246 protein-coding genes, 13 tRNA genes, 3 pseudogenes and 1 CRISPR repeat array (2 of these 263 cut by a window edge) are annotated in these 225432 nt (G+C 46.4%); of the genes and pseudogenes, 146 read left to right on the plus strand and 116 right to left on the minus strand.

The genetic code is table 11. The features are described 5' to 3' along the window. The 19 genes in view from rpsH to TRQ7_RS06470 are tightly spaced (at most 59 nt apart) and all read left to right on the plus strand, a layout consistent with a single transcriptional unit that may run on beyond the window. Positions 1-244, plus strand: the 3' portion of a protein-coding gene (gene rpsH / locus TRQ7_RS06380) for a 30S ribosomal protein S8 (protein WP_015919499.1). The gene continues 161 nt to the left of window position 1, outside the view; only the last 244 of its 405 coding nucleotides appear in the window; its start codon lies beyond the left edge, outside the window; it ends in the stop codon at positions 242-244. A 13-nt stretch (positions 245-257) separates the two neighbouring features. Next, positions 258-812, plus strand: a complete 555-nt coding sequence (rplF, locus tag TRQ7_RS06385; RefSeq protein ID WP_015919500.1) for a 50S ribosomal protein L6 — start codon at positions 258-260, stop codon at positions 810-812. 14 nt (positions 813-826) lie between these two features. Continuing rightward, complete coding sequence (gene rplR, locus TRQ7_RS06390) at positions 827-1195, plus strand: 50S ribosomal protein L18 (protein WP_015919501.1); 369 nt, start codon at positions 827-829, stop codon at positions 1193-1195. A gap of 32 nt (positions 1196-1227) precedes the next feature. Continuing rightward, the gene (gene rpsE / locus TRQ7_RS06395) at positions 1228-1746 is read left to right on the plus strand and encodes a 30S ribosomal protein S5 (RefSeq protein ID WP_038067547.1); all 519 of its coding nucleotides are present in this window, start codon (positions 1228-1230) and stop codon (positions 1744-1746) included. Beyond that, positions 1739-1942 (plus strand): 50S ribosomal protein L30, encoded by a 204-nt coding sequence (gene rpmD / locus TRQ7_RS06400; RefSeq protein WP_015919503.1) that lies wholly within the window; start codon positions 1739-1741, stop codon positions 1940-1942. Before rpsE ends, rpmD begins: the two co-directional genes overlap by 8 nt. Then, positions 1939-2382: a 50S ribosomal protein L15 gene (gene rplO / locus TRQ7_RS06405; protein ID WP_015919504.1), complete on the plus strand. Its 444-nt coding sequence runs from the start codon at positions 1939-1941 to the stop codon at positions 2380-2382. Before rpmD ends, rplO begins: the two co-directional genes overlap by 4 nt. After that, positions 2383-3678, plus strand: a complete 1296-nt coding sequence (gene secY, locus TRQ7_RS06410) for a preprotein translocase subunit SecY (RefSeq protein ID WP_041844251.1) — start codon at positions 2383-2385, stop codon at positions 3676-3678. Further along, entirely contained in the window at positions 3675-4337 is a 663-nt protein-coding gene (locus TRQ7_RS06415) for an adenylate kinase (RefSeq protein ID WP_041844252.1), read from the plus strand. Before secY ends, TRQ7_RS06415 begins: the two co-directional genes overlap by 4 nt. Continuing rightward, complete coding sequence (map, locus tag TRQ7_RS06420) at positions 4334-5086, plus strand: type I methionyl aminopeptidase (RefSeq protein ID WP_015919507.1); 753 nt, start codon at positions 4334-4336, stop codon at positions 5084-5086. Before TRQ7_RS06415 ends, map begins: the two co-directional genes overlap by 4 nt. A 1-nt stretch (position 5087) precedes the next feature. After that, positions 5088-5312 (plus strand): translation initiation factor IF-1, encoded by a 225-nt coding sequence (gene infA, locus TRQ7_RS06425; protein WP_015919508.1) that lies wholly within the window; start codon positions 5088-5090, stop codon positions 5310-5312. Between the two features lie 18 nt (positions 5313-5330). Then, on the plus strand, positions 5331-5447 hold the full coding sequence (gene rpmJ / locus TRQ7_RS06430; RefSeq protein WP_038067439.1) for a 50S ribosomal protein L36: 117 nt from the start codon (positions 5331-5333) through the stop codon (positions 5445-5447). A 15-nt stretch (positions 5448-5462) separates the two neighbouring features. Further along, complete coding sequence (rpsM, locus tag TRQ7_RS06435; RefSeq protein ID WP_015919510.1) at positions 5463-5840, plus strand: 30S ribosomal protein S13; 378 nt, start codon at positions 5463-5465, stop codon at positions 5838-5840. 13 nt (positions 5841-5853) lie between these two features. Next, positions 5854-6249 (plus strand): 30S ribosomal protein S11, encoded by a 396-nt coding sequence (gene rpsK / locus TRQ7_RS06440; protein WP_015919511.1) that lies wholly within the window; start codon positions 5854-5856, stop codon positions 6247-6249. Between the two features lie 12 nt (positions 6250-6261). Then, positions 6262-6891, plus strand: coding sequence for a 30S ribosomal protein S4 (gene rpsD / locus TRQ7_RS06445; protein WP_015919512.1), 630 nt, complete (start codon positions 6262-6264; stop codon positions 6889-6891). Positions 6892-6896: 5 nt separating this feature from the next. Then, positions 6897-7910: a DNA-directed RNA polymerase subunit alpha gene (locus TRQ7_RS06450; protein ID WP_038067442.1), complete on the plus strand. Its 1014-nt coding sequence runs from the start codon at positions 6897-6899 to the stop codon at positions 7908-7910. Between the two features lie 3 nt (positions 7911-7913). Beyond that, positions 7914-8309 carry a 50S ribosomal protein L17 gene (rplQ, locus tag TRQ7_RS06455; protein WP_041844253.1) on the plus strand — a complete coding sequence of 132 codons (396 nt, stop codon included), beginning with the start codon at positions 7914-7916 and terminating at the stop codon, positions 8307-8309. A gap of 59 nt (positions 8310-8368) precedes the next feature. Continuing rightward, complete coding sequence (rho, locus tag TRQ7_RS06460) at positions 8369-9652, plus strand: transcription termination factor Rho (protein WP_041844560.1); 1284 nt, start codon at positions 8369-8371, stop codon at positions 9650-9652. Positions 9653-9673: 21 nt separating this feature from the next. Continuing rightward, positions 9674-10618: an ROK family protein gene (locus TRQ7_RS06465; RefSeq protein WP_041437631.1), complete on the plus strand. Its 945-nt coding sequence runs from the start codon at positions 9674-9676 to the stop codon at positions 10616-10618. A 3-nt stretch (positions 10619-10621) separates the two neighbouring features. Beyond that, the gene (locus TRQ7_RS06470; protein ID WP_015919517.1) at positions 10622-11488 is read left to right on the plus strand and encodes a DegV family protein; all 867 of its coding nucleotides are present in this window, start codon (positions 10622-10624) and stop codon (positions 11486-11488) included. On the opposite strand, the gene TRQ7_RS06475 is transcribed toward TRQ7_RS06470, so the two are convergent. The 3 genes from TRQ7_RS06475 to yihA all read right to left on the minus strand — a co-directional run bounded on the left by TRQ7_RS06475 (position 11424) and on the right by yihA (position 14068). Beyond that, the gene (locus tag TRQ7_RS06475; RefSeq protein WP_038067446.1) at positions 11424-11930 is read right to left on the minus strand and encodes a DUF5317 domain-containing protein; all 507 of its coding nucleotides are present in this window, start codon (positions 11928-11930) and stop codon (positions 11424-11426) included. The genes TRQ7_RS06470 and TRQ7_RS06475 overlap by 65 nt on opposite strands. Then, a complete protein-coding gene (locus tag TRQ7_RS09910) occupies positions 11927-13102 on the minus strand; it encodes an HD-GYP domain-containing protein (protein WP_343327292.1) in 1176 nt (391 codons plus the stop codon). Before TRQ7_RS09910 ends, TRQ7_RS06475 begins: the two co-directional genes overlap by 4 nt. Positions 13103-13480: 378 nt before the next feature. Next, positions 13481-14068, minus strand: a complete 588-nt coding sequence (gene yihA / locus TRQ7_RS06485) for a ribosome biogenesis GTP-binding protein YihA/YsxC (RefSeq protein WP_041844255.1) — start codon at positions 14066-14068, stop codon at positions 13481-13483. Positions 14069-14117: 49 nt separating this feature from the next. Here yihA and cobO point away from each other — a divergent pair, with 49 nt between their 5' ends. The 16 genes from cobO (at position 14118) to rpoD (ending at position 23959) form a co-directional block, all read left to right on the plus strand. Continuing rightward, a complete protein-coding gene (gene cobO / locus TRQ7_RS06490) occupies positions 14118-14630 on the plus strand; it encodes a cob(I)yrinic acid a,c-diamide adenosyltransferase (protein WP_041844256.1) in 513 nt (170 codons plus the stop codon). Between the two features lie 11 nt (positions 14631-14641). After that, the gene (gene psuG, locus TRQ7_RS06495) at positions 14642-15496 is read left to right on the plus strand and encodes a pseudouridine-5'-phosphate glycosidase (RefSeq protein ID WP_041844257.1); all 855 of its coding nucleotides are present in this window, start codon (positions 14642-14644) and stop codon (positions 15494-15496) included. A 62-nt stretch (positions 15497-15558) separates the two neighbouring features. Then, the gene (gene rpmH, locus TRQ7_RS06500) at positions 15559-15693 is read left to right on the plus strand and encodes a 50S ribosomal protein L34 (protein WP_038067454.1); all 135 of its coding nucleotides are present in this window, start codon (positions 15559-15561) and stop codon (positions 15691-15693) included. Continuing rightward, a complete protein-coding gene (gene rnpA / locus TRQ7_RS06505) occupies positions 15690-16043 on the plus strand; it encodes a ribonuclease P protein component (protein ID WP_041844258.1) in 354 nt (117 codons plus the stop codon). Before rpmH ends, rnpA begins: the two co-directional genes overlap by 4 nt. Then, positions 16040-16279, plus strand: a complete 240-nt coding sequence (yidD, locus tag TRQ7_RS06510; protein ID WP_041844259.1) for a membrane protein insertion efficiency factor YidD — start codon at positions 16040-16042, stop codon at positions 16277-16279. Before rnpA ends, yidD begins: the two co-directional genes overlap by 4 nt. After that, positions 16276-17613, plus strand: a complete 1338-nt coding sequence (gene yidC, locus TRQ7_RS06515; RefSeq protein WP_083941432.1) for a membrane protein insertase YidC — start codon at positions 16276-16278, stop codon at positions 17611-17613. The genes yidD and yidC overlap by 4 nt, the downstream gene beginning before the upstream one ends. A 17-nt stretch (positions 17614-17630) precedes the next feature. After that, a complete protein-coding gene (gene jag / locus TRQ7_RS06520) occupies positions 17631-18296 on the plus strand; it encodes an RNA-binding cell elongation regulator Jag/EloR (RefSeq protein ID WP_015919525.1) in 666 nt (221 codons plus the stop codon). Beyond that, the gene (locus TRQ7_RS06525) at positions 18274-18618 is read left to right on the plus strand and encodes a cupin domain-containing protein (protein WP_041844261.1); all 345 of its coding nucleotides are present in this window, start codon (positions 18274-18276) and stop codon (positions 18616-18618) included. Before jag ends, TRQ7_RS06525 begins: the two co-directional genes overlap by 23 nt. 126 nt (positions 18619-18744) lie before the next feature. Further along, positions 18745-19059: a 50S ribosomal protein L21 gene (gene rplU / locus TRQ7_RS06530; RefSeq protein WP_038067462.1), complete on the plus strand. Its 315-nt coding sequence runs from the start codon at positions 18745-18747 to the stop codon at positions 19057-19059. Beyond that, complete coding sequence (locus TRQ7_RS06535; RefSeq protein WP_015919528.1) at positions 19056-19340, plus strand: ribosomal-processing cysteine protease Prp; 285 nt, start codon at positions 19056-19058, stop codon at positions 19338-19340. The genes rplU and TRQ7_RS06535 overlap by 4 nt, the downstream gene beginning before the upstream one ends. Continuing rightward, complete coding sequence (rpmA, locus tag TRQ7_RS06540) at positions 19330-19581, plus strand: 50S ribosomal protein L27 (RefSeq protein WP_015919529.1); 252 nt, start codon at positions 19330-19332, stop codon at positions 19579-19581. The genes TRQ7_RS06535 and rpmA overlap by 11 nt, the downstream gene beginning before the upstream one ends. Then, on the plus strand, positions 19571-20137 hold the full coding sequence (locus TRQ7_RS06545; protein ID WP_015919530.1) for an ECF transporter S component: 567 nt from the start codon (positions 19571-19573) through the stop codon (positions 20135-20137). Before rpmA ends, TRQ7_RS06545 begins: the two co-directional genes overlap by 11 nt. Next, on the plus strand, positions 20130-20579 hold the full coding sequence (gene rplM, locus TRQ7_RS06550) for a 50S ribosomal protein L13 (RefSeq protein WP_038067470.1): 450 nt from the start codon (positions 20130-20132) through the stop codon (positions 20577-20579). Before TRQ7_RS06545 ends, rplM begins: the two co-directional genes overlap by 8 nt. Before the next feature lie 15 nt (positions 20580-20594). Continuing rightward, positions 20595-20999, plus strand: coding sequence for a 30S ribosomal protein S9 (gene rpsI, locus TRQ7_RS06555; protein WP_041844262.1), 405 nt, complete (start codon positions 20595-20597; stop codon positions 20997-20999). A gap of 79 nt (positions 21000-21078) precedes the next feature. Next, the gene (dnaG, locus tag TRQ7_RS06560; RefSeq protein WP_041844561.1) at positions 21079-22776 is read left to right on the plus strand and encodes a DNA primase; all 1698 of its coding nucleotides are present in this window, start codon (positions 21079-21081) and stop codon (positions 22774-22776) included. 4 nt (positions 22777-22780) lie between these two features. Continuing rightward, positions 22781-23959 (plus strand): RNA polymerase sigma factor RpoD, encoded by a 1179-nt coding sequence (gene rpoD, locus TRQ7_RS06565; RefSeq protein ID WP_015919534.1) that lies wholly within the window; start codon positions 22781-22783, stop codon positions 23957-23959. Between the two features lie 8 nt (positions 23960-23967). Here rpoD and mfd read toward each other — a convergent pair whose 3' ends face one another. The 11 genes from mfd to TRQ7_RS06620 are packed head-to-tail and all read right to left on the minus strand — an operon-like array spanning position 23968 to position 36446. Beyond that, positions 23968-26655 carry a transcription-repair coupling factor gene (gene mfd, locus TRQ7_RS06570; RefSeq protein ID WP_041844263.1) on the minus strand — a complete coding sequence of 896 codons (2688 nt, stop codon included), beginning with the start codon at positions 26653-26655 and terminating at the stop codon, positions 23968-23970. Then, entirely contained in the window at positions 26648-27070 is a 423-nt protein-coding gene (locus TRQ7_RS06575; protein WP_041844264.1) for a tetratricopeptide repeat protein, read from the minus strand. Before TRQ7_RS06575 ends, mfd begins: the two co-directional genes overlap by 8 nt. After that, positions 27057-28643: a hypothetical protein gene (locus TRQ7_RS06580; protein ID WP_041844265.1), complete on the minus strand. Its 1587-nt coding sequence runs from the start codon at positions 28641-28643 to the stop codon at positions 27057-27059. The genes TRQ7_RS06575 and TRQ7_RS06580 overlap by 14 nt, the downstream gene beginning before the upstream one ends. A gap of 4 nt (positions 28644-28647) precedes the next feature. After that, on the minus strand, positions 28648-29238 hold the full coding sequence (gene plsY / locus TRQ7_RS06585; protein WP_015919538.1) for a glycerol-3-phosphate 1-O-acyltransferase PlsY: 591 nt from the start codon (positions 29236-29238) through the stop codon (positions 28648-28650). A 4-nt stretch (positions 29239-29242) separates the two neighbouring features. Next, positions 29243-30562, minus strand: a complete 1320-nt coding sequence (der, locus tag TRQ7_RS06590; RefSeq protein ID WP_041844266.1) for a ribosome biogenesis GTPase Der — start codon at positions 30560-30562, stop codon at positions 29243-29245. Positions 30563-30565: 3 nt separating this feature from the next. After that, the gene (locus tag TRQ7_RS06595) at positions 30566-32194 is read right to left on the minus strand and encodes a 30S ribosomal protein S1 (RefSeq protein WP_038067475.1); all 1629 of its coding nucleotides are present in this window, start codon (positions 32192-32194) and stop codon (positions 30566-30568) included. Further along, positions 32169-33008, minus strand: coding sequence for a 4-hydroxy-3-methylbut-2-enyl diphosphate reductase (gene ispH / locus TRQ7_RS06600; protein ID WP_041844267.1), 840 nt, complete (start codon positions 33006-33008; stop codon positions 32169-32171). Before ispH ends, TRQ7_RS06595 begins: the two co-directional genes overlap by 26 nt. Next, on the minus strand, positions 33005-33667 hold the full coding sequence (cmk, locus tag TRQ7_RS06605; protein WP_041844268.1) for a (d)CMP kinase: 663 nt from the start codon (positions 33665-33667) through the stop codon (positions 33005-33007). The genes ispH and cmk overlap by 4 nt, the downstream gene beginning before the upstream one ends. A 1-nt stretch (position 33668) precedes the next feature. Next, the gene (locus TRQ7_RS06610; protein WP_041844269.1) at positions 33669-34001 is read right to left on the minus strand and encodes an STAS domain-containing protein; all 333 of its coding nucleotides are present in this window, start codon (positions 33999-34001) and stop codon (positions 33669-33671) included. 1 nt (position 34002) lies between these two features. Then, the gene (aspS, locus tag TRQ7_RS06615; RefSeq protein WP_041844270.1) at positions 34003-35742 is read right to left on the minus strand and encodes an aspartate--tRNA ligase; all 1740 of its coding nucleotides are present in this window, start codon (positions 35740-35742) and stop codon (positions 34003-34005) included. Beyond that, the gene (locus TRQ7_RS06620) at positions 35736-36446 is read right to left on the minus strand and encodes an initiation factor 2B (protein ID WP_015919545.1); all 711 of its coding nucleotides are present in this window, start codon (positions 36444-36446) and stop codon (positions 35736-35738) included. Before TRQ7_RS06620 ends, aspS begins: the two co-directional genes overlap by 7 nt. Positions 36447-36651: 205 nt before the next feature. Between TRQ7_RS06620 and TRQ7_RS06625 the strand changes: the two genes are divergently transcribed. Genes TRQ7_RS06625 through TRQ7_RS06640 form a run of 4 tightly spaced genes read left to right on the plus strand, consistent with a single transcriptional unit; the run spans position 36652 to position 40277 of the window. Next, positions 36652-37392 carry a DUF4912 domain-containing protein gene (locus TRQ7_RS06625; protein WP_015919546.1) on the plus strand — a complete coding sequence of 247 codons (741 nt, stop codon included), beginning with the start codon at positions 36652-36654 and terminating at the stop codon, positions 37390-37392. Between the two features lie 4 nt (positions 37393-37396). Next, positions 37397-38983, plus strand: coding sequence for a 1,4-alpha-glucan branching protein domain-containing protein (locus TRQ7_RS06630; protein WP_041844271.1), 1587 nt, complete (start codon positions 37397-37399; stop codon positions 38981-38983). Then, complete coding sequence (gene rsmA, locus TRQ7_RS06635) at positions 38980-39762, plus strand: 16S rRNA (adenine(1518)-N(6)/adenine(1519)-N(6))-dimethyltransferase RsmA (RefSeq protein WP_041844272.1); 783 nt, start codon at positions 38980-38982, stop codon at positions 39760-39762. The genes TRQ7_RS06630 and rsmA overlap by 4 nt, the downstream gene beginning before the upstream one ends. Further along, a complete protein-coding gene (locus TRQ7_RS06640) occupies positions 39747-40277 on the plus strand; it encodes a glycerol-3-phosphate responsive antiterminator (protein ID WP_041844273.1) in 531 nt (176 codons plus the stop codon). The genes rsmA and TRQ7_RS06640 overlap by 16 nt, the downstream gene beginning before the upstream one ends. Here TRQ7_RS06640 and TRQ7_RS06645 read toward each other — a convergent pair. The 15 genes from TRQ7_RS06645 to TRQ7_RS06715 all read right to left on the minus strand — a co-directional run bounded on the left by TRQ7_RS06645 (position 40234) and on the right by TRQ7_RS06715 (position 56350). Next, complete coding sequence (locus TRQ7_RS06645; RefSeq protein ID WP_041844274.1) at positions 40234-40629, minus strand: CoA-binding protein; 396 nt, start codon at positions 40627-40629, stop codon at positions 40234-40236. The two genes, TRQ7_RS06640 and TRQ7_RS06645, sit on opposite strands and share 44 nt — an antisense overlap. Continuing rightward, positions 40580-40996, minus strand: coding sequence for a DUF1667 domain-containing protein (locus tag TRQ7_RS06650; RefSeq protein WP_041844275.1), 417 nt, complete (start codon positions 40994-40996; stop codon positions 40580-40582). Before TRQ7_RS06650 ends, TRQ7_RS06645 begins: the two co-directional genes overlap by 50 nt. Before the next feature lies 1 nt (position 40997). Next, positions 40998-42209 carry an FAD-dependent oxidoreductase gene (locus TRQ7_RS06655; RefSeq protein WP_041844276.1) on the minus strand — a complete coding sequence of 404 codons (1212 nt, stop codon included), beginning with the start codon at positions 42207-42209 and terminating at the stop codon, positions 40998-41000. Then, a complete protein-coding gene (locus TRQ7_RS06660) occupies positions 42206-43645 on the minus strand; it encodes an NAD(P)/FAD-dependent oxidoreductase (protein WP_041844277.1) in 1440 nt (479 codons plus the stop codon). The genes TRQ7_RS06655 and TRQ7_RS06660 overlap by 4 nt, the downstream gene beginning before the upstream one ends. Positions 43646-43727: 82 nt before the next feature. Then, the gene (locus TRQ7_RS06665) at positions 43728-44285 is read right to left on the minus strand and encodes a glycerol-3-phosphate responsive antiterminator (RefSeq protein ID WP_041844278.1); all 558 of its coding nucleotides are present in this window, start codon (positions 44283-44285) and stop codon (positions 43728-43730) included. Further along, positions 44270-45760, minus strand: a complete 1491-nt coding sequence (glpK, locus tag TRQ7_RS06670) for a glycerol kinase GlpK (RefSeq protein ID WP_041844279.1) — start codon at positions 45758-45760, stop codon at positions 44270-44272. Before glpK ends, TRQ7_RS06665 begins: the two co-directional genes overlap by 16 nt. A gap of 25 nt (positions 45761-45785) precedes the next feature. Further along, complete coding sequence (locus TRQ7_RS06675) at positions 45786-46490, minus strand: MIP/aquaporin family protein (RefSeq protein ID WP_041844280.1); 705 nt, start codon at positions 46488-46490, stop codon at positions 45786-45788. A gap of 211 nt (positions 46491-46701) precedes the next feature. Next, the gene (locus tag TRQ7_RS06680; RefSeq protein ID WP_041844281.1) at positions 46702-48402 is read right to left on the minus strand and encodes a methyl-accepting chemotaxis protein; all 1701 of its coding nucleotides are present in this window, start codon (positions 48400-48402) and stop codon (positions 46702-46704) included. A gap of 110 nt (positions 48403-48512) precedes the next feature. Next, positions 48513-49124 (minus strand): redox-sensing transcriptional repressor Rex, encoded by a 612-nt coding sequence (locus TRQ7_RS06685; RefSeq protein ID WP_012311064.1) that lies wholly within the window; start codon positions 49122-49124, stop codon positions 48513-48515. Continuing rightward, the gene (locus TRQ7_RS06690; RefSeq protein ID WP_041844282.1) at positions 49117-51054 is read right to left on the minus strand and encodes a [Fe-Fe] hydrogenase large subunit C-terminal domain-containing protein; all 1938 of its coding nucleotides are present in this window, start codon (positions 51052-51054) and stop codon (positions 49117-49119) included. The genes TRQ7_RS06685 and TRQ7_RS06690 overlap by 8 nt, the downstream gene beginning before the upstream one ends. A 13-nt stretch (positions 51055-51067) precedes the next feature. Beyond that, the gene (locus TRQ7_RS06695) at positions 51068-52948 is read right to left on the minus strand and encodes an NADH-ubiquinone oxidoreductase-F iron-sulfur binding region domain-containing protein (protein WP_041844283.1); all 1881 of its coding nucleotides are present in this window, start codon (positions 52946-52948) and stop codon (positions 51068-51070) included. Then, on the minus strand, positions 52941-53426 hold the full coding sequence (nuoE, locus tag TRQ7_RS06700) for an NADH-quinone oxidoreductase subunit NuoE (RefSeq protein ID WP_041844284.1): 486 nt from the start codon (positions 53424-53426) through the stop codon (positions 52941-52943). Before nuoE ends, TRQ7_RS06695 begins: the two co-directional genes overlap by 8 nt. A gap of 12 nt (positions 53427-53438) precedes the next feature. Then, the gene (locus TRQ7_RS06705) at positions 53439-54578 is read right to left on the minus strand and encodes a SpoIIE family protein phosphatase (RefSeq protein WP_041844285.1); all 1140 of its coding nucleotides are present in this window, start codon (positions 54576-54578) and stop codon (positions 53439-53441) included. Next, on the minus strand, positions 54565-56130 hold the full coding sequence (locus TRQ7_RS06710) for a [Fe-Fe] hydrogenase large subunit C-terminal domain-containing protein (protein WP_041844286.1): 1566 nt from the start codon (positions 56128-56130) through the stop codon (positions 54565-54567). Before TRQ7_RS06710 ends, TRQ7_RS06705 begins: the two co-directional genes overlap by 14 nt. Further along, on the minus strand, positions 56123-56350 hold the full coding sequence (locus TRQ7_RS06715) for an NAD(P)H-dependent oxidoreductase subunit E (protein ID WP_015919564.1): 228 nt from the start codon (positions 56348-56350) through the stop codon (positions 56123-56125). The genes TRQ7_RS06710 and TRQ7_RS06715 overlap by 8 nt, the downstream gene beginning before the upstream one ends. Before the next feature lie 272 nt (positions 56351-56622). Here TRQ7_RS06715 and TRQ7_RS06720 point away from each other — a divergent pair, with 272 nt between their 5' ends. From TRQ7_RS06720 to TRQ7_RS06770, 11 genes are all read left to right on the plus strand, one after another. After that, positions 56623-57771 carry an inositol-3-phosphate synthase gene (locus TRQ7_RS06720; RefSeq protein ID WP_041844287.1) on the plus strand — a complete coding sequence of 383 codons (1149 nt, stop codon included), beginning with the start codon at positions 56623-56625 and terminating at the stop codon, positions 57769-57771. A 40-nt stretch (positions 57772-57811) separates the two neighbouring features. Then, positions 57812-58540: a sugar phosphate nucleotidyltransferase gene (locus TRQ7_RS06725; protein WP_015919566.1), complete on the plus strand. Its 729-nt coding sequence runs from the start codon at positions 57812-57814 to the stop codon at positions 58538-58540. Further along, a complete protein-coding gene (locus TRQ7_RS06730; protein WP_041844288.1) occupies positions 58534-59151 on the plus strand; it encodes a CDP-alcohol phosphatidyltransferase family protein in 618 nt (205 codons plus the stop codon). The genes TRQ7_RS06725 and TRQ7_RS06730 overlap by 7 nt, the downstream gene beginning before the upstream one ends. 32 nt (positions 59152-59183) lie before the next feature. Beyond that, positions 59184-59915: an ABC transporter ATP-binding protein gene (locus tag TRQ7_RS06735; RefSeq protein ID WP_041844289.1), complete on the plus strand. Its 732-nt coding sequence runs from the start codon at positions 59184-59186 to the stop codon at positions 59913-59915. Next, positions 59912-60868 (plus strand): SufD family Fe-S cluster assembly protein, encoded by a 957-nt coding sequence (locus tag TRQ7_RS06740; RefSeq protein WP_041844290.1) that lies wholly within the window; start codon positions 59912-59914, stop codon positions 60866-60868. The genes TRQ7_RS06735 and TRQ7_RS06740 overlap by 4 nt, the downstream gene beginning before the upstream one ends. Positions 60869-60900: 32 nt before the next feature. Next, a tRNA-Val gene (locus tag TRQ7_RS06745) sits at positions 60901-60975 on the plus strand. 50 nt (positions 60976-61025) lie between these two features. Beyond that, the gene (suhB, locus tag TRQ7_RS06750) at positions 61026-61799 is read left to right on the plus strand and encodes a bifunctional fructose-1,6-bisphosphatase/inositol-1-monophosphatase (protein WP_038067511.1); all 774 of its coding nucleotides are present in this window, start codon (positions 61026-61028) and stop codon (positions 61797-61799) included. 1 nt (position 61800) lies between these two features. Then, on the plus strand, positions 61801-63105 hold the full coding sequence (gene bfrA / locus TRQ7_RS06755; RefSeq protein WP_041844291.1) for a beta-fructosidase: 1305 nt from the start codon (positions 61801-61803) through the stop codon (positions 63103-63105). 76 nt (positions 63106-63181) lie between these two features. After that, the gene (pelG, locus tag TRQ7_RS06760) at positions 63182-64531 is read left to right on the plus strand and encodes an exopolysaccharide Pel transporter PelG (protein ID WP_041844292.1); all 1350 of its coding nucleotides are present in this window, start codon (positions 63182-63184) and stop codon (positions 64529-64531) included. Beyond that, the gene (locus TRQ7_RS06765; protein WP_038067514.1) at positions 64491-65693 is read left to right on the plus strand and encodes a hypothetical protein; all 1203 of its coding nucleotides are present in this window, start codon (positions 64491-64493) and stop codon (positions 65691-65693) included. The genes pelG (TRQ7_RS06760) and TRQ7_RS06765 overlap by 41 nt, the downstream gene beginning before the upstream one ends. 130 nt (positions 65694-65823) lie before the next feature. Further along, a complete protein-coding gene (locus TRQ7_RS06770) occupies positions 65824-66516 on the plus strand; it encodes a hypothetical protein (protein WP_168098979.1) in 693 nt (230 codons plus the stop codon). On the opposite strand, the gene pelF (TRQ7_RS06775) is transcribed toward TRQ7_RS06770, so the two are convergent. Beyond that, on the minus strand, positions 66449-67876 hold the full coding sequence (pelF, locus tag TRQ7_RS06775; RefSeq protein WP_015919574.1) for a GT4 family glycosyltransferase PelF: 1428 nt from the start codon (positions 67874-67876) through the stop codon (positions 66449-66451). The genes TRQ7_RS06770 and pelF (TRQ7_RS06775) overlap by 68 nt on opposite strands. An 11-nt stretch (positions 67877-67887) precedes the next feature. Continuing rightward, positions 67888-68757 (minus strand): MJ1477/TM1410 family putative glycoside hydrolase, encoded by an 870-nt coding sequence (locus TRQ7_RS06780; RefSeq protein WP_049750510.1) that lies wholly within the window; start codon positions 68755-68757, stop codon positions 67888-67890. A gap of 100 nt (positions 68758-68857) precedes the next feature. Between TRQ7_RS06780 and TRQ7_RS06785 the strand changes: the two genes are divergently transcribed. The 4 genes from TRQ7_RS06785 to TRQ7_RS06800 are packed head-to-tail and all read left to right on the plus strand — an operon-like array spanning position 68858 to position 74303. After that, entirely contained in the window at positions 68858-70981 is a 2124-nt protein-coding gene (locus tag TRQ7_RS06785; protein WP_236681689.1) for a DUF2194 domain-containing protein, read from the plus strand. Next, complete coding sequence (pelG, locus tag TRQ7_RS06790) at positions 70971-72347, plus strand: exopolysaccharide Pel transporter PelG (protein ID WP_015919577.1); 1377 nt, start codon at positions 70971-70973, stop codon at positions 72345-72347. The genes TRQ7_RS06785 and pelG (TRQ7_RS06790) overlap by 11 nt, the downstream gene beginning before the upstream one ends. Beyond that, positions 72344-73540, plus strand: a complete 1197-nt coding sequence (locus tag TRQ7_RS06795; RefSeq protein ID WP_015919578.1) for a GAF domain-containing protein — start codon at positions 72344-72346, stop codon at positions 73538-73540. Before pelG (TRQ7_RS06790) ends, TRQ7_RS06795 begins: the two co-directional genes overlap by 4 nt. Next, positions 73506-74303 carry a hypothetical protein gene (locus TRQ7_RS06800; RefSeq protein WP_041844562.1) on the plus strand — a complete coding sequence of 266 codons (798 nt, stop codon included), beginning with the start codon at positions 73506-73508 and terminating at the stop codon, positions 74301-74303. The genes TRQ7_RS06795 and TRQ7_RS06800 overlap by 35 nt, the downstream gene beginning before the upstream one ends. On the opposite strand, the gene pelF (TRQ7_RS06805) is transcribed toward TRQ7_RS06800, so the two are convergent. After that, positions 74272-75684: a GT4 family glycosyltransferase PelF gene (gene pelF, locus TRQ7_RS06805; RefSeq protein ID WP_041844294.1), complete on the minus strand. Its 1413-nt coding sequence runs from the start codon at positions 75682-75684 to the stop codon at positions 74272-74274. The genes TRQ7_RS06800 and pelF (TRQ7_RS06805) overlap by 32 nt on opposite strands. A gap of 63 nt (positions 75685-75747) precedes the next feature. On the opposite strand from pelF (TRQ7_RS06805), the gene TRQ7_RS06810 reads away from it, so the two are divergent. The 4 genes from TRQ7_RS06810 to TRQ7_RS06825 all read left to right on the plus strand — a co-directional run bounded on the left by TRQ7_RS06810 (position 75748) and on the right by TRQ7_RS06825 (position 78755). Beyond that, positions 75748-77445: an HD domain-containing phosphohydrolase gene (locus tag TRQ7_RS06810; protein ID WP_038067525.1), complete on the plus strand. Its 1698-nt coding sequence runs from the start codon at positions 75748-75750 to the stop codon at positions 77443-77445. Between the two features lie 69 nt (positions 77446-77514). Continuing rightward, on the plus strand, positions 77515-77721 hold the full coding sequence (locus TRQ7_RS06815) for a DUF5320 family protein (protein ID WP_038067528.1): 207 nt from the start codon (positions 77515-77517) through the stop codon (positions 77719-77721). Positions 77722-77726: 5 nt separating this feature from the next. After that, positions 77727-77936 (plus strand): DUF5320 domain-containing protein, encoded by a 210-nt coding sequence (locus TRQ7_RS06820; RefSeq protein WP_015919582.1) that lies wholly within the window; start codon positions 77727-77729, stop codon positions 77934-77936. A 51-nt stretch (positions 77937-77987) separates the two neighbouring features. Further along, the gene (locus TRQ7_RS06825) at positions 77988-78755 is read left to right on the plus strand and encodes an MBL fold metallo-hydrolase (protein ID WP_041844295.1); all 768 of its coding nucleotides are present in this window, start codon (positions 77988-77990) and stop codon (positions 78753-78755) included. Here the strand turns inward: TRQ7_RS06825 and TRQ7_RS09750 are convergent. From TRQ7_RS09750 to TRQ7_RS06840, 3 genes are read right to left on the minus strand one after another with little or no spacing between them, the layout of a single operon-like run. Beyond that, positions 78733-79908, minus strand: coding sequence for an HD-GYP domain-containing protein (locus tag TRQ7_RS09750; protein ID WP_041844296.1), 1176 nt, complete (start codon positions 79906-79908; stop codon positions 78733-78735). The genes TRQ7_RS06825 and TRQ7_RS09750 overlap by 23 nt on opposite strands. A 26-nt stretch (positions 79909-79934) precedes the next feature. Then, positions 79935-80441 (minus strand): DUF996 domain-containing protein, encoded by a 507-nt coding sequence (locus tag TRQ7_RS06835; RefSeq protein ID WP_041844297.1) that lies wholly within the window; start codon positions 80439-80441, stop codon positions 79935-79937. 4 nt (positions 80442-80445) lie between these two features. Then, the gene (locus tag TRQ7_RS06840; RefSeq protein ID WP_041844298.1) at positions 80446-81159 is read right to left on the minus strand and encodes a YdcF family protein; all 714 of its coding nucleotides are present in this window, start codon (positions 81157-81159) and stop codon (positions 80446-80448) included. 60 nt (positions 81160-81219) lie between these two features. On the opposite strand from TRQ7_RS06840, the gene TRQ7_RS06845 reads away from it, so the two are divergent. After that, entirely contained in the window at positions 81220-82380 is a 1161-nt protein-coding gene (locus TRQ7_RS06845; protein WP_041844299.1) for a flagellar hook-length control protein FliK, read from the plus strand. Continuing rightward, entirely contained in the window at positions 82367-82627 is a 261-nt protein-coding gene (locus TRQ7_RS06850; protein ID WP_041844300.1) for a FlhB-like flagellar biosynthesis protein, read from the plus strand. Before TRQ7_RS06845 ends, TRQ7_RS06850 begins: the two co-directional genes overlap by 14 nt. Before the next feature lie 25 nt (positions 82628-82652). On the opposite strand, the gene TRQ7_RS06855 is transcribed toward TRQ7_RS06850, so the two are convergent. Then, a tRNA-Pro gene (locus TRQ7_RS06855) sits at positions 82653-82729 on the minus strand. Positions 82730-82852: 123 nt separating this feature from the next. Here TRQ7_RS06855 and TRQ7_RS06860 point away from each other — a divergent pair. After that, a tRNA-Glu gene (locus TRQ7_RS06860) sits at positions 82853-82927 on the plus strand. A 402-nt stretch (positions 82928-83329) separates the two neighbouring features. Beyond that, on the plus strand, positions 83330-83608 hold the full coding sequence (locus TRQ7_RS06865; protein WP_041844563.1) for a hypothetical protein: 279 nt from the start codon (positions 83330-83332) through the stop codon (positions 83606-83608). Between the two features lie 252 nt (positions 83609-83860). Here the strand turns inward: TRQ7_RS06865 and TRQ7_RS06870 are convergent, their stop codons facing one another. Genes TRQ7_RS06870 through TRQ7_RS06880 form a run of 3 tightly spaced genes read right to left on the minus strand, consistent with a single transcriptional unit; the run spans position 83861 to position 88754 of the window. Then, the gene (locus TRQ7_RS06870) at positions 83861-85033 is read right to left on the minus strand and encodes an MFS transporter (protein ID WP_004081535.1); all 1173 of its coding nucleotides are present in this window, start codon (positions 85031-85033) and stop codon (positions 83861-83863) included. 15 nt (positions 85034-85048) lie between these two features. Continuing rightward, entirely contained in the window at positions 85049-86977 is a 1929-nt protein-coding gene (locus tag TRQ7_RS06875; RefSeq protein WP_041844301.1) for a hypothetical protein, read from the minus strand. Next, positions 86970-88754, minus strand: coding sequence for a radical SAM protein (locus tag TRQ7_RS06880; protein WP_004081533.1), 1785 nt, complete (start codon positions 88752-88754; stop codon positions 86970-86972). The genes TRQ7_RS06875 and TRQ7_RS06880 overlap by 8 nt, the downstream gene beginning before the upstream one ends. A 740-nt stretch (positions 88755-89494) precedes the next feature. On the opposite strand from TRQ7_RS06880, the gene TRQ7_RS06890 reads away from it, so the two are divergent. From TRQ7_RS06890 to TRQ7_RS06915, 6 genes and pseudogenes are all read left to right on the plus strand, one after another. Then, positions 89495-91057, plus strand: coding sequence for a hypothetical protein (locus tag TRQ7_RS06890; RefSeq protein WP_041844302.1), 1563 nt, complete (start codon positions 89495-89497; stop codon positions 91055-91057). Between the two features lie 478 nt (positions 91058-91535). Next, positions 91536-91661, plus strand: a pseudogene (locus TRQ7_RS09635) (RNA-guided endonuclease TnpB family protein); the annotation flags it as partial. A 37-nt stretch (positions 91662-91698) separates the two neighbouring features. Further along, positions 91699-91893: a hypothetical protein gene (locus TRQ7_RS06900; protein ID WP_041844304.1), complete on the plus strand. Its 195-nt coding sequence runs from the start codon at positions 91699-91701 to the stop codon at positions 91891-91893. A gap of 203 nt (positions 91894-92096) precedes the next feature. Continuing rightward, on the plus strand, positions 92097-92870 hold the full coding sequence (locus TRQ7_RS06905) for an endoglucanase (RefSeq protein WP_041844305.1): 774 nt from the start codon (positions 92097-92099) through the stop codon (positions 92868-92870). After that, positions 92867-93688, plus strand: a complete 822-nt coding sequence (locus TRQ7_RS06910; protein WP_041844306.1) for an endoglucanase — start codon at positions 92867-92869, stop codon at positions 93686-93688. The genes TRQ7_RS06905 and TRQ7_RS06910 overlap by 4 nt, the downstream gene beginning before the upstream one ends. 120 nt (positions 93689-93808) lie before the next feature. Then, positions 93809-94246: a ferritin family protein gene (locus TRQ7_RS06915; protein WP_041844307.1), complete on the plus strand. Its 438-nt coding sequence runs from the start codon at positions 93809-93811 to the stop codon at positions 94244-94246. Here the strand turns inward: TRQ7_RS06915 and TRQ7_RS06920 are convergent. Beyond that, a complete protein-coding gene (locus TRQ7_RS06920) occupies positions 94208-94630 on the minus strand; it encodes an RrF2 family transcriptional regulator (protein WP_041844308.1) in 423 nt (140 codons plus the stop codon). The two genes, TRQ7_RS06915 and TRQ7_RS06920, sit on opposite strands and share 39 nt — an antisense overlap. Positions 94631-94654: 24 nt before the next feature. On the opposite strand from TRQ7_RS06920, the gene TRQ7_RS06925 reads away from it, so the two are divergent. From TRQ7_RS06925 to TRQ7_RS06970, 10 genes are all read left to right on the plus strand, one after another. Then, complete coding sequence (locus tag TRQ7_RS06925) at positions 94655-95527, plus strand: UbiA family prenyltransferase (protein ID WP_236681690.1); 873 nt, start codon at positions 94655-94657, stop codon at positions 95525-95527. 5 nt (positions 95528-95532) lie between these two features. Further along, positions 95533-96147, plus strand: a complete 615-nt coding sequence (locus TRQ7_RS06930) for a type II CAAX endopeptidase family protein (RefSeq protein WP_041437677.1) — start codon at positions 95533-95535, stop codon at positions 96145-96147. 105 nt (positions 96148-96252) lie between these two features. Then, positions 96253-97110, plus strand: coding sequence for an electron transfer flavoprotein subunit beta/FixA family protein (locus tag TRQ7_RS06935; RefSeq protein ID WP_015919604.1), 858 nt, complete (start codon positions 96253-96255; stop codon positions 97108-97110). Then, positions 97103-98119 carry an electron transfer flavoprotein subunit alpha/FixB family protein gene (locus tag TRQ7_RS06940; protein ID WP_038067573.1) on the plus strand — a complete coding sequence of 339 codons (1017 nt, stop codon included), beginning with the start codon at positions 97103-97105 and terminating at the stop codon, positions 98117-98119. The genes TRQ7_RS06935 and TRQ7_RS06940 overlap by 8 nt, the downstream gene beginning before the upstream one ends. Then, positions 98116-99432, plus strand: a complete 1317-nt coding sequence (locus TRQ7_RS06945; protein ID WP_015919606.1) for an NAD(P)/FAD-dependent oxidoreductase — start codon at positions 98116-98118, stop codon at positions 99430-99432. The genes TRQ7_RS06940 and TRQ7_RS06945 overlap by 4 nt, the downstream gene beginning before the upstream one ends. Positions 99433-99438: 6 nt before the next feature. Further along, positions 99439-99717, plus strand: coding sequence for a ferredoxin family protein (locus TRQ7_RS06950; RefSeq protein ID WP_015919607.1), 279 nt, complete (start codon positions 99439-99441; stop codon positions 99715-99717). Between the two features lie 9 nt (positions 99718-99726). Next, a complete protein-coding gene (locus TRQ7_RS06955) occupies positions 99727-100068 on the plus strand; it encodes a hypothetical protein (RefSeq protein ID WP_015919608.1) in 342 nt (113 codons plus the stop codon). Beyond that, positions 100034-100933 carry a polyprenyl synthetase family protein gene (locus tag TRQ7_RS06960; protein WP_038067575.1) on the plus strand — a complete coding sequence of 300 codons (900 nt, stop codon included), beginning with the start codon at positions 100034-100036 and terminating at the stop codon, positions 100931-100933. The genes TRQ7_RS06955 and TRQ7_RS06960 overlap by 35 nt, the downstream gene beginning before the upstream one ends. Before the next feature lie 12 nt (positions 100934-100945). Then, a complete protein-coding gene (locus TRQ7_RS06965) occupies positions 100946-101530 on the plus strand; it encodes a DUF981 family protein (protein ID WP_041844310.1) in 585 nt (194 codons plus the stop codon). A 73-nt stretch (positions 101531-101603) separates the two neighbouring features. Next, the gene (locus tag TRQ7_RS06970) at positions 101604-102929 is read left to right on the plus strand and encodes a radical SAM protein (RefSeq protein ID WP_015919611.1); all 1326 of its coding nucleotides are present in this window, start codon (positions 101604-101606) and stop codon (positions 102927-102929) included. Here the strand turns inward: TRQ7_RS06970 and TRQ7_RS06975 are convergent. From TRQ7_RS06975 to recJ, 10 genes are all read right to left on the minus strand, one after another. Then, entirely contained in the window at positions 102917-103186 is a 270-nt protein-coding gene (locus TRQ7_RS06975) for a rod-binding protein (protein ID WP_041844311.1), read from the minus strand. The genes TRQ7_RS06970 and TRQ7_RS06975 overlap by 13 nt on opposite strands. A gap of 9 nt (positions 103187-103195) precedes the next feature. Beyond that, positions 103196-104188: a flagellar basal body P-ring protein FlgI gene (locus tag TRQ7_RS06980; RefSeq protein WP_041844312.1), complete on the minus strand. Its 993-nt coding sequence runs from the start codon at positions 104186-104188 to the stop codon at positions 103196-103198. 11 nt (positions 104189-104199) lie between these two features. Continuing rightward, on the minus strand, positions 104200-104802 hold the full coding sequence (locus TRQ7_RS06985; RefSeq protein ID WP_015919614.1) for a flagellar basal body L-ring protein FlgH: 603 nt from the start codon (positions 104800-104802) through the stop codon (positions 104200-104202). Next, positions 104799-105662, minus strand: a complete 864-nt coding sequence (gene flgA / locus TRQ7_RS06990) for a flagellar basal body P-ring formation chaperone FlgA (RefSeq protein ID WP_041844313.1) — start codon at positions 105660-105662, stop codon at positions 104799-104801. The genes TRQ7_RS06985 and flgA overlap by 4 nt, the downstream gene beginning before the upstream one ends. Before the next feature lie 6 nt (positions 105663-105668). Then, the gene (gene flgG, locus TRQ7_RS06995) at positions 105669-106454 is read right to left on the minus strand and encodes a flagellar basal-body rod protein FlgG (RefSeq protein ID WP_038067586.1); all 786 of its coding nucleotides are present in this window, start codon (positions 106452-106454) and stop codon (positions 105669-105671) included. 17 nt (positions 106455-106471) lie between these two features. Further along, complete coding sequence (locus tag TRQ7_RS07000; protein ID WP_041844314.1) at positions 106472-107221, minus strand: flagellar hook-basal body protein; 750 nt, start codon at positions 107219-107221, stop codon at positions 106472-106474. Between the two features lie 5 nt (positions 107222-107226). After that, positions 107227-108237 (minus strand): rod shape-determining protein, encoded by a 1011-nt coding sequence (locus TRQ7_RS07005; RefSeq protein WP_041844315.1) that lies wholly within the window; start codon positions 108235-108237, stop codon positions 107227-107229. 59 nt (positions 108238-108296) lie between these two features. After that, positions 108297-108372: transfer RNA gene (locus TRQ7_RS07010), tRNA-Arg, on the minus strand. After that, positions 108363-108986, minus strand: a complete 624-nt coding sequence (locus TRQ7_RS09530) for a RuvX/YqgF family protein (RefSeq protein WP_083941436.1) — start codon at positions 108984-108986, stop codon at positions 108363-108365. The genes TRQ7_RS07010 and TRQ7_RS09530 overlap by 10 nt, the downstream gene beginning before the upstream one ends. Continuing rightward, entirely contained in the window at positions 108983-111820 is a 2838-nt protein-coding gene (gene recJ, locus TRQ7_RS07015; RefSeq protein ID WP_041844316.1) for a single-stranded-DNA-specific exonuclease RecJ, read from the minus strand. The genes TRQ7_RS09530 and recJ overlap by 4 nt, the downstream gene beginning before the upstream one ends. Before the next feature lie 81 nt (positions 111821-111901). Here recJ and TRQ7_RS07020 point away from each other — a divergent pair, with 81 nt between their 5' ends. Genes TRQ7_RS07020 through TRQ7_RS07030 form a run of 3 tightly spaced genes read left to right on the plus strand, consistent with a single transcriptional unit; the run spans position 111902 to position 115984 of the window. Further along, positions 111902-113314, plus strand: coding sequence for an HD domain-containing protein (locus TRQ7_RS07020; RefSeq protein WP_041844317.1), 1413 nt, complete (start codon positions 111902-111904; stop codon positions 113312-113314). Positions 113315-113316: 2 nt separating this feature from the next. Then, on the plus strand, positions 113317-115128 hold the full coding sequence (locus tag TRQ7_RS07025) for a nucleoside-diphosphate sugar epimerase/dehydratase (protein ID WP_041437853.1): 1812 nt from the start codon (positions 113317-113319) through the stop codon (positions 115126-115128). Beyond that, positions 115109-115984, plus strand: coding sequence for an MraY family glycosyltransferase (locus tag TRQ7_RS07030; protein WP_015919623.1), 876 nt, complete (start codon positions 115109-115111; stop codon positions 115982-115984). Before TRQ7_RS07025 ends, TRQ7_RS07030 begins: the two co-directional genes overlap by 20 nt. On the opposite strand, the gene TRQ7_RS07035 is transcribed toward TRQ7_RS07030, so the two are convergent. Further along, the gene (locus TRQ7_RS07035; protein ID WP_038067628.1) at positions 115880-116770 is read right to left on the minus strand and encodes a DUF1385 domain-containing protein; all 891 of its coding nucleotides are present in this window, start codon (positions 116768-116770) and stop codon (positions 115880-115882) included. The genes TRQ7_RS07030 and TRQ7_RS07035 overlap by 105 nt on opposite strands. An 88-nt stretch (positions 116771-116858) precedes the next feature. On the opposite strand from TRQ7_RS07035, the gene amrA reads away from it, so the two are divergent. The 22 genes from amrA to lepB all read left to right on the plus strand — a co-directional run bounded on the left by amrA (position 116859) and on the right by lepB (position 131384). Then, positions 116859-117383, plus strand: a complete 525-nt coding sequence (gene amrA / locus TRQ7_RS07040; RefSeq protein ID WP_038067594.1) for an AmmeMemoRadiSam system protein A — start codon at positions 116859-116861, stop codon at positions 117381-117383. Positions 117384-117395: 12 nt separating this feature from the next. Next, positions 117396-118391, plus strand: a complete 996-nt coding sequence (gene amrS / locus TRQ7_RS07045; protein ID WP_015919626.1) for an AmmeMemoRadiSam system radical SAM enzyme — start codon at positions 117396-117398, stop codon at positions 118389-118391. Further along, positions 118358-119407 carry an FAD:protein FMN transferase gene (locus tag TRQ7_RS07050; RefSeq protein WP_041437689.1) on the plus strand — a complete coding sequence of 350 codons (1050 nt, stop codon included), beginning with the start codon at positions 118358-118360 and terminating at the stop codon, positions 119405-119407. Before amrS ends, TRQ7_RS07050 begins: the two co-directional genes overlap by 34 nt. A 4-nt stretch (positions 119408-119411) precedes the next feature. Beyond that, positions 119412-119762, plus strand: a complete 351-nt coding sequence (locus TRQ7_RS07055) for a NusG domain II-containing protein (protein WP_015919628.1) — start codon at positions 119412-119414, stop codon at positions 119760-119762. Further along, positions 119756-120298 (plus strand): Gx transporter family protein, encoded by a 543-nt coding sequence (locus tag TRQ7_RS07060; RefSeq protein WP_144399115.1) that lies wholly within the window; start codon positions 119756-119758, stop codon positions 120296-120298. Before TRQ7_RS07055 ends, TRQ7_RS07060 begins: the two co-directional genes overlap by 7 nt. Continuing rightward, a complete protein-coding gene (locus TRQ7_RS07065) occupies positions 120228-120827 on the plus strand; it encodes a Maf family nucleotide pyrophosphatase (protein WP_038067600.1) in 600 nt (199 codons plus the stop codon). Before TRQ7_RS07060 ends, TRQ7_RS07065 begins: the two co-directional genes overlap by 71 nt. Further along, positions 120790-121437 (plus strand): DNA repair protein RadC, encoded by a 648-nt coding sequence (gene radC, locus TRQ7_RS07070; protein WP_038067602.1) that lies wholly within the window; start codon positions 120790-120792, stop codon positions 121435-121437. The genes TRQ7_RS07065 and radC overlap by 38 nt, the downstream gene beginning before the upstream one ends. Then, positions 121434-121982, plus strand: a complete 549-nt coding sequence (locus TRQ7_RS07075) for an HD domain-containing protein (protein WP_015919632.1) — start codon at positions 121434-121436, stop codon at positions 121980-121982. The genes radC and TRQ7_RS07075 overlap by 4 nt, the downstream gene beginning before the upstream one ends. Before the next feature lie 10 nt (positions 121983-121992). Further along, on the plus strand, positions 121993-122739 hold the full coding sequence (deoC, locus tag TRQ7_RS07080; RefSeq protein ID WP_041437694.1) for a deoxyribose-phosphate aldolase: 747 nt from the start codon (positions 121993-121995) through the stop codon (positions 122737-122739). Further along, on the plus strand, positions 122729-123337 hold the full coding sequence (locus TRQ7_RS07085; protein WP_041844318.1) for a cyclodeaminase/cyclohydrolase family protein: 609 nt from the start codon (positions 122729-122731) through the stop codon (positions 123335-123337). Before deoC ends, TRQ7_RS07085 begins: the two co-directional genes overlap by 11 nt. Beyond that, positions 123322-124431, plus strand: coding sequence for a tRNA guanosine(34) transglycosylase Tgt (tgt, locus tag TRQ7_RS07090; RefSeq protein ID WP_041844319.1), 1110 nt, complete (start codon positions 123322-123324; stop codon positions 124429-124431). Before TRQ7_RS07085 ends, tgt begins: the two co-directional genes overlap by 16 nt. After that, complete coding sequence (locus tag TRQ7_RS07095) at positions 124428-125225, plus strand: hypothetical protein (RefSeq protein ID WP_015919636.1); 798 nt, start codon at positions 124428-124430, stop codon at positions 125223-125225. The genes tgt and TRQ7_RS07095 overlap by 4 nt, the downstream gene beginning before the upstream one ends. 3 nt (positions 125226-125228) lie before the next feature. Continuing rightward, positions 125229-126038: a mechanosensitive ion channel family protein gene (locus tag TRQ7_RS07100; protein WP_015919637.1), complete on the plus strand. Its 810-nt coding sequence runs from the start codon at positions 125229-125231 to the stop codon at positions 126036-126038. Continuing rightward, on the plus strand, positions 126013-126285 hold the full coding sequence (locus tag TRQ7_RS07105; protein ID WP_015919638.1) for an acylphosphatase: 273 nt from the start codon (positions 126013-126015) through the stop codon (positions 126283-126285). The genes TRQ7_RS07100 and TRQ7_RS07105 overlap by 26 nt, the downstream gene beginning before the upstream one ends. Before the next feature lie 151 nt (positions 126286-126436). Further along, positions 126437-127738, plus strand: a complete 1302-nt coding sequence (gene ffh / locus TRQ7_RS07110) for a signal recognition particle protein (protein ID WP_015919639.1) — start codon at positions 126437-126439, stop codon at positions 127736-127738. Between the two features lie 13 nt (positions 127739-127751). After that, a complete protein-coding gene (rpsP, locus tag TRQ7_RS07115) occupies positions 127752-128039 on the plus strand; it encodes a 30S ribosomal protein S16 (protein ID WP_015919640.1) in 288 nt (95 codons plus the stop codon). Next, complete coding sequence (locus tag TRQ7_RS07120) at positions 128036-128263, plus strand: KH domain-containing protein (RefSeq protein ID WP_041844320.1); 228 nt, start codon at positions 128036-128038, stop codon at positions 128261-128263. The genes rpsP and TRQ7_RS07120 overlap by 4 nt, the downstream gene beginning before the upstream one ends. 4 nt (positions 128264-128267) lie before the next feature. Continuing rightward, positions 128268-128798: a ribosome maturation factor RimM gene (rimM, locus tag TRQ7_RS07125; RefSeq protein ID WP_015919642.1), complete on the plus strand. Its 531-nt coding sequence runs from the start codon at positions 128268-128270 to the stop codon at positions 128796-128798. Beyond that, complete coding sequence (gene trmD / locus TRQ7_RS07130; protein ID WP_038067605.1) at positions 128798-129535, plus strand: tRNA (guanosine(37)-N1)-methyltransferase TrmD; 738 nt, start codon at positions 128798-128800, stop codon at positions 129533-129535. The genes rimM and trmD overlap by 1 nt, the downstream gene beginning before the upstream one ends. Then, a complete protein-coding gene (locus tag TRQ7_RS07135; RefSeq protein ID WP_041844321.1) occupies positions 129529-130107 on the plus strand; it encodes an RNA methyltransferase in 579 nt (192 codons plus the stop codon). The genes trmD and TRQ7_RS07135 overlap by 7 nt, the downstream gene beginning before the upstream one ends. 9 nt (positions 130108-130116) lie before the next feature. Further along, entirely contained in the window at positions 130117-130464 is a 348-nt protein-coding gene (rplS, locus tag TRQ7_RS07140; protein WP_081434654.1) for a 50S ribosomal protein L19, read from the plus strand. Further along, the gene (gene lepB / locus TRQ7_RS07145; protein ID WP_038067608.1) at positions 130464-131384 is read left to right on the plus strand and encodes a signal peptidase I; all 921 of its coding nucleotides are present in this window, start codon (positions 130464-130466) and stop codon (positions 131382-131384) included. Before rplS ends, lepB begins: the two co-directional genes overlap by 1 nt. Here the strand turns inward: lepB and TRQ7_RS07150 are convergent, their stop codons facing one another. Then, on the minus strand, positions 131385-133196 hold the full coding sequence (locus TRQ7_RS07150) for a PQQ-binding-like beta-propeller repeat protein (RefSeq protein WP_038067611.1): 1812 nt from the start codon (positions 133194-133196) through the stop codon (positions 131385-131387). 74 nt (positions 133197-133270) lie between these two features. Here TRQ7_RS07150 and truA point away from each other — a divergent pair, with 74 nt between their 5' ends. Genes truA through prfB form a run of 6 tightly spaced genes read left to right on the plus strand, consistent with a single transcriptional unit; the run spans position 133271 to position 141058 of the window. Further along, the gene (gene truA, locus TRQ7_RS07155; protein WP_041844322.1) at positions 133271-134008 is read left to right on the plus strand and encodes a tRNA pseudouridine(38-40) synthase TruA; all 738 of its coding nucleotides are present in this window, start codon (positions 133271-133273) and stop codon (positions 134006-134008) included. Then, entirely contained in the window at positions 134008-135324 is a 1317-nt protein-coding gene (locus tag TRQ7_RS07160) for a PQQ-like beta-propeller repeat protein (protein ID WP_236681691.1), read from the plus strand. The genes truA and TRQ7_RS07160 overlap by 1 nt, the downstream gene beginning before the upstream one ends. Then, positions 135303-136106, plus strand: a complete 804-nt coding sequence (locus TRQ7_RS07165) for a TlyA family RNA methyltransferase (protein ID WP_015919650.1) — start codon at positions 135303-135305, stop codon at positions 136104-136106. Before TRQ7_RS07160 ends, TRQ7_RS07165 begins: the two co-directional genes overlap by 22 nt. Then, positions 136103-137332 (plus strand): hypothetical protein, encoded by a 1230-nt coding sequence (locus TRQ7_RS07170; protein WP_144399116.1) that lies wholly within the window; start codon positions 136103-136105, stop codon positions 137330-137332. The genes TRQ7_RS07165 and TRQ7_RS07170 overlap by 4 nt, the downstream gene beginning before the upstream one ends. A gap of 1 nt (position 137333) precedes the next feature. Then, positions 137334-139949, plus strand: coding sequence for a preprotein translocase subunit SecA (secA, locus tag TRQ7_RS07175; protein WP_015919652.1), 2616 nt, complete (start codon positions 137334-137336; stop codon positions 139947-139949). Positions 139950-139954: 5 nt separating this feature from the next. Then, complete coding sequence (gene prfB, locus TRQ7_RS07180; RefSeq protein WP_038067617.1) at positions 139955-141058, plus strand: peptide chain release factor 2; 1104 nt, start codon at positions 139955-139957, stop codon at positions 141056-141058. Here the strand turns inward: prfB and TRQ7_RS07185 are convergent. Continuing rightward, positions 141050-142033 (minus strand): helix-turn-helix domain-containing protein, encoded by a 984-nt coding sequence (locus TRQ7_RS07185; protein WP_041844325.1) that lies wholly within the window; start codon positions 142031-142033, stop codon positions 141050-141052. The two genes, prfB and TRQ7_RS07185, sit on opposite strands and share 9 nt — an antisense overlap. A gap of 81 nt (positions 142034-142114) precedes the next feature. Between TRQ7_RS07185 and TRQ7_RS07190 the strand changes: the two genes are divergently transcribed. From TRQ7_RS07190 to TRQ7_RS07205, 4 genes are read left to right on the plus strand one after another with little or no spacing between them, the layout of a single operon-like run. After that, the gene (locus TRQ7_RS07190) at positions 142115-143254 is read left to right on the plus strand and encodes an alkaline phosphatase family protein (protein WP_038067621.1); all 1140 of its coding nucleotides are present in this window, start codon (positions 142115-142117) and stop codon (positions 143252-143254) included. Further along, positions 143199-143711, plus strand: coding sequence for a ribonuclease H-like YkuK family protein (locus tag TRQ7_RS07195; protein ID WP_231556046.1), 513 nt, complete (start codon positions 143199-143201; stop codon positions 143709-143711). Before TRQ7_RS07190 ends, TRQ7_RS07195 begins: the two co-directional genes overlap by 56 nt. A gap of 15 nt (positions 143712-143726) precedes the next feature. After that, on the plus strand, positions 143727-144767 hold the full coding sequence (locus TRQ7_RS07200) for a hypothetical protein (protein ID WP_041844326.1): 1041 nt from the start codon (positions 143727-143729) through the stop codon (positions 144765-144767). Positions 144768-144778: 11 nt separating this feature from the next. Continuing rightward, a complete protein-coding gene (locus TRQ7_RS07205) occupies positions 144779-145366 on the plus strand; it encodes a ComF family protein (protein WP_236681692.1) in 588 nt (195 codons plus the stop codon). On the opposite strand, the gene TRQ7_RS07210 is transcribed toward TRQ7_RS07205, so the two are convergent. Next, the gene (locus tag TRQ7_RS07210) at positions 145359-146591 is read right to left on the minus strand and encodes a glycerate kinase (protein ID WP_041437856.1); all 1233 of its coding nucleotides are present in this window, start codon (positions 146589-146591) and stop codon (positions 145359-145361) included. The two genes, TRQ7_RS07205 and TRQ7_RS07210, sit on opposite strands and share 8 nt — an antisense overlap. Further along, positions 146591-147208 carry a nitroreductase family protein gene (locus TRQ7_RS07215; RefSeq protein ID WP_041844328.1) on the minus strand — a complete coding sequence of 206 codons (618 nt, stop codon included), beginning with the start codon at positions 147206-147208 and terminating at the stop codon, positions 146591-146593. Before TRQ7_RS07215 ends, TRQ7_RS07210 begins: the two co-directional genes overlap by 1 nt. A gap of 27 nt (positions 147209-147235) precedes the next feature. On the opposite strand from TRQ7_RS07215, the gene TRQ7_RS07220 reads away from it, so the two are divergent. From TRQ7_RS07220 to TRQ7_RS07245, 7 genes and pseudogenes are all read left to right on the plus strand, one after another. Next, positions 147236-147610, plus strand: a complete 375-nt coding sequence (locus tag TRQ7_RS07220; RefSeq protein WP_038067625.1) for a hypothetical protein — start codon at positions 147236-147238, stop codon at positions 147608-147610. A gap of 9 nt (positions 147611-147619) precedes the next feature. Further along, positions 147620-148348: a GGDEF domain-containing protein gene (locus TRQ7_RS07225; protein WP_081434656.1), complete on the plus strand. Its 729-nt coding sequence runs from the start codon at positions 147620-147622 to the stop codon at positions 148346-148348. Between the two features lie 33 nt (positions 148349-148381). Next, positions 148382-148456 (plus strand) — tRNA-Val (locus TRQ7_RS07230). Positions 148457-148468: 12 nt separating this feature from the next. Next, a tRNA-Phe gene (locus TRQ7_RS07235) sits at positions 148469-148544 on the plus strand. Between the two features lie 219 nt (positions 148545-148763). Further along, positions 148764-149384, plus strand: a pseudogene (locus tag TRQ7_RS09790) (viroplasmin family protein); the annotation flags it as partial. Between the two features lie 81 nt (positions 149385-149465). Then, a pseudogene (locus tag TRQ7_RS09795) lies at positions 149466-150248 on the plus strand (hypothetical protein); the annotation flags it as partial. 1 nt (position 150249) lies between these two features. After that, positions 150250-150615, plus strand: a complete 366-nt coding sequence (locus TRQ7_RS07245) for a type II toxin-antitoxin system RnlB family antitoxin (protein WP_015919664.1) — start codon at positions 150250-150252, stop codon at positions 150613-150615. Positions 150616-150831: 216 nt separating this feature from the next. On the opposite strand, the gene TRQ7_RS07250 is transcribed toward TRQ7_RS07245, so the two are convergent. Beyond that, positions 150832-151269, minus strand: coding sequence for a hypothetical protein (locus TRQ7_RS07250; protein ID WP_041844329.1), 438 nt, complete (start codon positions 151267-151269; stop codon positions 150832-150834). A gap of 374 nt (positions 151270-151643) precedes the next feature. Here TRQ7_RS07250 and TRQ7_RS07255 point away from each other — a divergent pair, with 374 nt between their 5' ends. Next, positions 151644-152189 (plus strand): YkgJ family cysteine cluster protein, encoded by a 546-nt coding sequence (locus TRQ7_RS07255; RefSeq protein ID WP_041844330.1) that lies wholly within the window; start codon positions 151644-151646, stop codon positions 152187-152189. A gap of 83 nt (positions 152190-152272) precedes the next feature. Here TRQ7_RS07255 and TRQ7_RS07260 read toward each other — a convergent pair. Further along, positions 152273-152348 (minus strand) — tRNA-Glu (locus tag TRQ7_RS07260). Positions 152349-152441: 93 nt separating this feature from the next. Between TRQ7_RS07260 and TRQ7_RS07265 the strand changes: the two genes are divergently transcribed. After that, positions 152442-153266, plus strand: a complete 825-nt coding sequence (locus TRQ7_RS07265) for a DMT family transporter (RefSeq protein WP_041844331.1) — start codon at positions 152442-152444, stop codon at positions 153264-153266. Positions 153267-153349: 83 nt separating this feature from the next. Continuing rightward, a complete protein-coding gene (locus tag TRQ7_RS09640) occupies positions 153350-153529 on the plus strand; it encodes a hypothetical protein (RefSeq protein ID WP_168098964.1) in 180 nt (59 codons plus the stop codon). 19 nt (positions 153530-153548) lie between these two features. On the opposite strand, the gene TRQ7_RS07270 is transcribed toward TRQ7_RS09640, so the two are convergent. The 8 genes from TRQ7_RS07270 to TRQ7_RS07310 form a co-directional block, all read right to left on the minus strand. Next, the gene (locus TRQ7_RS07270) at positions 153549-154703 is read right to left on the minus strand and encodes an acetylornithine transaminase (protein WP_038067649.1); all 1155 of its coding nucleotides are present in this window, start codon (positions 154701-154703) and stop codon (positions 153549-153551) included. A 2-nt stretch (positions 154704-154705) separates the two neighbouring features. Continuing rightward, complete coding sequence (gene argB, locus TRQ7_RS07275) at positions 154706-155554, minus strand: acetylglutamate kinase (RefSeq protein ID WP_015919671.1); 849 nt, start codon at positions 155552-155554, stop codon at positions 154706-154708. Beyond that, the gene (gene argJ / locus TRQ7_RS07280) at positions 155551-156744 is read right to left on the minus strand and encodes a bifunctional glutamate N-acetyltransferase/amino-acid acetyltransferase ArgJ (RefSeq protein WP_015919672.1); all 1194 of its coding nucleotides are present in this window, start codon (positions 156742-156744) and stop codon (positions 155551-155553) included. Before argJ ends, argB begins: the two co-directional genes overlap by 4 nt. Before the next feature lie 16 nt (positions 156745-156760). Then, positions 156761-157780, minus strand: a complete 1020-nt coding sequence (gene argC, locus TRQ7_RS07285; protein ID WP_015919673.1) for an N-acetyl-gamma-glutamyl-phosphate reductase — start codon at positions 157778-157780, stop codon at positions 156761-156763. Beyond that, on the minus strand, positions 157777-158973 hold the full coding sequence (gene argH, locus TRQ7_RS07290) for an argininosuccinate lyase (protein WP_041844332.1): 1197 nt from the start codon (positions 158971-158973) through the stop codon (positions 157777-157779). Before argH ends, argC begins: the two co-directional genes overlap by 4 nt. Next, complete coding sequence (locus tag TRQ7_RS07295) at positions 158970-160199, minus strand: argininosuccinate synthase (protein ID WP_041844333.1); 1230 nt, start codon at positions 160197-160199, stop codon at positions 158970-158972. Before TRQ7_RS07295 ends, argH begins: the two co-directional genes overlap by 4 nt. A gap of 734 nt (positions 160200-160933) precedes the next feature. Further along, a CRISPR array of direct repeats spans positions 160934-161631; the repeat unit is 30 nt; unit sequence GTTTCAATACTTCCTTTGAGGTATGGAAAC. Between the two features lie 72 nt (positions 161632-161703). After that, the gene (locus tag TRQ7_RS07305) at positions 161704-162474 is read right to left on the minus strand and encodes an ABC transporter permease (RefSeq protein WP_015919678.1); all 771 of its coding nucleotides are present in this window, start codon (positions 162472-162474) and stop codon (positions 161704-161706) included. A gap of 4 nt (positions 162475-162478) precedes the next feature. Next, positions 162479-163456, minus strand: a complete 978-nt coding sequence (locus TRQ7_RS07310) for an ATP-binding cassette domain-containing protein (RefSeq protein WP_041844334.1) — start codon at positions 163454-163456, stop codon at positions 162479-162481. Positions 163457-163606: 150 nt separating this feature from the next. On the opposite strand from TRQ7_RS07310, the gene TRQ7_RS09725 reads away from it, so the two are divergent. Then, complete coding sequence (locus TRQ7_RS09725) at positions 163607-163750, plus strand: hypothetical protein (RefSeq protein WP_162828739.1); 144 nt, start codon at positions 163607-163609, stop codon at positions 163748-163750. Here TRQ7_RS09725 and TRQ7_RS07315 read toward each other — a convergent pair. Together TRQ7_RS07315 and TRQ7_RS07320 are read right to left on the minus strand one after the other, a co-directional pair. Then, entirely contained in the window at positions 163731-164651 is a 921-nt protein-coding gene (locus TRQ7_RS07315) for a hydroxypyruvate reductase (protein ID WP_015919681.1), read from the minus strand. The genes TRQ7_RS09725 and TRQ7_RS07315 overlap by 20 nt on opposite strands. Before the next feature lie 5 nt (positions 164652-164656). Continuing rightward, a complete protein-coding gene (locus TRQ7_RS07320; RefSeq protein WP_041844335.1) occupies positions 164657-165811 on the minus strand; it encodes a serine-pyruvate aminotransferase in 1155 nt (384 codons plus the stop codon). A gap of 208 nt (positions 165812-166019) precedes the next feature. Between TRQ7_RS07320 and frr the strand changes: the two genes are divergently transcribed. The 5 genes from frr to TRQ7_RS07345 are packed head-to-tail and all read left to right on the plus strand — an operon-like array spanning position 166020 to position 171730. Further along, entirely contained in the window at positions 166020-166577 is a 558-nt protein-coding gene (gene frr / locus TRQ7_RS07325) for a ribosome recycling factor (RefSeq protein WP_015919683.1), read from the plus strand. Further along, positions 166574-167275, plus strand: coding sequence for an isoprenyl transferase (locus TRQ7_RS07330; protein ID WP_041844336.1), 702 nt, complete (start codon positions 166574-166576; stop codon positions 167273-167275). Before frr ends, TRQ7_RS07330 begins: the two co-directional genes overlap by 4 nt. Then, positions 167268-168080: a phosphatidate cytidylyltransferase gene (cdsA, locus tag TRQ7_RS07335; RefSeq protein ID WP_038067659.1), complete on the plus strand. Its 813-nt coding sequence runs from the start codon at positions 167268-167270 to the stop codon at positions 168078-168080. The genes TRQ7_RS07330 and cdsA overlap by 8 nt, the downstream gene beginning before the upstream one ends. Further along, positions 168077-170671: an alanine--tRNA ligase gene (gene alaS / locus TRQ7_RS07340; protein WP_041844337.1), complete on the plus strand. Its 2595-nt coding sequence runs from the start codon at positions 168077-168079 to the stop codon at positions 170669-170671. Before cdsA ends, alaS begins: the two co-directional genes overlap by 4 nt. A 6-nt stretch (positions 170672-170677) precedes the next feature. Next, on the plus strand, positions 170678-171730 hold the full coding sequence (locus tag TRQ7_RS07345; protein WP_041844338.1) for a hypothetical protein: 1053 nt from the start codon (positions 170678-170680) through the stop codon (positions 171728-171730). Here TRQ7_RS07345 and hslO read toward each other — a convergent pair. The 4 genes from hslO to TRQ7_RS07365 are packed head-to-tail and all read right to left on the minus strand — an operon-like array spanning position 171686 to position 175895. Beyond that, positions 171686-172558, minus strand: coding sequence for an Hsp33 family molecular chaperone HslO (hslO, locus tag TRQ7_RS07350; protein WP_041844339.1), 873 nt, complete (start codon positions 172556-172558; stop codon positions 171686-171688). The two genes, TRQ7_RS07345 and hslO, sit on opposite strands and share 45 nt — an antisense overlap. Continuing rightward, complete coding sequence (gene ispD, locus TRQ7_RS07355; RefSeq protein ID WP_041844340.1) at positions 172555-173223, minus strand: 2-C-methyl-D-erythritol 4-phosphate cytidylyltransferase; 669 nt, start codon at positions 173221-173223, stop codon at positions 172555-172557. Before ispD ends, hslO begins: the two co-directional genes overlap by 4 nt. Continuing rightward, a complete protein-coding gene (locus TRQ7_RS07360; RefSeq protein ID WP_015919690.1) occupies positions 173220-173516 on the minus strand; it encodes a DUF1844 domain-containing protein in 297 nt (98 codons plus the stop codon). The genes ispD and TRQ7_RS07360 overlap by 4 nt, the downstream gene beginning before the upstream one ends. Before the next feature lie 6 nt (positions 173517-173522). Next, positions 173523-175895: an ATP-dependent Clp protease ATP-binding subunit gene (locus TRQ7_RS07365; protein WP_041844341.1), complete on the minus strand. Its 2373-nt coding sequence runs from the start codon at positions 175893-175895 to the stop codon at positions 173523-173525. Between the two features lie 77 nt (positions 175896-175972). On the opposite strand from TRQ7_RS07365, the gene TRQ7_RS07370 reads away from it, so the two are divergent. Beyond that, positions 175973-176980, plus strand: coding sequence for a lysylphosphatidylglycerol synthase transmembrane domain-containing protein (locus TRQ7_RS07370; protein ID WP_041844342.1), 1008 nt, complete (start codon positions 175973-175975; stop codon positions 176978-176980). 6 nt (positions 176981-176986) lie between these two features. Here the strand turns inward: TRQ7_RS07370 and TRQ7_RS07375 are convergent. Continuing rightward, positions 176987-177073: transfer RNA gene (locus TRQ7_RS07375), tRNA-Leu, on the minus strand. 109 nt (positions 177074-177182) lie between these two features. Here TRQ7_RS07375 and TRQ7_RS07380 point away from each other — a divergent pair. Then, a tRNA-Val gene (locus TRQ7_RS07380) sits at positions 177183-177257 on the plus strand. Here the strand turns inward: TRQ7_RS07380 and TRQ7_RS09540 are convergent. From TRQ7_RS09540 to TRQ7_RS07465, 17 genes are all read right to left on the minus strand, one after another. After that, entirely contained in the window at positions 177236-178012 is a 777-nt protein-coding gene (locus tag TRQ7_RS09540) for a class I SAM-dependent methyltransferase (protein WP_015919693.1), read from the minus strand. The genes TRQ7_RS07380 and TRQ7_RS09540 overlap by 22 nt on opposite strands. After that, complete coding sequence (locus TRQ7_RS07390) at positions 178009-178491, minus strand: RsmD family RNA methyltransferase (protein WP_236681693.1); 483 nt, start codon at positions 178489-178491, stop codon at positions 178009-178011. Before TRQ7_RS07390 ends, TRQ7_RS09540 begins: the two co-directional genes overlap by 4 nt. Beyond that, positions 178488-179060 (minus strand): dephospho-CoA kinase, encoded by a 573-nt coding sequence (gene coaE / locus TRQ7_RS07395; RefSeq protein WP_041844343.1) that lies wholly within the window; start codon positions 179058-179060, stop codon positions 178488-178490. The genes TRQ7_RS07390 and coaE overlap by 4 nt, the downstream gene beginning before the upstream one ends. Continuing rightward, positions 179054-179284, minus strand: a complete 231-nt coding sequence (locus TRQ7_RS07400; protein WP_041844344.1) for a hypothetical protein — start codon at positions 179282-179284, stop codon at positions 179054-179056. The genes coaE and TRQ7_RS07400 overlap by 7 nt, the downstream gene beginning before the upstream one ends. Then, positions 179281-180627, minus strand: a complete 1347-nt coding sequence (locus tag TRQ7_RS07405) for a glucose-6-phosphate isomerase (RefSeq protein WP_041844345.1) — start codon at positions 180625-180627, stop codon at positions 179281-179283. The genes TRQ7_RS07400 and TRQ7_RS07405 overlap by 4 nt, the downstream gene beginning before the upstream one ends. 12 nt (positions 180628-180639) lie before the next feature. After that, on the minus strand, positions 180640-181152 hold the full coding sequence (locus TRQ7_RS07410) for an adenine phosphoribosyltransferase (RefSeq protein WP_015919698.1): 513 nt from the start codon (positions 181150-181152) through the stop codon (positions 180640-180642). Position 181153: 1 nt separating this feature from the next. Then, the gene (ispE, locus tag TRQ7_RS07415; RefSeq protein ID WP_041844346.1) at positions 181154-181969 is read right to left on the minus strand and encodes a 4-(cytidine 5'-diphospho)-2-C-methyl-D-erythritol kinase; all 816 of its coding nucleotides are present in this window, start codon (positions 181967-181969) and stop codon (positions 181154-181156) included. Next, complete coding sequence (locus tag TRQ7_RS07420) at positions 181915-182514, minus strand: NUDIX domain-containing protein (protein ID WP_015919700.1); 600 nt, start codon at positions 182512-182514, stop codon at positions 181915-181917. Before TRQ7_RS07420 ends, ispE begins: the two co-directional genes overlap by 55 nt. A gap of 1 nt (position 182515) precedes the next feature. Continuing rightward, the gene (locus TRQ7_RS07425; protein ID WP_041844347.1) at positions 182516-182905 is read right to left on the minus strand and encodes a hypothetical protein; all 390 of its coding nucleotides are present in this window, start codon (positions 182903-182905) and stop codon (positions 182516-182518) included. A gap of 15 nt (positions 182906-182920) precedes the next feature. Beyond that, on the minus strand, positions 182921-183589 hold the full coding sequence (locus TRQ7_RS07430; RefSeq protein ID WP_041844348.1) for a 16S rRNA (uracil(1498)-N(3))-methyltransferase: 669 nt from the start codon (positions 183587-183589) through the stop codon (positions 182921-182923). A gap of 1 nt (position 183590) precedes the next feature. Then, positions 183591-184868, minus strand: a complete 1278-nt coding sequence (gene serS / locus TRQ7_RS07435) for a serine--tRNA ligase (RefSeq protein ID WP_041844349.1) — start codon at positions 184866-184868, stop codon at positions 183591-183593. Positions 184869-184894: 26 nt separating this feature from the next. Beyond that, complete coding sequence (locus TRQ7_RS07440) at positions 184895-185665, minus strand: ABC transporter permease (RefSeq protein WP_041844350.1); 771 nt, start codon at positions 185663-185665, stop codon at positions 184895-184897. Then, positions 185662-186450 (minus strand): ABC transporter permease, encoded by a 789-nt coding sequence (locus TRQ7_RS07445; RefSeq protein ID WP_041844351.1) that lies wholly within the window; start codon positions 186448-186450, stop codon positions 185662-185664. The genes TRQ7_RS07440 and TRQ7_RS07445 overlap by 4 nt, the downstream gene beginning before the upstream one ends. Further along, positions 186447-187550 carry an ABC transporter ATP-binding protein gene (locus TRQ7_RS07450; protein ID WP_015919706.1) on the minus strand — a complete coding sequence of 368 codons (1104 nt, stop codon included), beginning with the start codon at positions 187548-187550 and terminating at the stop codon, positions 186447-186449. The genes TRQ7_RS07445 and TRQ7_RS07450 overlap by 4 nt, the downstream gene beginning before the upstream one ends. A gap of 14 nt (positions 187551-187564) precedes the next feature. After that, positions 187565-188572 (minus strand): extracellular solute-binding protein, encoded by a 1008-nt coding sequence (locus TRQ7_RS07455; RefSeq protein WP_015919707.1) that lies wholly within the window; start codon positions 188570-188572, stop codon positions 187565-187567. 54 nt (positions 188573-188626) lie between these two features. Continuing rightward, positions 188627-188703 (minus strand) — tRNA-Cys (locus TRQ7_RS07460). 37 nt (positions 188704-188740) lie between these two features. Continuing rightward, positions 188741-189346: a histidine phosphatase family protein gene (locus TRQ7_RS07465; RefSeq protein ID WP_041844352.1), complete on the minus strand. Its 606-nt coding sequence runs from the start codon at positions 189344-189346 to the stop codon at positions 188741-188743. Between the two features lie 47 nt (positions 189347-189393). Here TRQ7_RS07465 and TRQ7_RS07470 point away from each other — a divergent pair, with 47 nt between their 5' ends. Then, positions 189394-190380 (plus strand): hypothetical protein, encoded by a 987-nt coding sequence (locus TRQ7_RS07470; RefSeq protein ID WP_041844353.1) that lies wholly within the window; start codon positions 189394-189396, stop codon positions 190378-190380. Here the strand turns inward: TRQ7_RS07470 and sufU are convergent. The 5 genes from sufU to sufC are packed head-to-tail and all read right to left on the minus strand — an operon-like array spanning position 190358 to position 195235. Further along, entirely contained in the window at positions 190358-190774 is a 417-nt protein-coding gene (gene sufU / locus TRQ7_RS07475; RefSeq protein WP_038067694.1) for a Fe-S cluster assembly sulfur transfer protein SufU, read from the minus strand. The two genes, TRQ7_RS07470 and sufU, sit on opposite strands and share 23 nt — an antisense overlap. Continuing rightward, positions 190771-192012, minus strand: a complete 1242-nt coding sequence (locus TRQ7_RS07480; protein ID WP_041844354.1) for a SufS family cysteine desulfurase — start codon at positions 192010-192012, stop codon at positions 190771-190773. The genes sufU and TRQ7_RS07480 overlap by 4 nt, the downstream gene beginning before the upstream one ends. Beyond that, entirely contained in the window at positions 191990-193093 is a 1104-nt protein-coding gene (locus TRQ7_RS07485) for a SufD family Fe-S cluster assembly protein (RefSeq protein WP_038067677.1), read from the minus strand. Before TRQ7_RS07485 ends, TRQ7_RS07480 begins: the two co-directional genes overlap by 23 nt. 10 nt (positions 193094-193103) lie before the next feature. Beyond that, entirely contained in the window at positions 193104-194498 is a 1395-nt protein-coding gene (gene sufB, locus TRQ7_RS07490) for a Fe-S cluster assembly protein SufB (RefSeq protein WP_015919713.1), read from the minus strand. After that, positions 194495-195235: a Fe-S cluster assembly ATPase SufC gene (sufC, locus tag TRQ7_RS07495; RefSeq protein WP_041844355.1), complete on the minus strand. Its 741-nt coding sequence runs from the start codon at positions 195233-195235 to the stop codon at positions 194495-194497. Before sufC ends, sufB begins: the two co-directional genes overlap by 4 nt. Positions 195236-195356: 121 nt before the next feature. Here sufC and TRQ7_RS07500 point away from each other — a divergent pair. Together TRQ7_RS07500 and TRQ7_RS07505 are read left to right on the plus strand one after the other, a co-directional pair. Next, positions 195357-195446: transfer RNA gene (locus TRQ7_RS07500), tRNA-Leu, on the plus strand. Between the two features lie 46 nt (positions 195447-195492). Further along, the gene (locus tag TRQ7_RS07505; protein ID WP_015919715.1) at positions 195493-195867 is read left to right on the plus strand and encodes a cyclophilin-like fold protein; all 375 of its coding nucleotides are present in this window, start codon (positions 195493-195495) and stop codon (positions 195865-195867) included. Here the strand turns inward: TRQ7_RS07505 and fliE are convergent. The 9 genes from fliE to TRQ7_RS07550 are packed head-to-tail and all read right to left on the minus strand — an operon-like array spanning position 195848 to position 204916. After that, positions 195848-196132, minus strand: a complete 285-nt coding sequence (gene fliE, locus TRQ7_RS07510) for a flagellar hook-basal body complex protein FliE (RefSeq protein ID WP_015919716.1) — start codon at positions 196130-196132, stop codon at positions 195848-195850. The two genes, TRQ7_RS07505 and fliE, sit on opposite strands and share 20 nt — an antisense overlap. A gap of 6 nt (positions 196133-196138) precedes the next feature. Beyond that, positions 196139-196558 carry a flagellar basal body rod protein FlgC gene (gene flgC, locus TRQ7_RS07515; RefSeq protein ID WP_015919717.1) on the minus strand — a complete coding sequence of 140 codons (420 nt, stop codon included), beginning with the start codon at positions 196556-196558 and terminating at the stop codon, positions 196139-196141. Next, on the minus strand, positions 196558-196941 hold the full coding sequence (flgB, locus tag TRQ7_RS07520; protein WP_038067680.1) for a flagellar basal body rod protein FlgB: 384 nt from the start codon (positions 196939-196941) through the stop codon (positions 196558-196560). The genes flgC and flgB overlap by 1 nt, the downstream gene beginning before the upstream one ends. 16 nt (positions 196942-196957) lie before the next feature. Further along, on the minus strand, positions 196958-198007 hold the full coding sequence (gene prfA / locus TRQ7_RS07525; protein WP_015919719.1) for a peptide chain release factor 1: 1050 nt from the start codon (positions 198005-198007) through the stop codon (positions 196958-196960). Further along, a complete protein-coding gene (locus TRQ7_RS07530; protein ID WP_041844356.1) occupies positions 198007-199080 on the minus strand; it encodes a type IV pilus twitching motility protein PilT in 1074 nt (357 codons plus the stop codon). Before TRQ7_RS07530 ends, prfA begins: the two co-directional genes overlap by 1 nt. A 4-nt stretch (positions 199081-199084) precedes the next feature. Then, positions 199085-201841: an isoleucine--tRNA ligase gene (ileS, locus tag TRQ7_RS07535; protein ID WP_041844357.1), complete on the minus strand. Its 2757-nt coding sequence runs from the start codon at positions 201839-201841 to the stop codon at positions 199085-199087. A gap of 18 nt (positions 201842-201859) precedes the next feature. Next, entirely contained in the window at positions 201860-202213 is a 354-nt protein-coding gene (locus TRQ7_RS07540; protein WP_015919722.1) for a response regulator, read from the minus strand. After that, positions 202210-204483, minus strand: a complete 2274-nt coding sequence (locus TRQ7_RS07545; protein ID WP_041844358.1) for a sensor histidine kinase — start codon at positions 204481-204483, stop codon at positions 202210-202212. Before TRQ7_RS07545 ends, TRQ7_RS07540 begins: the two co-directional genes overlap by 4 nt. Beyond that, positions 204416-204916, minus strand: a complete 501-nt coding sequence (locus TRQ7_RS07550; RefSeq protein ID WP_041844359.1) for a Mut7-C RNAse domain-containing protein — start codon at positions 204914-204916, stop codon at positions 204416-204418. Before TRQ7_RS07550 ends, TRQ7_RS07545 begins: the two co-directional genes overlap by 68 nt. 62 nt (positions 204917-204978) lie before the next feature. On the opposite strand from TRQ7_RS07550, the gene TRQ7_RS07555 reads away from it, so the two are divergent. From TRQ7_RS07555 to TRQ7_RS07600, 10 genes are read left to right on the plus strand one after another with little or no spacing between them, the layout of a single operon-like run. Then, positions 204979-206403: an RtcB family protein gene (locus TRQ7_RS07555; protein ID WP_015919725.1), complete on the plus strand. Its 1425-nt coding sequence runs from the start codon at positions 204979-204981 to the stop codon at positions 206401-206403. A 4-nt stretch (positions 206404-206407) separates the two neighbouring features. Beyond that, complete coding sequence (locus tag TRQ7_RS07560) at positions 206408-206803, plus strand: SoxR reducing system RseC family protein (protein ID WP_015919726.1); 396 nt, start codon at positions 206408-206410, stop codon at positions 206801-206803. An 11-nt stretch (positions 206804-206814) separates the two neighbouring features. Continuing rightward, a complete protein-coding gene (locus tag TRQ7_RS07565) occupies positions 206815-207159 on the plus strand; it encodes a DRTGG domain-containing protein (RefSeq protein ID WP_015919727.1) in 345 nt (114 codons plus the stop codon). A 1-nt stretch (position 207160) separates the two neighbouring features. Beyond that, positions 207161-208111, plus strand: coding sequence for a CBS domain-containing protein (locus TRQ7_RS07570; protein ID WP_015919728.1), 951 nt, complete (start codon positions 207161-207163; stop codon positions 208109-208111). After that, the gene (locus TRQ7_RS07575; RefSeq protein ID WP_041844360.1) at positions 208089-208418 is read left to right on the plus strand and encodes a DRTGG domain-containing protein; all 330 of its coding nucleotides are present in this window, start codon (positions 208089-208091) and stop codon (positions 208416-208418) included. The genes TRQ7_RS07570 and TRQ7_RS07575 overlap by 23 nt, the downstream gene beginning before the upstream one ends. Beyond that, entirely contained in the window at positions 208415-209104 is a 690-nt protein-coding gene (locus tag TRQ7_RS07580) for a PHP-associated domain-containing protein (RefSeq protein ID WP_015919730.1), read from the plus strand. Before TRQ7_RS07575 ends, TRQ7_RS07580 begins: the two co-directional genes overlap by 4 nt. Beyond that, entirely contained in the window at positions 209098-210513 is a 1416-nt protein-coding gene (gene gltX, locus TRQ7_RS07585) for a glutamate--tRNA ligase (RefSeq protein WP_015919731.1), read from the plus strand. The genes TRQ7_RS07580 and gltX overlap by 7 nt, the downstream gene beginning before the upstream one ends. Further along, a complete protein-coding gene (locus TRQ7_RS07590; RefSeq protein WP_015919732.1) occupies positions 210510-211283 on the plus strand; it encodes an alpha/beta hydrolase in 774 nt (257 codons plus the stop codon). Before gltX ends, TRQ7_RS07590 begins: the two co-directional genes overlap by 4 nt. A 1-nt stretch (position 211284) precedes the next feature. Continuing rightward, complete coding sequence (locus tag TRQ7_RS07595; protein WP_015919733.1) at positions 211285-212301, plus strand: AI-2E family transporter; 1017 nt, start codon at positions 211285-211287, stop codon at positions 212299-212301. 13 nt (positions 212302-212314) lie between these two features. Continuing rightward, complete coding sequence (locus TRQ7_RS07600; RefSeq protein ID WP_083941468.1) at positions 212315-213361, plus strand: tetratricopeptide repeat protein; 1047 nt, start codon at positions 212315-212317, stop codon at positions 213359-213361. Here the strand turns inward: TRQ7_RS07600 and guaB are convergent. From guaB to TRQ7_RS07625, 5 genes are all read right to left on the minus strand, one after another. After that, entirely contained in the window at positions 213352-214800 is a 1449-nt protein-coding gene (gene guaB, locus TRQ7_RS07605; protein WP_038067689.1) for an IMP dehydrogenase, read from the minus strand. The genes TRQ7_RS07600 and guaB overlap by 10 nt on opposite strands. Before the next feature lie 11 nt (positions 214801-214811). Then, positions 214812-216050: a pitrilysin family protein gene (locus tag TRQ7_RS07610; RefSeq protein WP_015919736.1), complete on the minus strand. Its 1239-nt coding sequence runs from the start codon at positions 216048-216050 to the stop codon at positions 214812-214814. Further along, positions 216022-218145, minus strand: coding sequence for a polyribonucleotide nucleotidyltransferase (gene pnp / locus TRQ7_RS07615; protein WP_015919737.1), 2124 nt, complete (start codon positions 218143-218145; stop codon positions 216022-216024). The genes TRQ7_RS07610 and pnp overlap by 29 nt, the downstream gene beginning before the upstream one ends. Positions 218146-218218: 73 nt before the next feature. Then, positions 218219-218488: a 30S ribosomal protein S15 gene (gene rpsO, locus TRQ7_RS07620; RefSeq protein WP_015919738.1), complete on the minus strand. Its 270-nt coding sequence runs from the start codon at positions 218486-218488 to the stop codon at positions 218219-218221. A gap of 103 nt (positions 218489-218591) precedes the next feature. Then, positions 218592-218667 (minus strand) — tRNA-Gly (locus tag TRQ7_RS07625). Between the two features lie 104 nt (positions 218668-218771). Between TRQ7_RS07625 and TRQ7_RS07630 the strand changes: the two genes are divergently transcribed. Continuing rightward, positions 218772-218848, plus strand: a tRNA-Met gene (locus tag TRQ7_RS07630). 154 nt (positions 218849-219002) lie between these two features. On the opposite strand, the gene TRQ7_RS07635 is transcribed toward TRQ7_RS07630, so the two are convergent. Genes TRQ7_RS07635 through TRQ7_RS07645 form a run of 3 tightly spaced genes read right to left on the minus strand, consistent with a single transcriptional unit; the run spans position 219003 to position 221104 of the window. Next, the gene (locus TRQ7_RS07635) at positions 219003-219440 is read right to left on the minus strand and encodes a pyrimidine dimer DNA glycosylase/endonuclease V (RefSeq protein WP_012896509.1); all 438 of its coding nucleotides are present in this window, start codon (positions 219438-219440) and stop codon (positions 219003-219005) included. A 4-nt stretch (positions 219441-219444) separates the two neighbouring features. Then, positions 219445-220137: a hypothetical protein gene (locus tag TRQ7_RS07640; RefSeq protein WP_004081539.1), complete on the minus strand. Its 693-nt coding sequence runs from the start codon at positions 220135-220137 to the stop codon at positions 219445-219447. Position 220138: 1 nt separating this feature from the next. Continuing rightward, entirely contained in the window at positions 220139-221104 is a 966-nt protein-coding gene (locus TRQ7_RS07645) for an aromatic ring-hydroxylating dioxygenase subunit alpha (RefSeq protein ID WP_012311161.1), read from the minus strand. Between the two features lie 123 nt (positions 221105-221227). Between TRQ7_RS07645 and TRQ7_RS07650 the strand changes: the two genes are divergently transcribed. Further along, a complete protein-coding gene (locus TRQ7_RS07650; RefSeq protein ID WP_011943902.1) occupies positions 221228-221530 on the plus strand; it encodes a hypothetical protein in 303 nt (100 codons plus the stop codon). A gap of 283 nt (positions 221531-221813) precedes the next feature. Here TRQ7_RS07650 and TRQ7_RS07655 read toward each other — a convergent pair whose 3' ends face one another. From TRQ7_RS07655 to TRQ7_RS07675, 5 genes are all read right to left on the minus strand, one after another. Continuing rightward, positions 221814-222203: a hypothetical protein gene (locus tag TRQ7_RS07655; RefSeq protein ID WP_038051066.1), complete on the minus strand. Its 390-nt coding sequence runs from the start codon at positions 222201-222203 to the stop codon at positions 221814-221816. Between the two features lie 44 nt (positions 222204-222247). Further along, positions 222248-222631 carry a helix-turn-helix transcriptional regulator gene (locus TRQ7_RS07660; RefSeq protein WP_004083341.1) on the minus strand — a complete coding sequence of 128 codons (384 nt, stop codon included), beginning with the start codon at positions 222629-222631 and terminating at the stop codon, positions 222248-222250. A gap of 133 nt (positions 222632-222764) precedes the next feature. Beyond that, positions 222765-223022, minus strand: coding sequence for a hypothetical protein (locus tag TRQ7_RS07665; protein WP_041844565.1), 258 nt, complete (start codon positions 223020-223022; stop codon positions 222765-222767). 110 nt (positions 223023-223132) lie between these two features. Further along, positions 223133-224827 (minus strand): ABC transporter ATP-binding protein, encoded by a 1695-nt coding sequence (locus TRQ7_RS07670; protein ID WP_041844362.1) that lies wholly within the window; start codon positions 224825-224827, stop codon positions 223133-223135. A 19-nt stretch (positions 224828-224846) separates the two neighbouring features. Further along, on the minus strand, positions 224847-225432 hold the 3' end of the coding sequence (locus TRQ7_RS07675; protein ID WP_041844363.1) for an ABC transporter ATP-binding protein. Its footprint extends 1133 nt past the window's final position; 586 of the gene's 1719 nt are visible here — the last part of the coding sequence; its start codon lies off the right edge, out of view; the stop codon is at positions 224847-224849.

Raw genomic sequence — 225432 nt, forward strand, 5'->3', positions numbered from 1 at the left:
CAAACAGGGTATACTGAGAGTTTATCTCAAATACAAAGGCGGCAGGAAAAACAGAGAAAGGGTTATCCATGGGATTGTCAGGGTTTCTCATGCAGGAAGAAGAGTCTACGTTGACAAAGACCATATACCCAAGGTGAAGAACGGTCTTGGAATAGCCATACTCACAACTTCTAAGGGTGTTCTCACGGACAAAGAAGCACGTCAGCTTGGAGTCGGTGGAGAAGTAATCGCTTACGTCTGGTGAGGAGGTGTCTTGAATGTCTCGACTCGCAAAAAAGCCTATAAACATTCCCCAGGGTGTCACTGTGGAAGTAAACGATGGTACCGTTAAAGTGAGAGGCCCCAAGGGGGAACTGACACAAGACTTTCTTCCTTATGTGAAGATAGAAATTGAAGATGGAAAGGTATGGATAAGGCCAAACGAAGCTCAAGTCAGGAGAAAGTCCGACTGGAGAAAAGTGAAGATGTTCCAGGGGACTTACTGGTCTCTCATCAGGAACATGGTGATCGGTGTAACAGAAGGTTACAAAAAAGAGCTCGAAATAGTGGGAATAGGTTACAGGGCCCAACTCCAGGGAAATACCCTTGTAATGAACCTTGGTTATGCACACCCTGTCGTCTACGAGATTCCGAGCGATGTGAAGGTAGAAGTTCCGGCACCGAACAGAATCGTTGTCTCCGGCATAGACAAACAGAGGGTAGGACAGGTGGCGGCCGAGATAAGAGCGTTCAGACCACCGAACGTTTACACCGGCAAGGGTATCAGGTACGTTGGTGAAGTGGTGAGACAGAAGGAAGGTAAGAAAGCATAAAAGGGGGTTGTTGTATGATAAAGAAGGAGTCCAGGAACGAGCGAAGAATCAGAAGACACAGGAGAGTCAGAAAGAAGGTCTTTGGCACTCCCGAAAGACCCAGACTCTGTGTGTTCAGAAGTAACAAGCACATATACGCTCAGATCATAGACGACACGATAGGGCATACCCTTGTTTCCGCCTCAACGCTCGACCCTGAACTCAGGGAAAAACTTCAGAAAACATGGAACATCGAGGCAGCAAAAGAGGTTGGGCTTCTCATAGGAAAAAGAGCCATCGAGAAGGGAATAAAGAAAGTCGTGTTTGATCGGGGAGGATACAAGTATCACGGTAGGGTCAAGGCCCTGGCGGATGGTGCCAGAGAAGCTGGACTCGAATTCTAAAGGAGGGTGATACTGTGGAAACACAGGAAGTCATGAGGGAGATCCAATACGAAGAATTTGAAGAAAAGATAATAGAGATCAGAAGAACTTCCAAGGTTACAAAAGGTGGAAAAAATCTCAGTTTCAGAGTGGTTGCTATTGTTGGAAACAAAAACGGTAAAGTTGGTCTTGGTATAGGCAAGGCCCGAGAGGTTCCAGAAGCCATCAGAAAGGCGATTGCCGATGCAAAAAAGAACGTTATAGAAGTTCCCGTTATCAATGGAACGATTCCCCACGAAGTGATCGGAAGACAGGATGCTTCCAGAGTTCTTCTGAAACCCGCTGCGCCGGGTACGGGTATCATAGCGGGTGGAACAGTTCGAGCGGTCGTTGAACTTGCTGGAATTCAAAACATTCTCACGAAGGCACTCGGTTCTACGAATCCGCTGAACCTGGCGATGGCCACGATAAACGGATTGAAAGAACTTCTCGATCCAAGAAAGGTAGCAAAACTCAGAGACATCACAGTCGAAGAGGTGTACAGAGGTGTAAGGAGGGAGGGCAATGCCTAAGAAGTTGAAAATAAAACTTGTGAAAAGTCCCATTGGCTATCCCTGGGATCAAAAAGACACGGTGAAGAGGCTGGGGCTCAGAAGGATGAATCAGGTGGTTATCAAAGACGATTGCCCGCAGATTAGGGGAATGATAAGAAAAGTAAGGCACCTCGTAGAGGTGGAAGAGGTCGAGGAAGGGGGTAACGAAGCATGAGGCTTGAGGATCTGAGGCCAACTCCTGGTTCGATGAAAAAGAGAAAGAGAGTGGGAAGAGGTCCGGGCTCTGGTCACGGAAAAACCAGTGGAAGAGGACACAAAGGACAGAAAGCAAGGGGAACAGGAAAGGTACATCCCTGGTTTGAAGGAGGGCAGACTCCTCTCCAGAGAAGGCTTCCAAAAAGAGGTTTCAAGAATATAAACAAGAAAGTTTACGCTGTTGTGAACGTCAAAGTGCTCGAGGAAAAGTTTGAGGCAAACGAGGAAGTTACTCCCGCAAAACTCCTTGAAAGGAAAATCGTAAAGGATATGAAGGATGGAATAAAGATACTCGGAGACGGAGAACTCACCAAACCTCTCATAGTCAAGGCACACGCCTTCAGCAAGAGTGCACTGGAGAAGATAGAAAGCGTCGGTGGTAAGGCTGAGGTGATATAAATGTGGCAAGCCCTTAGAAACGCTTTCAAAATACCGGAATTGCGAAGCAGGATAATCTTCACCTTTCTCGCTTTGATCGTCTTCAGGATGGGGATCTATATCCCCGTTCCTGGTTTGAATCTGGAAGCGTGGGGGGAAATCTTCAGGAGGATAGCAGAAACAGCTGGTGTTGCCGGGATTCTCAGTTTCTACGATGTGTTCACCGGAGGTGCTCTCAGTCGGTTTTCTGTTTTCACCATGAGCGTCACACCTTACATCACCGCATCGATCATACTTCAACTCCTTGCATCTGTTATGCCTTCATTGAAAGAAATGCTCAGAGAGGGTGAAGAGGGAAGGAAAAAGTTCGCAGCCTACACAAGGCGCCTCACACTTTTGATAGGAGGTTTCCAGGCGTTCTTCATATCATTTTCCCTTGCCAGATCTAACCCGGATATGGTGGCTCCCGGCGTGAATGCGCTTCAGTTCACCATCCTTTCCACCATGTCCATGCTGGCAGGAACGATGTTTTTGCTCTGGCTCGGTGAGAGGATCACTGAAAGAGGAATAGGTAACGGCATATCCATTCTGATCTTCGCTGGGATAGTAGCAAGGTATCCAAGTTACATCAGAAGGGCATATCTTGGTGGTCTCAACATACTGGAATGGATCTTTCTGATAGCGATTGCTCTCATCACCGTCTTTGGTATCATCCTTGTTCAGCAGGCAGAAAGGCGTATCACCATCCAGTATGCAAGAAGGGTCACTGGAAGAAGGGTTTATGGAGGAGCGAGCACTTATCTTCCCATAAAGGTGAACCAGGGTGGAGTGATACCGATAATCTTTGCCAGTGCCATTGTTTCGATACCATCGGCAATTGCTTCCATAACGAACAGCGAAACCCTTAAGAGTCTTTTTAGAGCAGGAGGATTCCTTTATCTGCTCATCTACGGTCTGCTCGTTTTCTTCTTCACCTACTTCTACAGTGTTGTGATATTCGATCCCAGAGAAATATCCAGCAACATTCAAAAATACGGAGGATACGTTCCTGGTCTGAGACCGGGAAGACCAACCGAGCAGTACCTCCACAGGGTTCTGAACAGAGTAACGTTCATTGGAGCCATCTTTCTTGTCGTTATAGCGCTTCTTCCGTATCTGGTTCAGGGAGCCATAAAAGTGAATGTCTGGATCGGAGGAACGTCTGCTCTGATCGCTGTTGGAGTTGCCCTGGACATAATTCAGCAGATGGAGACACACATGGTGATGAGACACTACGAAGGTTTCCTCAAAAAAGGTAGAATAAGGGGGAGAAGATGATGGCATATCTGGTGTTTCTCGGACCTCCAGGGGCCGGAAAAGGTACGTACGCAAAACGAATCCAGGAAAAGACGGGTATTCCCCATATATCCACCGGTGACATCTTCAGAGATATTGTGAAGAAGGAAAACGATGAACTTGGAAAGAAAATAAAGGAGATAATGGAAAAGGGAGAACTGGTTCCTGATGAACTGGTGAACGAGGTTGTGAAAAGAAGACTTTCAGAGAAAGATTGTGAAAAGGGGTTCATTCTGGATGGGTATCCAAGGACCGTAGCCCAGGCGGAGTTTCTCGACTCTTTCCTGGAATCTCAAAACAAACATCTCACAGCTGCCGTGCTTTTTGATGTTCCAGAGGACGTGGTTGTCCAAAGGCTCACCTCGAGAAGAATCTGCCCAAAGTGCGGTAGAATCTACAACATGATTTCACTTCCACCAAAAGAGGACGAGCTGTGCGATGACTGTAAGGTGAAACTCGTTCAGCGAGACGACGACAAAGAGGAAACGGTTAGACACAGATACAAGGTTTACCTCGAAAAAACACAACCCGTGATAGACTATTACGGGAGAAAGGGTATCCTCAAAAGAGTGGACGGCACGATAGGGATCGACAACGTGGTTGCCGAGGTACTCAAAATAATAGGGTGGAGTGATAAATGATAAGGATAAAGACACCCTCAGAGATCGAGAAAATGAAACGTGCCGGAGAAGCAGTAGCGGTTGCCCTGCGAGAGGCAAAAAGAGTGGTCCTTCCTGGAAAGACAGCGTGGGATGTTGAAAAGGTTGTTCTGGAGGTCTTCAAAAAGTACAGGGTGAAACCGGCTTTCAAAGGATACAACGGATACGAATATGCAACCTGTGTTTCGGTGAACGAAGAGGTCGTCCATGGTTTACCGTTGAAGGAAAAAGTTTTCAAAGAAGGAGACATCGTGTCGATCGATGTAGGAGCAGCGTATCAGGGACTTTACGGAGATGCAGCAATCACCTACATAGTCGGCGAGACTGATGAAAGAGGAAAGGAACTGGTGAGGGTGACAAAAGAAGCCCTCGAAAGAGCCATAAAGATCATAAAACCTGGAATCAGACTGGGAGATGTATCTCACTGTATACAGGAATTCGTCGAATCAGCAGGCTTCAACGTTATAAGGGACTATGTGGGACATGGAATAGGCAGAGAACTCCACGAAGATCCTCAGGTTCCAAATTACGGCACACCGGGAACGGGAATCGCTCTTCGAAAAGGAATGACACTGGCCATAGAACCCATGGTGAGTGAGGGAGACTGGAGGGTTGTAGTGAAAGATGATGGATGGACCGCGGTGACTGTGGATGGTTCAAGATGTGCTCATTTTGAACATACCGTGCTGATCACAGAAGATGGGGCAGAGATATTGACCAGGGAGGGATGAAATGGGAAAAGAAGATGTCATTCGGATGGAAGGTACGATAATAGAGGCTTTACCAAATGCCATGTTTAGAGTAGAATTAGACAATGGTCATAAGGTTTTGGCCCACGTGTCCGGCAGGATGAGAAAGCATTTCATAAGGCTGGTACCGGGTGATCGTGTTGTTGTCGAACTCTCTGTGTACGATCTCACCAGAGGGAGAATCGTTTATAGAAAAAAACCAGAGTAACGAAAGGAGTGGAGTGATATGAAAGTGAGAGCTTCTGTGAAGAAAAGATGTGAGCACTGCAAGATAATCAGAAGGAAAAAGAGAGTTTATGTTGTCTGCAAGGTTAATCCAAAACACAATCAAAAGCAGGGTTGAGAAGGAGGGAAATGAATGGCTCGTATCGTTGGTGTCGAGCTACCCAACAACAAGAAAGTCTGGGTTGCACTGACCTACATTTACGGAATCGGCAGGAGCAGATCCTTTGAGATATTGAAGAATACCGGTGTGGATCCAGACAAAAGAGTTGGTGAACTCACCGATGAAGAAATAAGCAAGATAACCAAGTACATACAGGACCACTTCAAGGTCGAAGGTGAGCTGAGAAGCGAGGTAGAGAGAAACATCAGAAGGCTCATAGAAATAGGATGCTACAGAGGCATAAGACACAAACTCGGTCTTCCGGTTAGAGGTCAAAAGACCCGTTCCAATGCAAGAACCAGAAAGGGCCCAAGGCCCAGCAGGATAAAGACCAAAAAGAAGTCTTCATGAGGGAGGGAAATGAATGGCCAGAAAGAAAGGGACATCGACCAGGAAAAAACAGAAAAAACTCAGTTTCGATTATGGCGTTGTCCACATAAAGTCCACTTTCAACAACACCATCATCACTCTCACAGACAAGGATGGAAACACTCTGACATGGGCCAGTGGAGGCACCGTCGGTTTCGAGGGGACCAGAAAGGGAACACCGTATGCCGCTCAGCTGGCCGCTGATAAGGTGGCAAGAGAAGCCCTCAGAATGGGAATAAAGAGGGTGGATGTTCTGGTCAAGGGACCCGGTCCGGGAAGGGAACCTGCCATCAGAACACTTCAAGGAGCGGGCCTTGAAATCAACCAGATAAAAGACGTTACCCCTATTCCCTTCAACGGTTGCAGACCCAAAAAGAGGAGAAGAGTGTAAGGAGGGAAGAAAATGGCAAGGTACACAGGACCTGTTTGCAGGCTTTGCAGAAGGGAAGGCATGAAACTCTACCTCAAAGGTGAAAGATGCTACACGGACAAGTGTGCTTTCGATAGAAGACCCTACGCTCCTGGACAGCACGGCCAGAGGAGAAGTAAGCTCACTCAGTATGGAATACAGCTCAGAGCCAAGCAAACGGTCAAGAGAATATACGGCATCCTCGAAAGGCAGTTCGAAAGGTACGTTGAAAAAGCTATGAAGAGAGCAGGCGACACGCGAGAAAACCTGATTCAACTTCTCGAGGCAAGGCTCGACAACGTCGTGTACAGGATGGGCTTTGCTATCAACAGAAGACAGGCAAGACAGCTCGTCAACCATGGACACTTCCTCGTAAACGGGAAAAAGGTTGACATTCCAAGCTATCTTCTGAGACCGAACGATGTGGTGGAGGTCAGGGAAAAGAGCAGGGACATAGAAGTGATCAAGAAAGCCATAGAGTTCAACAGGGAAAGAAACACGGTGCCATGGATAGAGGTTGATTTCGACAACTACAAAGGAACCTTCCTGAGGTATCCACGTCTTGAAGAAGTCACAGATCTTCCGGTCGATCTGCAGACTGTTATCGAATTCTACTCGAGGTGATGAAAATGGTAGAGTTTGTAATGCCGAAGAAGTTGAAGGTGGAAGAAGAGCGGGAAGAAAAAGATTATTACTACACCAGGTTCTCGCTTTCTCCACTTGAGAGAGGGTACGCCATTACCATAGGAAACGCATTGAGGAGGGTTCTTCTTTCTTCCATACCCTCCCTTGCAATCGTCGGAGTAAGGTTTATAAAGCCTGAAAAATATCACGAGTACGATTACATCGAAGGAGTAAAGGAGGATATACTCGATATCATATTGAACCTGAAAAAGGTTCAGTTCCGTGTGAACGTGACCGTCAAGGACAGAATCAAAATGGAAGTGGAAAAGAAAGGTCCAGGAGAACTCGTGGCCGGTGACATAAAGACACCCGCCGGTATAGAGGTGGCGAATCCAGACCTCCACATAGCAACTTTGAATTCGAAGGCAGATCTCTTTTTTGAAATCTACGCTGAGGTCGGAAAAGGCTTCGTTCCGGTCTCAGAAAGGGATGAAAGGCCTGAAGTGGGATGGATACCGATCGATGGTGTCTTCAGTCCGGTTATGAAAGTGAATTTCTTAACGGAGAATGTGCGTGTGGGAAAGAGGACGGACTACGACAAACTCATACTCGAAGTGTGGACGAAAAAGTCGATAAGACCCGAAGAAGCGTTACGGAAAGCAGCCGACATTTTGATAAACCACTTCAGGATCGTTATGGAAGGCCTTCCGGAAATGAAGATATCCGAAGAGTACATAATCACGGAAGAGGATGAGGAAGAAGCCTTGACCGCTGTCGAGGGCGAGGATCAGGAAAGCGTCGAAAACCTCGATGTGTACAGCAAGAAAATAGACGAACTTGAGCTGTCTGTCAGATCTCTGAACTGCCTCAAGAGGGCAAAGATAGAAACAATAGGCGATTTGATGAGCAAGACAGAGGATGAACTCTTGAAGATCAAAAACTTCGGTCAGAAGTCTCTTGATGAGGTTAAAAAGAAGTTAAAGGAAAAATTCGGACTCGAGCTCAGGAAGGGGGAATGAAAGATGAGGCACAGAATGAAGAGACACAAACTGGGAAGGTACGGTAGTCACAGAAGAAGTCTTTTGAGGAATCTTTCAAGAGAGATTGTTGAGCACGGGTCCATCGTGACCACCACGGCCAAGGCAAAGGCATTGAAGACGTTCATGGACAAACTTGTCAGCAAAGCCATAGAAGCCGCCACAACTGAAGATAAAGCAAGAAGTGTTCATTTGAGAAGGCAGATCAATGCAGTGCTTGGAGATAGAAGGCTTACGAACAAACTGGTGGATGAGATAGCGAAAAACTACGTTGGAAGGAGAGGCGGCTACGTGAGAGTCATCCGAATAGGTTTCAGAAGGGGAGACGCCGCCGAGATGTCACTCGTTCAGCTGGTGGAGGCATCCAGTCAGGAGGGCTGATGCCTCCTTTTTTCTTTCCCGCCTTTTCCTCCTTCCACCAGTTCCTAGGGGGTGAAAAGTTGCCAGAAGAGCAGAAAACCATCAGTATATCCGAGCTGGAATCGATGAACATAAAGCAGCTTTACGAGATAGCAAAATCACTGGGTATTCCTCGGTACACCTCTCTGAGAAAGAGAGATCTCATATTCGCAATTTTGAAAGCGCAGACTGAATCCTCCGGTTATTTCTTCGGTGAAGGTGTTCTGGAGATACATCCAGAGGGTTTTGGTTTTCTCAGACGCATCGAGGACAACCTGCTTCCAAGCAACGATGATATATACATCTCTCCCTCTCAGATCAGAAAATTCAACCTGAACACGGGCGACATCATATCGGGTGTCATAAGGAAACCAAAAGAGGGAGAAAAGTATTTTGCCATGATAAAAATCGAAGCCATAAACTACCGTCCAGTTGAAGCTGCAAGTGAAAGGGTGAATTTCGACAATCTCACACCAGACTACCCGAGAGAGAGATTCATTCTTGAAACGAATCCGAAGATATTCTCCACAAGACTCATCGATCTTTTCGCACCCATTGGAAAAGGTCAGAGGGGAATGATCGTCGCACCGCCCAAAGCGGGAAAAACCACCATCCTGAAAGAGATAGCAAACGGCATAGCTGAGAACCATCCAGATACCATAAGAATCATACTACTTGTTGATGAAAGGCCTGAGGAAGTGACAGACATAAAGGAATCCACGAATGCCATAGTCATAGCGGCTCCTTTTGATATGCCTCCTGACAAGCAGGTGAAGGTTGCAGAGCTCACTCTCGAGATGGCAAAGCGTCTGGTTGAGTTCAACTACGATGTGGTTATTCTCCTTGACAGTCTGACAAGGCTTGCAAGGGTTTACAACATAGTTGTTCCCCCGAGTGGAAAGCTCCTGACCGGTGGTGTGGATCCCGCAGCTCTTTACAAGCCAAAGAGATTCTTTGGAGCAGCAAGAAACACAAGAGAAGGTGGAAGTCTCACGATAATTGCCACCGCCCTGGTGGAGACCGGATCGAAGATGGACGAGGTTATATTCGAAGAGTTCAAGGGAACAGGTAATATGGAACTCGTTCTTTCCAGGCAGCTGGCGAACAAGAGAATATTCCCTGCCATCAATCTTCTCCTCTCTGGAACCAGGCGAGAAGAACTTCTCCTGGACGAGGAGACATTGAAGAAAGTCTGGCTTCTTCGAAGAATGCTCTCTGCAATGACAGAGGAAGAGGGATTGACATTGATCCTTAACAAACTTGCTGAAACATCCTCAAACGAGGAATTCTTAAAATTGATAGACAAGGAAAAAGCAAGGTATTGATCATGCCAGGAGGTGCTGGAGTTGAAACTGATAGGTGTTGATCTCGGTGGAACAACATTCTCTGTAGGTCTGGTCACCGAAGACGGAAAGATCCTGAAGAAAATCACCCGCGATACGCTTGTTGACAACGGAAAAGACGATGTGATCAGAAGGATTGCAGAGGCAATTCTTGAGGTATCTGACGGTGAGGATGCTCCTTATGTTGGAATAGGTTCTCCCGGATCGATAGACAGAGAAAACGGAGTTGTAAGGTTCTCTCCGAACTTTCCAGACTGGCACAACGTTCCCCTAACCCAGGAGATATCAAAACTCACAAAAAAGAAAGCTTTCCTCGAAAACGACGCAAACGCTTTCGTTCTCGGTGAGAAATGGTTCGGTGCTGGAAAAGGCCATGACCACATAGTTGCCCTGACACTTGGAACGGGAATCGGAGGAGGCGTCATCACTCACGGCCAGCTTCTTACAGGAAAAGACGGAATAGGAGCAGAACTGGGACACGTTGTTGTGGAACCAAACGGTCCCATGTGCAACTGCGGAACACGGGGATGTCTTGAAGCGGTAGCCTCTGCAACGGCGATAAGAAGATTCCTCAGGGAAGGCTACAAGAAGTACCGTGATTCTCTGGTTTACAAACTGGCAGGCTCTCCAGAGAAGGCAGACGCCAAGCATCTTTTCGACGCTGCAAGGCAGGGAGATCGTTTTGCCCTCATGATAAGAGACAGGGTGGTGGACGCACTGGCGCGAGCTGTGGCTGGATACATTCATATATTCAACCCGGAAATAGTGATCATAGGTGGGGGTATTTCCAGGGCAGGAAGCGTTTTGTTCGATCCTTTGAAGGAGAAGGTAATAGATTACATCATGCCCTCTTTCGTGGGAACCTATGAAATAGTGGCAAGTCCTTTGGTGGAGGACGCTGGGATCCTCGGTGCAGCCTCGATAATAAAGGAAAGGACGGGGGGCTAAACCATGAAGGTAAAGATTCTCGTTGACAGCACTGCTGACATTCCCTTTTCCTGGATGGAAAAGTACGACATGGACAGCATACCTCTCTACGTGGTATGGGAGGATGGAACGTCCGAGCCAGACGAAAGAACCCCTGAAGAAATAGAGAACTTCTACAGGAGGATAAAAGAAGCAAGCAGTGTTCCAAAGACCTCTCAGCCGAGCGTGGAGGATTTCAAGAAAAAGTACCTTAAATATCAGGAAGAAGGATACGATACTGTACTGGTTTTCACCATATCCTCTAAACTTTCTGGAACGTATAACTCCGCTGTTCTTGCAGCCAGAGAAGTTGATATACCTGTACACGTCGTTGACACTCGGCTTGCATCCGGTGCCATTCCACTTCCAGCACGGGTGGCAAGGGAAATGCTGGAGAAAGGAGTAACTGTTGAGGAAGTTTTGAAAAGGATCGATGAGAGAATGAAAAGCAGTGATTTCAAAGCGATCTTTTATGTTTCGGATTTCAACTACCTGGTCAAAGGGGGAAGGGTGAGCAAATTCCAGGGATTTGTTGGGAATCTTCTGAAAATAAGAGTGTGTCTTCATATCGAAGACGGAGAACTCATACCTTACAGGAAGGTAAGGGGTGACAGGAAGGCCATTGAGGCTCTCATCGAAAAACTCAGAGAAGATACACCGGAAGGCTCAAAACTTCGGGTGATAGGTGTTCATGCAGACAACGAAGCAGGGGTCATGGAACTTCTGAACACTCTCAGGAAAAAGTATGAGGTTGTGGATGAGATAATCTCACCCATGGGAAAAGTCATCACGACCCATGTGGGACCTGGGACGGTTGGTTTTGGAATCGAGGTTTTAGAACGAAGAAAATGAAAACACCGATGAACACCAGGATGTCTCCCAGACTTATCACAAACCTTCTTCCCCACGGAAGATAAACGGGGATGTAATCTGCCAGTATCGTTTTCCAGGAAAACTCGGTGAACACACTGTGTTTGAAATCCAGGCCGAGATTGAGGAGTCTGAGTGTTGGTTCCCAAACCGGCATCTTTCCACCGTTGACACTCATGGTGAATCCGTTCAAAACAGCACCTGCTGCCATGAGTTTAAAGCCAGGCAGGTTTCTGTTCCATACAAAGAAAAGAAACAGCATGAAAAAGGAAACAGGAACGGTGATCTCTTTCCAGGGGAGAAACTGAAGGAAAAACGGAACGGCAAAAAGATAAAGCCCTCTGTAGTTGTACTTCAGGATGTTTTTGATGTTGCCAGTTATCAGTGAAAGGATCAATGCAATGATGAACACGTCAACCATCATTTTTCTTTTTCCTCCTCTCCTTCCTCGTCGAGTATTTCAAAAAGAAGTTTGACGAGATCTGGGTCGAGTACCGTGCCACTCATCTGTTTCATCATGATCTCTCTTGCCTCTTCTTTCGTGAGCGCTTTTCTGTACGGTCTGTCACTTGTGAGTGCCTCGTACACATCTGCAACTGCTATGATTCTTGAGGGAAGGGGTATCTCTTCTCCTTTCAATCTATCGGGATATCCTGTGCCGTCCCATCTTTCGTGGTGATGCCTCACCCACTTGCTTTCTCTGTTGTTGAATATGTCCACCTCCCTCAGTATGTCTTCACCCATGACCGGATGGTTCTTCACTATGTCCATTTCCTCCTTTGAAAGGATGGTTGGTTTTTTCAGTACGTGATCTGGTATTCCGATCTTTCCTATATCGTGCAGAAATGCTGCGTTGTAGATTCGCTCTACCATTTTGGGAGAAAATCCGAGTTTTCTTGCCATTTTTCTTGCAAGTTCTGCTACCCGTTCGCTGTGTCCACGGGTGTACCTGTCTTTTTCTTCCAGGCTTTTTGCAAGAAGTTTCAGGTGTTCCAGTTTTGCCTCGTAGTATTTGTACCTGTAGTAGTTTCCTATCTGAATGGAAAGAACGGCAGCAAGAGAGACGGGAATGGCGATGAAGCCCATATATTGATAAAGAATGTAAACGATGATGACCACAGGAATAAATAATGCCATGCTTAAAACAGGTCCTGATATTACCTTTGAAAGAACTTCACGGAGATCTTGTTTAGAAAGCGTGTAAACACCAAAAAATATAAACAGGTTATTCAAGATGAAATAGACCATTGTACATATCATTACAGCAAGAATATTCCACACAAAATTTTGACCAACTATGGAGTGAAATACAATACTAGAGACATATGAAGATACGGCAACTTGTGAAAAATTGAATATATACCGACTCACTGGATATCGTTCTTTGGGTATTTTGATCAGCTTGTATAGAATACCCGAAGAAGCGTTGATCAAAGAGGCTTCCAGAGGCATAAGAAGAAACACCACTGTGATGTGGACGACCATGCTGGCAGAAGTTTCTATTTTTCCTCCTGTAAACTCCAAAGTCTTTATACTTGCGATCTCGAAAATAGAACTGATCAGAAAAAGAAAAAGAACAAATTCCGTGTTTTGCATTCTGGAAAAAGTGTTCTTGAAAATGAAAATTAGAGCAACATAGATAACAAGAACAAACAAAGAATAAATCAGAAATGACTTTTCTCTTTGATTTATCACACTCTCACTCCTTAAGGGAAGTATAATGAGTTACACACTGGGGCAGGGGAATGCCAGATAAAAGAATACTACATTACCAGAGCCTGTTGGTCCCAACCACTGCCATCAGAGCTCCAAAGAGGCTTCCAAGAACGAGGATTATTTTCACGAGTTTTCTCATGGCTTCCCCCCCTTTCATTGCCCAGTCTCAGTGCTTCGCTTGTTACCGGATCTTCGCTGACCACATTTCTTTCTGCGAAACTCCGCTTTTGAAAGATCCCCTGCCCCCATACTATTTTATCAATTTTCTTTCAGGAGTGTTGATATCAGATTCAAAAGATCATCTATTCCCTCACCCGTCACAGAAGAAGTTGGTATAATCGTGTACTCCCCATACTTTGAAAATGCCTTTTTGTGTTCGTCCAGTTTTTTCTTTCTTTCAGACATCTTGACCTTGTCCATCTTGGTGAGGACGATGGTGAAGGGAACGTTCAAACTTTTCAACCACTCCACCATCATGAGGTCTGTTTCCTGAGGTGGTATCCTACCATCAACAAGCAAAAACACCATCTGAAGGGACCATCTGTTCGCGAAGTAGTCTTCTACCAGTTTTTTCCATTGCATGCGTTCTTTTTTGGAGACCTTTGCGTATCCGTATCCAGGAAGATCCACAAAATAGTACCTGGAATTCACAAGGTAGAAGTTTATCGATCTTGTTTTCCCTGGTGTTTTACTCACGTAGGCGATCTTTTTGTTGAACAGAGCGTTGAGAAGCGACGATTTTCCCACGTTCGACCTTCCAACAAAGGCGATCTCACCCTTCAAAGGAGGGGGATAATCACCCGGTGTTTTCGCTACCTTGACCAGTTTCACGTCCTTTATGACCATTTTCTCTCACCCTCTTTCTATGCTAGCATACAAAGAAGGAGGGATGAAGTTGAAAGGATACGTGCACGTTTACACAGGAGACGGCAAAGGAAAAACAACCGCTGCCCTTGGACTTTCGGTGAGAGCAGCCTGTGCGGGTTTGAGAGTGTTCATAGGACAGTTCCTGAAGGGAACACCGGTTTCGGAGTTGAAACTGAAGGAGTTCTTCCGTAACATCGAGATCGTCCAATACGGAACTTCCCAATTTGTCGTGGGAAGACCATCTGAAGAACAGATAAAAAAGGCAAAGGAAGGACTTCAAGATGCCAGGGAAAGACTGATTTCTGGAAAATACGACGTTGTCGTACTGGATGAACTCTGTGTGGCGATTTATTTTGGCTTCTTTTCGAGAGAGGAAATAGAAGACCTGCTGAGTGTCAGACCCGAAAGTGTGGAACTCGTAATAACAGGAAGATACGCACCAGAATGGCTGATCGAAAAGGCAGATCTTGTCACGGAGATGAAAGAAGTGAAGCATTACTACAGGAAAGGTGTAAGAGCAAGGAAAGGCATAGAGTACTAGGAGGGATACCCATGGTTGTGGAAAACAGGCTGGAAAAGGAAAAACCCGCAGTGGGAATGGAAACCACCGTGTTCGTTCACGGTCTGCCCAGAAAAGAGGCAATTGAACTTTTCAGAAAGGCAAAGAAGATATCCGAAGAGATGGGATTCCAGCTTGCGGTGGTGGGTGTCTTGAAAGGAAAGATCATCTTGGGAATGAATGAAGATGAACTCACCATCATGATGAACGAAGGTTCAGAAAAAATAGGAACAAGGGAGATTCCGATAGCACTGGCAAAAGGAATGAACGCTGCAACGACTGTGAGTGCCACCATCTTTCTCTGCAAAAGATTTGGGGTAGACATCATTGTGACGGGTGGTACGGGCGGTGTCCATCCCGGTGGAGTGGACGTTTCCCAGGATCTCACGGAGATGGCATCTTCAAGGATCATTCTTGTGTCCAGTGGTATAAAGTCCATCCTCGATGTGGATGCAACGTTCGAGATGCTTGAAACTCTGGAAATACCAGTAGTGGGATTCATGACAGATGAATTTCCCCTCTTTTTCTCAAGAAAAAGTGGGAAAAAGGTGAAGAGAGTAGAGAATGTAGAAGAGATCCTGAGAATCTACAGGACCATGGAGGAACTGAAACTTGAAAAGACTCTCATGGTGCTGAATCCTGTTCCAGAAGAACACGAAGTTCCACGAGAGGAGATCGAACATCTTCTGGAAAACATCGAACTGAAAGTGGAAGGGAAAGACGTAACACCCTACCTTCTCAGAAAGCTTGTTGAGATAACGGGTGGTAGAACTCTGAAGGCAAACCTTTCTCTTCTTGAGGAAAACGTGAAACTTGCCGGAAAGATAGCACTGGCACTTGGAAGGTAACAGATATGGTATACTAAAAATCGATGGTACTCCAGACACCGTGAAGAGGGAGGTCAGGCAAGATGAAGAGAACGTACCAGCCTTCAAGAAGAAAGAGAAAAAGAACACACGGCTTTCTTGCAAGAAAGAGAACCCCAGGAGGAAGAAGAGTTCTCAGGAACAGGAGGAAGAAGGGTCGCTGGAGACTGACTGTATGAACGAGCGTTTCACCAGAAAGGAACGCCTGAGGCTCAGGAAAGATTTTCTTGCAATATTCAAAGAAGGAAAGAGTCTGCAAAACGAGTATTTTGTGGTTCTGTTCTTGAAAAACGGTCTTGATCACTCGAGATTGGGAATAGTGGTGAAGAGAAAGTTCGGAAAAGCGACCAGAAGAAACAAATTGAAAAGATGGGTAAGAGAAACGTTCAGGAAAAACAAGGACAAAATACCGAAAGGTTTCGATATCGTGGTGATCCCCAGGAAGAGATTGTCCGAAGAGTTCGAAAGTATAAACTTCTGGGTTGTTCAGGAAAAGTTGCTCAGTCTCTTAGAGAGGATAGAGGAATGAAAAGATTGCTCATAATGATCGTACGGTTCTATCAGAGATACATCTCTCCTCTGAAACCTCCAACCTGCAGGTTCGAGCCAACCTGTTCGAATTACTTCATACAGGCTCTGGAAAAGCATGGCCTTCTGAAAGGTCTTTTCCTGGGCCTCAGGCGTGTTGTTCGCTGCAATCCCCTTTCAAAAGGTGGATACGACCCGGTTCCCGAAGAATTCTCGTTCAAACTGAGGAGGCGATGATCTTGAAAAAGATCGTGGCAGTGTTACTTGTCATCTTGCCTTTCATTCTGTTCGGGATCGAACCCATCAAGGTCACACGCTCTGACGAAGAAATCGTTGTTCTGACCAAGTTCAGGGAGTATCACTTCGATCTTGAAAGAGGCATACTGAAGGATTACTATACGCTCGTTGAAGGCAGAAAACACGTTTTCACATACGGAAACGATGGGTTCGATGTGCTCGATGAGGGAACACCTCTTACTGTCATCGAAGATCCGATAGTAACCGGAAAAGGAAAGACTTCGGAAGGATTTTCAGAAGAAGTGAGTATCGTGTACAACTACGGATACGTGAAGAAGATTTTCACCATAAAAAATGATGAAAATTATCTCTTTTTTGTGGACATAGAAAGTTCCAGGCCCGTGGAAGTAACGCTTCCCAGAGTTTCATTGGATCCCTCCACAGACAGATACATGGAGAACTACTTTGCCTCTTTCAACTCGAAATCGAGGACACTGGTTCTTGTCAAACATGATGAAGGGCTTCGCTTCGAAGGGACTCTGGAGGTGAACGGTCAAAAAAGGCTCACCGTCTTCATGGGACCGAACAAGAGAACCTTGATCAAGAAGGCATTTCCTGAAGATTATGAATCCCTTATGAAAGCCCTTGGAAACATCCCTGGATTCAACAGATGGTACGATACTGTGTTCTATGGACTTGTCTGGTTTTTCTGGTGGCTCAAAGATCTGACAAAGAGTTTTGGATGGGCGATAGTACTGTTCACACTGATAGTCAGGCTGATACTTTACCCGTTGTACCATGCTCAGACAAAGTCGCTCATAAACATGAGAAAACTCCAGCCGCAGATAGAGGCGATCAAGAAGAAATACAAAGACCCTGCAAAACAGCAGGAAGCTCTCCTGAAACTCTACAAAGAAGCGGGTGTGAACCCTGCCAGCGGATGTTTGATGCTCCTCATACAGCTGCCGATCTTCATTCTTCTGTGGTCTGTTATCAGGTATTACGTGGAGGAGTTTGCCTACAGCGGTGGTTTTCTCATCTGGAAAGATCTTTCAGCTGGTGGTTTTGCCAACAACTGGATTTTCCTTGTGATCACGATAGTGTCAAGTTACTACACCACCCTTCTCACGAGTCAGGATGTGAGAACGGCTTGGCAGGGTCTCATAATGTCCATCATCTTTCCGTTCTTGTTCGTGGGACTTCCAAGCGGTCTGTTCCTTTACTACACAACGAACACGCTGATTCAACTCGCTGTTACCTACTACACTTATAGAAGGTACAAGATCAAGGGAATCACAACCAGGGAACTTCTGGGACTTCCGAAAAAGGCTTGAGGAAGAGGGGGGATTAGATGAAAAAGGTCATCGAAAGAGCTCCTTCTGTAAACGAAGCCATTGAGAAGGTGGTCAAAAGGTACGGACTCGAAGAAAACGAGTACACGGTGAACGTTCTGGAAAAAGGCTTTCAGGGCATATTCGGGCTCTTTTCAAAGGAGGCCGTCGTTGAGGTTTCAATCAAAAAGTCCTATTTTGAAAGGAGATTGAGAGAGTTTTTGGAAGACATACTGAGTGTGGTGGATAATAACGTCAAAGTTTCTGTGAGATCTTCTGGAAGGAGTTTCTTTGTTGACGTGGACAGTGAAAACGTGGGAAGGTTGATAGGAAAACATGGAAAAACACTGGGTGCTCTTCAGCACATCACGATGATTTTTCTGAACAGACTGAGTGATACGAAACTGAACGTGATCCTCGACATGGGAGATTACAGGGAAAAGAGGAGGAAATCGCTTGAAAAGATAGTTGAAGAGGCGGTGAAGAAGGCCCTTTCGGAGAAGACGAAAGTGATGCTCGATCCCATGTTTGCCTTCGAGAGGAGACAGGTTCACAAACTGGTTAAGAAATACAAGGGAGTTACGAGTTACTCGGTGGGAGTGGAGCCTTACAGACGGGTTGTTATAGAGTACGTCGGAACAAAGAGGGAGGGAAGAAGAAGACATGATATTAAAGAGAGCATATGATGTCGCTCCCCAGGAGATCTCCACAGACAGTGTAAAAGGTGTTCAAAAGCGAGTTCTGATAGGTCTTAAGGAAGCGAGAAATTTTGTCATGAGGCTCTTCACAGTGAAGCCATCTGGCGTTATAGAAAGACACACACATCCCTGGGAGCATGAAATATTCGTTCTGAAGGGAAAGTTGACGGTTCTGGATGAGAAAGGTGAAGAAGTGGCGGAAGAAGGACACTGCATCTACGTGGAACCAAATGAGGTTCATGGATTCAGAAACGACACGGACAGCGATGTGGAGTTTCTCTGTTTGATACCCAAAGAAGGCGGAGAGTAATTCTTTTTTAAAGAACACGAAAAAAAAGAGTAGTAAAATACTCCTCTGGCGCTTGAAGTGCGTCGAAAATCCCTTTTTGGGTACGTACTTCAGCGCCTGTATACCAGCGGATGGGAGGTGAAGGTTTTGTACGCCATCGTGGAGACGGCAGGAAGGCAGTACAAAGTGGAGGAAGGAAAGATCCTTTACACCGAAAAGCAGACGGAGTACGCACCTGGAGACGAGATCGTTTTTGACAGAGTGGTACTTCTCAGAAAGGACAACGAAGTGCTCGTGGGAAAACCCTATGTTGAAGGTGCTAGGGTCGTTGGAAAGGTGCTCGAACACGCCAAAGCCAGAAAGGTGAAAACGGTGAAGTACAGACCCAGGAAAAACAGCAAGGTGGAAAAAGGACACAGGCAGTGGTATACTGCCATCAAGATCGAAAAGATTGAGGTATGATAGAAGTAACCATCACCGATACTTTCTTCGAAGTGAAAGGCCATGCATCGAACGAAGTTGCCTGTGCGTCCGTGAGTGTCCTCACTCAGCATGTGGCGAACTTCTTGAAGGAAGAAAAGGTTGCCAGAATAGAGAAAGGATCGGGTTATCTGAAAGTGGAATTTGAAAAACTGGAACCGTGTGAAGTAAAGGTACTCGCAGCGATGGTGAGATCTTTGAGAGAACTGGAGAAGAAGTTTCCTTCCCAGATTAAAGTGGAGGTGATTCTGAATGGCGCATAAAAAGAGTGGCGGTGTTGCAAAGAACGGCAGAGACAGTCTTCCAAAGTATCTTGGGGTTAAAGTGGGAGACGGGCAATTCGTAAAAGCAGGGAACATACTTGTGAGGCAGAGGGGTACAAGGTTTCACCCAGGAAAGAACGTCGGAATGGGAAGAGATTTCACGCTCTTTGCTCTGAAGGATGGTAGGGTGAAGTTCGAACAGAAAAACAACAAAAAGTATGTGAGCGTCTATGAGGAGTGAAAGGGTGAACAGCATAAAGCGTATCTCCTTTGTTGGGGTGTTTTCTGCCCTTGCAACACTCATGATGTTTCTGGAATTTCCCATATTTCCACAGGCAAGTTTTTTGAAATACGATCCCAGTGAGATCCCAGCACTCATTGTGAGTTTTCTGCTGGGACCAAAGGTGGGTATGCTTGTAATCTTGATCAAGGATATTCTGTTCTTTCTGGTGAAATCCGGTGATCCTGTGGGAATAGCGATGAACGCAGTCTTGGGAATGTCCTTTGTTGGACTGGCTGGACTCATTTACCATAGAAACAAAAGCAAGATAACGGCCATAAAGGGAATGACCATAGCCACTCTATTCACAACAGGATTTGCGCTTGGTTTGAACGCGTTGATCGTTCCACTCTACTTCAAGGCTCCTTTCGATCTGTACTTGAAGTTTTTTCCGTTCATTCTGGCTTTCAATCTCGTGAAGTTCGGGGTTGACTCGATGGTTACTTTCTTCGTCTACAAGAAGGTTTCGAGTATTTTCAAGTTAGAAATAGTAGAAGGGAGGAACAGCAATGGCTAGATACTTTCCTGTTCAAAAAACGACGATGGTGAAACCTGAAGAAGTGGAGAGAAAATGGTACGTCGTCGACGCTTCCGGAAAGGTTCTTGGAAGGCTGGCGACACGTATAGCAAAGATTTTGATGGGGAAACACAAACCAACTTACACTCCCCACGTTGACACAGGAGATTATGTGATCGTTGTGAACGCAGACAAAGTGGTGCTCACAGGCAAGAAGTTGGATCAGAAAGTGTACTACTGGCACTCTGGATACCCTGGTGGTCTCAAATCGATGACCGCAAGGCAGATGCTCCAGAAGCATCCAGAAAGACTCATATGGCTTGCGGTCAAGAGGATGCTTCCAAAGAACAAGATGGGTAGAAGGATGCTCAGAAGGCTCAAAGTGTACGCGTCTTCCGAACATCCTCATCAGGCTCAGAAACCAGAACCCATTGAATTGTGATGAGGAGGGAATAGAATGGCCGGTGTTATCGGATATTACGGAACGGGAAGAAGAAAGACTGCGGTTGCAAGAGTTTACCTGAGGCCTGGTGATGGAAAGGTCAAAGTGAACGGAAAAGAGTACGAAAGTCTGAACGATTATTTCAAAAACATCGCCTGGACGAAGCACGCCATAGAACCTCTTGAGGTGACGAACACCATTGGAAAATTCGATCTTGTGATCAGAGTAAACGGTGGAGGTCTTTCTGGACAGGCCGGTGCTGTGAGACTGGGTATAGCCCGCGCTCTGCTTCAGTACGATGAAAACCTGAAACCTGTTCTCAAAAAGTACAAGATGCTCACAAGAGATCCGAGAGAAGTCGAGAGAAAGAAGTACGGTTTGAAGAAAGCAAGAAGGGCACCACAGTTCTCCAAGAGATGATCTCCTGGAAAAGAAAGCAACTCGGGGGGTCCGGTTGCCCCGGACCTCTCTTTTTCTCTGCATTCCAGGGAGTGAGAGTGTGATTCCTCGAGAGGTGATCGAGGAGATAAAGGAAAAGGTCGACATCGTTGAAGTGGTTTCAGAGTACGTGAATCTCACAAGGGTTGGTTCCTCGTATCGGGCACTCTGTCCCTTTCATGCAGAAACGAATCCTTCCTTTTATGTCCACCCGGGTTTGAAGATATACCATTGTTTTGGATGCGGTGCAAGTGGAGACGTCATCAAGTTCATTCAGGAAATGGAGGGAATAACCTTTCAGGAAGCTCTGGAAAGGCTTGCAAGAAGGGCTGGTGTAGATCTTTCCGCGTACAGATCAACTGGAAGTTCTGATTACGCCAAATACGTTCATCTGTACGAGAGGGTCTGGAAGAGATATGTTGACGAACTCAAAAGATCACACCAGGCAAAGGAGTATCTGTTGTCCAGAGGGTTCACCGAGGAAGAAATGGAGAACTACGGATTCGGTTACGTTCCTGAAGGCTCGGAGATAGCCGTTGAAGTCGGAAAAGAGTTGAATCTGAGGGAAGACGAAGTGGTGAAGTACGGGCTGGCCTTGAAGAAAAGAAACAGGCTGGTCGATAGATTCGAAGGGAGGTTGATCGTTCCAATAAAAAACGACAGGGGACAGATCGTTGCCTTCGGAGGTCGTTTGTTGGGAGACGGTGAACCAAAGTACCTGAACTCTCCAGATACCAGATACTTCTCCAAGAAAAAGACACTGTTTCTCTTCGATGAGGCAAAAAAGGTGGCGAAAGATGTTGGTTTTTTCGTTGTAACTGAGGGATATTTCGATGCCCTGGCGTTCAGAAGAGACGGTATACCAACCGCGGTGGCAGTTCTGGGAGCAAGTCTTTCGCGCGAGGCCATACTGAAAATTTCTGCATATTCAAAGAACGTGATCTTGTGTTTCGACAACGACAGGGCAGGTCTCAGAGCCACTTTGAAATCTCTAGAAGATCTTCTGGAATACGAGTTCAACGTTTTGATAGCAACACCTGATCCCTACAAGGATCCGGATGAGCTCTTTCAAAAAGAAGGAAGAGGGTCTCTCAAAGATATGCTCAAAAAATCTGTTTCTTTTGAGTATTTCCTGACAAAGGCGGGAGAAGTTTTTTTCGATAAGGGTAGTCCTGCAGGTATGAGGTCCTATCTTTCCTTCCTGAAAAGATGGGTCCAGAGGATGAGAAGAAAGGGATACCTCAAGAATATAGACAATCTCGTGAAAGAGGTTTCCAGTTCGACTCAAATACCAGAAAACCAGATCTTGAACTTTTTCGAAAGCGATAGGTCTAATAATGTGCCTGTTCAAGAGGCAAAGGTGCAAAAGGTCTACGACGAAGGAAAAGGGCTTGCCTATCTGTTCTTGAACTACGAGAACTTCAGAGAAAGGATACTAGAACTCGACCTGGATGTTCTGGAAGATCACAATGCAAAAGAGTTCTTCAAGAGAGTATCTTCGATTGAGAACATAAACGAAGCAATAGAGACACTTCCGAAAGAGATGAAGGACTGGATCTTCAGAGTCCTGGAAGAAGTTCCCCCTCCAAAGGATCCGGAAAAGTTCTTTTGCGATCTCTCCGAGAGATTGAAAACTCGTCAGTTGAAGAAACGCCTGGAGGAGATAGAAAAGTTGATAAAACAGAGTGTCGATGAGGAGGAAAAGCGCATCCTCTTGAACATGAAGTTGGACCTTTTGAGAAAGATCAAGGGGAGGTGAAAGTATGGCGGAAAAGAAGGAAGCAATCATGAAAGATGAACAGATCACTGAAAATGAACAGGAAAAGAAGTTCCCACCCCAGATAGAAAAGCGGATAAAGAAACTCATAAACCAGGGAAAGAAGAAAGGATACATCACCTATGAAGACATAGACAAGGCGTTTCCTCCAAATTACGAGGAGTTCGATACGAACCTGATAGAAAAGATATACGAAGAACTTGAAAAGCACGGAATAAACATAGTCGAGAGTGATTCAGAAGAGGAAACAGAAACTTCCACAGAAGAACTTGAAGAACTCCTTGAAAAGGAATCACCCGAAATACACGACGCCAGCAACGTGAGGGATTCCATAAAGATGTACCTCAAAGAAATTGGCAAGATACCGCTTCTCACACCGGCTCAGGAAAGAGAACTTGCAAGACGAGCTCAAATGGGTGACAAGAAGGCCAAGGAAAAGCTCATAACGTCGAATTTGAGGCTAGTTGTCAGCATCGCAAAGCGTTACATGGGTCGTGGACTTTCTTTCCAGGATCTGATACAGGAAGGAAACATCGGACTTCTCAAAGCGGTGGAAAAATTCGACTGGAGGAAGGGTTACAAGTTCAGCACGTACGCTACCTGGTGGATCCGACAGGCTATTACAAGGGCAATAGCAGACCAGGCAAGAACTATCAGAATCCCTGTTCACATGGTTGAAACGATAAACAAGTTGAACAGGCTGAGAAGAGAATACTACCAGAAATACGGAGAGGAACCATCTGTGGAGGAACTTGCCAAGATGATGGGGAAACCACCAGAAAAGATAAAGGAGATACTCGAAGCGGCAAAAGAAACCATTTCGCTCGAGTCTCCGATTGGTGAAGATGAAGACTCCTCTATAGAAGATTTCGTGGCGGACGAATCGGTGCCTTCTCCAAAGAAAGAGGCCATGAGGATGCTCATGCGCGAAGAACTGGAAAAAGTTCTGAAAACCCTCAGTCCAAGAGAAGCCATGGTTCTCAGGATGAGGTATGGTCTGCTCGATGGGAAGCCAAAAACACTGGAAGAAGTGGGACAGTATTTCAACGTCACAAGGGAAAGGATCAGACAGATCGAAGTCAAGGCCCTTCGAAAGTTGAGACATCCTTCAAGAAGCAAATACTTGAAATCTCTGCTTTCATTGATGGATGAAAACGAAGGGTGAGCGAAAGCTCACCCTTCATTTTTCAAAATCTTCAGAAGATACTCTATCGGGTCACCCCTTTTGTATAGAACAACAGTACCGGATCTTGGATTGTACCCTGGATGTTTCAAAAGTGGAGAATTTTTACCCGGAAGGAGTTCCACCATGAAGTGGTCGAATCTGATTTTTCTTATACCCAGTTTTGATGCTCTTATTCTTATTCTGAAGTAATCCAGAAGCAGTTTCACCTCTTCTGGCGGCTCTCCGAATCGATCCCTCATTTCTTCCAGTATCTCTTCTATTTCCCCCTCTTCAGAAGCGGACGCAAGTCTTCTGTACATTCTCAGTCTTTCCACGGGGTTTGAAATGTAATCCTCAGGTATGAAGAACCTGCCTGGAGGATTTTCTATCTCAACTTGAACGGTGTGCTTTCTCTCTACCCGTTTTTTCTTCACCTTTGTCACAGTTTCCCTCAGGATTTCGTTGTACAGTTTCAAACCAATGGAGACGATGTTTCCGTGCTGCTCCAGTCCCAGAACATCTCCGATACCCCGCATCTCCATGTCTTTCATGGCAATCTGCAGACCACTGCCTGGACCTGTGTGTGCCTTGAGCACCCTGAGTCTTTCCAGAGCACTTTTTGGAACCCCTTTTGGATACAGAAAGTACGCGAAAGCCCTCCTATCACTCCTTCCCACCCTTCCCCTGAGCTGATAGAGCTGGGCAAGACCGTACCTGTGGGCATCGTCGACGATCAGCGTGTTGGCGTTCGGTATATCAACGCCGTTTTCGATGATCGTTGTACACAAAAGAACGTCGATGTTTCCACTGTAGAACTCATGAACGACCTTTTCCATCACTCTCCTGGACATCTTACCGTGTGCCATTGCTATTCTGAGTTCTGGAAACATCCTCTTCAGGTTTTCGAGCACCTCTGGAAGTTCTTCCACCCTGTTGTGGACGTAGATCACCTGTCCTCCTCTGTTTACCTCTCTCACAACGGCTCCTTTCACCAGCTCTTCGTTGTATTCAGCGATATAGACGTGTACGGGTTTTCTTCCAGGTGGAGGAGCATTTATCACAGAAAGGTCCTTCATCCCGGAGAGTGCCATGTGGAGCGTTCGTGGAATTGGCGTGGCACTCAGGGAGAGAACGTTCACAGAAAGCCTCATTTTTTTGAATTTTTCTTTCTGTTCAACACCGAACTTTTGTTCCTCGTCGATGATGACGAGTCCAAGATCTGAAAATTCCACTCTTTCGTTCAAAAGAGCATGCGTTCCTATTACGACGTCTATTTCACCCTTTTTCAGTCCTTCCAGTATCTCTTTTCTTTCCCGCAGCGTTCTGGAACTGTCGAGAAGTTCAACTCTAACACCGAAAGGCTCGAGTCTTTCTTTGAAGTTCTCATAGTGCTGTCTGGCAAGCACAGTGGTGGGAACAAGTACTGCCACCTGTTTCCCGGATACCACAGCGCGAAAGGCAGCACGAAGTGCCACTTCCGTTTTGCCCACTCCAGCATCACCACATAACAGTCTGTCCATGGGTTTCTCCGATGACAGGTCAATCAGAACTTCTTCTATGCATTTCTGCTGGTCAGGGGTTTCTATGTATGGAAAGGTTTCCGCGAATTTTTCTTCCAGTTCGGGATCACCGGGAAGTAGTGTTCCTCTCACTTCTTCTCTCTTCAGGTAAAGTTCAACGAGTTCTCGTACCCTTTTTTCGATGTCTTCCCGTACTTTTTTCAGCGTTCTCTTCCATCTTCCCCTGTTCAATCTGTCGAGTTTTACCTGAGATGGGTCACCTATGTATCTGTGTACCCTGTCAATTTTTTCAACTGGAACATAAAGAACCGCATCTTCGTACTTCAGTTTTAGATAGTCCCGCTCTCCAAGAACACTCTTCAATCTGATCATGCCTTCGAAGATGGCGATTCCGTGTTCTTTGTGAACGACGAGTTCTCCCTCTTCTATTTCGTCGATGTCCACCAGGGGAAGCGATCTCTCCTCGATACCAGAAGAGACGGTTGCACCGGCGGATGTCTTCTCCACGTTTTTCAGAACTCTTTCCAGGACACCTTCATCGAAGAACAGATCGTATTTTTCCTTTAATAGGTCTTTCAACTCTTTTCTTATCTTTCGGTATTCCGTCAGGGCTTTCTCCAGATTCTCACAGGTGAAACGTACATCCTTTACAAAGTCGAGCAGTGAACTGTCTCCGTATTCATCGAGAAAGGGTAGAATATAAACCTCGTCGACTTTCTGGAAAGATCTCTGAGTGGAAACATCGAAGAATCTGATGTCTTCCACGACTTCTCCAAAGAGTTCTATCCTCACGGGAAAGTCGTATCCTGGAGAGAAGATGTCCAGGATTCCACCTCTGATGGAGAACTCCCCCGGCATTTGAACGGTGAAGGTCCTTTCGTATCCCATTTCCACGAACCTTTCGGGGGAAAGATCGAACGAAGCAGAACGTCTGACTTCGATGGTTCTTTCCTTCAAAGATTCCGGTGAGAAAATCTTTTCGGTAAGGGCTTTCAGGGTGGTGACGATTTTTAGATTTTCACCTTTGAGAAGCCTCCAGAGGATCTTCATCCTCTTCTTTTTCACTTCAGGTGATAGAGGAACATCTTCGAGAGGCAGGTTGTCTCTCGAGGGATAGAAGAGATATCCTTCTAGATGTATCTCTCTTTCATTTGGAACCAGAAGTATTTCAACCATCTTTCAACAGATCTTTCACGAGTTTCCTTTCATCATCACTGAGACCCTCAAAAGGATTGGGAAGGTTGAGTTTCACCCTGCACAGGGCCTTCACGATTTTCAACTTCGGGTCCTTTAAACCGAGATTCTCTGCTTTTTTCAACAGGTTCAGCGCTTCAAAATACTTTCCCATCTGATAATAGGTACACCCCATGTTGAACAGGGCTTCTGCGCTCTCTGGATTTATCTCCATGGCCCTTTTATAGCTTTCCATGGCTTTTGCCAGGAGATTCTTTCTCCTGTATATGTTTCCGATGTTGATCCACACTTCAGCAGATGGTTCTTTCTCAACCAGTTTCAAGAACTTTTCCAGGGCGCTATCCAGTTTTCCGCTCTTCATATCGAGGTACGCTTCTTCGAACTCATTTGAGTTCAAGTTCTATCACCTTCTTTGTGACATAAACGGTGTCCGAATAGTTCATCTCAGGTGTTCTGAAGGCCGCAGAGATGGGGATGATTTCCTCAGTGATGGGTTTGACGTAGGAAAAGCTGAACACCCAGAGGTTGTGATTCAGAAAGTGTGGCGTCCCCACTCCTCCACCCGACCTGTAGCAAAACTCCTTCAGTCCAGGTGGTGCATCGGGCGTGGAGTGGAGTTTGACGTTTTTCAGTTTCAGAACGGCGAGTTGTTCGTTTGAAAAGTTCGTATCGGGTGGCACCAGCACGCAGTAACCCTTCCTGTCGTTCATCTGGTATATCTTTTCTGAAAGAAACTTTTCGTCACTTATGTAGAATGTATACTCCCTCGTTTTGTAGAACACTTCGAAGGGGACACGGCCGCGTGCTTCGAGTAAATCGGAAAAGAGATGAACAAGATCTATATCCCTTCCAAAAGCGTTTTCCACCCTCACGTAAAGAAACATCCTGTCTGTTGTGAACTCGAAGGAATCTATGTGTACGAAGATCGGCTCTGAAGATTTCAGGATGCTGATCTCTACCCTGTGGTTCTGCCAGTCTGTTCCGAAAAGATACGGATAGTCGTATTCTATGTTCACATATTGAGGGACCGATCCAATCTTCAGGAGTTTTCTTCCGTCGAAGTGGTAGAGCGTTCCAAACTGGTCGAGTAAAAGGTACGATCCATCGTAGAACATCTCAAAAGAACGTGTTGGAACGGGAAGGGAGATCCTCTGCTGTTCTCCACTGTCAACGTTTGTCACTATGAGAGAGTTGCTCCAGGTATCAAGAACTATTACCCGATTTCTGTAAACTTCTGCATCCGTGATCAGTGGATTGCCACCGAGTGGTATTTCATCAAAACCGCTGTTTTTCATCAGAACTATCCTGTTTACATCAGCCAGCACGAACTCTCCTGAGTCCAGAATCCCCGCCCCGATAGGATGAAGAAACGATCCTATCTTTTCCTCGTTCCGGTAGACATCCCCATTTTCTGAGATCAGAAAGATGTTTCCTTCTCTGTCCACGAAAGCCTGCTCTGGTCGAAACGAAAGATTCTTCACTCTGTAAGTATATCCATCGGTTTCTATCAAACGGCTGTTCGGTGGATCGACGACGTAGATGGTTTTTCCCAGAACGGCTACATCTGTTGGGGAAAAGAAATATTCAACTCCATTTTTGAATCCATCCAGAGTACGAAGGGTTTTCATATAGAAGGAACCTGTTTTTTTGCCCTGAAGGATGAATTCGAGGTTGTGAACAAGCGAAAGAACTTCCGGCTGATCTGGAACAACAACAAGAAGATTCTTCAGATCTTCATAGGCCTCTCTGACACGCCCGGTTTCTATCATCAACTTCGCCCTCAAATACCAGAACTCCGCCAGATCCTCTGCCGGAACAGGCTTGTAGAAGATCTCCTCCATCTTCTGCAAGGCGGAGTCCACATTTCCCTTTGCCCATTCCACTATCGTCTCTGAGAACATTTCCCTGACACTCTGTGGAAAGACAGCAAGAGTTATGAGTAAGAAAAAAAGAACAATGTGTTTTTTCACGGTTTCACCTCTTGAAGAGGGTCACCTTTCTTTCTGTTCCAGAGAGGAGTCTCTGTATGTTCTCCGAGTGACGAAGGGTTGACAGAACGGCGAGTATCAGGATCAACATACCGGCGTCGTAACCCTTCAAGAGATACCCCAGGAGTGCAGAAGTGTAAAGTCCAATGAGAGATCCAAGGGAAGCGTAACCGGTGATCATCACCACGAAGAACCAAACGAGGGAAAACACAACTCCCGTGGGCCATGACAGATAGAAGATGACACCGAGCGTTGAGGCAACGCCCTTTCCTCCCTTAAACTTCATGAAGACAGGAAAGTCGTGACCAAGGACGGTCAAAATCGCCGTCAGGGAAACAAGTTTTGGATTCCCGGAAATATACCCTGCCAGGAAGGCGGGGAAAAATCCTTTCAAAGCATCAAGCAAAAGGCAGAGTCCACCAACCACAGGTCCTGTTGTTCTGATCGCGTTCGTTGCCCCTACGTTCCCACTTCCGACTTTTCTCACGTCCACACCCTTGAGCCACTTTGGAATCAGGTAACTGAAGGGAATCGATCCTATCAGATATCCAAGCAGGGGAAGAACCCACCATTCCACGCTATCACCTGCTCTTTTTGAATTTCAGGAATATGGGGGATCCCTCAAACGGGAACACGTATTCTCTGATCAACCTTCTCAGAAAGACTTTCTGTGGTTCTTTGATCTTTTCTGTGTTGTTCACGAAGAACAGAAAGGTGGGTGGTTTTATGTCCACCTGGAGCCCGAAGAAGATCTTAAGACCGCGCGGCAGGTTGGTGAACGCCAGTACCTTCTGAAGAGCAGAATTCAGGGCACTGGAAGGTACTTTGGTCGTGTAGGAAGAGTACGCCAGGTTGATGGCATCGATTATCTTTTCCACTCCCCATCCTTTGTCCGCAGAAGTGAATATCAGAGGACTGTAGTCAACAAAGTAAAGTTTTTCCCTGAAGAGTTTTGTGAATTCATCGTATCTCTTCTCACGATGTTCCACCAGGTCCCATTTGTTGAACACAACAACGCTCGCTTTTCCCTTTCTTTCAACCAGACCCGCTATTCTCTGATCCTGTCTTGTGATACCCTGTGTGGCATCGAGAACGATGACGGCGACATCTGCTCTCTCTATACTCTCAACAACTCTGTACGTACTGTACCTTTCCACAGTTTTTGGTTCTATTCTTGACTTCCTTCTGAGCCCTGCCGTGTCCACGAAGATGTATTTTTTTCCATCGATGAACACTTCGTCATCCACGGGATCTCTGGTGGTTCCGGGAATTGGTGAAACCAGTGCCCGTTCTTTGTTCAAAATTGCGTTGAAAAGAGTGGATTTTCCAACGTTCGGACGTCCAACGATGGCGATCTTTATCGCTTCGGTTATCTCTGGTTTCGTTTCTAGATCCAGGCCCTTTTCCTCCAGTTTCTGAATGATCTTTTCCATCAGTGTATCGAGGTTGATACTGTGTTCGGCCGAGACAGGTATGGGATCCCCGAATCCCAGTCTGTAGAGTTCTGGTTTTATCTCCCTTTCAAACCTGCGCTGATTCTCCGTTTTGTTTGCCACCAGAATAACATCCACTCCCGATTTCCTGAGAAAATCGGCAAGGGACTCGTCTTCTTTCGTTATACCGTTTTTTCCATCGACGACGAACAGAACAAGGTCCGCTTCCCTGATCATGTTCAGGGTCACTTCTTTCATCTTCTTCGAGATCACGTCCTGTGGGTTGTCGAACACACCACACGTGTCAACCAGTCTGAAGATTTTTCCGTACCATTCCACAGTATCTTGAACGGGGTCACGAGTGACCCCTTCTTCATCCTCAACGATCGCCTTTCTCTTTCTCACCAGTTTGTTGAAAAGAGTAGACTTTCCAACGTTGGGTTTTCCAACAATCAAAACGGTTGCCATACTTCACTCTCCATTCTTCAACAGGTCACCAAGCGATTTCTGATAACTTTCTTCTTCCACCTTTTTCTTGTACTCCTCTATGTTCATCCTCTCTTCAAATCTTTTTTCGCTCAGGATCATTCTTCCACCGAATATTTCATCTGGATCGATCCTGAGAACAACAAGGTTGAGCAACTTTCCTTCCTCAGGTTCACTGACAAGGTGGTTGTTCGGCACAAAACCTTCCACGTCGTATTCTTCGACCTGAACGATCACACCCGAGTTCACAACCTTTTTCACGGTTCCCCTGACTATCGAATCTTTTTCCAACTCTTCCAGGGCACGTTTCCACGGGTTCTCCTGAGTCCTCTTTATACTCAGAGAAAGCCTTCTGTTTTCTTTGTCCAGGTTCATTATCTTCACTTTCACCTTTTCGCCCACTTTAACGACCTCTTCCGGACTGTCGACCCTCTTCCAGGAAAGTTCAGAGATGGGGACAAAACCTTCAATTCCTTCCTCAAGTTCGACGAACACACCCTGTCTTATGATGGAAATGACCCTTCCTGCCACCGTGTTTCCAACGTGGTATCTGTCTTCGATGTTCTCCCATGGATCTCCCTTTGCCTTTCTGTAGCTGAGGGTGAGCTTTCTGTTTTCTCTGTCCACGTTGATTACTTCAACTTTTACGAGATCACCAACTTTTACAACATCTTCCAGGTTCTTTCGGCTGTTTCCCCAGAAGACTTCCGAACGTGGAACAAGCCCTTCCACCCCAGGCTCGAGCCTCACAAAGAAACCGAACGGATGTATGGACGTGACTTCACCGCTCACAACTTTTCCAACGGGGTATTTTTCCTCCACTTTGTTCCAGGGATCAGGCATGAGTTGTTTCAGGCTGAGAACCACACTTCTTCTGTCTTTGTCCAGTTCGATGATCTTTGCTGTAACTTTCTGACCAACCTGCACCACATCTTCAGGGGTGATTCTTGTGTCATAACTGAGCTCACTTCTTGGAATGAAACCTCTTATTCCGTCTGAAACTTCAACTTCAATCCCCGAAGGATTGATTCTTCTCACCGTGCATTCCACCACGTCTCCTGTTTTCTTTTCGGAGAAGAACTCATCTACTTTTCGCTCCTGTATGGCCTTTCTCGAGACCACGATTCTTGTTCCCCTGCGTGTATGAGCCATGTCCAATATGAGAACCTCTATCTCTTCTCTGGGGAAGGGTTCTTCTCTTTTCAGCAGAGAGTGCGATCCTGGCAAGAAGGCTGGCACCACTCCCTTTAACACCACGTTGTATCCACCTTTTGCCTGCGAAACGATTCGTGCTTTAACCGGTTTTCCTTCTTCGTAGAGTTTTCTCAATTCTTCCATTGTTTTTCTGAAGATGGGTCTTTTCTCTGAGAGTGTGGATCTTTCCTCGTAGTTCAGGTTCAATATTTGAAGGGTGAGTTCCTCCCCTATTTTGTAATCGTCCATCGGTCTTATCAGCTCACCCTCTGGAACGAAGCCTTCACTTTTTCCACCAAAATCCACTACGATACCGTCCTCTTCCTTTCCGATGACCGTTCCTTTCACTATCTGACCCCTTCTGAACTCACCGGGTTCATACTGATTGAGAATTTCATCGTTGAATTCCATTGGTTCCATAGTACTTCCCCTCCATCTCTTCCAGTTTTCTAACAACGTTCTCTATCAAGGAAACAGGTGTGGAAGTTCCACTGAACACACACACCGTACCATATTTTACTACGTCTTCTGGTATTTCGTCGGGGGACTCCACCCAAATGGCTCTGGAATTTCTGGATGCAAGACGGAACAGTTTTCCTGTGTTAGAACTGTGTTTTCCCCCGACCACTACGGAAAGATCGCAGATTTTCGAAAGTTCTTTCACTTCCCTTTCCCGTTCTACAGTCACAGGGCATATTGTGTTCAGATAGATGGCCTTTTCGAAGTTGTTCATTTTGATCATCTCTGAGACGAATTCCCTGTATTCATCCAGAGAGGAGGTGGTTTGGGACAGGAAAACCACGTTCTTTTCTTCTGTTTTGAAGGGCTTCTTAGTTACGATCGCGGGAGCGTATCCCATCAGAGCCACCATCTCGGGATGATCCCTTTTTCCAAACACTATGAGCTTTCCTCTGGAAGAATACTCTCTGGCTGTCCTGAAAAGTTGAAAGACAATAGGACAGGTGAGATCCACAACTTCTGGGTAAATCTTTCTCAATTTTTCAAGCTTTTCTTCCGGGATTCCATGGGCTCTAACAACGAAGACGTCTCCATCGGTGGGATCGGAGGAGATCTTCAGGCCCTTTTTCAACAGATCTTCCATTACCTGCCTGTTGTGAACGATCTCACCGTCTGTTACAACCCTTTTTCCTTCACTCAGAAGGTTTTCAACGGTTCTTATAGCTCTTTCCACTCCAAAGCAAAAACCGACGTTCTTTGCAACGATGATTTTCAAGCCTTCATCCTCTCCTCGACGAGTTTCAGTATTTTCTGAAGAACTTCGTTCACACTCATGCTGGTTGTGTCGATGACCACGGCATCTTCCGCTGGTTTGAGTGGAGCAATTTTCCTGCTGGAATCCTGTGTGTCCCTTGAGATCAATTCCCTTTCGACCTCTTCCCTGCTGACGTTCAAACCTTTTTTCTGATATTCCCTGAGTTTCCTTTCGATGCGAGCCTCCAGGGAGGCTGTGAGAAAAATCTTGAGCTGAGCATCTGGCAAAACGACAGTTCCGATATCCCTTCCTTCAACTACTATGTTTTTGTCATCACAGATCTCTCGCTGTATTCTGACGAGGTGCTCTCTCACAAGATCGAGCTTTGCAAAATCTGAAGCAAGAATACCCGCTTCTGGGCTCTGAATCTTTTCCGTGTAATCTTTTCCGTTGATGAACACCCTTCCATCTCTGTAATCCACTTTCACATCTTTGAGAGCCTTTTCCAGTTCCTCTCTGGGTGAGGTGGGATTCAGTCCTTTTTCTTTCAGGTAGACAGCAACAGCGCGGTAAGTGGCTCCCGTGTTCAGATGTTCAAAGCCCAGCCTCTCTGCCAGGAGTTTTGCGATGGTGGACTTTCCTGAGGCTGCTGGTCCGTCTATTGCTATCTGAAACCCCATCCTACACCTCCTCCGTGGTGTCGACGATCTTGAAAATCTTGTCCAGGTGTGTGAGTTTGAAGATTCTCAGAATGCTCTCCTTCAGAGAACTGAGAGTGAATTCCTTTCCGTTGATCTTGGCATCCTTCAAGATGACGACCAGAGTACCAAGACCTGCACTGTCCATGTAGGAGACGGAAGAAAGGTCCAGAACGATCTTCTTTTTGTCTGTCGATGAGACAAGGTTTCTCAACTGCTCTTTCAACTCTGAGGAATTGTACGCATCGATTTCTCCATGAACCTTCACGATTATCTTGTCTTCCTGCTCTATCTTTTCCAGTTTCAGGCCTTCCACACTATCCCTCCTCAACACGGATTCTGAGTTCTCTAAGTTGTTTTTCATCGACCGATGAAGGTGCCCCTGTCAGAAGACACACACCGTTTCCTGTCTTCGGAAACGGAATGACCTCTCTTATGGAGTTTTCTCCAGCGATGATGGCCACCAGCCTGTCCAGTCCAAATGCGATTCCACCGTGTGGAGGAACACCGTATTTGAACGCTTCGAGGAAAAATCCAAACTTCTCCCGGGCTTCTTCTTCTCTCATTCCAAGTAGTTTGAAGATCTTTTCCTGTATCTCTCTTTTGTGTATCCTTATGCTTCCTCCTCCTACCTCGTATCCGTTTATAACGATGTCGTAGGCTTTTGCCTTTACCTTCGTATGATCATCACCGAGGGTTTCTTCAACCGGCATGGTGAATGGATGATGCCTTGCCACGAACCTTTCTTCTTCTTCGCTCCACTCGAAGTATGGAAAATCGACCACCCAGAGGATGTCGAATCCCTTTGCCAGGTGTGAAAAGTACTCTTTTCCTATTTCCAGTCTGAGTGTTCCAAGGGCTTCATTGAGGAGGTTTCTATCCTTATGGGCAGCTATCAGACAAACGTCCCCTTCCTTCAGATTCTCCTTTTTTACTATCGTTTTGAACTCCCTTTCGAGATGCTTCAGGTGTGGTGAAACGATCTTCTCTTCCACTTTGAACCAGATGAGCCCTCCAAGTCCGAGTTCTTTTGCCCTCTCCATCAGCTCGTCACCTTTTTTTCTTGTCATCTCAGAAGCGAACTCTGGAACGACGAATCCCTTTACACTTCCTCCCTCTTCCAGAACGCTTCTTATCACCCTGAAATCAGTCTCCTCAAAGGCATACCTCAGATCTTTCAGTTCCATGCCGTACCTTCTGTCGGGCTTGTCCGTTCCGTACTTTTCCATCGCCTCGCTGTATGTTATTCTGTCAAACGGTGTTTTCAGATCCATTCCGATGGCTTCTCTGAACACCCGGGCGATCATACCTTCGCTCACTGAAAGAACGTCCTCTACATCAACAAAAGACATCTCCACATCGACCTGGGTGAACTCTGGTTGTCTGTCCGCTCTTAAGTCCTCGTCTCTGAAACACCTGACTATTTGAAAGTACCTGTCGAAACCAGATATCATCAGAAGCTGCTTGAAAAGCTGTGGAGATTGTGGAAGAGCATAGAATTTCCCTGGTCTGAGGCGGGAGGGAACCAGAAAGTCCCGCGCTCCCTCCGGTGTGCTCTTCGTGAGGAAGGGTGTTTCTATCTCCAGGAAACCCAGTTCATCGAAATATCTTCTGATCACCCTTGTGATGTTGTATCTCAGAATTATGTTGTCCCTCATTTGTTTCGACCTCAGATCTATGTACCGGTACCTGAGTCTCATCTCTTCTTTCGGTGTTTCGTTGGGATAGAAGGGAAGAGGTTCCGCTTTGGAGAGGATTTCTATTCTTTCGGCGACAACTTCTATCTCACCGGTTGCTATGTTTGGATTTTCCGTGCCTTCTGGTCTTCTCCGTACGGTTCCTTCGACCAGAACAACGGACTCCCGTGTGAGTTCGTCCACCGTTTCGTAGGCTTTGCTGTTCACATCGCACACGATCTGTGTTTCACCGTATCTATCCCTCAGATCGATGAATCGAACCCCTCCAAGGTCCCTTATTCTGTCCACCCATCCACAGAGTTTCACTTTCTTTCCTTCGTCCTCTACTCTGAGTTCGCCACAGGTATGAGTTCTCAACATGCTGTCCCTCCCTCTGGATCTGTTATTATCGCAGTTATCAACTCAGATGGAATCACCTCGAACAGATCTGTCTCTTTCAGGGATCTTGAACCGAACTTGAAAGGATCTGCCACCACCAGAAAGGGCTTTTTCTGCTCTCTGCACAGAATCGCAAGCGTGGTTGATCCCACTTTGTTCAGAACATTTCCTGCTTCATCGACATAATCGGCTCCGACAAGGCACAGATCCACTTCTTTTAGGGTTCTATACGCCATAAGGTCTTCGATGAGTTCGACCTTCAAGCCTTCCCTTCTCAAAGATTCTACCAGTATCCTTCCTTCGCTTCCAGGCCGCGATTCCAGAACGTGAACACAGACTGGTTTCGCCCTGATGAAGGTTTGTTTTAGAGTCTTGCTGTTGCTCAGTGTTATTATCCTTTTTCCTCTGCAAAAAGAAGACGCGTATTCGACTGTGCGCTCCAGTGCTTTTTTTAAAAGGCGACGAAACTCCGATAGTTCTTTCTTTGGTGGATTTGCTTTCAGAAAACGCGCCAGTTTTTCCAGAACCGCCATGGGTTTTTCATCACAGAAAAGGTCTATATCCCTTATCACCTCATCCATGTTCAGAGATTCGAAATTGTTCTCGATGAAGTTGATCAGACGTTCTGCTACTTCCTGCGATCCTTCTGTTTTCATCTGGCTCAAAAATTCCCGTACCCTGTGCACTCCGGTACCACCTCACATAAGTATTGTATCCCAATTTCCTTCCGTTCCAAATAAGTAGTTGTAATCGGTGTTTTTCTGGTGTTTTCGGAAATTTTCAGAAATTATCTGGAAATAAATTGAGAATTCTCCGAAAATCTCTCGTTTACAACCGAAATCATTGGTGTTATAATTTTCTAAAACGAAGATTAACAAGGGGGCGAAGATCATGAAAAGAGAAGAGATAATCAAGTGGCTCGATACGGATCCCACCATACAGGAACTCAAGAGATTCGCAAAGAGTCTGGGACTCAGAGTGAGAAAGGCTATGAAGAAAAAAGATGTCATAAAACTCATAAGAGAACATGTGGAAAACACCTCAGTGACGAGTGCATCCTCCGGTGCCCCTGCTTTGAAGCAGGAAACACCCGCAGATCTCACGCTTCCCAGAACTTACAACAAGAACAAACTCGTTCTCATGCCCGTCAATCCCTACGTGGTGTTCTCCTACTGGGATTTCGATGATGAAACAAGAAATTTGATGAAACAGAAAGCGAGAGAAGGAAAGGCCGTTATCAGACTTTACGATGTCACCTTCATAATGTTCGATGGAACAAACGCCCACAGGACCTTCGAATACAGACTCGATGAAACCACGCTTGAAGCGGGAAACTTCTACTTCCAGGTTCCCATGCCCAAGGCGGACTATCTCTCGGAGATGGGCTATCTCGATGACGAGGGAAGGTTCTTTCCTGTGATGAGGTCCAATGTGGCAAGGACCCCGGCTGCTTCTCCTTCGACTTCTTCCAGAGAAAGATGGTATGATCTGCGTAGCAAAAAGAGGAGTGTGATCCTCTCCGAAGGAAGTCTGGTGAAACCGATAGAAAAGCTGAGAGGTGTAACCTCTCCTGGTTGGCCTTCTGGACAGGGAATAGGTATAATGTGGGAGATCTTCAGAAGCGGGAGGTAATCACATGCGTGGAAAAATTTTGATATTTCTGCACGCCCATCTTCCATACGTTCATCATCCAGAGTACGATCACTTTCTGGAGGAGAGGTGGTTGTTCGAGGCCATAACGGAGACCTACATACCCCTTTTGATGATGTTCGATGAGATAGATGATTTTCGGCTCACCATGTCCATCACTCCACCGTTGATGGAAATGCTCTCCTCCAGAGACCTTCACGAAAAGTACAAAAAACATATGGAAAAGCTCATCGAACTTGCAGATAAAGAGGTGGAAAGGACAAAATCCGAGCACCCTTTGAAACACAAGATGGCAAAGTTCTATCGGGAACATTTCGAAAAGGTGCTGAACGTCTTCCTGTCTTACGACGGGAACATACTCGATGGTTTCAAAAAACACCAGGAGACGGGCAAGTTGGAGATCGTGACATGCAACGCGACACACGCTTTTCTACCGCTCTATCAGATGTACCCGGAGGTGGTGAACGCTCAGATCTCGGCTGGTGTGAAGAACTACGAAAAACACATGGGAGAACATCCCAGGGGGATCTGGCTTGCCGAGTGCGGTTATTATCAGGGGCTGGACCTGTATCTTGCCCAGAACAACATAGAGTACTTCTTCGTTGATTCACATGCGTTCTGGTTTGCTGACGAGCAGCCAAGATACGGAGTCTATCGTCCTGTCATGACACCGAGTGGTGTGTTCGTCTTCGCCAGAGACCCGGAGTCGAGTGAGCAGGTGTGGAGTGCTATGGTCGGATATCCCGGAGATCCAAGGTACAGAGAGTTCTACAGAGACATCGGATTCGACAGGGAAATGGAGTACATAAAAGATTACATCGATCCTTCCGGTGTGAGGGTGAACACGGGGATAAAATACCACAGGATCACATCAAAGAGTTTGGATGCCTCACAGAAAGACTACTACGACATAGATATGGCCATGGAAGCGGTTGAAGAACACGCAAGGGACTTTCTCCATAAAAAGGAAAAGCAAGTGAAAAGATTGGTAGATGTGATGGGAGTCGAACCTGTGATCGTAGCACCGTTCGATGCGGAACTCTTCGGTCACTGGTGGTTTGAGGGTGTATTCTTCCTGAAGAGGTTCTTTGAACTTGTGAACGAATCGAGGACCTTGAAACTGGTCACCGCTTCGGAAGTCATAGATACTCTTGAAGAGGTCCAGATCGTCGCTCCCGCTGATTCCAGCTGGGGAGCCGGTGGATACTACGAAACGTGGCTCAACGGAACGAACGACTGGATCTACAGGCATCTCCATGAGATGGTGGAAAGGATGGTAGAGCTTGCTAGAAAGTACTACGACAGTTCCGATCCTCTTACAGAGAGAGTGCTCAATCAAATGCTGCGAGAACTCTTCCTTGCACAGTCCAGCGACTGGGCTTTCATCATGACGACAAGAACGAGCGTTGAATACGCAGAAAACAGAACAAAACTCCACATAAAGAGGTTTTTCGATCTATATGACCAACTCACCAGTGGAAATATAAACAAAAAGGTCCTTGAATATTACGAATGGGTGGATGCGATATTTCCAGAGATAAACTTCAGGGTGATGGCGAGGGATGTGGTTTGAAAACGTCTGATTACCTGAAAAAATACGGCATAAGACTCAAAAAACACCTCGGACAGGTGTTTCTCTCAGACGACAGAATAGCAAAACGCATCGTGAAAGAGGCCGATCTGAAACCAGATGATGTTGTCGTTGAGATAGGAGCAGGTGCGGGTACGCTCACAGAAGAGCTCGCAAAGACGGGAGCAAAGGTGATTGCCTACGAAATAGATGAAGACCTTGCACCGATCCTTCAGGAGAGACTTTCAAAGTATCCGAACGTGGAGTTGAGATTTGAAGATTTTCTCAAAGCCAGAGATGTACCGGAAGAGGCCATCTGCGTCTCTAACATACCGTACAGTGTAACAGGGCCCATCATGGAGAAGATCATAGAGTGGCGATTCAAAAAAGCTATCGTGATGGTTCAGAAAGAAGTCGGAGAGAGGATTCTCTCTAAGCCTGGAAGAAAGTCTTATGGATATCTTTCTGTGGTGGTTCAGACGTTCTACGAAGTGAGAAAACTCTTCGACGTTTCAAGGTCCTGCTTTGTCCCAAACCCGGAAGTGGATTCCGTTGTGATTGAAATGAAAAGAAAAGCGGTGGAGATCGACCTTTCACAGTTCAAAAAGTTTGTTTCAATGATATTCTCAAAAAAAAGAAAGACACTCAGAAACAATCTCAGGCCGTTTCTTTCTGTTTTTGAAGGTGTGGACCTTTCAAGAAGGGCAGAACAACTCAGCATCGAAGAGATAATTGAGCTCTACAACATCTGGAGGAGGACTCTTGAATGTTCAGAGGAATAATAGCCGCGATCTGGGATATGGAATCTCTTGGGGAAATAGGCCCGGACGTTGTTTTTCTTTTGAAGAGCGACATTTTGAATCTGAAGTTCCACCTGAAGATTCTCAAAGACAAAGGGAAAACCGTTTTTGTTGACGTGGACTTTGTGAGCGGTCTGGGAGAAGGTGAAGAGGCCGTCCTGTTCGTCAAGAAAGCAGGAGCCGATGGGATCATCACGATAAAGCCAAAAAACTACCTTGCTGCGAAGAAAAACAGCATCCCCGCTGTTCTCAGATTCTTTGCACTCGATTCGAAGGCAGTTGAGAGGGGGATCGAGCAGATCGAGTCCCTTGGAGTGGATGTGGTGGAGATCCTTCCGGGGCTTGTTGCTCCGAAGGTGGCAAAGAAAATACCCGGCAGGACCGTCATCGCCGCCGGGCTTGTTGAAACAGAGGAAGAGGCAAGAGAAATACTCAAGCACGTGAGTGCGATCTCTACAAGTTCAAGAAGCCTCTGGAGGATGAAGTTTCAACCATGATGCATTTCTCGGCCGAATACTCCACATCGTCCAGAGCACTCAAGAACTCTTCGATCTCTCTGGAAAACGCTCCAGGCTGGTACCAGAACTTTCTGAAACCTGCTTTGTAGGCCTTTTTTGTTTCCTCGAGAGCCACCTCTGGTGGTACGACAAAGACTATCACGTCCACATCTTTCGGGAGTTCTTCCACACTCCTGTGAGTTTTGAAACCTTCTATCTCGTCGTATTTGGGATTCACCGGCAGAACTTCGAATCCTTTGGAAACCAGATCTTTGAGAATTATGTTGCCGTACTTTCTGGGGTTAACCGTTGCTCCCACAAGCGCTATCCTTTTGAATTTCTTTGGATCCATTTTCCAACCTCCTCACTGTTCTTGTCACAACCAGATTCGCTCCCGTTCCAAACAGATCTTTCAGAACGATGTCTCCAGACTTCACAGGTGCTTCCACTTTTATCTCTCTGACGATCTTCATCAACTCCGGTATGAACCTTTTTGGAATCGGTCTGTCGGTTTTGACCGACGCAAGAGGCAGCTCCCCGTTGAGCACCCTTATACTGGTTGGAACCACCCTTTTCGGATCTCTGATTTCGTCTTTTGCGTACTCGACCCCTCTGGGACATCTGTTTCCGCTGATCGATTTTATATGACCCTCTTTATTTAGTTCCACCTTAATTTTACACCCGATCGGGCACTGAACGCAAACGACGTTTTTCAGCATCTCATTCCACCTCCTCGACGGACACAACGATCTCATCGAAGCCTTCGAGATCTCTATCTGGGATCTTCACCTTCAACATCTCGCTCGGTACAAGATCTTCAAACTCCTTCTCGAACCTTCCCACGGTGAGTTTTCCCTTTTCCATGGGTTTCTTCACTCTCAGATAGAGTGTGAGAGGTTCGACGGGTGTGTACCAGATGGGATGGACCACCATCACGTTCTTTCCGGGTTTCACGGGTATCTTCTCCTGAGGGACCTCTCCCTTTACGAACTTTGCAGCGTATCGTCCTGCCATTTCTCCTTCGTAACTCACGTAGTCGACAAGATCGAAGATCACGGTGCAGTTTCCCGCCGAGAATATCCATTCCTTTGAACTCTGACCTATGTTCGATACTCCAATTCCCCTCGAAGTGGGGTTTTTGACCACGAGGTTTTCTATCAACTCCACCTGTGGAATGAGTCCAACGGACAGCACCAGGGTGTCAACCTTGAAGACCTTCTCAGTCCCCGGAATCGGTTTGAAGTTCTCGTCCACTTTTGCAACGACAACCTCTTCCAGTCTCTCTCTTCCTCTCACTTCAACCACAGTGCTGGAAAGGAACAGGGGTATGTTGTAGTCTTCAAGACACTGAATCACGTTTCTGAGAAGTCCCCCAGCGTAGGGTAGGCGCTCCACCACCCCCACCACTTCCATTCCCTCCAGGGTGAGTCTTCTTGCCATGATGAGACCGATGTCTCCAGAGCCGAGGATGAGTGCCCTTTTTCCGGGCAGGCGATTTTCGATGTTTATCAGTCTCTGGGCAACTCCCGCTGTGAAGATACCGGACGGTCTGTCTCCCGGAATCATGAGGCTGCCAAATGGTCTTTCTCGTGCCCCTGTTGCGTACACCAGAGCACCGACCTTTACTTTTTCAATTCCCCTTTCTGTGACCAGGATCACCTTTCTGTCATCAACCTGTTTTACGTAGGCATTCACCAGAGTCTTTATTCCCATCTTTTCCATTCTTTCCTGGAACCTTTCGGCGTACTCGGGCCCTGTCAGTTCCTGTCTGAAATAGTGAAGACCGAAACCGTTGTGAATACACTGGTTCAGTATGCCTCCTGTTCTTTCGTCACGCTCGACAAGAAGAACTTCTGCTCCTTCTTCTTTTGCTTTCAGAGCTGCCGCCATTCCGGCTGCACCGGCCCCTATCACCATCACGTCCACTCTCATTCTCTCACCTTCCCGTTCACAACCCAGCTGTTTTTCGATTTCATCCTGATCTCAGACATATCCGTGTTGAGTTCTCGCTCGAGGATCTTTAGAATTCTTGCCATACAGAATCCCCCTTGACATCTTCCAAACATCGCCCTCGTTCTGAATTTGACTCCATCGAGCGTTCTTGCACCCCTTCTGATCGCTTCCACGATCTCTTTCTCGGTTACCTCGTTGCAAAAACAGACCAGTTTCCCCGCACGTGGATCTTTTTCTATTTCCCTTTTCCACTCCTCGATGGGCAAAGACGAGTAGTGTTTTATGCCTTCCCTCAGTGGGTTGAAATTTTTCTTTCTGATGAGCGGAAGCCTCATTCTTTCCTGGATGAGTTCTTCCACCACGTACTCCGCCACGGCGGGTGCTGCCGTGAGTCCTGGGGATCTTGTGGCCATGACGTTCACGAAGTTTTCCACCGTATCACTTTTCTTTATGAAGAAATCCTTCTGGGGGCTTTCAGGTCTGAGACCGGAGAAAGTCTTCACAACAAGTGAGAAATCAAGAGATGGCACGAGCTTCCTTGTGAACTCTCGCACCTTCTCGAGACCTTCCCTGGTGGTAAGAGGTCTGTCTTTCATTTCTTCCGGAAGATCTTCGGCGGTTGGGCCAAGGAGGATTCCTCCATCGACGGTGGGAAGAACGAGAATTCCTTTTGAAATCTTCGTGGGCGTTGGGAATATCACCCTCTTCACGAGCCCCTGAAGTTTCTTGTCAAGAAGGATGTACTCCCCTTTTCTGGGATGTAAAGGAACGTACTCCGCTCCGGCCATTTTCGCTATCTCATCTGCGTGAAGCCCCGCACAATTTATCACGATGTCTACCTCGTACTCGTGTTTATCGGTGATCACTTTCTTTATACGGCCGTTCATCTTCACAAAACCCAGAACCTGTTCACCTAGAACGAGTTTCAAACCATTTTGAAGGGCGTTTTCCACTGCCGCGATGGCGACCATCCAAGGTTCTGTAATGCCCGCCGTTGGGGCGTAGAGAGCGTATTTGATCTCCGGATTCAGATTGGGCTCCATCGAAAAGATTTCGTCTCTTTCCAGTATGGTTAAACCCGGAACGCCGTTTTCCTCACCTTGCTTGAGCAGGCGCTCGAGCTCTTTCAGCTCTTCGTCGTTGAACGCCACCACGAAAGAGCCAGTTCTTTTGAACTCAAAATCCAGTTCTTTCGAAAGTTTCTCGTACATGGCGTTTCCTCTTGCACAGAACTGTGCTCGAACACTTCCAGGAGGATCGTCGTATCCCGCGTGGATAACAGCAGAATTTGCCTTTGTTACACCCCAGCCCACATCAAGGTTTTTCTCTATGAGTGTCACTTCAAGATCGTACTTTGTCAGTTCTCTTGCGATGAGAGAGCCAAACACACCCGCACCGATGACAACTGCCTTCAAGTCGAACACCTCCTTAAATAAAAAAGAGCCATACCCCACTCCTGTGGGATATGGCTCTCTCTTTTTCTCTCTCCACATTATATTATAGAATTTTCCAGAGATCCTTGCAACTCGTTGAAATGGCCTTTGCTCCAGCCTTCAAAGCGGCCAAGATCTGTTCTTTTTTCCTCACCAGACCTCCTGCAATGATATTTCCAGGGTATCGACTGGATATTTCCTCGATGACTTCTGGAATGATACCTGGCAGTATCTCCAGAAAGTCCGGCTCCAGGTCTTTTGCCTGAACTATGCCGCTTTCCATGGCTCCGGAATCCACCAGAAATACTCTCTGAATGATTTTCAATCCGAGTTTCCTGGCTGCTTTTAACAGTGAAATATGCGTGGAAATTATTCCATCAGCACCCACAACATCCTTGAGAAATTCGAGTGAACATTTGTCAAACGACAGTCCCTTCACAAGATCGATATGGACGAAAACTTCCTTGTTTCCTTTTTTGAGTTTATAAACCACCTCTTCGATGTTCACCACGTTTCCTGTTAGTAGAAATACCAAGGTAGAGGGTGAAGCCAGAGCCTCTTCGATGTCTTTTTCTGTCCTGATGGCTGGGATAACGGGGTACAGATTCACTGCTTTTCCCATCCGAGAGACCTCGACACAGCCTCTTTCCATTTTGAATACAACCTCTCTCTCTCTTCAAGATCCATGGATGGTTCAAATCTTCTGTCCAACTGCCACAACTTCGATATCTCTTCCTGATCCTTCCAGTATCCAACGGCGAGTCCTGCAAGATAGGCAGCTCCAAGTGCCGTCGTTTCGTTTACAACGGGACGCTCCACAGGGACCCCGAGTATGTCAGCCTGGAACTGCATCAGGAAATTGTTCACAACAGCGCCCCCGTCCACACGGAGTGTGTCCACTTTCATGTTACTTTCCTTTTCCATGACTTCTACAACATCTCTTGTCTGATAGGCGATCGATTCAAGAACAGCCCTCACTATGTGTTCTCTGGTGGTTCCCCTGGTAAGACCGATGATCAAACCGCGGGCGTACATGTCCCAATACGGTGCACCAAGCCCCACGAACGCCGGAACAAAGTACACACCTCCGTTGTCCGGTACCTTTGTAGCGAGTTCCTCAGTTTCTGCCGCACTGGAGATGATCTTCAATCCATCCCTCAACCACTGAACAGCCGCCCCCGTTATGAAAACACTACCTTCGAGTGCGTAGTAGACTTTACCGTTCAATCCCCAGGCAATCGTTGTAAGAAGACCCGATTTGGACTCATAGGCCTTTTCTCCGGTGTTCATAAGCAGGAAACACCCGGTTCCGTAGGTGTTTTTGAGCATGCCAGGCTGGAAGCAAGCCTGACCGAACAGAGCAGCCTGCTGATCTCCAGCATCCCCGGCAATCGGTATCTCTGCTCCAAGCAGTTCTTTTGTTGTATGACCGTATACGTAACTCGATGGCATCGCCTGTGGAAGCATTGCTCTTGGAATGTTCAAAAGCTCCAGAATTTCATCGTCCCAGTCGAGTTTGTGGATGTTGAAGATCATCGTTCTGGAGGCGTTCGAATAATCGGTGACGTGTACTCTCCCACCTGTGAGGTTCCAGATGAGCCAGGTGTCGACCGTTCCAAAGAGCACCTCTCCCTTTTCTGCTTTTTCCCTCACTCCTTCAACGTTGTCGAGGATCCACTTGATCTTCGTTCCGGAAAAATACGCGTCGATGACGAGCCCCGTTCTTTCGCGGATGAACTCAGCGTAGCCCTTTTCTTTCAACTCATCGCATATGGGAGCCGTTCTTCTGCATTGCCACACGATGGCGTTGTAGACGGGTTTTCCCGTGTTTTTGTCCCAGACGATGGTTGTTTCCCTCTGGTTTGTGATCCCTATGGCGGCTATCTCTTCAGGCTTGATTCCTGCTTCTTCGATCGCCCTTTTTGCAACTTCGATCTGAGACTCCCAGATCTCCATCGGATCGTGTTCCACCCACCCGGGCCTTGGATAGATCTGTTTGAACTCTTTGTTGACCTTGGAGATCACGTTTCCCTTCTCGTCGAAGACGATCGCCCTGGAACTCGTTGTACCCTGATCGAGAGAAAGAACGTACTTCATGAAAACCCCTCCTTTTGTGATAGATTTAGAACAACCAGTTATAAAGGGATGCGCCAAGAATTCCCCCAATGATAGGACCTATTATTGGGATCCATGAATAACCCCAGTCTGAGTCCCTTTTTCCAGGGATAGGGAGAACGGCATGAGCCAGTCGTGGACCGAAATCTCTTGCAGGATTTATGGCGTAGCCTGTTGGTCCTCCCAGGGAAAGTCCAATACTCCAAACGAGAAAGCCCACAAGCAACGGATTCAAGCCATCTGCAAGTTTGTTGGCTCCTATTCCAAGAACCCCCATGAGCAATACCATTGTTCCAACAATTTCTGTCAGAAGATTGGCACCATACTTCCTGACAGCAGGTCCTGTGCAAAAGACAGCCAATTTTGCATCAGGATCGTCTGTTTCTTTCCAGTGAGGAAGGTAAGTGAGGTATACTATAATTGCACCCACAAAAGCTCCAGAGATCTGTGAAAAGACATAGCCAGGTACCTTTGACCAGGGAAATTGACCGATGGAAGCCAATCCAATAGTTACGGCAGGGTTAATATGAGCTCCACTGATCCTTCCAACGAGGTAAACTGCCATAGCAACTGCTAGACCCCAACCCGTTGTGATAACTATCCATCCTGAGTTGTACCCTTTCGACTTTTTCAAAACTACGTTTGCAACCACACCATCTCCTAGGATGATGAGTAACATTGTACCAAGGAATTCAGCCAGGTACACGGACATTTTCTCAATCCTCCCTTATTGTAAATATTTAACCCCCCCAACAGTATCCATAACCGGATACATGCTGGGGGGGTCTCTTTTTCTCTGAACCCCAACTATTTACTTTTTAGTTATGATTCACAATGAATTATAACGAATCTTTTTCCTTGTGTCAATATAGTTACAAAAATCACAATACAGTTTCACCTTATCTAGATATCAGTATCTTATGTTAAATCTTAAACCTCTCTACATCCTCTTTCAACTCATCTGAGAGTTTCTTCAGTTCTGTTCCAACATCTGCTATTCTCTTTGCGGCTTTTTCTTGTTCTGTAATGTTAGTGGAGACCTCCTCTATTTCGTCGGCAACCGTTGTTGTTGTCTTGGCAACCGCATCGAGGGCACTGCTCATCTCTTCGGATGCGGCGCTGAGTTCCTGGGCACTCGCGGCGATTCCCTCGATCCTTGCGGCAAGATCCTCTATTCTGGATACGATCTGGTTGAAGTTTTCGTAGGACTCTTCCACCAGTTTTCTCGCATCTTTTGTGATCTCGACGTTTTCCTTCGACATCTCGTTCGTTCTTTCTACACCTTCTCTGATGTTCTCGAGGATCTGACTGATTTCTTCCGTTGCCCTCTGACTCTCTTCTGCTAGCTTCCTGATCTCATCGGCAACAACGGCAAAACCCCTTCCGGCCTCTCCAGCCCTTGCTGCCTCTATGGCGGCGTTGAGGGCAAGTAGGTTCGTCTGTTCTGCTATGCTCTGAATCGTTCTCACGATTTCTTCTATGTTTCTTGCGCTTTCTGTGACCTTGAGAACAACCTCGGCGGTCGTTCTGGAGTTCTCTGAAACATCTTCCACTTTTCTGACCGCTTCCTCGAGAACCTTCTGGCCATTCTTTGCGAAGTTCGATATGTTCTCTGCGTTCTCTGAGATCTCCTGGATGAGTTTGGAAATGTTCTGAGAGTTAGCAGAAACCTCCTCGGAACCTGATGTGACTTCCTCTATGGACGCGGAAGCGTTCTGAACCTCTTTGCTGATCGTGTCGGAAGCTCTCGCTATCTCTTCAAGGGCACTGCGAAGCTGCTGGGAGAGGGTAAATAGCTCCTCAGAAACTCTTTCCACCTCGTCCTGGGATTTGTCGATTTCCTGAACCATATTTCTGAGTTTTCCAACGGTTTCGTTCAATTTCTGTGCTATGAGACCGAACTCATCCTTCGATTTTATATCAACAGAAATAGACAGATCTCCACTCGATATCTTCTCGAGGGCAACCAAAACGGCTTTTGTCTTTCTCGAAAGCACTCTTCCATAGAAGAAGACCGCTATTATCACTGCGATTCCTATTACTAGAATTACTATCACATCTTCAAATATGAGATTTCCAACTGCTACTTTCACATCATCCACGTATATTCCAGTTCCGACGATCCATCCCCAGGGTTCGAAGAGTTTCACGTAAGAGACCTTGGGTTCTGGTTTGTCGCTTCCTGCTTTGGGCCAAGAATAAGAGACGAACCCTTCTCCTTTTTCTTTCGCTACTTTCACCATTTCGTTGAACAGGTACACACCGTTCGGGTCCTTGTAGTTGCTCAGATCCTGACCGTTCAATTCTGGTTTGATTGGATGAAACACCATCCTGGGGTGGGTGTCGTTGATCCAGAAGTAGTTGTTGTCGTCGTATCTGATCTTTCCTACGAGGGACTTTGCCAGGTTCTGTGCCTGCTCTCTTGTGAGTTCTCCTTTCTGTTCCATCTCGTATGCTCTCTCCAGAATGCCGTAGACCGTCTCAACCAGGTATTTTGCTTCATCCTTTTTCCTCTCCATGATAGTGTTGTAGACGGTTGTATTCATGAGGACGTACTGTGTCACAAAGAAAGCCAGCACAACCACCACGCCGATTACCAGGACTTTGGCAGAAATACTTCTCATGTCTGAAACCTCCTCTTTGAAGTATTTATGAAATTTTGATGAACATCAGCAAAGAAATTATACCACAAAAGAGGGGGCTGTTCCCCCTCTTTGATCGCTCGAAAATGCGGTTACTTCAGAAGGTGTTTTATCGTCAGGAGGGATTTTGTGAGGTCTTCGTCCACGACAATGACGTTTGAAGGAAGTTCAAGATGAACTCCCGTGAAGTTCCATACGGCTTTTATTCCCTTTTCGATGAGAAATCTGGCTGTAGCCTGCGCTCTGTCCTTTGACACGCACAGTGCGGCTATCTCCGCATCGAACCTTCTGATGACTCTTTCCAGAACGTCCAGTTCTCTGACAGCGAATTCTCCTATGAACTTTCCCACGTTTTCCTTCTCTGTATCGAACACGGCTACGACTTTCACACCGGCTTTCGAAAAGTCCAGGCTCAACAAAGCCCTTGCGAGGTCATTTGCTCCAACGATGATCATGTTAGTGGTGTTGTTCACTCCGAAGAGATCGTCGAGTTCTTTTCTGAGTTCTTCCACATCGTAGCCGACCCTGGGCTTTCCCTGACATTTGAGATAGGAAAAGTCTTTCCTCACGAGGTCCGGGTTTATTTCGAGGAATCTTGCGATCTCATCAGAGGAGATGTAAGGTTTTTTTGTCGCTTCCAGAACTTTTCGGTACATCTTCAACCTTTCAAAGGTAGATCTTGGAAGATGTATCATCTCAGCCATTTTTCGAAAGCTCCTCCAGCACCTTCTCAAAAGTGGCACCACCTATGATTTTATCATCCACGATCACGTTCGGAGAAGCCCCGCAGTTTTCCACACAGAACGTTCCCAGCACTTCTATTTTTCCTTCCCTATCGTTCTCTTTGACGTAATCAACGAGCTTTTTCAGTATTTCGTAAGATCCTTTCGTGTAACAGGAGGTTCCAAGACAGACTTTCACCGTTCTCTTTTCACCGTTTGGAACGGGAAGTATTTCCACATCTTTTTCCGGGTATCTTCTCCTCGGTCGGTAGGTGGTGTGGAGAATCTCATGTCTTGTGTGTTCGTCTTTCAGATCTTCTTCGTAGAGTTTCATGAGGAAGAGGTTTTCCACGGGTGTGAGGAGAGATTTTATTCCCATCGTGTCTCTCAGAACCTTTGCCCTGTGCTGTCTGATCCTGGAGTCGTTCGGATAGGGCTGTCCTCCTCCACCCACACATCCGTAGTTACAGGCCATTACTTCGATAATCTCCACGTCTTTTCTTTCTTCGAGGAACTTCTTCACCTTACCAAGACCGTATATGACGGCTCCTTTGAAAGACGTACCATCTTTGAGTGTAACTTCCGCTACCCTGATGCCATCTTCTGGAGATTTCACGTCGACTTTTTCTATGCCGATTTCCTCGTTCAACACAGAAAGAACACAGGAGAAGACCCCACCGGCTTTTCCAAAACCGAGACCCGCCTGCGAAGACACTCCGTAAGGTCTGTCGAACGGCTGGGGTTCTATTCTGTTTATGTCTATTCTGCTCATCTTGATGAGTTGAGCAAGTTCTCTTGTTGTGAGGACAATGTCAACGATTCCTTTGTGTTCTTCTCTTTCTGCTTCGAACTTTTTAGCGGTACACGGCATGAACGAAACGAGGAAGATCTTTTCTTCAGGAACACCGAGTTTTCTTGCGTAGATCTTCTTTATCACCGTGCCAAGTGCCTGTTGAGGTGATTTCACGCTCGAGAGATTCTGAAGGTACTGAGGATAGGTGTGCTCAGCGTGCTTCACCCACGCAGGACAGCATGAGGTGAACTGTGGAAGTCTTTCTCCTTTTTTGAGTCTTTCGTAGAACTCGTGGGCTTCTTCGTAGGCGACAAGATCTGCTCCGAACGACACATCGAAAACTCTATCGAAGCCTATCGTTTTCAGGAAAGAGACGAGTTTTTCCGCCATTGCGACGTCTTCGTCTATTCCAAACTCTTCCTGAATCGCAGCTCTCACCGCGGGTGCGATCATTCCTATCACGATCTTGTCGCTTTCAAGAGCTTCAATCAACTTGTCTATATCGTTTCTGATGCTCAGAGCTCCCGTTGGACAGTAAGCGACACACTGACCACAGAAGACACACTCCGTCTCCGCAAGGGGCGTGTTGAACGCGGTTGTTACAACACTTTCGAAACCTCGTTTTGCAAATTCGATGACTCCCACTCCCTGAACTTCCTCACAGACACGCACACAGTCACCGCAGAGGATACATTTGGAGGTGTCTCTCACGATCGGAGAGGAATCATCCCTGACGTGTTCTTTCTTGAGAGCTTCGAATCTGATCTTTCTTATGCCGAAGTCTTCAGCGTACTTCTGAAGTTTACAGCTTCCGTTTCTATCGCAGGTGGTACAGTCTCTGTTGTGAGTTGCAAGGATGAGTTCGAGGATGTTCCTTCTCATTTCGTATATTTCGGGGGTGTTCGTTTTTACCTTCATACCTTCGTAAGGTTTCAGGGTACAGGAAGTGGTGATCTGACCGTCGATCTCCACAAGGCACATTCTACAGGCTCCATATATAGAAGCCTCCGAAAGATAACACAGATTCGGAATCTCTATCCCCACGTTCTTCAGCGCTTCAAGGAGGTTACGCTCGTTGTCATTTATGATAACTTCTTTTCCATCAACGTAAATTTTCATTTTTCTTCCCTCCTCAGACAAGCTCTATGGCTTTGAACGGACATTTACTCGCACAGAGACCGCACTTGACACACTTCTCCTGATTTATCGTGTACGGTTTTCCTCTTTCTCCGGTTATGGCGTTCTGTGGACAGGATCTGGCACAGAGTCCACAGCCTTTACAGATATCCGGGTTGATGACGTATTTCTTGAACGCCGTACACATTCCGCTTGGACATTCTCCTTCGATGTGTGCAATGTACTCCTCTCTGAAGAGCTTCAGGGTACTGAGAATGGGGTTGGGAGCGGTCTTTCCGAGCCCACAGAGAGAAGCGGTCTTTATTGTTTTTGAGAGGTGTTCGAGAGCTTTGAGATCCTCGTATGTAGCTTTTCCGTGGGTGAACTTTTCCAATATGTTGTACGCCTGCATGGTGCCTTCCCTGCACGGCACGCACTTTCCACAGGATTCCCTCTTGGTGAAATCGAGGAAGAACCTTGCAACCTCTACCATACACGTTTTCTTTGTAATCACGACTATTCCACCGGATCCTACCATCGCATCAGCTTTCTTCAGTGTGTCGTAATCGAGGGGCATGTCGATGAAATCTTCGGAAAGACACGCTCCGGACGGTCCTCCAATCTGAACCGCTTTGAACTCTTCTCCTTCAACGAATCCTCCACATATGTTGTAGATGATATCTCTCAAGGTGGTGCCGAATTCAACTTCGATGATACCAGTGGCTTTCAGGGGGCCTGCAACGGAGAACATCTTGGTTCCCGGTGAGTTTTCCGTTCCGCGTTTTCTGTAGTTTTCCACACCGTCTCTGAGTATTCTTGGTATGTTCGCGTATGTTTCCACGTTGTTTATGAGGGTGGGTTTACCCCAGAGACCGGATTGAGCCGGGAACGGTGGCTTTGGTCTGGGCATACCTCTTTTCCCTTCGATGGAGGCAAGAAGTGCCGTCTCTTCGCCGCACACGAACGCACCGGCTCCCTCTTTCACTTCCACGTCGAAGGAAAAGCCTGTTCCGAGGATGTTTTCACCGAGAAGTCCCATTTTCTTTGCATCTTCTATGGCCTTTTTGAACATCCTGACTGCGAACGGGTATTCGGCTCTGATGTAAGCGTACCCCTTCTGTGCGCCGACCGCATACCCGGCTATGATCATCCCTTCCAGAACAAGGTGTGGATCCCTCTCCAGGAGAGTCCTGTTCATGAACGCTCCCGGATCTCCTTCGTCTCCGTTGCACACGACGAATTTTATATCACCCTGCGCTTTTCTGGTGAATTCCCATTTGAGACCTGTTGGAAATCCTCCTCCACCTCTTCCTCTGAGACCGGATGCCTTCACCGTTTCTATGATTTCTTCCGGTGTCATTGAAGTGAGGGCTTTGACGAGAGACTCGTATCCACCCCGTGCGATGTAGTCTTCTATACTGTCACACTCGGACTCACCTATGGCTTCCATGATGTAGAAATCCTGGTTTTTGAAAAGCGTGGTGTCCTCTATTCTGGGAACCTTTTCTCCCGTGAGGGGATCCGTCAGAAAGAGTCTTTCTATGGGCTCACCCTTGAGGACGGTTCTGTCCACGATCTCCGGGACATCTTCGGGTACAACATTTGAATAGAAGAACCTGTAGGGCATGATCTTCACGAGGGGACCGGAAGAACACCTTCCACAGCACCCTGTTCTGTTCAACGTGACTTTGTCATCATCGATCTTTTCCAGCGTGACCTGTCCGAGGAGGTTTCTCTTTTTGAGCTCTTCTTCGAAAGCGCTGTAAACTTTGAGAGCACCTTTCGCAGTACAACCAGTTCCGACGCAGACGTATATAGAGACACCGTTCAGTTTTTTCTCTCTCAGGGTTTTCAGTTTGTTTGCGTACTGGACGAACTCTTTCGCGTTCTTAAACATTGGCGCTCTCCCTCTCTTTCTCTTTTATTTTTCTCAGGATTTCTTTCACCTTATCGGCCGTGAGGTTTCCATAGACCTCACCGTTTATCACCATGACCGGTGCGAGCGCGCAGGCTCCGAGGCATCCAACCTGATCGAGACTGAACATGAGATCTTCCGTGACGTTTCCAGGAGTGAGACCCGTTTCTTCTTCGATTGCTTTGAGTACTTCTGGAGATCCTGCCATGTGACAGGCAGTCCCATCGCACACCATGATCGCGTACTTTCCCTTCGGTTTGAGGGAGAACTGCGCGTAGAACGTTGCCACCCCATAGATCTTCGCAGGAGGAATTCCCATTGCCGTACTCACGTAGTTGATCACGTCTTCGGGGAGGTATCTGTAGAGTTCCTGGATTTCGAGGAGAATCTTTATCAGGTTTTCTCTTTTGTAACCGTGCTTTCTCAGGATCTCTTCAACCCTTTCAAAGCGCCTCTCCAACTCCAACACCTCCTAACAGTATTGAACGTTCACTATTTTTCCTCTTTCCTGAAGGATGTGAGCGATATCCTTCACCAGTCTGAACTTCAGGGATATGTCGTGACTGAACAGTGGATTTTGATGAGCCGGGTTTATCGCCCTTCCAACGAAGAAATTGATCTCATCGGCCTCCAGAAGGTTTTTCACGATGAATTTCGCTCCGTACCCCATCTCTTCGGATTGTCCCTCAAGGTATCTGAACACCTGAGTCAGCGTGACGATCCCCTCTGTTAGAAGATCGATTCCCTCCATGTATCCAACGGGTGGAGAGTTCTCTGAGAACGTGTAAAGATCTATCTCCACCTTCTTTCCAGTGACTCTTTCGAATATCTGACCCGTGGTACCACCACACACGATCTTTTTCCCGGGAAGACTCAGGAATTTTTTCACGTACTCTTCATCTTTTTCCTTCCTCTCAGGTGGTCCAACAAACAGGTTCAGAATGCGCTTTTCACGAAAGTTCAAACAGGCAACGAGTGTGTCGTCTCCCTTCACATCTCTGTCCAGTTTCTCTGCAAGCCTCACAAAGTGTCTGACGATATCTTCGGGAGGAACATGGTTTCTGAGAAGGTGTCTTATTTCGCCCTCGATGTTTTCAACTCCAAAACCTAAGGGAAAAAGCTCCGTTCCCATTCCCGCCTGTGAGAGTCCATCTGTTGCAAGAAAAAGTATCATTCCTTCCTCAGGATGGAATTCCCAGATGGAAATTTGTCTTCCCTCTATGTTGATGCTCTTCTTTTCTGGATGAATCCGTCTGTTCTTCCTGAAAAGCATCACCACGGGAAACTCGTACTCCACCACGGTACAGATTTCGTTCTTGAAATCACACACCACGGAGCACAGGTTGGAGTAACTGATTCCCCTCACCCTGCAAACAGGAAGCGTGGCGAGAATCGTTCTGAAGACATCTGTCACAGCAAGACCGTTCGCCAGCATGGTTGTTGCAATGGTTGAGGTAAGGGTTGAAAGAATGCTCGCCTTTATACCGCTTCCAAGTCCATCGGAGATGCTGACCACGACTTTTTCACTCTCTTTTTTCACCCTGATCGAGTCTCCACAGACTTCCTCACCCTTTTTGTTCTTCGAGGCGAAGAACACATCACAGGTCAGCATCGTTTCCCCCCATGAACATCTTCAGTTCCAGGAAACTGCTCTTTGTCTCTGCAATCGATTCACCGAGAATACCGGCTATTTCCTGAGCGATTCTCATCTGTTTGTTCAGCATCTCCTCGACCTTTTTGAGCGTCTCCTGTTTCAGTCTGTTGAGTTCTTCGTCTTTTAACTTCTCCTGGGTGACATCCACAAGCATGAGAACCTCTTCTCCTTCCTCGAGTGAAAATCTCTTCACGAAGAAGAATCTTTTATCGTCAAGTGACAGCATGTTCCCCACCATGTTCCTTGCTTTTGTCAGTATTTCTGGATCACTTTCTGACAGATCCCAGGCCAGTTTGTTTCTGTAGATCACCTTTCCCTCTTTCAGAACGAAGACGGCGTTGGGAGACTCTTCGACAACCCTGTAACTGGATGACCTCACCAGGTCCAGAAGGTACACAAAGCACATCTCCTTTTCTGCCTTTCCAAGGACGACCGCTTTCGCTTTCTCACGGCACGAATCGTATCCGCAGGCACCACAGTTCAGTTCCTTTTTTGGGTCGTCTTTTCCGATCGACACGAGAACTTTTTTGATCTCCTCTTCAGGAACGTCTACACTTTTGGATCTGTTCCTGAAGGGCCTGAATGTTTCTATTTCGAAGAAATCTATCTTCGGTTCTTCTGGAAGCTTCTTTTGCCACTCAAGGATCCTGTCTTTTCCTGCACTCTTTTTTCTCATCACAGGACCGTTCAGGCAGCTTCCATAGCAGGCAGATGCCTCGATGAAAACATTTCTGTACTCGTCGATTCGTGAAAAGACCCTCATCAGGTTTTCTATTCCTTCCACCACCATCTTCTTCTCCCAGGGGATGGAGACGGTGTAGTTGATTCCATCCGTTGTCGGGAAAAATCTTGCCCTGCTTGGATACGGAGGATCGGGGAGTGTCTCTTTTGCCTGTGTTTCATCGATGATTTCTTCGAGTTCTTCGAACGTGAGGACGATATCCACGAGGCTGCTCTCTTCTTTCTTTGCTATACAGGGCCCCACGAAGACAACAGGAAAGTCTCCATAGCGCTTTTTCAGAAACTTTGCGTGGGCCATGAGCGGGGAGTCAACCGGTGTCAGATACTTCAGAACATGTGGGAAGTGTTTTTCTGCAAGGTTTACAACCACAGGGCACGCCGTTGTCACAACGGGGCCACCACTTTTTTCAAAGACCTCGGTGTACTTTCTTGAGACGATCTCTGCGCCAACGGCCGTTTCCTGAACGACCATGGCTCCCATCTTTTTGAGAGATCCAATCACCTTCAATGGATTTTCGAAGTAGGCAAAAAACGAAGGTGCGATGGAAACAAGAAACGGTTTTTGAAGATTCAAAAGTTTCTCCGTGTCTTTTCTGTAGATTCTTGCACTCTGGGGACAGACCTCCAGACACGTTCCACAGAATATGCACTCTTCCACCACCACGGTGGATTTACCGGATCTGAAAGAAACCGCCTTGACAGGACAGTTTCTCAGACACTTGTAACAGTACCTGCAATCCGTTTCTTTTGAGAATATAAGTTCAGGCACTCTGAAGCACCTTCTTTACCAGTTCCTCCACGTTTTCAGGGGACACCCCTGTGAACAGACGCCCGTCTATTTCAACACAGATTCCCTGAGAACACCTTCCAAAGCAGAGAGAACCGTAGAGTTTGAAGTTGTAGTCCTTCTGAAGTTCCCTGAGTTTTTCAACTACCCGGTAGGAACCTTTCAGGTAACAGGAACTTCCCATACAAACCCGGATTGTCATCGGTTGTTTTCCTCCAATATCGTGAACCTTTTCACGTTATATTTTTCACTATTTTTCGACAAAAGTCAAGGGAGTACACCATGTTGTTACTGTATTCACAAGAAAAGTAAACACCACGCGCTTCAGATTTTTAATCTTTATGAAAAGCAATAGAAATATATGATTGTCAAAATGTGGTATAATAGAATCGGCTACTGCTACAAACTTCCTCCACCACAATTTCTTTCCTGAAACAACCCCTCGATGAAAAATCTGACAGGAGGTGAAGGTACATGGTCAAAGTCCTGATTCTTGGTCAGGGCTACGTTGCCAGCACCTTCGTTGCAGGTCTTGAAAAACTCAAGAAGGGAGAGATCGAACCTTACGGTGTGCCGCTTGCAGGAGAACTTCCGATCGACTTCAAAGATATCAGGATCGTGGGAAGCTACGACGTGGACAGGGCAAAGATTGGAAAGAAACTGAGTGAAGTGGTCAGTCAGTACTGGTGTGATGTGAACTCTCTGTCCGATGATCCCGTCGTTTCCACGGGAGTACACCTTGGAAGCGTGAAGAACCTTCCCATCGAAGCAGAAGGACTCGAAGACAGCATGACCCTGAAAGAGGCCATTGAAAGGCTCGTCGATGAGTGGTCTAAACTCGACCCTGACGTGATAGTGAACACCTGTACCACCGAAGCGTTCAGGCCTTTCGGAAACAAGGAAGAACTGCTCAAAGCCATAGAAGACAACGATAAAGAAAGGCTCACGGCCACACAGGTGTACGCCTACGCGGCAGCGTTGTATGCGAAAAAGCGCGGTGGAGCAGCCTTTGTGAACGTGATACCGACTTACATAGCGAACGATCCGGCTTTTGTCGAACTCGCAAAAGAGAACAACCTTGTGGTCTTTGGAGACGATGGAGCAACGGGTGCGACCCCATTCACGGCAGACGTGTTGAGCCATCTTGCCCAGAGGAACAGGTATGTCAAAGATGTCGCACAGTTCAACATAGGTGGAAACATGGACTTTCTTGCACTCACCGATGAAGGAAAGAACAAGAGTAAAGAGTTCACAAAGTCCAGTATCGTGAAAGACATCCTCGGTTACGATGCACCGCACTACATAAAACCAACGGGCTATCTTGAACCCCTCGGAGACAAAAAGTTCATAGCGATCCACATTGAGTACACGAGTTTCAACGGTGCAACCGATGAACTCATGATAAGCGGAAGGATCAACGACAGTCCAGCCCTTGGAGGTCTTCTTGTGGATCTTGTAAGACTCGGAAAGATCGCCCTCAACAGGAAAGAGTACGGAACAGTCTATCCTGTGAACGCCTTCTACATGAAGAATCCCGGTCCATTTGAAGGAAAGAACATACCGAGGATCATCGCGTACGAGAAGATGAGGATCTGGGCGGGACTGAAACCAAAATGGCTGTGAGGGGCTTTCGCCCCTCTTTCTCTTTCATGGAGGTGATGCGGTGAAAGAAGCGGTCGTACTGGCATCGGGTGTGGGAAAAAGGCTGAGGACGGTCACTGGAGAAATTCCCAAAGTTTTCTATAGATTCAACGGCTGTGAACTGGTGAAATATCCGATGATCTCTCTGATGAAAAACGGTGTCGAGAGGTTCGTGATGGTTGTATCTGAAGGATACGAAGACTATGGTAGGAAAGTTCTGAAAGATCTCGGTGTGGAAGGTGTTGTGATAGAAAACAGCAGGGTTGAACTTGGGAACGCTTATTCTTTCTTTCTGACCGAGCCCCACGTGAAGAGCGAGAGGTTTTTTCTCTCCTGTGGTGACTCGATTTTTCCACCGGAGGCGCTGAAGAACGCCTTCGATGAGGATGAGTTTCACATAAAACTGGGTGTGAGCAAAAGAAAAGACCTGATAGATCCTCAGGAAGCAAGCAAAGTACTCGTTGATGAAAATGACCGCATCATCAGAATAGGGAAGAAAATCGATGAGTACAACTACTTCGATACAGGTGTTTTCGTTGTGACGAAAAAGGTCTATCAACTCAGGGATGTCTTTTCATGGTCGAAGGAGATTTCCCTGTACCATGTTCTGCAGAAGGCCGTCGATCTTGGAATGATTGTGAAGGTGTTTGATTTTGAGGATGCACCGTGGACGGAGATAGACTCACCGGAGGATCTGAACGAAAAGGTGTACGAACTGATGGAAAGGATAAAGGAGGGGATACCATGCTGAGAAAGACCACAGATGGATGGATTTCCTCCCTCCTGAACAGAAGAATCTCCACAAGGATAACGAATTTCATCCTGAAAAGGAACTGGAACGTAACACCAAACCAAATGTCTTTCGTCAGTTTTCTAATTGGAATGATCGCTTTTCCGTTCTATCTGATCAAAATGCCGTGGCTTGCGGCGATCTTCATTCAGATCTCTTCCATTCTAGACGGGGTCGATGGAGAAATCGCCCGTGCCAGAAACATGAGTTCAAACTGGGGGGCCTTCTTCGATACCATGCTCGACAGGTTCGTCGATATTTTTGCTGTTCTCGGCGTTTCAATTTACGGGTATCTTGAAGGGGGTCTTTCCTTTTCTCTTCTTCTCTGGTCGATTCTTTCCGTCAGTGGATCTTTGATGGTGAGCTATCTTCACAGTGTTGGGAAGGTGTTCGGTACGCACCCTGCGCTGGTGGGGAAACTCTCTGGTTTTGCCTCAAGGGACGTCAGATTGTTTGTGATCTTCGTCTTTTCGCTGTTTGGAATGTATCTTCCTGCCCTTGTCTTTGTCTCTGTGTTGTCTTATGTTTACATTACAGGAAAGTTTGTGGAACTTCTGGTACTGAACAGGTGATCTGGTGCTAAACTCTTCTTGAGGTGATGAAGGTGCTGGAACTCGTCGATATCTGGTATGAAGTGGAAGGAAAGACCATTCTGAGGGAGATAAACGCCCGTTTTGAAGAGAAAAAGGTTTACTCCATTCTTGGAACCAACGGTGCAGGAAAGAGCACCCTCGCTTATCTCATCATGGGACTTGAGGGATACAGACCCACAAGAGGAAAGATCCTTCTCGACGGGGAGGATATAACAAACCTTTCCGTGACGGAAAGAGCCAGAAGGGGCATCACCCTCATGTGGCAGGAACCCGCTCGTTTCACGGGAATAAAAATCAGAGACTATCTGACGCTCGGTGGGAAGAGAAAGGTTTCAGAGGATGAACTCGAAAGAGTGCTTGAAACGGTGGGGTTGAACCCTCTTCTTTATCTGGAAAGAAACGTCGATGAGAAACTGAGCGGTGGCGAAAGAAAGAGAGTGGAACTTGCCAGCATCCTCCTCATGAAACCCAGGTACACCATCCTGGACGAGCCAGATTCAGGAATAGACATCATGAGCCTTGAGATGATAGAAAGGGTCCTTTCCGAACTTGTGAGTGCGGGTGGTTCTGTGATTCTCGTCACCCACAGAGAAGAGATTGCCATGGAAAGTGATTATGCCTTTCTCATCTGCCATGGAACCATTCTGAAAGAAGGAGATCCGTCAACGATCGTTCAGTTCTATAAAAACAGTTGCGACAGATGTGACCACCCAAACGAGCCGCAAGAGGAGATGATCGGATGATAGTCAAAGACTACAGAAAGGAATTCGAAGCGCTGGCAAAAGCCTACGAAAAGGCAGGAGGGGACGTTTCTAAATTTCTCGACAGAAGGATCGCATCGATAATAATAAGCGGTGATAAGGTCATAGGTCTGAACGGTGTCGAGGGAGTGGAACTCACACCACATCGGATAGAAAACGGCGTACAGGTTGACATGAGAATAAAAGAGGGTGTGGTGGTGGAGTATCCCGTTCACGTGTGCACAGGGTACCTCGAGAAAAAGGGCCTTCAGCGGGTGATCTTCAACATAAAACTGGAAAGAGGTGCGAAGGCGATCTTTGTGGCCCACTGCGTCTTTCCCTGGACGGAGGATTTCACTCACGATGCGCTGATGAACGTGGAACTGGAAGAAGGAGCCTGGATGGAGTACCACGACGAGCACATGCACAGCGAAACGGGATCCATAAACCTGATCACAAGATCGATAGCAGAAGTTGGAGAGGGTGCCGTTTACCGGAACACGTTCACTCTGGTGAAAACCAGGATAGGGACTTTGAGGGTGTTCATGGACGCCGAGCTGGAAAGGGATGCAGTAGGAGAGCTCTACACGAAAGTAAAGGCAATCGAAGACGACGATGTAGAGGTGAAGGAGATACTGAGATTGAACGGAAAAGGAGCAAGGGGTCTTGCCAAAACGAACGCAGTTGCGCTCGACAGATCAAAGGTTTCTGTTGTGAACGAAGTCTATGGGAATGCACCTTACACCAGAGGACACGTGGAATGTCTTGAGATCACGAAAGGAGATGCGGTGGATGTGAGAGCCCTTCCGGTCCTTGTGGTGAAAAACGACACCTCTGAACTCACCCATGAAGCCTCGATAGGAAGGGTGAACGCAAAACAGCTCGAGACACTCATGGCGAAGGGCCTCACAGAGGAAGAAGCAACGGAGATGATCATAAAAGGTGTTTTGACATAATGGAGATTTTGTTGTAAAATCCATAGACGGATGGGTGCGTAGCTCAGTGGGAGAGCGCTTCCCTCACGAGGAAGAGGTCGCAGGTTCGAGTCCTGCCGCACCCACCAGAAGGCTCCCTCTAAGGGAGCCGTTAGTTTTTTTGGAGGGAGGGATCGAATTGGACAGACTGGACTTTTCGATAAAACTCCTGAGAAGGGTTGGGCACTTTCTCATGCTTCACTGGGGAAAGGTGGACAGTGTGGAGAAAAAGACCGGTTTCAAAGACATCGTGACGGAAATAGACAAAAAGGCCCAGGAGATGATAGTGGAGGAGATCAGAAAGGTTTTTCCGGATGAGAACATAATAGCGGAGGAGGGAATCTCGGAGAACGGAAAAAAACTCTGGATAATAGATCCCATAGACGGGACGATAAACTTCGTTCATGGACTTCCCAACTTTTCCATCTCCATCGCTTACGTGGAGAATGGAGAGGTGAAGATGGGAGTTGTGCACGCTCCTGCACTCAACGAAACACTCTACGCCGAAGAAAACGGGGGTGCTTTTTTGAACGGTGAAAGGATCAGGGTGTCTGGAAACACAAGTCTTGAAGAGTGCGTGGGATCAACGGGAAGCTATGTGGATTTCACCGGAAAGTTTATCGAGAAGATGGAAAAGAAAACAAGGAGAGTGAGAATTCTGGGGAGTGCGGCGCTGAACGCCTGCTACGTGGGAGCGGGGAGGGTGGATTTCTTCGTCACTTGGAGGATCAATCCGTGGGACATCGCAGCAGGCCTGATAGTTGTGAAAGAGGCGGGAGGAACGGTGACAGATTTTGCCGGAAAAGAGGCAAACGTTTTCTCGAAGAATTTTGTCTTCTCCAACGGACTCGTTCACGAAGAAGTTCTCGAAGTGGTGAACGAGGTTCTGAAAGAGATAGGAGAGGGGAAGTGATATGTTCAAACCCCACTACCACTTCTTCCCTATAACGGGCTGGATGAACGATCCGAATGGACTCATCCACTGGAAGGGAAAATACCATATGTTCTATCAGTACAACCCGAAGAAACCCAGATGGGGGAACATCTGCTGGGGGCATGCTGTGAGCGACGATCTTGTGCACTGGAGGCATCTTCCTGTTGCACTCTATCCGAAGGATGAAACACACGGAGTCTTCTCCGGCAGTGCGGTCGAAAAGGATGGAAAGATGGTACTCGTGTACACCTATTTTCGAGATCCAGAACACAACGAAGGCGAAAAAGAAGTCCAGTGCATAGCAACGAGTGAAGATGGGTGGAATTTTGTAGAGTACGAAAACAACCCTGTGATATCGAAGCCACCAGAAGAAGGTATACACGCCTTCCGGGACCCAAAAGTGAACAGGATTGGAAACAAATGGAGAATGGTTCTTGGATCTGGAAAAGACAAAAGAATCGGAATGGTTCTTCTCTACACATCCGAAGATCTTGTACACTGGGACTACGAGGGTGTGCTCTTTGAAGATGAAAGTACAAAGGAGATAGAGTGTCCCGATCTTGTCAGTATCGGTGGAAAAGACGTGCTCATCTACTCTGTAACGAGTACAAACAGTGTTCTGTTTGCTCTTGGAGAGTTGAAGGAAGGAAAACTAAGCGTTGAAAAGAAAGGCCTTCTGGACTACGGAACGGACTTCTATGCCGCCCAGACGTTCTATGGAACAGATAGGGTGATAGTTATCGGATGGCTTCAAAACTGGCACAGAACAGATCTGTATCCAACGGAGAAAGAAAGATGGAACGGTGTCATGAGCCTTCCCAGAGAACTGTACATGGAAGACGGTGAGTTGAAAGTAAGGCCCATTGAGGAACTGAAGACACTCAGAACGGGAAAGATCCTGGAAAAAGAACATTCTGGAACGTACAGAATAAACACGAACAAAAACTGCTATGAGGTGTGCTGCAGTTTCCAGGGAAACCTTTCTCTGGCCCTTCGAAGTGAACTTGGTGAAGTGATCAAACTGTTCGTAGAGAAAGACACCCTCGTAGTGGACACGACACGTTCTGGCATCTCGAAAGGAGTAACAAAAGAAGTAAAAGTCCAGCGAGGAGAAACCGATAAAGTACGTCTCTTCATCGACGCGTGCTCTGTGGAGATGTTTTTCAACGATTCCGTCGCGCTTTCTTTCAGAGTACATCCTGAAGGGATCTACAACATGCTTGACATCGAATCTCGCCTTCTCAAAGTGGATATTTATGCGTTGAAAAACGTATGGATTTCTTGAGCAGGAGCAATTAAAAATTGTTGAGAACATTCACTCGTTATGCTAAAATATACAAAAACTACAGGGGTAATCGGGAATGGCTGGAATTTATTTCAAGTTTCCGTTCTTCCGAGATACATTTTTAGGTGCTTCACTGGTTTTCCTTGTTTCGTTTTTTGAGAATAATTCCTTGTGGTTTATTCCTTTGGTTCTCATAATTTTAGCATCGAAATTTGGTGTTCCTGTTTCACCTTCTACACTTGGGATTCTATCATATTCATTCATTGTTTCGACCATGCTTCTAGGTGGATTTGTGCTGATTTTGACAAGATTGATATCAGACTTTTTGTATTTAAAAGATTCTCAGAGAATTTATGAAAACTATTCAGGATCAATATTTCTTGTAACCCTACTATCTTTTGTAATTGGTATCACAATTTTCAGGGCGTATCAGTACAAAACACTTGCTATTTGGTTATTTGTTAGTTTCTCGGTTTTGCGACTTGTTTTATTGTTCGTTGGGAGCATTGAAAAAACACACTTGTTCGTTTTGCCTGTATTGTCTGCTTTCTTGTTTTTGATAATGTTCTTTAGAACATTTGGAAAAACTTTTGAAGAGAAATATTTGATTATAATAATTACATCTGTGATGAATTTTCTGACTTTTATAGCAAATGGGATTATCACCAGATATTTAAGAAGTTCTACTCATCCTAGGTTTGATTTTTTTTTTCGTTACGCGCGAAAATATCCTGAATTACCCTTATTGGCATTCTTTTATTACCTTTCCTATTGGATTGATAACATATTCATGTGGTTCAAGAAAGGAGTAGAGGTGGCTCCAAATATCATCGTATCTCCTGACTACGATTTTCCATTTTTTATAGCAGGCATTTCTTTTGTACCGGCTATTATTTTATTCAGTCTGAGCATTGAAACTAGTTTTCTGAAAAAGTATCTATCGTTTTTCTCAGCTATAAAAAACAACAAAACTCTTGAACAAATAGAGACGCATTTGAGGGAGATACAATTATCCATAAAATATATTCTTCTCAAAACAACATCTATGGTTATTATAATAACTATCTTAAATATATCAATAAGCCGATTTTTGAACAAATGGTTTTCTGAATTTTCAATAACAGTTTTTAGAATAGGAACCGTTGGACATGCCTTCAATGTTATCTTTTTGTCTATGCTATCGATTTATTTGTATTTCAGTTACTATAGAGAAGCTCTTATAGGGGTCTCTATTTCCTTCTCTGTAAATTCGATTTCAACGATAATTTGTGGTACGACAGTACCGGGGTTAGGTTTTCTATTAGCGTTTCTTAGTGGGTCTGCATTTCTTTTAAGAAAAATGAACACAAAAGATTTGATATTCAAAATTTACTCCTCTCAACCTCATGGCTTGGAAAAAGCTGAAAGAATATCTTGGAAACCTTGAAAGCAAAAAAACAAACACATATTCTTTGATCGAAGTATTGATCGTTTACTTAGTCGTGTACTCTGTTACTTTGATTGTTGAACATAAATATATTGAACAATTATATATCATACCATTAATAATTTTTTCGATACAACATAATATTGCTGCTCAACTTTTAAATATTTTAATGTATTCTCTCTTTGTGCTTTTCATTTCGAAAAGAGAGTATAATCTTGGAGAAATACTTTTACAATATTGCATAATACTTTCAGCTTTTATTTCCTCTTTATTCCATCAAAATCGCATCATCGAAATAAAGCTTTTAAAAGAGGAATTAAAGAGATCAGAAGAGAAATTGGAGTCATCTAAAAAATATATTAATTATCTAGAAGATGTTATAGATAAGTTAAAAGCAAAATTAATTTATGAAAATGAAGGAATAAGCACTTTGATGCTAGATTTATCGTGGGTTTATGTCGAAGATTTAAGGGAATTTGCATATATTTTTCTGGAAAAAGTAACAACTTTCTTGGAGATTAAAAAAGCAGGCTTTTACTTATATAGAAATGGTTTTTTAAGAGTAATTGCCAGTATAGGTAATCCCTCAATTGGATTTTCTGCTTCGGAGAATCAATCGCTGGTGATAAAAAAAGCTCTGGAAAAAGGAAGTTGTTCAATATTTGAAGTTTTCAATCAGGTTTCTCACCTTGAAAGAGAACCTTTGTTGGCTGTCAGAGTTGGAGAGGAAAAAATCATAGGAGTTATCATCGTAGAAGAACTTGAAGAACCCATTCTTTTGAATAGCATAGAGAAAAACTTGAAGATTCTTTCGGTATGGCTTGCTACGAAACTGGAAGGAATTGAGGAGGAAATGAAAAAATACAAGCTACCAGATGGAACATACACTGTTGACTTTTATAATAAAATTAAGCAACGTTTGGCAGACTTCTTTGAAAAATATGGTCTTCCATTCTCAGAGATCTGTATTTCAATACATAATGATGAATTGAAAAGCGTTCTGAAAGTTATCAGATCTGATGATATCATAGCAAAAATTAAAGATGATGGCAATAGAATTTCTTTGAAAATACTTTTGCCTTTTTGTGATGAAATAGGACAAATATCGATTATGGAGAGATTAAAACATGTTTCAAAAACGATTGAGTTTTCAGGTTGTTAATTTAATCAATTTTTCAATCGCTTTAATCAACTTTTTGATGTGGTTAAATGGAGAAAACAGTATGTTCGATTTAGTCATAGTGATAAACATTGTCGTACATTTTGCTTTAAACAAAGATCTATCACAATCTATGATAGCACTCGTTACATATCCCTTTGGATTAATCATTTTTTCGAAGAAAAAAGAGATCGATTTTCGAATTTATGATCAAGAAATTGAAGAAGACTTTCCAGTTCTAAAGGAAAAAAGGCTGGAAATACTTCCTTTAAGAGGAACTATTTTGTTTGGAACTCCAGATGAAAAAAAGAAACTAATACTTCAAATCGTAGAAGATGTTAAAGATGGAAAAATATCTTCGGATAAGGCTCTTTCTGTTTTCCGTAAAATGGTGCTCGACCCACATCCAGATGTTGGATTGTACGCATCAGAAGCGATTGGAAAAATAGAAGAATACTTTGGGTTGGTTGAAGAATCCTTAGATGAGATTATTAAGAACTTAAATGAAAAGAACATTAAAAATGTTTTAGATTATATAGAATCAGGTTTTTTAGATGGAGAAGTCGGAATTTTTTATAGGAACATGTTGCTTGAGGGATTGAAGAAAATACCACCCTCACAACCAGAATACTTTGCTCTGCTTTATGAGATTAAAGGAGATGTATTCATACTCATAGAGGGATTTTTAAAAACAAAATCCCAGGTGTTGTATAAAAAACTTTTGAAGGAATTATTAAAGAAAAAAGATTATCAAAAACTCAGGTTTTTAATGCTGTTTGGCCCCTTACCAGATGAAGATAAAGATCTCTATACCTCTTTATCATAAGATCAAGCCTGTATTTCTTGCGAACGATTTTTTTCGCATTTTGAGAAAACACTTTTCTCAGCTCTGCGTCTTCGTACAATTTTAAAATAGCTTTTGCCATCATAATGTGATTTTTAGGAGGTACAATAATTCCACATTGTCCTTCCTCATCATAAACCATTTCTTTACATGCACCTACGTCAGTTGCTACAATAGGAACACCTGCTGCCATAGCCTCCAGTATTACGAGAGGTTGTCCTTCTGATACGCTACTTAGGAGAAGAAGGTCCAGTTTAGGATAGTATTCCCTTACATTTTGTCGTCCTAGGAATTCGACCACATCTTCCAAAAAAAGGTTCTTCGATAGTTTTTTGCATTCTTCATAATAATCCTGTTCCTCATCTGTTGGGCCGATTATCAAAAATTTTATCTTTTTATTTCTTAAGACATCTTTCACTACTCTTATGGACCTTATAGCTGTTTTTACGTCTTTTATTCGGGTAACTCTTCCGACAAAACCTATTATAAATCCTTCGTGTTTTTCTTTGGGCATATCAAATTTGTCTACATCAACTCCGTTAGGTATTATCACCATTTTTTTCGGATCAGCACCAAGTTCCAGCTGAAAGAGTTGATTTTTTTTAAAAAGAGTGGTTAATGAGTCACAGGTATTATACGCTATCATACTAATTGCTCTGAACAAATTAATCCACATGGTTTTGTAGTCTTCGGGAAGCCACTTAGAGATGATTATTTCCCTTTCTCTTTCTCTATGATAAATCCCGTGTTCTGTTATTATTAGTGGGACATTGTAAAGAAACTTTCCCACAACCCCCACAAGAGAGGCGTAGCCTGTACTTGGAACGTGAAATATATCACACTTTTCAGGAACAAAATTCAAAGAATTTACGATGGGGAGAATCAAATTTCTGATGACCCAATAGTATTCAGTGAATCCTCTATGACTGAAAAAGTTTCTGTATGTTTTAACTACAAGGTTCCAGAATTCTTTACTAGAGAATATTTTGGAAAAAGACTTTCCGGCATTTTTTTCTATAAAATTCTCTAGTATAGAAACCAGTTCTTCCAAGCTTCGGTTTTTTACAATTACATCTGTTATGGTGTCGAGCATTGAAAGATCGGCCTTTTCAGAGATATCGGGATCGAAATCCCCAAAAATGTTTACCTCGTGTACACGAACCACGTTTTTTGGTATTTTGTACCTGACTTCTCTCTTTTTTGAATCTGGTCGTAAGTGATAGATTTCAAACTCAAATTCTGGAAGATTGGAGATAAGTGTTTGGATCCAACTTGAAACACCTCCTGTAATGTAAGGGTAAGTACCTTCAGCAATAATACCTATCCTCATATTTGTTTTCATCCCTCCGAAAACTATTCCGCAGGTTGTATTCCCTCTATTATATTTACCTCATCGAGTTGCAAATCAGATTTGGCTGCGTAGGGAATGTAAACCTTTTCTTCACATTTTTTGTAATAATCCAGAATGCGCTCCAGATTTTCTAAAGAATCACTACCGTCGTCCACGTAGTCAACAGAGAGAACAAATTTTCCGTGCCACCTCAACATATCCAGGTAATGTATTCTACTCTCAGTTTCTTCATCTGGAAGTGGTGTGGTTTTTAAGTAAAAGAGATTTTCAACACTCCAGCCAGAAACGAACGAGAGTATTCGCCCATCGTCGAACTCAAGGATGTTTTCGCCGTTCTGTGGGATTATCAGGATGTCAGGATTTTCTTTTCTGATGTATTCTGCTATATCTTCAATCAAATCTATCATCCGCCTGGCTGCCTCTTCTTTTGAGATCTGTCCCGTTGACGACCAGTATTCGAAGGAATCGACTCTATCCAGATACACACCTTTGAATCCCTGTGAAAGGATCCTATCGATGTAAGAAAAGATTATATCCTTCCATTCCGGATACCAGTATTTCACGAAGTAATTTCCTGGCCACATTTTATCTTCTTCTCCAAGCCACTCAGGGGGATTTTCATACCAATCATTTTTCCAGTAAAAACGATAATCTTCCGCTTGTCCTATGTTCAGGTACGCAACAGGAACAACTCCTGCGTCCAGCATGATTTTTATTTCCTCCTGGGAGTATTCACCCTTTTCACTTCCGTCTCTGGAATAATCTATGACGGCGAGTTCAAAACCAGAGGAAGCAATTTCAGAGGGATCAGCATTCTGGAGTTGATAGAGCCAGTTTTTGAAAGGTATCTCCCATTCATCTTGAAAGGTCATGCCACACGAAGCTATGATCAATGCTATTATAGAAATGAGCAAATTTCTTTTCGTAGAAACCACCTCCGGGGTGATTCATGTGAAAAAGATGTTCCTAGTGATGTTATTTTTGATCTCCTATCTGACCCTTTCTAGGACTCTCCTTCTTTACAAAGGTTCTGAGAATGGATATGGAACTGATGTGCTTTCATCTTATATTATCCCTGTCCTGAAAAACCTGTACGAAGATTACGATCTGGTTGATGTGGAAAAAGAACTGCCTGATCTTTCAGAGTACGATCTTGTTGTGACCTGTTATTATTCCTCGAAGATGAGAAACGCAAAGATCTATCTGAAAAAACTATCGGAATACGTTCTCAACGGAGGAAAAATATTTGTAATAAACAACCTTGGAGCCTTTGAAGATCCATCGGGAGACAGTCCTGGCCTTTCTGATATAAATGCTTTGTTGAATCTTATCGGTGTTCGCTATGAGTATAACTGGCGTCAGGAGGATGTTCTAGATCTGAAAGTCGATCAGGAATATCTCCTGAAAAGAGTGACACTCCCCGTGAGGAAATCTTTCGATGGATTTTCGATTTTTTCGCCGACTGTAAAAGTTCTGATGTACGCCGTGACGAGCAGAGGTAATTACCCGGTGATTTTTTATGGAGAACGTGGAGGAATGGCAATTTTTGAGCATGCTTTCGACGAAAGAGGCAATGCCGTGATAGATTTGGGAAAGATCGTAAGAGACATTCTTCTTTTCAACAAAACAAACCGGATTCTTCTTTTGAAGGAGAACACTCATGTAAAAAAGACGTTCGAGAATGCTCTTTTCGAAGTGGACACATCGCCCAGGTATCCTCTTTCTTACTATAAGGGCGTGGTGATAACCGAAGATACTCTTCTGGAAAGAGAGGACGTGAAGAATTACATTGAAAACGGAGGAAGTGTTATTTTTCTTGGAAAGGGGACACATTCAATAACTGGAAATCTTGTACTTGAGAAAAAGCATCTTTACATCCCAGAAAACATCAACGTGGGATATCACTATGTTAGTTACAGACCTGCTCCTCAAGATGCAGAGGTTTTCATGACGGTAGACGGAACACCTGTTTCCTGGATGGTGAAAAGAGGTAAGGGAACTCTTGTGTACTTTCCTCCCGATCTTCTCGAAAAGTGGTCCAGAGGAATTCTGTTTAATGAATTTCTTGTCTCATCTGGTTTGATAGTCTCTCCCATTGTAAATGTTTTTTCCATCTTCTTTGATGATTTTCCCCTTCCGTCTTATGGTATCAAGCACGATATAACGGGTACGACGGATGAAATATTCTATTACAAGATCTGGTGGGAAGATATGAAAAAGCTGTGCAAAGAGTATTCTATGAGGCCGTTTACCGCGCTGATAACAAGTTACAACAACAAACCTGAGTACGTTGGTTTTCTTGAGTTTTTGCAGAGCAGGGTCACTCTTGATTTTTTAAAGACGCTTCTGGAAGCAAAGGATGTGAATGTGGGCTTGCATGGATACAACCATCTTCCTCCTCTACAAAAAAACTGGAATCCCGATGAATTGAAGATCTCTTACAAAGCTTTGAAGACTTTCCTGAATGAACTTTCAAAATCGTATGTTCCTTTCTTTTTTGTGGCTCCCAACAACGAAATTGATAAGGCAAGTATAGAGATTTTGAAAGAGATCTTTCCTTCGATAAAGATCGTTGGGACTTCTTATTTGGCAGAAACCGAAACAAGTGAGTACGAAATCTTCGAGGATGTATTGATTTTGCCGAGGACCACAAGTGGGCACTATCCTGTTCAGAGACTTCTTGTTGAAACCATGTCCACTCTCTTGAACATGGGAACTTTCCATTATTTCACCCATCCTGACGATGTGATCAGTTCCAACAGGAATCCGGAGAGCCGAAACTGGGAGTACATGCTTGGACAACTGAGGGAATTTTTCCGTGTAATAAAAAGAAATTACCCATGGTTGAGAAATATGACACCTGAGGAACTGTACGATACCTTCAAAGATTACTTCGAAAATAAACCGACAATCGTTTATCATAAAGATAAAATAAATGTGATATTGAATTCGCGTGCAAAACTCCCGCGCTATTTCTTCCTCAAGAGTGATCAGGATTTTTCCATTCAAGGTGGAGAGTTGATCTATGAAAGAAATGGCTTGTGTGTAATAGAGATGAAAGAAAGGAAAATGGAGGTATTGTTGAATGGCGGGTAAGAGTTTTGATTTGCTCTTTTCAAAGAACACCCTTTTTGCAGACGCTCTAGCGTTCTTTTATTCCACGTTCATATACTTTGCCCCGTGGCTGGTTGTCTTATTTTACATAGTCTGGGTTTCCAGATGGTTTTCTCCCTCCCCATTTTTCCTTGGTGTTTTGACTTACTCTCTCATATTCTCCATGATAATTTCAGGCGGAATGTCTTTTCTGATATCCCGTTTCCTGGCAGACAGCATTTACAGAAAGGACTTCAGAAGAATCTACGAAAGTTACATCGGAGCAGTTCTTCTTGTTTTTGTGGTGTCTTTTGTCGTTGGATGGATGTTCTTCATCTTGAACGATCAATATTCCACCGTTCAGAAAGTGCTTGCCTGTTATGCGTTGATTGGCTTTTCACTTGTGTGGATACAGATGCAGTTTGCATCCGTTACTGAGAGGAGTTCTTTGATCGTGCTTTCTTTCATACTTGGATTTTCAGTTTCGGTGTTTCTTGCCAGATACTGGCAGACGGATTTTTCAGAAAAGCTCCTTCTGGTGCTGGACGTGGGAATTGGTTTGATCATCTTTGCGCTCAACTATCTTGTATTGAGTTACTTAAGAAATTCCACAAGAATGGGATTTGGTTTTCTGACCCTGACAGGAAAATATCCGCAGTTGATCTTTGTTGGCTATTTTTATTACCTGTCGATCTGGATCGACAACTTCATCATCTGGAAAGCAAAAGGCCAGGAGATATCTCCGGGGTTTTTCTTGTTTTCAGAGTACGATATACCGAAGTTTATTGCTGCTCTGTTCTTTATACCGAGTCTTGCTGTGTTCAACGTTGCTATGGAAACAGTGTTCAGAAGAGACTATAAGAATCTCATGTTGTCCATTGTGAACAACTCCCCTCTGAAAACCATAAAAGAGAATATGGCAAAGCTTTCCATCTCTCTGAGACAAGCCTTTTTCAGCATGCTTTCCCTGAATCTTGCAGCGCTTGTTTCGTCTTTCTTTCTGGCACATCCTATCAGAGGGTGGTTCAATTTATCGGAGAATTTCGTTGGTATATTCTTCTGGCTCAGTATGGGTGTGAGTATGAATATATCTTTTCTGTCGCTTCTTGTTCTGGTCCTTCATATGGAGTATTACTGGGTTGCTTTTGAAAGTTCTGCTCTGGTGCTGACGTTAAACACCCTGCTTTCCGTTTTGACGATCGAAAAATTCCCTGGACTCAGTTTTTTCGTTTCCTTTTCATCAGGATTTGTTTATCTTCTTCTGCGGTTCAGGTCGAAAGATTTTCTTCACGAAGAGTATGTGAAACAACCACTGGGTTTGGAGAAGAGCAAAGTGGAGGTTAAAAAACTTGGGGAGTTGAGAAAGTGAGGAAAAGAAGAAAACTCTGGTTCCTGGAGGTTCTTGTCGCGTATTCCGTGGTTTTCTTCTTTGACTACGTATACGAAACGAATGTCTTTGAGAAGAGTTTTCTCAATTTTTACTGGATTCCTCTTCTTTTCTTCAGTGTAAGGTACGATTTGGTTGTACACGTGTTCAATGTGTTGGCCTACGCTTTTTCTGTAATCCTTTCAATTACGTTGAGGGATCAGAGTTTTGCCTTTCCTGAAGATTTTGCACTGGCAAATTCCATAATTGTCGGTGTATCTACCGTTCTTGCATTGATGAACGAGAAAAGGGTGAAAGAAATAGAACGTCTGTCCTTAGATCTCAAAAACAGGGAGAACGATGTGACTGAGTTAAGTAAAACTGTTCAAGATCTACGAAAGAAGTTGAACTCACTGGAACTCAAAATGTTCTATGAAGGGGCAGGGATCAGTTCGCTTCTTGTGAAACTGAGAGAAATTCCAACGGATGATTTTGCGGAGTTTTCCCAGAAATTCGTTGAAACGATTTCGGAGTTCTTTGATTTGAAAAGGATTTTCATCTATGAATACAAGGATGGTTTTTTGAGATTTGTAGCAGGAACGGAAAAGCCAGACCTTGGATTTTCACTCAAGAAAGGAGAGTCCGTTGTTGTAGAAAACGCTTTGAAAGAGGGAGTTTGTAGTATTGTTGATGTTATAGAGAGTGTCTCTTCTCAGAATGAACCGTGGCTGGCTGTGAAGATAGGTACTGATGAAGAGATACTTGGAGTGATAACGGTAGAGGAAGCAGAAACGCTCGAGATTGAAACGGTAGAGGAGTATCTTGTGTCTCTTGCAGATTGGATATACCTGGTGATGAGAAAGCTGGACTTCCACAGATACGATAAGTACAGACTGGATGACGGTACCTTTCCACCGGAGTTCTACGAGAACGAAAAAAGAAAATACAAAACCCTCGAGATACAATACGGTATTCCGTTCACAGAGTCCTGTTTGATACTGAATAAAAGAAGCCTCAGAAAACTCCTGAGTGCTCTCAGAAAGAGCGACCTGGCTGTGAAAATCTTTGAGGATGAAGACAACGTCTCTCTTAAGATACTTCTTCCCCTATGTGATGAAATCGGGTTTGGCATAGTTAAAAAGCGTCTGGAAGGTGAGATAGATGAGATCAAATTTGTCAGTTGTGAATCTCATTAACTTCTCTATAGGACTTCTGAACGTTGGTTTATGGATCAACGGAAAAAACGACTTCCTGCTCGTCATTTTTCTTTTGAATCTGGTTATAAATTTTCTGGTGAACAGAGATCTTTCGCAGGTACTTATAGCTGCTCTGACCTATCCTCTGGGCCTTATAGTATCCCTTAAAAGGAAAAAACCACCGTTTGAAGGTATGGAAAAAACAACTGAAATGGAAGTGCTCAGAAAGATTTCGAGAAAATCTCTGAAAGAAAGTGTATTCTTCGAAAACGCAACCACCAGGCGCGAAACGATTTTGAGAGTTTCAGAAGACGTTGAAAGAGGTGAGGTCTCTCTGGAGACGTTCATGAAAGTTTCCAAGAGGTTGATGAAGGATTCCGATTCGGATGTTGTACTCTACGCAACAGAAAGTACGGGAAAGGTGGAACGCTCTTTTGAAGACGTGGAAAAATTTCTCTCCGGAGTTCCTTTTGAAGAAACCAGAATTTTTTACGGGAGAGTCTGGGATTATCTCGAATCGGATTTTTTGACAGGAGGAGTTGAAAAATACTACAAAAAATCGATCCTGGCTCGAATCGGAAGAATGGAGAAGGATGAGAAGTATTTCGTGATGAAATACAGGGTGGATAAAGATCCGACAGTTTTATGGGAAGGTCTGGAAAAGACGAAGTCTCCTTTGATATATAAAATGCTTATGATCGAACTTTTGAAGCGGAAGGATATTGAGGGAGTCAGGAAATTGAAGGAACTCTTTTCTCAATGAGCGAAAGATAGATTTTTCTGTAACTTTCGATCATGCGGTCGAGCCTGTATTTTTGAACCACTCTACGGGTGTTTTTTGAGAACATCTCTCGCAGTTCATTATCTTCGTAAATCCTCACTATGGCTTTTGCCATGGAGAAATGATCTTTCGGCGGAACGACAATACCACATTGCCCATCCCTGTCGTACAGCATCTCCTTACACGAACCTACGTCTGTGGCAACAATTGGTAGCCCAGACGCCATGGCTTCAAGAATTACAAGAGGCTGACCCTCCGACACACTGCTTAGAAGAAGTAGATCCATTTTTGGATAGTACTCTTTTACATTCTGAGGTCCCAGAAACTCTACGGTGTCTTCCAGTTTCAAAACTTCAACCATTCTTTTGCACTCTGTGAGATAATCTTCTTCGTCTGCAGGTCCTATGACAAGAAACTTCAGTTTTTCTCGCTGGCCGATCATCTCTTTAACAAGGCTGATGGCCCTGATTGCAGTCTTCAGATCCTTTATTCTGGAGACACGCCCCACGAATCCTATTATGAAACCCTCGTGTGGCTCTTTTGGGAGTGAGTAAGCATCAACATCTATAGCATTCGGTATCACGATCATTTTTTCTGGATCTGCTCCGAGTTTTAACTGATAAGCCTGATTCTTTCTAGAAAGTGTGGTCAGAAGATCCGACATTTCATAAGCGATCATGCTCATAATTCTAAAGAGTTGCACCCACATTGGTTTGTAACTGTCGGGAACCCATGAAGAAAGAAGGATTTCCCTTTCTCTCTCCTTGTGGTATATGCCGTGCTCCGTTATCAGAAGTGGAGAACCATGAATCACTTTCCCATTTATTCCAACAAGAGAAGCATAACCTGTGCTTGGCACATGGTAAATATCGCATCTGTCCGGGGTGAATTGGAGGGCATTGATAACAGGGAGAAAAAGGTTCATTATCATCCAGTAGTACTCGGTAAAGCCTCTTTCAGAAAAGAAATTTTCGTATATTTTCACCATGATGCTCCAGAATCTTCTTGTTTTAAGCATCTTTCTGATGCTTTTTCCTGTGTTTTTTTCGATGAATTCAATGGCAAATGGAATTATCGATTCGATCGCCTTTCCTGAAGAAATCTCAGATATTATCCTTTCTAGAGGATCAAAATCAACTTTTCCAGAGATTTTCGGCTGGAAGTCTCCGAATATATTTAACTCGTGAATTGCTATCACGTTAGATGGGACTTCATATTTGACACTCCGAACTTTGTTGTCGGGTTTCAGGTAGTATATTTCAAAATCGAACTCTGGAAGATTGATTATTAGCGTGTGAACCCAACTTGAAACCCCACCAGTTACATAAGGATACGTCCCCTCAAGAACAAGACCTACCTTCATGTTTTTTCCTCCTGATTTGATGAGACACTCGATTTATGAGAAAATAAAAATCGAGGTGATAAGATGTCACAGCGAAGATTGAGTGAGATCGTAAGAGATCTCGTTTACAAAAGGAATCTGCTGCTCGTTTTTATTATATCAATCGCTGTGGCCATTTTTGTGTTCATGATCACGTTCCAGATCGACAAAAGATCCTGGTTTGAGAAGATCGATCTGATATCGGGTGAATGGTACCGGGTGATAGACAACTACCAGAACACTCTCAACTTCTTTGTGGCTCGCCCTGGAGACTTCAAAAATCCTGGAGATATTCTGGAAGTTTTAAAACTGATCCGTGAGCACTTTGGAGATTACATAGCCTACCCGATCTTTGCAACTCCAGATGGAAAGTATTACATCTATCCTCCCTACGACTTTCCTTCCGATTATGATCCAAGGAAAAGACCATGGTATAGATCTGCCGTTGAAAATCCCAATACTTCCGTCATCTCACCTCCCTTCACTCACAGAATACTTGGAGTGGTCACATTCGGCATTTCAAGGGCCATCTTTGACAAAGAAGGGAATTTTCTGGGGGTTCTTGCGATCGATATCGTTCCTGAAAGGGTAATGAAAGATCTTTTGCTTTCTGGCATGTATGTGACCTCAAATGATGGTACGGTACTTCTTCAAAACGGTGATATCTACGTTCGACTCGATCCTGAAGATTTGAGATCTTCAAGTGAAGGATTCAAAATGGAAATCTCCGGTGTTGCTTTTTTCAAAAAGAAGGGTGAGATGTTCTTCGTTGTGCAGGTTCCGCTGCTCACCTTCTTGAGAAACTCTCTGTTTCATCTGGGATACGTGATAGGACTTTCGCTTCTTTTCTCTGTTCCGATCGTCAGAAGAATAACAAGATTGCTCGACAGAGAGTTGGAAAAGCCGCTTGAGAAATTTTCGGGTGCTGCAGAAGAGTACCTGCGTTCCAGAGTTTTCGATATCGCAGGAATATCCTCAAGCATTTTTGAAATCAATCAACTGATAGACAACGTGGCCGACATGATAACGATCATAGAATCCCAGAGAGAAGAACTCGAAGCGTCCTATGAGGAACTGGAAGCGTCTTACTCCGAACTCCAGAAAATGGCACAGAAGATAGAAGAAAAGAGCAAAGCCCTCTCTGAAGCCTATGAATTCTTTGCTTACAAACTTGCAGACATAGTAGAGGGTTTTGACGAGCCAACGGGAAGCCATGTCAAAAGGATTCAGGAAATATCCAGGTTTCTCGCCGAGAAGATGGAATTGCCATCTGAACTTGTGCGTCAGATCTACATCTACGCACCTCTTCACGACATAGGGAAGATAAAAGTTCCTAAGGAGATACTGAACAAGAAGGGAAAACTCACGCCTGAGGAATGGGAGATCATGAAGAAGCACACCATCTGGGGAGGAGAACTGCTCTCCGGTAGCAAAGAACTGGAAGTGGCAAAAAACATCGCACTGTACCATCACGAAAACTACGATGGAACAGGATATCCCTTCGGGTTGAAAGACGATGATATCCCAATAGAGGCCCAGGTTGTCAAACTGGTCGATGTCTACGATGCTCTCCGATCGGAAAGACCCTACAAGAGAGCATTGACACACGAAGAGGCTGTGAAGGTGATACTCGAGGGAGATGAAAAGACCACCCCGTCTCAGTTTCATCCCAGATTGATCGAGATATTCAAAAACTATCACGAGGAGATCAGAAAGATCTGGGAAAAAGTCTCCTCTGAATAATGAATTTCTCTGTGGAAGACTTGACTTCTTATCCTATATATGTAAAATACATATATAGGAGGTGAGAATATGTGGTGGGGCAGAGGATTTGGCTGGAGAAGAGGATGGAGAGGAGGATTCGGTTTTGGAGGGCCGTGGTGGTTTTACTTCGAGTATCCTCCCACACCGCCTACTCCTGAAGAAGAAAAAGAAATGCTCTTGGACTACAAAAGGTTTCTTGAAGAAGAACTCAGATATGTTGAGGAAAGATTGAAAGAACTCGAAAACAGGAGGTGAGTAATATGCCAAGGCTTGATGGAACGGGTCCACTCGGTCTGGGACCGATGACCGGCAGAGGACTTGGATGGTGCAGATACACTGGCCCGTGGGGCTGGGTAAGACCCTGGATGTGGTGGAGAGGCTTTGGATGGGGCTGGAGAAGAGGATGGGGATTTGGAATGGGTCTTGCCTGGAGACACAGAAGAGGCTGGGGCTGGAGAGGCTGGTGGTGAAACGAAGGGGGCAACAGTCCCCCTGAGTATTTTTCAAGTGGAGGGAAAAAAGTGCGCATATATATCCTGTGTGACGACTCGTCCCTGGGGGACTTCGAACACGAACACGGCTTTTCCGCGCTGGTGGATTCCGTTCTTTTCGATACGGGAAAATCCAGTGTGTTTTTAAAGAACGCTGAAAGATTCGGTGTAAATCTCCCAGAGGATGTGGTCATAAGTCACGGTCACTACGACCACGTTGGTGGCCTTTTGCTTTTGACCGGAAAGCGTTTGTGGATCAGGAAAAAAGCCCTGAAACCAAAATATTCCGGTGATAGATACATAGGCGCTCCTTTTGAGTGGGAAGAGGTTCTTTCGAAGAACGAAACTCGATTTGTAAGCGAAAAGGTGGTTGAAATCAAACCAGGAGTATTTCTTATGGGACCTGCAAACCTGAGAAACAGAGTCTTTTCTGGAGAGTTTCTTGTGGGAAAGGAAAGGAAGATAGATCTTTTCGAAGACGAACAAACGCTGGTGGTGGATTCAAAGGGAGGATTGATCATCGTTACAGGGTGCTCTCATCGCGGAATAGACAACATAGTACTGGACGCTGTGGAAACGTTTAAAAAGAAGATTCATCTGGTACTGGGGGGATTTCATCTTTTGAGATCCTCCGAAAGGGAAATAGAAGATATCGTAGAGCTCTTCAACAAGATCGATGTGAAAACTGTAGCACCATGTCACTGTACAGGAAAAAAGGCTGTGGACATTTTCAAAGAAAGATTCAAGGGAAATCTACTGGAATGCCGTGCTGGGGTTACTTTTGAAGTTTCAAATTGATGAATTCTGAAAGGTGTTTTTCAAGTATACTGACCATCTTCTGATCCAGCGGCATTTTCTTCATGAGTGAGAGAGCGTCTTCTGGTTTCATAGCCTTTCTGTACGGTCTATCGCTGGTAAGAGCATCGAACACGTCTGCCACCGCAAGGATCCTTGCAAGAATAGGTATCTCTTTGTCTTTCAACCCGAGGGGATATCCAGAGCCATCCATTCTTTCGTGGTGATAAAGGACAACAGGTACAGTGAAGGACAACTCGGGATACTCCCTCAGTATGTCTGCATCAACCACTGGATGTTTTTTGATTATCTCGAACTCTTCATCGCTGAGTTTTCCAGGTTTGTTCAGAATATGCTCTGGAACAGCGATCTTTCCTATATCGTGCAGATGTCCCGCTATTTCAAGAATTTTCAACTCTTTTCTTTTGAGGTTCATCTTTTCTCCTATGAGACATGCTATTTTTGCCACGTTTCTGGAGTGTTCAGCAGTGTAGCGATCTTTTCTTCCAACGATGGAAACCAGCCTTTCGAGCCCCTCTGTTTCGTAGTGTAGACTCAGTACAAATTTTACAAAAATAGAGTGCAGAACGACGATCAATATCAAACCTCCAAGTGAACTCCAGAAAGAAACAGGAAGCCAGCTACCTCTGACTCTGCTTTTATACTCCAGATTCCAGAAGGTCTTTTTTCCGCCCTTCTGGAACATCACAGAAGCACCAATCGTATCCAGAATACCATTCACATCCCACTCCACGTACGCGGTCTTATTCGGTATCAACTCCTCTCCCATGCTGTCGTATATCTTGAACAGCGCCCAGAGTTTTTCTCCATCGGATTCTATTCTGTAGTACTCTTCTTTGAAGTCCGGTGGAACGTTTAAAATTTTGATCTCCTTTATGTACGGATCGAGACTTCTGATCTCTTCGAACGCTTCTTCCATGAACTCCTCATCGTTTCTTTCTATGGCCTCTTTCAACTCTGTCCACTGAAAGTACCCACTCGATACAAGATCCACAGAGCGCTGAACGATGGTCTGGAAGACTCTGAGTTGATATTTCTCCATTTTCCTCTGATAATGAACCTGAATGAGTGCAACTATCATGAATATGAGCAGTGCAGAGATCACAAATATCCATCTGTAGCGTGCCAGGTACAACTACTATCCCTCCAGCAACTCTGTGTTCAGGATACCTCCTCTGATGGCTTTGAGAAGAAACCCACGATCGCAAGTATATCACCGACGAACATGAGGATGAATCCAATTCCAAAGACAACCAAAAGAATCGCACCCCATTTGTAAAAAGAAGCGGCGGTGTTGAATATGGGCACTTTCAAAGTCTCAGCGAGAATTCTGTAGGCCTTCACTTTATAGACGAGAGCGATGATTCCAAGAACGACAACGGTGACAAAACCTGCAGCAGCAATTCCACTGGCGAATAGTTCCGCTGTGAAGATGGCACTGAAGAGGGCAACAGAAAAGACCACAGAAACGATAAGTAGCAAAACTGCGGGAATCAGAAGGTAATTGAATATCCTCTTCTCTTTTGTAATCTGCGAGATGTTGTAGATACCGATGAGAAACAAAATGAGCCCAACGAGTGAGAAGATCCATCCCACAGCAGGAATAGCACCGAGCAATTCGAGGACCATACCGATTCCTGCCAGCGTTTTCGCCGTTGAAAGATCCATACCGTCACCTCCCTCTCAGATTGTACCAGACAAGACCGATCCACTCGTATATAGCTCGGGAGTTCAGATAAAAAGAGGTCGCACTCGGCAGGAAATCGACAAATTCAGGCTTTCCGAAATAACAACCGGCAGGGTACGGCACAACCTCGCTGAAGAACTTTTTAAAGGTGTAGAGCGCCCTTCTCATATGGATTGAATCGGTCACAAGCACAACCGGGACGTCCCCGATCAGTTTCTCTGTAAAGAGTGCATTTTCATAGGTGTTTCTTGATCTGTTCTCAACGAGAACGTTCTTTTCAGGTACACCAAGAGATAGCAGGTATTCTTTCATGATCATGGCTTCTGGTTTCAGGCTGGACAGGCTCCCACCTGTGACAACGATGGGAAATCTGGTTCTTCTGTACACTTGAAACCCTGTGAGAATTCTCCTCAGGGTAGAGTCGCTCAGGCTGTCGCCGGTTTTTGTGTTCCTCTCCACCCCACCACCGAGGATGACGATGACACCGTTTTGAGGAAAACCTTCTGGCACAGTTAGATCCTCTTCGAGCGGGCGAAGAAAGAGAAACTCTCCTGGATAGCTGCTCAAAACGTAAAGGAAAGCTGCCAGAAGGACAAAAAGCCAGCGACCTTTCCTGAAAAAGACGACCGAAAGAAGAAGTATCAGAATGAAAATCCCGGGAGTGACAAGAAAAGCTCCGATCGTTTTCTGAAGGAACACACTTTCACCTCCATTCACGATTTTAACCGAAATGTCGATAATCATAACGGGGGCGAGCGAATGGACATCTGGAAGGTCGTGGGAAGGTACGGCAACGTGCTTGTTCTGTCGAAAAAGAACAGTGTGCTCGTTCTGGAGATAAACGGCAAGATCCCGAAGGTTGGAGAGAGTGTTCGGGTATGGCGCAACAGGCTACTGACGGGAAAAGAAACCCGTGCAAAGCTTTTAGCACACTTCGATGAGGAACTGGCCCTCAAAATCTTCAAAACGCCAGGTCTTCTAGGTTTTCTTTACGAGATATCCTCGGGCTTTGAGAAAAAGTACGTCCACTTTTTGAAGATGTTCGTGAAACATCTTGTTCCTGGCCGTTTTCTGAGAATAACCGAAGAAAAGAAAAAAATTCTGAAGGAATTTCTCCCAAAAGCACTTGAGGCAAAAGCTGTAGCATTTCCCAGAAAGTTTTCACTTCGAGAGTTCTTCAGGTTCGTCGATGAGAATTTCAGGAAAACAGCCTTCGACGTTGACGAGAAAGTTCTGAAAAGAGCCATTTCCATGCGAAGGGTTGTTTTAAGCAACGAGGATCACGATGTGTATCAGATCGATCTTTCTTTTGAAAAAGGCATCGCGAAAGGGCGTTACATGTTGATCCCTTTCAAAGAAAGAACGCTTTTGATCGTGTTCAAAAAAGAAGTCCTTCCCTCTGTTTCCTTCAGTGTAAAGGAAGATGTGGATCTTTCTTTCCTTGAAGACTTTTTGAAGGGAAACGTCACCGTTGAAAAGAGAGGATCTTCCTGGAGTTTGATCTGGCAAGGAAAGGAGGTTTTGGAGTTCGATCTTCCTGACAGAGAGATCGTTCCAAGACCAGAGAAAATATCGAACCAGGGTGTGATGGACGCTGTCTTTCTGATCAACGACCTTCTGAACGAAGATGTCAGATTTCTTTCTCTGCCATTGTTTGGAATATCTGAGGCATGGTGGGAGAAAAAATCAAACAGGATCATCCTCGTGGTGAACACGCATCGCTTTGGAAAGGTGGCCGCAGACATCTTCCTGGAAGAAAGGAACCTTTCTGTCAGATTCTACGCGGAAAGAAATCTAGAGGAACTTTCTTCTCATGCAGAGGAACTCAGAAAAGATCTTGAGTCGATCGGTCTTTTTGCTCAACTCTTCTTTTCCAAGAAAGATCCCATGCTCTGGGAGGGATTCAATGCGTACGGATGATATAAGGAAGGCCGTTGCGTTGAGGTACGATCCTTCTTCGATGAACGCACCAGAAGTTGTTGCAAAGGGTGTGGGGGAGGTAGCGGAGAAAATCATCGAGATAGCGAAAAGATATGGAATACCTATAGAAGAAAGGCCGGACCTGGTGGATGACCTTCTCAGGCTGGAACTCTTTTCTGAAATCCCGGAGGAGATGTATCTTGTCATCGCTGAGATATACGCCTTTCTGAAAAAGTACGACAAATAAAAAGGTCCCCGCAAATTGGGGACCCTGGTCGGGGCGACTGGACTTGAACCAGCGACCTCTTGCGCCCCATGCAAGCGCGCTAGCCACCTGCGCTACGCCCCGCCGTTTATATATTTTATCACAGACCCGTGGGATTTCAACACCTGGATCTGGAAAGGTCGTCACGAACTTCTCGAAAACCCCTCTTGATTTTTCCCTGAAAATGGTTTAAAATCACTCTGGAGTGGCCCCATAGGATAACGGCCAGTCCGCCGGATTCTCAGTCCGGAGGTCGGGGTTCGATTCCCCGTGGGGCTACCAGGCAATATCCTGAAGTTCGCTGTGAAAGAGAGCTCCAAACAGGACAGCCCGGTCGAAATGGCCGGGCTTTTTGTTTTTTACTCATCAAATTGTTCCAGGGTTGAAACACAGAGAAATATAATTCAGTGAAAGAGGGTGAGGGGATGATAAAGAGGGGATATCAGAAAAGGTTGGAACTCAATCTCTTGATGGAGAGGATTTATTGATTCGTAGAAAGGGCGAAGTTTTTGAAGAAGCACATCTGTACTTTAGGAGTGAGGGGTATTACATACCTATGACAAAGTGATATAATTATGACAAACTTCATCTTGCAGATGTGTGAAAAGGTGTCGATACGGTATGGACTTTTCGAAAGCAGTAGGGGCAGGTTCACATTGCCAATTATCAAGGGGAGGGATTTTTATGGGAAGAGTGTTCATCACTGTGTTGATTGGCATAGTGCTAATTGTGGTTCTTCCAGGTTGCGTAGGGACACAGCCACCTGAACCGGCCCCAGAAACTGAGCCAGAAATCATCTGGCAAAAAGCCCTGGGCGGATTTGATGTGGATGTAGCTTACTCAGTTCAGCAGACAACAGATGGAGGATACATAGTGGCTGGATTTACCAAATCAAACGATGGAGATGTGACTGGAAATCATGGAAGCGCTGATTTTTGGGTTGTGAAGCTTGGTTGGCAGTGAGGTGAGCCTTTGTGGCTTACCTTTGAATCAAAGAAGTTTGGTGGGAGATGATACTGAAAGAGTGACGAGATATTATTCAGTTCCTACACGCATTTACTTTGTCAAACAAGATAAAGCAAAATCACTCACAACCAAAGAAAAGGAGTAGTAATGCTCCTTTTCGTTATTTTATTATTAGGAGTGTTTGGTATCACGGTCCTTTGATTACACTCATTGATGCTGGTAAACAGATCTTCTTGATATTTCAACCGCTCACCCCTCAAACCTCTGAAGAGAAATCAGCACGCCTCCTGCGATGAGCGCCATGGAAGTGGTTATGAAGATGTGCGCCGTTGCAACGTAACTGGAGAGAAATCCAAAGAAACCATAGGAAACGGGCAGTAGCGAGAAAGATACGGCTGAGATCAGGGAAAAGATCTTTCCCCTCATTTCCTCCGGTATTGCCAGTTGAAGCAGTGTGATAACGTTTATGTTGAAAAGGGTTTGAAAGATTCCAATGAGGAAATACATGGCAAACATAAGCCAATGGTTACCCGTCATGGCAAACACGAAAACAGCCAGCCCGTACCCCACCAGATTCAAACCCAGGGTTTTCACGCTGGCTCTTGTTCTTATCGTTGCCATCAGAAATGTGACTATCAGTCCCCCAAACGACAGCATACTCATCAACGTTCCATAGACCCACTCGCTCTTTCCCAGTTTCGAGACGTGTTCAGGTAGCAGAACGTGCATTGAACCTGTGAAGAAGTTCATGATGGCAATGACCAGTATCGTCACCAGGATGAACCTCACCGATCTTATGTACAAAAGAGCAGATTTTATGTCCTGCCACATATTTCTTTCCTTCGACACTTTCTTCAAATGCTTTTCTTCAACCTTTATGAACATCTCAAAGATTCCTGAAATCAAAAAGGACAGAGAATTTATGAGAATCACTCCTGCAAGTCCCACTACCTTCAGAAGGAGGCTTCCAAGGGCAGGTCCAAGTATTTTTGAGAGGTTCTTCAGCAACCTGTAGAGTGAATTCGCCCTGACCAGGTTTTCTTTTCTGACCAGATCGGGAAGCAGGGAATCAACTGCTGGATTGAAGAAAGAATCGAACACGGAGACAAGAACGGTGACGATCAGAAGAAGCGCCATCGTTAACTCTGAGAAATATTCCATGAGAAACAGATACATGAACAGAACTCCCCTGAGAATATCCATCACAACCATCATGTTTCTTCTGCTGTGCCTGTCCACCACCGTTCCAGCGAAGGGACTCACTATTATGGCGGGAAGGAAAGAGGATATCATGAAGAGGCCCACGTATTCGCTTGAACCGGTTTTCGAGTAGAGCCACCACGCCAGCGCAACCTGATAGATCCTGGTGCCGATCAGCGAAACGAACGAACCGGAGGCGAAAAGAAGGAGGTTTCTGTTCAACTCCTTTCACCCCCTCTATACGTTCTTCAATCTGAAGGTGTAGGTGCTGACACTGAGATTGAAGTCTTCAAACCAGTAAACATAAAGGCAATAGGTCTTGTTGAGTCTCTGATCCGTCTCTTTCAGGGCCACCTCGACTTCGAACTTTTCCTCCCCACCAGGCTCAAGCGTGAAGACCTGAAAATCTCTGCTCAGGTAAATGTTCTCCATTTCGCTTCTGTTCTCACACCACAGATTGAAACACACCAGGTTGTTCGTGGTGTGGACATTTTCGTTCCAGACTTTCACAGAGAAGATCTTTCTGTCGGGTTGTTCGTGAACAAGGACTATCTCAGGATACTTCGGGGGATGAACGCTCTCGGTGTCGAAAACGTTGTGACAGTTGCTGCAAAATCCAGAGTATCTTTTCATGGGTACGAGAGTGTTTTCGCTCTCTTTTATTGACAGGTAATTACCACAGTACGGACACCTGATGGTTTTGTGAAGGTCTTCTTCTGCACATCTGACCGTCATGTTTTCGCCGTACACCTCTATGAAAAACTTCGGATTCTGTGAAAGAAGATGATCGGCCAGAAGGTTGTAGATTCTCTCCTCCACTGCTGACAGATTCTTACTCAATCTGTGCAAATCGAAGTTTTTCAGGTTTCTGTTTGCTTCGTCCAGAACCTCCGTTTGCTCGTTTATCTTCGAGAAGTAATCGTGAACCTGATTCTGAATCTTCTTGTGCCTGAATCCCAGAAGTTCCAGTTTTCTCATGTTGAAATATCTTTTTGAATACACATCTTCTCTTAGCCTTTTCCCCACTCCGAAAACAATTCTCAACGGCCCATTCACTTCTTCCCATGAATACAAAAAGAGTTTGATACTGTTTTTGAGCGGATAGGGTATCACCGAGTAGAACACGTCCTTCCTTATCTCGTCGCTGGAAAACACATAGAACTGCCTTTTCAATACTTCATTGAGAATATCCTCTCCTGCATGAATCTCTAAAAGCCTCATCCCAGCAATTCTGTCGATTTCTAAAACGATCTCGCTTTTCCCCATTCTCAGCCTGTCCACTTCCAGTTTTTCTGGAATGGTCACCTTTGCGTTTGGAAAGCCGTAGAGTATGTACGGAAGGTAGTCCGAGCAGTGGTTGTAGGAGTTCGTGTTCAGAATGTAGAGCACTTCTCCTGCCTCGAATCCGTGAGAGATGAGATGATGGAAAAGAAGAGCCTCACTGTTATAGCCTTGTTTTGGCCTGTAAGAGCTGATGAGGACCTTTGCGTTCTTCAAAAAGTTCATTCCAACGTTTATGTACTCTCCCTTCTCTGAGGTGGAAATGAGAGTGCTTGAGCACGAGTCCATGAAGATACACTCAGCCTGAACATCCTGAGCATAAACCCTCTCATATTCGCAGTTCTGACAGTCCGGGAAGTATCTGTAAATCTCTTCCAGAGGGATGTCTCTGTTGATTCCGCAGATCTTTCCGTCACTCAGATGCAGATGCCTTCTGTTTCCATCTATCACCATGCTCAAACAGAGCTTTTTGTGCTTCACTCTGTCGAAGTTGTCCACCGTGCTTTCGTACCGCGTGAAAACTTCCGCGTTGAGTCTGTGTTTTATACTTTTGTTTTCCTTCCTCAAGATTATAAGATACTGCTGGGGATCAAGTGAGATCTGTTCCTGGTAATTTGCGAGTTTTTCTCTCAGCAGATCGATGGAGAGGGCAGATATGACTCCAAAGTAAATGCCCCTGTCTCTGGAGTATTCATACGCCTGCCTCAGGAAATTTTCCGTCAGCAGTTTTGGATTGCACACGATTATGAAGTCATTTTCTATCTCTTCTTTCCCGTTGAAGTTATCGGGGGACATTTCATGGATTCTGAATTCATCGAGAAAATCAGCCAGTATCCTGGCTGAAAGACCATATTCATCCCCTCTGAAGGCCACAATCTCAAGCATTCGACATTCCCCCCTGATAGTTGGTCGTCGATATATCAATACATCGATTAAAGCATTGAGAACAATTTAACTTACATTCCTCATCTGTTGATATAAAGTTCAAAGCCTTAAAATATTCTTTTAATAGATAATCTTCTGATATTAAAGTTTTCTGGATCTTCCAAGGACAGTATTTATCAATATATTCCTCAAAGTACCAAGCTGCATTTATACCAAACTCATTCAGGAGATTCTCAAGATCACTGACAGTATTGAAGCGTTTGCTATGCAAATAGTGTAGCAAGAAAGCTATTTCTAATCCTCCCCTTGAAATCATTGGTTGGAGTAAAGAAATTGGATGAAACACCGTTGTTTCAAATTTTACAAGCGACTCATTTTCATTTTCATCTTTTTGTCTTTTTTCCACTTTTTCGTCAACAACATCATTTGATATAACCACAGGAAATCCTTCTTTTTTAACTTTCTCTACAATGTAAAGAAATCTGTCCTCAATATTCTTAAGCGACGGAAGTTTCACATACTGGAAAGGAGTGAAAGGTTTAGGATATAAAGGATTTATACCTATTTCCAAGCGCCCATCAGTATTCTTTAGTTTGTTCATTTGATGCCGAACCTTCATTATAAGATCTGCTATCTTATCTAAATCCTCAAATGTCTCGCCAGGTATGGCTAAGATAAAGTAAAGACCGAAATCTGGTATGCCATAGAGGGAAGAGATCCTAACCACTTCCAATATTTCCTCATCCTTTATTTCGTGTTTACCTATTACTTTGCGTAATCTTCCGCTCGTTTCTGGTGCTACAGTTATCTTTCTTTGGCCGGAAATTGCAGCAATCTCTATTATCCGCTTCGACAATTTTTCTAATCTCTGAGAACCGATCCTCACTCTCCCTCCTTTTTTAATGATGTATTCAAGATAATGCTCTACAATCCTAGTTTCTAGTCCTTCATAGAAGAGTTTAATTATTTCCACATTGCACTGATCAATTGCTAGATCAACTATTTTCTTGAATGTTTCCCATCTTAAAGTTCTAGGTGGTTTTAACCTATGCCCCATATAACAAAATCTGCATCTTTGGGTACATCCTCGTCTCACTTCTATAGAAAAAACTCTTTCCTCATAAACGGTATTTTTAGTAACGAATATACTATGTGCTGGATGTTCGTTTATATCAACAGGACTGGTTTGTTTCACCATACCCGTTTGGAAAAAACCGTGAATACAAGGCACGTAAATCCCTTCTATTTGAGAGACAGCCTGCAGGAATTTCATACGCTTTCTTTTTACATTTCGATAAACTTTGTATGAATCTATGATTTTATGAATAGCCTCTTCTGCCTCTCCTAAGACTATGACATCACAAACTAGAGATAACGGCAGTGGATTATAATTAGCTACAGGTCCTCCACCTATTATAATGGGATCGTTCTCTTCTCTGAGAAGATTGATCAATGGTATAGAACCTGCTTTCAATATTTTGAAAGCATTTAACACGATTCCTTCGTATTGAAAACTAATACCTATGAAATCACTATCTTTTAGTTTGAAACCGTATTCGAAAGAGAAAGGCTGATCTTCGTCTGTGTAATACCTATCAACAGCAACATCATCTCTAAGATACAGCTCTTTATACAGGGTCTGGATTCCTAGATTCGGCAAACCGTACTTGTATATGTCAGGAAAAGCCAGAATGAAGATGATTTCATTGCCTTTTAAATTTTTGGAAGGAAGTATTCTTTCTTCTTCCTTGATCTTATAAAGAAGAGAAGTTCTCATGTTTCATCCCCCAAAATGAACCATTTCTTGCCCTTTGTACAAATTTTCATCCTTTACCTCTCACTTGAGCCATCGGTCTTTTTCGCTTCTCCTAAAAAGTATATTAAAAGATATTATATACACTCTCTCAAAAAGTTTGCATTTCGTTCCCTGCGTCTGTCTTGCCATCAGAATCAAAATCCTCCTCAACAACTCAGGAACTTTCCCACATCTGCACGGTGCCAATATTTCTCACCCCCCGCACAGATGCTAAAACACCCTATATGGTTTTCAAGTTTTAAAGAAAATTCTTCAATGATTTGAAAAGAACTTACAGGGCTGTTTTTTAGATCGCAAAATTTCTGTGAACTTAAATAAAAATGATTTTTTACGTACAGCAGAACAAGGGTTAAAAACTCTGATTTCCAGCAGTTGAACCTTTGAAAGTAACCTCACAAGTAGCTGCACTTTTGGGTGCAACCTGAACCTGTTCCGTAATCTCACTTTTCCAGGAATGCGTTTCGTTATCTGTCTTCACTTTGTCAGCGAAAATGATTGTAGACAGGAGAACGAGTATCAAAAAGATTATCATCAAAACCCTTCGCATTCTGATCACCTGTCATCACCTTATCAAACCTTATATGGTTTTCAAGTTTTGGCTGTTCCAAAATCCTCTTTAAAAGCACATTTTCAGCACCAGATTTCATGGGCTTTGAAACAATTTGGTTTTTTGAGGTATAACTATAACAGAGGGAGTAAAGATGAAAAGTATAGAAGGCCTGAAAGAGACATTCAAGTACGGTGCTTTTTCTCTTCCAGCAGTGAATTACATGCTACTCGAAGAAAACCTTCCAAAAGAGTGCAGAGAGGTTCTCTGTATACTGAAACTCGCTTGGAAAGGAAACTTCAAAGAAGCGATTCAGAAAACAGATAAAATTTTGAAAAGCTGCAAATCCGAAGCAGCGAAATATTTTCTTTTGGCGAACAAACTGGCATTTTTAAAATATACAGGCAAAGTAGATATGAATCTGTACAGGTACCTGAAAAGAAACCTTCCCAAGATGTCAAAATCAATAAGAGATACTGTGATCGTTACTTTAATAAACTTTGAAGCAAGCGGAATAAAGCCACTACGGAAGGTGAGGGTGTGGAAAAACGATTACAGAAAATCCACACTTTCCTTTTTATATCTTTCCCTGGCAAGAAGGGAAGCAGATTCTGGAAGACTCTCTGAGGCGGTACACGATTACATACAGGCCTACAGACTATCCAGGGAGGTTCCTCACCCAACCTGTATTGTTTCCTCCCTGAACGATCTTGCATGGGATATCAGGGAAAAACATCCAAAACTTGCCCATGCTCTTTCTCAAGGAGCCGTTTTCTGGCTAGGATACTACAGAGAGGAACCAGGAAATCTCTTTGGAGCCCTGGATACTCTGTTTGTTGTGGAAAAAGACATGGATTCACCGTCTATCCACAGCACTGCACATATCATCGTTTCGCTTCCCGTACCAGAAGATTATCTGTCTCTACTCAAAAAAGCGAAGAAATTTGTGTTGGACTACACAGGATCAACTTATCCGAACACAAGTCAGTTGAGAAGATATGTTGAAAAGGTCGCTTGGAAAGGAAAAACTCTCAGCTCCAAAGGTATCTCAGATATATTGAAAGGGAAAACAAAAATGATTCGTGCAGATACGATAAGAAAACTGTTGACATCTGGTGTTGATACAGGGGCACCTTTTCCTGTCTGGAACGAGTGGATAAAGATGGAGATTGAAAGAAAATACAGGGAGTCGTCAGAAAAGCTTAAAGAGCTCCCCTTTCATCAGAGACAAATCCTTTTTCTTACCACCTACATGGCTCTTCTTGATAGAGAGTTCCTTTCAAGGAAAGAAAAGCTCAAAAAGGCATATACACTCCTTGAAGATATTGAGTCGTTCGCTGATTTCATGGCAAAAGATCACCGGACCATGGAATTTGTTGTTTCAATGGTGAAGGCTCATCCTTTCGTTGAAGGAAGAAAAGAAGCAGTGAAGAGAGCCCTTGCAAGGATGAAAAGAAAGAGACTGGAAAGATTTGTTCTGAGATACATCGAGATGAAAGAGTCAGACAGAAAGCTCCTTGATAGATTTCTGAGGAACTACGGAAGGTACGATGGTGTGAGGTTTGGTGTCAGGCTAAAGGGGCCGGATGTGGTGAGGGAGTTTGCAAGGAGGTACTCTCTCAAGGTTCAACCTCTGCTTGTTGCCTTCTGGTGCGAAGAGGACGGCAGGGTGAGAAGAAGACTGGAAAGAATCTTGAGGTACATGGTTCAGGGCTGAACCCAGCGTTCCAGTCTTTTTTGAATCTTTATTTGATTGAAATCGCTGTAGCGTCTGTCACGATGGAAAAAATGAGAGATGAAAAACTTGCGTAAAAGATGTGATCACAGTACAAAACTACCGGGGGATGTTCCGGCAGACTTACAACCCCAAGCATTCAATCCCCCTTTGCATATTCAAAAAAGAAGATTTTTTATTTATTCAATTATAAAGCACGAGAGCGATGATCACGGGAAGGAAAGCGTGTTTTCTGGTCTGTTTGGTTTTCTTAGCAACACTTTTGCTTGTAAGCTGTGCTGGTGGAATCTTTCAGGGAACAACTGATACTCTTTCTTCAGATGAGGCAAACAAACTCATAGAAGAGCTTTTAATGGCCAACGAAAACACATCATCACTTGATATTCTAGACCCTGACAGAAAAAAATCAGTCCCGCAAGCCCTTCTCCGTCCCTGGTCAGGAAGACAAAGCGAAAAAAAGAACTTCTGGCGAAGGTATCCTGTGGCTTCCCAGGTAGTGGCGGTGTTGGCACCCGCCAGAGGTGTGAGGTTCAATCCGCACCTCTGTGGCCATGGAACACCTGCTGCTCCATGGAAGGCAGCCTAGAGCTGCCAGGAATCCCATCTCCTTCAGGGGATTGGAAGTGTCAAAAAACCATTTTTGTTCAGAAAACCTACTTTCTTTCTCTGAGATGCACAACACAGGATGGAACAGAAACATCTGTCCACTGGCCATGATACTGGTTGGGGATGACTATTATTTCTTCTCGATAGACATCGTGGATACAGGATCAGGGACGGAAGTCAGGATATATCCGGAACCCTTTTTATCACTGTAATCGTTCAAAACCCTGCCTTCCGCTTCGAACTTGATCTGTCCACAGGTGATGGCCTCAGAGCGGTGTCGTTAACAACTTGCTGAGAAAAACATGTTTTTTTGCGGTATTTCTGGAATATTCAACGCTCTTTCCGCATAATCTCCGTTTTTTGCCCTTTGAATGTAAACATTTTCATAATAGGCTGTTTCCTGGAGGTGATAAACGTGGTGGAACTGACCGCACCAGGAACGGCAGATTTTCGCTGGAATGACATGCCGCTTTCCATGGAGTTGAATCTGTGGAACGTAGAAAGATACACGGGAACGGTGGTGATGAGATTCGACGGTGAAAGACTCACCTTCAACGGTGATGTTGAAGATCTTTCTGCCAGAGAGCCAGAAAGGTACATCCTTGGCTATCCTGAGTTTTACTACGGATACAAACCCTGGGAAAATCATGCAGCAGAAGGGACAAAACTACCCCTGCCAGTGTCTTCTGTAAAGTTTTTCACAGTCGATCTTTCCTTCGAAATAGACCACATGCCCTCTCTTCCACTGAACTTTGCCATGGAAACCTGGCTCACAAGAAAAAAATACCAGACCGAAGCATCCATCGGAGATGTGGAGATCATGGTGTGGTTCTATTTCAATGAACTCACACCGGGTGGAAAGAAAGTGGGAGAATACACCATTTCGTTCGAACTTAACGGGGAAAAAACAAGGGGCACCTGGGAACTCTGGCACGCCGAATGGGACTGGGATTACCTTGCTTTTCGGCTGAAGGATCCTGTGAGAAAGGGAAGGGTGAGATTCAACGTGAAGGATTTTCTCGATGTTGCAGGGGAGTATCTTTCAGGGTCCACACGCGTGAAGGATTTCGATGACCTTTACTTCACCGTCTGGGAGATCGGAACCGAATTTGGAAGTCCTGAAACAAAGAGTGCCCGTTTTGGATGGACATTCAATGACTTTTCAATCGATATGGAGGTGAAAGGATGAAGTGGGTCGTCTCTTTTCTTCTTGTGGTTTCTGCCTTTCTTTTCTCGGCAGAAGTCGTTCTCACAGACATTGGTGCAACAGACATTACGTTCAAAGGCTTTCCGGTGACCATGGAACTCAACTTCTGGAACGTCAAATCCTACGAAGGAGAAACGTGGCTCAAGTTCGATGGTGAAAAGGTCCAGTTCTACGCGGATATCTACAACATCGTTCTTCAAAACCCGGACAGCTGGGTTCACGGCTATCCAGAGATATACTACGGCTACAAGCCGTGGGCGGCGCACAACAGCGGAACAGAGATTCTTCCGGTGAAGGTGAAAGATCTTCCTGACTTTTACGTAACCCTTGATTATTCAATCTGGTACGAGAACGACCTTCCGATCAACCTTGCAATGGAAACGTGGATCACAAGAAAGCCAGATCAGACATCTGTTTCCTCTGGAGACGTCGAGATCATGGTCTGGTTCTACAACAACATCCTGATGCCAGGTGGGCAGAAGGTGGATGAATTCACAACAACGATCGAGATAAACGGCTCTCCTGTGGAAACAAAATGGGACGTTTACTTTGCACCATGGGGCTGGGATTATCTTGCCTTCAGACTCACAACTCCCATGAAAGATGGCAGGGTGAAGTTCAACGTGAAGGATTTCATGGAAAAAGCGGCGGAAGTTATCAAAAAATACTCAACGAGGGTGGAAAACTTCGAGGAGATGTACTTCTGCGTCTGGGAGATAGGGACAGAGTTCGGTGATCCAGATACCACCGCGGCAAAATTTGGATGGACCTTCAAGGATTTCTCCGTCGAAACGAAATAGCACAAAAAGTTACCATTTAGAGAGGGCGGGGAGTCCCGCCTTTTTCTTTTTTGGAAATTTATACTCAAGTAGTATAATATTCTGTGCGGTGTGTGAAAATCAGAACAATGGGGTGGTTTCATGAAGGTGAAAGACGTTCTCACGTTGGCCATAAGACTGGAAGAAGAGGGAGAAAGGTTTTACAGGGAACTTTCAGAGCATTTCGATGGAAAGATAAAGGAGACATTTCTTGAACTTGCAGATCAGGAAAGGTCCCACGCGGAGATCTTCAGAAAGATGTCCGATCAAGACTTCTGGGACGAGGTGGATTCTTATCTTTCGGGATACGCCTTCTACCAGGTTTTTCCAGACACCGATGAAATCCTGAAAAGAAAAGATCTGACCCTGAGGGAGGTTCTGGAGATCGCCATATCTGTGGAAAAAGACAGCATAATCCTCTACTACGAACTCAAAGACGGCCTTGTGAATTCTGACGAACAGAAGACGGTGAAGAGGATCATCGAGCAAGAAAAGGAACATTTAAGGAAGCTTCTCGCATTGAAACATGAAAGATCCTGAAGCGATGTCTTTCAGGGTGATACTCGAAAACAGCTCTTTCAGGTGATCTGACAGCCAGCTCCAGAAGTACTTTGCCCTGCAGTGTTTGTAATTTTCACAGCGATTGCTGCAGTCCACAATGACAAGGTCTTTTTCAAAAGCCCTGATGATATCTAGAAACGAAATCTCATCCGCAGACCTTGCAAGCACAAAGCCGCCGTTTTTTCCTTTGATGGAAGAGACAAGGCCAGATCTTTTGAGATAGTGAAGGACTTTCAGGGTGAAACTTCTTGTGATGTGCTCTTTTTCTGCGAGTTCTGAAGAAGACATCGGTCTGTTTTCCAGAGACAGTCTCATGAGGAGCCTGAGAGCGTATCTTACATGTTTTTGACACTTTCCAAACATCCAAAGCACCTCCGGGAGGGATCAGTGTTGAAGTACCTCATAGCCTTGAGACCTTTTTCCTTTGTTGCGAGTGCCTTTCCTGTCACCGCCGGAGCCATGCTGGCAGAGGATTTCTCCCTGACCAGATACATTCTATCACTGATCGCCGCCGTTTTGCTTCATGCCGGTGTCAACACCACGAACGACTATTTTGATTACAAAAGTGGTGTGGACACAAAAGAGTCTCTTGGCTCAAGCGGGCTTCTTGTATCGGGAAAGATCACCCTGAAGGAAGAACTCTTCCTGAGTGTACTGTGCTACATTGCGAGTGTGGTTCTGGGAATTTTCCTCATAAAGATGTCTGGACTTGCTCTTTTGTGGATCGGGCTTGTCGGTCTTGTTCTTGGTTATGCGTACACAGGCCATCCCTTCTATCTGAAGTACAGAGCTCTTGGTATGTTCCTCGTGTTCATCCTCATGGGGCCTCTGATGGTTCTGGGGGCATACTATGTTCAGACGGGAAGGTTCTCAGTTGAGGCACTTTTTGTTTCCGTTCCAATTGGGATTGCCACCGATCTGATACTTCTTGCAAACGAGATCAGAGATTCCGAGTACGACAGAAAAAGCGGCATCAAAACCCTTCCCATCCTTATCGGTGATCTTGCCTCCTCCTATCTCTATGCGGTCCTGGTCGGGCTCATCTACGTTTTCGTCTTCTACCTGGTCGTAACAGGCGTTCTAAAATCCATCGCTCTTGTCAGTCTTGTAGCCCTCTTTCTGTACGCTGGTGTGATGAGGCAGCTCTTTCAAAAGTCCACCGGGAAAAAGAGTGCCAGAGAGATCGCTGCCGTTGACAAAATGAGTGCACTGGCTGAGATGATACTCTTTGTTTCCATGATCCTGGGACTCATGGGGTGAGAGCGATGAAAAGAATATCTCCTTCTGGTTTCTTTCTTGTTCTTGCCGGGCTTTTTGCAGGATGGTACGTTGTTTTCCAGACCAGTGTGCTGGACTTCTGGTGGAGGATGTTTCTGACAACGCTGGTTTTCTCCCTTGTTGTGATCCTTCTTGGTGGAAAAAGAAACGTGGTGCCCAACCGGTACGAGTCACCACTGATAATCTACTCTGCCCTGATCGCGTACCTTGTCTTCGTGATAGGGTATCTGATCTCACTTCTGATTCCAGCGTTTCACAGCGATGTTGTGAATGTCTACAAACTCTCAACAGGGCAGAGTGTTGTGAAGGTGACGATTCTTCTTCTGTTCATAGCTTTCTTCGAGGAGATCATATGGCGGGGCTTCATAACGGAGTTTCTTCTTCAGAGGATGGATGTTCTGCCTGCTGTTTTGATTTCTTCAATACTCTACAGCGTGGTTCACGTGTTCACCGGGAACATCGCACTGATAGCGGGGGCTTTTGTTCTTGGATTGATCCTGTCGTTTCTTTACGTGATCACGGGAAAGGTGAGCACAACTGCTTTTTCACATGCACTGTGGAGCCTTCTCATATTCGTTCTTTTTCCTCTGAAAGGAGGATGATACTGTGAAAACCCTGAGACTCATCGTCGAGTTTCCCGTTGCGCTTTTGATCGTTCTTTATGTTGGTTTTGACGTCTGGAAAAGGTACCTGAGGAGGCGAGAGAAATGAACGTGGTCGTCTGTATCAAACAGGTTCCCGATACAACGAACGTCAGGATCGACAGAAAGACGAACAACCTTGTGAGGGAAGGAGTACCATCCATCATAAACCCGGACGATGAAAGGGCCCTTGAACTCGCCGCACAGTTGAAAGAAAGATTCGGTGCAACTGTCTACGTGATAACGATGGGCCCACCTCAAGCAAAAGAGGCGTTGAAGGATGCCATCGCCTTTGGCCTGGACGAAGCGGTACATTTGAGCGACAGGGCGTTCGCAGGTGCAGACACCCTTGCCACAACCTACACACTCTACTGGGGGATAAAGAAGATAGAAGAGAAAGTAGGAAAAATAGATCTTATACTGACGGGAAAACAGGCGGTGGACGGTGATACCGGACAGGTCGGGCCCGGGCTTGCCACAAGGTTTGGATACGCCCTTGGTGCCTACGTTGTCCGAATAGAAGAGATCGATCCAGAAAAAAGAGAGATGGTGATTGTCAGAAGGCTGGACCGCGGGTTTGAAAAGATGCGCTTGAAGATGCCAGCGGTTCTCACGATAACGGATGAGTTGAACAAACCAAGGTACGCAGACCTTCCCAATCTCATCAGGGCGATCAGGTACGAGCCCATCGTCTGGACCCACAAGGATCTGGGGCTCGATCCCAAAAAGTGCGGGTTCTTCGGATCTCCCACAAAGGTTGTGAGTACGAACATTCCTCCTGCAAGAAAGGGTGGGGATATCATATCGAAGAACGAAGACCCTGAGGTGGCTGCGGAAAAACTCATAGAGGCTTTGAAGAGATTCGAGGCTGTTCGTCTGGTGGAGGCTTTGAGACCAATTCTGGAAGGTGATGGAAATGAGTGAGAAGAAGTTAATCTTCGTTCTGATCGAACACCACGACGGTAGGGCTCATCCTGTCTCCTGGGAGCTCATTGGAAAGGCAAGGGAACTTGCCTCAAAACTGGAGAACTCGGAAGTGTGGGGCGTTCTGCTGGGAGAAGGTCTGGAGAATGTAGCAAAAGAGGCGATCCATCGAGGAGCAGACAGGGTTCTTTACGTGAAGAACAGAGAGTTCAACACGTACGTGAACTATCTCTACAAGAAGGCCCTTGTGGACATGGTGAGAAAGTATAAACCGGAGATATTCCTGATTGGTGCGACCCTTGAAGGAAGAGAACTCGCCGGAATGGTAGCGACCGAACTGGAAACGGGTCTGACCGCCGATTGTACTGGACTGGACATAATACCGGACAAAAAACTCCTCGCCATGACGAGACCAACCTTCGGTGGAAACCTCATGGCGACCATCATGTGTCCCGATCACAGACCTCAGATGGCAACGGTGAGGCCCGGTGTGATGAAGGAACTTCCTCCAGATCCCGAAAGAACGGGAGAGATCATCGAGGAAGAGTACGATCTTGGGACCTATGAGAAGTTGATTGAGATCCTGGAGACGATACCGCTTCAAACCCAGGTGAATCTCGAGTACGCTCCCGTCGTGGTTGCCGGAGGAAAGGGAGTGGGAGGACCGGAGGGCTTCAAGAAATTGAAGGAACTTGCAGATCTTCTTGGAGGGGAGATAGGGGCATCCAGGGCTGCCGTGAAGGCTGGATGGATCTCTCCAGAGTACCAGGTCGGTCAGACCGGAAAAACCGTAAGGCCTGTCATTTACTTTGCATGCGGTATCTCCGGTGCGATCCAGCACGTTGTGGGAATAAAGGAATCCGAGATCATAGTTGCCATCAACATCGATGAAAACGCACCGATATTCGACATAGCCGACATAGGTATAGTGGGAGATCTCCACAAGGTGGTCCCTGCGCTCACATCGAAGCTCAGAGACCTTCTGAACAGAAGCGGGGTGAGAGGATGAAGATAGAATTCGACGTGGTCGTGGTCGGGGCAGGACCGTCTGGCCTTTCCTGTGCGTACGTTCTTGCCAGAAACGGGCTCAAGGTTGCCGTGGTGGAAAAGGGAGAGTATCCCGGCTCCAAGAACGTGATGGGAGGAGTCCTTTACGTTCATCCGCTGAAAGAGTTGATGCCCGATTTCCTGGAAAAGGTCTCCGGGTCAAAAGCACTGGAGAGGAACGTCATAGAACAGAATCTATGGGTCCTCGGAAAAGAAGGTGTTGTGAAAATCGGTCACAGAAACGTTGAGTGGAAAGAGAAACCAAACGCCTTCACCGTTTTGAGGGCAAATTTCGATAGATGGTTCGCTCAGGAAGTGGAGAAAGCGGGGGCTCTGATCATACCGAAAACCAAGGTGGAGGATTTCCTCAGGAACGAAAAAGGAGAGATAGCGGGCGTTGTGACCTCCAGACCCAGAGGAGAGATACACAGCAGGGCGGTTGTGATCGCTGAAGGTGTGAATCCCATTCTCACGATGAAGGCAGGGCTTAGAAAGGAAGACCTGAAACCTCACATGGTGGCCGTTGCCGTGAAAGAGGTGATCAGTGTTCCTGAAGACGTTGTGAACAGGATGTTCGGTGTTGAGGGAAACGACGGAGCAACAATAGAACTTCTTGGAAGCTGGTCTGAGGGAATGTTTGGAATGGGATTTCTCTACGCCAACAGGTCCTCGGTATCTCTGGGGTGTGGTGTCCTTCTCGAAGACCTCAGGAAAAAGAAGATAAAGCCGTATCAACTCCTGGAAAACCTGAAGAACCATCCCGTCATCTCCGACATGCTCGGAGAGTACAAAAACAACACCATGGAGTACCTGGCACATCTGATCCCCGAGGGTGGATATTACGCCATGCCGAAGGTGTACGGAAACAGGGTGCTCGTGTGCGGAGACGCGGCAATGCTTGTGAACTCAATACACCGTGAAGGGTCGAACCACGCGATCACATCGGGAAGACTCGCTGCTGAGACACTCCTTGAGGCCTTTGAAAAGGGTGATCTCTCCGAAAAGACCCTGAAGAATTACTACCTCAGGTTGAAGGAATCTTTCATACTGAAGGATCTGGAAAAGTACAAAGACCTCATGCCCACAATGGAGAAGAATCATCAGTTCGTTGAAGTCTACCCCGATCTTGCAAACGATGTTTTGAAGAGGTTTTTGCAGGTCGATGGAACGCCGAAATGGGATGTTCAAAAACAGATCGCAGACATGGTTCTTTCCAGAAGGAGTCTAATCGGAATCTCCCTGGACCTTCTCAGATTCTGGAAGGCTGTGAGGTGATGTGCCGTGAGGATCGAGGATAAACTCTACCTGAACAGATACAGAACGGACGAGGAAAATCCCCATTTGAAGATAAAAGACGAAAGCGTCTGTGCAAAAAAGTGTTCCGACCGGCCGTGTATAAGTTGCTGCCCTGCGGACGTGTACGAATGGACGGAAGAAGGAATGGAAGTGAAGTTCGAAGGATGTCTTGAGTGCGGTACCTGCAGAGTGGTCTGCCCATTTGGGAATATAGAATGGGAGTATCCAAGGGGGAATTACGGGATACTCTACAAATTCGGGTGAGGTGGTCTTATGTATGTGAGGATAGACAGGAGGAAACTACCCTGTGTGGAAACCGAAGGAACGGTTCTCTGCACCACCTGCGGAAACAGTTATCAGATAGAGCCAAGGCAGAAACTGCATTCCATAATCGTCACGACGTGTCCACACTGTGGCCATCAGAACATAAACGTTGTGACCAACAGCATAAGGTTCATAGAAGAGGTCATCTCAAAGATAGAAAGACTCAAGCAGGATCTTCTCGAACTCAAAAGATCTCTCGAGATAGAGATGCAGCAGAACGGCTTTGTGGACAACTACCCGGAGGTGTTCAAAGCGGATGATGGAAAACAGCCTGAACCAAAACTCCTGTGAACTGGAAAGGGTCAGAGAACGCATCGTACAGATTCTTTCGAGGTTTTTCCCGGAACAGATAATGAAAGATCTGCCGCTTTTTGGAAAGATGTTGAGGGTGAGACTTTCGATACTCTCTTTCAGAAACAAAGGAGTGGAGATCGACGAAGATGCGATATCGTCTCTTGCTGCCCTTGAACTCGTTCATCTTGCATCGCTCCTTCACGACGATGTGATCGATGGGGCTCGCTTCAGGAGAGGAAAGGAGACGATAAACTCCCTGTACGGTGACAGGGCGGCGGTGGCGGCGGGAGATCTGGTCCTCGTCAGCGCGTTCCAGACCGTTGAAGAACTGGAAAACGACACTCTGAGAAGAGCGTTTTTGAACGTGATCAGAAAAATGTCGGAAGGAGAGTTGATCGAACAGTTGAAAAGGTACACACCGATCACAAAAGAAGAGTATCTCCGCATAGTCGAAGGAAAGAGTGGTGCACTCTTTGGCCTTGCTCTCCAGCTTCCTGCACTGCTGAAAGGAGAATCAGGAGAAGAACTCTACAAACTTGGTGTTACCATAGGAACCATTTATCAGATGTTAGACGACATCATGGACTTTGCAGAGATGGAAAAGATCGGAAAAGACGGACTCCTTGATCTTAAAAACGGTGTTGCCTCTTTTCCGGTGGTGACGGCACTGGAGAAATTCCCGGAAGCCAGGCAGATGTTTGAAAGCCGTGACTGGAATGGATTGATGTCGTTCATGAGGGAAAAGGAGATTCTGAGAGAGTGCGAAGAGACTTTGAAGACTCTTGTGAAGAGAGTGATGGAGGAAAATCCCTGGTTGAAGGATTTTGTGGAGGGAATCTTCAGGGTCAAAATCTTTTCATGAGGAGGTGTGTGTATGTTCGTTGATTACCTGACTGTGTTCATGGCAGATGTGGTTGCTGGACTTGGTGTTCTCATCGCTTTTGTTCTCAAGGGTTTGAACGATTCTGAGAAGGCAAAACCCTTCGCTCCGGCTTTTGCGGCGGTTGGTCTTCTGGCGATCGCCACAGGACTTCACATGGTTCTGACCTGGCCGCTTCCTGGAAGTCACAACATCGCCTTCGGTGAACCGTTCCTTCTGTACGGCTTTGTCTTTCTGGCCGCAGCCATAGCCGTTGCAAAGGGATGGGACCTCATGCCCACGACGATCTTTGCTCTGTTTGCGGGAATATACGCTATCATAGTCGGTGGTTCCATAATAGGATACGGAATGACAAGACATCCTGCTACCTCTGGACTTGGATTCATAGCAGCGGGTCTTGTTGGTGTTCTGAGTCCTGTGGTCTGGAAACTCAGGGAAAACAAGGTTATAAGATTCCTTGGTGTCGTTCTTCTTGCGCTGACGCTTCTTCTGTGGTTCATCACCATGTACGGCTCTGTCACGGGACACATGAACCCGCAGGGAAGCTTTGGAAAGTGGACTCCAATTCCCATGAGGTGATAGAGAGGAAAAATCAGAAGGAGGGGCTGAAGCCCCTCTTTTTTTGTAATAGAATAGCCCTGGGGGTGGTTGTATGAGAGTTTTGCTCATAAACCCTTACAGTGGAGGGTACTATTACAGACTCGGGGCGGTTTACCCTCCCCTTGGCCTCATGTACATCTGCTCTTCTCTCAGAAAAAAGGGATACAGTGTGAACTTTGTGGACATGAACGTGGAGAGATTCGACTGGAAGAATTTCGATTTTGGTGAGTACGATGTGGTGGGAATATCCGTTGATACGGTGCGATTTCCTGTGGCAGAAAAGATCGCAGAAAGGGCAAAGGCCTGTGGTACTACGGTGGTGATGGGAGGGCCTCATGCAACGGCTTTTTACGAAACGATCCTTCGGCAAGGTCTGTGCGATTATGTTGTACTCGGAGAGGGAGAGAGGGCTTTTTCAGATCTTGTAGAAAGTATCGCAAACAAAGAAAAACACCCTCACATACCCGGTATCGCTTACGTGAGAGATGGAGATATCTTTGTGCTTCCTTCTCGGTTCATAGAGAACCTGGATGACCTACCTTTTCCTGATAGAGAGAAAGTGTATCTTTACAGGACTAAATTCGCAGGTGAGAGGGCAACGAGCCTGATCACCTCAAGAGGTTGTCCCTTCAACTGTGAGTTCTGCAGTGCCTCTCAATTCATGGGTAGAAGAATCAGATGGAGAAGCGTTGAAAACGTGGTCGATGAACTGAAGATCTTGAAGAAGATGGGATACGGTTCTGTGATCTTCTTCGATGACAATTTCACGATAAATCCAAAAAGGGTTGTGAATCTATGCGAAGAGATGCTGAGAAAAGACCTTCGTTTCAAATGGTGGGCGTTTTCGAGGGCAGACGAACTCCTCGGGCATGAAGATATGGTGGAGGCGATGTCGAAAGCAGGCTGCAAAATGCTGTTCATAGGTTTTGAGAGTGCAGACGACGAGGTACTGGAAGAGTATGGGAAAAATCTGAAGTCCGGAATAGCCTTCGATGTGGTGAAATTTTTGAAGAAATACAGGATAGACGTGTTTGCAAGTTTTGTGATCGGAGCGCTGAAAGACACGAAAAAGACCATAGAGAAAACCGTGAAGTTTGCCAGGAAATTGAAAGCGTCCATCGTACAGTTCTCAATTCTCACACCGTATCCTGGAACAGCACTCTTTGAAAAACTGAAACATCTGATCGTGGAAAAAGACTGGAGAAAATTCGATGGGACCCATCTGGTGTTCAAGCACCCAAATTTCTCATCGAAGGAGTTGAAAAGACTTTTTATAAAAGCCTATTATGCTGTGTACACGTCTCCGAGGTTGATATTCAGACGGGGTATACCATTTTTGATTCGACTGCTCACTCGTAGAGAGGCCTACTCTCTTTGAGGAAGACTGGAGAATGTCTTTCCGCCGAGGCTCTTCATCACCATCTCCGTGAGCGGGCTCTGTTTTGCGGCCTGCTCTGCGTATTCGTGAAGGAGCATCTCTTTGAACCACTTCTCTGCGCTTGTTTCAGGGATCAAATCGTACTTTGGAATGGAGTCGTACATCTCTTTGAACAGTTTATAAAACAGCTCACTCACAAACTCCACGCTGGCATCCTTCAGATTTTTTATATTGTGGGAAACTCCGAGAACGTACATTCTTTCACCTCACATGATGATGAGTTCACCGAGTATGTAGCCGGATCTGTGAAGCACCTGAAGAATGGCGATGATGTCCTGGGGAGTGGCACCCGCCGCCTTCAGTGCGTTGACCAGGTTGGCCACGGTTGCTTCTTTGTCTCCAATCTTTCCGGCCGACACGCTCACCGTGAAGTTTCCGTACGTGATCACAAAGTCTGAGAGTTTCACGTCTCCTCCGAAGAGAACGGTACCGGTCCTTTCGTTGACCACTATCTTTGCGGGAAGATCCGGCTGCACCTCTATTTCTTCAACGAGTGAGAGAAAGGTGATGAGATCATCCTGAAAGGCACTCGGAACGGTGACTCTGATCGCCGAAGGATCCACGGCTTTTGCAAGGTCCATCTCGAACTTTTCGTTTATTGCCCTTGCCACCCTCGCCGCGGTGGTGATGTCTGGATTCCTCAGAAGTATCGTCACACTGTCTCCTTCGAGCATCTCAGAAGGGATATCCCTTTCCACTATGGCACCTTCCGGAAGATAGCCGACCACCTTGTATCTCTTTTGAAGGCTGGCTGAAAGCTTCACATCCTCACCGCCAAGGGTCACAGAACCCTGAGCAACAGCGTAGACCTTCCCGTCTGCTCCGTAGAGAGGTGTCTGTATTAGGTATCCCCCGGCGAGAGACTTTGCATCGGCAATGGAGGCTACCACGCAGTCTATCCTCATACCTTCCTTCGCGAAAGGAGGAATGTCCGCAAGAACCATCACAAGGGCGGTGTTTCTCGATCTCAGGTCCTCCTCTGGAACCTGGACACCGAACTTTTTCATCATCTCAAGAAGGAGCGGGGAGTTCACGTTTCCGGAATCTCCCGTTCCGTTGAGTCCAACGACGAGGCCGATTCCGAAGAGCTGGTTGTCACGGGCTCCCCTGAAAAATGCGATGTCCTTTATTCTCGTGGTGATCGAAAAGAGAGAACTGAGAATCGCTAAGAGAAGAACGAGAAAAAGCGTTTTTCTCACTTTTCATCACCTCACGTGAACAATCCTGCAAGGAACGAGAGCACTTTGTCGAAGAAACTTTCCTTTCCTGGTTCCTCGCTGAAAACCAGTTTCCCGTTCACCCATATCTCCGAGTCTGCCAGTTTGGTAGAATCCACCTCGTTTCCTATTTCTATGTCGTCCGGCCTCACCTTTCCCTTTATGATGATCTCCTGGTAGTCCTTGTCCACCTTTATCGTCTTTCTTCCTTCCACCACCAGATTTCCATAGGGATCGACATCGACGACCACAGCCGAAACCTTTGCCACCACCGAAGATTTCATCTCTCCTCCCCGTGTTGTCTGTGGGGAGGGATTGTTGTTTATCGGTATGAAGTTGTTGAGGTTGAAGTTGGCGGCCGCACTCACCACGTTTCCAAGGATGCTCAGGAGGGTCTTCTGAATTTCGAGGCTTTCTCTTTCTGAAGACAGGTTGTTGTTTTCCCGAATCACTATGGTGACTATGTCACCGACTTTCGAGGCCTTTCGGATAGAGAGGAGATTTTTGTACTCCGACTCTCCCGAGGAGTTCCACATGGAGAAGGGAAAGATCGCTGTCGCCAGAAAGAGTATCAGCAGACACCACGCTTTCTTCATTCCGTCACCCCCAGTATTCTCAAAACGGGTCCTTTCTCAACTCTTCCGAAAACGTATTTTCTGCTTTCAACGTTCATGGCTTTCACAGTCTCTCCAAGATGTCCGTTTTCCAGTATCTCCACGAAGGTGGACACCTTTATGCTTCCAAGATCCACGTACGCCGGAACGATCTGCCCTTTCACCACGTCAGGAGGATGCTCTAACATATTCTTTGTGAGAACGGTACCGGATCTCAGGTATCTCTTAGACACCATCCCCACAACTTCTGAAACGTTGTAGAACGGCTCACCGTTGATTTCAAATATATCCCTTTCTTCCACGGTCACAAAGTCTTCCTTTATCACATCTCCCACGTTTATATTTCTCTTCAGGACCACCACATTCCTTTCTTTTTTGAGTACAACGTTCAGGGTCACGTAGGAACCATCGGTGAATTTCAGAAAAACGTTGATCAGGTTCTTCGATATTCTGGTGACTCTAACGGAGGAAAGGCCAAGGTCCTGTGGGAACCTTCCGAAGGTTTTCACGACGAACGCTTCGAAGTCTTTCACTCCCACCTTCTTTTCGATTTCTTCGTACACCACTTTTCTGATCTCGTCGGGACCTTTTACCGTTATCCTTATCTGGTCTGGCCCTGTGAATTCGTGCTCCGGGAACCTGATCTTCAGGAAACTTCGGGAGACAAGATATTCAAAGCCCGGAAGTAGGACCATCAGGTCTTTGTCTGTATCGATCTTTTCGACGGTGAGGTCGTTCAGAGAAAGAACTCCTGGCGTGGCCAGGAGTGTTTCTTTCAGAGTGAAGGTTTCAGAGAAGAGGAAGGAGGAGAGAAGTGTCAACAGTATTAAAAGGAATTTCATGGTTCATCATCTCTTCACGTTGGTGGCTGTTCTCAACATCTCATCGGCTGTCTGTATGACCCTCGAGTTGAACTCGTACGCCCTCTGTGCGGTGATCATGTCCACCATTTCCCTGACGACATCGACGTTGGATTTTTCCAGAAAACCCTGTTTTATGGCTCCAAAGCCGTCCTGGCCCGGGACACCCTCTATCGGATCTCCGGATGCGGGCGTTGCGATGTAGAGGTTGTCTCCTATCGATTTCAGACCGGATGGGTTCACGAACCTCACGAGTGTGATCGTTCCGAGTTGCTGTATGGTACCATCCTGAAGTTCAGCCGAAACGATGCCGTCCGGAGAGACGTTTATCGAAACGGCGTTTTCTGGAATGGTTATCTCGGGTACCAGAAGAAGTCCGTTCGAGGTGACAATTCTTCCCTCGCTGTCCACCTTGAAACTTCCGTCCCTTGTGTAGGCGATTCTGCCATCCTGAAGTTGAATCTGAAAGAAGCCATCTCCGGCTATCGCCAGATCGAGGGCGTTGCCGGTCTGCTCGAAGTTTCCAAGGGTGAATATCCGTGTCGTTGCCGCCGTCCTCACACCGTGTCCGACGTACAGCCCCGTTGGAAGGGTGGAAGTGGCGGCCGTTGGAGTTCCAGCGTTCTTCACGTACTGATAGAGGAGGTCCTGGAATTCTGCCCTCACCTTCTTGTACCCTGTGGTGTCCACGTTGGCGAGGTTGTTCGCTATGGTATCGAGTTTGAACTGTTGTGCAGACATTCCCGTTGCGGCAGAGTAAAGAGATATCATCATACTCAGACACCTCCAGATCACTTCAGAGTAGCCAGGGAGTTGATGAGTTTTCCGTTCAGTTCATCGTTGACAAGGACCGCTCTCTGAGAGAGTTCGTAGTGTCTCATTGCAGAGATCATGTCCACCATCGCCTTCAGGGCGTTCACATTTGATTTTTCTACATAGCCCTGAAGAATCCTAAAATTTTCTGTGGGGGACGGATTTTCTCCGGTGAAGAGGGTGTTTCCAAACTTCTGAGGGTTTTCCACGGTGTACACACCGATTCTTGTTATCACGTTTCCGTTTTCGTCTCTCACATAACCTTCTCCATCCACCGTGAAACCGTCGAAGTACTCTATTCTTTCGCCGTTTTCATCCAGGAGGTATCCTCCGTAGTTTGTAACGATGTATCCACCGCTTCCCACTTCAAACTCTCCGTTTCTGGTGAAGTACTCCTGGCCGTTGAACTCTATCCTGAAAAACCCCTCACCGTCTATGGCGAGATGGTACGGGACCTTTGTTTCCTCGAGGGGGCCCTGGGAAAGATCACTTCTCACCTCGTCCAGCACAACAGAGTACTCGAGGGGACCTATCGGAACCTTTTCTACCCTCTTTTCGATGGGATCCGGCTCCTGTCTGAAGATTTCCCTTCTCAGGTAGGCCCTGAAGGCTTCTCTGTCCTGTTTGTAGCCAGCCGTGTCGACGTTTGCCAGATCGTTGGCTATTCTGTCCAGTTTTGCCATGTCGATCAGCATGCCCATGGAGGCGTTGTAGATGCCCCTCGTCACGAAGATCACCTCGCAAACGTTTCACAGACCGTCTTCAACAACCTTTCATCCTCTAGGAGAATGCCCGTTCCCCTCGCAACACATGTGATCGGATCTTCAGCCACAATCGTCTTGACGTGGATTTCATCGTAGATGGTTCTGTCGAGACCTCTGAGGAGGGCTCCGCCTCCGGTGAGGTGTATGCCGTTGTTTATGATATCGGCAGAAAGTTCTGGTGGTGTTCTTTCGAGGACGTTCTTGATCTTTGTGAGAAGGGCCATGATGATGGGTTCGATGGCTTCTCTCACGTCCTCTGAGTTCACCCGATCTGTTCTTGGAAGACCCGTTACCACGTCACGTCCTTTTATTTCGACTTCGTAGTTCTCAAAGGCAGGGTGTGTCTTTCCGATTCTCTTCTTTATCTCTTCGGCGGTGGACTCTCCTATGACGAGGCCGTACTTTTTTCGAACGAACTTTACTATCGCTTCATCCATTGCGTCCCCCGCCATTCTCACCGACTCTCCAACCACCGTGCCACCAAGGCTGATCACGGCTATGTCCGTGGTACCACCACCTATATCCACCACCATGTTTCCTTCAGACGCCATGACATCTATTCCTGCACCTATTGCGGCCGCTATTGGTTCGGAGACGATGTGCACCCTTCGAGCCCCTGCGTTGAGGCCCGCCTCAAAGACCGCCCTTTTTTCGACTTCGGTGATCTTCGTGGGAACCCCTATGATGAGGGAAGGCTTCATGAAGCTGAACCTTCCCACTATGCGCCTTAGAAAACTTCGAATGATCGCTTCTATGGTTTTGTAGTCCGCTATCACACCGTCTTTCATCGGACGGATAGCTTTCAATCCTTCAGGGGTCTTTCCGAGCATCTTCTTTGCTTCCTCACCGATTGCGACGATCTCTCCCGTCTTCTCCGATATCGCCACAACGGAGGGCTCGTGCAGAACGATTCCTTCACCTCTTTTGTAAACGATGATAGATGCTGTTCCCAGGTCTATGCCGATGTCTCCCTTTGGCATATCGAAAACCTCCTCGTTCTGATTCTTCTTTCTTCAGGTGGGATATTCCTAAAAAAATCTGGTGTGCCTGGCGGGACTCGAACCCGCAACCTCTGGATCCGGAGTCCAGCGCTCTATCCGTTGAGCTACAGGCACACCAGTTCTCCTCTTTCCGATAGATATTTTTTCAGCTGTTCACACTCTTTTCCTGAGATGATAAGATCGTACTTTTTCTCGGGAACGTTTCTTTCAACGAAGAATCCTTTCTTGTAGAAAAAATAAGCAAGAACAGGGTCTTTCGTCACCACATCGATCTCTTTCAAATCCAGTTTCAAAGAAGGATCAGGAAACTCGTACAGAAGAACCTTCCTGTCTGAAACGCTTTCCAGCGAAAGATTTACCTTCTTTCTTCTGTCTTCGATCTTCGTGCATCCCGCTGGATTTTCGACAAAAGACTGAAATATAAGAGCCGCACTCACCGCGTCGTCTCTTTTCGATACCTTACTTGCGATCCTCGTTGTGAGTCTTTCGTCGCACAGATAGGTCTCGTACTTTTTCGAAAAAGACAGGGCAACTTCGACTGTTTTGAACGTTTGCTGTGAGTATCGACCACTCATCGAAAGGGGCATTCCAAAAACTATTTTATCAGGATTCAGTCTCTCCACGAACTTTTTGAGTTCCCTGGTAGGTACGACCACGCTGTCCTGTGGAAGAATCTTTCCAAAGGCCACACCGCATTTTCTCTCACCGTAATCTATCGCAACGATCACCTTATCACCCTGTCCCTGAAGAAGGAGTACAGATCCTTCAGGTCTTCTGTGAGAACAGAAACCGTATCTTCGAAAACCCTCTTTTCAAGATCACCCTCCAGAACTCTCCATGGAGTTTTCCCGGAACGCAACTCCTCTATCAGGTCCATGTACAGATCCTTCAAAACATTTCCTTTTATTCCGTAATCGCTTTCGAGGATCTTCTCCAGTTCTGTCCTGTCTTTCGTTTTTTCAGTTGCACAGGCTATCTCTTCCAGTTTATCCGGACTGGGGAACAGTCTTTCCAGTTCAGCCCTACGTCTTTTCATGTCCTGAGATGAATAGCACAGGTTGATGACAGCTCTTCTTCTTAGAAGGTCCACGATCTCGTAGATGCTGAATGGAAAGTCGTAGAAAATAATATCACCCCTGATATGGGTGGGCAGACCATCGGTGTTACTCGTGAGAATTGCCTTTCGAGCAGATCCGCTTTCTATCAATCCTACCACTTTCAATTTTTTCTCCAGATCCATGCCTGCGTAGTAAACGACCGCTTTCTTACCGAGTTTTTTGTAGATGTTCGGGATCAGTCTTTTTTCGGAAACCACTATCGAAAAACCGCTGGAACCTGCGAGTGTTTCAAGGTCGAATCGACCTCTCTGATCTGAAAACAGAAACTCTTCGAGTTCATTTGTTTTGAGATCCACAACCTCATATTCGCTGTTTCTCAAGAAGTCTTCAAGGGCCGGATTTTTCATCGAGGAGACGAAGAGAAATTTCCCGGGGTATTTTTCCAGAAGGTTCAGAAACTCCTGAACCTGACTGTTGTGGCTGTAGGATACAAAATCCTGGAATTCGTTTACAATGAACATATCAAAGTCGTTCAGTGGAAGATGTTTCAGGAAACCCACCAGAGTGAAAACAACGATGTCGTTTTCCAGACCCCTGGTGAAGACCGAATTCACATATCCTGATGCGTTCGATGAGCTGTATCTTGCCAGACAACCTGAGACGTTCTGTGCTGAAGCGTTCGTCAGAGAAATGATTCCAAGCCTTCCGCCGGTTTCTTCCTTCACCGAAAGGAGAAACTTCGTCCTGGAAGGGTATGGAATTCTGACCAGCAGTTTTTTCTCTTTTGCTTTTTTCAGAAGAGAACTCACTTCTTTGCTCTTCACACGAAAGATCGGTTTCACATCCAGCGAAACAAGGTAGTAAGACAGACCATCCCCCATGGGCCTCAAGTTGACGACAACGCTACCCCTTGTTGGAGCAACGGGAAGGGCAGAAAACGAGTTCGAGAGACTCTTGAAGTTGTACCCGATCACTTCCAGTTTCCTTTCTCCATCTTTCAGGTGGAGAAAGACATTGCTGTTGTCTTCTCCGAAGAAGTGTATCTTCTCAATGAGCAGGTCGCTGAACAGGAGCACAGGCTCGGGATTTCCCTGACCAAACGGCATGAGAAGCTGAATGTCCTCGATGAACCTTTCATCGACGTCGTTGAGGCTCACTTCGGCATCCACCAGCACTTTCTCGTCTTTCATCTCCAGGGCGACATTTTTCATGTACTCTTTGAAAGATTCTAGATGCTCTTTTCGGAGGGAGAATCCTGCAGCAGAAGAATGTCCTCCTATTTCATCGAATATCTCCAGGACGTCACCGGAGAAGGCGTTCATTATGTCGTAGCCGTTGTAACTTCTTATGGAGCCCTTGGCGTACTCATCGCTGAGAGAGACGACCGCCACGGGTTTTTCGTATCTGTTGGCAAGTTTTGCTGCTACGATACCTATAACCCCCACGTGCCAGTTTTCTCCGGCAACCACTATGATGGGATCTTTCCACAGATCGTTCGCCTCGATCTTCTCGACTGCCTCTTTGTATATCTGCCTTTCGATTCTTCGGCGTTCGTTGTTCAGCTCCATCAATCTTTCCACAACGCCTTCGGTTCTGGCAGGATCTTTCATCGTCAGCAGCACAAAGGCATCCGTTGCACTTCCCATACGGCCCGCTGCGTTGAGACGGGGGGCTATCTTGTAACTGATATCGTGTGAAGTGAGCTTCTTCAATCCCAGTTTCTCCAGGAGTTTTTTCAACCCCAGGCGTTCTGTTTTCATGAGGAGTTCTATACCCTTTTTCACGAAATACCTGTTCTCGTCAAGGAGAGACACCATATCGGCGACTGTTCCGAGGGCCACCAGTTCCAGGTACTTTTCGACATCGGGATATTTCAACACCTGGGCGAGGGCCTGTACGAGTTTGTAGGTCACCCCAACACCCGCAAGGTCCCTGAAGGGATAGTCTTCTCCTGGCACTTTCGGGTTCACAACGGCATCAGCGGGTGGAATGTCTCCATTCACCTCATGGTGATCGGTCACGATCACTCTCATGCCGAGTCTTTTTGCCAGGTCTATGGATTCAACGGCCGTGATCCCACAGTCGACCGTCACAAGACAGGAGACTCCCATCTCCTTGAAAGAAAGAACGTTTTCCTTCTGAACGCCGTAGCCTTCTTCGATCCGATGGGGGATGTAGACGTCCACCTTCCAGCCGTTCTCTTCGAGGAACTCTTTCAGCACGACGGCTGACGTTATTCCGTCCACATCGTAATCACCGTGGATCAGAACGAGTTGACCTTCGGAACGAACTTGAAGGAGGGTTTCAACGGCTTTCTCCATGTCTTTGAAGAGGAAAGGGTCATGCTGGCAGGTTTCATCTGTGAACAGAAAAGATCTTGCAGCCTCTTCTGTGTCGATACCACGGTTCACCAGAACCCTTGCGGCTATTTCGCTGAGATCAAAACGCTGTGAAATTCTTTTCACAGCGTGTTCATCAGGGTGTGAAAGTTCCCACTTTTTCATCCTCCGTAGTCTCCTTTTCTTTTTTAATAATTTTACCACATCTTCGAGTGATACAATTTTAGTTGAAAGGTGGTGGTGAAGGTGTTCAAGAAGGTTTCAAGGGATCCTGTACATTCGGAGATATATCTGTATCCTTTGGAAATACTTGTAGCCGATACGAAGGTTGTTCAGAGGTTGAGATTTCTGTCTCAGCTTGCGGGAGCGACGATGGTGTACCCTGGAGCAACGCACACCAGGTTTGCCCATTCCCTTGGAACGATGCACATAGCGGGTATATACGCCAGGAACCTGTTCGACGATCACAGTCGGATCAGGTTGATACGTCTTGCGGCCCTTTTGCACGATGTGGGACACGGTCCTTTCAGCCATCAATTCGACGATGTGGTCTTCAAAAAGTACGGTTACGAAGACGGCCACGATGAGTTCAGGGATAGACTGATCCTTGAGAAACTACCGGAGGAGATGAAGAGGGTCTACAACACTTACAACTCGAGGTTGAAGCGTGCGGTGGAAGAGGATGTGACGAAGACCGTGGGGGACCTTCCCATCGAGGAGGCGTTCCAGGAGATTGCAAAGAGGGTTGTGGAGATTTTCAGGGGGGAAGAGACGGGAAGCGTTGATTTCAACGTGATACAGGGACCACTGGGAGCAGACAGACTAGATTTCCTTCTGAGGGACTCGTACCACAGCGGCGTTGGACACTTTGCGCCGATGAACGTGGACAGGGTTCTCAGAAACTCCCTTGTCAGAGTGAAGGACGGAAAGGAAATCCTGTGCTATCATGTGAAAGTGGTGGACAACATTTACTCCATACTCTTCAGCAGGTTCATGATGTACAAGAACGTCTATTTCCACAAGACATCGCGTGCGGCAGATCTCATGATCCAGGAGATGCTCTCGTACGCCTGTGAAATTCTCAACCTGGAAGAGCGGCTGAAAGACCTGGATGAATTTCTTGAACTCACAGATTACTCCATTCTCAAAGAACTGGAAATGAAGGGTGACGAGAGGGTCAAAAAACTCATAAACAGGTTCAAGAATCGTGACCTGTGGAAGATGGTGGTAGAACGCCCGTTCTCTGCCGAGGGTTTTGATCCATCTGAGCTGAGCCTTTCGGCGGCACAGAATTTGATCGACAGGATAGTTGAGAACATCCGCAGTGTTTTGGAAAGCGGTGATGTAGAGGACGAAGACAAAAAAATCCTTTCCGACATCTGTGAGAGGAAAGACGATTACTTCAGAATCGACACACCCTACAAACTCACAATCTTTCATCCGGACGAATTTCTGCAGAACAACGTGTTCCTTTACGATCCAGGATCTGACGAGGTGCTCACCGTAGACGAATACGTAAAAAAGTACCCTGCCTACAAGTTGATGGTGAGTAACATGATACAGATAGTCAGGATATACGTAACGGAGGATGTGCGAGAGATCCTGTACAGGTACAGAGTCGTGCCGGAGGACGGAAGAAGGGCGGTCACAAGATGGTGAACATGAGGAAACTGTTGCTGTTTCTTCTGGACGCAGGTCTTACCCTCTTTTCCGGTGTGGTGGCACTCTTTGCGAGGTTTGGGTTCAACTTTCAGGAAATGCTGCGATACGATGAATCGATCCTCATATACACGATCGTATCGATGGTTGTTTACGTTCTGAATGGAAACTACTCCGTTGTGTGGGAGTACGCCAACGCAAGAGACTTTCTTCTGCTGATAAGGGGAAGTGTCATATCGTACATCTCTGCTCTCGCTTTTTTCTACTTCTACCGCGATGTCGTTCTTCCTCGCTCCGTTGGTTTTGCCACCTTCCTTGGCTCCATGATTCTCATCGTTCTTAGCAGGATCACCTGGCAGTGGTTGACGTTGAGCCGCAAAGGACGACCCACAGAAAAGAGGATCATGATCATCGGGGCCGGTGACGCGGGTGTTTCCATCCTGGAAGAGTTCGAAAAGCACCCCCACCTTGGAAAAGTGGTTGCCTTCATGGATGACTCACCACGGAAGATAGGAAGAAGGGTCAGGGGAATTCCCGTCTTTGGCCCCATCGACAGAACGATGGAGTACGTTGAAAGGCTGGGTGTGGATGAAGTCATCGTGGCCATCCCGTCTGCCACAAAACAGCAGATGGAACGTATCCTTGGAAGCATTGACCTGAAAAAAGTCAAGGTGAAAACCCTTCCGAGCATCAGAGAGTTGATGGAGGATCGGGTGAGACTCTCTCACCTGAAGGACATATCGATAGAGGATCTTCTTGGAAGAGAAGAGGTAAAGATCGACGTGCGTGGAATAGAGAATCTTTTGAAAGGAAAGAGAATCCTTGTGACGGGAGCTGGGGGGAGTATAGGATCTGAGCTCTGCAAGCAGATAGCGAAGATGAATCCTGAAGAACTCATCCTCCTGGGACACGGTGAGAACAGCATCTACCTGATAGACGAATTCCTCAGTGAGAATTTCCCGAATCTGAAGAAAAAAAGGGTAATAGCGGACGTTGCCTGTGAGAATCTCATGGAGCTTTGGATGTCAAGGCTGAAACCGGATATCGTCTTTCATGTGGCTGCCCACAAGCACGTACCATTGATGGAGGAAAACCCGCTGGAGGCTTTCCGGGTGAACACCCTCGGAACGATCAACCTGGTGGAACTCTCCAGAAAGATGAAGGTGAAACACTTCGTCTTCATCTCCACCGACAAGGCTGTGAATCCCACCTCCGTAATGGGCCTCACAAAAAGGATCTCGGAGCTTTACATTATGACACAGGATACAGACGATACGAAATTTTCGATCGTGAGATTCGGAAACGTCCTGGGAAGCCGAGGGAGTGTAGTGGAGAAGTTCAGGCGGCAGATAGAAAAGGGTGGCCCGGTGACCGTGACAGATCCGAGAATGAAGAGATACTTCATGTCCATACCGGAAGCGGTATCCCTCATCCTCCAATCTCTCCTGTACTCGTCCGGTAACGACCTTTTCATCCTCGATATGGGGGAGCAGATACCCATTGTGAAACTTGCAGAAACGATGATCATGCTCTCAGGATTCGTACCTCACCAGGACATAAAGATCGTCTACACCGGCGTCAGGCCAGGAGAGAAGATGTACGAAGAACTCACCTATCCTTATGAAAGAAAAGAATTCACACCTCACCCGAAGATATTCAGGGTGAAATCTGATTCTCTACCCTCCAGGGAAACGGTCCTTGAAGCGATTCTTTCCATGAAAAGTGCCCTTGAAAGAAAAGACGTGAATGCCCTCCTTTCTGAGATGATGAGACTCGTTCCGGAGGCAAAGTTGAATGACGGAGTTCTTGACTAGTTTTCTTTTGACCTGCGTACTTGCTTATTTTGGAAAAAAGACTGGTTTTCTCGATCGCCCTTCTTCCAGAAAAACCCACAGAAAAGCGGTTCCTCCAGTTGGAGGAATTGCTCTCTTTTTGACGCTTCTGATGTTCGAAAGGGACAATCCGGTCTTTCTCTACTCAACGCCCATGTTCGTCCTTGGGCTTTTTGATGACCTGTTCGATCTGTCGTACAGGCTGAAACTCATAGTCACCGGTCTTGTTTCGCTGTGGTTTGTGGTTTCGGCTTCAACCGGAACTTTCATCTTTGGGCTGGAGGTTCACCCCGTTTTTCTTCTTGTCTGGCTTGTCGGTATGATGAACGCCTTCAACGTGATAGATGGCCTGGACGGATTGCTGGGAGGGATTTCCGTTGTTTCTTCTTTTTTGATAGGTGAGAAAAGCCTGGCCTTTTCTCTTCTTGGTTTTCTTCCCATGAATCTTCCACCGGCGAAGGTCTTTCTTGGAAACAACGGTGCTTTCTTTGTCGGTGCTTTTCTTTCCATGTCGACTGTGAAGTTCTTTCATGGAGACGTGGGATTTGCCACCCTCTTTCTTGGTCTCCCCTTCTACGAGATAGTCTTCAGCTTTTTGAGAAGGGTGATTTCCGGAAGGAACCCCTTTTCCGCCGATGAACTTCACACCCATCACGTGTTCAGCAGAAGGATGGGGAAATGGCATGCACTCATCGTGCTGGTGGCATTTTCTTCTTTTTGCAACCTGCTGGGTTTAGCCGAGAAGTTCCACGTCCTCTTCCTTTTTCTTTTCCTCTGTAGCGTTCTTTTCCTCTCCTACAGCATGTTTCAGAGCAGCGATCGCAACCTCGATCTGTGAGTCGTCCGGTCTTGCCGTGGTCAGGTATTGAAGAAGATACCCTGGAAGATAGAGGACCTTCACCCATCCCCTTCCGTTGAAAAACGCAACGACTTTCAAAAGTTCGTAAGAGATTCCAGCGACAACGGGAAGCAGAATCAACCTCGAAAGTATCCTCGTCCAGGTGGAAAGATTCACCACACTCCCGAAAACGCTGAGAAGAACGATGGCCACGATCAGAAATATCATGAGAAAGTTGGTCCCGCACCTTGGATGTATGGTGGAATACTTCCTCACGTTCTCCACGCGCAGGTCTTCACCACGCTCGAACGCATGGATCGTCATGTGTTCGGCACCGTGGAATTGAAACACCCGTTTCACATCCCGAAACAGGGAGATGATCCACACGTAGAGGAGAAAGAGTCCAAGCCTGATGAAACCCTCAACGATCGAGTAAAGAAATTCTCCCCTTTTCTCCACAAGGAAGTTGGTCAGAAAGATTGGAACGACGATGAAAAGTCCAACAGCAAGTCCAATCGCAAGAAGCAGTGAAAGAATTTTTTCGCTGTTTTTCATCTGTTCACCGGAGGAGATCTCCGAAGAGAGGTTGAGGGCTTTTATTCCGAAGTAAAGAGATACGAACAGCGAATAAAAACCCCTTATGAAGGGAATTTTTGCCCACTTTGGAAAGTTCACCTTTCCCAGATCTCTGACGACGATCTCTCCGTTTGATTTTCTGACGGCCAGAGACACCTTTTTTGCTATCATCAGGACACCCTCGATGACCGCCTGACCTCCAACCTTCACCCTATCCACTCCTTCCGTGGTCTTCATCTTCAATAATACACCAGAATTTTTGTTGCTCCATAGTATAATTGTTCTGGTGGTGAGAATCATGATAGGTGAACATCCCTATGTAAAATGGGCGATAAGAGTGATAGAGAATTATGTGAAGTATGGAAAGATCTTGGAACCAGATGAATCGGTTCCAAGAGAGCTTTTCGAAAGAAGGGCCGGTGCTTTTGTCACCCTTCACAAAGTGGATGGATCTTTGAGGGGTTGCATTGGGACGTACCTTCCCACAAAGCCGAACCTTGCCCTCGAAATAAGGGACAACGCCATCGCAGCGGCCACGCAGGATCCCCGTTTCCCGCCGGTCACACCCGACGAGCTGGACGAGATCGTGGTTCACGTGGACATCCTGAGCCCTCCCGAGCCCGTCAGAGATATCTCCGATCTGGACCCGAAGAAATACGGTGTGATCGTCGTCAAAGGCTGGAGAAGGGGACTGCTTCTTCCCGACATAGAGGGTGTCGACGCCGTCGAGGAGCAACTTCGAATAGCAAAACTGAAGGCCGGTATCCCGGAATGGGACAACGATGTGGAGATATACAGGTTCACCGTTGAGCGCTACAAGTGAGGAGGTTGGGACATGGAGAGGATGGCCATACACTTTGAACCTCTTGAGGGGAAAAAGGTAAAATGCCTTCTGTGCCCACACGAGTGTGTTCTCAGTGAGGGACAGACGGGTCTGTGCGGCGCGAGGAAAAACAAGGATGGTTTCCTTGTGAGTCTGAACTACGGAGAAGTGACCGCCATTGCCATGGATCCAATAGAGAAGAAACCTCTCTTTCATTTCAATCCCGGTGAACAGATCTTCTCTGTCGGGACGTTCGGATGCAATTTCAAGTGTGGTTTCTGTCAGAACTGGGAAATCTCCCAGGCAAGACCTGAGACCAAGAGGGTGACTCCCGAACAGCTTGTGAAGATAGCCCTGATGAATCGAGAGTCAAAAGGTATTGCCTTCACGTACAACGAACCACTAATCTGGTTCGAATTCGTACTGGACACCTCCCGGGTGGCTGTGAAAGAGGGAATGTACTGTGTGCTTGTGACGAACGGCTTTGTGAACGAAGAGCCGCTGGAACTTCTGTTCCAGTCTGTGCACGCTATGAACATAGATCTGAAGGGATTCAACAGAGAGTTTTACAGGGAAATCGGTGGCGATCTTGACGTCGTTCTCAGAAACATCGAGAAGGTGTACAACGCAGGAATCCATGTGGAATTGACGACCCTTATAATTCCAGGGAAGAACGATGACAGAGAAGATCTGAAGAGAGAATTCGAGTGGATCGCCAGTCTGGACAAAGACATTCCCCTTCACATAAGTCGCTACTTTCCAAACTACAAGTACACCATTCCTCCTACACCCCTTGAGGAACTCGTGGAGATATACGAGATGGCGAAGGAATATCTCAACTTCGTTTACCTCGGCAATGTGTGGGACGAAAGGTACGAAAGCACCTTCTGCCCGGACTGCGGCAGTCTTGTGATCAGAAGACAGGGATACGAAGTGGAGAAGGTGGGACTGGACGAGGAAGGGAAGTGCAAAAAATGTGGCCGTCAGATAGCAACGATCATCGGGTAACCAGAAGAAATGTTGTGATCTTTGCCGTTCTTCTTCTTGGAACCCTCGGAACTTTTCTTGCCTTCCTTCTTCTTCGTGGAAACGAGCAATACTATGAACTCAGAGGATTCGCACTCGGAACGAGTGTACGCATCGTGGTCTCTTCCAAAAAGATAAACCCAAAAACCATAGCTGAAGCCATCTTAGAAGACATGAAGAGAATCACCTACAAGTTCTCCACAACCGATGAAAGAAGTGTGGTGAAGAAGATCAACGATCACACTGGAGAGTGGGTGGAAGTTGACGAGGAAACTTACAGTTTGATAAAGGCGGCCTATGCGTTCGCTGAACTCACAGAGGGTGCCTTCGATCCCACGGTGGGAAAACTCCTGGAGGTGTGGGGATTCACTGGAAACTATGAAAACCTCAGGGTCCCTTCAAACGATGAGATAGAGAAGGCTCTGAGTTCTGTCGGATACCGGAATATTCTTCTTGACGACAGGCACTTTCGGGTGATGGTGAAGAACGGTTCAAAGATAGATCTTGGGGGGATAGCGAAGGGTTATGCCCTGGATCGTGCAAGACAGATAGCCCTCTCTTTCGACGAGGATGCAACGGGATTCGTTGAGGCGGGAGGAGACATCAGGATCATTGGGCCAAAGTTTGGAAAGTACCCCTGGGTCATAGGTGTGAAGGATCCAAGGGGTGATGACGTTATAGACTACATATACTTGAAATCGGGTGCGGTGGCGACCTCCGGTGATTACGAAAGATACTTCATAGAGGATGGCATCAGGTACCATCACATCATAGATCCATCTACGGGATACCCGGCGCGGGGTGTCTGGAGTGTAACGATCGTTGCGGAGGATGCCACAACGGCGGATGCCCTTTCCACGGCTGGGTTTGTGATGGCCGGGAGGGACTGGAGAAAGGTGGTCCTGGATTTTCCACGGATGGGAGCGCATCCTCTGATAGTTCTGGAGGGTGGAAAGATCGAAAAATCCGAGACTTTCAAACTGTTCGAGAGAGAGTGAAAGAATGAGGAAGTTCTTTGAAAAAAGAGATCTTCTCATCTTTTTGATCGTACTGTTTTCTATCGGGCTTTCGTTCGTTGTTCCGAGGGGAAATGGAGAAAAAGTCGTTGTCGAGGGAAAAGATTTCAGGAAGGTTCTGGAAAAGCCGGGACTCTACGACATCACAGAAGACGGAAGATTCCTCATGAGGGTGGAGTTCGACGGGAAAAAGGTCAGAGTGGTTGAGTCCACGTGTCCTTTGAAGATCTGTGTGAAAACAGGCTGGGTTGGCCCCGGTGGAACCATAGTGTGTGTGCCGAACGAGGTGATAATATACTTCGAAGGAAAAACGGATTACGATACAGAAACATGGTGAGAAGAACCGCGTTTCTTTCTATTCTTACTGCCCTTTCTTCCGTTATGTACACGGTGGAGAACTTCCTACCGTTTCCAGTACCCTTTGGAAGGTGGGGATTTTCGAACTCCGTGGTTCTTCTGGTGGCATCGGAAGTGGGGCTTCTGGACGCCCTGATCGTCTCTTCGGTCAAGAGTATCATGGGTTCACTCTTCAGTGGACGGTTTCTCTCTCCTTCCTTTTTGACGGGTCTTTCCGGAGCGGTTTCTGCTGCCGTCGTTGAATCGTTGCTTGCAAGGTTTGGGTTTGGCTTTCTTGGTTTGAGTCTTGCTGGATCGTTTGCAAGCAACCTTGCACAGCTGATGGTGATCTCACTCCTGCTGAAGAGTACAAAGACCTTTCTGCTGTTCAACGTCATGGTGGGGCTTGGTATGATCTCTGCCAGCGTCAACGCTTTCATCGCCAGCAGAATGGGAGGGATCGTGTTTGAGAATTATTCTGGCTTCTTCTTCACCAAGGAGAAAGGAGCTGATGAAACTCCTGGGAATAGAGTTTGAGATCAAACCACCTGAGATCGAAGAAAACGTTTCTGGAGAGCCAGCCGAAGTGGTGAAAGAACTTTCCCTGAAAAAGGCAGCACACGTTTTCCAGAGGAAAGGATCTGAGAACGTTCTGGTCATCGGTTCTGACACGGTGGTTGTTCTGGATGGGAAGATCCTGGGAAAACCCAAAACAGAAGAGGAAGCAAAAGATTTCCTCAGGAGATTGTCTGGAAGATGGCACACGGTGTACACCGGGGTTGCCTTCGTGTCCAGTTCTGAAAAAGACGTCTTTGTCTCTTCAACGGAGGTGAAATTCAGAGATATCCCGGATGAAGTGATAGATTACTACGTTGAAAACTACCATCCTTTCGACAAGGCAGGGGGGTACGGCATTCAGGATTTTGCCGCTGTCTTTGTTGAGAAGATGGAGGGAGATTTTTTCACGGTCATGGGCTTTCCAGTGGGACTCGTGTGGCAGTACCTTTACGAGAAAGGTTGGTGGAAGATTGCTCCCAAGAGAGAGGTTGATAAAGGCAGGACCTGAAGCCCTTTCGAACGAAGAACTCCTCGCCGTTCTTTTGAGAACAGGAAAGAAAGGAAAGCACGTTCTTGAGCTTTCAAAGGAGCTCTTCAGAAGGTTCGATAACTCACTGGTGAAGTTGATGAATGCGAGCGTGGAAGAAATTGCGGCCATCGAAGGGGTGGGGATCGTAAAAGCGGTCACGTTGAAAGCCGCTCTTGAACTTGGAAAAAGATTGCACAGAGAGCTGGAACAGGTTCCGGAGAAACTCGACTCTGCGGGCAAGGTTTACAGGTACTGTCAGGACATGGTCTATCTCGAAAAAGAGGTAGTGAAAGTGGTGTGCCTGGACAGAAGATTGAACGTTCTATCCGAATCTGTCATCACGGTGGGAACCTCCGACAGGAGTCTGGTCCATCCAAGGGATGTCTTCAGAGTGGCGATCAGATCGAACGCTTCTGGTGTTATCGTGGTTCACAACCATCCCAGTGGTGATCCCACGCCCAGCAAAGAAGACAGAGCGATCACAAAGAATCTGAAAAGAGTCGGTGAGATCCTCGGGATAGAACTTGTCGATCATGTGATAATCTCAAAGAGGGGATACTACAGCTTCAGGGAGGAGGGAGAGATTTGATAAGCCGGGAAAACGCATTTGCTCTGTTGAAAAAACACGTCAGAACGAAAAATCTGATAAAACACTGTCTGGCAACGGAAGCGGTGATGAGGGCCCTCGCAAGGGAATTCAACGAAGACGAAGAAAAATGGGGAATAGCGGGTCTACTTCACGACCTGGATTACGACTACACCAAAGACAATCCGGACGAACACGGACTGAAAACCCTGGAGATTCTGAAGGAAGAGGACGTTCCTGAAGACGTTCTCAACGCGATCCTCGCACACTGTGGAAAGAAAGAACCCGAAACCCTCATGGAAAAAGCACTCTACGCGGTGGATCCGGTGACGGGGTTCATCGTGGCAGCGGCTCTCATCAGACCGGAGAAAAAACTGGAAGTGCTCGATGTGGACTTTTTGATGAGAAGATTCAAGGAGAAAGCCTTTGCAAGGGGAGCTAGCAGAGAACAGATCAGATCTTGCGAAAAGCTTGGACTGTCGCTGGAGAGGTTTCTGGGGATATCCCTTGAGGCGATGAAGTCCATCGCCTCTGATCTTGGTCTGTGAGGTGGTTTCGATGCTGGAGTACGAAATTGAAAAGGCAATAGTGAGGTACAGAGAGTCTTACGAGTTCAGGCCGTTCAGGGAGGGTGTTTCTCTCGAGGATGTGAGAAGAGCGATAGAGCACACAAACCTGAAGCCTTTTGCCACACCCGATGACATAATAAAACTCTGCCAGGAGGCAAAGGATAACAGGCTCTACGGAGTGTGCGTAAACCCCTGCTATGTTTCGATTGCAAAGAGGGAGCTTTCAGAGACCGATGTAAGGGTTGTCACCGTTGTCGGATTTCCTCTGGGTGCGAACGAAAGCAGAACGAAGGCTCAGGAGGCTACTTTCGCCGTTGAAAGCGGAGCCGACGAGATCGACATGGTGCTTAACATCGGCATGTTGAAGGCCAGAGAGTGGGAATTTGTCTACGAGGATATCAGAAGCGTTGTGGAGGCTGCGCGTGGGAAAACGGTCAAGGTGATACTGGAGACGTGTTATCTTGATCTGGAAGAAAAGATAGCAGCGTGCGTCATCTCCAAACTTGCAGGTGCTCACTACGTGAAGACCTCGACCGGATTTGGTCCAAAAGGGGCAACTCCGGAGGATGTTCACCTTTTGAAATGGATCGTTGGAGAGGAGATGAAAGTGAAGGCGGCAGGTGGGATCAGAACCTACGAAGATGCCGTCAAGATGATGATGTACGGTGCGGACAAGATAGGTACGAGTTCTGGACACAGAATTGTGATGGAGGGGGAGGAAAAGCATGGAGGTTGAAAATCTTTCACTGAAAGAGTTCTGTGAAAAGGTTGCAGAGAGAAAACCCACCCCCGGTGGGGGAGCAGTCGGTTCGGTTGTCGGTGCTCTGGCCTGTGCCCTCGCCGAGATGGTAGCAAACTTTACGAGGAAGAAAAAAGGATACGAAGACGTTGAACCGGAGATGGAAAGAATCGTTGAGGCAATGGAGGAAGCAAGAGAAAAGCTCTTTTCCCTCGCAGAAAAAGACATGAAAGCTTTCGAAAGGGTGATGGAGGCTTACAAGAAATCCGGGGAGGAACTTCAGAGCGCCCTCAAAGAAGCAGCATCCGTTCCGATGGACGTCATAAGGGTCATGAAAGATCTTGGGCACGACCTTGAAAAACTCGCAGAGTTTGGGAATAAGAATCTGGCTTCTGACACGCTGAACGCCATGGATCTCTGTCGTGCGGTGTTTCTGGTTGAAAAAGTGAACGTTCTGGTCAATCTGAAGAGTATAAAAGATGAAAAGTTCAAAAACGAGATGCTGGAAGAACTCGAAGAGCAGGAAAAGCAAATAGAGGGAAGTTACAGAAGAGTCAGAGAGTATCTGGAGGGAATCGTGTGGAGTTCGAAGTGAAAAAGACATCTGGAAAAGCAAGAGTCGGTGTTCTGAAACTACCGCACGGTGTTGTGAGGACACCCGTTTTCATGCCGGTTGGAACGAACGCGAACGTAAAGCTCCTCACACCACGCGATCTGGAAGAGGCAGGAGCGGAGATCGTACTGTCGAACACGTTCCATCTCATGCTCAAACCGGGAGTCGAGATCATAAGACTCCACGATGGACTTCACAAATTCATGGGATGGAAAAAGCCCATCCTCACCGACAGTGGAGGATTTCAGGTGTTCAGCCTTCCGAAACTCAAGATAGACGATGAGGGTGTGACTTTCAAATCGCCGATAGATGGATCGAAGGTCTTCCTTAGCCCGGAGATTTCGATGGAGGTTCAGATCGCTCTCGGTTCTGACATCTGCATGGCCTTTGATCACTGTCCCCCACCCGACGCGGACTACGAGGTGGTGAAGGAGGCAACTGAACGCACTTACAGATGGGCCCTGAGATCCAAAGAGGCGTTCAAAACGGAAAATCAGGTGCTCTTTGGCATCGTTCAGGGAGGAGTGTATCCTGATTTGAGGAAGAAAAGCGCTCTTCAGATAACGTCGATAGGATTTGACGGATACGCAATAGGAGGTCTCAGCATAGGAGAGGAAAGAAGTCTCACGCTCGAGATGACAGAAATCACCGTGGAATATCTGCCGGAGGACAGGCCCCGATACTTCATGGGAGGAGGATCTCCCGAACTCATTCTGGAACTCGTCGATCGTGGCGTTGATATGTTCGACAGTGTCTTTCCAACGAGGATCGCCCGTCATGGAACCGCCCTCACCTGGAAAGGACGGTTGAATCTGAAGGCATCCTACAACAAGAGATCACTTGATCCTGTGGACGAACAGTGCGGGTGTTATACTTGTAAAAACTTCACCCGTTCTTACATACACCATCTGATAGATCGTGGTGAAGTTCTGGGACAGATCCTGCTCAGCCTTCACAACGTGAGTTTCATGATTTCTTTCATGGACGAGGTGAGACGCTCCATAGAGGAAGGAACGTTCAGAGAGTTCAAGGGCAAAATGATAGATGTCTATTCGTCAGGGGGTGTTAGTGTATGAAGAAGATCTTCCTTCTCTTTTTGATCGTGTCGGGCATGCTTCTTGCTTCTCAACTTGAGATTTTCTCTTCCTCAGGTGAATGGGCTTTCTTTGAAAATCCTGCAAGGGTGTTCACTATAAGCAAACAGGGGCTCATGGGATCTTACAGCGTTCTGTCCGACGGAGAGTCTCTTGGAACGTTTTTGATCGGGCTGTTTCAACCCCCCGAGGCGAACATAGCGGGTGCTCTGTTTTTGAAAAGGAGTGCACTGGAAAGCAGTGAATACGTCACCTCGGTTGAGTACGATGTTGCACTCTCTCCGGAGGAAAATGTAGTGGTTGGAGCTGGTGCTTCCCTCGCAATGGATCAGGATGGAAGGAAGAAACTCGATCTTCATGGCGGTGTCTTCGGGTATCTTCTGAAAGACGTTGGCTATTCTGTGAGCGTGAGAGATTTCACCCTGTGGAGCCAGGAAGGAACCTACATGGGTGGAGTGTACACGCTGAAGCTCTTCTACGACTCGTCCAGAAAGAACAGATTTTCCTACTGTCTTCAGTTCGATCAGGAGGTGCTGGAGAACAGAATAGATTTCGTGATAGGAAAAGAACAGAAGGCTGGCCTTGGCATCTCCATGGTGACCAACACCGACACGGGACAGAACGCTTTCAAGATATCCCTTGGATTCTATGCAAATGTGAACAACGTCTCAATAGGATTCGACACGTTCGTTCTGAGTTCTTCTGTCAGTTCGAATCCCTTCTCCGAACACCATTACACGAGAGGAACCGGTATTAGATTCGCCGTGAGGTGGTGAAAGATGCTGATAACAAGACTGATCCTAACGGCGATCACCGTCGCCCTGTCGTATTTGATTTTCAAATGGCTCTTCAAACTCATCGAAAAAAGCGTTGAAAAACTGGGGAAAGAGCTCCAGATGAGAAACACCATCAGGTTCTTTCTTGGTCTCATCATAGCCGTGATAGCCATCATGGTCGTTCTCGACATCTGGGATCTCAACCTTGCCCCCATGCTGGCGGGTGTCGGGATAGGAGGACTCGTTGTTGGTCTGGCACTTCAAGAGCCACTTTCCAATTTCTTCTCCGGGATTTTCCTGCTCGTTTCCCGGGCGGTGAAGGAAGGAGAAGCGCTGGAAGTGGGTGGGGTTTCTGGAACCGTCGAGGTGGTGAACCTGAACCACACGGTGATCAAAACGTGGGACGGAAAAAGGGTGATGATACCAAACAGATCCGTCTGGAACGACAAGATCATTCATTTTTGGCCTTCCAGTGTGAGAAGGCAGGAGATCACGGTGGGAGTTCCGTACTCTGCGGATCTCAGGAAAGTTGTGGAGATTTTTCAGAAGGCACTTGAGGACGAAGAGACGGTGGAAAAGGATCCTGCACCTGCGATCGTTTTCTCTGGATTCAACAGCTCCTCCATAGATTTCGTAATCAGGTTCTGGGTGAATCGTGATAACTTCTTCGAGGGTGTGAAAAGGCTTGCCTTCAGGATAAAGGATTATCTGGAAAAAGAAGGAATCTACATACCCTTCCCGCAACTCGACGTGCACTTCGACGAAGAGTTCCTGAGGGTGTGGAAACATGAAGGCCCTGAAAATAAGAGTTGAAGGGATCGTACAGGGAGTTGGATTCCGGTATTTTACCAGAAGGATCGCCAGAACCCTTGGTATAAAGGGCTATGTGATGAACATGGACGATGGATCCGTCTTCATCCATGCTGAAGGTGAGGAAGAAAAACTTCGACGGTTCCTGAACGAGGTATCGAAGGGCCCTCCGGCAGCCGTTGTAACGAATATAAGCGTTGAAGAGACCTCTCCAGAGGGGTACGAGGACTTCGCGATCAGATATTATTAATGTTATGTGACGTTGGTTGTGTGTATTAAGTTAAACCACCGAGTCTTTGAAATCGTTTTGTAACAATGATTAAGTCACTCCTTAGGCAATCGGAAAACTGTCATTAATGAGAAGCGTCTAATATCAGAGAAGGCGCTCTGGAGGTGTTTGGATGTTCGAAAATCTTCAGGAAAAACTGTCCAGGGTTTTCAAAAACCTTTCTGGACGCGGAAAGATAACTGAAAAAAACGTAAAAGATGCCGTCAGGGAAGTGAAACTTTCCCTGCTGGAAGCTGATGTCAACTACAAAGTTGTGAAGGAGTTCGTTGATCACGTTTTACAGAAGGCACTCGGTGAAGAGGTACTCAAGAGCCTGACACCGGATCAGCAGTTCATAAAGATCGTAAGGGACGAGCTGATCAAGATAATGGGCGAAAAGAACGAACCTCTGAGATTGATTCACAGACCCGCTCCCATAATGATGGTGGGACTTCAGGGGAGCGGAAAAACTACGACATGTGCAAAGCTCGCAAAACTTCTCAAAAAAGAAGGGAGAAACCCTCTGCTCGTTGCGGCCGACCTTTACAGACCCGCGGCGGTGGATCAGCTCGTGAAACTCGGAAACCAGATAGGGGTGAACGTAGTCCACGATTACAACAAGTCACCTGTTGAGATAGTAAAAGAGGGTATTCAGGAGGCAGAAAGAACGGGAAAAGACGTTCTCATAGTCGATACGGCAGGACGCCTTCACATAGATGAGGATATGATGAGAGAACTTGAAGAGATAAAGGCCATTCTCAATCCCGATGAGATTCTGCTCGTCGTGGATGCGATGATGGGACAGGATGCGGTCAACACTGCAAAGGTCTTCGATGAAAGGCTCGACCTTACAGGGTTTGTTGTGACGAAGATGGACGGAGACGCAAGGGGCGGGGTGATCCTGTCCATAAAGTACGTAACGGGAAAACCTGTCAAATTCATAGGAACGAGCGAAAAACTCGACGGGCTGGAACCCTTCCACCCGGACAGGATCGCAAACAGAATCCTCGGCATGGGAGACGTTCTTTCCCTGATCGAGAAGGTGGAGAGGGAACTCGACCAGGAAAAGATGAAAAAGAGTGCCGAAAAGTTCTTGAAAGCAGAGTTCACCCTGGAGGACTTCAAAGAACAGCTTCAGGAGATGAAAAAATTGGGACCACTCTCTTCCATCCTGGAGATGCTCCCGGGCGCTCCTAAGGTGGACGTCGAAATGAGCGAAAAAGAACTGAAAAAGATAGAAGCCATCATAAATTCTATGACCATAGAAGAAAGAAGAAATCCACGGATAATAGATGCAAGCCGGAAAAGAAGGATCGCCCGCGGAAGTGGCACCACCGTCCAGGATGTGAACAAACTTCTCAAAAGTTATGAACAGATGAAAGTTCTCATGAAGAGAATGAAGAAAGGGAAATTCAAAATACCATTTGGGTTCTGAGGAGGTGTAGGTTGTGGTCAGGATAAGACTCACGAGAATGGGAAAGAGGAAGCAGCCCTTTTACAGAATAGTGGTTGTGGACAGCAGGAAGAGAAGAGATGGTGCGTACATTGAATCTCTCGGCTACTACAACCCCCTGAAAGAAGGGGAGATAAAGATCGATGTCGAAAGGGCCGTGGACTGGATATTGAAAGGAGCCCAGCCAAGCGATACCGTGAGGGATATTTTCAAAAAGTTCGGTGTTATGAAGAGGGTACATGAAATAAAGTACGGAAAGAAGGAGGAGGCAACCTCTGAATGAAAGAACTCGTTGAAAAGATCCTTCGGGGGATAGTGAAACATCCCGAAGAAGTGGTGGTTGTTGAGTTCGACGAAGAAGGGAAAAAGGTGTACGAGATAGTGGTGAACGAAGAAGACGTTGGACAGGTCATAGGAAAAGATGGAAGGACCATAAAGTCTTTGAAGATTCTGTTAAGTGCTCTCCTGGGTGACTCCAAGGAGATCACCATCAGGGTGGTCAGGTGAAAGCATGATAAAGACCGTTCAGGACCTGATCAACGAAAGAATTGCCGTTGGAAAGGTTGTCAACACTCATGGATTGAAGGGAGAGGTTAAGTTCTTCCCCTACACGAACTCGGAAGAGATTGTGAAGAACCTCTCCAGCGTCGTGCTTTACAACAGGGAAAAGAAGGTCTTCTACAACCTATCCGTCGAGTCCGTGAGGAGAATGAACAAGCTTTTCCTGATCAAATTTGAAACGATCGACACAGTGGAGGCAGCAGAGAAGATAAAAGGGTGTGAAGTCTTCATAAAGTACGAAGAACTACCTCCCCTTCAAAACGATGAGTACTACTTCTACGAAATACTGGGATGCGAGGTTTACTACGAATCTGGAGAGTGTGTTGGAAAGGTCGTCGACATAATCGAGACAGGATCGAACGACGTCCTCGTGGTCAAAAAGAAGAACAGGGAAACGCTGATTCCCATGATAAAAGACTGTGTCGTTGAAATCAAAAAGCCTGAAAAGAAGATCGTGGTTAAGGAACTGGAGTGGATCTGATGAGGATCACCATAGTGACCATATTTCCGGAAATGGTCGAGGTTGTGAAGAAATACGGCGTCATTGCCCGTGCGGTTGAAAGAGGCATCGTGGAAATAAACGTGGAAAATCTGAGGGACTACACCACCGACAGGCACAGAACGGTGGATGACTATCAGTACGGCGGCGGATACGGTATGGTCATGAAGCCCGAGCCGTTCTTCAGATTCTACGAAAACTATGTTGAAAAACACGGAAAACCGTACGTGATCTTAACAAGCCCCCAGGGCAGGATTTTCAACTACAGGATAGCCGAGGAACTTTCGAAGAAAGATGACATCGTGATATTCTGTGGCAGGTACGAAGGAATAGACGAGAGAGTGATGAGCATAGTCGATGATGAGATATCCATAGGAGACTACATACTCACCGGTGGAGAGCTTCCAGCGATGGTGATAACGGATGCCGTTGTAAGACTCGTACCCGGTGTTGTAGAGAGAGAATCTGTGGAGAGAGAGTCGTTCCATCAGGGGCTTCTCGATCATCCCGTCTACACCAGACCGTACGAGTACAGAGGCATGAAAGTCCCAGAAGTGCTGCTTTCTGGAGATCACCAGAAGGTGGAACTTTGGAGAAGGAAAGAGAGCATCAAAAAAACCATAATGAAAAGGCCCGATCTTTTTCTGTCAAAAGAACTGGACGAACTCGATAAACTGGCTATAATAGAGTTGTTCAGGGAGTTGATGGAGAAGTGTTAGAAAAGGTGTATGTGGCTCTCATCCATTACCCCATAAAGGGAAAGGACGGCAGCATCATATCGACCGCAGTGACGAACCTCGACGTTCACGACATAGCAAGGACCGCAAGAACGTACAATCTGAAGGGTTATTACATAGTGACCAACCTCAAGGCTCAGCAGGACATGGTCTCCAAGATGCTGAAGTTCTGGAGAGAGGGCTTTGGAAGCCGGTACAATCCATCCCGTGCAGAGTCTTTGAAACTGGTGAAACTGAAACCCTATCTGGAAGATGTTCTGGAAGATATAGAAAAGATCGAAGGGGAAAAACCTCTGATATTCTTCACTTCTGCAAAGAAACGAGAAGGTGACATATCCTTTGAAGAGGGAAGAAGGATCATAATGGAGACAGATCGGCCTGTTCTCATACTCCTCGGTACGGGATGGGGACTTCCCGATGAGATCCTTGTGATTTCGGATTACATTCTTGAGCCCATAAGGGCGGGATCTGATTTCAATCATCTGTCCGTCAGGGCGGCGGCAGCTATAATAATCGATAGACTGATAGGAGAAAATTACGTGAGGAGGGATTGAAAGATGAGCATGGACCATCTTGTAAGGATCATCGAAAAAAAATACGAAAAGAAAGAGATCCCGGACTTCAGACCGGGTGACACGGTGAGAGTGCACGTGAAGGTGATCGAAGGTGACAGAGAAAGAACACAGGTTTTCGAAGGAATCGTTATTGCCAAGAGGGGATCTGGAATAAACAGAACGTTCACCGTGAGAAGAATAGGAAGCCATGGTGTTGGAGTGGAAAGGATCTTCCCATTTCACTCACCCGTTGTAGAAAAGATAGAGGTTGTGAGGAAAGGTAAAGTGAGAAGGGCAAAACTCTACTACCTCAGGGATGTCAAGGGTAAGATCAGGATCAAGGAGCGCAGGGATTGATGAACCTGAAAAAAGAATCCGTAGAATGGATCAAAGCGCTGCTTTATGCACTCGTTGCCGCAACGATCGTGAGACTGTACATATTCGAAACCATGCTGGTGCCGACGGGATCGATGATACCAACGATCCAGATTGGTGATCGTCTCTTCGTGGAGAAGATCACCTACACCGTTCGAGAACCACAGATAGGAGAAATCGTTGTGTTCTGGTCACCTTTCGTTGATGAACGTGCAAGTCACATGCTCCGCCTCTTTGACAAATTCATGGATCTTTTTTCTCCGGCGATGTTCAGAGGCCACGTCAAGTACGTGAAGCGCCTGGTCGGAAAAGGTGGAGATGTTCTGGAGATAAAGGACGGAAAACTCTACGTCAACGGAAAAATCCCTGATGCTTTGAAAGACAGATACTACGAGCCAGAAGGGATCTTCAAGTACGAAGACTTCTACGAGTGGCTCTACACCGCAAGTAAATTGAGAAAGGACAAGGAAGCATACAGGAATTTCATATACGATCTCGCAAGAGAACACGGAAGAACAGCGGCTGTGCTGGTGTTTTCCCTCATCGGGGAGGAGGGTTTGAAGTACGGTGAACCGTTCCTCCCCGGTTTGCTGAATTACTTCGATCCTTCGATGGTTTACTACGACGAGAAAACCCAGACCTACTACATTCCCGGAATGATCTACCATGAGTTCTACGAGGAGTACTATTCCAAGCTGGATCTCAAGAAATACATCGAGAAAACAGAAGACGGTACGGTGAGGATAAGAGTTCCGGAGGGTTTCTACTTTTTGATGGGTGACAACACGAAAGAGAGTCTGGACTGCAGATATTTCGGTTTTGTTCCAAAAGATCACATCATTGGTTGGCCCATCCTGAGAATTTGGCCGCTTGACAGGTTTGGGCCCATTCAAAAGTACTGATCACGGGTGAGCTGAATCGAAGAAGCAGTAGACGGTTCCATCCCGTGTGGCGACGATCACACGTTCTTCTCCAATGGCTGGCTCAGCGATGGTTTCTCCCACTTTTCTTTCCCATCTCTTCTGACCGTCGATCGTGTAGGAAAAGAGAGTTCCGTTTGAGACGAAGAACAGAAACCCTTCCTTTGAAACAGCAACGGGGGATGGAGACTCTGCGAAGACTACATCCTTCACGTTGCCCTGAAAGTCAACAAGGTATATCCCATCGCTGCCGTTTATGATCAGAAGATCTTTGTAGACAGAGAGTGTGGAGTTGAGGGTCAGAGGAAGTTCCTTCTTCCAGATCACACTTCCGTTCAATCTGTCAAAGCAGAACAGCCACCCGGAGTTGCTTCCGACAAATACGTATTTTCCAACAACAACGGGTTTTGTCGTCAGAAGGTATCCAGTCTTCGTCTTCCATTTTAAGGAACCGTTTGGATAGAGAGAGTAGAGATTTTTCAGTGTTCCAAAGTAGACGGTGCCGTTTTCATCAACGGTGACCCCCGTGGACACCCATTCGTCATCTTTGAACTGCCAGAGCGTTTCAGAACCGTGATCGATCAGATACACCCTTCCTCCATCGGTTGCAAGATAGACTCCATACGAATTCACCTCGAACGGTTTTGAGACGTCCGATTCCAGTTCTACTTTCCAGACCAGATTCCCATTCTCTGAAATCGCGTACAGGAAGTTGTCCCAGCTCGTCACGTAGACTCTATCCAGATAAACCTTCGGGGGTGCTGTTACCACAAAGCCCGTTCTGTATTCCCACAATCTTGTTCCGTTCAGTGACATCGCATGTACAACCCCTTCGACATCCGCCACAAGAACGAGTTTGTCGCTGACGGCAGGAGATGCTCTCACCTCAGAGCCCAGATTCCTCTTCCAGAGAAGTTCACCCGCTGTGATCACTCTCTTCTCGGGTGAAAGGACCAGAAACACCCGCTGAGCCACACCCAGTCTTTTCATCGAAAGTGTTGAATCCATTCTGTAGAGGATATTTCCCGAAGTGAAAAAGATCGATCCATCTGTTTTCACAAACGAAGAGACTCCAACGTTGTACTCTTTAACCACCTCTGGTGTGTTCAGCTTTTCTGTATCCATGATGATCGTTCTGTTCTCAGAAGAAACAAAAAGGAAGTTTTCCAGCCACTCCACACTTTTTGCGTTTTCAACTCCGGTGAAGAACACTATCTTCGGTGCAAGGACGTTTTCCAAATCGACGAGAAAGAGAGTTCCATCTTTCGTGATTCCAGCGAGTACCTTTCTTTTTGCGTTCACGGAGATATCGACAACAGCAGAAGGTGCTTCTATCTTCCAGGTTTCCTCTCTGTTTTTCACAAGGGAGACGTACTTTCCGTAACTCACTATCAGTTCGTCTTCAAATGTTTCCACATCCACCGGATCTTCGGGCAGGTCTACAGCGGTGTAGCTGAATGTGACGGGATCCAGCAGAAGGATCTTCTTTTTGGAGAGAAGTAGGAGGTTTTTTCCGCTCCATCTTATATCCTCCACCCACATCTGGGCCTTTCTGACGATCTCTTCTCTCTCCAGATCGTACTCTATCAGTTCTTTTCCACTCACAAAGTAGGCTTTGTTTGAGACCACGATACCCTTTGATGGCGAAAAGGGGAGCGTGAAACTGGAGATATCTTTCATCTCCTCGTTCTCGATCGTCACCAAAGATACCACGTTATCATGGATCACCATCAACTGGATGGAGAAAGAAAGTGTTGCCAGTACAGCGGAGAAAAGGACAAAAATCTTCCACATCGTTCTCAACTCCGGCTGTTAAAATATCATGGGTGGCCCGAATAAGAATATAGCACAGATCGAGGTGATAAGCGTTGAGAAGGGTAGCGGCAATCGTCGAGTACGACGGGAGCAACTTCTTCGGCTATCAGGGACAGCCAGACGTGCGAACCGTTCAGGGAGTTATAGAGGACGCTCTGGAAAGGATTTTCAAGCAAAGGATTTACACTCAGGCGGCGGGGAGAACGGATGCAGGTGTCCATGCTAACGGGCAGCTGATAGCTTTCAACTGCCCGAACGACAGGATGACCACGGAGGACATCAAAAATGCTATGAACGCAAACCTGCCGGATGATGTGTACGTGAAGAAAGTGTTCGAGGTACCGAAAAATTTCCATCCAAGGTTCGACGTCAAAAAAAGGATCTATCACTATTTCATACACACCTCCAGAGAGAAGAACGTTTTCCTCAGAAAGTATGCATGGTGGTTTCCCTATGAACTGGATCTTGAGGCGATGAGAAAAGCCGCAAAGTATCTGGAAGGAACTCACGACTTCACATCCTTCAAAACGGGAAGCGACGAGAGAGATCCGGTGAGAACGATCTACAGGATCAGGATATTGAACCTTGGAAAAGACATGATACTCATCAGGGTTGAGGGAAGATCCTTCCTCAGGAGAATGGTGAGAAACATCGTTGCGGCTTTGGTGAAGGTCGGATTGAGACAGTGGGAACCGGAAAAGTTGAAGGAGGTGCTTGAGGCACGAGACAGAAGCGCGGCGGCTGGTACCGCACCTGCACATGGATTGTACTTTTACAAAGTGCTCTTTTGATGTTTGCATTCGACTACAGGATAGAAGAAAACGGTGTTCTCTACTTTCTTGGGGATGCCACTCCCACCGAAGTCGAACTGGAGATCGTCCAGGAGTGGAAAGATCTTCCGGTGGTGACACTCGTGTACGACGGACCGGATGGGTACGAGGGTCTTGTGGAAAACCTCCTGTCACAGGATGGTGTGCTCACAGGTGTGGGAACGCCTTTGATAGTGAAACTGAGAGTTAAAGAAGATCTTGTTGCCTTTCAGGTCGTGTTCGAGGACAAAGAACTGGACAATTTCGAAAATCCGGTAACTTCAAATTTGTTTCCCGAGCAATTCAGAGAGACCGTGAGAAAGATCTTTCCCCAACTGGAGGTTCCGTCGAGGTTTTTTCTCATCGAGTACAGAGACGGAAAGTTCGAAAAGAAGATCGCTCAAACCCGTGATTTTCCAGGAAAGAAAGCCCCTGTGGTGATAATTCCTGTGTGGAAACAGAAACACGTTCTGGAGATAGGAAACTACAGAGAAGTTGTGGACGAAGGATTCTACCAGATAGGTGGAAAGACTATATACGTGGGAAGGGACATATCGTTGAAGAGTGTACCTGGACTGTACGAAGGGGTCGATATGGTCTTTCTGGATGGAGAAAAGGAGTACATCTACAAAGACGGATTCCTCAGAATGGAAGAGAAAGTTTTGAAGGTTCAAGAACCCGTGGATGTCGTCGATGGGAAGGTGATCACAGGATACAGGATAGGAGAGCAAGAGGTGGATGACACGATACTCTTCAGATGGAACGACTTCGTTCTGACGGCTTCCGGTGTTCTGATTGGTATCAACGGCAGCTGGACATGGCAGGTCTCCAGAGCACCGGTGGAGTTTTCTTTTCGGGACGGCAGAATGTACATACTGGATGTTTGCGGATTTCTGAGAAGTTACGACTTGAAGACAAGACGCCTCCTCTGGGAGAGAAGGATCGAAGGTGCGTGGGGTCTTGATACATCCAGAGACAGGGTGTTCGTTGGTGCAGGAAGCAACGTGGTGGTTTTGAACGCAGAAGATGGAGAGACGATCGAAATACTGGAGGCGGACGATTTTGCGGTGTGGAAGGATGAACTTCTGATCTACAGAGACGGCAAGATAAACGGAGAAAGCGTTGGAGATGGCTTTTTCATCAGAAACTTTGGAACTCCTCTTTTTGTTTCAGAAGGCAAAGTTCTGTTCTTTGGATCAGAGAAAAAGATTTACAGGAATGTTGAAAAAATCCGGGTGTTTCAGTGGGGAACAGTCATAAAGGAAGGTAATGAACTATGGCTGATAAGAAGAGACTAGATCTGCTCGTTCTGGAAAGAGGCCTTGTGGAAAGTCGTGAAAAGGCAAAAGCTTTGATTCTGGCAGGAAAGATTCTGGTGAACGGCGAGAAAGTAACAAAAGCGAGCAAACTCGTTCCGGTGGACTCGCATTTGGAAGTTCTGGAAGAGCCCAGGTATGTGAGCAGGGGAGGATACAAACTCGAGTCTGCGTTCGAACGATTCAAAATAGACGTCTCGGGAAAGGTTGCATGTGACATAGGTGCTTCCACCGGCGGTTTCACTGATTTTCTCCTGAAAAACGGCGCCCGGAAGGTCTTTGCGGTTGACGTGGGATACGGCCAGCTCCACTGGAAGTTGAGGAACGACCCGAGAGTGGTGGTGATGGAGAGGGTGAACGCCAGATACCTGAAGTGGCAGGATCTGGGAGAAAGGGTCGATATCGTCACCTGTGATGTTTCGTTCATATCGGTGAAGAAGATCCTCCCTGCTATCTACGATATCCTGAAGGACCAGGGTGATGCGGTCATACTGGTGAAGCCTCAGTTTGAAGCGCCAAGAAAGTTCGTGAAGAAAGGAATCGTGAAGGATCCTGAGGTCCATGTGAAGGTGTTGATGGATGTACAGAAAAGCCTGATAGAAAACGGTTTTGTGGTAAAGGGTTGCTGTTTCTCCAAAATAAAGGGAGCGGATGGTAACATAGAGTTTTTCTTCTGGGTGGGAAAAGAGGGGAAAAGTCAAAACGTGGATTTCCAGAGAGTGGTGGAGGAGGCCTGGAAATTCTTCGGGGAGATGAAATCGTGAGGACACTTCTTTTTCTGATGATGATCACAACGGTGGTCTTTTCAGTGCCCGTTTTTCAGGATTACGATTACTTCATATGGTTTAGAGATACGGGTGAGTTTTACTCGATAGTAAAGCAACTTCCTCTCTTTGAATTTCTACTTTCGGAAAAAGGAGCTGGTTTTGAGCAGGCAGCGATCAAATGGGTTGAAAACCGTGCGGATCAACCGGAGAACTTTTTTCAGGCACTATCACAGGAGATCGTTGTCTGTGGAAAAGGCAACCTGGAGGATCTTTTCACCTTCGATATCAACAATCTTCTTTCTCTACCTTACAGGCTCAAAGAAGGTTTCATCGCCTTCAAAACAGACGTTCCACAAAAAATCGTGGAATCCTTTGCAAAACTGAATGCTGCGGAATTTTACGAAAATGATGACCTTTACATCATCGAAAGCGCTACCCCTCTTTACCTGAAAACACTCGGAGAGTATCTTGTGCTTTCAACAAGCAGAAGTTTGCTCGAAAAAGTACAGGACGAAGAAACGTCTTTTGAAAACGCCCCCCTCGTGGCACACGTGAAGAAACTGGAACTTTTCGGGAAAAAGGGCGAGGCATTTTTGAGTGCAAAAGCGAGCACTTCTCAGTTCACGATTGAGATCACACAGAGAGCAGAATCGTTTACAGTTTCAGAAGCCGAAGACATCGGTCAGCTGCCTTACTCCGGTGACCTCTACGCCTTCTCTGGTGCCCCGGAGATTTCAAGAGAACTTTTGAAAGAGATTTTCAGGGGAAGTGACTTCGAAGAGTTCTACCGAACGTTCATCGATGGAAGCATCATGCTTGCTTCGTCACTCTATGGAGCTTCTGAACTTGTTCTTTTCGTCCAGGACAAAAGTCTGAAAGACGTAGAGACCGATCTCATAAGTCGGGGAGCAGAAAGGCTCGGTGAAGAGTGGAGGCTTTCTGTTCAGAACGGTCTTCTTCATTTCTTTGAGTATCGTGGACACCTTGTCGTCTCTTCTATGAAGAAAACGGAGTTTCTCCAGGCTGTCAACAAAAGGAGACTTTCAAACCATCCCAGTTTCAGATTTCTGGAAAAACAGGTGCCAGAAAACGTGTTTCTGGAGATGTTCATAGACCTTGATTCTTTCCTGAACAAACTCCTCGGTTTTTCCCCAAATTCCAGTTTGCTTCTGATTGGATACGTGGAGGGTGAAACCATAAAGTACAGATTGGAGGTAATGTGACATGTTGTTTTTTGACAAGAACAAGCGCATTTTGAAAAGGTACTCGAAGATCGTCGAAAAGATCAATCAGCTGGACCAGAGCATGAGAAAAAAGAGCAACGAAGAGATAGTTTCTCTGTCTTCTGAGTTAAAAGAGAGAGTAAACTCTCTCGAAGATGCAGACAGGAACCTTGTGGAGGCCTTTGCCCTTGTGAGGGAAGCGGCTCGAAGGACGCTTGGTATGAGACCTTTCGATGTTCAGGTGATGGGAGGAATTGCCCTTCACGAAGGAAAAGTGGCAGAAATGAAGACGGGAGAGGGGAAGACGCTCGCCGCCACCATGCCCGTGTACCTGAACGCCCTCATAGGAAAGGGTGTACACGTGGTCACCGTGAACGACTATCTTGCAAGAAGAGACGCCCTGTGGATGGGACCTGTGTACCTGCTTCTAGGGTTGAGAGTTGGGGTGATAAACTCCCTTGGGAAATCCTATGAAGTTGTCTGGAAGGACCCTTCACTGGTTGAGAAAGCGATAAAAGAAAACTGGAGCGTGTGGCCACAGGAGTTCGATGGGGAAATTCTAAAGGAAGAGCAGATGAACAAAGAGGCTCTGAACGCTTTTCAGGTGGAACTCAAAGAGATCTCAAGAAAAGAAGCCTACATGTGTGATGTGACTTACGGTACAAACAACGAGTTCGGGTTCGACTACCTGAGAGACAACCTCGTTCTGGACTACAACGACAAGGTCCAGAGAGGACACTTCTATGCCATAGTGGACGAGGCTGACAGCGTGTTGATAGACGAGGCAAGAACTCCCCTGATCATCTCCGGACCATCTAAAGAGAGTCCTTCCACCTACAGAAGATTCGCTCAAATTGCAAAGAAGTTCGTCAAAGACAAAGATTTCACGATCGATGAAAAGGCGAGAACGGTCATTTTGACCGAAGAGGGTGTGGCAAAGGCAGAAAAGATCATAGGTGTGGACAACCTCTATGAACCTGGGAACGTCTCCCTTCTGTACCACCTCATAAACGCCCTGAAAGCGCTACATCTCTTCAAAAAGGACGTCGATTACGTCGTCATGAACGGGGAAGTCATCATCGTCGATGAATTCACAGGAAGGCTCCTTCCCGGAAGACGCTACAGTGGGGGATTACACCAGGCCATAGAGGCAAAAGAAGGGGTTCCGATAAAGGAAGAATCCATAACGTACGCCACGATCACCTTCCAGAACTATTTCAGGATGTACGAAAAACTCGCGGGAATGACAGGAACCGCCAAGACGGAGGAAAACGAATTTGTTCAGGTTTACGGCATGGAGGTTGTGGTCATTCCAACGCACAGGCCCATGATAAGAAAGGACCACGATGATCTTGTTTTCAGAACACAGAAGGAAAAATACGAAAAGATCGTGGAGGAGATCGAAAAACGCTATAAAAAAGGTCAGCCAGTTCTTGTGGGTACTACTTCCATAGAAAAGAGCGAACTCCTCAGTTCCATGCTGAAAAAGAAGGGAATACCTCACCAGGTGCTGAATGCAAAGCACCACGAAAAGGAAGCAGAGATCGTTGCCAAAGCCGGACAGAAGGGCATGGTGACCATAGCGACCAACATGGCCGGAAGGGGAACGGATATAAAACTCGGTCCCGGTGTGGCGGAGCTCGGTGGCCTCTGTGTCATTGGAACAGAAAGGCACGAAAGCAGAAGGATAGACAACCAGCTCAGGGGTCGAGCCGGAAGGCAGGGAGATCCTGGAGAATCAATATTCTTCCTCTCGCTGGAAGACGACCTTCTGAGGATCTTCGGTGGAGAACAGATAGGAAAGGTGATGAAAATACTCAAGATAGAAGAAGGTCAGCCCATACAGCATCCCATGCTTTCAAAGCTCATAGAGAACATACAGAAGAAGGTGGAGGGAATAAACTTTTCCATAAGGAAATCCCTCATGGAGATGGACGAAGTCCTGGACAAACAGAGAAGCACCATATACTCTCTTCGAGATCAGATACTTCTGGAAAAAGACTACGATGAGTACCTGAAACAGATCTTCGAAGACGTTATCGGAACAAGGGTAGAGGAATTTTGCTCCGGCAAAAACTGGGATCTCGAAGGTCTGAAAAACTCTCTTTCGTTCCTTCCAAGAGATCTCTTCGAATTCGATGGAAGGCGTTTCGAATCGTCCGAAGAGCTCTACGAGTATCTTTTCAATAGAATGTGGGAGGAGTATCAGAAAAAGAGACAGGAAATAGGAGAAGAATACAGCAAAGTAATCAGGTTTTTAATGCTTCGAATCATCGACGAGCACTGGAGAAGATACCTTGAGGAAGTGGAACACGTCAGGGAAGCGGTTCAGTTGAGGGCGTATGGACAGAAAGATCCTATCGTCGAATTCAAAAAAGAAACGTACCTTATGTTCGATGAGATGATGAGAAGGATCAACGACACGATAGCCAATTATGTCCTGAGAGTGGTCAAGGTGACGGAAAAGGATGAAAAAGAAGCGAAAGAGGAACTTGGTAAAATAAGACTTGTACACGAGGAATTCAACCTTGTGAACAGGGCCATGAGAAGGGCCATGGAGAAAGGGAAGAAAAAAGGTGGTTCACATGGACTTGGTAAAATAAGAGTGAAGAGGTGATGAGAATGATCAGTTTTGAGACGAGAACGAAGATAGAGGAACTCGAAAAGAAGTTCAAAGATGTGCTTTCTATAGTAAACGAGGAGGAAGTCAACAGAGAACTGAAGGAACTCGAAAAGAAACTCTCTGATCCTTCCGTCTGGGACGATCAGAAAAAGGCCCGTGAGTACACACAGAAACTGAAGAGACTTAAGAACATCTCTGAGGATCTAAAGAGAGTAAGATCTCTCTTTGAAGATCTCGAGGTCGCAATAGAACTCTCAGAAGAAGATATGGATATGGTGAATCAGGTGGAGGAGATCGTTCAAGATCTGGAAAAGGCTGTGAAGAAGCTTGAACTGGAGATCATCCTGAACGGAAAGTATGATCCCAACAACGCCTATCTTTCCGTTCACCCGGGTGCAGGAGGGACCGAGTCTCAGGATTGGGCTCAGATGTTGCTCAGGATGTACATGAGATGGGCAGAAAGGAAGGGCTTTGACGTTGAGATCGTAGAGTATCAGCCCGGTGAAGAAGCGGGTATAAAGGATGCAACGATTTTAATAAAAGGTGAGTACGCTTACGGATACCTGAAGCATGAGTCCGGTGTTCATCGACTGGTGAGAATATCGCCCTTCGATGCGGCAAGAAGAAGGCACACATCTTTTGCATCGGTGAACGTGATACCGGAGATAGAAGACGACGTCGATATCGAGATAAAACCAGAAGACCTGAAAATAGAAACCTTCAGAGCGTCTGGACACGGTGGCCAGCACGTGAACAAGACGGAGTCCGCTGTGAGAATCACACACATTCCAACGGGAATCGTTGTCACCTGTCAAAACGAAAGATCGCAGCATCAGAACAAACAAACAGCGTTGAAGATTTTGAAGGCAAGGCTGTATCAGCTGGAACTGGAAAAGAAGAGAAAGGAAATACAGGAGATCCAGGGAGAGCTGAAGGACATATCCTGGGGAAACCAGATCAGATCCTATGTCTTTCATCCGTACACGCTGGTAAAAGATCACAGAACGGGTGTGGAGACATCAAACGTCGATGCGGTGATGGACGGTGATATCGATATCTTCATAGAAGCAGAGCTCGTTTACTTTGCACGTCATTCATCCTAAACCGTATTTCTTTATCTTGTAGGACAGGGTTTTGTAATTCATGTTCAGGATTTCACAGGCTTTTTTTCGGTTGCCCTCGCTTTCTTCGAGGGCTTTTTCTATCATCTTTTTTTCCACGAACTCAACGACCGTTTCGACGAACTCTTTCAGGTCGATACCTTTTGTTCCCTTGAGATCGCTTACAACGCTCTTGACCTGTTCTGCAGGATCTTTCAGTGTGAGGATCTCGTACGTTTTCTCAAGGAACTCCTGCGTGTTTCCGGGCCAGTGGTAGCTCGTGAGCACCTTGACCAGCCCATCGTCGATTTTGAAGGTCTTTCCTTGAAGCTGGAGGGATCTGAGAACCCCGTCCAGCATGTAGGGAATGTCCATTCTTCTTTCCCTCAAAGGAGGAATTACAACGAATGGAATGTCGATCTTCGGTGGAAGGTTCATTCCCAGAATCACCTTTTTCCCAGAAAAACTTGGAGGTTGGAAATCTGGTGGTGCGTCGTCTATGAACACCGTGCTTGCTCCTGTGTTTATAGGAAGGTCTTCATGGTAGGTGAGTGAAAGGTAATTTCCACCCGTCACGAAATCAACGTACGCGTGTTTGTGAATACCCTTCTCGGAAACAAGAGCAAAGACAGGATAAGAGTTGTAGAATTTCTGTACCTGAAAGAGCGTCTCCTTTATTTTTGCTCCCTGAAGTTCCGGAGTGTACAGGAGAAGATTGTATTTCGTCCTCAGGGATTCGTAGTCTTTCTTGCTCACGACGTATTTCAAAGCCAGTTCCAGTTCCCTCAGCGTTTGAACGAACACCGTGTCATCCATTTCAAAGATCTTCTCGCCGAAGATCACATCCCACTTTTCGGCCAGAACTTTGTCTCTGTAATCCTCACCCTCGTAGAGATCCCAGTCCACATCGTGTGGAATCTTGGTTATCATATCTTTGAAGGCATCGACGATGTCTTTTCTCACGAGCACTTTCAGCACTCTCTCATCCCCATCGTGCTATCATTCTTCTGCGAAACCCCGTTTCAAATCTTACCATATGGAAAGGAGGAACTCGATTCGATGCAGCTGGAAAGACTTGATGAGGGGCTTTTCTATCCACATTATAACGGATACTCCATCGTCAACTTTTCGAACACCATTTTGAGTATATTCGGTGAGAAAACGCTTCACAGACCCTTTCCACTTCCCGAAAGATTTCTCGAAAACGTTCGTAAAGTGGTTGTTCTGGTTGTCGATGCTTTGAGTTACGATGTGTTCTCGAATACCATACAGGACGATGATGTGCAGGTGTTTCCGTGTTCCTCCGTTTTTCCCACAACCACGGCCGCCGCACTTCCCAGTTTGTACTCCGGACTAACCCCCCTGGAACACGGCTTTCTAGGGTACATCCTTTACCTTCGAGAAGTGGGTAGTCCTGTGAACATGATAGAGATGGCTCCTCCGGGTTTTCCGCGGGAAAGTGTACTCAGAATACATGAGTTTCGATTCACAACGATATTCCAGAGGCTAAAGGTTCGATCTTTCTTTCTTGTTCCCAGGTATCTACTGGGAACGGGCTTTTCCAGGCTCATGTCTCAGGGAGCAGAGCAGATCGGTTTTTCCAGTTTCGGTGACATGATCGAGAAAACGCTGGAGATACTGGCAAATCAGGAAACAGTGCTTGTCTTCGCATACTGGCCCTCACTTGATTCAATAGCACACAAATCGGGTGTTGGAAGGGCCTATTTCAGGGAACTCAAATGGCTCTACAGGATCCTGAAGGAAGAACTCATCAGGAGATTGAAATCAGACACCCTCTTTTTCATGGTGAGCGATCATGGACAGATATCAACACCACCGGAGAGGGAAGTGTGGTGGGACAGTTTTTCTGAGGTGATGAGGTTTCTTGACAGACCTCCTGCCGGTGAGCAGAGGATGATGTATCTTTACACAAAAAGAAAGAAAGCTCTGGTAGAATATCTTGTGGAAAAGTACGCCGATTTTGCGATCTTCATTGACGCCAGAAGGGCAACGCGTCTCTTTGGGATAGGAAAGAGTCACCCCGAATTTTTCCACAGAATCGGTGATTTGATCCTGATAACAAAAGAGAATTTTTCTTTCAACTACAGGTACACGGGAAAAGAAGAGAGTCTTTCCGGAAGGCATGGAAGTCTCACTCATCAGGAGCTGGTGGTTCCCCTGGTGGTCTATCGGAGGTGATAGGTTCCGTTATCTGAAGAGTCCCACTTGGGGAAAAGTAGATCATCAGAAGGCAAAGTATCTCATAAAAAAGTTCACAGAGGGGCACAGGTATGAGGTCTTCGTAGGAACGGACAGTGACATCAGAGACGGGGAGGTAGTGTACGCCACAGCGATCGTGGTGTATCGACTTGGAAACGGTGCAACCTATTTCTACACCGTATACAAAGATGGAAAGAACAGAGACCTGTACACGAGGATATTCAAAGAAGCGGAGATGAGCCTGGAGATGGCCAGATTCGTGGAAGAGGTCCTGGAACTGGGAAAACCCGTGGTTCATCTGGATATCGGATACGACGGTCTCACAAAAGATCTGGTCTCTTCCGTGATAGGCTACGTGAAGGGAATGGGGTATCCCTATCAGGTGAAACCGGATTCCTTTGCCGCAACGAAGATCGCCCATAAACACACCAAGTGAGGAGGTTGCCCGTCCATGAGAATCCTGTTGTGTAATCCTGAAAGCAAAGACGAGATATTGAACATTTTGAAAGGCCTCGATGAAGAGTACGAGATACTCTTTCCACAGGAACAGTTGAAGGATTTTGATATCCTCTACGTGAAGTGGAAAAACTTGCCGCTCAGGAAAAAGGAGGAGGAAGTCCTTTCTGTTGTTGACGAGAATGTGATAGGGCTTTTCTTCGAGACGATAAAGAACTACCGGGAAAAAGTGGTGGTTACAGACCTCGATGATCTGAAACTTGCTCTCTCTGAGATAGAACGAACAGGGGATGTATCGCTTCAGACCAGAAGGTTTCTTTTTCTCAAAGCCCTAGCACACTTTATGAATTTCCAGTCGAGGATATTGAAGGATCTGTCCGACCTTTTTTTCATAAAAAGATGGGAAGCGTTCGTTCTAGAAAGGGTGGAGGAGGAAGGTTCCGAAGCAATTGTGAAACAGCTTTCTCAGAAGATACCTGAGGAGAAATCACTGGATATCAGCCTTGTGGTTCATTTCCTCCGGTATCTTCCTTCAGGTGCGTGCATCCTGGTGAAAGATCGCACCGTTGTGTACGCCTCTTCGAAGGGAGACCTTCCCAATGTGAGCGGTGGTGTTCTGGGGTACAGGGGAACTTTCTCTGAGGAGAAAAATTATGACTTCGTCGTGGCAGAAGATTTCGGAGAGGATACAGAAGGAATCAGGTTGAATGAACTCGACACATTCGAGGAGGGAATGGTCCTTCTTGGAACAGCCGGTGTTCTCAGAGAGCCCGTTCCAACAGACAGCTTCACAGAGGCTCTTTCCATGCATCCTGCCTTTGACTGCTGTGCTGTAACGAAAGATGGCTATCTGGTGGCACACCTTATCGAACTCAACAGAAAGAGCATCTTTGAAAAACTGGAACATCTCGACCTTTCTGAAACGTCCGTGGCCTTCAATTTCCCTGTGGAAGAATCTTTGAGGAACCATCTCAAAGAGAAGGGAGCAGAGAGAATATCCTGGATAGACTCAAGAAGAATCTGGAGAAGGTGCTGAACTTCCTCTACGTGAACACGTGTCTTCTTTGCGGAAGGGAAATTTCTCCGTTTTCTCCTCTCTGTGAAGAGTGTACAACAGAGATCGTAAGAAGAGGACCCTCTTTCTACCATGAGTGTCACAGAAACTACGAAGTTTTTGCCTATTCCACCTACACCGATAAACTGGAAGAGGTCATAAAGCTTTACAAGTACCACCACGAAACTTTGCTTTCGGACTTTCTTGCAGAACTTTTCCTCAGACTTTACAGTTACTTTCAGAGGAAGGCAGATGCTGTCACCTGGGTGCCGTCTTCTCTCAGCTCACTCGAAGAAAGAGGTTTTGACCACATGGAGTTGTTAGCAAAGAAGTTCGCAAAGAAACTCACCATCCCTTCCGTAAAAATCCTCGAAAACGTTTCGGAAGGAAGACAGGTGGACAGAGAAAAGGAGGAAAGAAAGAAACTGGGAAGGTTCGTGTGTCAGAAACCCCCACCCCGCAGGGTCATTTTGCTGGATGATGTGATGACAACGGGAACGAGTGTGAAAGATTGCACTCAAACACTCCTCAGAAGCGGAGCAGAAAGTGTTTTTGTGTACGTTCTGGCAAAGGCTAGATGACAAGGCCGATGATCAGATCGTTGACGTTCGTTCCCGTGGGTCCCGTTTTGAGAAGGGCACCTGCTTTTTTCAGTGCGTTGTAGGAATCGTTGTTTTCAAGATATTCAACAGGATCTTCTCCCATCTCTTTCAGAATCTTTGCCGTTCTTCCATCCACGATGCCACCTGCTGCGTCCGTGGGACCGTCTGTTCCATCCGTTCCAACGGAGCACAGAACAACCCCTTCTACTCCTTCCAGGGCTATCGCCGCCGAGAGGGCAAGTTCCTGATTTCTTCCTCCAAGGCCATTTCCTTTTACATGTACCACCGTCTCTCCACCGAAGATCACAGCGGCTGGTTTCTCCAGGGGTCTATCTCTGAACTTGATCTCTTTCATGATGCTTGCGATGAATCTACCTGCTTCTTTTGCCTCACAATCCAGTGTGGTTGTCAGTATTTCACTGTTGAAGCCTTTTTCTGTGGCTATCTTCTTTGCTGCCTCACACACTTTCTGAACGTTTCCCAGTACATGGATCTCCACGTTCGACAGGTGCTTTGGAGTTTCTTTTAAAAGGGCTTTCTTCACCTCATTGCTCACGCTGATTCTGTACCTTTCCAGGATCCTGATGGCCTCTTCCGAAGTTGATGCATCTGGGGAGGTGGGGCCGGAGGCCACGACGTCGATCCTGTCACCCAGTACGTCGGAAAGAACGAGTGTAACAACTCTTGCAGGGAATATCTTCTCTGCGAACCTTCCCCCTTTTACCTGTGAAAGGTGCTTCCTCACTGTGTTTATCTCTTCGATATTTGCGCCGCTCTTCAGCAATGAATCGGTTATCTTCTGCAGTTCTTCAAGGGATACACCCTCCATGGGCAGTTCGAACAAGGCAGATCCTCCACCGGACAGAAGAAAAAGGACAGTATCTTTCTCATTCAATTCCTCGACTATTTCCATAACCCTTCGAGTTGCTCTCATGGTGTTTTCATCAGGAATGGGGTGTCCCGCCTCGTATATCTCGAAATCATCTATGGGACCTTCGCTGTGTCCGTACTTTGTGATAACGATCCCTTTTCTTATCTTTCCGTTCAGGACATCGAAGGCAGCCTTTGCCATTCTCCATGCTGCCTTTCCAACCGATACGAGGAAGACGTCCTGAAGGTTCAGATCCTTTAATGTGTCCTTCACTGCTCTGTCCGGTAGCACAGACTCTATGGAGTTTTTCACTATCTCAATTGCTGTTTTCATTAGTTCAGAACCAGACAATATGTATCCTCTCCTTTCTTCACGATCTCTGGCTCTCTTTTGAATATCTCCCGTGCGACAAGGAACGCATGTGACAGGGCTATCCCAAGATCCACAGGACTTCTGGAGGAAATGCAGAGTTCTCCACCCGTGAACTTTATTCTCCATGGCTGTCTGTTCATAGCAGAAGGTGCGAGTATTGTCATTTCTACTATCCTTATGATCTCTGGAGGTAGTTCTTCCACATCGTTTTCAAGAAAAGAAGTGATGGGTTTTCTGCTTCTTGTGAAATTTCTTGATCTTGGATACCCGAAAGTGATTATGTAAGGAACGTCTGGATGAGGAGAGCGTGCCATCCAGCACGTTCCAAGTCCCTTCATGGTCAGGAAAAGAACGATCTGTTCTCCCTGGAAGCCGTAATCCACCTGTTTTTCAAAATCTTTCCTGGTTGTTGCATAAACGTAACCTGGAAAAGTGGAAAGATTCACTTTCCAGTCCAGTTTCTCTGTGATAGACTTCAAAGAGAGGTTTTCTATTTCTTCCTTTATACTTTCCGGCAGTTTTCTCTCCAGGAAATCCCGCACCGAATGCCTTCTCTCAATCGCCTCGAAGATATCCATATACACCACCTCCGGGGGGTGAATTTTGTGAGGAAGATTCTTTTTTTGACAATCTGTACCCTGGTTTCTCTTTCGTTCGGGTCTTTTCTGTACCTCAAAGAACTCTCTGTGGAGTTTCCCGAAGAACTCTACAAAACAATCGGGACCAGATCTTTCCTGGTGAAATATTTTACCCTTTTCGAAGATGAAACCCAAAAAGGAATCGTCTTTTCCGGTTGGATCTTCTCTCCCAACACTCAAACCACATCGACTCTTGATATAAAACTGGAGAATGAAAAAGAAGTTCACGTTTTTTCGATAAAAACCACAAGAAAGGGTTTCTACCTGATCATTCCTCCACACCTTTTGATATTTCCAAAAAACCTTAAAGTCTTCATCGATGGATACGAAATTGGGGGGTGAAGTTTCTTGATGGAAGAGATTGTCCACGTAATGGCTGCTCTGCTCCTTTTTTTCTTTGTCTTTCTTGTAAGAAATTACGTGAAGAACCTTGGAAGCTACACTCTAGAGATTGGAATCGCAGTAATCATCCTGGGACTTCTGATCGATACATTCAATGAGGCCTTTGGATACAACATCATACTTATTGGGATCGTGGTCGTATTCTTTGGAACGATAAGAATATTCAAGAAATTGAAAGAAATAGCCATAAGAGACTATCTAACTGGGCTCTACACCAGGTACTACTTCTTCGAGGAGTGGCTTCCTCAAGAGATGGAGAGGCAAAAGCGAAAGAAAGGTAAGGGCATAGCGTTTCTTGTGATAGACCTTGACGATTTCAAGATGATAAACGACCGCTATTCTCACAGAATGGGAGATAAACTTCTGAAATTTGCTGCCCAGAAGATAGTGGAAAACATAAGAAGAACGGACTGTGCTGTAAGGTTCGGAGGAGACGAGATACTGGTTGCCTTCCCGGAAGCAGACGAGAAAACAGTGGAAAACATCGTAAAAAGGCTGGAAAAAAAGCTTATGTTCAACCCGTTTGGTCTTCCATTGAAATTTTCCTACGGCATAGAAACATGGAGACCGGGTGAGAATATAGAAAACGTTGTCCAGAAAGCGGATCTTCAGATGTATTCTCTTAAAAGTCTGAAAAAGCAAAAGCAGATCCTGTCTGAAGAAGCAGATGTTGACTAATCCCGAATTTTGATGTAATATACTTAATGCGGTGGGAGCGTAGCTCAGGGGAAGAGCGCCTGCCTTACAAGCAGGAGGTCGTAGGTTCAAGTCCTGCCGCTCCCACCAGAGATATGAGGTGGCCAGGTAGCTCAGTTGGTAGAGCACTGGACTGAAAATCCAGGTGTCGGCGGTTCGATTCCGCCCCTGGCCACCAGCTCTACCTGCCAGTATGTGAACAGCCCGGCCATTTCGGCCGGGTTTTTTGTTTTTTTACACTTCAAATCGGTGGTGAACAGGTGGAAGGAGAAGGGGTTAAAATTATGAGGTGAGGAAATACTCTAACGACAGCCGTGTGATTTATGTAACTGAGATTGATTTGATACTAACTGTTGTATTATATCGTTGTAAGGCCACAAAGGAAATGTATGAAGGGATGTGGGATAAAGTGTCAGGAAAAAAGTACTACGCTGTAAGGAAGGGAAGAGTTCCCGGAATCTATGAGTCCTGGGAAGAGGCAGAAAAACAGGTGAAGGGCTTTCCGGGAGCAGAATACAAAAGTTTTGAGAAGATAGAAGATGCAAAGGCATATCTTGAAGGAAAAGATGAATGCACCTGCCCGGAACTTGACGAAGAGACGATGATCGCCTATGTGGATGGGAGTTATGATGTGGTCTGTGGTTCTGGAGTGGTTCTGTGCTATAGGGGAAAGAAAGAGGAGTACTATTTCTGGACGGACATCGATGAGTTCAAAGACTCAAGGAACATAGCCGGAGAGATCATGGCTGCACTTTTTGCCATGGACTGTGCTTTGAAGAAAGGAGCAAAAAGACTCATTCTCAGGCACGATCTTGAAGGGCTTGAAAAGTGGGCAACGGAAGAGTACAGAACAAAAGAGCCGGTGACGCGTGTTTACAAGTACCTTTACGAGCAGTTTTGCAGGAGCGGTCTTGAAGTGGTCTTTGAGAAGGTGAAGAGTCATTCTGGGGACTTTTGCAACGATGAGGCTGACAGGCTGGCAAAAAAGGCGGCAAAAGGAGAAGCAAATATTGATTGGTTTCCCCTGGAATTGCAGAAAGCCATTGAAAAATCGAAGGAATACACCATTAACACTGAGGTATCGATAAATATGGATCAGAAACACTTTGAGCTGTTGCTTCAGTATTTAGAGGAAGAAGGATATCATCCTGAGCAATCCATAAGACCCTCTCAAAGGATAGTAATGGTAAAAGTAAAAAACAAATATTTTAAAGAAGAACTCACTCTCACATATTACATGAATACCGGCAATTTGCAGATACAAGGAAAAGCCCATGACGTGTTTAAGAATGTCCAATTGTTCCTATCAGAATTCGAGAGTGCTGAAAGATATAAAAACTTCATCAAGCGTATATATGGAATAGAAGATGAACGCAGGCTTGAGGAAACTTTGAACAGAGTAACCAAAGGAGCATATGGATCTGAATTAATATCTGAAGCGTTAAAGAACGAACTGTTAACAGCGTATTTGGCTTACCTTGAAGAACCTACCATGCCCTTCAGAGATTTTTCTTTATACCTAGTACCATCGGTACGCGTGTTGGAAGCATTCATAGAAATGGGACTACAAATGATAACGGGAAAAATAGAAAAGATTAATAGAATCGGAGATTTTTTCAAATGGAGCAAGAAAGACAATTCATACAAAATCAGACCAGATTGTATTGCAAATTATAACCTGGGCGATCTCCTATCCGTCTTAGAGAAGTGCTACAATTTCTACCACGATTACAGACATGCCTATGTTCACGCATCGTCCTTAGAAGGACACACTTCCATTATTCCTGAAAAATCTCAAGTAGATGATCTAATAAAGCGAGCTCTGGAATTGATAGGAGACCTTTTTGAGAAATATGAAAGATCAGTTAGGCAGGTGAAATGATATGAGATTCAAAATCTTCGTAACGGATATGGATTATAAGTACTTTGTCATTATGCTTACTGTAGAGAAACCTTTCGATTTATTGAAAGAAATCACAGGGAAACTAAGAAGACTCGGAAAAGGGGAAGGAAAGGTATTATTCGATACCACCCTTGGAAATCTTAACAAACAGGAGAGATACATAGAAGCCTATTTTGACGGTGAAAAGATAGACGTTTCCTCTTTTAAAGTGGTTAAAGAGCCTCCTGAATATTACCTCAGAAAAAGCTTTGAATATCTGTCCAGAAATTATAGCAAATATGTTGAAAGAAGTCTTCTCACTTCTGCAGAAAAGTTCAGGTACAAGAATCGAATATTCACACGATAAACAAACTTAATATAATCGTGGGAAATTCCTTCTCTTCTGTGCCTCAGCCACACTGCCCCGTCCTGCCGTTTCTCATCCACGGGAGTTCATCAGTACCGCCAGAAAGAGGGAAAGCAAAGCAAAGCAAATTGTGATGGAGCAGACGTAAAGGGATCGTTTGTGGTATTCTTGTGTTGGAATTGCTTCGAAATAGGTGAAGAGGAAGGGGCAGTAGGCTTACTGAACCTTTACGAGGTCAATTGTTTGGTTTTCGCCTATGATTGTGATTCTACCAGAGGCGTAGACACCTTGGCTTGTTGCAGTTACAGTTTGACCTGTTGTTGGATCAGTTAGAGTTACTGTGATTACAATGTTCCCGCCTGAAGTTATTGTACCCGTCATGGGCAAAAAGAATTGTATTCCTGAAGAGAGTTCTACACCACCAAATAGTCCTGTGAAGGTTGAACCATTCTGGTTTTCAACGATCATAACATACTTGCCATATGTGTCTGGTGTTCCATCATAGTTTATGTCTATTGGAAAAGTAGAAGTGCTTTCCCATCTTCCCACGATGTTTGGTATAGAAGAGGAAGAAGACCCACCTGAAGCTACACAACCACTAACAAGTGCCAGAGCAACTGACACTGCCACGAAAAACAGAAGAAGCCTTCTCATTCTCACACCTCCACTTCTCCCTTGATAAGCCCCTTCCCCAGTAGTATTTTATAACCAAACTTTCTGGTTTTGTTCTCTTGCCTTCCCTTTTTTCCGAACTGCCAGCGCAGTTTTTCAAGGACGTTTCAGGCAAGTCTTTCGATTTTTCTCAGTTCTACCACAGCACACCTTATTATGTTTTCATCAACTCATAATCCCTGGGATGATCATGAAATCGATATGATCTTCTCCACTCTGTCCCTCAGAAAAAGTGCCATTCCTGCTTTTGTGGGGTGATGGAAGTTTTATTTTTTTCTTGATCTTAACACTTCCTTTTTCTTTCCTTTTCTAAGTTAGCCTTTGTTTGTTACCTCAACTGGATATAGATACTCTCTGTGAAGAGGCTGGAAGAACTGGCTATCAAAGTGATGGAGCTGTATCGGGAACTGGAAAACATCCAGAGAGGACTTCCTTCCTGCAACGGGTGCAGGGAGTGTTGTGATACTCCCTCCATCAATATCGAAGCCACGATCCTTGAGTTTCTTCCCCTGGCGATACATCTTCTGAAGGAAGGTTCCATAGAAAGGTGGCTGAAAATCCTTGAAACCACCGATGAATCAGGCCGGTGCGTGCTCTTCGATCCTCGTTCTGAACAAGGTGGGTGCTCTTATCATTCTTTCAGGCCTCTTGTTTGCAGACTGTTTTCTGGAAGCTACATCTTGAGGAAGGGGAGACCAGAGGTGTGGGCTTGCAGATACCTGAAACCACAGCTGACCAACCTTTCTGAAAGCCTTCCTGAATGTCAGAAAGTTCACTCGAAGTTGCTCTCCATCGATTTCTTCCTTGCACAGGAAAAATACCCTATAAACATTGCTTTCAAAAAGGCCCTGGAATACACCTGTGTTTCTCTTTTCCCGGAGCTCAGATACAAAGGAGCCTGATACAAAAAATTGTGACCAGTAAAAAAACAAAAGGGATGCCAAATGTTGGCATCCCCCTATCAGGCCAAAAGCCGTAAAATGCCTGGCGCCCCCAAGGGGATTCGAACCCCTGCCTCTGGCTTGAAAGGCCAGTGTCCTAGGCCGCTAGACGATGGGGGCAAAGAACGTGCACCAGAAAGAAATATACTATAAAATGGGAAACAGTTCAAGAGGTCTTGATCGTAAATATACTGTTAAGAAGGATGTGAAACATTGAGGCCGGCTTTTTATCTTTTGCTCAGCGTCTTAATTGCTTCTTTTTCCGGTGTACTTGCGAAGATCTCAACTCTTTCCCCACAAACCATTGCCTTCTACAGGGTATTCATTGCCTCTTTTCTGTTTCTTTTGATCGCAAAAAAACCCAGATTTTTTCCTTTACAGGATGAGATGTTTTCAGCCCTTGCTGGTTTCTTTCTTGCGATGCACTTTCGTTTCTGGATAGCAGCCTTTGATTATACCACCGTGGCCGGAGCCGTGATACCACTGATGTTGCAACCTGTTGTCACGGGTTTTCTTTCGTATCTTCTCTACAGAGAAATACCCACACTGCAGCAGTTCGTCACAGGATCGATCGTTGTAATCGGTGTTCTGATCTCCGCTCTTGGAAATGAGAAGTTTTCTGATGCTACCAGAGGAGATTGGCTGGCGATCACTGGCACTCTTTTTCTCTGTGGCTATCTTGTTCTTGGAAGAAAGCTGAACCAGAGGATGGGGAGCCTCGCATTCAGTTTGAGAACACACGCTGTGGCTTCGATCGTTCTTTTTGCGCTCTCTTTCCCTTCTTTTGAGATCGTACCGTTGAGAGAATGGTTCATACTGTTAGCTCTGGGGGCGGGATGTTCTTTCCTGGGATACCTGTTCATAAATATTTCACTCAAAAATTTTCCCTCGAGTGTTGTGAGCATGGCACTGGTTGGTGAGACCTCCCTTTCCATGCTGTGGGCATATCTGCTTTTGGGCGAAGTTTTGGGTGTTTTCCAGGTTGCAGGATTTGTGATTTCCACAGCTGGTCTTGTCTTATTTCTTCTAAAAGCTTGAAATAAAGCGAATAAAGTATTAGAATATACTAAAAAAGCGAAGCGAAGACCCACAAGATCTAGTAACTCTCATGAGGGGGTGGCTTGATGCCGTATATATATAGATGCACAAAATGCGGGGCCATATACTACTCTGCAACGTCCATAGAATATCAGCTGAACAAAAACTGCGAAAAATGTGGTGGAGAATTAGAACAGTTAGGGGAAGAAGGGGAACTGATGAAGAAAGAAGAAGAAAAAGAGAAGGAAGATAGAAAGAAATGAGGGAGGCAACGCCTCCCTTTCAAATTTCCTGGAGCACCTCTTCCAGGATCCTGAGGGCTGTATCGATCTCCCCGTACTCGACGGTCAGCGGAGGAAGGAGTCTCACCGTGTTGTTTCCGGCCGGAACCACAAGCAGTCCCTTCTCAAAGCACTTCATTGCAACATTTTTGTTCTCCACACCGGAAAATTGAATCCCTATCATCAATCCCATACCACGAACATCTTCCACCGCGCTGTACTTTTCTTTCATTCTGGAAAGTTTTTCCAGAAGGTACCTTCCCTTCCTGTCCACTTCGTCCAGAAAACCTTCCTTCGTCAGCTCTTTCATCACCGTGACACCTGCTCTGCATGCGAGCGGATTTCCGCCGAACGTGGTGCCGTGATCTCCCGGCTCCAGCACGTTTGCCTTTTCGTTTACAACGACCGCTCCTATGGGGACACCTCCACCGAGTCCCTTCGCAACGGTGAGGATGTCGGGTGTCACTCCGTACTTCTGATAGGCAAAGAGTTTTCCCGTTCTTCCCATTCCACACTGAACTTCATCGAAGACGAGCAAAATGTCGTACTCGTCACACAGTCTTCTTGCTTCTTCGAGAAATTCTTTCGTTGCCGGAATGATACCACTTTCTCCCTGGATGGGTTCAAGAAAGATGGCACAGACCTCGTCCGATACCTTTTTTCTCAGGTCTTCAATGTTGTTGAACTCAAAGTAGTCAAAACCCGGAACGAGTGGCTCGAATGGTTTCTGATACTTGGGCTGTCCGGTTGCGGTGAGAGAGCCAAGCGTTCTTCCATGGAAAGAGTTTCGAGCCGAGAGGATCTTGAACTTCTTTTCGCTTTTCATCTTTCCGTACTTTCTTGCGATCTTTATTGCCGCTTCGTTCGCTTCCGTTCCCGTGTTGGCAAAGAACACCTTTCCACCGAACGTGTTCTTTGAGAGGAGTTCTGCAAGCTCCATCTGTGGAAGGTTCCAGTAGAGGTTGGAACAGTGAATCAGTTTTTCTGCCTGGTCCTTTATCGCTTTTACGAGTTCCGGATGGGAGTGACCAAGTACGTTCACGGCTATGCCCGAGGTGAAGTCAAGGTACGCCTTCCCATTGATGTCATAAACCCACGATCCTTTTCCGTAAACAAGCGTTACAGGGAACCTGTTGTAGGTGTTCATGAGAAACATCTTCATCCCTCCGATTCTTTGATCATGGTACCTATTCCCTTTCGACTGAATATCTCAAGCAAGATAGCGTGTTCCAGTCCGCCGTTTATGATGTGTACCGCGCCGACACCCTCTCTCACAGCAGAGATTGCACACTCCACCTTTGGAATCATCCCACCTGTTACGACACCGTCTTTTATAAGGTTTTCTGCCTCCTCTGGGGTCAGGGTGGAAAGAAGCTTTCCATCTTTCAGGACACCGTCAACATCCGTGAGGAGGATGAGCTTTTCTGCCATCAGGCTTTTTGCGATCTCTGCGGCAGCGGTGTCTGCGTTTATGTTGTACGAGTGACCGTCTTCTCCTATTCCAACGGGTGCGATCACAGGGATGTAGTCGTTCTCTATGAGTGCGTGGAGTATTTCCGGGTTGACCTGTTTCACCTTTCCGACGAATCCTAAGTCACCGTATTTTGTTTCCTTTTCGGCCACGATGAGTTTTGAATCTTTTCCACATATGCCGACTGCTCGTCCTCCGTGAAGGTTTATGTTCATGACTATCTCCTTGTTTATCTTTCCAACGAGCACCATCTCCACGATTTCCATCGTCCTCTCATCCGTCACCCTGTGGCCGTTTTTGAAGACGGGTTCTATGCCGAGTTCTTTCATCATCTGAGAGATGGCAGGACCTCCCCCATGGACGATGACAGGTTTTATACCCGTGTACTTCAGAAGGATTATATCCTGTATGAAGGCTTTTTTTGCCTTTTCTTCCTTCATAGCACTGCCACCGAACTTTATAACGAACGTTTTTCCGTAGAACTCCTTTATGTAAGGAAGCGCTTCAAGAAGAACGTTGACGGTGTCGATTCTCATGTCCTGTACCTCCCGTTTATTTCCACGTATTTTTCAGTCAGATCACATCCCCAGGCTCTTGCAAGTTCTTTTCCCTGCTTCATATCGAGGATGATTTTCACCTTCTTTTCGCTCAGTATCTTCTTTGCTGTATCTTCGTCAAAATCCACTCCCTGGCCGTTCTCTGCCACCTTTATTCTACCGGCTGCGCTTTCGAAGAAAAGGTCGAGTCTGTCCGGATCGAACTGTGCACCGGAGTACCCCGCGGCCGCTATCACCCTTCCCCAGTTTGCATCTTCACCGTAGATGGCTGTCTTCACAAGATTCGAAGAGACGATCGCCCGTGCAATCAAACGAGCAGAGTTTCTGTCCGGGGCGTTTCTCACTTCCACTTCTATCACCTTTGTGGCTCCCTCTCCATCCTCCACAATTTTTTCCGCAAGGACCTGGTTGACTTCGTGTACGGCCTCATAAAGCTTCCAGAAACCATCGGTTTCCTCCTGAATGGGTGCGTTTCCTGCAAGTCCATTTGCGAGTATGATCACCATGTCGTTTGTGCTTGTATCACCGTCGACATCGATCATGTTGTAGGAATCGTCGACAGAGATCTTCAGAAGTTTTTTCAGAGCATCCTCAGAAACATTCGCATCGGTCGTTATGAAAGAGAGCATCGTCGCCATGTTGGGATGTATCATACCGGAGCCCTTTGCTATTCCAAGGACGGTGATCTCTTTCCCTTCTATCGTCACTTTTTTGCTGTGGATCTTTATCTTCGTGTCCGTTGTCATGATGGCCTCTGCAAAGGGAACAGGGTCTTTCGAGAGGTTCTTCACCGCCTCTTCAATCCCCGACTCCACTTTTTCCATTGGAAGTTGAACACCTATCACTCCTGTTGAAGACACAAGGACGCTTTCAACGGGGATGTTCAGTTCTTTTGCCGTTTTCTCCGCCATCCTTCTTGCGTTGATCATTCCCTGTTCTCCCGTGCAGGCGTTCGCTACACCGCTGTTCACGGTAATCGCTCTGATTCCAGAAGGATTTTTCCCCAGAATCTCCATGTCGTAGATCACGGGTGCAGCCTTCACAACGTTCGTGGTGAAAACCCCGGCGGCGGTGCAGGGCACTTCAGAGAAGATGATACCGAGGTCTTTCCTTTTTCTCTTTATTCTGCAGTGTACTCCCGCGTAGCTGAATCCCCTCGGAACGAACACTTCTTTCCAACCCCTTTCATGGGTATATGGGAAGAGATTCCAGTCCTTCCGTTTCTTTTAGATCGAACATGATGTTCATGTTCTGAATCGCCTGACCCGATGCCCCCTTCACGAGGTTGTCTATGGCACTCATCAGAATGAGCGTTCCGGTTCTCTCTTCCAGCTGCATTCCTATGAAAACGTGGTTCGAACCGTAGCACCACTTCGTCGATGGAAACACCCCTAAAGGTAATACATGCACAAAAGGCTCTCCAGCGTAAAACTCCTGGTAGATTCTGTGGATCTTTTCCAGAGAAGCATTCGTTTTCACGTAGATTGTGGAGAGGATTCCTCGCGTCATGGGAACAAGATGCGGTGTGAAGATCACTTTCACATCCTTTCCGGCTATCTTCTTTAGTTCTTGCTCCATCTCCGGAACGTGTCTGTGCTTTGCCACATTGTAGGGCCTCAGGTTTTCGTTCACCTCGGAGAAGGTGTAGTCGAGTGTTTCTTTTCTTCCTGCCCCTGACACACCCGATTTTGAATCGACAACGATCGTGTCAACTTCCACGATACCTGACTTCAGGGCCGGAGTGAGGGCAAGGATCACGCTCGTAGGGTAACACCCCGGGTTTCCCACAATTCTGGCGTTTTTTATCGAGTCCCTGTAAAGTTCAGGAAGGCCGTATACTCTTTCTGTGCTGTTGTAGTCTTCAAGTTTGTTTCCGTACCACTCCGCGTAAGTGTTCGGGTCGTCGAAACGAAAGTCCGCACCGAGATCGATGATTTTCACGTTTTGAAGTTCCATGGCGAGTCTGTAACTGACACCCGCGGGAAGGGCGGTGAACACCACATCACAGCTTTCTGATATCTTTCTGGAATCGAAGTCTTCCAGAACGGCCTCTTCGAGCGTGGACGGATACACCTCCATCATCTTCTTTCCGGCGTACGTTCTGGAGGACATGTAAACGATCTTTGCAGAAGGATGTTTTTTCAAAAGTCTGAAGAGTTCGATCCCCGTGTAACCTGTGGCTCCCACTATGCCGACTCTGATCAATCCTTTTCCCTCCCGTATTTTTCTGCCACCATTCTGTAGGCGTCACGGAACGGAATACCTTTTTTCACGAGTTCGTATACCCTGTGGGTTGCAAGAACTTCCTCGGTAATACTATCTTCGGATTTTTCCCTGTCTACTTCAATGCGGTCAAAAATTATTTTCATTATTCTTAAGATATTCTTAACGACATCTATTGACTCTATCACCGGCTTTTTCAGAAGCTGAAGATCTCTGTGGTATCCAAGTATCAGGTTCGACGGAAGCGAAACGGCCATCACCATTCTGGAAACAACGAAGTGATGGTATGCCCTCACAAGCTCTAAGGGATCTGGGTTTATTTTGTGTGGCATGATGGAACTTCCCGTACAGAGCTCCTTTGGAAGTTTCAAGAATCCGATCTCTGGAAGAGAAAAGAAGATGATGTCGGAGGCAAACCTGTTCAGATCGTACGAGATTTGAGAAAGAACGTGGAGGAGAAGGTATTCGAACTTTCCTCTGCTGTTCTGTGTGTAGATGGGATTCCACTGAACTCTGGAAAATCCCAGTTCTTTCGCCGTGAACTCTCTGTCCACTTCTATCGGGACTCCATATCCGGCACCCGTTCCGAGCGGAGATTGATCGATTATGTCGTACACCGTCTCGAGGAGTTTCAGATCGTCCTGGAGGGCATCTTTGAGTGCACCCGCCCACGTTGCAAAATCGGTTGGCATTGCCTTCCTGGTGTGGGTGAAGCCGGCAAATTTTATCTGTCCGAACCTTTCGATGAATCCGTCCAGACTTTTTTGTAGTTCGACAACCAGATCTTTTATCTTTTTCAGTTCATCTTTGTACATCAGTCTCAGGGCGGTGAGCACCTGATCGTTCCTGGAGCGCGCTGTGTGGATCTTTTTTCCTGTCTCTCCCAGTTTCTTCACAAGGAAGTTTTCTATAGCGGTGTGGCAGTCTTCGTCTTCGGGTTTTATCTGGAACTTTCCTTCTTCCACAAGATGGAGAAGTTCGTTGAGGGCTTCTTCTATCTTTTTCTGCTCTTCCTGTGTTAGAAGTCCCGTTCGCTGAAGCATTTTCGAATGAACGATGGAAGCCTTTATATCGTACTTTATGATTCTCATATCAACGATGTAGTCGTCCCCCACCGTGAACTTTTCCACTTCTTCATCGACTGTGTAGCCTTTTTCCCAGAGTTTCTCGCTCATTTTTCGTACCCCTTTTTTGTTAGTCTGTACACCTTGAGCCTGAGGGCATGGATGTTGATGAAACCTTTTGAATCTGTTGCATCGAAGCCTCCTTCAACGTCCATGCTGGAGAGTTCCGGGTTGTACAGCGAACACGGTGAGTATCTTGCAACGGGCATGACATTACCTTTGTACACCGACACGATCACCTTCCCCGTCACGTTTTCCTGGGATTTTTTGAAGGCTGCAAGCAGAAACTCCATCTCCGGTGAGAACCAGAACCCGTTGTAGATGAGTTCGGAAAATTTAGGTGCGAGCATGTCGCGAAGGTGCATCACTTCTTTGTCCATCGTGATTCCCTCAAGATCTCTGTGGGCGATCCACAAAATGGTGGCACCGGGTGTTTCGTAAACACCCCTTGACTTTATTCCGATGAATCTGTTTTCCACCATGTCGAGCCTTCCCACACCGTTTTTTGCACCGATCTCGTTGAGGTATTCGAAGAGTTCGAGTGGATCGGTTTTTTCTGTTCCATCTTTTAGGTTCACGACCTTCACCGGCACACCCTTTTCGAAATGAATCTCAAGGAGTGTCTCTTCATCCGGTGCCTCTTTTGGAGACACAGTCCATGTGAAGACATCTTCGTCGGGTATGTACATGGGATCTTCTAACTTTCCTGCCTCGTGGGATATGTGCATGAGATTTTCGTCCTCGCTGTATGGTCTTTTCTTGGAAACTTTAACAGGGATACCCTTTTCCCTGGCATAGTTTATCAGATCGGTCCTTCCTTTGAATCTGGAGAGAAACTCCGGATCTTTCCATGGTGATATCACTTTGAGATTTGGATTCAAAGCGGCGTAGGTGAGTTCGAATCTCACCTGATCGTTTCCTTTCCCTGTGGCACCGTGTGCGACGTATTGGGCTCCTTCTTTTTCTGCTATTTCGACCTGCCTTTTTGCGATGAGAGGTCGAGCGATCGCTGTTCCAAGAAGATACCTTCCCTCGTAGAGAGCGTTGCCAAGAAGGGCAGTGAATATGTAGTTTGTGACAAACTCTCTTCGGAGGTCTTCGATGTAGACTTTTGAAGCACCTGTTTTCAGGGCCTTTTCCTTTATGGCCTCGAAATCATCCTTCTGTCCCACGTTTGCCACATAGGCAATCACTTCAAAACCTTTTTCGCAGAGCCACTTCAAAATAACGGAAGTGTCCAGTCCTCCACTGTATGCAAGGACAACCTTTTCTTTCATAGAAAACCCTCCCTGTAATTCTTGATAGCATAATTATAGAATTTTCTGTCCTGATTTTTATGACGTGTTTTTTCACTGTAATTTTCATTTTTGTAAATACGATGGATTACATATTGTTTTCTGAATAAGGAATATCAATTACAATCTACCCACTGTTCGCATCTCATGTTAGAAATAGTTTTGTTGTACAGAAGTAATCATATTTTATTCACTAAACCAGGGTAAGTTCCATTTATTCACAAGGTGGGTGGTAATTGTAACTGGCATGGAAAGAAGGGTACGGAGTATGCAATTACCGGTAACGAAAAAATTCATGCGGGTTTGAGAGAGGTGATGTATGCAAGAGAAAGGGAATAATGAGCAAGAAAGTGAAACAGAATATGAGAATATGTCTTCATCTATCATCATATATCTATCATGAATAAAGAAACCACACACTTAGTCTCTAACCTTTTAAGGGGGACCTTTTTGAACAAACTTGTGAAAACAGGAACTAGACGGTTTTCCCTTGAAACACTCCAAAATGCCCTGACCTAGGTTAGGATAATTTATCTTTTGATTTTGTCTTTCTTTAGGCTTTTCATTGACTATGCAATTATTCCATTTTTCCAAACAGTACTTGACTGGGTCTTTCTGTGTGTTAGAATCACCTGTGATGAAATATCCTCTGTATGTTCCCATATACTCTTGCTTTTTGATATGCTTTGTGGTATAATTTCCTTGAAATCCATCGGGTTTCAATACTTCCTTTGAGGTATGGAAACGGCACTAACTGACCTACTTCCCAGTGCTCGTGTACAAGTTTCAATACTTCCTTTGAGGTATGGAAACTCCTTACGTTGACTTTTTCCCAGAGCTCTTTGTCAAGTTTCAATACTTCCTTTGAGGTATGGAAACGAGACATTCAGAAATTTCAGTATTTCAAGATCAAAATGTTTCAATACTTCCTTTGAGGTATGGAAACATCTCGATGCTAGAATTGTTAAGACGCATATGCAAATTTAGTTTCAATACTTCCTTTGAGGTATGGAAACTGACCGCCAAAGACGTCGACCATCCGGACTGAAAACGTTTCAATACTTCCTTTGAGGTATGGAAACCCATTTCTGATCTCCTTCACAAACTCAACCTTCACCAGTTTCAATACTTCCTTTGAGGTATGGAAACTAAAGGATTTTGATGGAGACGAAAGAATTATTCAGTGTTTCAATACTTCCTTTGAGGTATGGAAACCAATAATTGCATTCACCACAATCTTCTTGAGGTTCTTGGTTTCAATACTTCCTTTGAGGTATGGAAACCCTACATCGCACAGGCAACGATAGAAGGAGCACACAGTTTCAATACTTCCTTTGAGGTATGGAAACTGAATATACCAGAGTATCAGGAGGTCGTCGTATTCGTTTCAATACTTCCTTTGAGGTATGGAAACGAAGTATGAAAACCACCCAAAAACAAAAAAGGCGGGGAAATTCCCGCCTCTGTTTATTCTGAAAGATCGTTTTCAACTTATCCTTGCCCTTTCGAAACTCTCTGTTGCAAGAAGAAGTCCCACGACCATCAGTATGCTCAAAATGCCCCAGTCCATTCCAAAGGAAAACTTCATCACGTGTGATCCAACCAGGTAACCTCTTGAGGCATCGACCGCATAGGTCAGTGGGTTGATGTAGGCGATCGCTTTCATCCAGTTCGGCATGGAGTCTATCGGATACATGGCTCCGCTCAGGAATATCAGAGGCATCATCAGTGTCATCATTATCATCTGAAAACCCTCTGTGCTTTCCATTTTCAGGGCGAGTGCTATGCCAAAGCTGGCGATCGTAACGGACATGAGGAAACCGACGATGAGAGCCGGTATCAGACCGGAGATCTTCAGGTTCTCCGCCAGAAAGTACGTGAAAAACAGAATTATAAACCCCTGAAGTACCGTGACAAGGCCATCACCGATGATTCTTCCCATTACGCTGAGTCTCCTCGAAGAGGGTGCCACCAGAACTTCCTTGAAAAAACCAAACTGTTTGTCCCATATCAGACTCACACCACTGATGAAGCTCATGTTGAATATGGTCATGGCAAATATACCGGGTGCAAGGTACGTGAGATAATCCACTCCTCCGAACATCATCCTTGCCCAGGGATTGTCAAAAACCTTGCTCCAGCCAAGCCCGAAGAAGACGAGCCATATCAGAGGGTTTATGATCATACCTATCACACGGGATCGAGACCTCACAAACCTGATCAGCTGTCTGTACACCATGGTCACGAAGGCAGCCACGATTTCACCTCCTCATTCTCATCCTTGCGACGGCTTTGAAGAAGTTTTCCGGCCCTTCCTCTCTGAGTTCTCTTCCCGTCAAATGCAAAAAGACATCGTTCAGGGTGGGTTTGTGGTAGGTGATCTCTTCTATCTTCAGTCCTTTTTGCTGGGCAAGTTCAAATATCTTCGGGATGGCTCTGCTTGAGTTTTCAACGTTCAATTCCAGCCTTCCGTCGGAGAGTTTCTTACATGCTTTTATGAATTCACCATCGAGGCAGTCCACAGGGTCAGAAAACTTCACGTAGATGATCTCTTTTCCAACCATCTGTTTCAATTCATCGGGACTTCCAAGGGCAATGATCTTTCCGTGGTCTATTATCGCCACCCTGTCTGCGAGTTGCTCGGCCTCGTCCATGTAGTGTGTGGTGAGGAATATCGTCATGTTGTGCTCTTTCTTCATCTTCGATATGTACTCCCATATGTGGGCCCTTGTGTGCGGGTCAAGACCGATGGTGGGCTCGTCAAGAAAGAGTATTTCAGGCTCATGAATGAGAGATCTTGCGATCTCTAGTCTTCTTGTCATTCCTCCACTGAAGGTCTTCACAGGTTTGTCTTTGAACTCCAGCAGTTCTACAAATTCAAGAAGTTCAAGGATCCTCTTTTTCAGTTTTTCACCACCGTATCCGTATATTCTTCCGTGGATGTACATGTTTTCGTAGGCGGTGAGTTCTCTGTCGATTGATTGATCCTGAAAGACGATGCCTATCTTTTTGCGGACCTCCCTGGGTTCTTTCAAAACGTCGTGGCCAGCAACCCATGCCTTTCCGTCCGTTGGCTTCAGAAGGGTGGTGAGTATGTGTATGGTGGTGGTTTTTCCTGCGCCGTTTGGCCCAAGAAACGCAAAGATCTCTCCTTTTTTGACGGAAAAAGAGATTCCTTTCACTGCTTCGAAGTCTCCGAACTTTTTGACGAGATTTTCTACCACGATCACGTCTTCCATCTTTTCACCTCCAAGGTGAACAGAAAGTATCTACAAATATATCGATAGATATATCTTTGAAACCTGGATTTGATTGTAAAATATATTTCTGGGTCTGTCAAGTTGAACCTGACACGGAAAAGATCGATCTATAGAGACGGAGGGAGTAATATGGAAAGGATCAGGGATTTTTTCATCCTGATTTTCTGTGTTGTGCTCTTTCTCTACGAGATAACGTCTTTGAGTATGAAGGTGATCTTCAAAAGAAAAAAAAGCCGGGAGACAGCTCCCGGCCTCAGATCCCAAGCTCTCTGAAAATCTTCTCCACAAGTTCTTTTCCGACTCTTTTCTGGGCTTCCGCTGTGGAGGCTCCTATGTGTGGAGTTGCCACAACGTTGTCCAGGCTGAGCAGTTTCCTTCTAAGTTCGTCGCTGGGTGGTTCCACCTCGAAGACATCAAGACCTGCCGCGTACACCTTTCCGCTCACAAGTGCTTCATAGAGTGCTTCCTCGTCGATCGTTCCTCCTCGTGAGGTGTTGACTATTATCACTCCATCCTTCATCTTGGAAATGGTATCTTTGTTTATCATGTGCTTTGTCGATTCGATGAGAGGAACGTGTAAAGAGATGAAGTCGCTCTCTTTCAAAAGTGTGTCCAGATCCACGTATTCAACAGGAAGATCTGTTTTTGGTCTAGCAGGGTCATACGCTATGACTCTCATACCAAATCCCAGGGCTCTTCTGGCAACTTCCTGACCGATGTTTCCAAATCCAATGAGTCCGAGTGTCTTTCCGAGGAGTTCTTTTCCTTTCAGGATTTTCTTTTCCCACTTGCCTTCCTTCAAGGATATGGTGGCTTTCGCTATGTGGCGGGCACAGGCGAGCATGAGGCCAATGGCAAGTTCCGCGACGGATGGTGCACTTGCCCCCGGCGTGTTGAGAATTTTTATTCCCTTCTCTTTTGCCTTCTGAACGTCTATGTTATCGAGACCGATTCCAGCCCTTGCGATGATCTTCAGGTTTTTTCCAGCTTCTATGATGTCCGATGTGACCTTCGTGGCGCTTCTCACAACAAGAACATCCACTTCGGAGATTGTTTTCAGAAGTTCTTCTTTTTCTAGGTGCCTTGATGTGACCGTCAGTTCTTCTTTTTCCATTAAGAGTTTTGTAGCCTCTTCATCGAGTGGATCGTTCACATGTACCCTGTACTTTGCCATTCACATCACTCCCCGATGAATTCTTTCGCAAAGATCGTCTCAGCAGCCTTCACACCCGCACCGAGTTCGAGGTCGTATCCAAGTTCCTTCAAGGTGAACTCAAGAGCAGCGATCGCTGTGATGGTATCGAACGGCGACATGTATCCCAGATGGGCTATCCTGAAGATTTTCCCCTTGAGCTTTGCCTGGCCCCCGGCGATGGTTACACCGTACTTGTCCCTCATGATCTTGGGGATCTGTTTTCCATCGATACCGGCGGGTACCTTAACGGCCGTCACCACGTTTCCAGGTCTTTTGGAGAGAAGTTCAAGGCCAAGCGCTTTCACGGCTGATCTTGTTGCCTCACCGAGCACTCTATGTCTTTCCCAGACGTTTTCAATTCCTTCTTCTTTGATCATTTTGAGGGACTTCCTCAGCATGTATATCATGTTGACCGCTGGAGTGTACGGGTTGTCCGGGTAAGACTTTCTATAGGCTCTCAGATCGAAGTAGTATCTTGGAGATTTTGATTTTTCCACGAGTTCCCATGCCTTATCGTTGAGGGAAATGAGGGCAAGACCGGGAGGAAGCATCAGACCTTTCTGTGAACCCGTGACGACCACGTCCACGCCCCATTCATCCATCTTCAGTGGTTCAGCACCGAGGGCGCTGACAGCGTCCGTTACAAGAACCACATTCTTTTCTCTTGTTACTCTCGCTATTCCCTCAAGGTCTATGACCGTTCCCGTGGATGTTTCACTGTAGGTGGTGAACACAACTTTCGCATCGGGATTCCTGTTGAGGGTATCCTCTATTTGTTCAGGAGTGACGGCTTCTCCCCATTCAAGTGAAATTTCAACGATGTTCGCACCGTAAGACTGGCAGAGTTCCTTCCATCTTTCTCCGAACTTTCCAGCGACGACAACGATCACTTTGTCCCCAGGACTCACGAGGTTTGCAACGGCAGCCTCCATGGCTCCTGTTCCCGTCGAGGCGAAAGCGTAGACGTTGTTCTTCGTCTGAAAGAGATACTTGGCATCCTCAAGAGTCTCTTCCATTATGGAGACGAACTGTGGTGTTCTGTGGTGTATTGTTTCCTTCGCACCTTCTGTTAAAATATCGTTTGGGACTGGTGTTGGACCGGGTGCCATTATGTAGTGCTTTTTGAGAAACTTTCCCATGGAACTCCCCCTTTCCAGGATGGTGGTGCTTGTTATTTTTTTAACTAATTATACCACCGGTATTTTTACAAATCAGTGAAGCATATTTATCAAAAGCTCCCGAAGGTGTGTTTCCGAATTTGCTATAATTTTGGAAGATGTTGGGAATATTATACAACGATCCACAGGGAGGTAAACAGAATATTCACCGGAAAAGGAGGGGAAAAGCATGGTGAATCCGCTCATAAAAGAGGCAAAGGAAAAGATGAAAAAGACACTTGAAAAGATCGAAGACGAGTTGAAGAAGATGAGAACAGGGAAGCCCTCACCTGCTATTCTGGAAGAGATCAAGGTTGACTACTACGGTGTTCCCACACCCGTCAACCAGCTGGCCACGATATCCGTTTCGGAAGAAAGAACCCTGGTCATAAAACCCTGGGACAGGAGTGTTCTGTCTCTGATAGAAAAAGCCATAAACGCCTCAGACCTGGGTCTCAACCCTGTGAACGATGGAAATGTGATCAGGCTCGTATTCCCCACGCCAACCACGGAACAGAGAGAAAAGTGGGTCAAAAAAGCAAAGGAGATAGTCGAAGAAGGAAAGATTGCCATCAGAAACATAAGAAGGGAAATAATGAAGAAGATCAAAGAGGATCAGAAAGAAGGAAACATTCCAGAAGACGATGCGAGAAGACTCGAAAATGAAGTGCAAAAGCTGACGGACGAGTTCATAGAGAAACTGGACGAGGTGTTTGAGATCAAGAAAAAGGAGATCATGGAATTTTGAGAATTCCCCAGCACGTTGCGATCATAATGGATGGAAACGGTAGATGGGCAAAAAAGAGAGGGCTTCCCAGAATAAAAGGGCACGAACGGGGTGCCCATGTGCTTCATAACACAGTGAAGTGGTCACTTGAGCTTGGAATAAAGTATCTTACAGCGTATTCCTTCTCCACGGAGAACTGGAAACGCCCTAAAGAAGAAGTGGAGTTTCTGATGGATCTGTTCGTTCAGATGATAGATCGTGAAATGGATCTTCTCAGAAGAGAAAAAGTGAGGGTGAGGATTCTTGGAAGAAAGGAAGGGCTTCCAGAAAGTGTTTTGAGAAAGTGGAACGAAGTGGAAGAAAAGACGGCTTCTTTTGATCGTATGACACTCGTGATAGCGTTCAACTACGGAGGCAGACGGGAAATCCTGGACGCAATTGAAAAGATTTTGAGGGATGTAGAGAAAGAAAAGAAAATAGTTCTCAACGAAGAGACGTTCAAAAATTATCTCTATCTGCCGGATGTTCCCGATCCAGATTTGATAATAAGAACGTCGGGTGAGCTTCGCCTCAGTAACTTTCTGATCTGGCAGTCCGCTTACTCTGAACTCTACTTCACTAGAAAACTCTGGCCGGATTTCACAAAGAGGGATTTTCTGAGGGCGATCGAGAGTTACTCCAGAAGGGAAAGACGGTTTGGGGGTCTGGGTGATGGATGATCTGAAAACCAGAGTGATAACGGCAAGCGTTGTGGCACCGTTTGTTGTTCTGTGTTTTGTGAGTTATGAAAGTCTTGTGGGACTCGTTTCTGCCATCGTGATTCTTGCAGGTTATGAATTGATCACCCTGGAGCTGAAAGAGCGCGATGCAAGGTTTTTCTACGTGATACTCCTTGCGGTCTATCCTGTTCTGTACGGAGTGGCCTTCAAGGAACCGGTTCAGCCTCTTTCTCTGGTGTTCATAATCGGAGTGGTGTTTTCTCTGGCAACCGACAAAGACCCATCCCAGGTGTTCAGAACGGTTTCGGTTTTTTCCATCGCACTTGTGTACGTCTCCTTCTTTTTGAGTTTCTTCTTGCCGATATACAGTGAGTTCGGTGCTGCCAACGCCCTTCTTGTTCTCACATCCACCTGGGTGTTCGATTCTTTCGCTTACTTCACGGGTTTGAAATTCGGAAAAACAAGAATTTCCCCACACTACAGTCCACGAAAGAGCCTAGAAGGTGTGATCGGTGGTTTCCTTGGTGTTTTGATCTACACGTTTCTTTACCGGTTGATCGTCAGCAACATCCTTTCTGTGAACGTGATAGACTACAGGACCTTTCTTCCTTTTGCCAGTGTTGTGGCAGTCATGGACACCTTTGGAGACATCTTCGAATCTGCCCTAAAGAGACACTACAGGGTTAAGGATTCGGGAAAAACCCTGCCGGGTCATGGTGGGATGCTCGACAGGATAGATGGTCTCCTCTTTGTTACGCCCGTCAGTTACATCGTATTCAAAATATTCGAAGGAGTGGTGAGATGAGGTACATGACTTCCGAAGAGATAAGGGAAGCCTTTTTGAGGTTCTTCGAAAAGAAGGGTCACAAGATACTTCCGAGTGCCTCTCTCATACCGGACGATCCCCAGCTTCTCTTCACGGTAGCTGGGATGGTTCCCTTCAAGCCCATCTTTTGGGGAAAGGTGGAACCCGTCTACACCAGGATTGCAACCTGTCAGAAGTGTCTCAGGACGGTTGATATAGAAAACGTGGGAAAGACACCCAGGCACCACACCTTCTTTGAAATGCTGGGAAATTTCTCTTTCGGGGACTACTTCAAAGAGGAAGCCATAGAGTGGGCCTGGGAGTTCCTCACGCAGGTCCTCGGTGTGCCCGAAGAAAAACTCTGGGTTTCCGTTTACGAAGAAGATGAAGAGGCTTTCAGGATATGGAACGAAAAGATCGGCCTTCCCGAGAAGAAGATCCTGCGACTTGGAAAGGAGGACAACTTCTGGGGACCGGCGGGTCCGACAGGCCCGTGTGGGCCGGACACCGAGATCTTCTACGACACCGGGTACTCAAAAGGGTGCCCGGAGGGGGAAGAGTGTACACCCGCAAACTCCGAAGGGCGCTTCGTGGAAATATGGAACCTCGTCTTCACGGAGTACTATCAAGACGAAGAAGGAAAGCTCCATCCACTTCCCAGGAAGAACATAGACACCGGTGCCGGACTTGAAAGGTTCTGTGCGATGATGCAGGGAGTCTACAGCAACTTCGACACGGATCTGTTCCAGCCGATAATAAAGGCGATAGAGGAACTGACGGGTGTTTCCTACAAGACAGATGAAGAAAAAGACATCTCCATCAGGATCATAGCAGATCACATCAGAGCCATCACCTTCCTCATCAGCGAGGGAGTTTTTCCCTCCAACGAAGGAAGGGGCTATGTTCTTCGAAGGATCATAAGACGGGCGATGAGACACGGAATACTCCTTGGTATGAACGAACCGTTCCTCTACAAAGTAGTTGACGCCGTCGTGGAAAAGATGGGAAAAGTCTATCCTGAGATCGTGCGTGGAAAGGATATGGTGAAAGAGGTGCTTTCTTCTGAAGAAAACAGGTTCCTGAAGACGCTGGAGCAGGGCATGAGGATCTTCGATGAGCTGGTGGAAAAGAAAGGAAAAATAGATTCACAGGATGCATTCAGGCTCTACGATACATACGGACTTCCTCTTGAACTCACCCTGGAGATCGCAAAGGAAAAAGGTGTGGAGATCGACGTGAAGGACTTCGATAGATACATGAAAGAGCAGCAAAGAAAATCCAGGGAAGCCATGGGAAAGGTAGAATTTGCAAAAAGATACGAATACCTGGAAAGCCTGCCAGAAGGGTTCAAAACGGAGTTCACCGGGTACGAACGCCTCGAAGACGAAGCAGAAACGGTTCTCATAGCAAAGGAAAACAGACCGCTGGAAGAGGCAAAAGAGAAAGACACAGTCGAAGTGGTCTTTTCCAGAACACCCTTCTACGCAGAAAAGGGTGGGCAGGTTTCGGATGTGGGCACAGTGGAATGGGAGAGTGGAGAAGGAAGAGTGGAGTACGTCTTTGAAGCACTGGAGGGAGTGATCGTTCACAGAGTCAGGGTACTGAAGGGTATTCTTCGAAGAGGACAGAAAGTTTTCTTGAAGGTGGACAGAAAAAGAAGAAAGGATACCATGAGAAACCATACGGCAACGCATCTTCTTCATGCTGCCCTGAGAAAGGTGCTCGGAGAGCACGTGAGGCAGGCAGGGTCCCTTGTTGCCCCTGAGCGGTTGAGGTTTGATTTCACCCACTACAGGGCACTCTCTGCGGAGGAAATAAAGAAGGTAGAAGACATGGTGAACGAATGGATCATGCAGGCAATTCCCGTTGAGGTGAGATACACAAGTTACGAAGAAGCCATCAGATCCGGTGTCATAGCGCTCTTTACGGAAAAATACGGTGACGTGGTCAGGGTGGTGGAGGTTCCTGGTGTGAGTAAGGAACTCTGTGGAGGAACCCACGTGAAGAACACAGGACAGATAGGTCTCTTCAAGATAGTGTCGGAAGAGTCCGTTTCTTCCGGTGTGAGAAGAGTGGAAGCGGTCACGGGTTTTTATACACTGGAGCTGATAAGAAGGTACGAAGATGTGATGACGCGGCTGAAGGAACTCCTCGGTGCCGGAGAAAACGAAATAATAAACAGAGTGGAAAGCCTCAGAGAAAAAGTCAGGGAACTGGAAAGAAGGCTTTCTCAGGGAAGGGTTTCCGAAGAGAGAATCTCCGAGAAGAAGCTGAACGATGGAACGAAACTGTTCTACGGTGTTTTTGAAGGAGTGGAGTCGAAACATCTTGGAGGAATAGCCGACAACGTGCTGAACAGGGAAAAAAGCGGTGTGGTGGTGCTGTTCAGCCGATTTGAGGACAAAGTGTCGCTTGTGGTGAAGGTTTCAAACGATCTTATAGAAAAGTACGATGCCTCTTCGATAGCCAGAAACATCGCAAAAGAACTCGGTGGAAGCGGAGGAGGTAGAAAGAACTTTGCACAGGCGGGAGGAAGGCACCCGGAAAGACTGGATGAAGTCCTGAACCGTCTGGAAGAGTTTCTGGGGTGAAACTTCGTGGAACTTCTTGTTGATTCCCGTGAACTGAAAGAGTGGCTTTTCCTGCTCGACAAACTCGTTGGGACCGTAGAGCCGAGCGCAAGATTCGTCGATTTCTTCTTCAGGGATGGGCTCTGGCTCAGGGCGAGTGACAACTGTGCGAGCGTGGAGGTGTTTCTGGGAAAGATTCCACGTTTTGAGGGTAGCAGAAGGGTCTCTCTGGATCTTCTCAAATTCTTTTTGAGCGATGTGAAAGTTAAAGAGGTGCACGTCACAATTTCGCAGGATCATCTCGTTTTGAAGGCCGGAAACGAAGTGCTGGATGTCAGGTGTAGAGTGGGGGGGGTCCCTCCCGAAGACGGAAAAGAGGAGTTTCTCTGCACTCTTTCAAAACGTGAGTTCGAAAGTTCCATCAATTTTGCGAGTTCGAATCTGGATGAGGGGGAGTTTCTGGTTCTCCTTTTCGAGGAAAAAGATGTGCTCATGTTCGGCCCATCTTCGGAGATAGTGACTCTCTCTCAGATCTCTGCTGTTCCCACAACCTCCTTTTCCCTGAAAATACCTTATGTGACGGTGAGACACGTTTTCAAAGCCCTTCAGAGACTGAACGTTCAGACCCTGGATTTCTACGAAAAGTCGGGAAAGCTGGTGGTGAAATACCCGTATCTTGTGATGGAAGTCTGCGGAGACAGGGTGAGCGTGGAGGAAAGAGAGGCCCTCAAACGCGTCCTTTCAGAAAAAGTCGTTGAAAGACTGGAGTCGAAAAAGGAAGTCCTCGCTAAACTCGTGAGAAAAGCGGCTGTGATCTCCAGAGGATCTTATGCCACCCTCTCGAGAAGAGGCAACGTCATGAGGGTGGTTGTGAAGAAAAAGAACCTGAGCTATACAGCGGAGTTGTTCGTAGAGCCGGGCAGGGACTTTCTCGTGGTTTTCCCCTCTAAAAAGCTGAGGAGTGCCCTCGCCCGGATGGAAGGTGAGAAGGTTGTACTTGAACTCACAGAAAGGTTCCTGAAAATCTCAAATCTTTCAGGAACTCGCGCCGTTTTTCTTGAGCTTGAGGAGTTCTCTTAATTCCTCTTCAGAAAAGATGTACTTCGTACTGCACCACTTGCAGACCACTTCTCCCTTTCCTTCCCTTCTCATGTCTTCCAGTTCTTTTTCGTCCAGCACAAGGAGGGCAGATTTTGCTTTTTCCCGGCTGCAATCGCATCTGTATTTTATCTCCGCTGTTTCGACGAACCCTACCTTCTCTCCGAAGATCTTCTCAAGAACATCCAGCGGCTCTGTCTCCCGAAAGAGCTCTGTCACGTAAGGAAGGTTCTTTATGTTGGTTTCCAACATCTCCACCTTTTCCTTCTCAAGGGACCTGTCCAGGATCTGAACGGCAAATCCTCCCGCTATCTTTACACCCTCTGAATCCATGAGAACACCGATGGAAAAGGCAGACGGAATCTGTTCAGAAACGGTGAAGTAGTAGGCAAGATCCTCTGCGATCTCTCCGCTCACGAGTGGAACCTGGGAAACAAAGGGCGTTTTCAACCCGAGGTCTCTTATCACCCTGAGGATTCCCTTTCCGACCGCTCCCGATACGTCGAACTTTTTGTTTTCTTTGAGGGGAAGCTCCACATTGGGGTTCGCAACGTACCCTCTGACGGTGAACTCACTCGTCGACTGCGCAACCACCCTTCTTATGGGACCGTCCCCCTCTATATCGAGGGTCCACCGCTCTTTTTCTGCAAGCCACGGTGTCACCAGAGCTGCTCCGATGAGGGCTCTTCCCAGAACGACCGTGGCAAGATAAGAGAGGTTGTGACGGCTCCTTGCCTCCTCCACCACTTCCCTCATTCTCACGATGGAAAACCTCACTCTGTGATCGAACATGGTGCCGTAGTAGATCATGCTATCCTCTCCCATTCCTTTGCGATGAGCCTCGCAAGTTCGAGATCACTTTTGAAGGTCACCTTGAAACAGAAAAGATCTCCCTCGACAACGGATATCTTCACTCCGAGCCTGTGAACGGGTTCGGTGTCGTCAGCCCATTCTTTTTCCTCACTGTGGGCTCTCTTCAGAAGGTCGTATGAGAAGGCCTGGGGTGTCTGAACCCTGTAGATGCCCTCTCTTGGAACGTACTCTATACGTGAATTGTCGAGTCTTATGAGCGTGTCCGAGTTTTTCAGAGCGAGGGTGGCGGCTCCTGTTTCCTGTGCCTTCTTTAAAACCTCCTCGATGTGCTTTTTTCTCAGAAAGGGACGTGCTGCGTCGTGTACGAGGACGTACGATGGTTTGATGTTTTCAAGAAATTTGAGGGCGTTTCTCACACTCTGACTTCGAGTTTTTCCTCCTTCTACGATTCCGAGGATCTTTTCGTGCTTTACTTTCTCCACCACGCGATCCATCCAGTCTCTTGACACCACGATCACAACAGCATCGATGACGTTGCTGTCTAAGAGTGCTTTGAGAGGGTATTCGAACAGCATTCTTCCCTCTACTTCAAGAAACTGTTTTGGGACCTTTTCTCCGAGCCTCTCTCCTTTCCCAGCGGCGAGCAGAATCGCAACGTTCATATTTGACTTTCCTCTTTCTTCTTGTTCTTCTGGTACTGATGGAAGTAGTTGAGTTTCAGTGTTGAGATCACCCCTTCCATTTCACGGCGTGTCTGCTCGTCCACCAGATCCTTGATCTTGTTGAAGATCGCATCCAGCGTGTCTATACCCAGTCGGGCCTCACCGAGGTCTTGATAGAAGTCTCCGTACTCGTCCTCTGTGAGACCCAGTCTTGCCCAGCACCTTGCACTTATGGTGCTGAAGAAGAGGAGGATGAGATCCTTCATGGAGAGCTTTTCCTTCTTCTCCTCCATGGATCTTCACCTCCTCTCAATCTTCAAACCGTACTCGTCTGCATCGACAACGATGTGGTCTCCTTCTTTAATTTCACCCTCCAGTATCTTATCGGCGATCATGGATTCCAGTTCGAGTTCGATGATCCTTCTGAGTGGCCTTGCACCGAGCGAAGGAACGTACCCTGCCTCAGCCAGATATTCTTTTGCCCTTTCGGTGAGTTCTAGGGTGATTCTTTTGTCTTTCAAGATGTCTTCAAGCTGTTTCACCATGATCTCAACTATCTTCTTCACCTCGTCCATCGTTAGAGGTTTAAAGTAGACAATCGCATCTATTCTGTTCAGAAATTCCGGTTTGAAGACGTTTCTAATTTCCTTTTCTATTTCGAGCCGGACGTTTTCCTGAGATTCCAGGATCTTTTCACTTCCAATGTTGCTCGTCATGATGATGATCGTGTTTCTGAAATCAACCGTGTTACCCTTTCCATCCGTCAGGCGGCCGTCTTCGAAAACCTGAAGCAGTATGTTGAAGACGTCAGGATGGGCCTTTTCTATCTCGTCGAGCAGTATCACGCTGTAGGGCCTTCTTCTGACAGCCTCTGTGAGCTGTCCTCCTTCCTCGTAACCCACGTATCCTGGAGGGGCCCCTATGAGTCTTGCAACGGAGTGTTTTTCCATGTACTCGCTCATGTCGAGTCTTATCATGGCATCCTCACTTCCAAAAAGCACATCGGCAAGGGTCCTTGCAAGTTCTGTTTTCCCAACACCCGTTGGTCCCAGAAAGAGAAAGACCCCGATCGGCCTTCTCGGGTTTTTGATACCCACCCTGGCTCGTCTGATGGTACGTGCGACCATTCTCACCGCTTCTTCCTGGTTCACCAGGCGCTGGTGGATCAGTTCCTCCAGTTTGAGCAGTTTGTCTTTTTCCGATTCCATGATGCGGGACACGGGAATTCCTGTCCACTGTTCTACGATTTTTGCCACGATGTCTTCGTTAACCACGGGCTCTACCTTTTCCTGGCTTTTTCGTGCCTTTTCGTACTCTTCCTTCAATTTCTGAAGCTCTACTTTCAACTTTGCGGCTTCTTCGTACTCTCCCTTCACCACGGCGTCGTTTATTCTGTCCTCGAGTTCCCTCATTTTCTCTTCCAGTTTCAGAATCTCTTCGGATGGGTACGAGGACTCCAGCCTCACGTAAGAGGCCGCTTCATCGATCAGATCGACCGCTTTGTCCGGGAGGAACCTGTTGGTTATGTATCGGGCGGAGAGTTTTGCGGCCGCTTCGAGGGCGTCGTCCGTTATCTTCACCTTGTGGTGGTCTTCGAAGACCTTTCTGAGTCCCTTGAGAATCTCCACCGTTTGTTCAACGGTGGGTTCCTCCACAAGAACCGGCTGAAACCTTCTTTCGAGTGCCCTGTCTTTTTCGATGTATTTTCTGTACTCTTCAACAGTGGTAGCACCTATTATCTGGATCTCTCCTGTTGTGAGCTCGGGTTTCATGATGTTTGCCGCATCGAGAGCCCCTTCGGCGGCTCCCGCTCCCACCACCGTGTGCACCTCGTCTATGAAGAGGATGACCTCTCCTTTCTTTCTTTTCAACTCATCGAGAAGACGTTTCAGTCTTTCTTCGAAGTCTCCTCTGAACCGTGTTCCTGCAACCAGCCTTCCCATGTCGAGTTTTAGGACCCTGACGTTTCTCAGAAAGAGGGGGACCTTTCCTTCAACGATCCTCTGGGCAAGTCCCTCAACGACGGCCGTTTTTCCAACTCCCGGATCTCCTATCAGAACGGGGTTGTTCTTGGTGCGGCGCGAGAGTATCTGTATCACCCTTCTGATTTCTTTTTCACGATCCACAACGGGCATGAGCTTTTTCTCGCGGGCAAGTTGAGTGAGATCCACGGTGAAACGTGCCAGCGCCTCGATGTTCTCTGCTTCGTCCGTTCTTCCGGTTGCCCTTATCTTTCTTATTGCCTCGTACACCCTCTCCGGCGTCACACCGTACCTTGAAAGGATACGGAACGCGGTGGAATCAGGTGAAAGGACCATTCCAAGAAGAAGGTGTTCGGTTCCTATCTTCGAGTCACCCATTCTCCTTGCTTCCTCTCGTGCCTTTTCTATCACGTGTCTTGCGTCCGGTGTTATGAAGATCTGGGACACGGACGTTCCCTCTGGAACCCTGACACCGTATTTTCCTATGAACGTTTCCACCTCGTCCTTCAACTTGTTTATGTCCACGTTCATTTCCTTCAGAAGTTCCACACCGACGTTGTTTCCCTCTTCAAGGATCGCAAGCAGTATGTGTTCGCTGGAAAGCTGGTTCTGTCTGTACCTTGTCATTATATCCTGAATGCTCATCATTACTTTCTGGGCCTTTTCTGTGTACTCTTCGAGATTGAACATGCGATCACCTCCTCAAAAAAATATTACCACGTGTGTTAATCTTTTTCTTAGCAGACACCAGTGGAAAGGAGATGAGTATGAAGCGAAGCGTTTTTCTTCCGCTGATCATAGGAGTGGGCGCGGTCGTTCTTGTGGCATCTCTTGCGGGCAGTGGAAACGTGTGGAAGGATTTGAAACAGCTGGATATACGGTTCATTTTTCTGCTTTCTCTGAACTTTCTTGCGGTGATCACCATTGATGCCTTGAGAACCCGTATCCTTCTTGAAAACATGCCTTTCAGAACGTGCCTTTCTAATTCGCTGTGGGGCTTCTATGCCAGCGCCATAACACCGTTTGCTGCCGGAGGACAGCCCTTCCAGATATACCACCTTGTGAGATCCGGAATTCCTTTTGAAAAAGCAGCCTCGGTGATAGCGGTGAGATTTTTCTCCTCGTTTTCCTTTACAATCGTGTCTGGTTTTCTCTTTTTCCTTTTCTACCTTGACACATTTCGCTCCCTTGGGATCTTAGGGGATCTCTTCTTCATCGGGATCGTTCTTGCCTTTGTTTTTTACGTCTTCATAATGTTTCTTTCCTTCAGCAGGAGGTTTCTTGAGAGGTTTTTTCTGTCTGGTCCTGTCATGAAGATCGTGATGTTCTTCACCAAAAAAAGCAGGGAAGAGGTGGAAAACCTGGCAAGGGAGAGGATCCTGGGTTACATATCTACCGTGAAAGAGCTCTGGAGGTCTTCAAAGGCAAAAACCATCATCACGATAATTCTTTCAGGAGCGATGATCATAGCGATTCATACGAGTACGTATCTTTCGATGAAGGCGGTGAACCCATCAGTAGAGGTGTCGCTGTTTCAGATAATCACCGTTCAGCTTGCCCTGAGCCTGGTTGTGTATTTCGTTCCCACACCCGGTGCAAGCGGAGCTGTGGAGGTTGTCTACTACGTTGTCTACTCGAACCTCATCAGTAAAACGGATGCGGTTGTGTCCCTTCTCATCTGGAGGTTCTTCAACTACTACCTGTTCATCATTTTGGGGATCATCCTCGGGATTGGCAGGTTAACAAAAAAACCGGAGGAGCAGTCCTCCGGCTGATCTTCCTGGTGCCGAGGGCGGGACTTGAACCCGCACGGGCCGAAGCCCACATGGCCCTCAACCATGCGTGTCTGCCAGTTCCACCACCTCGGCAACTCCGAAGAATATATTAGCACAACTTCTAGCACTTTTCAAGTACCCCTGATGGGAATTTTTGCCTTGACATGGATTCGAGGTTGTAGTATCATAGTTAAACGGTGATGGGTGCGTAGCTCAGTGGGAGAGCGCTTCCTTGACGAGGAAGAGGTCGCAGGTTCAATCCCTGCCGCACCCACCAGAGGAGCCGCAAGGCTCCTCTTTCTTTTTCAGCACGAAGAACACGTGCTCTGCCCTCCATAGAATGGCTCTGTCTCTGGAAAATTCCTTCTCCAGCTCGAAGATGAGATCTTCTTTCTTTCTCACCTGATCCTCGGAGTAGTCAAAGACCCCTATTCCACGCACCTCGATCGTGTCAAAACCCTCTATGGATTCTATATCTTCGGGCCTGAACGCATAGGAGTTGAAAGAAAAGAGCGTGTTTCCCACTTCGATGGTTTGTGTTTTCAGAAAGCGGGGAATCTTCTCCCAGGTATTCTCTTCTATCATGTGCTGAAGAAAGGTGTAGAAGTTGTCCACTGTTGCTATCAGAAGGCCGCCTGGTTTCAGAACCCTCGCTATTTCAGAAAACGCTTTGACTTTGTTTTCGACGTAACTCAGAACATCCCCCATGGCCAGCACGGTGTCGAAGGAATGTGAAGAAAATGGAAGATCTTCCGCACGGGCTTTTAGAAATTTTTTCACACCCTTCTTCTCTGCGATTTTCAACATCTCCTCGGAGGGATCAACCAGAGTCACATCAAAACCTCTCTCCAGAAGAAAAAGACTCCATCTTCCCGTGCCCCCTCCAAGGTCCAGCACCCTGCAGGGCACCTTCAAGTGTTCACTCAGGAAGGATTGAATCAGCCTGTGGTAAAGCCTCCATTTTGGTGTTTCGTACATGGAATCGTACTCTTTTGCGATCCTGCTGTAGTACTCCCAGGGACTCACGATCATTCTTTCACCTTCAAAAAAACGAGTTCCGTTTCGCCGTAATCTTTTTTCTTGACGATCTCAAACCCGGAGAGATCCACATCGATCCTTTTACTCTTTTCAAGAATCGCCAAGCTTTCTTCCTTCATAACCTTTGGAAGAAGATGGAGGGTCTTTTCGATAACCTCGACATCTTCGTAGGGAGGGTCGAGAAAGATGATATCAAATTTTTCGGTGGCTGTCTTCAGATAATCCACGACATCTTTGCAGATCAGTTTGGCAGATCCTCCTATCGTTTCGAGGTTTCCTTTGCATATCTTGAGGGCCCTCTTCGATTTGTCGACACACACGACCCTGTCTGCTCCCCTGCTCAGCGCCTCACAGCTCACAACACAACTACCACAGAAGAGCTCCAGAAAGCTCTTTCCCTCCACGTCCACCATGTTGAAGAGGGCACTTCTCACAGAGGACATGGTAGGCCTGAAGAAGTCACCTGTTTTCAACTTTCTTCCTCGGTATTTTCCCCCTGTGATTCGTGTCTCTCCCATATGAGAGCCATCACTTCCTTGACCTTTCTTTCAAGATCAGCGATCGAAGAGTTGTTCGGGATGACGATTCCCTGAGGAATCACATCTTTTTGAAACTTCAATCTCTCTTTCGCAGATTCGTTTCTTTCGATGATCTTCTTTTCTTCCGCGACGACGGTGATGATATGATCACAGAGTGCGTCCAGCTTCATTCTTCTCAAAAGAGCGGCCTCTATCACGACAAGGCCGCTCCTTTTTTTCACGATATCCTCCACCTTTTTTCTCATGAGGGGATGAACGAGCTGTTCGAGTTTTTTCAGTTTCTCTTCAGAGCCGAAGACGATCTCACCCAGTTTTTTCCGGCTCACCTTTCCATCTTCCAGAATCGATTCACCGAACAGTTCGACGAGCCTTTCTTTCACCTCTTCCAGAACCTCATGGCCGATCCTGTCCACGTTCACCATGTGGGCTCCGTAATCTCTCTTCAACACTTCACAGACGGTTGTCTTTCCCGTCCCTATCTTCCCCGTGACACCTATCACCATACTCTCTTTGCCTTCTTTTCCAGTTCCGATTTGAATCTCTCGTACTCGTCTACCGCAAGGAATATGACACTCGAGGTGTTCAGATTCTCTATTATCTTCGATATCCTCTCTTCAACGGTGGGATCGTCGGAAACGACGATGTAGGTTCCCTCTTCTCCAAGCGGGCCTCCCTCTATGAAAAAGACCATCTCTCCCTCGTGCATTACATTTTCGAAAACACTCATTCTATGACCACCTTCTTGGTGCGATCTTTTATTTCGTATTCGTAACCTTCCCTTCCCATGAGGGCAAACGTGATCTTCTTTCCAAGTTCCACACCCGGCTGATCAAACGGGTTGATCTCGAGGAGATACCCCATGAAAGCAGTTGCGGCTTCATAATAAGCGAAGAACTGGCCCACATTGTAAGAGGTGAGTCTGTCGAAGATCACCTTCATGTTCGGTCTGTCGTTTTTCCTTAGGGCTTCCTCTGTTCCTGTCTGTTCTGCAAGGAGAAGTTCAGAGAGTCTTTTTCTTGCAAGGTATTTGAGCTCTTCTCTTCCGGTGTCCGGTATTATGATCTCTCTATCGAAGTTTTCCAACCGCAAAAACGTTATCACTTTGTCGTTTGGGCCCTCGTTGTAAAGCTGTATCTGAGAGTGCTGATCGGTGGCTCCTATTGCCTTCACCGGGGTCTGACCCGTGAAGACCTCCTCTCCTTTCAGGTTGTATCTCTTTCCCAGACTTTCTGCCCACAGCTGTCTGTACCAGTCCACGAGGTAGGTCATCCTGTTGGAGTAGGCCATCATGACGGAGATGCTCTTTCCTCTCTTCAGATAGAGATAGTGTGTGAGGGCGATCATCGCCGCTGGATTTTCGAACAGGTCTTCCTTCTTGCATCTCTCGAACGCATCCCGGGCACCGTCGTGGAGTTCTTCTATGTCGATACCCTCCGCCATGGCGGAGAACAATCCGACGGGTGTCAGCACGCTGAACCTTCCTCCAACGCCGGGAGGGACCTCAAGACTTCTGAAGCCCTCTTCTTTCACCACTTTTCTCAAAAAGCCCTTCTCTGGATCTGTTGTGATGAGGATGTGTTCTTTCGGGTCCAGACCATTAGCTTCCAGGATTCCCCTTGCGATCGAGTAATTCGCCATAACCTCAGCCGTGGATCCAGATTTTGAGATCACGTTGAATAGCGTTGTCTTCAGATCTATCCTATCAAGGACGGAGGCCATGAGATCGGGATCTACGTTGTCCACCACGAAGACTCTCGCATAACCGTTTCTTTCCTCTCTCGACATCTCGTTCCAGTTCAGTGGTCTCAACGAATAATGAAGGGCAAGGTTTCCAAGACCGGATCCCCCAATTCCCAGAACGACCACCGTGTCGAAGTTCACCACCCACTCCTCGAGTTCCTTCACCGAATCGATCCAATTTCTGTCCAGTCTGGCAAAATCCGGTGTGTTCTCAGTGAAATTCTTTATCGCCTCTATCACCTTTTCCTTTGCGCTTTCCAGATCTTCCTCTCTCAGTCCACCGGAGATGTTCGGTTCAAAAAGATTTGAAAAATCAAATTTCAAAGCCATCTTTTTCACCCCTCAGTAAACTATCAGTGTTTTGATGTCGTAACCTTCGAGCCTCTTTCTCGGGTTCAGGTAGGAAAGTTCCACAAGAAAGGCAAGGGCAGAAACTTCTCCACCGAGTTTTTTGACCAGCCTTATCAGTGCCTCTGCTGTTCCACCCGTTGCCAGCACATCGTCCACTATGAGGACTTTCTGTCCTCTTTCTATGGCATCTTCGTGGATGTGGAGTTGTTCGGTTCCGTACTCCAGCTGGTACTCCTCGTACACGGTTCTGTAGGGGAGCTTCCCGGGTTTTCTCACGGGAACGAATCCCTTTCCCAGTTTGTAAGCCATGGCGGCTCCGAGGATGAATCCCCTCGCTTCGGGGGCAACAACCAGATCGAAATCCCTGTCGGAGACGAGATCACACATTCTGTCGATGGCCTCTCTGAAAGCCCTGCTGTCTTTGAGGAGTGGTGTGATGTCTCTGAAGATGATCCCTTTTTGTGGAAAATCTGGTATGTCCCTGATGAACTGTTTCAGATCCAATTCAGACACCTCCCGTGAACAGGTATTTCCCTTCGTTCGATGGATAGAGTGCAAAGAAAGCGCTCCCACTTCCGGTCATCATTTTTAGAATGGAACCTTCTCCGAACTTTTTCAAATCCTGCAAAACATCAGGATGTTTCTCAAGGAATATCCTTTCAAATACGTTGTACGAGAGTTTTTTTATCTTCTCATAATCTCTTTCCAGATAGGCCCTGTGGAGTTCTTCTATGTTGCCAGGTCCTTTCCCGTACATGTCCGGTGTGAGGAGGCTGTACATTTCTTTGGTCGAAGAGGAAACGAGCGGAACGAAAAGGTCCACGGAGTAACCCGTTATATCCTGAAGTTTTTCTACGATCTCTCCCTTTCCCTTCACCACGGCCGTTCCTCCGTACAGAAAAAAAGGTACATCACTTCCCACACTTATTGCCATCTCAACGAGTTTTTCAAAGGGTACGTTGAATATCCTTCCGAGGTATTTCAAAACGGTGGCGGCGTTTGAACTGCCCCCTCCAAGACCGGATCCGATCGGTATTCTCTTTTCCAGTTTCACCTTTAGCCCGAACTCCAGTTTCGTCTCTTCTCTGAAAATCTCGTAGGCTTTCCTGATCGTGTTTTTTTCAGGCAAATCAACGTTGCTTTCCAGAAAGAAACCTTCCTTGCAGATTTCCATCGAAATTGTGTCGTACAGAGAGATCGTTTGAAAAAGTCCAATTATGTTGTGGTATCCGTCTGCCCTTTTTTCAAGGACATCGAGATAGAGATTCAGTTTTGCGGGCGAAACAAGTTCAACAGAACGTTTGCTGCTATCTTCGACCATCCCTCCATCACTCCCAGGTATTTCCCCAGTTCATCGAATTCGACGAGGTGCCATTCGAACAGATCTTTTTCTTTCATCGACACGAACCTACCCTTTCCAGCAAAAAGAACACCAAGATGTACCCTGCTCACTTCGGTGGAGGAGGAATTTATCAAACCGAGAAACTCCAGTTCCTTCAGTTCGACCTCTGCCTCTTCATTCATTTCTCGCTCCAATCCCTTCAAAAATGCTTCCTGTGGTGTTTTCCCGTCTTCTTCCCGAACGTGTCCTCCTATTCCAAGGGAATACAGGTTGTGCAATCTCTTCTCCGATTGCTTCGTAGTTCTCTTTGTGAGAAGAACCCTGTTGCCATCCAGTATCACAACGTACGGAATGACCTGCTTTGTTGATTCGTCGTATTCTGCTTCCATCCTCTTTCGAAAAAAGCCGTATCTTTTCAGAAAATCGAGAAACTCTCCCAGACTCGTTTTCAGAAAGCCTTCGAACTTTCCGAATTCTCTATACACATCTTCTGTTTTCACGACAAGGATTTTTTCGTCTTTCATCTCACTCTCTTCCCACCTCGTGGCCCGGTCTTTTGAAGAAATCCGTCTTTTCTTCGTTCGCTTTCAACTGTTTCCATCTGTGTGCGGCTGTTTCACAGAACCTCTGAAGTATGGCAGGAAGGTCGCTCTTTTTGAGAAGATCTTCACCTATTCTTTCCTTCAGCCTCTCACTCAACGTGTACTCTTCTTTCTCTGGATCGAAACTGATGTCTTCTGTGTAGTCCGCTGCGTCGAAGTCATCCAGAACCTTCTCCAGGAATCTGAGGGCAAATTCGATGAAAACATCTCCCACCTCATCGCTTCTTTTCACATCGTGGAGTTTTCTTCTGTAGTCTTCGATCAGTTCCTTTTCCTGTTTCACAAAAGAGAGGATCTTTTCACCTTTTTTCATGAAAAACACCTCCGTTCAGATTTTTTGTTTTCTCAGAGCGATGTATCCTACAGTTAGGATGGCTGCCGTTTCGAACCTCAGGATTTTCCTTCCAAGGTTCACCAGAATCGTTCTTTGCTTCAAAAGTTCTTTTTCTCTCTCGGAAAATCCCCCTTCCGGTCCCACAACGATCGTTATACTCCCGGATACATCCATTTCAAGAAGATTGATAGAACCATCCGGATCAAGGGTGATCGCTTTCTCATCGAAATCGAGATTTTCCACCATTTTCACCTTCGGAAAGAGGTATCTTCTGCATTGCTTTGCTGCCTCTCTGACCACAAGCAACGATTTTTCCAGACTTACACTGTGCTGAGATCTTTCGAACCTGTAAAGCAGTATCTCATCTGCACCGAGTTCCACACACTTTTCTATCAGAAGACGTGTTCTCTCCCACCGGCCAATTGGAACGATCACCTTCAATTTCTCAGAAGGTTCTTCTTCCTTCTTCTCGGTTTTCAGGATCTTGGCGACTGCTTCGCTTTTTTTCAGCCTGGTCAGAACACAGGTGTAGGAAAATCCCTCACCGTCTGTTGCCTCTACTGTTTCTCCTTCTTTCAGTCTCACAACTCTCATGTGGTGTGCTTCTTTTTCATCGAAAACGATCTCATCGTTTCGAAGCGTTCCGTAGAACAGGTGCGGCATCCTACGGTATCACCTCAAAGCCCGTGTAAGGAACTAGTGCCTCTGGAACCTTCACGCTACCATCTGGCTGCTGGTAATTCTCCAGAATCGCGACCAGCGTTCTTCCCACCGCGATACCTGAGCCGTTAAGGGTATGAACGAGTGTGAGTTTGCCGTCTGACCTTCTTCTGTACCTCATGTTACCCCTTCTTGCCTGAAAGTCCGTCACGTTACTGCAGGATGAGATCTCCTTGTATGCGTTGTAGGACGGAAGCCACACTTCTATGTCATACGTTTTGGCGGAAGCGAATCCAAGATCTCCCGTGCAGAGAGAGACGACCCTGTAGGGAAGCCCCAGCCTTTGAAGGATGGTTTCGGCATCTCTTACCAGTTGTTCCAGATCGTCGAAGGATCTCTCCGGTGTGGTTATCCAGACGAGCTCCACCTTGTCGAACTGGTGCTGCCTGATCATTCCACGTACATCTTTTCCGTAACTGCCGGCTTCTCTTCTGTAACATGGAGTGTAGGCAACGTATTTCTTTGGAAGGTCTTTTTCTTCAAGGATCTCTCCACTGTGGAGGGCTACCAGAGGAACTTCTGCTGTTGGTATAAGAAACAGGTCGTCTTTTTCTGTCAGGTAAAGCTCTTCTTCGAACTTTGGAAGCTGCCCTGTGATCGTGATCGTTTCTCTTTTCACAAGATGTGGAACCCACACTTCTGTGTAGCCGTGTTCTCTTGTATGAACGTCGAGCATGAAGTTTATGAGGGCCCTCTCCAGTCTTGCGAGTTTCCCGTACATCACCGTGAACCTGGAGCCGCTGAGTTTGGAGGCCCTGTCGAAGTCCATGAGTCCCCAGGCAGGTCCGAGGTCCCAGTGTGCCAGGGGAGCAAAGTCGAATTTCCTCGGTTCGCCCCACCTTCTCACTTCAACGTTTTGAGACTCATCGGAACCAACGGGAACGGATTCATGTGGAATGTTCGGCACTCTGAGGAGAAGATCTCTTAGCTTTGACTGAAGTTCTTTTTCTTTCTCCTCGAGTGACTTTATTTCATCACCGATTCTTTTTCCTTCCTCGATCAGCGCGTTCGCTTCGGAGGACTTTCCTTCCTTCTTCAACTTGGCCACATTCTTGGAAATGTCGTTCCTTTTTGCCCTCAGTTCGTTGAGTTCTGTGGTCACAGAGCGCCACTCGCTGTCGATCTTCAGTATCTCATCTATGATATCTGTGTCTTCACCACGTTTTTTCAGGGCATCTTTCACAAAATTGGGATCCTGCCTGATGAGTTTTATATCTATCATCCTATCCCTCCTTCATTTCAATTCTATCAGAATATGTACTTCACGAATTTTCTGAGTATGAACCCGAGAAAGATCGTGCCAACGATCATGAAGGTAGAGATGGCGTTCACCGTCGGAGAGATACCGAACCTTATCATGGAATATATCTGTATGGGAAGCGTGGTTGAGCCCGGTCCTGCGACGAAGAAGGTGATAACGAAGTCATCGATGGACAGGGTGAAAGCCAGAAGAAACGCCGCCACTATCCCGGGAACAAGGTTCGGTATGATGACCCTGTAGAAAACCTGAAAGTCCGTACTTCCCAGGTCATACGCTGCCTCTATTATGTTCTTGTCGAAGTCCTGAAGCCTTGAGTACACGATCATCATGGTGTACGGAATGGAGAAGGTGATGTGTGCCAGTATGATGGTGAAAAGTCCAAGTTGCACCTTGAGCATGGAAAAAAGCAGAAGAAGGGATATTCCTATGATCACATCGGGCACCACAAAAGGTAGGTAGGTGAGAAACCAGATGGTGTTCTCGACACGTGTTTTCTTCCAGTAAAGCTCGACCGCCGTCACGGTTCCTATGAACGTTGCTATCACGCTCGAGACGATCGCCACTATCAGTGAATTTTTGAAAGAATTCCACACGGAGTACTCTCTGGTGAAAAGCTCCACGTACCATCTCAGGGTGAAACCCGCCCACGCGGGTGATTTTGCCGCGTTGAACGACATGATGATCACTATGACGAGCGGCAGATAGAAGAACACCATCGTCAGGGCAGTCACCGTCTTGATGAATCGGCCCGGCGTCAACTTTTCCCTCTCCTTTTCATCACGATTATGATGCTCAGAAGTGCTATCAGTGTAAGAAGATTTGACATGGCGGATGCGACCGGCCAGTTCCTGATGGTCATAAGCTGTCTGACTATTTCGTTACCTATCATCCTGGAGGAAACTCCTCCGACAAGATCAGGGATCGCATAAGATCCAAGAGCGGGCACGAAAACGAAAACAAAGGCTGTGAGAAGTCCCATACGAACGTTTGGAAGCAGAACCTTTGTGAACGTGTACATCTTACTGGCACCAAGATCCAGAGAGGCTTCAAGTATGCTGTTTTCTATCTTTTCCATGGCAGCATAAAGCGGCAGTATGGCAAAAGGCAAATAGGTGTAAACTATCACGAGAATGACGGCGAAGGGATTGTAGAGAAACTGCACGGGGCCAAACCCCAGAAGGTTGAGGAACTGGTTTATTATTCCGTTGTTTCCAAGAACGATCTTCCATGCGTAGATCCTTATGAGTGAGTTGGTCCAGAAGGGAACGACTGTGAGCAGAAGAAGGAAGTTCTTCAGCCGGCTCTTCGCTATGTAGAAGGAAACAGGAAGTGCCACGACGAGGGTGATGAGGGTAGCCACTCCCGCTATCCAGATAGACCTCCATATGAGGTTCAAATACTTTGGAAGATACCTGTAAGCGTCCAGCGTGAAGTTCCACTGGACACCACCGTAGATCTGCGGTTCCAGAAAGCTGTAGACGAAGATGATGGAGATCGGCAAAACGAACAGAAGGATCAGCCACAGAAGATATACGTACCTCATTTCAACACCTCTACAATGAAGCTGTCATCAGGATCCCACGCAACGAAGACCTCGTCTTCCCATTTTATGATCGGCTCGTCCAGTATGTACTTTGCGTGTTGTTTGTAAACTTTCAATATGTAACCCTCGTCGAGACGAACAAAGTACTTCGTCTGGTGTCCCATGTAGATCTCTTCTTCCACGACTCCGTGAAAGACGTTGAGAGTGCCGCTGGATTCGAACTTTTTCTTTGATATCCTTATCTTTTCCGGCCTGAGTGTGATGATCAATCTGTCTCCCTTTCTTGCCTCTTTGTCTTTATAACATCTGAATTCTCCCAGTCCAGGGCTTTCCACAACGTAGTATTCGTCCTCCACGTCCAGGACCTCTGCTTTCATGAGGTTCGTCTCTCCTATGAAGGTGGCGACAAAAACGCTGGCAGGACTCTCGTAGACTTCGTATGGTGTTCCAACCTGTACGATTTCACCTTCGTTCATGAGAGCAACCCTGTCTGAAACGCTGATCGCTTCAGTCTGGTCGTGTGTTACGTAGATGAACGTGATACCAACTCTGTCGTGAAGGTTGTCCAGTTCCACAAGAAGTTCCTGTCTCAGTTTTGCATCGAGGGCGCTCAGCGGTTCGTCGAGAAGGAGGACCCTCGGCTCGTTTGCGAGGGCCCTCGCGATCGCTACTCTCTGTTTTTGGCCACCTGAGAGCTGAGAGGGCATCTTTTTTGCGTGCTCTTCCATCCTTATCAGAGAAAGGAGTTCCTCTACTTTCTGTTTTATCTCGCTTTCGGAGAGTTTTTTGATCCTCATGGGAAACGCTATGTTCTCGAACACGGTGAGATGAGGAAACAGTGCATAGTTCTGAAAGATGATGTTCACAGGCCTCCTGTTAGGTGGCAGGTTCAATATGGACTTCCCATCCAAAAGTACGTCCCCACTTTCCACATCTTCGAAACCTGCTATCACTCGAAGAAGCGTGGTTTTCCCACAACCAGAAGGCCCGAGAACGGAGAAGAACTCTCCCTTCTTTATTGTTAGAGAGACGTTTTTCAGCACGTGGAAATCACCGAAAAACTTGTCAACGTTTTTTATCAGGACCTCTCCGCCTATCAACTTCGTTCACTCCATCACATTATGATTTCAAGCCAGATTTTGTTGTAAAGTTCGAGGGCCTCTCCGACGTCCTCTATGAATTCACAGTTTTTGAGATCTTCTAGAGTGTATATCGGCTCTGTTTCCATGTATTTTCGGGCCTCCACGTTCGGTGAGGGAAGGCCCAGATAATCGGCTATCTTTGCGGCGTTCTGTGGCTCAAGAAGGAAGTTGATGAACTCGTATGCAAGATCCACGTTCTTTGCCCCTTTTGGTATCACCATGTTATCTATCCACAGTGTTCCTCCTTCTTTCGGTATGAAGAAATCGAAGTTTTCCTCTTCTCCTTCCGGTATCCTCTGGTACACATCCTCTGCGTATCCGTGAACCACCCAGTATTCACCGGTAACCACCCCATCGGCATACGACGTGGCATCGAACTTGGCGATGTTCTTTTTCCATCTGAGAACGACCTGCTTTGCCTCTTCCAGTTCTTTCGGGTTCTTCGTGTTCACCGAGTAGCCGAGGTATTTCAGGGCAGCACCGAGAACTTCTCTCATATCGTCCAGGAGGGTCATTCTTCCTCTCAGATCTTCCCTTTCGAAGATGGACCAGGATTTTTCGTACTCTTTAACGTACTTTCTGTTCACGATGACAACCGTTGAACCCATCATGTAAGGCACACTGTATTCGTGGTTCGGATCGTACGTGGTCTTTGCGAGTATCTCCTTGTCGAGGTATTTGAAGTTCGGTATTCTGGAAAGATCCAGTTTCTGAAGCATACCCTCTTTTGACATGATCGAGACGTAATCACCGGAGGGAAAGATCAGATCATATCCTTTCCCACCGCCTGCTTTGAACTTTGCGTACATCTCCTCGTTCGATGCGTAGGTGTCGTAAACCACGCGGCAGTTGTACTTCTCTTCGAACGCTCTGATCACGTCTTCAGGGATGTAATCGGCCCAGTTGTAGATGTAGAGCGTGGCTTTTGCAAAGACCATGAAAGACACCAGCATGAACAGGACAAGAAGAAGTCTTTTCATCTTCCATACCTCCTTTCTCCAATATAAAAAGCCAGGCCGTGTAGCCTGGCTTCCTGGAGGCGGCGGTGGGATTCGAACCCACGAATAGGGATTTTGCAGACCCCCGCCTTAGACCGCTTGGCTACGCCGCCGTCCACATAAGATATAATACCATACATGTGTGGGTGTTCAAGTGTCTTCAAGGTGACACGTATCGTTCAGCAGAACGAGTCTTGGCCTGCTCTCCACCTCCACAATGCTCAGGGAGGCGTTGTCCAGTTTGAAGTTTCGGTGAAGTTGAAGGGGAAGTCCGAGAACCCAGCAGATGAAGGATCTCAAAGAAAGAGAATGCGACACGATCACAACATCTTCTGAGCCATTCAATCTTTCCTGGGAAACGATCTTCATCATGACCTTCACCATTCGATCCTGAACGCTCTTCATCGATTCAAGTCCTTTCGTTCCGAAGTTCGGATCTGTCGACCATCTCTTGAACTCCTCTGGATACTCCCTCATCGCCTCTTCCACCGTGAGGCCATTCCAGAGGGATATTTCACACTCGCGAAGGTCTTCTTCAACTATGACTTCTTTTTTGAATCTTTCGGCAATCTCCCTGGCAGTTTCAAGACACCTTTTGAGGGGACTGGAATAGATCGCATCCACTCTTTTCAACCTTTCCGCCAGCTTTTTTGCCTGATCTTTTCCTTTTTCGTTCAGGGGAACGTCCGCGATACCCTGCCACAGTCCTTTTTCGTTCCAGATGGTTTCTCCGTGTCTTATCAGATAGAGCCTCATCTATCTCATCACCTCTTTGTGCTAGACTCTAATGGGAGGTGGTGGTCTTGAGAACGATTCTTTCTGTTCTTCTTGTTGCCGTTTCAGTCCTTGCTTTTTCCTGGAGCGGCCACGAGGGCCTAACGTATTACATCGTGAAAGATATTGTACCAGACGAGATGGTGAAAATCACTCCCTATAACTACCAGGAAAAAAGGATTTACAATCTCTCAAAACTCGTTCTCGAAGATGTCTGTGGCAAAGACACGATGGAAGCGTGGGAGGGAGCCCTGCTTCCACCGAATCCTTCACCCGTTGACGGAAAGGTTCCTGCATGGCAGATACTGACCGTTTACTCCTCTGAGCCGGACTGGGGAATGGACCAGGGACTGGAGCTTTCACCGTATCAGTTTCTCATAGGGAACAGTCAGGGAGTACGCCACATGAAATATCGCATCATGGGACTTGAGTTTTTCGAAGCAGACAAAAGTTTCTATTACTTCCACGATCTTGCAAAGGAGGCGTTCAGAAGGGGTGACAGATACTGGGGATACAGATTCCTCGCAAGGGCACTTCACTACATAGAAGACCTTTCCCAGCCCTACCACAACACACCGGGAGAGACTGGAGAGATCTTTCAGGCGCTCTTTGACAGATCCATCATGAAGATGTTGATGAACGCACACTACGTGTACGACGATTACCTTGCGTACCTCATCTACTCCGGCGATGAGGAGACGATAAGAACAATAGAGGAGGCAGAGCCCATCTTTCTGAAATCGGAATGGCACCTTGTTCAGGAGATCAGAAAACTTGCGCTTTCGTACTTTCCAAAGATCCACAGAGAGATAAAGAAGGTTTTTGGAGACAGACTGAAAGAAAGAAGCGGTGATTTGAAGAGTTTCACCGTCGTTTCGGTGGAAGAATTCAAAGAAGCAGACGAAAGAGGAGACCTTGCCAATCTGAAACGCTACACTCTGGAACTCGTTGGAAAGGTCTCTTCTTACCTTAAGGGATACCTCATCGATTTTCTCAAGACTGTGAGATCTTTTTGAGCGCTTCTTTCAACGTCTTCCATGCAAGAAGAAAACATTTCACCCTCGCGGGGTAGTTCTTTATGTCGGACATGATCGAGATATTCCCCAGCTTTTGCTCGTCGAAGTCTTCACCCCGCGCCATTTTTTCTGCTTCTTCAACGATAGATTCAACGTTTTCCAGTTTTTCATTTACGATCCTTTCTATCATCAAAGAAGCGGAAGCCTGACTGATCGCACATCCGATTCCTTCGAATCTGGCGTCTTTTATCACTCCATCTTCCACCTTCAGATAGAGTGTGATCTCGTCACCACAGGATATGTTCTTTCCTTCTTCCACGACGCTGGCGTCTTTCAGTTTTCCTCTGAACTTCTTTGAGTTCGCATAGTCCAGAATGGCCTCTGAATAGATCATCTTGAAAACCACTCCTTTACCTTCTTCACGCCTTCTACAAAGATTCTAACATCTTCTTCCGTGTTGTAGAGATAGAAGCTCGCTCTACAGGTGGAGTTTGGAAAGTCCAGAAGGGACTGTTCTTTCAAAAGATTCATCAGAGGCTGTGCACAGTGATGGCCGCTTCTTATGGCCACACCGAACTCCTGATCGAGAATGTGAGCCACATCGTGCGGATGAACCCCTTTTATGTTGAAGGAAACGATTCCATGCTGTCTTTCATCTAAAGGACCGTAAAGTTCCACACCGTCCACTCTGGAAAGTTCTTCCAGAGCCAGTTGGGTTAATCTTTCCACCCTCTCATGCACCACTTCGAATCCTATCTCTTCAAGATAGGCCAGAGCCTCCTTCGAGGCGACGATGTCGGCTATGTTCGGTGTTCCCGCCTCGAATTTGTACGGGAGTTCGTTGAAGGTCACATCCTCGAGGGACACCCTATCGATCATCTCTCCACCATAGAGAAAGGGTTCCATCTGCTCAAGGAGTTCCTTCCTTCCATAGAGCACACCCACTCCCGTGGGGCCGAGCATTTTGTGAAGAGAGAAGGCAAGAAAATCCACACCGATTTCTTTCGGCTTTACGCGCTCGTGCGGCAAAAGCTGTGCACCATCGAGTACTATGATCGCATTCGGAAAGATGTTGCGCAGTTCTTCAACCGGTATCCTCTGTCCGGTTACGTTCGAAAAGCCGGTTATGGCAAGAACTTTTGGATTCTTTTCTCTGTGGCTCATGAGGTCGTCCATCTCGAGTGTTCCAAACCTTCCAGACGGTTTTATGTATTCGAGTCTGTAACCGTGGAATCTGGAGAGTCTGAGCCAGGGAACGAAATTTGCATGGTGTTCCAGAAGAGAGGTGAGTACCAGATCGTTCTCTTTCAAAAGACCGCTTCTCAGAAGGGACACGGCAACCAGATTTATTGCCATCGTTGTCCCGGAGGTGAAGATAATCTCCTGTGGTGAAACTCCCAGAAACTCTGCGAACCTTTCCCTGGATTCTTCGAGTTCAACCGTGGCACGGGAGGCAAGGGTATGAACGGCTCTGTGAACGTTCGAGTAACTTGTGTAGTAGAACTCTTTCAGTTTTTCTACAACACGCTTTGGCTTCAGTGTCGTGGCTGCATTGTCCAAGTAGACGAGCCTTCTTCCGTTTATCTTCGTCTTCAACGTGGGGAAATCTTCATACAATCTGGTTGACAACATCTTCCACATCTCCCCTGATGGATTCTTCCAGTTCGTCCAGAAGATCCGAAAAGATTCCTCTCACGATGAGCCTTTTCGCCTCGGCCTCGTCGATCCCTCTGGACATGATGTAGAAGAGCTGGTTTTCATCAAGAGAAGACGAACTTGCAGAGTGAGACGCTGTGACATCGTTCTCATCCACCCACAAACTTGGAATAGCGTCCATGCGGGCTTCGGGAGAGAGTATAAGGGTGTGTTCTACTTCTTCAGCAACGATGTTCTTCGAGCCCCTTTTCACGTCCAGTATTCCACGAAAAACGATCTTTCCGGAGCCGTCCACCACACCGTTTCCTTTCAGCCTTCCTTCTGCTTCCTCACCTTCGAACCTCATGAGGTAGAGAAGGTCCGTCACACCCGTTCCGTTCTGATAGAAATAGGATCTCATGTCCGTCTCGCTCAGTTTACTCTTCTTCACAAGAACGTAGCCAACCTTTCTGTGACCGAACGCCCTGAAATCCCTCATCGAAAGTCTTGCTCCTTCTTCGAGCACGATGAACACGTTGTCGAAGGTGAAACCTCCTGAGAGATCTACGTTGATGAATTTCAATGCGGCGTTTCTTTTCACAAGAATCCTCATCACCGTGTTCCTGAATCTTCTCACTTTTGATATCCTGTGGATCTCTGCTTCTTTTTCCACAACCACCAGGACGTTTTCCACACCATCTTCAGATCTGATCAGGTGTTTCCCATCTCCGTATATCCTAAAATCCGTAAAGAATGTGTCTCCAAGAAGAACGAACTTTCTGTGTGATCCCTCAAAGTCGAGTTTTTCAAGAAGGGATGTGTCAACATCGAAGTCCACGTAATCGAACGAAAGCTCTGGAAGGACCATACCGTCAAGACTGCACCTTTTCCACTTCGGAAATCCCCATTCTTTGTATTCCAGGAATTTTTTTCTTCTCCATTCCTTTAAAGGTCCTTCTGTTCTCTCCAGAGCCTTCTCCAGAACATCGTATCCGTAGTCGTTTTCTGAGAATATCTGTGGGGTTTCCCAGATTACCGCTCTTTCTCCATCGTGCTCCAGCACCAGCGTTTTTTCCATATCGAACACCTCACCCTATACTCTTTTCTATTTCCAGTTCGAGGAGTTTGTTGAGCTCGACGGCATACTCAAAGGGTAGCTCTTTCACAACGGGTTCCACAAATCCCTTCACTATCATCGATTTTGCTTCCTGTTCTGACAATCCTCTGCTCATGAGATAGAATATCTGATCCTCTCCTATCCTCCCAATCCTTGCCTCATGACCCACATCCGCCCTGTCCGTTTCCACCTCTATTATGGGAACTGTGTCGCTCTTCGACCTGTTGTCGAGCATCAGAGCCGCACATTCCACGGATGCCTTGCTATTTTCGGCTTCTTTTGTGATCTTCAGAAGGCCCCTGTAAAAAGCCCATCCACCACCAAGAGATATGCTCTTTGCGCTCACAAGAGAGCTCGTGTACGGAGCAAGATGAACGACCTTCGAACCTGTATCCATGTGCTGTCCGGGGCCTGCGTACGTGATGGACATGCTCTCTGCCCTCGCACCCTTTCCCTTCAGTATCGTCATCGGGTACAGCATGGTTTTGTAACTGCCAAGGGATCCAGATACCCACGTCATCGAACCCTCTTCTTCGACGATCGATCTTTTCGTGTTGAGGTTGTACGTGTTTTTGCTCCAGTTCTGTATGGTGAGGTACTTGACCTTTGCGCCTCGCTTGACGTATATCTCAACCATTCCAGCGTGGAGATTGATGACGTTGTACCTTGGAGCCGAGCATCCTTCTATGAAGGTGACTTCACTGCCCTCTTCCGCAACGATGATGGTGTGTTCGAACTGTCCCATCCCGGGATTGCTCATCAAAAAGTAAGCCTGAAGCGGCATGGGAACTTTCACGTTGGCCGGAACGTACAGGAAGGTTCCACCGCTCCAGATGGCTCCATGGAGTGCAGCAAACTTGTGATCAGTGCTGGGAACAAGTTTCATGAAGTACTCCTTCACAAGATCGGGGTATTCCCTCACTGCACTTTCCATATCCAGGAAAATGACACCGAGTTTTTCCAGTTCTTTCTTTATGTTCTGATAAACGATCTCCGAATCAAGCTGTGCTCCAACCCCGGCAAGGTATTTCCTTTCCGCCTCGGGTATTCCCAGTTTGTCAAAGGCCTCTTTCACCTCTTCTGGTACCTCTTCCCAGGAAGTTCCCTTTTTTGCGTCAGGTCTTATGTAGGATACGATCTTTCCCAGGTCGAGTTCAGAGATGTCCACACCGAACCTTGGGTTGTGCCACTCTTTGAATATCTTCAAGGACTCCAGACGGTGTTTCAGCATCCACTCCGGTTCGCCTTTTGCATGGGATATCTCTTCTATCAACCTTTCATTGAGTCCTGGAGGAGCTTTGTAAGCGGTTCTCACTTTAGGAATGAAGTTGAACCTGGAATCGTCGATGATGATCCTTTCCATCATCTCACTCCTTCCAGGCTGTAACCCTTTTCCTCGATCTCGTCGGCAAGCTCTGCTCCACCACTTTTCACGATACGGCCATCCACATAAACGTGGACTCTGTCGATCCTTTCAAGATAATCCAGAAGTCTTTTGTAGTGGGTAATGATGAGAAGTGTGACTCCCTCTTTGTTGAGATCGGCGATGATCTTTGCTATGAGTTTGAGTGCATCCACATCGAGGCCCGAGTCTATCTCGTCGAGTATGAGAAGCCTGGGTTTCAGAAAAAGGGCCTGGAGGATTTCTGCCCTCTTTTTCTCACCACCGGAAAACCCAACGTTCAGGTATCTCTCGAGGAAATCCCTGCCGAGTCCCAGCTTTTCTGACTGGTTTTCCAGTTCCCTTCTCAGTTCAAGATAGTTTTTTTCCTCTCCGTGAACCTTTCTGTGCGATGTGATGAGAAACTGGGAGAACTTTACCCCTTCTATCTCGTAAGGGTTCTGAAACGTCATCATGATCCCAAGCTTTGCCCTTTCATCTGGAGGAAGATCTTTTATAGAACGTCCTTCAAAGAGAATATCCCCTTTCGTTACAACGTACTTTGGGTTTCCCATCACAACGTTTGCAAGGGTGGATTTTCCACTGCCGTTTGGTCCCATGAGAACGTGCACTTCACCTTTTTCTATTCTGAGGTTCACTCCTTTCAGTATTTCCTTTTCCTCGTCTCTCAACTTTGCATGCAGATCTTTGATTTCGAGCATCCTGTTCCCTCCTCTTATGTTTTCCTAATTTATTATACCATGTCTTGGGAGGATAACCCTTTCGTTCGAAATTTTTAAGGTTGAAATAATAAGGGAGGTCTGGTGGTATAATAAAAAGTGGGCCGGGGTGGCGGAAGTGGCAGACGCAGCGGACTTAAAATCCGCTGGGGTTTACAACCCCGTGTCGGTTCGAGTCCGATCCCCGGCACCAGACACCAGGGCACCGAAAAGGTGCCTCTTTTTTCTGGAGGGATGTTATGAAGGTGGAGCTGGTTTTCGAAAGTGCAAGGTGTCTCATCGAACTGGATGAATCCTGTGAAGTGGTTGAGAGACTGAAAGAAAAAATCCCCTTCGAAAGCACGGTGAACACGTGGGGAGAGGAGATCTACTTTTCGACTCCTGTGAACGTTCAGAAGATGGAAAATCCCAGGGAAGTGGTGGAGATAGGAGATGTTGGTTACTGGCCACCTGGAAGGGCGCTGTGTCTGTTCTTCGGGAAAACCCCGATCAGCGATGACAGAATAAGACCAGCGAGCACCGTGAACGTGATAGGAAGAATAATCGAAGGACTGGAAGATCTGAAAAGGGTGAAAGACGGCGAAAAGGTCACCGTCAGATCTGCATCCTCATGATCTCTCTGTATGCTTCAACGATCCTGTTTCTCACTTCGACAGTGAGCCTGAGGGCGATCGAAGCCTTTTCGGCCTCTATTATGACTTCGTGGATGTTGCTGATTTTTCCCTGAGCGAAATCATCCGTCATCTTCTCTGCCCTTTTCTGGATGTCGTTTACCTTCTCCAGTGCTTCTTTCAGAGCCTTTGAGAAGTCACCGCCGCTCTTCTTCTGGACCTTCCCTGTGTCTTCTATGGGACCGAGTCCTTCTATCCTATCCACCATGTCCTACTACCCCCTTCCAATCTGAAGGGCACTGTTCACCATGTTCTTGGTTACGTTGAACGCCGCTACGTTGGCATCGTAGGCCCTCTGGGCGTTTATGAGGTCAACCATTTCCCTGACTATGTTCACGTTCGGCATCCTCACGTATCCGTTTTCGTCCGCATCAGGATGTGTGGGATCGTAAACGAGTCTGAAGGGTGAAGGATCCTCCACTATCTTTACCACTTTCACACCCGCACTCTCTATTCTACCATCCTTTGCTCTTCTCAGGTACTCGGCAAAAACGGGAACCTTCCTCCTGTAAGGCTCTCCCATCTCCGTCCTGGTGGTTTCTGCGTTCGCTATGTTCGTGGAAACGATCTCAACTCTGAGTCTTTGTGCAGACATACCAGTTGCGCTGATGTTCATTATATCGAATTCGCTCATTATCTCACACTCCTCAAGACAGCGTTGTATCTGTCTATGTTCATCGACATGAGCCTGGTGAGAACCTGATACCTGAGTCCGTTTTTCACAAGTTGAACCATTTCGTAGTCGATATCCACGTTGTTACCATCGTTTCTCATGGTCGTATCGTTCTGTGTCAGAACACGTGGCTCCACCACCCTTTGAGAACCTCCCAGGTGCTTTTCGCTGGTCCTTGCGAGTTCAAGTCTCATCTTCGATTCCTTGAGAAACTCTTCGAACGCCACGTACTTTCTCTTGTAACCGGGAGTACTCACATTCGCTATGTTGAGTGAATGAATCTTCTGTCTCAGCAGAGAAACATCCATCGCTTGCTTCAGTGTGTAGAAGTTGGAGTTAAACATCTTCACACCTCCACTGTTAATGTTCTGCACTGGGGACGCTCGTTCCTAAAATTTCTTCGATGTTGTTTTCTATATCGTGTTCTATCAGTTTTGCTATGATCTCGTCTAGATCTCCATCAAGAATTTCCTGGAGTCTGTAAGAGGTGTAGTTTATCCTGTGATCGGTGACCCTGTTCTGTGGGAAGTTGTAGGTTCTGATTTTCTCGCTTCTCTCTCCCGTTCCTATCTGTGACTTCCTCTTCTGGGAGAGTTCCTTCTCCAGCTGTTCTCTCTGAAGCTGATAGAGACGTGCACGGAGGATCCTCAAAGCGGTCTGTTTGTTCTGATACTGCGATCTTTCGTTCTGACAGGAAACGACGATTCCCGTTGGAATGTGGGTGATCCTCACGGCGGACTCTGTTTTGTTCACGTACTGACCGCCGTGTCCCGAGGCTCTGAAGGTTTCTATCTTAAGGTCCTCCGGTCTTATCTCGATGTCTCTCTCTTCTATCTCGGGAAGGACCACGACGGTTGCTGTTGAGGTGTGTATCCTTCCTCCAGATTCTGTGATCGGCACCCTCTGAACTCTGTGAACGCCGCTTTCGTATTTCAGAATGCTGTAGGCGTTTTTTCCTTTTACAAAGAAGACCGCCTCCTTCACTCCTCCCAGATCCGTTTCGTGCATCTCAGCGATCTCCACGTCCCAACCTTTTCTTTCTGCGTACCTCGTGTACATCCTGAAAAGATCGCGTGCAAACAGAGCGGCCTCTTCTCCACCCGTTCCCGGTCTGATTTCCACGATCGCTTTGTCTCCTGTTTCAGGAGACAGCAGAAGAAAGAGTTCCTGAAAGAGACTATCGAGTTCCTTTTCGTACCTGTCGATTTCCTGCTCGTCTTCCTCCTCTTCTTTCAAAAGTTCTATGAACTCCTGCGTTTCCCTTATCCTGTTCACGACACTCTCTATCTCTTCAAGTTTTGCGTACTCTATTCCGTAATTTTTCATCTCCTCCGGACTCAGATCGGGTCTGGACAGCTGTTTTTCCAGCTCCTTCTTTTTCTCTTTCAGGACTGAAGAGATCTTTTCCACTAGACCTTCACTCCTAATCTTCTGGCCACCTCCTCCTGGTTTCTGGCGAACTGAATGGCATCTTCTCTCGAGATGTCTCCCCTGAGAGCAGCCTTCACCAGGGCATCGTCGAACAGGATCATACCGTGTCTGGCCCCTGCCTGAATGACGGATTCCAGCTGATGGATCTTGTTTTCTCTTATCAGGTTTCTGACAGCCGGTGTTCCCACCATGATCTCCACGATGGGTGTGAAACCTATACCGTTTGCCTTTGGAACGAGCCTCTGATAAATGACAGCGATCAGGGTGTTTGCGAGCTGAAGGGCGATCTGTCTTTGCTGGTGTGCCGGAAAGACATCTATGATCCTTTCTGGAGCAGAGGCTGCAGAGTTCGTATGAACCGTTGCAAGGACAAGATGTCCCGTCTCCGCTGCGGTGAGGGCAAGCGCCATGGTCTCAAGATCTCTCATCTCTCCGACGAGGATCACATCGGGATCTTGTCTCAGGGCATATTTCAGTCCGTTGTAAAACGAGTCGGTGTCGGAACCGAGTTCTCTTTGATGTATTACAGACTTTTTGTTGGTGAAAACGTACTCTATGGGGTCCTCTATCGTTATTATGTGGTACGGAAAGTTCTCGTTTATATGGTCTATCATGGCAGCAAGGGTTGTGGATTTTCCACTTCCCGTTGGTCCAGCAACCAGTATAAGGCCGTATTTTCTTTCAACGAACGTCTTCAAAATCTCGGGAAGCCCGAGTTCCTGAAACGTTCTGATCTTTTTTGGAATCAACCTGAAGGCAACAGCAGGGTTTTTCCTTTCGTAGTAAAGGTTTCCCCTTACCCTGATCGCATCTCCTACGGTGAAAGAGAAGTCCACTTCTTTTTCTTTCGGAGGAAAGGGGTGACCTATTTCCAGAAAGAGTTCTTTCAGGCTGTTCATCACGTCTTCTCTGGAAAACTTACCGTATTTCTCCTGAGGAACAAGTTTCCCATCGATCCGATAGTAAGGAGGGCAACCGGCCGAGATGTGAACATCGGTCGCCCTCAAACCGTAGGCTTCCGTGATGATCTTCAAAAATGATTTGTCCGTCATGATTTCACTTCCTTTCCCCCTTCAAAACGGCAAGACACCTGGGACAGACGGCAGGAAATTCTTCAGATCTGGAGATCTCGGTTGTGTATTTCCAGCATCTCTGGCATTTTTCTCCTTCTGCGTGTTTTGCGGTAACCTCGACGAGTTCCCCCTTCAGTTCACCCGAACCGTCCGAAAGACTCACTTTTGATACGATGAAGAGTTCTTCGAGAACGTCCCTGTACTCTTCGAGAAGGGCCTTCACAGAGTCGTTTCTGGGAACCAGGATCACTTCAGCGTCCAGGGAGTGTCCTATCACATCCTGCTGTCTTTTTTCTTCGAGCGCCTTTAGAACGTCTTCTCTTATTGAAAGGAGTTTTTCGAAATCCTCCATGATCTTTTTGTCGATCAGATCCTCTCTGTACTCCGGCCAGTACTCGGCTTGAACGGTTTTGTATTTTCTGTCCTTTTCGTGAAGGTGCGAATACACTTCCTCCATTGTGAAGGTCATGATGGGGGCGAGGATCTTCATGAGTGCGATGAGTATTTCGTGCATCACCGTCTGGGCCGACCTTCTGTAGAGAGAATCTTTTGCCTCGACGTAGAGCCTGTCCTTCACAACGTCAAGGTAAAGGGAACTGAGTTCTGTTGTGCAGTACTTCACCACGAGGTTGTAGACTTTGGAAAATTCATAGCTGTCGTAGTACTCTGTGGCGCGCTTTATGATTTCCTGAAGTCTTCCAAGTGCCCATTTGTCGATGGTGAGAAGCTTTTCGTAAGGTACCCTGTCCAGTTCCGGATCGAAGTCCTCAAGGTTTCCAAGAAGGAATCTGAACGTGTTCCTTATCTTCTTGTAAACCTCTGTTTGTTGTTCCACTATCCTCATAGAGATCTTTATATCGTTGAAGTAGTCGCTGCTTGCAAGCCAGAGTCTCAGGATCTCTGCACCGTACTTTTCGACCACTTCCATGGGATCCACGACGTTTCCAAGGGATTTGCTCATCTTCCTGCCGAGTTCATCCTTTATGAACCCGTGTGTCAGCACTTCTTTGTAAGGAGCGGATCCCCTCTTTGCAACGGCAAGGAAGATGGAAGAATGGAACCATCCCCTGTGCTGATCGCTTCCTTCAAGGTACATGTCAAGCGGGAAGGGATGATCTTCCCTCGTGGTTATGTACTCGAAAGAAGACCCGGAATCGATCCACACATCGAGTGTGTCGAGCATCTTCTCGAAGGAGCGCGCACCGCATTTTGGACATCTGAAATCATCAGGAATCAGTTCTTCCACGTCTTTTTCAAACCACGCGTTCGTTCCTTCTTTCTCCACGATCTTCATGAAGTGTTCGATCACCTTCGGATCGAGAGTGACTTCTCCGCACTCTTTACACTTGACGGCTGGTATGGGAGTTCCCCAGACACGCTGTCTTGAGATACACCAGTCTGGCCTTTCTTCCACCATGGATCTGATTCTGTTTCGACCCCACTCCGGTATCCATTTGACCCTGTCTATCTCCTCAAGTACCCTCTGCCTCAGGTTGTTGTGATCCACCGAGATGAACCATTGCTCGGTTGCCCTGAAGATCACCGGTCCCTTACAGCGCCAGCAGTGTGGATAGGAGTGTGTTATGGTGGATGCGTGAACGAGTATGCCTTTTTCTTTCAGGTCCTCTATGATCACCCTGTTGGCATCCTCTATGAACATTCCCCTGTACTTTCCTGCTTCATCGGTGAATCGTCCTTCCTCGTCAACCGGAGAGACGATGGGAAGACCGTATTTCACGTGACCGTAAACGTAGTCTTCTTCACCGTGCCCCGGAGCGATGTGGACACAACCCGTTCCCGTTTCCAGAGAAACGTAATCTGCCAGTATCACGCGGGAGGTCTTATCTTCAAAAATAGGATGCTGGAACTCCTTCCCTTCCAGATCTTTACCCCTTATCTTTTCCACCACTTCGGAGCAGTCAACGCCCGTTTCTCTGGAAAAAGTCTCAAGAAGATCTGTGGCGATCACCCATCTTTCATCTCCAACCTTCACGACAGAATACTCGAAATCGGGATGAAGTGCTATACCAACGTTTGCAGGAAGGGTCCACGGGGTGGTGGTCCATATCACGATGTAGAGGTTTGGATCATCCTTCGATCTGAACTTCACGTATATGGAAGGAGATCTGTGATCGTGGTACTCGATTTCCGCTTCTGCAAGAGCGGTTCTACATCTTGGACACCAGTAGATGGGTTTCAAAGATCTGTAAACGTTTCCCTGTTCGACGAGTGTTTTGAATACATCGAGGATCTTCACCTCGTAGTCCGGTTTGAGAGTGATGTAAGGATTGTTCCAGTCTCCACGCACACCCAGCCTTTTGAACTCTTCCTTCTGTATTTCAACGAATTTCAAGGCAAACTCTTCACACTTCTTTCTTATCTCAGCAGGTGACATCTCTTTTATCCTGTCACCGAGTTCCTGAGAAACCCTGTGCTCTATGGGAAGACCGTGGGTGTCCCATCCCGGAACGTACGGTGCTCTGTACCCTCTCATAGTCTTGTACTTGACCACGATGTCCTTCAGTATCTTGTTCAGTGCCGTTCCGATGTGTATGTGTCCGTTGGCGTACGGTGGACCATCGTGGAGAACAAAGAGGGGCTTTCCCTTCCTCTGCTCGAGGACGTAGTTGTAGAGATCCATCTCTTCCCATTCTTTCAGGAAGGCTTTTTCTTTGTTGACCAGGTTCGCCCTCATTGGAAACGAAGTTTTCGGCAGATTCAGCGTATTTTTGTAATCCAACGCTTCACACCTCCTGCGTCACGAGAGTAGTTTCTTCACCTTTTCTTTCAATTCATCGAAATTAAACGATTTCACAACGTATTCATCGGCAGCCCACGAGGAAAGGTCCGACCTGTAATGAGAATACGCGGTGAGCAGGATGATTCTGGCGTCCTTTTTCATCTCGCGGATCTTTCCCGCAACTTCCAGACCGTTCATACCGGGCATCTCTATGTCGAGTATCACCAGGTCGTAGTCACCTGAAGAGAACTTCTTCAGGGCTTCTTCCCCGTTTTCCGCTGCTTCCACTTCGTATCCTTCTTCTTCGAGTTCTTCTCTCAAGAGTTCTCGCATGTTGGGTTCATCGTCCACAACGAGTATTTTCTTTTTCATTCTCTCACCTCTTTTCCTGGTGTTTTTGGAATCTCAAAAATGAACATGACCCCTCCTTCGGTGTTCTCCACCCATATCTTTCCTCCGTGCTCATCCTCTACGATCTTCCTGCAAATGGGAAGCCCAAGGCCAGTTCCCTGTGTTTTGGTGGTGAAAAATGGTGAAAATATCTTTTCTTTCAATTCTTCCGGAATAGGAGGCCCTGAGTTCCAGACAGAAACCCTTGCCACGTTGTAGACATCCTCCGACTTTATTTTTATCTTACCATTTTCTCCTGTTGCCTCTATCGCATTCTGAACCAGATTTATCAACACCTGCTTTATCCTCGACCTGTCGGCCTTCACCCTCAGATCTTCGTTGTCGGTTTCAAAAAAGAAGTCTATGTTCATCTCCCTGAGTTTTTCCTCAAAGAGAACGTAAACCTCTTTTATGAGTTCGTTAAGGTTGAACTCGGAGAACTCCAGAATCTGCTCTTCCTTACTGTACTCCAGGATTTCCCTAACGATTCCCTCGAGTCTTGAGAGTTCTCCGGTGATGATGTCCACATATTTTTTCAGTGTTTCAGGATCGTCTATGTGTTTTCTCATGCGTTTCACGAAACCACCTATTATGGTAATGGGGTTTCGAATCTCGTGGGCAACCCGAGCTGTCATCTCTCCCAGAATAGAAAGCCTTTCTTTTTTCTTTCGTTCTTCTTCGTACCTGTACAGCTCGGTTACGTCATCGATTGTGATGATCACGCCCTCGAGGAGTTGTGTCTTTGTGTTTCTCAAGGGAGAAAATCTCACGTTGAAGTACTTTTCCTGGAACTTGTAGAAATTGAGAAAGACCGGCTCGTGTTCTTCCATGACACTTTCGGCGATGGCACCTATCTCTTCAAACCCGGGCAGGTTCTTCAACCTCTTTCCAAGCACCTGTTCCTTCCTGTAACCAAAGAGCACCTCCGATTTTTTGTTCCACTCTGTTATTCGACCGTCCCTGTCCAGTGTTATGATGGCGGCTTCCAGACTCTCCAGGATGCTCTCACTGAAGTTCTTGAGTTTCTCCACGAGTTCGTTTTGACGCTGAAGATCCAGGGTTTTTCTTTTCAAATCCTCGTAGTTGATGGCGTTCTCCAGGGCAAGACCCGCACTCTCCGAGAAGAGTTTCAAAACATCAAGATCCAGATCCGTGATCGGTCTTTCACTGAATTTGTTGTCCACCACAACCGCTCCGAGGGTGTCCCAGCGTCCCAGAAGAGGAAAAACAACGAAGTTTTCACTTTCGAGGGCCTCGAGGACATCTTCTGCTTCATAGCCCATTTTTCTGAGAATGTCTCTGGAGACTCTTACCGTGCTTTTTCTCAGAACTACTCTTTCGAATATGGGATGTCCTCTGTAGTAGAATCTTCTTCGTTTCAGTCTTTCACTGAAACTCGTTTCGAAAGAAAATGTGAGAGCCTCTTCCCTGAGAAACTGAACAAGATCGGTGTACCTGAGGGTCCTTCTTCTGAGGTAGCGCTTCAGTTCTTCGTGTTCCTGCCTTGTTTCCCCACCCAAGGCAGAGACGACCTCCAGGGAGTTCGTAGCATCGTTTTTTTTCAAAAGGACCGCCCGGTCGAAATTGAAAGCCCTCTCTGAAACAAGGCTCAGAAGAATCACCCGATACAGGTTGTTTGGATCGTAAACAGAGCGCATGGCCTGGCTAACGTAGTAGATTATCCTCATTCTTTTTATGTGTTCTTTCTGAATTTCCACCAGCCTTGAGTGCTCCTTCAGAGCCTCCTTCATCCTGTGTATATCCTCTTTGAAGTGCCACCTTTCGTTCAACGATTCAGCCAGTTCCAGAAACTTTCGGCAGAAGAGATTTTCTTCTTCGTCCAGATCCCTTTCTCTTGCAATGGCAAGATAAGACTTGTTCTTCAACTCCCTTATGTGAATCTTCGGGTATTTTCTCTTTATCTCATCAAGGGATAGCTTCTCTTCTCTGGAGGAAAAAGAAGTGTGAGTGTCGATAAAGAAAACCTCATCTGCGCAGAAAAGTTTTTCGATAGTCTTGAGAGATCTCCTGAAGAATTCCTCTTTTGAAAGGCGGCAGGCAAGTTTGAAGAAGGAAAAGAGTGTTCTGTAGGTGGAAAGTTTCCTGAACAGTTTCACCATGAGGGCTGAAGAAGGGTCGTATGCCACGATTGTAAAGTGCCCGATTTTGCAGGAGTACACTCCTTCAGGAACTTCTGTGTTGTCTTTCATCACCTCTATTCCCTGTATCTTCTTCAGCTCCTCCAGGGTCATGTTCTATCACTTCCTCGATCCATTTTAAATGAGATCCCTTCCAGAACACCCTCCCACATTCTGGACACTTTGAGAATTTTTCCGCACTCAAAAACACGTAGATCGGAACCCTGCCGAGCACTTCTTCTCGCCGAACCGATGTTAGTTCTTCGTTGCAGAAAGGACATCTTGGTTTTCCTGTTTTAAAACGTTCAAGGACTATTTTGAGGCCTTCCTCTTCTGTGGTGACAAGCAGACACTCGTGGTTGTATTTCTCGAAGAAGCGGGCAAAAATTCTGTTTCTTGTGAGAAGAACCCTTTTTTCTTTTCTGCAGAACACAAGAGCTTCCGCTGGTGTCTTTGCCTGGCAGACTGCAACGTCCAGTCCGAGCGTTCTCATTTTCTTCGCCAGTGAGACAAGGGACAGGTCCACAGCCAGACGATGCTCTTTCATCCTCTGCCTCCTCGTTCAATTCTATCATTTAATGATAAACTAAGAGTTGGGAGGGATGGACCATGAAGATAGAAAGACTCGATAAATACATGTGGAGGATCCCCAGAGAGGGAAAGATGAGGGTGGACGCCATTGTTTTCACGGACGCTGAGAGTGTGGATGACCCTCAATTCAGAGAGGCCATGAAACAACTTATGAACGTGGCAACGCTTCCTGGGATCGTGAAGTACGCCCTTGCCATGCCCGACATACACTGGGGTTACGGCTTCCCGATAGGTGGTGTTGCAGCTTTTGATGCAAAAGACGGAATCATCTCACCTGGAGGGGTGGGTTTCGACATAAACTGCGGTGTTCGACTGATGAAGACAGATCTCACATACGAAGATGTCAGGGATAGATTGAGGGCCATCGTCGAAGCCATTTACGAAACAGTACCCGCCGGTGTTGGTGCAAGGGGAGACATCGTCCTTGGAAAAAAAGGTCTCAGGAAGGTCCTCGTCGAGGGTGCAGAATGGGCTGTAAAGGCTGGATATGGCCTGGAAGAGGACCTTGAGAGGATAGAGGACGGTGGCAAGATACACCCCGCCGATCCCAACTATGTGTCTGAGGAAGCCTTCGAGAGGGGAAGCGACGAACTTGGAACGCTTGGAGCGGGAAATCACTTCATAGAGGTCCAGATGGTGGAGGAGATCTACGACAGGGACCTGGCAGAGTTCTTCGGCCTGGAAGTGGGTACGATAACGATCATGATACACTCTGGAAGCAGGGGTTTTGGACATCAGGTGGCGACGGACTACATAAGACTCATGAGGGACAGGCTGAAGGAACACAACAGAGATCTACCCGACAAGCAACTCATAAACGCACCGTTCGAGCATCCACTCGGCCAGGCATATTACTCTGCCATGAACTGTGCGGCAAATTACGCGTTCGCAAACAGAGAGATACTCGGGCACCTCGTCAGAAAGGCCTTCTGGAAGGTCTTCGGAAAAGACACGCGCGTGGAACTGATCTACGATGTTGCCCACAACATCGCCAAAGTGGAGGAGTACGAAATAGACGGCAAACGAAAAAAACTCGTTGTTCACAGAAAGGGTGCCACGCGCTCTCTTGGCCCTGGAAACGAAAAAGTTCCGGAAATTTACCGGGAAGTGGGACAACCCGTTATCATACCGGGTGACATGGGAACGGCTTCCTATCTTCTGATCGGCACCAGAAAGGCTGAGGAAAAGACGTTTGGATCGACAGCACACGGTGCTGGAAGGGTTCTCGGTAGATCCGCCGCTCTGAAGAGGTGGAGTTACAGGGAGATCCTCGACGAACTGGAAAGAAAGAACATCATCGTCATGAGCAAAAGTAAAAAAACGCTCGTTGAAGAAGCACCCGAGGCTTACAAGGATGTGGACAGGGTCGTACACATCGTGCACGAGATAGGTATCTCAAGGAAGATAGCCAGAATGGTACCGCTCGGTGTTGTGAAAGGGTGATTCTGTGATTGAAAGGATGTTCGTGAAGGAAGTGAAAGAAAACAAAGTGGTCGTGACCAAAGCCAGAACGAGCGCGTGTGGAAGTTGTCCGGCAAAGAGCATATGTGTTTCTGGAAATGAGATAAACCTCGAGGCAGAGTGGAATGAAAAAGAGCAGTTGAAACCTGGTGATGAAGTGATCGTGGACATTCCCGAGTACGATCCCATGAAGGTATCAGCCATCGTCTACTTTGTTCCTCTTGTGATATTCGCCGCTGTTGTGATAACTGGCTACTCTCTGAACTGGAAAGACTGGTTGACGTTCTTTTCCGCACTTGGAGGAGTCTTTGTCTATTACTCTCTTTTGCGCTTCAGAAAGAAGGACAAAAAACCTCCAAGAATCATAGGAAAAGCCACTTAGGAGGTGTTCCCGTGACTCTGGAAGAGATAGCTTCCACGATAGAAGGGGTGGTTCTCACCGGAGATGGAAAGCTGGAGATAGAAAAGGCCGTTGCAACAGATCTCATGAGTGATGTGCTGGCCTTTGCTGAGCCAGGGGTCCTTCTGATCACTGGGCTTCACTCTCCGCAGGCGGTGAGAACAGCCATGGTGGTGGGCATTCCAGCAGTTCTTTTCGTCAGAAAAAAAGACATTCCAGAAAACATCGTCAAACTTGCGGAGGAATGCAACATAGCCGTTCTGGCGACCAATCTCTCCATGTTCGAGACATGTGGAAGGTTGTTTTTGAAGGGATTAAAACCGATCAGGAGAGGATAGAATGAGTGTTTCCATCATAGACAGACTCCAGGCAGTATTCCAGGATGTGAGGGTTTCCGAGTTCATGAATCCCGATGTGGTTTACGTAACACCAGATAAAACCCTCCTTCATGTGAAGGAGATCATGCGCATCAAAAGAATTTCCGGTGTTCCGGTTGTGGACAGTGAAAAGCGCGTCGTCGGGATAGTCAGTCTGGAGGACATAATAAAGGCCCTTGAGGGAGGTTACATAAAGGACAGTGTGGAAAAACGCATGACCAGAAACGTGGTGTGTTTGAGAGAATCCGACACCCTCCAGGATACCGTGAAGACGTTTGAGAAATACGGCTATGGAAGGTTCCCCGTTGTGAACGACGAAGGAAAACTGGTCGGTATCGTCACAAAACACGACATCATATATTTCCTTCTGGCAAAACTTGGCATCATGTACCTTCACGACAAGAGGATGGAAGAGGTTCTCGAAAAGGGCACATCACTGATCACCGGGGAGACTCTGGAAAAAGGAAAGGCGGACTTCGTTTTTCACATAGATTACTTCGACGTCAACATGATAGGCATCGGCGCTTCCAGGTTGAAGAAGTTTCTTCTGGAGCGTGGTGTGGACGAGGAACTGGCAAGGAAAGTGGCAATTGCAACCTATGAGGCAGAAGCGAACGTGGTCATCCACAGCGAGTCCGATGGATACATATACTGCTTCATAGACGACGAAAAGATCACAGTGAGGGTGGAAGACAAGGGAAAGGGCATTGAAAACCTTGAACTTGCCATGAAAGAGGGGTACTCCACGGCACCCGATCACATAAGAGAACTCGGTTTTGGAGCGGGAATGGGTCTTCCAAATATGAGAAGATACTCCGATAAAATGGTCATCATCTCAGAGGTAGGAAAAGGTGTGATAGTCGAGATGGTCTTCTTCAGGAGGGATAAACGTGAGGATAGGGGAGATAGTTGAGAAACTCGGGCTGGAACACGTGTGTGGAAATCTGAACGTTGAGGTAGAGCACGGTTTCACCTGTGACCTTTTAAGTGAAGTTCTTGGAAGGGCACAGCCGTCCACTCTCTGGATCACCGTTCAGTCCCACGTGAACATAGTTGCGGTTGCCACGGTTGTCGGGATAAAAGGAATCATCCTCTGTGATGGGCACGAGTACGAAAGAGAGACGATTGAGAAGGCCAGGGAGAACGGGATAGTCCTTTTGAAGACCGACGAAAATTCCTTCGTGGTTTCCGGGAAGGTGTACGAACTGGGGTTGCGATGAAGGCAGATCTTCATGTGCACACGTGCCTTTCACCGTGCGCAGATCTTCTCATGATACCACCTGTTATCGAGAAGGCGGAAGTGGACATTCTTGGGATCGTCGATCACAACAGTGCAAGGAACGCCCTGGCTTTTTCGAAGATGAAGAAGCTTGTGATTCCTGGTGTGGAGATACAGACTGTGGAGGATGTTCATCTGCTCGGCTTCTTCGTAAATTTTGAGGATGCCCTCAAACTCACAGAAGTTTTGTACGAACATCTTCCCAGGTTGAAGCACGATCATGAGAAAATGGGATATCAGCTTCTTGTCAACGAAGATGGTGACTACATCGGATACGAAAACATGCCGCTTGGTTTTCCAGCGAATCTGACGATATCTCAGGCAGTTGATCTTGTTCTGTCCTTCAGAGGAGTGCCAGCCTACGCTCACGTTGAGAGAAGGTTCGGTGTTCTGTACCAGCTCGGTTTTTTCCCGAACCTCGATGTTCCAGTAGCCGAGGTGGTGAGTGAGGAAGGAAGATCGAAAGCGGAGGGAAGATTCAGGGTCATAGTTTCATCTGATGCACACTTTCCCGATGAGGTGGGAAGAAGGTACATAGAACTGAAGGGAAAACCGGATTCACCGAAGAAAGTTCTGGATCAGATACTGGCCGGTGAGTACACACTGGGAGGTGTTCTGGATTGGTGAGGGTGAGATTCGCTCCGAGTCCAACAGGGTTTCTGCACGTTGGTGGTGCAAGAACTGCCCTGTTCAACTTTCTGTTCGCAAGAAAAGAGAAAGGAAGGTTCGTTTTGAGAATAGAAGACACCGACCTGGAAAGGTCAGAAAGAGAGTACGAAGAAAAACTCATGGATTCCCTAAGATGGCTTGGACTCATGTGGGATGAAGGACCCGATGTGGGTGGAGATTTTGGACCGTACAGGCAGAGCGAGAGGGTGGAGATATACAGAAAATACGCGGAGATGCTTGTGAAAGAAGGAAAGGCGTACTACGTCTACGCTTATCCAGAAGAGATAGAGGAAATCAGAGAAAAACTACTTTCGGAAGGAAAACCACCTCATTACTCTCAGGATATGTTCGAAGAGTACGACACACCAGAGAGAAGGAGAGAGTACGAAGAAAAAGGTCTTTCACCTGCCGTTTTCTTCAAGATGCCGAGGAAAGACTACACTCTGAACGATGTGGTGAAGGGAGAGGTGGTTTTCAGAAAAGGTTCGATAGGGGATTTTGTGATAATGAGAAGCAACGGTCTTCCCACGTACAATTTCGCATGTGTTGTGGACGACATGCTCATGGAAATAACCCATGTGATCAGAGGGGATGATCACCTGTCGAACACGCTGCGGCAGCTTGCAATCTACGAGGCCTTTGAAAGAAAACCTCCCGTCTTTGCACACGTTTCCACCATACTGGGACCGGATGGCAAGAAACTGAGCAAAAGGCACGGAGCCACCTCTGTGGAGGCCTTCAGAGAGATGGGTTATCTTTCAGAGGCGGTGGTGAACTATCTGGCACTTCTTGGGTGGTCCCACCCGGAAGGGAAAGAGATTCTGAGCATGGAAGAACTTATCGCTTCTTTCTCACTGGACAGGCTCAGTCCGAACCCTGCCATCTTCGATCCACAGAAACTGAAGTGGATGAACGGATACTATTTGAGGAATGTGCCCATAGAAAGGCTGGTGGAACTTTCCAGGCCATTTTTCGAGAAGGCAGGCTTGAAGGTAGACGATGAGGATTATCTGAAAAAGGTCCTGGAGGTCACAAGGGAGCGGGCGGAAACCCTCGCTGATCTACCAGAGGAGGCACGCTTTTTCTTCGAAGATCCAGAGCCGATGGATATACCAGAAGAGTTGAAGCCTGCGTTTGCCTCTCTGAGGGAAGAGATTCAGAGTGTTGACTGGGAGATGGACCACATCGTAAAGATCTTCAAGAAGGTGCTGAAAAACAGCAAAATAAAGCCCAGAGATTTTTACATGACGCTGAGAAGGATTCTCACCGGAAAAGACGAAGGACCGGAACTTGTGAACATAATCCCCATTCTCGGCAAAGAGGTTTTCATGAGAAGACTTGAAAGAGCACTGGGGGGAGGAACATGAACCTTCAAAAGCACGGAGAGGACTGGAAAGGAACAGTTGTGATCGTCCATGGTCTTGGTGAGCACTCCGGAAGGTACAGAAGACTGGTGAGGGAGTTTGTCTCAGAGGGTGTTCAGGTGATCACCTTCGATCTTCCCGGTCACGGAAAAGCCGAGGGAAGACGGGGGCACCTTCGATTCGAAGATGTTTTCAGGATTCTTGAAGACATCACCCGCGATCTAAAAAGATACGTTCTGTTCGGTCACAGCCTTGGTGGACTTTTGAGCATCAGATACGTTCAGCTCTTCCAGCCAGAGAACCTGAAGGGACTGGCGGTGTCTGCTCCCGCTCTTTCACTCTCGGATCCCCCACTGCCGATCCTTGTTCTTTTCGTAAAATTTCTGTCGATGTTCGTGCCATTTCTCACCATGAGCAACAACATAGATCCAAAAGACCTCTCTCGAAGCAAAGAGGCAGTGGAAGCGTACATAAAAGATCCTCTCGTTCACGACAGGATTTCGTTCAAACTTGCCTCGGATATGCTCACACACATGAAAAAGGCCCTCAGAGAAGCTGAAAAAATAACAGTCCCCGTTCTCATTCTTCATGGAACGGACGATCGTGTGGTGCCTTTTGATGGAAGCAAGAAATTCTACGAAGCGCTGAAAACGGAGAAAAAACTGGTGAGCTTTCCCGGTGGCTATCATGAACTGTTCGAGGATCCCGAGCATCAGAAGGCTTTTTACCAGACTCTGGTGGAATGGAGCGTTGAAAAACTCGGGAGGGAATGAATTGGAGAGGGTCAGAAGATTCGTTGAAGACAAGGCGTTCTTCTTCACCACTTTATACGTTCTGATATCTTTTCTGGTGTTCAAGGTGTTTCCAGAAGTTTTTGCGGTCATCACGATGATGATATTTTTCACACTGCTACTGGATCCCGTTGTGCGATTTTTCGAGAAGATGAGGCTTGGAAAACGGGTTTCCCGTGTTGTGGCACTTCTGTTGTTCTTTTTCGTGGTAGTCTACTCTCTCTATGTTATCATTCCTCCTGTGTTCAACGAGTTCGGCAATTTCATCGAGTTCATAACGGGTGTTTTTGAGAACAAGGTGTGGAGAGATTATGTGAGATCGCCCGAGCTGGTTCCCGTCTTCGACAAGATAATGACGTTCCTTGAGCCAAAGCTCAACGATCTATTGAACTACGTCTTCTCGCTGGTGACCACCAATTTCCTCTCCGTTACCACCGTGGTGGTGTTCACACTGTTTGGGCTTGGCTATACCATCTTCTACGTACGTGAGATTGCCGATTTCTTCGTTGCGATCTATCCAAAGAGTGCCAGAGAGGAAGCAAGAGACTTTCTGATCAGCGTTTACAGAAGTATGGGAAGGTACATAAGGGTGATCTTCATAAATGCCCTCATCATCGGCCTTTCGTACTGGATTGTGTTTGAGACTTTCGACCTGAAGTACAGTGCCATCATCAGCCTCTGGGCGTTCGTGACCAATTTCATACCGATAGTCGGAGTGGTTCTCGAGTACGTTCCCGTTCTGCTCTTTTCCCTCACGCTCGGGGTGAAGGGGGTTTTGCTCATCGCCCTGTTCGCTGTACTCATCCACGCTGCCGCCTTCATCGTGTTCATCCAGTTGATGAAGGGGCTGGAAAAGCTCAATCCTGTGTACATAATTCTTTCCATTCTGTTCTTTGGAAAACTCTTCGGTATGTTTGGATCCTTCGTTGGGGTACCACTTGCCCTGTTCTTCAAGGTCTTCTGGAAAAAATTCCTGGAGCCCCTTCTGGAATCGGGGTGATATCTTGCGGAGGATGGCTTTGTTTTTTCTTTTTCTTTCCTCGGTTCTTCTGGCCACTTCTCTCGATGAAATAAAGGAAGTTTCAAAAACAGACGTACAGAAAGCCATCAGCATGTTTCTGAACTATGTAAAGGAGAACCCTTCCGATCCAGGGATCGAGACAGTGGGAGAGTTCCTCTTTGCAAAAAAACGACTCGTTGAAGCTCATCCTTCACTGTCAGAAGAGATCGTCTCCGAAGACCTTCAGGAACTGGTGAAGAAGCTGAAAGATGAAACTTTCCCAGAAGAGGAAACCGATCTTCTGAAGAGAGTTTTCCCAAATCTGGAATCGTTTGTAAGAAGCCTTCAGAGTCTAAGTGATATACTTGAGTTCCCGTTCTTCTGGAAGCTGAACGTTCCCCTGGAGATAGAAAACCCGGACGCTTTCGCAGAAGAACTCATCAATAGATTCTTTGAAAACCCATTCCTGTTCTCTTACGAAGTGATCACCGCTCTTTCAAAGATCAAAAACGCAGAAGAAATAGGTCTTGCCATTGTGCAGAAGATAGAGAATCTGCCGCTCGAAGAGGAAAAATATCCGTATTTTCTGAGACTCTTTGAGATCGCAAGGGCCATGGGATACGATCGACCAAGCACACTGGAGGAGGAGATCAGAAAGTACTTCTCTTTGATGGCAAGACTGAATTCTTCCCTCTCTTCCGAAGACTCAAAAGAGATCGTCTCTGAATACGAAAGTCTCACCATTCCAAAAGAGAATCTCAGAAAGAAAATGGTTTCCCTCTTCAACGAAAGGAAAGATAGAACAGTCCATAAGACTCAATACATCTACTTTCTCCTGCTTTTGCCTGTTTTTTTGATATTTTCAACGAGATTCAGGGCGTTTCTTTACAGAACCCTCGGTTTGAAAAAAAGAGCAGCTTCGCTCTATTTGAAGCTGCTCCAGAAGAGTCCAGAGAACGTGAAACTCAGATTGAAACTTGCCAGACTTTACGAAGAACTCGGCATGCATGAGAAGGCAATGGAAGAATACGAGATCATAAAGAAACTCTCTCAGGTTTGAATCCAGTAGTTCGGTGCTTCTTTCGTTATGATGATGTCGTGCGGATGGCTTTCCTTCACACCAGCGGGTGTGACTCTGATGAAGACGGCCTTTTCCTGAAGTTCCTTTATCGTCCTGGCTCCCACGTATCCCATACCGGACTTCAGGCCACCGATCAACTGATGCACCACATCCTTCACGGTGCCCTTGTACGGTACCATGCCCTCTATTCCCTCTGGAACGAACTTGTTCTCCCCTTCCTGACCGTATCTGTCGGCACTGCCAGACTTCATGGCACCGAGGCTTCCCATTCCCCTGTAAGCCTTGTATTTTCTTCCCTGATACAGTATCGTTTCTCCCGGAGCTTCCTCTGTTCCTGCAAAGATACTTCCAACCATCACACTCTCGGCACCAGCCGCCAGGGCCTTTACGATGTCACCGGAGTATCGGATTCCTCCATCTGCTATGATCGGAACATCGTATTTTCTGGCAACTTCGGAACATTCCATGATGGCAGTGAGCTGTGGAACTCCGACGCCCGCAACAACCCTTGTGGTACATATGGAGCCAGGTCCAACTCCAACTTTCACCGCATCTGCCCCTGCCTTTATGAGCGCCTCGGTTCCTTCGGGCGTGGCCACATTTCCAGCCACAACTGGCAGATCCGGATAGTCAGCCTTTATCATCTCGAGAGTCTCGATCACTCTCTTTGAGTGTCCGTGTGCTGTATCTATGACGACAACGTCCACCCCTGCCTTGACCAGCTTTTCCACTCTCTCCATAGTGTCGGGACCTGTTCCAACGGCGGCACCAACGAGGAGTCTTCCTTTATCGTCCCTTGCAGCGTTCGGGTGTTCTATCACGCTCAAGATATCTTTGATGGTGATCAGACCAACGAGTTTGTTATCTCTGGAAACAAGGGGCAGTTTCTCTATCCTGTGTTCGTGAAGGATCTCCTTTGCCTTCTCAAGGGAGATATCAGGCGGTGCCACGATGAGCTTTTCTCTTGGTGTCATCAGGTCCTTTATCTTCTTAGAGAGGTTTCTTTCGAACCTGATATCCCTGTTTGTGAGAAGGCCGACGAGTTTTCCCTCTTCGTCCACGACAGGAAGGCCACCTATTTTGTACTCCGACATGAGATCAACTGCCTCTTTCACGGTCATATCCGGTGTCACCGTTATGGGGTCGTAGATGATGCCGTTTTCTGTCTTTTTCACAATCGATACCTGGTGAGCCTGTTCTTCTGGAGAGAGGTTCCTGTGTATGATCCCTATTCCTCCCTCTCTTGCCAGAGCCTTTGCAAGGGCAGCCTCTGTAACGGTGTCCATCGCAGCGCTCACAAGGGGTATGTTTATCCGAATCTGCCTGGTGAGTCTCGTCTGTGTTTTCACGTCTTTTGGAAGTACTTCACTGTACTGGGGAACAAGCAACACGTCGTCGAACGTTAAGGCCTCTTTCATCACATCCCTCCTCAAACTATCATTTCATGATTTTCAAGAATCCTTCCCGACTCAGGGCCTATGCCGAACACACTCCATTTCCCAGATAAGAATTTTTCGTAAGCTCTCTGGTACTTTTCCTGGGTGACGGTTTTCACTTTTTCCACACGATCTTCTAGGGTTTCCAGCGAACTGTGTGAGAGATTATCGATGACAAAACTCATCATTCCAGCCGGGTTGTCCGTTATCATCTCCAGTTTTCCGAGGTACCTCATCTTTCCGTATTCAAAATTCCTCATGAAAAGATCCCTGCTGGAGAGAACCGCTCTGAGTTTTTCGAAGAACTCTTCTATCTTCTCCGGAGACAGAGCAGCGTAGACGATCAGAATTCCTGTCTCCTTGAGTGTGTAGAGCTGGGAAAACACGTCGTAGACGAATCCTTCCTTCTCTCTTATCTCGTGAAATAGAATCGAACTCATGCCGCTTCCCAGGGCGGTGTTCAAAACAAAAAGAGGGTATATATCCTCGTCTTCTCTTCCACAGACAGGCTTTGCGATAGCGACATGCACCTGTTCCAGATCGTTCCTCACTATATACCTGGGCTCTGAAAAGTGAAAAGATGGCGAAGGAGGAAGATCGTTTTTCCCTTCTGATTTTTTCAGGTCTTTCAAAATGTCCTCAAGGAACTTCAGATATTGATCCTTCACTTTTCCGGCAAGAACGATCTTTGTGTCTGAAGGGCTGTAGTTTTTCCTGTGGTATTCTCTGAGATCTTCTGCTGATATCTTCTCTATGGTTTCTCTTCTTCCTATGATCGGTCTTCCGTAAGGTCCGGGCCAGACCGTTTCGATCAGGGTGTCGAACAGTTTGCTCGTGGGATCGTCCTGTGCCATCTTGTACTCTTCGATTATGATCTTTCTCTCTATTTCCGTGTCTTCTGGTGAGAAAACGGGATGGAAGGTGAGTTCCTTCAAAACATCTGCAGTCTTTTCGAAGTGAAACTCAGGCACTTTTGCATAGTACGCCGTAGCGAGTTTGTCTGTGAAAGCATTCAACGATCCACCAACCACTTCAACAGTGTATTTGAGTGAGAAATGATCGTATTTTTTTGTTCCTCGAAACGCCATGTGTTCTATGAAGTGAGATATTCCTGCGAGTTCCTCCGGTTCGTGTGCCGATCCTTTTTTAATTAAAAAGGCGCAGGAGACCGTCCGCGCCTTGTCGAATGGGATAATGAAGGTTTCAATGTCGTTTATTGTGCACTTCTCCATGCTGGGGACTTTCCTCCTTCACACGCTTGAACTGAAGCCTTCCAAGATCGTCTATGTTTATAACCTGTACCTTTATCGTATCACCGACCTTCACCTTTTTCAAGAACTGTCTCATATCCTCTCCAACCTTGCTTTGATGGAGCAAGCCGATCTTTCCGGGCCTTACCTCTATGAACAGTCCATAAGGTTCTATCCTCGTGATCTTTCCTTCGAGGATCTCTCCCACTTCTATTTCTTTGGCGATTTCCCTTATGAGTGCTATTGCATTGTCAACGTTTTCCTCGGAGTTTCCAACCACCTTGACAAGACCTGTTTCATCGTCGATTTCCACTTTCACGTCGAAATCTTTTATGATCTTCTTTATGACCCTTCCACCGGGGCCTATGACGTCTGCCACTTTATCTGGATCGATCTTCGTCACCTTTATGATGGGTGCGTACCTGGACAGGTGTGGTCTTGGGGCAGAGATCGTTTCGTACATCTTATCGAGGATGTACATTCTGGCCTCTCTTGCCTGCATGAGCGCTTTCATGAGTAGTTCATCGGAAACACCGGAAACCTTACAGTCCATCTGGAAGGCGGTGATTCCGTCTCTTGTTCCTGCCACTTTGAAGTCCATATCACCGTAGTGATCTTCCATTCCGATGATGTCGGTGAGTATGACTTCTGCATCTTCTTCGAGGATGAGTCCCATGGCTATTCCGGCAACGTGTTTTCTGATAGGAACTCCTGCGTCCATCAATGCAAGGGATCCAGAACACACCGTTGCCATGGATGAGGAACCGTTCGATTCGAGGATTTCAGAAACCACCCTTATGGTGTAGGGGAACTCCTCCTCGGGTGGCAACATGTTCTTCAGGGCCCTTTCTGCCAGGTGCCCATGCCCGATTTCCCTTCTGCTCGGTCCTCTCAGAGGCTTCACTTCACCGGTACAGAAGGGTGGGAAGTTGTAGTGAAGCATGAACCTTTTTACGCCTTCTTCAAGGAGTGTGTCTATGATCTGAACGTCCATGGGAGCTCCAAGCGTTACGATTCCAAGACTCTGCGTTTCTCCCCTTGTGAAGAGTGCAGATCCGTGTGTCCTTGGAAAAAGTCCCACTTCGCAGGAGATAGGCCTGATTTCGTTTGGTTTCCTTCCATCTGCTCTGATTCCCTTCTCAACGATCAGGCGTCTCATCGTCTTTTTAACGGCTTCTTCGTAGAGTTCGGAAACAAAGGGTTTTATCTCCTCGGGATCAACGATGGAAAGTGCTTCTGCTGTCTGACTGAGGAGTTTTTCCTCGTACTCTTTGAGAGCAGCCTCTCTTTCTTTTTTTGCTTTCACAAGAATTCTTCTTTCGAGTTCTTCTCTGTCCAGAAGGCTGTTGAATGTTTCAACCAGTCCTTCTGGTGGTTCTGGTTCAACAACGGGGATCTTCTCGACGTTGAACTCCGAAAGTATCTCTTCCTGGAAATCGACGAGCTCTTTTATAACGGAGTGTGCAAATCTCAAAGCCTTTACCATATCCTCTTCTGAGACCTCTTTGGCTTCACCTTCAACCATGGTCACGGCATCCTTCGTTCCCGCGACGGTGATATCCATAAGACCTTTTTCGATGTCCTCCTCTGTGGGGAAGGCTATGAACTGACCATCCCTGTAGCCTATTCTGATGCCAGCAACGATTCCTTCGAACGGAATCTTCGAGACGTTCAGGGCGAGTGATACGGCAAAGATGCCCACTACATCGGGTGGAACGTTTGGATCCGCTGAAAGCACCGTCACGATCACCTGAATCTCATTTCTCAATTTTTTTGGAAAGAGAGGCCTTATTGGCCTGTCGATGAGACGGGCTGAGAGAATGGCAGATTCACTGGGCTTCCCCTCTCTTTTGATAAAACCACCGGGGATCTTTCCAGCGGCATAGAACCTTTCCTGGAACTCAACGGTGAGAGGGACAAAATCGATTCCCTCGATCACCTTGTCAGAAATGTTCGCCGTTGCCAGAACAGCTGTGTCTCCAAATCTCACCAGAACGGCTCCACTTGACTGTTTTGCCACTTTTCCATGTTGGACTACGAGTTCTCTTCCGAGAATCTCTCGTCGCCACTCTTTCATGTTTCCATCACCTCATCCTGTTTAATTTAAATCAGGAAGCGGGCAACAAGCCCGCTTCCCCCTCCTGAAAATTTTATTTCCTGATACCTAACTTGGCAATGAGTTCTCGGTAGACTTCTGGTTTTTTGCGTCTCAAATACTTCAAGAGTTTCCTTCTTCTTCCGATCATCTTCATCAGGCCTCTTCTGGAGTGAAAGTCCTTGGGGTGCTTTTTCAGGTGTTCTGTTAAGTGTTTGATCCTCGCTGTGAGAAGGGCGATCTGTACCTCAACAGAACCGGTGTCGTTTTCGTGAATCTGAAACTCGTTGATGATCTCTTTCTTCTTTTCTGGGTCAAGCGCCACTTCACCACACCTCCATCTTTCAGTCTCCGCCAGTCCAGGTTTCCCCGGACTGGGGTCGAAGATGATTATACCACAAAAATATACCCCGGCGTTTGCCGGGAAATGGAGCGGGCGACGGGATTCGAACCCGCGACCCCCAGCTTGGGAAGCTGGTGCTCTACCAGCTGAGCTACACCCGCTCGTCTGTTTTTAATTTTATCATATACCACAGAGAACTTGCAAGATACCCTCCCCTTGACAGGCAACAAAAGAAATGCTATAGTATAAAAACGGATCTAGACGGTGCGGGGTGGAGCAGCCTGGTAGCTCGTTGGGCTCATAACCCAAAGGTCGTGGGTTCAAATCCCACCCCCGCTACCAGATCGATATGAACAGCCCGGCCGTTTTGGCCGGGTTATTTTGTTTTTATGGGTTCTTGCCTTAAGTGTTCGTGGATAGAAAAGGATATGACTGTATCCAGTGAAAGAAAACGAAGGCATGAGAACGGGGTAAACCAGAAAAGGTTCGTATCCATTCAAGGGAAGACTCCTTTTTCCCAGTGTTCTACTTTTCCCTCGATGATCAGAAACACAGGACTGGCGTGGATATCCTTTTCGCTTTTCAATGTTTCATATCGCTCTGGATCTCTTTTCTGAAGTTTCTTGAGGAGGTGGTGAAACTCATATTCAAGTTGGCCCTTCGTGACCGGGATCTTTTCCTTGAGTTCCACTACCTCTATCTTCCTGATGTCAAAGCGGTAGCCCCTCCTTTCCGCTTCCCTCCATACCTCAAAGAGGTAGGCGTTTATGGCCTTTAACGGCTCTGAATGGTTTTTAAAACGTTCAAGCTGCGGGTGGTTTCTGTACCCCCTGGTCTTTCCTTCGAGCACTTTTTTAGCCAGTAAACTTTCCCTCCAGAGTGCCACGAGCCCTTTGGCGTCAAGGTATTTTGGGTGGAGCGACCAGAGACGCAGGTTCTCACCTCCACAGGTATGGTACTATGCTATAGCCCGTCCAGAAGAGCGGGCCGAGGTTCAGAAGAAAGTGTGGTATGAACGTGAAAACCATGTTTCCGGACTGACGCCATACCACTATGTGGATGAACCCTGAAATGGTCGTCATCAGCACAAACGCCACCCCAAAGAATCCCTCGGGACTTGCTACATGGAGGAACTTTGTCCAGAACATCGTGTGTATTAGCCCCACGAAGGCGGCGAAGAACACCAGGCCTGCAAGGCGATATCTGAGCCTGGGTTTTTCAGGGTACAGGTCCCATGAATCAAACAGGTAGAGCCAGAGTATCTGTTCGGTCGAAGCATTCACCGGAGCCCACAAAAGTGCCGTAAGGAGAACACCAAACCGGTCAACTTCCTCAACTCTAATCCGTGCCTGGTAGGCAAAGAATAGGGCCGTGAGTATTACAAGGACGTTCACATAGAACCACTTGGGAGGCTTTTTCGGGAAGGGTGTTCCATAGCCTACAACGCCTCTTCTCAGCTTCACAAGGCCCCAGGCGAGGGAGTAGTAGATAAGCATGGGAATGAGGACCCCGCTCAGATCATAGAGCCATCCCGCCACAGCAGGGAGAGAGAAGGCTATTACAGCTGAAAGCAGGAGGTCAAGGTGCTTTGGTCTCCATGAAGTCGGGTCATAGGTTTTCACTCCGGACATCTCACTGACCTCCACCAAACAGGAAATCAATCAGTTTCTTTTCCTTATAAAGCCTTTTGCGAAACTCCATTATGGGCAGGTCACCCTGGACGAGGACATCTTTCCTTATGTCCCTCTCCTGGGTCTCCACAACTCTCCTATCCTGGTGGAGGATTATCCTGTTTAAGGGCATGCTTAAACGGGCTATGATGGAATCAACGGGTTTCAATCCCGTCATTTTCACGTAAAAGCGGAGGTATATCATGGTTTTCTGCCTGTCCACGGGAACAAAAAAGGCTACCACTCTCGTACCTTCACTTATGTGGTTCTGCCAGAGGTTGGGAAATATGAACTCAAGGTAAACCCTCGACTCCTCCCCGCTGAGTTCCTCGGGTCTTTTGACCCTCTGCCCCCTATCGACCTCGTTGAACACGTAAAAAATGAAACTGTCTTCGTCTATCCACTTGACGACGGGGCCGTGGACCAGGGTCCTGTTTCCCCGGCCTATGGTGGTTCTGTGGACGAAAGGTAGGTGCATGACGTCGAGCTGGTTCTCAACCGCCCTCGGGAACGGGACGTTCCAGAGCTCCCTGAACTCCGCATAAGCGAAGTCCTCATCTATATCATCGAAGAACTTTGGCTCCTTCTCTGGCTCTCCTTCTCCGAACCAGAGCCATATTATGTTATTTTTTTCGTAAACCGGGTATGAATTAACCCTAAATCTATCAGGAACTTTGTAGTTCTTCCCGAGGGCCGGTATAAGCCTCACCCTGCCGTTACCGTCGTACTCAAACCCGTGAAAGGGGCACTGGATTCTATCGTTTATAACCTTCCCCGCTGAGAGCCTAGCCCTCCGGTGCACGCAGAAGTCTTCCAGGGCGTAGACTTTTCCCAAGCTGTCCCTCCAGAACACCAGGTCTCTCCCGAGTCGCCTAACTCCAACGGGTTTTCTCCTCACCTCATTCGATGAAAGAACTGCAAACCACATTGAAGACACTTCTTGCGGCGCCCCCCCATCGTCCGTTGTTTGTTTTTTCTTAATGATACCATAGTTTTGGAATTGGAAAAAACGAGAGTGATCTCAGAACGGTCGAATGAGGAGGTGATTGTGGTGATCAGAAAAACTGTGAAGGGTACAGACGGCAGAGAGTACACTTTTGTGGCAAAAGAAGGAACGTTTGAAAAGCTTACAGGGCTTGGTACGACCATCAGAGGGCACATACCTGGAACGGACTCTCCTTTCTACGGCATTTTAGAAGACGGAGAAGAAGGCCTCAGAGCCTGGATTATGACGTTTCGTGTTGTAAACCGTGTTCCCATCGACAGTGAGACAGAAGAAGAACTTGTTCGTCTCTTTTTACCACTAGTGGAACGAAGAAGAATAGACCGTTCTATCTTGCTGTACGTTGAATGAAGCCAGATGGATGTCCGGTCTTTTCTGGGACAACCTCATTTACAGAAAACACATCCCCTCCAGGAAATTGTGATAAATATCTCTTGATGTGTTAACATAAAAACACAAAGTTGGATCATATGCGAAAAGCTTAGAAATGTTATGAAGATAGAAGTGCCCGAATGATTTCAAACTATCCTATGTTATGATTGAAATAACGCATCTTTTAAATATGGCAATTTAACTAGGTTCGTTCAATATGTTGCATTTATTGATAAACAATCCGCGAAGTTAACTCTGGCGACTAATTTTTTATTTCAACTTTTGTGAGGTCCACCATTGGGATAAGTATAGGATGAATTCCCATTTGAGCAGTCGTTGTAGCGATGAAAGAACGGGCTATAACAAGCAAGTTCATCAAACCGTTGTACCTGCAGAGATTATCAAATAAATCCTTTTCGCTTTCTTTGAGATCAGCTTCGAAATTACCTTTTATTCTCACATAAATATCATGAACCTGCACGTTTTCTTGCTTTCCTTCTATGTGAACACCCAAAATAATGCTTCTAAAAAAACTGTTGCCCTGTCGAACTATTTCTTCAAATTCTGTTTCGAGTTCGAGTTGGTAATCAATAAAATTGCCTTTTACTTCTTTTAACTGAAATTTTGCTTCTTCAATGAAGTAACCCAGCATTCTGAAAAAACTCCTTGAAGGGATAATACTATTTTTTTGCTTCATCATGCAGCGACACTCCTTTGAGCTTCAAAAGATGTGATTATTTCTTCAGACACTCCAAAGCCATATCTTGGTGATTTGTTTTCTTCTTCCGGCAGTAACCCAAGAGATATTTTGATTTTACCACCAAGTGCAGCGACTATCTTTGCCAGCACCCTAATAGATATGTTTTTCTCTCCTGTTTCAATTTTTGAAACCATAGACTGGGATACTCCGAGCTTTTTGGCCAGATCTTTCTGGGTCAGGTTGTGCATCTTCCTATAGGCTAGCAGCTGGCCTCCTATCTGAGACATCACTTCGATAAAAACTTTTTCCTCTTCAGAATGATGAAATCCCATTTCTTCGAACAATTCAAAAACATCGGAATACTTTTTGAATTCCTTCACCTCCGGCACCTCCTCTTAGATCTTTCACAATATTCCCGTGATCTTTTGTAATCTTTTCTCTGCATTGTTTATAGCTCTGTCATAATCGCTGCTTTTCTTCTCTAAAAAAGCGCAGAGAAAAACCACATAGTTCTCATAGAAAGAAAAAAATGATCCTTATATTTGGATTTTTCTTTTCCAACCTAAGAGCATATAAATTCACATCACCAGTCCCTTTGAGTTTTTCAAAGTAAGGCTGCACTAAGACTTTTTCTCCTTCAACGGCCAGAGAATTTATCAGACTTTCATATTTCGATATCAATTTATCCCTTCTTCGTTTTGGAACATATCTTTTTATCAGTTCTTCGAATTCTTTCTGAAACTCGTCCAATGCTATTATCTCTTTTTTCATGAACACCGTCCTTTCCCCTATACACCCGTTAGCGATTATAACCTATAGGTCATAATTTTACAAATGGACGATTTGTTACAATTCAGTTGACGTGTGGCAGAAAAATCGAATCACCCTACCAGCTGGCTCTTCACAATTTCTCTGTAGAGGGAAGATTTCTTCATGAGTTCTTCATGGGTACCTTCATCTTCCACCCTCCCATCGTTCAGTACAATGATTCTGCTGGCCTTTTTTATGGTGGAAAGTCTATGAGAGACGATGATCACGGTCTCGATCTCATTCAGAATTTTTTCAAGGATCTTTTCCTCTGTTTCGCTGTCAACACCGGACGTAGCCTCGTCCAGAATCAGAACCTGCGGTTTTCTTATCAGGGCTCTTGCAAGGACGATTCTCTGTCTCTGACCATCTGAGAGTCTTGTCCCTCTTTCTCCAACAACCGTGTCTATTCCGTTTTCCAGTTCCTCAACGAAGTCACACTCGCACATTTTGAGAACATTTTCGATTTCATCTTCTGGGAAGTCTTCAAAAAGGGTGATGTTGTTTTTGATGGTGGTGTCGAACAAAATATCGTTCGATCGAACAAGAACGATGTTTCTTCTGAGTGATTGGAGAGAGTACTGTTCGATGGGAATGTTGTTGATGAAGATCTTACCTTTTGTGGGTGTAAGAAAACGGTTGAAGAGAGAGACAAGTGTACTCTTTCCCGCACCGGATCTTGCTACTATGGCTATCTTGTCTCCTGCTTCTATCTTTATGTTCAAATCCCTGAGAATTTCTCTGCCATCCGGGTATCCAAAGAAGACATTTTGAAAACGTATCTGTTTGAAATCTTTGAGTTCCTTTTCACCATCTTTTTCAATGTTGAGTTTCATAACATCTGAAATTCGCTTTTTGTATATCTTTGATCTCATAAAGTCCAGAACAGAGCTGTAAATATCGCTTATTGAGGAGTAAAATCCGCTGATAAAGTAAAAGAACGAGATAGCACTTCCAATTGTTATCTCCCTTTTTGCGATGAGAAAAGACGATAGAGCAACGACGGCTATTGGAAGCATGCCGTTCAGGAAAGGATATAAACTTTCTGCCTTCGTCACCACGTTGAAGAGTGTGTTCGATGTTTTCAACCACAGGTTGGATAGCCTTCCGAACTCCTTGGTGAAGAACCTCTTTGATTCAAACGCTTTGATAACCGCTGCACCACTCAACGTTTCGTTTATGAATTTGATACATTTTTCAAAATTCAAGCGTTCTTCTTCCTGATGCTCCATTATCTTCCGTCTGGACGTTGATAGTGGAAAACTGTAAAAGGGAGATAAGAGCAGAGCAATGAGAAGAATCTTTGGACTGAGCTGATAAAATGCAAATCCGAGCAATCCTACCTTGAACGATGTTGCCACAAAATCTGGAATAGTGAATGAGTGCAAACTGGTTATGTACCACCCATCGTCGAAAATACGGGTTATTATCTCTCCCGTGTTTTTCTTTTTCAGTTCAAGCATATCAGCGTTGAGCATTAACTTTATCTGATTTCCAACCAGATTCTTGAGCATGCCGACATTGTTGACAGCGGATATGAAACTTGCCATGAAATCGAAGATGATAGTTAATATGAGGAATACGAGAAACAGCAGGATGTCTCCCAGGAACGCTGAAAGCTCCTTTCCCTGAGTGACCCTGTCAACAGCACTCTGAAGCAAAGTGACCCTTCTGGAATAGAAAAAACCTGAGGCAATCAAACTTGCGGTTGTCAAAATAACGAGTGCCATGTGATTTTTTCTCAGGAGGTGAAATTTTTCCATTTTCATACCCGCTTTTCCTCCCGGTTTATTCTTCCACGAACTGCTCTCTCAAGATCTCTGAGTATTTTTCGCACCTGATGATCAGTTCATCGTGAGAACCAGAGTTCAGGATCCGTCCATCCTCCATGACGTATATCTTTCTAGCCTTCCTTATAGTGGAAAGCCTGTGTGAGATGATGATCACAGTTTCTACTTCTTTCATAATTTTTTCGAAGATTCTCTCTTCCGTTCTGCTGTCAACACCGGACGTAGCCTCGTCCAGAATCAGAACCTGCGGTTTTCTTATCAGGGCTCTTGCAAGGACGATTCTCTGTCTCTGACCATCTGAGAGTCTTGTCCCTCTTTCTCCAACAACCGTGTCTATTCCATTTTCCAGTTCCTCAACAAAGTCACACTCGCACATTTTGAGAACATTTTCGATTTCATCTTCTGGGAAGTCTTCAAAAAGGGTGATGTTGTTTTTGATGGTGGTGTCGAACAAAATATCGTTCGATCGAACAAGAACGATGTTTCTTCTGAGTGATTGGAGAGAGTACTGTTCGATGGGAACACCGTTTATGAGAATTTCACCCTCTGTAGGAGACAGTAGCCTGTTGAAAAGAGAAACGAGC

The organism is Thermotoga sp. RQ7 (genome assembly GCF_000832145.1).
Lineage (GTDB): Bacteria > Thermotogota > Thermotogae > Thermotogales > Thermotogaceae > Thermotoga > Thermotoga neapolitana.

Bases quoted from the DNA above. Each gene is read 5' to 3' on its own strand.
- TRQ7_RS07430 (WP_041844348.1), bottom strand. From the start codon at position 183,589: ATGCCGCACCTGTTCTACGGAACGCTTCGAAACGATGAGATCGTTTTC.
- TRQ7_RS07365 (WP_041844341.1), bottom strand. From the start codon at position 175,895: ATGTTCAATCTCGAAGAGTACACAGAAAAGGCCCAGAAAGTAATGATG.
- rpsK (WP_015919511.1), top strand. From the start codon at position 5,854: ATGGCCAGAAAGAAAGGGACATCGACCAGGAAAAAACAGAAAAAACTC.
- TRQ7_RS06545 (WP_015919530.1), top strand. From the start codon at position 19,571: ATGAGGAGTGAAAGGGTGAACAGCATAAAGCGTATCTCCTTTGTTGGG.
- rpmH (WP_038067454.1), top strand. From the start codon at position 15,559: ATGAAGAGAACGTACCAGCCTTCAAGAAGAAAGAGAAAAAGAACACAC.
- TRQ7_RS07610 (WP_015919736.1), bottom strand. From the start codon at position 216,050: ATGGAGAAGTGCACAATAAACGACATTGAAACCTTCATTATCCCATTC.
- TRQ7_RS07100 (WP_015919637.1), top strand. From the start codon at position 125,229: ATGCTGATAACAAGACTGATCCTAACGGCGATCACCGTCGCCCTGTCG.
- TRQ7_RS07465 (WP_041844352.1), bottom strand. From the start codon at position 189,346: ATGAGGCTCTATCTGATAAGACACGGAGAAACCATCTGGAACGAAAAA.
- sufB (WP_015919713.1), bottom strand. From the start codon at position 194,498: ATGATGGAAAGGATCATCATCGACGATTCCAGGTTCAACTTCATTCCT.
- TRQ7_RS06475 (WP_038067446.1), bottom strand. From the start codon at position 11,930: ATGATGGTTGACGTGTTCATCATTGCATTGATCCTTTCACTGATAACT.
- TRQ7_RS06920 (WP_041844308.1), bottom strand. From the start codon at position 94,630: ATGTTTGGAAAGTGTCAAAAACATGTAAGATACGCTCTCAGGCTCCTC.
- TRQ7_RS06415 (WP_041844252.1), top strand. From the start codon at position 3,675: ATGATGGCATATCTGGTGTTTCTCGGACCTCCAGGGGCCGGAAAAGGT.
- TRQ7_RS07530 (WP_041844356.1), bottom strand. From the start codon at position 199,080: ATGACGGACAAATCATTTTTGAAGATCATCACGGAAGCCTACGGTTTG.
- TRQ7_RS06655 (WP_041844276.1), bottom strand. From the start codon at position 42,209: ATGAGAGTGGACGTGATGGTGATAGGGGCCGGTGCAGCCGGAATGGCG.
- TRQ7_RS07420 (WP_015919700.1), bottom strand. From the start codon at position 182,514: ATGAAAGACGAAAAAATCCTTGTCGTGAAAACAGAAGATGTGTATAGA.
- TRQ7_RS07550 (WP_041844359.1), bottom strand. From the start codon at position 204,916: ATGAAAGAGCATCGTCTGGCTGTGGACCTGTCCCTTGTCTCACTGGCG.
- TRQ7_RS06985 (WP_015919614.1), bottom strand. From the start codon at position 104,802: ATGAAGAAAGCGTGGTGTCTGCTGATACTCTTTCTGGCGACAGCGATC.
- TRQ7_RS07270 (WP_038067649.1), bottom strand. From the start codon at position 154,703: ATGTTTCTCATGAACACCTACAACAGGTTCCCTGTAACGCTTGTTTAC.
- TRQ7_RS07165 (WP_015919650.1), top strand. From the start codon at position 135,303: ATGGCTGATAAGAAGAGACTAGATCTGCTCGTTCTGGAAAGAGGCCTT.
- TRQ7_RS07150 (WP_038067611.1), bottom strand. From the start codon at position 133,196: ATGTGGAAGATTTTTGTCCTTTTCTCCGCTGTACTGGCAACACTTTCT.
- rpsE (WP_038067547.1), top strand. From the start codon at position 1,228: ATGAGGGAGATCCAATACGAAGAATTTGAAGAAAAGATAATAGAGATC.
- TRQ7_RS06690 (WP_041844282.1), bottom strand. From the start codon at position 51,054: ATGAAAATTTACGTTGATGGAAAAGAAGTTATCATAAATGACAACGAG.
- TRQ7_RS07405 (WP_041844345.1), bottom strand. From the start codon at position 180,627: ATGGCTTTGAAATTTGATTTTTCAAATCTTTTTGAACCGAACATCTCC.
- rplF (WP_015919500.1), top strand. From the start codon at position 258: ATGTCTCGACTCGCAAAAAAGCCTATAAACATTCCCCAGGGTGTCACT.
- TRQ7_RS07480 (WP_041844354.1), bottom strand. From the start codon at position 192,012: ATGTTGTCAACCAGATTGTATGAAGATTTCCCCACGTTGAAGACGAAG.
- TRQ7_RS07370 (WP_041844342.1), top strand. From the start codon at position 175,973: ATGAAGCGAAGCGTTTTTCTTCCGCTGATCATAGGAGTGGGCGCGGTC.
- coaE (WP_041844343.1), bottom strand. From the start codon at position 179,060: ATGGTGATAGGTGTCACGGGGAAGATAGGGACGGGAAAGACAACCGTC.
- TRQ7_RS07640 (WP_004081539.1), bottom strand. From the start codon at position 220,137: ATGTCCGGAGTGAAAACCTATGACCCGACTTCATGGAGACCAAAGCAC.
- flgC (WP_015919717.1), bottom strand. From the start codon at position 196,558: ATGAGCGAATTCGATATAATGAACATCAGCGCAACTGGTATGTCTGCA.
- TRQ7_RS06695 (WP_041844283.1), bottom strand. From the start codon at position 52,948: ATGTTTAAGAACGCGAAAGAGTTCGTCCAGTACGCAAACAAACTGAAA.
- TRQ7_RS07555 (WP_015919725.1), top strand. From the start codon at position 204,979: ATGAAGATAGAAAGACTCGATAAATACATGTGGAGGATCCCCAGAGAG.
- TRQ7_RS07545 (WP_041844358.1), bottom strand. From the start codon at position 204,483: ATGACCCTGGAGGAGCTGAAGAAGATACAGGGAATAGAGGTGATGAAA.
- TRQ7_RS07245 (WP_015919664.1), top strand. From the start codon at position 150,250: ATGAGATTCAAAATCTTCGTAACGGATATGGATTATAAGTACTTTGTC.
- yidD (WP_041844259.1), top strand. From the start codon at position 16,040: ATGAAAAGATTGCTCATAATGATCGTACGGTTCTATCAGAGATACATC.
- TRQ7_RS07455 (WP_015919707.1), bottom strand. From the start codon at position 188,572: ATGAAAAGACTTCTTCTTGTCCTGTTCATGCTGGTGTCTTTCATGGTC.
- TRQ7_RS06880 (WP_004081533.1), bottom strand. From the start codon at position 88,754: ATGAGAACTTCTCTTCTTTATAAGATCAAGGAAGAAGAAAGAATACTT.
- secA (WP_015919652.1), top strand. From the start codon at position 137,334: ATGTTGTTTTTTGACAAGAACAAGCGCATTTTGAAAAGGTACTCGAAG.
- TRQ7_RS06715 (WP_015919564.1), bottom strand. From the start codon at position 56,350: ATGACAATCCGGGTTTGTATGGGAAGTTCCTGTTACCTGAAAGGTTCC.
- rplS (WP_081434654.1), top strand. From the start codon at position 130,117: ATGGACCATCTTGTAAGGATCATCGAAAAAAAATACGAAAAGAAAGAG.
- ispE (WP_041844346.1), bottom strand. From the start codon at position 181,969: ATGGTCGAAGATAGCAGCAAACGTTCTGTTGAACTTGTTTCGCCCGCA.
- pnp (WP_015919737.1), bottom strand. From the start codon at position 218,145: ATGAAAGAGTGGCGACGAGAGATTCTCGGAAGAGAACTCGTAGTCCAA.
- TRQ7_RS06645 (WP_041844274.1), bottom strand. From the start codon at position 40,629: ATGGATCCAAAGAAATTCAAAAGGATAGCGCTTGTGGGAGCAACGGTT.
- frr (WP_015919683.1), top strand. From the start codon at position 166,020: ATGGTGAATCCGCTCATAAAAGAGGCAAAGGAAAAGATGAAAAAGACA.
- TRQ7_RS06815 (WP_038067528.1), top strand. From the start codon at position 77,515: ATGTGGTGGGGCAGAGGATTTGGCTGGAGAAGAGGATGGAGAGGAGGA.
- TRQ7_RS07195 (WP_231556046.1), top strand. From the start codon at position 143,199: ATGGAAGTCTCACTCATCAGGAGCTGGTGGTTCCCCTGGTGGTCTATC.
- TRQ7_RS07505 (WP_015919715.1), top strand. From the start codon at position 195,493: ATGAAGGTGGAGCTGGTTTTCGAAAGTGCAAGGTGTCTCATCGAACTG.
- TRQ7_RS07400 (WP_041844344.1), bottom strand. From the start codon at position 179,284: ATGAGTGTTTTCGAAAATGTAATGCACGAGGGAGAGATGGTCTTTTTC.
- TRQ7_RS06865 (WP_041844563.1), top strand. From the start codon at position 83,330: ATGGGAAGAGTGTTCATCACTGTGTTGATTGGCATAGTGCTAATTGTG.
- hslO (WP_041844339.1), bottom strand. From the start codon at position 172,558: ATGATCTACTACGGCACCATGTTCGATCACAGAGTGAGGTTTTCCATC.
- TRQ7_RS07030 (WP_015919623.1), top strand. From the start codon at position 115,109: ATGACGGAGTTCTTGACTAGTTTTCTTTTGACCTGCGTACTTGCTTAT.
- yihA (WP_041844255.1), bottom strand. From the start codon at position 14,068: ATGGTCATAAAGGACGTGAAACTGGTCAAGGTAGCGAAAACACCGGGT.
- TRQ7_RS06945 (WP_015919606.1), top strand. From the start codon at position 98,116: ATGAAGATAGAATTCGACGTGGTCGTGGTCGGGGCAGGACCGTCTGGC.
- argB (WP_015919671.1), bottom strand. From the start codon at position 155,554: ATGAGAATCGACACCGTCAACGTTCTTCTTGAAGCGCTTCCTTACATA.
- fliE (WP_015919716.1), bottom strand. From the start codon at position 196,132: ATGGTGGATAGGATAGAAGGACTCGGTCCCATAGAAGACACAGGGAAG.
- TRQ7_RS07120 (WP_041844320.1), top strand. From the start codon at position 128,036: ATGAAAGAACTCGTTGAAAAGATCCTTCGGGGGATAGTGAAACATCCC.
- pelG (WP_041844292.1), top strand. From the start codon at position 63,182: ATGGCTGGAATTTATTTCAAGTTTCCGTTCTTCCGAGATACATTTTTA.
- ispD (WP_041844340.1), bottom strand. From the start codon at position 173,223: ATGAACGTTGCGATTCTGCTCGCCGCTGGGAAAGGAGAGAGGCTCGGA.
- rpsD (WP_015919512.1), top strand. From the start codon at position 6,262: ATGGCAAGGTACACAGGACCTGTTTGCAGGCTTTGCAGAAGGGAAGGC.
- TRQ7_RS07225 (WP_081434656.1), top strand. From the start codon at position 147,620: ATGGAAGAGATTGTCCACGTAATGGCTGCTCTGCTCCTTTTTTTCTTT.
- rpsM (WP_015919510.1), top strand. From the start codon at position 5,463: ATGGCTCGTATCGTTGGTGTCGAGCTACCCAACAACAAGAAAGTCTGG.
- amrS (WP_015919626.1), top strand. From the start codon at position 117,396: ATGGAGAGGATGGCCATACACTTTGAACCTCTTGAGGGGAAAAAGGTA.
- cmk (WP_041844268.1), bottom strand. From the start codon at position 33,667: ATGGGGTTTCAGATAGCAATAGACGGACCAGCAGCCTCAGGAAAGTCC.
- TRQ7_RS07295 (WP_041844333.1), bottom strand. From the start codon at position 160,199: ATGAAAGAAAAGGTTGTCCTTGCATACAGTGGAGGACTGGACACTTCC.
- rpmJ (WP_038067439.1), top strand. From the start codon at position 5,331: ATGAAAGTGAGAGCTTCTGTGAAGAAAAGATGTGAGCACTGCAAGATA.
- cdsA (WP_038067659.1), top strand. From the start codon at position 167,268: ATGGATGATCTGAAAACCAGAGTGATAACGGCAAGCGTTGTGGCACCG.
- infA (WP_015919508.1), top strand. From the start codon at position 5,088: ATGGGAAAAGAAGATGTCATTCGGATGGAAGGTACGATAATAGAGGCT.
- TRQ7_RS07105 (WP_015919638.1), top strand. From the start codon at position 126,013: ATGAAGGCCCTGAAAATAAGAGTTGAAGGGATCGTACAGGGAGTTGGA.
- recJ (WP_041844316.1), bottom strand. From the start codon at position 111,820: ATGAAAAAGTGGGAACTTTCACACCCTGATGAACACGCTGTGAAAAGA.
- TRQ7_RS06470 (WP_015919517.1), top strand. From the start codon at position 10,622: ATGAAGGTAAAGATTCTCGTTGACAGCACTGCTGACATTCCCTTTTCC.
- TRQ7_RS06965 (WP_041844310.1), top strand. From the start codon at position 100,946: ATGTTCGTTGATTACCTGACTGTGTTCATGGCAGATGTGGTTGCTGGA.
- TRQ7_RS09540 (WP_015919693.1), bottom strand. From the start codon at position 178,012: ATGATCGTGAGTCCCTGGGAGTACTACAGCAGGATCGCAAAAGAGTAC.
- TRQ7_RS07190 (WP_038067621.1), top strand. From the start codon at position 142,115: ATGCAGCTGGAAAGACTTGATGAGGGGCTTTTCTATCCACATTATAAC.
- deoC (WP_041437694.1), top strand. From the start codon at position 121,993: ATGCTGGAGTACGAAATTGAAAAGGCAATAGTGAGGTACAGAGAGTCT.
- TRQ7_RS06915 (WP_041844307.1), top strand. From the start codon at position 93,809: ATGAAGGTGAAAGACGTTCTCACGTTGGCCATAAGACTGGAAGAAGAG.
- TRQ7_RS06930 (WP_041437677.1), top strand. From the start codon at position 95,533: ATGAAAAGAATATCTCCTTCTGGTTTCTTTCTTGTTCTTGCCGGGCTT.
- trmD (WP_038067605.1), top strand. From the start codon at position 128,798: ATGAGGATCACCATAGTGACCATATTTCCGGAAATGGTCGAGGTTGTG.
- serS (WP_041844349.1), bottom strand. From the start codon at position 184,868: ATGATAGATATAAAACTCATCAGGCAGGATCCCAATTTTGTGAAAGAT.
- TRQ7_RS06785 (WP_236681689.1), top strand. From the start codon at position 68,858: ATGTTATTTTTGATCTCCTATCTGACCCTTTCTAGGACTCTCCTTCTT.
- TRQ7_RS06780 (WP_049750510.1), bottom strand. From the start codon at position 68,757: ATGACCTTTCAAGATGAATGGGAGATACCTTTCAAAAACTGGCTCTAT.
- TRQ7_RS06740 (WP_041844290.1), top strand. From the start codon at position 59,912: ATGATAGTCAAAGACTACAGAAAGGAATTCGAAGCGCTGGCAAAAGCC.
- TRQ7_RS07580 (WP_015919730.1), top strand. From the start codon at position 208,415: ATGAAGGCAGATCTTCATGTGCACACGTGCCTTTCACCGTGCGCAGAT.
- TRQ7_RS06685 (WP_012311064.1), bottom strand. From the start codon at position 49,124: ATGGCTGAGATGATACATCTTCCAAGATCTACCTTTGAAAGGTTGAAG.
- TRQ7_RS06955 (WP_015919608.1), top strand. From the start codon at position 99,727: ATGTATGTGAGGATAGACAGGAGGAAACTACCCTGTGTGGAAACCGAA.
- map (WP_015919507.1), top strand. From the start codon at position 4,334: ATGATAAGGATAAAGACACCCTCAGAGATCGAGAAAATGAAACGTGCC.
- TRQ7_RS06665 (WP_041844278.1), bottom strand. From the start codon at position 44,285: ATGGGAAAAGCAGTGAATCTGTACCCCGTTATCCCAGCCATCAGGACA.
- TRQ7_RS06730 (WP_041844288.1), top strand. From the start codon at position 58,534: ATGCTGAGAAAGACCACAGATGGATGGATTTCCTCCCTCCTGAACAGA.
- TRQ7_RS07060 (WP_144399115.1), top strand. From the start codon at position 119,756: ATGGTGAGAAGAACCGCGTTTCTTTCTATTCTTACTGCCCTTTCTTCC.
- rpmA (WP_015919529.1), top strand. From the start codon at position 19,330: ATGGCGCATAAAAAGAGTGGCGGTGTTGCAAAGAACGGCAGAGACAGT.
- secY (WP_041844251.1), top strand. From the start codon at position 2,383: ATGTGGCAAGCCCTTAGAAACGCTTTCAAAATACCGGAATTGCGAAGC.
- prfB (WP_038067617.1), top strand. From the start codon at position 139,955: ATGATCAGTTTTGAGACGAGAACGAAGATAGAGGAACTCGAAAAGAAG.
- flgA (WP_041844313.1), bottom strand. From the start codon at position 105,662: ATGAAATTCCTTTTAATACTGTTGACACTTCTCTCCTCCTTCCTCTTC.
- pelF (WP_041844294.1), bottom strand. From the start codon at position 75,684: ATGAAGGTAGGTCTTGTTCTTGAGGGGACGTATCCTTATGTAACTGGT.
- TRQ7_RS06810 (WP_038067525.1), top strand. From the start codon at position 75,748: ATGTCACAGCGAAGATTGAGTGAGATCGTAAGAGATCTCGTTTACAAA.
- TRQ7_RS06975 (WP_041844311.1), bottom strand. From the start codon at position 103,186: ATGTACGTTCTCGGAGTTTCCCACAATATAAAAAATCTGAAGGATGCC.
- TRQ7_RS07250 (WP_041844329.1), bottom strand. From the start codon at position 151,269: ATGAGAAGGCTTCTTCTGTTTTTCGTGGCAGTGTCAGTTGCTCTGGCA.
- rnpA (WP_041844258.1), top strand. From the start codon at position 15,690: ATGAACGAGCGTTTCACCAGAAAGGAACGCCTGAGGCTCAGGAAAGAT.
- aspS (WP_041844270.1), bottom strand. From the start codon at position 35,742: ATGTTGAGAACTCATACCTGTGGCGAACTCAGAGTAGAGGACGAAGGA.
- TRQ7_RS06720 (WP_041844287.1), top strand. From the start codon at position 56,623: ATGGTCAAAGTCCTGATTCTTGGTCAGGGCTACGTTGCCAGCACCTTC.
- TRQ7_RS07200 (WP_041844326.1), top strand. From the start codon at position 143,727: ATGAGAATCCTGTTGTGTAATCCTGAAAGCAAAGACGAGATATTGAAC.
- psuG (WP_041844257.1), top strand. From the start codon at position 14,642: ATGGTTGTGGAAAACAGGCTGGAAAAGGAAAAACCCGCAGTGGGAATG.
- TRQ7_RS07570 (WP_015919728.1), top strand. From the start codon at position 207,161: ATGAGTGTTTCCATCATAGACAGACTCCAGGCAGTATTCCAGGATGTG.
- TRQ7_RS06970 (WP_015919611.1), top strand. From the start codon at position 101,604: ATGAGAGTTTTGCTCATAAACCCTTACAGTGGAGGGTACTATTACAGA.
- TRQ7_RS06625 (WP_015919546.1), top strand. From the start codon at position 36,652: ATGAAAAGAGAAGAGATAATCAAGTGGCTCGATACGGATCCCACCATA.
- TRQ7_RS07050 (WP_041437689.1), top strand. From the start codon at position 118,358: ATGTGGCCGTCAGATAGCAACGATCATCGGGTAACCAGAAGAAATGTT.
- TRQ7_RS07655 (WP_038051066.1), bottom strand. From the start codon at position 222,203: ATGCTGGGTTACTTCATTGAAGAAGCAAAATTTCAGTTAAAAGAAGTA.
- TRQ7_RS06935 (WP_015919604.1), top strand. From the start codon at position 96,253: ATGAACGTGGTCGTCTGTATCAAACAGGTTCCCGATACAACGAACGTC.
- TRQ7_RS06595 (WP_038067475.1), bottom strand. From the start codon at position 32,194: ATGGAACCAATGGAATTCAACGATGAAATTCTCAATCAGTATGAACCC.
- TRQ7_RS07425 (WP_041844347.1), bottom strand. From the start codon at position 182,905: ATGAAAAAAGGTGAAAAGATCCTCTCTTTTGTGAAACAGGAAAAGGAA.
- TRQ7_RS07360 (WP_015919690.1), bottom strand. From the start codon at position 173,516: ATGGAGGAGAAGAAGGAAAAGCTCTCCATGAAGGATCTCATCCTCCTC.
- pelF (WP_015919574.1), bottom strand. From the start codon at position 67,876: ATGAAAACAAATATGAGGATAGGTATTATTGCTGAAGGTACTTACCCT.
- TRQ7_RS07665 (WP_041844565.1), bottom strand. From the start codon at position 223,022: ATGAAAAAAGAGATAATAGCATTGGACGAGTTTCAGAAAGAATTCGAA.
- rpoD (WP_015919534.1), top strand. From the start codon at position 22,781: ATGGCGGAAAAGAAGGAAGCAATCATGAAAGATGAACAGATCACTGAA.
- TRQ7_RS06680 (WP_041844281.1), bottom strand. From the start codon at position 48,402: ATGAGAAGTATTTCTGCCAAAGTCCTGGTAATCGGCGTGGTGGTTGTG.
- rplM (WP_038067470.1), top strand. From the start codon at position 20,130: ATGGCTAGATACTTTCCTGTTCAAAAAACGACGATGGTGAAACCTGAA.
- TRQ7_RS07320 (WP_041844335.1), bottom strand. From the start codon at position 165,811: ATGGGAAAGTTTCTCAAAAAGCACTACATAATGGCACCCGGTCCAACA.
- TRQ7_RS09910 (WP_343327292.1), bottom strand. From the start codon at position 13,102: ATGCAAAACACGGAATTTGTTCTTTTTCTTTTTCTGATCAGTTCTATT.
- TRQ7_RS07670 (WP_041844362.1), bottom strand. From the start codon at position 224,827: ATGAAAATGGAAAAATTTCACCTCCTGAGAAAAAATCACATGGCACTC.
- TRQ7_RS09725 (WP_162828739.1), top strand. From the start codon at position 163,607: ATGGAAAGGATCAGGGATTTTTTCATCCTGATTTTCTGTGTTGTGCTC.
- TRQ7_RS06890 (WP_041844302.1), top strand. From the start codon at position 89,495: ATGAAAAGTATAGAAGGCCTGAAAGAGACATTCAAGTACGGTGCTTTT.
- TRQ7_RS06630 (WP_041844271.1), top strand. From the start codon at position 37,397: ATGCGTGGAAAAATTTTGATATTTCTGCACGCCCATCTTCCATACGTT.
- sufC (WP_041844355.1), bottom strand. From the start codon at position 195,235: ATGCTCGAAATCAAAGATCTGCATGCAAAGTTGAGAGACGAGGAAAAG.
- TRQ7_RS07210 (WP_041437856.1), bottom strand. From the start codon at position 146,591: ATGAAAACAGCAATTGAGATAGTGAAAAACTCCATAGAGTCTGTGCTA.
- jag (WP_015919525.1), top strand. From the start codon at position 17,631: ATGAAAAAGGTCATCGAAAGAGCTCCTTCTGTAAACGAAGCCATTGAG.
- rplO (WP_015919504.1), top strand. From the start codon at position 1,939: ATGAGGCTTGAGGATCTGAGGCCAACTCCTGGTTCGATGAAAAAGAGA.
- rplR (WP_015919501.1), top strand. From the start codon at position 827: ATGATAAAGAAGGAGTCCAGGAACGAGCGAAGAATCAGAAGACACAGG.
- TRQ7_RS07315 (WP_015919681.1), bottom strand. From the start codon at position 164,651: ATGGCAAAGTACAGGGTACATGTGAACGATCCACTCGATGAAGAGGCT.
- TRQ7_RS07160 (WP_236681691.1), top strand. From the start codon at position 134,008: ATGTTTGCATTCGACTACAGGATAGAAGAAAACGGTGTTCTCTACTTT.
- der (WP_041844266.1), bottom strand. From the start codon at position 30,562: ATGGCAACCGTTTTGATTGTTGGAAAACCCAACGTTGGAAAGTCTACT.
- TRQ7_RS06940 (WP_038067573.1), top strand. From the start codon at position 97,103: ATGAGTGAGAAGAAGTTAATCTTCGTTCTGATCGAACACCACGACGGT.
- TRQ7_RS07445 (WP_041844351.1), bottom strand. From the start codon at position 186,450: ATGAGGTACGTATATCTTCTGTGGCTGATCCTTCTGTTCGTTTTGCCG.
- TRQ7_RS07600 (WP_083941468.1), top strand. From the start codon at position 212,315: ATGGCTTTGTTTTTTCTTTTTCTTTCCTCGGTTCTTCTGGCCACTTCT.
- mfd (WP_041844263.1), bottom strand. From the start codon at position 26,655: ATGGTTGAAATACTTCTGGTTCCAAATGAAAGAGAGATACATCTAGAA.
- TRQ7_RS06910 (WP_041844306.1), top strand. From the start codon at position 92,867: ATGAAGTGGGTCGTCTCTTTTCTTCTTGTGGTTTCTGCCTTTCTTTTC.
- amrA (WP_038067594.1), top strand. From the start codon at position 116,859: ATGATAGGTGAACATCCCTATGTAAAATGGGCGATAAGAGTGATAGAG.
- rpsI (WP_041844262.1), top strand. From the start codon at position 20,595: ATGGCCGGTGTTATCGGATATTACGGAACGGGAAGAAGAAAGACTGCG.
- TRQ7_RS07540 (WP_015919722.1), bottom strand. From the start codon at position 202,213: ATGAAAAAGAAAATACTCGTTGTGGACGATGAACCCAACATGCGAGAA.
- TRQ7_RS07645 (WP_012311161.1), bottom strand. From the start codon at position 221,104: ATGTGGTTTGCAGTTCTTTCATCGAATGAGGTGAGGAGAAAACCCGTT.
- TRQ7_RS07025 (WP_041437853.1), top strand. From the start codon at position 113,317: ATGAGGAAACTGTTGCTGTTTCTTCTGGACGCAGGTCTTACCCTCTTT.
- TRQ7_RS06650 (WP_041844275.1), bottom strand. From the start codon at position 40,996: ATGCTGAAAAACGTCGTTTGCGTTCAGTGCCCGATCGGGTGTAAAATT.
- rimM (WP_015919642.1), top strand. From the start codon at position 128,268: ATGATAAAGACCGTTCAGGACCTGATCAACGAAAGAATTGCCGTTGGA.
- TRQ7_RS07590 (WP_015919732.1), top strand. From the start codon at position 210,510: ATGAACCTTCAAAAGCACGGAGAGGACTGGAAAGGAACAGTTGTGATC.
- alaS (WP_041844337.1), top strand. From the start codon at position 168,077: ATGAGGTACATGACTTCCGAAGAGATAAGGGAAGCCTTTTTGAGGTTC.
- TRQ7_RS06675 (WP_041844280.1), bottom strand. From the start codon at position 46,490: ATGTCCGTGTACCTGGCTGAATTCCTTGGTACAATGTTACTCATCATC.
- glpK (WP_041844279.1), bottom strand. From the start codon at position 45,760: ATGAAGTACGTTCTTTCTCTCGATCAGGGTACAACGAGTTCCAGGGCG.
- TRQ7_RS07310 (WP_041844334.1), bottom strand. From the start codon at position 163,456: ATGGAAGACGTGATCGTGGTAGAAAATCTCGTCAAAAAGTTCGGAGAC.
- TRQ7_RS07005 (WP_041844315.1), bottom strand. From the start codon at position 108,237: ATGCCAAAGGGAGACATCGGCATAGACCTGGGAACAGCATCTATCATC.
- TRQ7_RS06800 (WP_041844562.1), top strand. From the start codon at position 73,506: ATGAGATCAAATTTGTCAGTTGTGAATCTCATTAACTTCTCTATAGGA.
- bfrA (WP_041844291.1), top strand. From the start codon at position 61,801: ATGTTCAAACCCCACTACCACTTCTTCCCTATAACGGGCTGGATGAAC.
- lepB (WP_038067608.1), top strand. From the start codon at position 130,464: ATGAACCTGAAAAAAGAATCCGTAGAATGGATCAAAGCGCTGCTTTAT.
- sufU (WP_038067694.1), bottom strand. From the start codon at position 190,774: ATGATCTATTCAGAGGCCATTCTGGACTATGCGAACTCAAAGAAGTTC.
- argH (WP_041844332.1), bottom strand. From the start codon at position 158,973: ATGAGCGAGAAACTCTGGGAAAAAGGCTACACAGTCGATGAAGAAGTG.
- TRQ7_RS06640 (WP_041844273.1), top strand. From the start codon at position 39,747: ATGTTCAGAGGAATAATAGCCGCGATCTGGGATATGGAATCTCTTGGG.
- TRQ7_RS06765 (WP_038067514.1), top strand. From the start codon at position 64,491: ATGGCTTGGAAAAAGCTGAAAGAATATCTTGGAAACCTTGAAAGCAAA.
- TRQ7_RS07085 (WP_041844318.1), top strand. From the start codon at position 122,729: ATGGAGGTTGAAAATCTTTCACTGAAAGAGTTCTGTGAAAAGGTTGCA.
- rpmD (WP_015919503.1), top strand. From the start codon at position 1,739: ATGCCTAAGAAGTTGAAAATAAAACTTGTGAAAAGTCCCATTGGCTAT.
- guaB (WP_038067689.1), bottom strand. From the start codon at position 214,800: ATGAAAGAGGCCTTAACGTTCGACGACGTGTTGCTTGTTCCCCAGTAC.
- TRQ7_RS06875 (WP_041844301.1), bottom strand. From the start codon at position 86,977: ATGCTTGAGATTGTGGCCTTCAGAGGGGATGAATATGGTCTTTCAGCC.
- pelG (WP_015919577.1), top strand. From the start codon at position 70,971: ATGGCGGGTAAGAGTTTTGATTTGCTCTTTTCAAAGAACACCCTTTTT.
- rplQ (WP_041844253.1), top strand. From the start codon at position 7,914: ATGAGGCACAGAATGAAGAGACACAAACTGGGAAGGTACGGTAGTCAC.
- TRQ7_RS06960 (WP_038067575.1), top strand. From the start codon at position 100,034: ATGATGGAAAACAGCCTGAACCAAAACTCCTGTGAACTGGAAAGGGTC.
- flgB (WP_038067680.1), bottom strand. From the start codon at position 196,941: ATGTTTAACTCCAACTTCTACACACTGAAGCAAGCGATGGATGTTTCT.
- TRQ7_RS07055 (WP_015919628.1), top strand. From the start codon at position 119,412: ATGAGGAAGTTCTTTGAAAAAAGAGATCTTCTCATCTTTTTGATCGTA.
- TRQ7_RS06835 (WP_041844297.1), bottom strand. From the start codon at position 80,441: ATGGATCTTTCAACGGCGAAAACGCTGGCAGGAATCGGTATGGTCCTC.
- TRQ7_RS07485 (WP_038067677.1), bottom strand. From the start codon at position 193,093: ATGGAAAAAACGCTGGTGCTGGAGCACGATGGAGAAAGAGCGGTAATC.
- yidC (WP_083941432.1), top strand. From the start codon at position 16,276: ATGATCTTGAAAAAGATCGTGGCAGTGTTACTTGTCATCTTGCCTTTC.
- TRQ7_RS06450 (WP_038067442.1), top strand. From the start codon at position 6,897: ATGGTAGAGTTTGTAATGCCGAAGAAGTTGAAGGTGGAAGAAGAGCGG.
- TRQ7_RS07095 (WP_015919636.1), top strand. From the start codon at position 124,428: ATGAAGAAGATCTTCCTTCTCTTTTTGATCGTGTCGGGCATGCTTCTT.
- TRQ7_RS06535 (WP_015919528.1), top strand. From the start codon at position 19,056: ATGATAGAAGTAACCATCACCGATACTTTCTTCGAAGTGAAAGGCCAT.
- TRQ7_RS07215 (WP_041844328.1), bottom strand. From the start codon at position 147,208: ATGGATATCTTCGAGGCGATTGAGAGAAGGCATTCGGTGCGGGATTTC.
- TRQ7_RS06770 (WP_168098979.1), top strand. From the start codon at position 65,824: ATGATAGCACTCGTTACATATCCCTTTGGATTAATCATTTTTTCGAAG.
- ffh (WP_015919639.1), top strand. From the start codon at position 126,437: ATGTTCGAAAATCTTCAGGAAAAACTGTCCAGGGTTTTCAAAAACCTT.
- TRQ7_RS06850 (WP_041844300.1), top strand. From the start codon at position 82,367: ATGCGTACGGATGATATAAGGAAGGCCGTTGCGTTGAGGTACGATCCT.
- TRQ7_RS06525 (WP_041844261.1), top strand. From the start codon at position 18,274: ATGATATTAAAGAGAGCATATGATGTCGCTCCCCAGGAGATCTCCACA.
- TRQ7_RS06845 (WP_041844299.1), top strand. From the start codon at position 81,220: ATGGACATCTGGAAGGTCGTGGGAAGGTACGGCAACGTGCTTGTTCTG.
- flgG (WP_038067586.1), bottom strand. From the start codon at position 106,454: ATGATGATATCTCTTTACTCTGCCGCAACGGGAATGTCTGCACAACAG.
- TRQ7_RS06705 (WP_041844285.1), bottom strand. From the start codon at position 54,578: ATGCTGACCTGTGATGTGTTCTTCGCCTCGAAGAACAAAAAGGGTGAG.
- TRQ7_RS06820 (WP_015919582.1), top strand. From the start codon at position 77,727: ATGCCAAGGCTTGATGGAACGGGTCCACTCGGTCTGGGACCGATGACC.